At 59.5% G+C, this 230686-nt stretch carries 210 protein-coding genes, 4 tRNA genes, 3 rRNA genes, 4 pseudogenes and 1 CRISPR repeat array (2 of these 222 cut by a window edge); of the genes and pseudogenes, 148 read left to right on the top strand and 73 right to left on the bottom strand.

Annotated elements, in window-relative coordinates; translation table 11 throughout:
* The 14 genes from gloA to ACWHXT_RS14675 all read left to right on the top strand — a co-directional run.
* A protein-coding gene (gloA, locus tag ACWHXT_RS14740) for a lactoylglutathione lyase (RefSeq protein ID WP_447529938.1) crosses the window boundary here: on the top strand, positions 1-306 show its 3' portion. Its footprint begins 135 nt before the window's first position; only the last 306 of its 441 coding nucleotides appear in the window; its start codon lies beyond the left edge, outside the window; the stop codon is at positions 304-306.
* A gap of 15 nt (positions 307-321) precedes the next feature.
* The gene (locus ACWHXT_RS14735) at positions 322-777 is read left to right on the top strand and encodes an META domain-containing protein (RefSeq protein ID WP_447956387.1); all 456 of its coding nucleotides are present in this window, start codon (positions 322-324) and stop codon (positions 775-777) included.
* Positions 778-789: 12 nt separating this feature from the next.
* The gene (gene cysQ / locus ACWHXT_RS14730) at positions 790-1575 is read left to right on the top strand and encodes a 3'(2'),5'-bisphosphate nucleotidase CysQ (protein WP_447956386.1); all 786 of its coding nucleotides are present in this window, start codon (positions 790-792) and stop codon (positions 1573-1575) included.
* Between the two features lie 216 nt (positions 1576-1791).
* Complete coding sequence (rpsT, locus tag ACWHXT_RS14725; protein WP_447529935.1) at positions 1792-2058, top strand: 30S ribosomal protein S20; 267 nt, start codon at positions 1792-1794, stop codon at positions 2056-2058.
* Between the two features lie 79 nt (positions 2059-2137).
* Entirely contained in the window at positions 2138-3712 is a 1575-nt protein-coding gene (gene murJ / locus ACWHXT_RS14720) for a murein biosynthesis integral membrane protein MurJ (RefSeq protein WP_447894363.1), read from the top strand.
* A 115-nt stretch (positions 3713-3827) separates the two neighbouring features.
* Positions 3828-4967 (top strand): bifunctional riboflavin kinase/FAD synthetase, encoded by a 1140-nt coding sequence (gene ribF / locus ACWHXT_RS14715; protein WP_447956385.1) that lies wholly within the window; start codon positions 3828-3830, stop codon positions 4965-4967.
* Between the two features lie 8 nt (positions 4968-4975).
* The gene (gene ileS / locus ACWHXT_RS14710) at positions 4976-7807 is read left to right on the top strand and encodes an isoleucine--tRNA ligase (RefSeq protein ID WP_447956384.1); all 2832 of its coding nucleotides are present in this window, start codon (positions 4976-4978) and stop codon (positions 7805-7807) included.
* The gene (gene lspA / locus ACWHXT_RS14705; protein ID WP_447894360.1) at positions 7800-8348 is read left to right on the top strand and encodes a signal peptidase II; all 549 of its coding nucleotides are present in this window, start codon (positions 7800-7802) and stop codon (positions 8346-8348) included. The genes ileS and lspA overlap by 8 nt, the downstream gene beginning before the upstream one ends.
* A gap of 10 nt (positions 8349-8358) precedes the next feature.
* Positions 8359-8802 (top strand): FKBP-type peptidyl-prolyl cis-trans isomerase, encoded by a 444-nt coding sequence (gene fkpB / locus ACWHXT_RS14700; RefSeq protein WP_447529930.1) that lies wholly within the window; start codon positions 8359-8361, stop codon positions 8800-8802.
* A 184-nt stretch (positions 8803-8986) separates the two neighbouring features.
* On the top strand, positions 8987-9982 hold the full coding sequence (gene ispH, locus ACWHXT_RS14695) for a 4-hydroxy-3-methylbut-2-enyl diphosphate reductase (RefSeq protein WP_447927029.1): 996 nt from the start codon (positions 8987-8989) through the stop codon (positions 9980-9982).
* A gap of 62 nt (positions 9983-10044) precedes the next feature.
* Entirely contained in the window at positions 10045-10443 is a 399-nt protein-coding gene (locus ACWHXT_RS14690) for a type IV pilin protein (RefSeq protein ID WP_447956383.1), read from the top strand.
* Entirely contained in the window at positions 10443-10826 is a 384-nt protein-coding gene (gene pilV, locus ACWHXT_RS14685; RefSeq protein WP_447927027.1) for a type IV pilus modification protein PilV, read from the top strand. The genes ACWHXT_RS14690 and pilV overlap by 1 nt, the downstream gene beginning before the upstream one ends.
* Before the next feature lie 9 nt (positions 10827-10835).
* Positions 10836-11306: a PilW family protein gene (locus tag ACWHXT_RS14680; protein ID WP_447956382.1), complete on the top strand. Its 471-nt coding sequence runs from the start codon at positions 10836-10838 to the stop codon at positions 11304-11306.
* A complete protein-coding gene (locus ACWHXT_RS14675; RefSeq protein WP_447956381.1) occupies positions 11290-11775 on the top strand; it encodes a pilus assembly PilX family protein in 486 nt (161 codons plus the stop codon). Before ACWHXT_RS14680 ends, ACWHXT_RS14675 begins: the two co-directional genes overlap by 17 nt.
* Before the next feature lie 79 nt (positions 11776-11854).
* Here the strand turns inward: ACWHXT_RS14675 and ACWHXT_RS14670 are convergent, their stop codons facing one another.
* Positions 11855-12373 carry an Hcp family type VI secretion system effector gene (locus ACWHXT_RS14670; protein WP_447529924.1) on the bottom strand — a complete coding sequence of 173 codons (519 nt, stop codon included), beginning with the start codon at positions 12371-12373 and terminating at the stop codon, positions 11855-11857.
* Between the two features lie 646 nt (positions 12374-13019).
* On the opposite strand from ACWHXT_RS14670, the gene tssB reads away from it, so the two are divergent.
* From tssB to ACWHXT_RS14570, 20 genes and pseudogenes are all read left to right on the top strand, one after another.
* A complete protein-coding gene (gene tssB / locus ACWHXT_RS14665) occupies positions 13020-13526 on the top strand; it encodes a type VI secretion system contractile sheath small subunit (protein WP_447529923.1) in 507 nt (168 codons plus the stop codon).
* A 49-nt stretch (positions 13527-13575) separates the two neighbouring features.
* Entirely contained in the window at positions 13576-15060 is a 1485-nt protein-coding gene (tssC, locus tag ACWHXT_RS14660) for a type VI secretion system contractile sheath large subunit (RefSeq protein WP_447927024.1), read from the top strand.
* Positions 15061-15075: 15 nt separating this feature from the next.
* Positions 15076-15507 (top strand): type VI secretion system baseplate subunit TssE, encoded by a 432-nt coding sequence (gene tssE, locus ACWHXT_RS14655; protein ID WP_447529921.1) that lies wholly within the window; start codon positions 15076-15078, stop codon positions 15505-15507.
* An 18-nt stretch (positions 15508-15525) separates the two neighbouring features.
* Positions 15526-17289, top strand: a complete 1764-nt coding sequence (gene tssF, locus ACWHXT_RS14650) for a type VI secretion system baseplate subunit TssF (RefSeq protein WP_447956380.1) — start codon at positions 15526-15528, stop codon at positions 17287-17289.
* Positions 17253-18275: a type VI secretion system baseplate subunit TssG gene (tssG, locus tag ACWHXT_RS14645; protein ID WP_447529919.1), complete on the top strand. Its 1023-nt coding sequence runs from the start codon at positions 17253-17255 to the stop codon at positions 18273-18275. Before tssF ends, tssG begins: the two co-directional genes overlap by 37 nt.
* Before the next feature lie 3 nt (positions 18276-18278).
* On the top strand, positions 18279-19670 hold the full coding sequence (tagH, locus tag ACWHXT_RS14640; RefSeq protein ID WP_447529918.1) for a type VI secretion system-associated FHA domain protein TagH: 1392 nt from the start codon (positions 18279-18281) through the stop codon (positions 19668-19670).
* Positions 19667-20236, top strand: a complete 570-nt coding sequence (tssJ, locus tag ACWHXT_RS14635) for a type VI secretion system lipoprotein TssJ (protein ID WP_447956379.1) — start codon at positions 19667-19669, stop codon at positions 20234-20236. The genes tagH and tssJ overlap by 4 nt, the downstream gene beginning before the upstream one ends.
* Positions 20236-21570: a type VI secretion system baseplate subunit TssK gene (tssK, locus tag ACWHXT_RS14630; protein ID WP_447529916.1), complete on the top strand. Its 1335-nt coding sequence runs from the start codon at positions 20236-20238 to the stop codon at positions 21568-21570. The genes tssJ and tssK overlap by 1 nt, the downstream gene beginning before the upstream one ends.
* A 3-nt stretch (positions 21571-21573) precedes the next feature.
* Positions 21574-22416 (top strand): type IVB secretion system protein IcmH/DotU, encoded by an 843-nt coding sequence (gene icmH, locus ACWHXT_RS14625; protein WP_447956378.1) that lies wholly within the window; start codon positions 21574-21576, stop codon positions 22414-22416.
* Between the two features lie 9 nt (positions 22417-22425).
* On the top strand, positions 22426-25029 hold the full coding sequence (gene tssH, locus ACWHXT_RS14620; RefSeq protein WP_447956377.1) for a type VI secretion system ATPase TssH: 2604 nt from the start codon (positions 22426-22428) through the stop codon (positions 25027-25029).
* Positions 25030-25033: 4 nt separating this feature from the next.
* Positions 25034-26632: a sigma-54 interaction domain-containing protein gene (locus ACWHXT_RS14615; RefSeq protein ID WP_447894348.1), complete on the top strand. Its 1599-nt coding sequence runs from the start codon at positions 25034-25036 to the stop codon at positions 26630-26632.
* Complete coding sequence (gene vasI, locus ACWHXT_RS14610) at positions 26629-27282, top strand: type VI secretion system-associated protein VasI (protein ID WP_447529912.1); 654 nt, start codon at positions 26629-26631, stop codon at positions 27280-27282. Before ACWHXT_RS14615 ends, vasI begins: the two co-directional genes overlap by 4 nt.
* Before the next feature lie 10 nt (positions 27283-27292).
* A complete protein-coding gene (tssA, locus tag ACWHXT_RS14605; RefSeq protein WP_447956376.1) occupies positions 27293-28777 on the top strand; it encodes a type VI secretion system protein TssA in 1485 nt (494 codons plus the stop codon).
* 76 nt (positions 28778-28853) lie between these two features.
* Positions 28854-32489 carry a type VI secretion system membrane subunit TssM gene (tssM, locus tag ACWHXT_RS14600; RefSeq protein ID WP_447956375.1) on the top strand — a complete coding sequence of 1212 codons (3636 nt, stop codon included), beginning with the start codon at positions 28854-28856 and terminating at the stop codon, positions 32487-32489.
* Complete coding sequence (locus tag ACWHXT_RS14595; protein ID WP_447956374.1) at positions 32473-33057, top strand: GNAT family N-acetyltransferase; 585 nt, start codon at positions 32473-32475, stop codon at positions 33055-33057. Before tssM ends, ACWHXT_RS14595 begins: the two co-directional genes overlap by 17 nt.
* Before the next feature lie 102 nt (positions 33058-33159).
* Positions 33160-33447 (top strand): type VI secretion system PAAR protein, encoded by a 288-nt coding sequence (locus ACWHXT_RS14590; RefSeq protein WP_447956373.1) that lies wholly within the window; start codon positions 33160-33162, stop codon positions 33445-33447.
* A 1-nt stretch (position 33448) separates the two neighbouring features.
* Positions 33449-35419 (top strand): annotated as a pseudogene (locus ACWHXT_RS14585) (type VI secretion system Vgr family protein); the annotation flags it as partial.
* Between the two features lie 45 nt (positions 35420-35464).
* Positions 35465-39178 (top strand): RHS repeat-associated core domain-containing protein, encoded by a 3714-nt coding sequence (locus ACWHXT_RS14580; RefSeq protein WP_447958054.1) that lies wholly within the window; start codon positions 35465-35467, stop codon positions 39176-39178.
* Between the two features lies 1 nt (position 39179).
* Positions 39180-39416, top strand: a complete 237-nt coding sequence (locus tag ACWHXT_RS14575; RefSeq protein ID WP_447956372.1) for a hypothetical protein — start codon at positions 39180-39182, stop codon at positions 39414-39416.
* A 148-nt stretch (positions 39417-39564) separates the two neighbouring features.
* Positions 39565-40540, top strand: a pseudogene (locus ACWHXT_RS14570) (IS30 family transposase).
* Positions 40541-40856: 316 nt separating this feature from the next.
* Here ACWHXT_RS14570 and ACWHXT_RS14565 read toward each other — a convergent pair.
* The gene (locus ACWHXT_RS14565) at positions 40857-41048 is read right to left on the bottom strand and encodes a hypothetical protein (protein ID WP_447956371.1); all 192 of its coding nucleotides are present in this window, start codon (positions 41046-41048) and stop codon (positions 40857-40859) included.
* On the opposite strand from ACWHXT_RS14565, the gene ACWHXT_RS14560 reads away from it, so the two are divergent.
* The 3 genes and pseudogenes from ACWHXT_RS14560 to ACWHXT_RS14550 all read left to right on the top strand — a co-directional run bounded on the left by ACWHXT_RS14560 (position 41034) and on the right by ACWHXT_RS14550 (position 42201).
* Positions 41034-41489 carry an RHS domain-containing protein gene (locus ACWHXT_RS14560; RefSeq protein ID WP_447956370.1) on the top strand — a complete coding sequence of 152 codons (456 nt, stop codon included), beginning with the start codon at positions 41034-41036 and terminating at the stop codon, positions 41487-41489. The two genes, ACWHXT_RS14565 and ACWHXT_RS14560, sit on opposite strands and share 15 nt — an antisense overlap.
* 12 nt (positions 41490-41501) lie before the next feature.
* A pseudogene (locus tag ACWHXT_RS14555) lies at positions 41502-41609 on the top strand (RHS repeat-associated core domain-containing protein); the annotation flags it as partial.
* Between the two features lie 103 nt (positions 41610-41712).
* Positions 41713-42201, top strand: coding sequence for a hypothetical protein (locus tag ACWHXT_RS14550; protein ID WP_447956369.1), 489 nt, complete (start codon positions 41713-41715; stop codon positions 42199-42201).
* Positions 42202-42298: 97 nt separating this feature from the next.
* Here the strand turns inward: ACWHXT_RS14550 and ACWHXT_RS14545 are convergent, their stop codons facing one another.
* Positions 42299-42445, bottom strand: coding sequence for a hypothetical protein (locus tag ACWHXT_RS14545; RefSeq protein WP_447956368.1), 147 nt, complete (start codon positions 42443-42445; stop codon positions 42299-42301).
* Positions 42446-42466: 21 nt separating this feature from the next.
* On the opposite strand from ACWHXT_RS14545, the gene ACWHXT_RS14540 reads away from it, so the two are divergent.
* The 5 genes and pseudogenes from ACWHXT_RS14540 to ACWHXT_RS14520 all read left to right on the top strand — a co-directional run bounded on the left by ACWHXT_RS14540 (position 42467) and on the right by ACWHXT_RS14520 (position 45408).
* Positions 42467-42826, top strand: a complete 360-nt coding sequence (locus ACWHXT_RS14540; protein WP_447956367.1) for a hypothetical protein — start codon at positions 42467-42469, stop codon at positions 42824-42826.
* 20 nt (positions 42827-42846) lie between these two features.
* On the top strand, positions 42847-43230 hold the full coding sequence (locus tag ACWHXT_RS14535) for an RHS repeat-associated core domain-containing protein (protein WP_447956366.1): 384 nt from the start codon (positions 42847-42849) through the stop codon (positions 43228-43230).
* Positions 43231-43290: 60 nt separating this feature from the next.
* Positions 43291-43575, top strand: a pseudogene (locus ACWHXT_RS14530) (hypothetical protein); the annotation flags it as partial.
* 20 nt (positions 43576-43595) lie between these two features.
* Positions 43596-44108: a hypothetical protein gene (locus ACWHXT_RS14525; protein ID WP_447956365.1), complete on the top strand. Its 513-nt coding sequence runs from the start codon at positions 43596-43598 to the stop codon at positions 44106-44108.
* Between the two features lie 919 nt (positions 44109-45027).
* Complete coding sequence (locus tag ACWHXT_RS14520; protein ID WP_447956364.1) at positions 45028-45408, top strand: hypothetical protein; 381 nt, start codon at positions 45028-45030, stop codon at positions 45406-45408.
* 30 nt (positions 45409-45438) lie between these two features.
* Here ACWHXT_RS14520 and ACWHXT_RS14515 read toward each other — a convergent pair whose 3' ends face one another.
* Positions 45439-45852, bottom strand: coding sequence for a hypothetical protein (locus ACWHXT_RS14515; RefSeq protein WP_447956363.1), 414 nt, complete (start codon positions 45850-45852; stop codon positions 45439-45441).
* Positions 45853-46125: 273 nt separating this feature from the next.
* Here ACWHXT_RS14515 and ACWHXT_RS14510 point away from each other — a divergent pair, with 273 nt between their 5' ends.
* The 8 genes from ACWHXT_RS14510 (at position 46126) to ACWHXT_RS14475 (ending at position 52062) form a co-directional block, all read left to right on the top strand.
* Positions 46126-47250, top strand: a complete 1125-nt coding sequence (locus ACWHXT_RS14510; protein ID WP_447956362.1) for a WD40/YVTN/BNR-like repeat-containing protein — start codon at positions 46126-46128, stop codon at positions 47248-47250.
* Between the two features lie 220 nt (positions 47251-47470).
* On the top strand, positions 47471-47815 hold the full coding sequence (locus ACWHXT_RS14505; protein WP_447956361.1) for a hypothetical protein: 345 nt from the start codon (positions 47471-47473) through the stop codon (positions 47813-47815).
* 22 nt (positions 47816-47837) lie between these two features.
* The gene (locus tag ACWHXT_RS14500) at positions 47838-48818 is read left to right on the top strand and encodes an RHS repeat domain-containing protein (protein ID WP_447956360.1); all 981 of its coding nucleotides are present in this window, start codon (positions 47838-47840) and stop codon (positions 48816-48818) included.
* Entirely contained in the window at positions 48808-49062 is a 255-nt protein-coding gene (locus ACWHXT_RS14495; RefSeq protein WP_447956359.1) for a hypothetical protein, read from the top strand. Before ACWHXT_RS14500 ends, ACWHXT_RS14495 begins: the two co-directional genes overlap by 11 nt.
* 70 nt (positions 49063-49132) lie before the next feature.
* A complete protein-coding gene (locus ACWHXT_RS14490) occupies positions 49133-49279 on the top strand; it encodes an RHS domain-containing protein (protein ID WP_447956358.1) in 147 nt (48 codons plus the stop codon).
* 622 nt (positions 49280-49901) lie between these two features.
* Positions 49902-50468, top strand: coding sequence for a hypothetical protein (locus ACWHXT_RS14485; RefSeq protein WP_447956357.1), 567 nt, complete (start codon positions 49902-49904; stop codon positions 50466-50468).
* 840 nt (positions 50469-51308) lie between these two features.
* Complete coding sequence (locus ACWHXT_RS14480) at positions 51309-51632, top strand: Imm58 family immunity protein (RefSeq protein WP_447956356.1); 324 nt, start codon at positions 51309-51311, stop codon at positions 51630-51632.
* Between the two features lie 244 nt (positions 51633-51876).
* The gene (locus ACWHXT_RS14475; protein ID WP_447956355.1) at positions 51877-52062 is read left to right on the top strand and encodes a hypothetical protein; all 186 of its coding nucleotides are present in this window, start codon (positions 51877-51879) and stop codon (positions 52060-52062) included.
* 135 nt (positions 52063-52197) lie between these two features.
* On the opposite strand, the gene ACWHXT_RS14470 is transcribed toward ACWHXT_RS14475, so the two are convergent.
* Positions 52198-52338 carry a hypothetical protein gene (locus ACWHXT_RS14470; RefSeq protein WP_447956354.1) on the bottom strand — a complete coding sequence of 47 codons (141 nt, stop codon included), beginning with the start codon at positions 52336-52338 and terminating at the stop codon, positions 52198-52200.
* A 32-nt stretch (positions 52339-52370) separates the two neighbouring features.
* On the opposite strand from ACWHXT_RS14470, the gene ACWHXT_RS14465 reads away from it, so the two are divergent.
* The 13 genes from ACWHXT_RS14465 (at position 52371) to ACWHXT_RS14405 (ending at position 64593) form a co-directional block, all read left to right on the top strand.
* Positions 52371-53132, top strand: a complete 762-nt coding sequence (locus ACWHXT_RS14465) for a type VI immunity family protein (RefSeq protein WP_447956353.1) — start codon at positions 52371-52373, stop codon at positions 53130-53132.
* The gene (locus ACWHXT_RS14460) at positions 53129-53536 is read left to right on the top strand and encodes a hypothetical protein (protein ID WP_447956352.1); all 408 of its coding nucleotides are present in this window, start codon (positions 53129-53131) and stop codon (positions 53534-53536) included. Before ACWHXT_RS14465 ends, ACWHXT_RS14460 begins: the two co-directional genes overlap by 4 nt.
* 37 nt (positions 53537-53573) lie before the next feature.
* Positions 53574-54548, top strand: a complete 975-nt coding sequence (locus ACWHXT_RS14455; RefSeq protein ID WP_447956351.1) for a type VI immunity family protein — start codon at positions 53574-53576, stop codon at positions 54546-54548.
* Complete coding sequence (locus ACWHXT_RS14450) at positions 54548-54826, top strand: hypothetical protein (protein WP_447956350.1); 279 nt, start codon at positions 54548-54550, stop codon at positions 54824-54826. Before ACWHXT_RS14455 ends, ACWHXT_RS14450 begins: the two co-directional genes overlap by 1 nt.
* Positions 54827-55252: 426 nt before the next feature.
* Complete coding sequence (locus tag ACWHXT_RS14445; protein ID WP_447956349.1) at positions 55253-55978, top strand: hypothetical protein; 726 nt, start codon at positions 55253-55255, stop codon at positions 55976-55978.
* Positions 55979-56057: 79 nt separating this feature from the next.
* Entirely contained in the window at positions 56058-56315 is a 258-nt protein-coding gene (locus tag ACWHXT_RS14440) for a hypothetical protein (RefSeq protein WP_447956348.1), read from the top strand.
* 257 nt (positions 56316-56572) lie between these two features.
* Positions 56573-56971, top strand: a complete 399-nt coding sequence (locus ACWHXT_RS14435) for a hypothetical protein (RefSeq protein ID WP_447956347.1) — start codon at positions 56573-56575, stop codon at positions 56969-56971.
* Positions 56972-57024: 53 nt separating this feature from the next.
* Complete coding sequence (locus tag ACWHXT_RS14430) at positions 57025-57450, top strand: hypothetical protein (RefSeq protein ID WP_447956346.1); 426 nt, start codon at positions 57025-57027, stop codon at positions 57448-57450.
* Between the two features lie 157 nt (positions 57451-57607).
* Positions 57608-58627, top strand: coding sequence for a tryptophan--tRNA ligase (locus ACWHXT_RS14425; RefSeq protein ID WP_447956345.1), 1020 nt, complete (start codon positions 57608-57610; stop codon positions 58625-58627).
* 183 nt (positions 58628-58810) lie between these two features.
* Complete coding sequence (locus ACWHXT_RS14420) at positions 58811-60220, top strand: Na+/H+ antiporter NhaC family protein (RefSeq protein WP_447956344.1); 1410 nt, start codon at positions 58811-58813, stop codon at positions 60218-60220.
* Positions 60221-60346: 126 nt separating this feature from the next.
* Positions 60347-61399, top strand: coding sequence for an AI-2E family transporter (locus tag ACWHXT_RS14415; protein WP_447956343.1), 1053 nt, complete (start codon positions 60347-60349; stop codon positions 61397-61399).
* 123 nt (positions 61400-61522) lie between these two features.
* Entirely contained in the window at positions 61523-62749 is a 1227-nt protein-coding gene (locus ACWHXT_RS14410; protein WP_447956342.1) for a YeeE/YedE family protein, read from the top strand.
* 167 nt (positions 62750-62916) lie between these two features.
* The gene (locus tag ACWHXT_RS14405) at positions 62917-64593 is read left to right on the top strand and encodes an NAD-dependent malic enzyme (protein WP_447894293.1); all 1677 of its coding nucleotides are present in this window, start codon (positions 62917-62919) and stop codon (positions 64591-64593) included.
* Between the two features lie 121 nt (positions 64594-64714).
* On the opposite strand, the gene acnA is transcribed toward ACWHXT_RS14405, so the two are convergent.
* Positions 64715-67450, bottom strand: coding sequence for an aconitate hydratase AcnA (gene acnA, locus ACWHXT_RS14400; RefSeq protein ID WP_447956341.1), 2736 nt, complete (start codon positions 67448-67450; stop codon positions 64715-64717).
* Between the two features lie 274 nt (positions 67451-67724).
* Here acnA and trxB point away from each other — a divergent pair, with 274 nt between their 5' ends.
* Entirely contained in the window at positions 67725-68675 is a 951-nt protein-coding gene (trxB, locus tag ACWHXT_RS14395) for a thioredoxin-disulfide reductase (RefSeq protein ID WP_447529884.1), read from the top strand.
* A gap of 13 nt (positions 68676-68688) precedes the next feature.
* On the opposite strand, the gene ACWHXT_RS14390 is transcribed toward trxB, so the two are convergent.
* Positions 68689-69258: a GspH/FimT family pseudopilin gene (locus ACWHXT_RS14390; protein WP_447956340.1), complete on the bottom strand. Its 570-nt coding sequence runs from the start codon at positions 69256-69258 to the stop codon at positions 68689-68691.
* Positions 69259-69379: 121 nt separating this feature from the next.
* Between ACWHXT_RS14390 and thiO the strand changes: the two genes are divergently transcribed.
* Positions 69380-70477, top strand: coding sequence for a glycine oxidase ThiO (gene thiO, locus ACWHXT_RS14385; RefSeq protein ID WP_447956339.1), 1098 nt, complete (start codon positions 69380-69382; stop codon positions 70475-70477).
* On the opposite strand, the gene ACWHXT_RS14380 is transcribed toward thiO, so the two are convergent.
* Positions 70474-70737, bottom strand: a complete 264-nt coding sequence (locus tag ACWHXT_RS14380) for a PP0621 family protein (RefSeq protein WP_447529881.1) — start codon at positions 70735-70737, stop codon at positions 70474-70476. The genes thiO and ACWHXT_RS14380 overlap by 4 nt on opposite strands.
* Before the next feature lie 204 nt (positions 70738-70941).
* Here ACWHXT_RS14380 and ACWHXT_RS14375 point away from each other — a divergent pair, with 204 nt between their 5' ends.
* Positions 70942-72576 carry an NAD+ synthase gene (locus ACWHXT_RS14375; RefSeq protein ID WP_447956338.1) on the top strand — a complete coding sequence of 545 codons (1635 nt, stop codon included), beginning with the start codon at positions 70942-70944 and terminating at the stop codon, positions 72574-72576.
* 140 nt (positions 72577-72716) lie between these two features.
* Here the strand turns inward: ACWHXT_RS14375 and ACWHXT_RS14370 are convergent, their stop codons facing one another.
* Positions 72717-74417 carry a methyl-accepting chemotaxis protein gene (locus ACWHXT_RS14370; protein WP_447956337.1) on the bottom strand — a complete coding sequence of 567 codons (1701 nt, stop codon included), beginning with the start codon at positions 74415-74417 and terminating at the stop codon, positions 72717-72719.
* A gap of 338 nt (positions 74418-74755) precedes the next feature.
* Positions 74756-75577, bottom strand: coding sequence for an outer membrane protein assembly factor BamD (locus ACWHXT_RS14365; RefSeq protein WP_447956336.1), 822 nt, complete (start codon positions 75575-75577; stop codon positions 74756-74758).
* Between the two features lie 162 nt (positions 75578-75739).
* Between ACWHXT_RS14365 and rluD the strand changes: the two genes are divergently transcribed.
* The 5 genes from rluD (at position 75740) to ilvN (ending at position 82972) form a co-directional block, all read left to right on the top strand.
* Entirely contained in the window at positions 75740-76699 is a 960-nt protein-coding gene (gene rluD, locus ACWHXT_RS14360; protein WP_447956335.1) for a 23S rRNA pseudouridine(1911/1915/1917) synthase RluD, read from the top strand.
* Positions 76696-77463 (top strand): peptidoglycan editing factor PgeF, encoded by a 768-nt coding sequence (pgeF, locus tag ACWHXT_RS14355; RefSeq protein ID WP_447894285.1) that lies wholly within the window; start codon positions 76696-76698, stop codon positions 77461-77463. Before rluD ends, pgeF begins: the two co-directional genes overlap by 4 nt.
* A gap of 228 nt (positions 77464-77691) precedes the next feature.
* On the top strand, positions 77692-80280 hold the full coding sequence (clpB, locus tag ACWHXT_RS14350; protein WP_447956334.1) for an ATP-dependent chaperone ClpB: 2589 nt from the start codon (positions 77692-77694) through the stop codon (positions 80278-80280).
* Positions 80281-80756: 476 nt separating this feature from the next.
* The gene (locus tag ACWHXT_RS14345; protein WP_447956333.1) at positions 80757-82481 is read left to right on the top strand and encodes an acetolactate synthase 3 large subunit; all 1725 of its coding nucleotides are present in this window, start codon (positions 80757-80759) and stop codon (positions 82479-82481) included.
* The gene (ilvN, locus tag ACWHXT_RS14340) at positions 82481-82972 is read left to right on the top strand and encodes an acetolactate synthase small subunit (protein ID WP_447529874.1); all 492 of its coding nucleotides are present in this window, start codon (positions 82481-82483) and stop codon (positions 82970-82972) included. The genes ACWHXT_RS14345 and ilvN overlap by 1 nt, the downstream gene beginning before the upstream one ends.
* Before the next feature lie 163 nt (positions 82973-83135).
* On the opposite strand, the gene ACWHXT_RS14335 is transcribed toward ilvN, so the two are convergent.
* Together ACWHXT_RS14335 and ACWHXT_RS14330 are read right to left on the bottom strand one after the other, a co-directional pair.
* Positions 83136-83531 (bottom strand): hypothetical protein, encoded by a 396-nt coding sequence (locus ACWHXT_RS14335; RefSeq protein ID WP_447956332.1) that lies wholly within the window; start codon positions 83529-83531, stop codon positions 83136-83138.
* A 207-nt stretch (positions 83532-83738) separates the two neighbouring features.
* On the bottom strand, positions 83739-84107 hold the full coding sequence (locus ACWHXT_RS14330) for a hypothetical protein (RefSeq protein ID WP_447956331.1): 369 nt from the start codon (positions 84105-84107) through the stop codon (positions 83739-83741).
* Positions 84108-84312: 205 nt separating this feature from the next.
* Between ACWHXT_RS14330 and ACWHXT_RS14325 the strand changes: the two genes are divergently transcribed.
* Entirely contained in the window at positions 84313-85071 is a 759-nt protein-coding gene (locus tag ACWHXT_RS14325) for an ankyrin repeat domain-containing protein (protein ID WP_447956330.1), read from the top strand.
* A 277-nt stretch (positions 85072-85348) separates the two neighbouring features.
* A complete protein-coding gene (locus ACWHXT_RS14320) occupies positions 85349-85558 on the top strand; it encodes a hypothetical protein (protein ID WP_447956329.1) in 210 nt (69 codons plus the stop codon).
* Positions 85559-85708: 150 nt separating this feature from the next.
* On the opposite strand, the gene ACWHXT_RS14315 is transcribed toward ACWHXT_RS14320, so the two are convergent.
* A complete protein-coding gene (locus tag ACWHXT_RS14315; RefSeq protein WP_447956328.1) occupies positions 85709-86092 on the bottom strand; it encodes a hypothetical protein in 384 nt (127 codons plus the stop codon).
* A 200-nt stretch (positions 86093-86292) separates the two neighbouring features.
* On the opposite strand from ACWHXT_RS14315, the gene ACWHXT_RS14310 reads away from it, so the two are divergent.
* Positions 86293-87036 (top strand): ankyrin repeat domain-containing protein, encoded by a 744-nt coding sequence (locus ACWHXT_RS14310; RefSeq protein WP_447956327.1) that lies wholly within the window; start codon positions 86293-86295, stop codon positions 87034-87036.
* Between the two features lie 260 nt (positions 87037-87296).
* Here the strand turns inward: ACWHXT_RS14310 and ilvY are convergent, their stop codons facing one another.
* Positions 87297-88184, bottom strand: a complete 888-nt coding sequence (ilvY, locus tag ACWHXT_RS14305; RefSeq protein WP_447956326.1) for an HTH-type transcriptional activator IlvY — start codon at positions 88182-88184, stop codon at positions 87297-87299.
* Positions 88185-88381: 197 nt separating this feature from the next.
* Between ilvY and ilvC the strand changes: the two genes are divergently transcribed.
* The 5 genes from ilvC to rrf all read left to right on the top strand — a co-directional run bounded on the left by ilvC (position 88382) and on the right by rrf (position 95852).
* Positions 88382-89398: a ketol-acid reductoisomerase gene (gene ilvC, locus ACWHXT_RS14300; RefSeq protein ID WP_447529862.1), complete on the top strand. Its 1017-nt coding sequence runs from the start codon at positions 88382-88384 to the stop codon at positions 89396-89398.
* 160 nt (positions 89399-89558) lie between these two features.
* A complete protein-coding gene (gene pssA, locus ACWHXT_RS14295; RefSeq protein WP_447956325.1) occupies positions 89559-90437 on the top strand; it encodes a CDP-diacylglycerol--serine O-phosphatidyltransferase in 879 nt (292 codons plus the stop codon).
* A 477-nt stretch (positions 90438-90914) separates the two neighbouring features.
* Positions 90915-92447 (top strand): 16S ribosomal RNA (locus ACWHXT_RS14290).
* A gap of 289 nt (positions 92448-92736) precedes the next feature.
* A 23S ribosomal RNA gene (locus ACWHXT_RS14285) occupies positions 92737-95627 on the top strand.
* A gap of 109 nt (positions 95628-95736) precedes the next feature.
* A 5S ribosomal RNA gene (gene rrf, locus ACWHXT_RS14280) occupies positions 95737-95852 on the top strand.
* The 16S, 23S and 5S rRNA genes sit together here, the layout of an rRNA operon.
* Before the next feature lie 248 nt (positions 95853-96100).
* Here the strand turns inward: rrf and hisC are convergent.
* Entirely contained in the window at positions 96101-97162 is a 1062-nt protein-coding gene (gene hisC / locus ACWHXT_RS14275; RefSeq protein ID WP_447956324.1) for a histidinol-phosphate transaminase, read from the bottom strand.
* Positions 97163-97378: 216 nt separating this feature from the next.
* On the opposite strand from hisC, the gene ACWHXT_RS14270 reads away from it, so the two are divergent.
* The 4 genes from ACWHXT_RS14270 to mnmH all read left to right on the top strand — a co-directional run bounded on the left by ACWHXT_RS14270 (position 97379) and on the right by mnmH (position 101570).
* Positions 97379-97831: a copper resistance protein NlpE N-terminal domain-containing protein gene (locus ACWHXT_RS14270; protein ID WP_447926969.1), complete on the top strand. Its 453-nt coding sequence runs from the start codon at positions 97379-97381 to the stop codon at positions 97829-97831.
* Positions 97832-97944: 113 nt separating this feature from the next.
* A complete protein-coding gene (radA, locus tag ACWHXT_RS14265; RefSeq protein WP_447894276.1) occupies positions 97945-99318 on the top strand; it encodes a DNA repair protein RadA in 1374 nt (457 codons plus the stop codon).
* 131 nt (positions 99319-99449) lie between these two features.
* Complete coding sequence (gene selD / locus ACWHXT_RS14260; protein ID WP_447956323.1) at positions 99450-100487, top strand: selenide, water dikinase SelD; 1038 nt, start codon at positions 99450-99452, stop codon at positions 100485-100487.
* Positions 100488-101570 carry a tRNA 2-selenouridine(34) synthase MnmH gene (gene mnmH, locus ACWHXT_RS14255; RefSeq protein WP_447956322.1) on the top strand — a complete coding sequence of 361 codons (1083 nt, stop codon included), beginning with the start codon at positions 100488-100490 and terminating at the stop codon, positions 101568-101570.
* Here the strand turns inward: mnmH and ACWHXT_RS14250 are convergent.
* On the bottom strand, positions 101567-102256 hold the full coding sequence (locus ACWHXT_RS14250) for a type 1 glutamine amidotransferase (protein WP_447956321.1): 690 nt from the start codon (positions 102254-102256) through the stop codon (positions 101567-101569). The two genes, mnmH and ACWHXT_RS14250, sit on opposite strands and share 4 nt — an antisense overlap.
* Before the next feature lie 134 nt (positions 102257-102390).
* Between ACWHXT_RS14250 and ACWHXT_RS14245 the strand changes: the two genes are divergently transcribed.
* Positions 102391-102996 carry a YjaG family protein gene (locus ACWHXT_RS14245; RefSeq protein ID WP_447956320.1) on the top strand — a complete coding sequence of 202 codons (606 nt, stop codon included), beginning with the start codon at positions 102391-102393 and terminating at the stop codon, positions 102994-102996.
* 68 nt (positions 102997-103064) lie between these two features.
* Here the strand turns inward: ACWHXT_RS14245 and hisF are convergent, their stop codons facing one another.
* The 4 genes from hisF to hisB are packed head-to-tail and all read right to left on the bottom strand — an operon-like array spanning position 103065 to position 105880.
* Positions 103065-103838 (bottom strand): imidazole glycerol phosphate synthase subunit HisF, encoded by a 774-nt coding sequence (gene hisF, locus ACWHXT_RS14240; protein ID WP_447926964.1) that lies wholly within the window; start codon positions 103836-103838, stop codon positions 103065-103067.
* Complete coding sequence (gene hisA, locus ACWHXT_RS14235; RefSeq protein ID WP_447926963.1) at positions 103835-104581, bottom strand: 1-(5-phosphoribosyl)-5-[(5-phosphoribosylamino)methylideneamino]imidazole-4-carboxamide isomerase; 747 nt, start codon at positions 104579-104581, stop codon at positions 103835-103837. The genes hisF and hisA overlap by 4 nt, the downstream gene beginning before the upstream one ends.
* Before the next feature lie 11 nt (positions 104582-104592).
* Positions 104593-105234, bottom strand: coding sequence for an imidazole glycerol phosphate synthase subunit HisH (gene hisH, locus ACWHXT_RS14230; protein WP_447529851.1), 642 nt, complete (start codon positions 105232-105234; stop codon positions 104593-104595).
* 52 nt (positions 105235-105286) lie between these two features.
* The gene (gene hisB / locus ACWHXT_RS14225) at positions 105287-105880 is read right to left on the bottom strand and encodes an imidazoleglycerol-phosphate dehydratase HisB (RefSeq protein ID WP_447529850.1); all 594 of its coding nucleotides are present in this window, start codon (positions 105878-105880) and stop codon (positions 105287-105289) included.
* A gap of 193 nt (positions 105881-106073) precedes the next feature.
* Here hisB and ACWHXT_RS14220 point away from each other — a divergent pair, with 193 nt between their 5' ends.
* The 7 genes from ACWHXT_RS14220 (at position 106074) to ACWHXT_RS14190 (ending at position 110841) form a co-directional block, all read left to right on the top strand.
* Entirely contained in the window at positions 106074-106568 is a 495-nt protein-coding gene (locus ACWHXT_RS14220) for an acetyl-CoA sensor PanZ family protein (RefSeq protein WP_447929168.1), read from the top strand.
* Positions 106568-108889, top strand: a complete 2322-nt coding sequence (locus ACWHXT_RS14215) for an AsmA family protein (protein WP_447956319.1) — start codon at positions 106568-106570, stop codon at positions 108887-108889. The genes ACWHXT_RS14220 and ACWHXT_RS14215 overlap by 1 nt, the downstream gene beginning before the upstream one ends.
* Positions 108890-108984: 95 nt before the next feature.
* Positions 108985-110076, top strand: a complete 1092-nt coding sequence (mutY, locus tag ACWHXT_RS14210) for an A/G-specific adenine glycosylase (RefSeq protein ID WP_447956318.1) — start codon at positions 108985-108987, stop codon at positions 110074-110076.
* A 42-nt stretch (positions 110077-110118) separates the two neighbouring features.
* The gene (locus tag ACWHXT_RS14205) at positions 110119-110394 is read left to right on the top strand and encodes an oxidative damage protection protein (RefSeq protein WP_447529847.1); all 276 of its coding nucleotides are present in this window, start codon (positions 110119-110121) and stop codon (positions 110392-110394) included.
* Positions 110395-110537: 143 nt separating this feature from the next.
* Positions 110538-110613 (top strand) — tRNA-Phe (locus ACWHXT_RS14200).
* 5 nt (positions 110614-110618) lie between these two features.
* Positions 110619-110693 (top strand) — tRNA-Gln (locus tag ACWHXT_RS14195).
* Positions 110694-110765: 72 nt separating this feature from the next.
* Positions 110766-110841 (top strand) — tRNA-Thr (locus ACWHXT_RS14190).
* Between the two features lie 330 nt (positions 110842-111171).
* A CRISPR array of direct repeats spans positions 111172-113241; the repeat unit is 28 nt; unit sequence GTTCGCTGCCGCGCAGGCAGCTTAGAAA.
* Positions 113242-113323: 82 nt separating this feature from the next.
* On the opposite strand, the gene ACWHXT_RS14185 is transcribed toward ACWHXT_RS14190, so the two are convergent.
* The 4 genes from ACWHXT_RS14185 to ACWHXT_RS14170 form a co-directional block, all read right to left on the bottom strand.
* Entirely contained in the window at positions 113324-114136 is an 813-nt protein-coding gene (locus ACWHXT_RS14185; protein ID WP_447956317.1) for an N-acetylmuramidase domain-containing protein, read from the bottom strand.
* Between the two features lie 278 nt (positions 114137-114414).
* Positions 114415-114723 carry a hypothetical protein gene (locus ACWHXT_RS14180; RefSeq protein ID WP_447926913.1) on the bottom strand — a complete coding sequence of 103 codons (309 nt, stop codon included), beginning with the start codon at positions 114721-114723 and terminating at the stop codon, positions 114415-114417.
* Positions 114724-114800: 77 nt separating this feature from the next.
* Positions 114801-115514 carry a phosphatase PAP2 family protein gene (locus tag ACWHXT_RS14175; RefSeq protein ID WP_447956316.1) on the bottom strand — a complete coding sequence of 238 codons (714 nt, stop codon included), beginning with the start codon at positions 115512-115514 and terminating at the stop codon, positions 114801-114803.
* A 98-nt stretch (positions 115515-115612) separates the two neighbouring features.
* Complete coding sequence (locus tag ACWHXT_RS14170; protein WP_447894214.1) at positions 115613-116191, bottom strand: TetR/AcrR family transcriptional regulator; 579 nt, start codon at positions 116189-116191, stop codon at positions 115613-115615.
* 223 nt (positions 116192-116414) lie between these two features.
* Here ACWHXT_RS14170 and ACWHXT_RS14165 point away from each other — a divergent pair, with 223 nt between their 5' ends.
* Entirely contained in the window at positions 116415-117857 is a 1443-nt protein-coding gene (locus ACWHXT_RS14165) for an NAD(P)/FAD-dependent oxidoreductase (protein ID WP_447956315.1), read from the top strand.
* A 232-nt stretch (positions 117858-118089) separates the two neighbouring features.
* Here ACWHXT_RS14165 and ACWHXT_RS14160 read toward each other — a convergent pair whose 3' ends face one another.
* From ACWHXT_RS14160 to ACWHXT_RS14145, 4 genes are all read right to left on the bottom strand, one after another.
* Complete coding sequence (locus tag ACWHXT_RS14160; RefSeq protein WP_447956314.1) at positions 118090-120936, bottom strand: valine--tRNA ligase; 2847 nt, start codon at positions 120934-120936, stop codon at positions 118090-118092.
* 198 nt (positions 120937-121134) lie between these two features.
* A complete protein-coding gene (locus tag ACWHXT_RS14155; protein WP_447956313.1) occupies positions 121135-121566 on the bottom strand; it encodes a DNA polymerase III subunit chi in 432 nt (143 codons plus the stop codon).
* Between the two features lie 68 nt (positions 121567-121634).
* Positions 121635-122747: a branched-chain amino acid aminotransferase gene (locus tag ACWHXT_RS14150; RefSeq protein ID WP_447956312.1), complete on the bottom strand. Its 1113-nt coding sequence runs from the start codon at positions 122745-122747 to the stop codon at positions 121635-121637.
* Positions 122748-122883: 136 nt separating this feature from the next.
* The gene (locus ACWHXT_RS14145; RefSeq protein WP_447956311.1) at positions 122884-124404 is read right to left on the bottom strand and encodes a leucyl aminopeptidase; all 1521 of its coding nucleotides are present in this window, start codon (positions 124402-124404) and stop codon (positions 122884-122886) included.
* 121 nt (positions 124405-124525) lie between these two features.
* Here ACWHXT_RS14145 and lptF point away from each other — a divergent pair, with 121 nt between their 5' ends.
* From lptF to bfr, 4 genes are all read left to right on the top strand, one after another.
* Entirely contained in the window at positions 124526-125605 is a 1080-nt protein-coding gene (gene lptF / locus ACWHXT_RS14140; RefSeq protein WP_447529782.1) for an LPS export ABC transporter permease LptF, read from the top strand.
* Positions 125605-126684 (top strand): LPS export ABC transporter permease LptG, encoded by a 1080-nt coding sequence (gene lptG, locus ACWHXT_RS14135; protein WP_447926905.1) that lies wholly within the window; start codon positions 125605-125607, stop codon positions 126682-126684. The genes lptF and lptG overlap by 1 nt, the downstream gene beginning before the upstream one ends.
* A gap of 210 nt (positions 126685-126894) precedes the next feature.
* Entirely contained in the window at positions 126895-127101 is a 207-nt protein-coding gene (locus ACWHXT_RS14130; RefSeq protein ID WP_447529780.1) for a bacterioferritin-associated ferredoxin, read from the top strand.
* Between the two features lie 189 nt (positions 127102-127290).
* Complete coding sequence (bfr, locus tag ACWHXT_RS14125) at positions 127291-127776, top strand: bacterioferritin (RefSeq protein WP_447529779.1); 486 nt, start codon at positions 127291-127293, stop codon at positions 127774-127776.
* A gap of 60 nt (positions 127777-127836) precedes the next feature.
* Here the strand turns inward: bfr and ACWHXT_RS14120 are convergent, their stop codons facing one another.
* The 3 genes from ACWHXT_RS14120 to sodC form a co-directional block, all read right to left on the bottom strand.
* Positions 127837-128673, bottom strand: coding sequence for a manganese catalase family protein (locus tag ACWHXT_RS14120; RefSeq protein WP_447894208.1), 837 nt, complete (start codon positions 128671-128673; stop codon positions 127837-127839).
* Between the two features lie 563 nt (positions 128674-129236).
* Positions 129237-130703, bottom strand: coding sequence for a carbon starvation CstA family protein (locus ACWHXT_RS14115; RefSeq protein ID WP_447894207.1), 1467 nt, complete (start codon positions 130701-130703; stop codon positions 129237-129239).
* A 208-nt stretch (positions 130704-130911) separates the two neighbouring features.
* A complete protein-coding gene (sodC, locus tag ACWHXT_RS14110; protein WP_447956310.1) occupies positions 130912-131460 on the bottom strand; it encodes a superoxide dismutase [Cu-Zn] SodC in 549 nt (182 codons plus the stop codon).
* Positions 131461-131622: 162 nt separating this feature from the next.
* Between sodC and ACWHXT_RS14105 the strand changes: the two genes are divergently transcribed.
* The 11 genes from ACWHXT_RS14105 to ACWHXT_RS14055 all read left to right on the top strand — a co-directional run bounded on the left by ACWHXT_RS14105 (position 131623) and on the right by ACWHXT_RS14055 (position 144991).
* Positions 131623-132399 carry a pseudouridine synthase gene (locus ACWHXT_RS14105; protein WP_447956309.1) on the top strand — a complete coding sequence of 259 codons (777 nt, stop codon included), beginning with the start codon at positions 131623-131625 and terminating at the stop codon, positions 132397-132399.
* Positions 132400-132440: 41 nt separating this feature from the next.
* On the top strand, positions 132441-133265 hold the full coding sequence (gene tcdA, locus ACWHXT_RS14100; RefSeq protein WP_447956308.1) for a tRNA cyclic N6-threonylcarbamoyladenosine(37) synthase TcdA: 825 nt from the start codon (positions 132441-132443) through the stop codon (positions 133263-133265).
* Entirely contained in the window at positions 133262-133480 is a 219-nt protein-coding gene (locus ACWHXT_RS14095) for a DUF1653 domain-containing protein (RefSeq protein ID WP_447956307.1), read from the top strand. Before tcdA ends, ACWHXT_RS14095 begins: the two co-directional genes overlap by 4 nt.
* Positions 133481-133622: 142 nt before the next feature.
* Positions 133623-135710 (top strand): type VI secretion system tip protein TssI/VgrG, encoded by a 2088-nt coding sequence (gene tssI, locus ACWHXT_RS14090; protein WP_447956306.1) that lies wholly within the window; start codon positions 133623-133625, stop codon positions 135708-135710.
* Complete coding sequence (locus ACWHXT_RS14085) at positions 135703-136638, top strand: DUF4123 domain-containing protein (protein ID WP_447956305.1); 936 nt, start codon at positions 135703-135705, stop codon at positions 136636-136638. Before tssI ends, ACWHXT_RS14085 begins: the two co-directional genes overlap by 8 nt.
* Positions 136635-140159, top strand: coding sequence for a toxin VasX (locus ACWHXT_RS14080; RefSeq protein ID WP_447956304.1), 3525 nt, complete (start codon positions 136635-136637; stop codon positions 140157-140159). The genes ACWHXT_RS14085 and ACWHXT_RS14080 overlap by 4 nt, the downstream gene beginning before the upstream one ends.
* Positions 140159-141520: a hypothetical protein gene (locus tag ACWHXT_RS14075; protein WP_447956303.1), complete on the top strand. Its 1362-nt coding sequence runs from the start codon at positions 140159-140161 to the stop codon at positions 141518-141520. Before ACWHXT_RS14080 ends, ACWHXT_RS14075 begins: the two co-directional genes overlap by 1 nt.
* A 29-nt stretch (positions 141521-141549) precedes the next feature.
* Positions 141550-142662, top strand: a complete 1113-nt coding sequence (locus tag ACWHXT_RS14070) for a hypothetical protein (RefSeq protein ID WP_447956302.1) — start codon at positions 141550-141552, stop codon at positions 142660-142662.
* Between the two features lie 7 nt (positions 142663-142669).
* Positions 142670-144019 carry a hypothetical protein gene (locus tag ACWHXT_RS14065; RefSeq protein ID WP_447956301.1) on the top strand — a complete coding sequence of 450 codons (1350 nt, stop codon included), beginning with the start codon at positions 142670-142672 and terminating at the stop codon, positions 144017-144019.
* A gap of 10 nt (positions 144020-144029) precedes the next feature.
* Positions 144030-144437 carry a hypothetical protein gene (locus ACWHXT_RS14060; protein WP_447956300.1) on the top strand — a complete coding sequence of 136 codons (408 nt, stop codon included), beginning with the start codon at positions 144030-144032 and terminating at the stop codon, positions 144435-144437.
* Positions 144438-144508: 71 nt separating this feature from the next.
* Positions 144509-144991 carry a hypothetical protein gene (locus ACWHXT_RS14055; protein WP_447956299.1) on the top strand — a complete coding sequence of 161 codons (483 nt, stop codon included), beginning with the start codon at positions 144509-144511 and terminating at the stop codon, positions 144989-144991.
* Between the two features lie 362 nt (positions 144992-145353).
* On the opposite strand, the gene ACWHXT_RS14050 is transcribed toward ACWHXT_RS14055, so the two are convergent.
* From ACWHXT_RS14050 to ACWHXT_RS14020, 7 genes are all read right to left on the bottom strand, one after another.
* Positions 145354-146469, bottom strand: coding sequence for a metallophosphoesterase (locus tag ACWHXT_RS14050; RefSeq protein ID WP_447956298.1), 1116 nt, complete (start codon positions 146467-146469; stop codon positions 145354-145356).
* 355 nt (positions 146470-146824) lie between these two features.
* Positions 146825-148222 (bottom strand): FAD-dependent oxidoreductase, encoded by a 1398-nt coding sequence (locus tag ACWHXT_RS14045; RefSeq protein ID WP_447956297.1) that lies wholly within the window; start codon positions 148220-148222, stop codon positions 146825-146827.
* A complete protein-coding gene (locus ACWHXT_RS14040; protein ID WP_447956296.1) occupies positions 148222-149154 on the bottom strand; it encodes a polysaccharide deacetylase family protein in 933 nt (310 codons plus the stop codon). Before ACWHXT_RS14040 ends, ACWHXT_RS14045 begins: the two co-directional genes overlap by 1 nt.
* Before the next feature lie 4 nt (positions 149155-149158).
* Positions 149159-150127, bottom strand: a complete 969-nt coding sequence (locus ACWHXT_RS14035; protein ID WP_447956295.1) for a polysaccharide deacetylase family protein — start codon at positions 150125-150127, stop codon at positions 149159-149161.
* Positions 150128-150142: 15 nt separating this feature from the next.
* A complete protein-coding gene (locus ACWHXT_RS14030) occupies positions 150143-150808 on the bottom strand; it encodes an isochorismatase family protein (RefSeq protein ID WP_447956294.1) in 666 nt (221 codons plus the stop codon).
* A gap of 48 nt (positions 150809-150856) precedes the next feature.
* Positions 150857-151750 (bottom strand): isocitrate lyase/PEP mutase family protein, encoded by an 894-nt coding sequence (locus ACWHXT_RS14025; RefSeq protein WP_447956293.1) that lies wholly within the window; start codon positions 151748-151750, stop codon positions 150857-150859.
* Positions 151751-151802: 52 nt separating this feature from the next.
* Complete coding sequence (locus ACWHXT_RS14020; RefSeq protein ID WP_447956292.1) at positions 151803-152222, bottom strand: nuclear transport factor 2 family protein; 420 nt, start codon at positions 152220-152222, stop codon at positions 151803-151805.
* Positions 152223-152409: 187 nt separating this feature from the next.
* Between ACWHXT_RS14020 and ACWHXT_RS14015 the strand changes: the two genes are divergently transcribed.
* From ACWHXT_RS14015 to ACWHXT_RS13965, 11 genes are all read left to right on the top strand, one after another.
* On the top strand, positions 152410-153213 hold the full coding sequence (locus ACWHXT_RS14015) for a GntR family transcriptional regulator (protein WP_447956291.1): 804 nt from the start codon (positions 152410-152412) through the stop codon (positions 153211-153213).
* Positions 153214-153399: 186 nt separating this feature from the next.
* On the top strand, positions 153400-154833 hold the full coding sequence (gene leuC / locus ACWHXT_RS14010) for a 3-isopropylmalate dehydratase large subunit (RefSeq protein WP_447956290.1): 1434 nt from the start codon (positions 153400-153402) through the stop codon (positions 154831-154833).
* Positions 154830-155465 (top strand): 3-isopropylmalate dehydratase small subunit, encoded by a 636-nt coding sequence (gene leuD / locus ACWHXT_RS14005; protein WP_447956289.1) that lies wholly within the window; start codon positions 154830-154832, stop codon positions 155463-155465. Before leuC ends, leuD begins: the two co-directional genes overlap by 4 nt.
* Positions 155466-155605: 140 nt before the next feature.
* Positions 155606-156604, top strand: a complete 999-nt coding sequence (gene dctP / locus ACWHXT_RS14000; protein WP_447956288.1) for a TRAP transporter substrate-binding protein DctP — start codon at positions 155606-155608, stop codon at positions 156602-156604.
* Positions 156605-156670: 66 nt separating this feature from the next.
* Positions 156671-157177, top strand: a complete 507-nt coding sequence (locus ACWHXT_RS13995; protein ID WP_447956287.1) for a TRAP transporter small permease — start codon at positions 156671-156673, stop codon at positions 157175-157177.
* Positions 157177-158487: a TRAP transporter large permease gene (locus ACWHXT_RS13990; protein WP_447956286.1), complete on the top strand. Its 1311-nt coding sequence runs from the start codon at positions 157177-157179 to the stop codon at positions 158485-158487. Before ACWHXT_RS13995 ends, ACWHXT_RS13990 begins: the two co-directional genes overlap by 1 nt.
* 360 nt (positions 158488-158847) lie before the next feature.
* Complete coding sequence (locus ACWHXT_RS13985; protein ID WP_447956285.1) at positions 158848-161664, top strand: bifunctional diguanylate cyclase/phosphodiesterase; 2817 nt, start codon at positions 158848-158850, stop codon at positions 161662-161664.
* Positions 161665-161843: 179 nt separating this feature from the next.
* Positions 161844-163259, top strand: coding sequence for an ethanolamine ammonia-lyase subunit EutB (locus ACWHXT_RS13980; RefSeq protein WP_447956284.1), 1416 nt, complete (start codon positions 161844-161846; stop codon positions 163257-163259).
* On the top strand, positions 163249-164106 hold the full coding sequence (gene eutC / locus ACWHXT_RS13975) for an ethanolamine ammonia-lyase subunit EutC (RefSeq protein WP_447956283.1): 858 nt from the start codon (positions 163249-163251) through the stop codon (positions 164104-164106). Before ACWHXT_RS13980 ends, eutC begins: the two co-directional genes overlap by 11 nt.
* Positions 164107-164201: 95 nt before the next feature.
* Complete coding sequence (locus tag ACWHXT_RS13970; RefSeq protein WP_447926854.1) at positions 164202-164951, top strand: SIR2 family NAD-dependent protein deacylase; 750 nt, start codon at positions 164202-164204, stop codon at positions 164949-164951.
* Between the two features lie 125 nt (positions 164952-165076).
* Entirely contained in the window at positions 165077-165823 is a 747-nt protein-coding gene (locus ACWHXT_RS13965) for a tRNA-uridine aminocarboxypropyltransferase (protein WP_447926853.1), read from the top strand.
* Here ACWHXT_RS13965 and ACWHXT_RS13960 read toward each other — a convergent pair.
* From ACWHXT_RS13960 to def, 8 genes are all read right to left on the bottom strand, one after another.
* Positions 165820-166716, bottom strand: a complete 897-nt coding sequence (locus ACWHXT_RS13960; RefSeq protein ID WP_447926852.1) for a DMT family transporter — start codon at positions 166714-166716, stop codon at positions 165820-165822. The two genes, ACWHXT_RS13965 and ACWHXT_RS13960, sit on opposite strands and share 4 nt — an antisense overlap.
* Positions 166713-167963 (bottom strand): TraB/GumN family protein, encoded by a 1251-nt coding sequence (locus tag ACWHXT_RS13955; RefSeq protein ID WP_447956282.1) that lies wholly within the window; start codon positions 167961-167963, stop codon positions 166713-166715. Before ACWHXT_RS13955 ends, ACWHXT_RS13960 begins: the two co-directional genes overlap by 4 nt.
* A gap of 33 nt (positions 167964-167996) precedes the next feature.
* Complete coding sequence (locus tag ACWHXT_RS13950; protein WP_447956281.1) at positions 167997-169445, bottom strand: TrkH family potassium uptake protein; 1449 nt, start codon at positions 169443-169445, stop codon at positions 167997-167999.
* Between the two features lie 26 nt (positions 169446-169471).
* Positions 169472-170845, bottom strand: coding sequence for a Trk system potassium transporter TrkA (gene trkA, locus ACWHXT_RS13945; RefSeq protein WP_447956280.1), 1374 nt, complete (start codon positions 170843-170845; stop codon positions 169472-169474).
* 114 nt (positions 170846-170959) lie between these two features.
* Positions 170960-171166: a dodecin gene (locus tag ACWHXT_RS13940; protein WP_447529743.1), complete on the bottom strand. Its 207-nt coding sequence runs from the start codon at positions 171164-171166 to the stop codon at positions 170960-170962.
* Between the two features lie 44 nt (positions 171167-171210).
* On the bottom strand, positions 171211-172542 hold the full coding sequence (gene rsmB, locus ACWHXT_RS13935; RefSeq protein WP_447956279.1) for a 16S rRNA (cytosine(967)-C(5))-methyltransferase RsmB: 1332 nt from the start codon (positions 172540-172542) through the stop codon (positions 171211-171213).
* Complete coding sequence (gene fmt / locus ACWHXT_RS13930; protein ID WP_447956278.1) at positions 172539-173534, bottom strand: methionyl-tRNA formyltransferase; 996 nt, start codon at positions 173532-173534, stop codon at positions 172539-172541. The genes rsmB and fmt overlap by 4 nt, the downstream gene beginning before the upstream one ends.
* Positions 173535-173612: 78 nt before the next feature.
* Positions 173613-174122 (bottom strand): peptide deformylase, encoded by a 510-nt coding sequence (gene def / locus ACWHXT_RS13925; protein WP_447529740.1) that lies wholly within the window; start codon positions 174120-174122, stop codon positions 173613-173615.
* 242 nt (positions 174123-174364) lie between these two features.
* Between def and ACWHXT_RS13920 the strand changes: the two genes are divergently transcribed.
* From ACWHXT_RS13920 to aroE, 6 genes are all read left to right on the top strand, one after another.
* Positions 174365-175408 carry a LysM peptidoglycan-binding domain-containing protein gene (locus ACWHXT_RS13920; protein WP_447956277.1) on the top strand — a complete coding sequence of 348 codons (1044 nt, stop codon included), beginning with the start codon at positions 174365-174367 and terminating at the stop codon, positions 175406-175408.
* Between the two features lie 26 nt (positions 175409-175434).
* Positions 175435-176556: a DNA-processing protein DprA gene (gene dprA, locus ACWHXT_RS13915; RefSeq protein ID WP_447956276.1), complete on the top strand. Its 1122-nt coding sequence runs from the start codon at positions 175435-175437 to the stop codon at positions 176554-176556.
* A gap of 58 nt (positions 176557-176614) precedes the next feature.
* Positions 176615-177172 carry an L-threonylcarbamoyladenylate synthase gene (locus tag ACWHXT_RS13910; RefSeq protein ID WP_447956275.1) on the top strand — a complete coding sequence of 186 codons (558 nt, stop codon included), beginning with the start codon at positions 176615-176617 and terminating at the stop codon, positions 177170-177172.
* Position 177173: 1 nt separating this feature from the next.
* The gene (locus ACWHXT_RS13905) at positions 177174-178016 is read left to right on the top strand and encodes an oxygenase MpaB family protein (RefSeq protein ID WP_447956274.1); all 843 of its coding nucleotides are present in this window, start codon (positions 177174-177176) and stop codon (positions 178014-178016) included.
* Positions 178017-178098: 82 nt separating this feature from the next.
* On the top strand, positions 178099-179034 hold the full coding sequence (hemF, locus tag ACWHXT_RS13900; protein WP_447956273.1) for an oxygen-dependent coproporphyrinogen oxidase: 936 nt from the start codon (positions 178099-178101) through the stop codon (positions 179032-179034).
* Positions 179031-179849, top strand: a complete 819-nt coding sequence (aroE, locus tag ACWHXT_RS13895; RefSeq protein WP_447956272.1) for a shikimate dehydrogenase — start codon at positions 179031-179033, stop codon at positions 179847-179849. The genes hemF and aroE overlap by 4 nt, the downstream gene beginning before the upstream one ends.
* 33 nt (positions 179850-179882) lie before the next feature.
* On the opposite strand, the gene ACWHXT_RS13890 is transcribed toward aroE, so the two are convergent.
* The gene (locus ACWHXT_RS13890; protein WP_447956271.1) at positions 179883-180686 is read right to left on the bottom strand and encodes a M48 family metallopeptidase; all 804 of its coding nucleotides are present in this window, start codon (positions 180684-180686) and stop codon (positions 179883-179885) included.
* 76 nt (positions 180687-180762) lie between these two features.
* Here ACWHXT_RS13890 and ACWHXT_RS13885 point away from each other — a divergent pair, with 76 nt between their 5' ends.
* Positions 180763-181620: an ATP-binding protein gene (locus ACWHXT_RS13885; RefSeq protein ID WP_447956270.1), complete on the top strand. Its 858-nt coding sequence runs from the start codon at positions 180763-180765 to the stop codon at positions 181618-181620.
* On the opposite strand, the gene ACWHXT_RS13880 is transcribed toward ACWHXT_RS13885, so the two are convergent.
* From ACWHXT_RS13880 to trmJ, 15 genes are all read right to left on the bottom strand, one after another.
* On the bottom strand, positions 181617-182231 hold the full coding sequence (locus tag ACWHXT_RS13880) for a hypothetical protein (RefSeq protein WP_447894131.1): 615 nt from the start codon (positions 182229-182231) through the stop codon (positions 181617-181619). The genes ACWHXT_RS13885 and ACWHXT_RS13880 overlap by 4 nt on opposite strands.
* A gap of 1366 nt (positions 182232-183597) precedes the next feature.
* Positions 183598-185001: a ribosome biogenesis GTPase Der gene (der, locus tag ACWHXT_RS13875; RefSeq protein WP_447926838.1), complete on the bottom strand. Its 1404-nt coding sequence runs from the start codon at positions 184999-185001 to the stop codon at positions 183598-183600.
* A complete protein-coding gene (bamB, locus tag ACWHXT_RS13870) occupies positions 184998-186179 on the bottom strand; it encodes an outer membrane protein assembly factor BamB (protein ID WP_447956269.1) in 1182 nt (393 codons plus the stop codon). The genes der and bamB overlap by 4 nt, the downstream gene beginning before the upstream one ends.
* Complete coding sequence (locus tag ACWHXT_RS13865; protein ID WP_447956268.1) at positions 186179-186835, bottom strand: YfgM family protein; 657 nt, start codon at positions 186833-186835, stop codon at positions 186179-186181. Before ACWHXT_RS13865 ends, bamB begins: the two co-directional genes overlap by 1 nt.
* Before the next feature lie 78 nt (positions 186836-186913).
* Positions 186914-188209, bottom strand: a complete 1296-nt coding sequence (gene hisS, locus ACWHXT_RS13860) for a histidine--tRNA ligase (RefSeq protein WP_447956267.1) — start codon at positions 188207-188209, stop codon at positions 186914-186916.
* A gap of 57 nt (positions 188210-188266) precedes the next feature.
* Entirely contained in the window at positions 188267-189382 is a 1116-nt protein-coding gene (gene ispG / locus ACWHXT_RS13855; protein ID WP_447926834.1) for a flavodoxin-dependent (E)-4-hydroxy-3-methylbut-2-enyl-diphosphate synthase, read from the bottom strand.
* 8 nt (positions 189383-189390) lie between these two features.
* On the bottom strand, positions 189391-190329 hold the full coding sequence (locus ACWHXT_RS13850; protein ID WP_447956266.1) for a RodZ domain-containing protein: 939 nt from the start codon (positions 190327-190329) through the stop codon (positions 189391-189393).
* Positions 190330-190357: 28 nt separating this feature from the next.
* Positions 190358-191101: a type IV pilus biogenesis/stability protein PilW gene (gene pilW / locus ACWHXT_RS13845; protein WP_447926832.1), complete on the bottom strand. Its 744-nt coding sequence runs from the start codon at positions 191099-191101 to the stop codon at positions 190358-190360.
* Positions 191102-191289: 188 nt separating this feature from the next.
* Positions 191290-192474, bottom strand: coding sequence for a 23S rRNA (adenine(2503)-C(2))-methyltransferase RlmN (gene rlmN / locus ACWHXT_RS13840; RefSeq protein ID WP_447956265.1), 1185 nt, complete (start codon positions 192472-192474; stop codon positions 191290-191292).
* 76 nt (positions 192475-192550) lie between these two features.
* Positions 192551-192976: a nucleoside-diphosphate kinase gene (ndk, locus tag ACWHXT_RS13835; RefSeq protein ID WP_447956264.1), complete on the bottom strand. Its 426-nt coding sequence runs from the start codon at positions 192974-192976 to the stop codon at positions 192551-192553.
* A 139-nt stretch (positions 192977-193115) separates the two neighbouring features.
* Positions 193116-193442: a HesB/IscA family protein gene (locus ACWHXT_RS13830; protein WP_447529721.1), complete on the bottom strand. Its 327-nt coding sequence runs from the start codon at positions 193440-193442 to the stop codon at positions 193116-193118.
* 26 nt (positions 193443-193468) lie between these two features.
* Entirely contained in the window at positions 193469-194644 is a 1176-nt protein-coding gene (locus ACWHXT_RS13825) for an aminotransferase class V-fold PLP-dependent enzyme (RefSeq protein WP_447956263.1), read from the bottom strand.
* A gap of 21 nt (positions 194645-194665) precedes the next feature.
* Positions 194666-195133 (bottom strand): Fe-S cluster assembly transcriptional regulator IscR, encoded by a 468-nt coding sequence (gene iscR, locus ACWHXT_RS13820; RefSeq protein WP_447529719.1) that lies wholly within the window; start codon positions 195131-195133, stop codon positions 194666-194668.
* Between the two features lie 126 nt (positions 195134-195259).
* A complete protein-coding gene (cysE, locus tag ACWHXT_RS13815) occupies positions 195260-196147 on the bottom strand; it encodes a serine O-acetyltransferase (protein ID WP_447956262.1) in 888 nt (295 codons plus the stop codon).
* Positions 196148-196222: 75 nt separating this feature from the next.
* Positions 196223-196963 carry a tRNA (cytosine(32)/uridine(32)-2'-O)-methyltransferase TrmJ gene (gene trmJ / locus ACWHXT_RS13810; protein ID WP_447956261.1) on the bottom strand — a complete coding sequence of 247 codons (741 nt, stop codon included), beginning with the start codon at positions 196961-196963 and terminating at the stop codon, positions 196223-196225.
* Positions 196964-197107: 144 nt separating this feature from the next.
* Here trmJ and ACWHXT_RS13805 point away from each other — a divergent pair, with 144 nt between their 5' ends.
* Positions 197108-197902: an inositol monophosphatase family protein gene (locus tag ACWHXT_RS13805; RefSeq protein WP_447894124.1), complete on the top strand. Its 795-nt coding sequence runs from the start codon at positions 197108-197110 to the stop codon at positions 197900-197902.
* A 199-nt stretch (positions 197903-198101) separates the two neighbouring features.
* On the opposite strand, the gene secF is transcribed toward ACWHXT_RS13805, so the two are convergent.
* The 5 genes from secF to queA form a co-directional block, all read right to left on the bottom strand.
* The gene (secF, locus tag ACWHXT_RS13800) at positions 198102-199028 is read right to left on the bottom strand and encodes a protein translocase subunit SecF (RefSeq protein ID WP_447926827.1); all 927 of its coding nucleotides are present in this window, start codon (positions 199026-199028) and stop codon (positions 198102-198104) included.
* A gap of 49 nt (positions 199029-199077) precedes the next feature.
* Complete coding sequence (gene secD, locus ACWHXT_RS13795) at positions 199078-200931, bottom strand: protein translocase subunit SecD (protein ID WP_447894122.1); 1854 nt, start codon at positions 200929-200931, stop codon at positions 199078-199080.
* A gap of 128 nt (positions 200932-201059) precedes the next feature.
* Positions 201060-201389: a preprotein translocase subunit YajC gene (gene yajC / locus ACWHXT_RS13790; protein ID WP_447529712.1), complete on the bottom strand. Its 330-nt coding sequence runs from the start codon at positions 201387-201389 to the stop codon at positions 201060-201062.
* 67 nt (positions 201390-201456) lie between these two features.
* Positions 201457-202575, bottom strand: coding sequence for a tRNA guanosine(34) transglycosylase Tgt (gene tgt / locus ACWHXT_RS13785; protein WP_447958053.1), 1119 nt, complete (start codon positions 202573-202575; stop codon positions 201457-201459).
* Between the two features lie 69 nt (positions 202576-202644).
* Complete coding sequence (gene queA, locus ACWHXT_RS13780; RefSeq protein WP_447956260.1) at positions 202645-203676, bottom strand: tRNA preQ1(34) S-adenosylmethionine ribosyltransferase-isomerase QueA; 1032 nt, start codon at positions 203674-203676, stop codon at positions 202645-202647.
* Between the two features lie 112 nt (positions 203677-203788).
* Here queA and ACWHXT_RS13775 point away from each other — a divergent pair.
* The 3 genes from ACWHXT_RS13775 (at position 203789) to ACWHXT_RS13765 (ending at position 206077) form a co-directional block, all read left to right on the top strand.
* Positions 203789-203875 (top strand) — tRNA-Leu (locus tag ACWHXT_RS13775).
* Positions 203876-204102: 227 nt separating this feature from the next.
* Complete coding sequence (locus ACWHXT_RS13770; protein WP_447956259.1) at positions 204103-204459, top strand: RidA family protein; 357 nt, start codon at positions 204103-204105, stop codon at positions 204457-204459.
* Positions 204460-204694: 235 nt separating this feature from the next.
* Positions 204695-206077, top strand: a complete 1383-nt coding sequence (locus ACWHXT_RS13765; protein WP_447956258.1) for a M10 family metallopeptidase — start codon at positions 204695-204697, stop codon at positions 206075-206077.
* A gap of 100 nt (positions 206078-206177) precedes the next feature.
* Here ACWHXT_RS13765 and ACWHXT_RS13760 read toward each other — a convergent pair whose 3' ends face one another.
* Entirely contained in the window at positions 206178-207287 is a 1110-nt protein-coding gene (locus ACWHXT_RS13760; RefSeq protein ID WP_447956257.1) for a pyridoxal phosphate-dependent aminotransferase, read from the bottom strand.
* Positions 207288-207728: 441 nt separating this feature from the next.
* Between ACWHXT_RS13760 and ACWHXT_RS13755 the strand changes: the two genes are divergently transcribed.
* The 6 genes from ACWHXT_RS13755 (at position 207729) to ACWHXT_RS13730 (ending at position 213910) form a co-directional block, all read left to right on the top strand.
* Positions 207729-208676: a polysaccharide deacetylase family protein gene (locus tag ACWHXT_RS13755; RefSeq protein WP_447956256.1), complete on the top strand. Its 948-nt coding sequence runs from the start codon at positions 207729-207731 to the stop codon at positions 208674-208676.
* Positions 208677-208722: 46 nt separating this feature from the next.
* A complete protein-coding gene (locus tag ACWHXT_RS13750; protein ID WP_447956255.1) occupies positions 208723-209967 on the top strand; it encodes an ABC transporter substrate-binding protein in 1245 nt (414 codons plus the stop codon).
* 26 nt (positions 209968-209993) lie between these two features.
* Positions 209994-210896: a carbohydrate ABC transporter permease gene (locus ACWHXT_RS13745; protein WP_447956254.1), complete on the top strand. Its 903-nt coding sequence runs from the start codon at positions 209994-209996 to the stop codon at positions 210894-210896.
* The gene (locus ACWHXT_RS13740) at positions 210893-211723 is read left to right on the top strand and encodes a carbohydrate ABC transporter permease (RefSeq protein ID WP_447956253.1); all 831 of its coding nucleotides are present in this window, start codon (positions 210893-210895) and stop codon (positions 211721-211723) included. Before ACWHXT_RS13745 ends, ACWHXT_RS13740 begins: the two co-directional genes overlap by 4 nt.
* A gap of 2 nt (positions 211724-211725) precedes the next feature.
* On the top strand, positions 211726-212919 hold the full coding sequence (locus ACWHXT_RS13735) for an ABC transporter ATP-binding protein (protein ID WP_447956252.1): 1194 nt from the start codon (positions 211726-211728) through the stop codon (positions 212917-212919).
* A gap of 106 nt (positions 212920-213025) precedes the next feature.
* Positions 213026-213910, top strand: a complete 885-nt coding sequence (locus ACWHXT_RS13730) for a MurR/RpiR family transcriptional regulator (RefSeq protein ID WP_447956251.1) — start codon at positions 213026-213028, stop codon at positions 213908-213910.
* A gap of 75 nt (positions 213911-213985) precedes the next feature.
* Here the strand turns inward: ACWHXT_RS13730 and ACWHXT_RS13725 are convergent, their stop codons facing one another.
* On the bottom strand, positions 213986-214885 hold the full coding sequence (locus ACWHXT_RS13725) for an ABC transporter substrate-binding protein (RefSeq protein ID WP_447956250.1): 900 nt from the start codon (positions 214883-214885) through the stop codon (positions 213986-213988).
* A gap of 402 nt (positions 214886-215287) precedes the next feature.
* Here ACWHXT_RS13725 and ACWHXT_RS13720 point away from each other — a divergent pair, with 402 nt between their 5' ends.
* The 6 genes from ACWHXT_RS13720 to ACWHXT_RS13695 all read left to right on the top strand — a co-directional run bounded on the left by ACWHXT_RS13720 (position 215288) and on the right by ACWHXT_RS13695 (position 224745).
* On the top strand, positions 215288-218953 hold the full coding sequence (locus ACWHXT_RS13720) for an ATP-binding protein (RefSeq protein ID WP_447956249.1): 3666 nt from the start codon (positions 215288-215290) through the stop codon (positions 218951-218953).
* The gene (locus ACWHXT_RS13715) at positions 218950-219579 is read left to right on the top strand and encodes a hypothetical protein (RefSeq protein ID WP_447956248.1); all 630 of its coding nucleotides are present in this window, start codon (positions 218950-218952) and stop codon (positions 219577-219579) included. Before ACWHXT_RS13720 ends, ACWHXT_RS13715 begins: the two co-directional genes overlap by 4 nt.
* 8 nt (positions 219580-219587) lie before the next feature.
* Positions 219588-220841, top strand: a complete 1254-nt coding sequence (locus ACWHXT_RS13710; protein ID WP_447956247.1) for a hypothetical protein — start codon at positions 219588-219590, stop codon at positions 220839-220841.
* Positions 220838-221707, top strand: coding sequence for a DUF7281 domain-containing protein (locus ACWHXT_RS13705; protein ID WP_447956246.1), 870 nt, complete (start codon positions 220838-220840; stop codon positions 221705-221707). Before ACWHXT_RS13710 ends, ACWHXT_RS13705 begins: the two co-directional genes overlap by 4 nt.
* A gap of 180 nt (positions 221708-221887) precedes the next feature.
* Positions 221888-223786, top strand: a complete 1899-nt coding sequence (locus tag ACWHXT_RS13700; RefSeq protein ID WP_447956245.1) for an HsdM family class I SAM-dependent methyltransferase — start codon at positions 221888-221890, stop codon at positions 223784-223786.
* A 2-nt stretch (positions 223787-223788) separates the two neighbouring features.
* Positions 223789-224745, top strand: a complete 957-nt coding sequence (locus ACWHXT_RS13695) for a restriction endonuclease subunit S (RefSeq protein ID WP_447956244.1) — start codon at positions 223789-223791, stop codon at positions 224743-224745.
* A 53-nt stretch (positions 224746-224798) separates the two neighbouring features.
* Here ACWHXT_RS13695 and ACWHXT_RS13690 read toward each other — a convergent pair whose 3' ends face one another.
* Positions 224799-225818, bottom strand: a complete 1020-nt coding sequence (locus ACWHXT_RS13690; protein WP_447956243.1) for an IS30 family transposase — start codon at positions 225816-225818, stop codon at positions 224799-224801.
* 72 nt (positions 225819-225890) lie between these two features.
* Between ACWHXT_RS13690 and ACWHXT_RS13685 the strand changes: the two genes are divergently transcribed.
* The 3 genes from ACWHXT_RS13685 (at position 225891) to ACWHXT_RS13675 (ending at position 227145) form a co-directional block, all read left to right on the top strand.
* Entirely contained in the window at positions 225891-226073 is a 183-nt protein-coding gene (locus ACWHXT_RS13685; RefSeq protein WP_447958052.1) for a hypothetical protein, read from the top strand.
* 52 nt (positions 226074-226125) lie between these two features.
* Positions 226126-226557: a hypothetical protein gene (locus tag ACWHXT_RS13680; protein ID WP_447956242.1), complete on the top strand. Its 432-nt coding sequence runs from the start codon at positions 226126-226128 to the stop codon at positions 226555-226557.
* A 171-nt stretch (positions 226558-226728) separates the two neighbouring features.
* On the top strand, positions 226729-227145 hold the full coding sequence (locus ACWHXT_RS13675) for a lysozyme inhibitor LprI family protein (RefSeq protein WP_447956241.1): 417 nt from the start codon (positions 226729-226731) through the stop codon (positions 227143-227145).
* Between the two features lie 193 nt (positions 227146-227338).
* Here the strand turns inward: ACWHXT_RS13675 and vapC are convergent, their stop codons facing one another.
* Both vapC and vapB read right to left on the bottom strand, forming a co-directional pair.
* Positions 227339-227737 carry a type II toxin-antitoxin system tRNA(fMet)-specific endonuclease VapC gene (gene vapC, locus ACWHXT_RS13670; protein ID WP_447529684.1) on the bottom strand — a complete coding sequence of 133 codons (399 nt, stop codon included), beginning with the start codon at positions 227735-227737 and terminating at the stop codon, positions 227339-227341.
* Positions 227737-227967, bottom strand: coding sequence for a type II toxin-antitoxin system VapB family antitoxin (gene vapB / locus ACWHXT_RS13665; RefSeq protein WP_447956240.1), 231 nt, complete (start codon positions 227965-227967; stop codon positions 227737-227739). The genes vapC and vapB overlap by 1 nt, the downstream gene beginning before the upstream one ends.
* Positions 227968-228066: 99 nt before the next feature.
* Between vapB and ACWHXT_RS13660 the strand changes: the two genes are divergently transcribed.
* Together ACWHXT_RS13660 and ACWHXT_RS13655 are read left to right on the top strand one after the other, a co-directional pair.
* Entirely contained in the window at positions 228067-228726 is a 660-nt protein-coding gene (locus tag ACWHXT_RS13660) for a DsbA family oxidoreductase (protein ID WP_447956239.1), read from the top strand.
* Positions 228727-228741: 15 nt separating this feature from the next.
* The gene (locus ACWHXT_RS13655; RefSeq protein ID WP_447956238.1) at positions 228742-229035 is read left to right on the top strand and encodes a HigA family addiction module antitoxin; all 294 of its coding nucleotides are present in this window, start codon (positions 228742-228744) and stop codon (positions 229033-229035) included.
* A gap of 116 nt (positions 229036-229151) precedes the next feature.
* On the opposite strand, the gene ACWHXT_RS13650 is transcribed toward ACWHXT_RS13655, so the two are convergent.
* Complete coding sequence (locus ACWHXT_RS13650) at positions 229152-229292, bottom strand: hypothetical protein (protein WP_447956237.1); 141 nt, start codon at positions 229290-229292, stop codon at positions 229152-229154.
* A gap of 181 nt (positions 229293-229473) precedes the next feature.
* Here ACWHXT_RS13650 and ACWHXT_RS13645 point away from each other — a divergent pair, with 181 nt between their 5' ends.
* Both ACWHXT_RS13645 and ACWHXT_RS13640 read left to right on the top strand, forming a co-directional pair.
* Positions 229474-230109: a LysE family translocator gene (locus ACWHXT_RS13645; protein ID WP_447956236.1), complete on the top strand. Its 636-nt coding sequence runs from the start codon at positions 229474-229476 to the stop codon at positions 230107-230109.
* Between the two features lie 112 nt (positions 230110-230221).
* A protein-coding gene (locus ACWHXT_RS13640; RefSeq protein ID WP_447956235.1) for a GNAT family N-acetyltransferase crosses the window boundary here: on the top strand, positions 230222-230686 show its 5' portion. The gene runs 24 nt beyond the window's last position; only the first 465 of its 489 coding nucleotides appear in the window; it begins with the start codon at positions 230222-230224; the stop codon falls past the right edge of the window.

Here is a 230686-nt window from a genome sequence, read left to right as displayed (position 1 = left end):
GCGCCGGACGATACGCCCCGCGCCGAGCGCTTGAACGCTCCGGAACTCGAGCTGACCTACAATTGGGATCCGGAAGAGTATGAGGGCGGGCGCAACTTCGGCCACCTGGCCTACCGGGTCGACGACATCTACGCGCTGTGCGAAAAGCTCCAGAACGCCGGCGTGACCATCAACCGCCCACCGCGGGATGGCAATATGGCGTTCGTGAAATCACCGGATGGCATTTCCGTCGAGCTGCTCCAAAAAGGCGACGCCTTCGAGCCGGAAGAGCCTTGGGCTTCGATGGAAAACAGCGGCAGCTGGTAACGCAGGGAGCGATTGGTGAAAAAATACCTTATTGGCGCGCTGGCCCTGGGTACGGCGCTGCTACTGGGCGGCTGCGCCAGCAGCCCGCCACCGCAGACCCAAAAGCCCGTTTCGCAAGGCGGCGCCGAGCTCTCCGGGGCGATCGTCGGCCCGCGCTGGAATCTGCTGCTGATGGGCACCGACGAGCGCCTCTCACTGCCGCAAACGGCGTTTTTCCAGATTCACCCGGATGGGCGTATCTCGGGCAACGACGGCTGCAATAACTTCAAAGGCGGTGTAAGCCTTGGCGAAAGCCAGCGCATCGAAGTGGGCGATCTTTCCACGACGCGGATGGGCTGCGACGAGCTCGAGGACGCCCTGCGCGTGACCGACATGCTCGAAACCGCCTACCGCTACCTGATCGACCACGACCGAGTCGTGTTCTTTGGCCCGGACAGCCGCGTGCTGGGCGGCTGGCGCAAGGCCAACTAAAAGGGAGGCCGCGTGCCCAACGTGGACAAGCCGCTGTTGGAGGCGGTGTGGCAGATTGCGCTAAGCGCTTCCGAGATCATTCTGACGGTGTATCGCCAGGCGATCACGGTGGCGTTAAAAGCCGACCAAAGCCCGGTCACCGAGGCCGATACCCGCGCCAACGCTGCCATCGTCGAAGCACTCGAGCACCTTACCCCAGAGGTGCCGGTGCTTTCCGAGGAGAGCGTGGCGCATTTCGAAGGCCCGGCGCCGGAGTGCACTTACTGGTTGGTCGATCCGCTGGACGGCACTAAAGAGTTCATCAAGCGCAACGACGAGTTCACGGTGAATATCGCGCTGATCCACCGTGGTGCGCCGGTGCTCGGCGTGGTCGTGGCCCCGGCGCTAAACGTTAGCTACCTGGCGGCGCGCGGGCTTGGCGCCTTCAAGGCGCAGCAAACGGGCACATGGCAGCCCATTCACACCTGCGTCGGCGTGCCAGCGCAGGGCTATCGGGTACTCGGCAGCCGCTCGCATCAGGACCCGCGACTGAGTGCCTGGCTCGAGAGTCTGGGCGCGCACTGCATAACGGCGCTGGGGAGCTCGCTAAAAGCCTGCCTGATTGCCGAGGGGCGTGCGGACGTTTACCCGCGTTTCGGGCCGACCAGCCTTTGGGACACCGCCGCCGCTCAGGTCCTGGTCGAAGAGGCCGGTGGCTGCGTGGTCGACCAGGCGGGGGAGCCGCTTGGTTACCACACCCCCGAGCAGGTATTGAATCCGAGCTTTTTTGTCTGGGGCGCCCCGCTTGACAAGCGCTAGCAAGCCCCGCCCACGCGTGATAAACTACGCCATCCTCTCAGACAAGACCGTTGAACGGGCAGTTTTTGAGCTGCGCGTTACACGTTTTGGCAAAGCGTAAAGTTTAGCCAAATCAATTGGTTGTTAAGGAAATGTCGCGATTGGGCTTTTGCCCCGCGAAATTACATAGTTAATTCGTTGCCCTAAAGGCAACCTTTATTCTCCAAGGAGATACCAGTGGCGAACAGCAAGCAAGCTCGCAAGCGCGCCCGCCAGGCCGAGTCACGTCGCGTCCTGAAATCCAGCCAGCGCAGCATGGTCCGCACCTACGTCAAGCGTGTGATCAAAGCGATCAACACCGGCGACCATGGCAAGGCAATGGAAGAGTTCAAGGTGATGCAGCCGGTCGTTGACCGCATCGCCGACAAGGACGCGCTGTCCAAGAAAAAGGCCGCGCGCCTGAAAAGCCGCTTGAACAAGCGGATTAAAGCGCTGGCAGCGTAAGCCGGCAGCGTCTTGAAAAAACCGGCTGCGGCCGGTTTTTTTGTGCCTGGATAAATGCTCGAGCCCGACGGATGACGCGATGACACAGACCTCCCCCCAACACACAGCGGTGGCCAAACGCGGGCTAATGCGCTCGGGGCTGGTGGTCAGCGCCATGACCATGCTTTCACGCGTCATGGGGCTTGCGCGGGACGTCGTGGTCGCGACCTTCCTTGGCGCGGGCACCGGCGCGGATGCGTTTTTCGTCGCCTTCAAGATCCCCAATTTTCTACGCCGGCTGTTTGCCGAAGGCGCCTTTAACCAGGCCTTCGTGCCGGTGCTCTCGGAGTACTCCACCCAGCGCACCCGCGAGGAGATCCGCGAGCTCTTGAATGCGGTGGCGGGCAGTTTGACCGCCATTTTGGCGCTGATTACAGCACTCGCCATGCTGAGCGCGCCCTGGCTCGTCTGGCTCTTCGCACCGGGCTTTGGCCGCGATGACCCGGAAAAGCTCGCGCTCACCGCGGACATGCTGCGCCTGACCTTTCCGTACCTGCTGTTGATTTCGCTGACCGCGTTTTCCGGCAGCGTGCTCAATACCTGGAACCGGTTCGCCGTGCCCGCCTTCACGCCGGTGCTGTTGAATTTGTCGCTGATCGGCGCGGCGCTTTTTCTGATGCCGTTGATGGAAGAGCCCGCCATGGCGCTGGCCTGGGGGGTACTGATCGCAGGCGCCGCCCAGCTCGCGTTTCAGGTGCCGTTTCTCTACCGGCTCGGGCTTTTGCCCACGCCCTGGCCAAACTTCGCCCACGACGGCGTCAAACGTATTCTGAAACTAATGGGCCCGGCGCTTTTTGGCGTGTCGGTGTCGCAAATCAACCTGCTGCTGGATACGGTGCTGGCCTCGCTTTTGGCCGCGGGCAGCGTCTCCTGGCTCTACTATTCGGACCGTTTGGTGGAACTGCCGCTGGGGGTATTCGGCGTGGCGATCGGCACGGTGATTTTGCCCGCGCTCTCCAAGCGCCACGCCGAGCAGTCCAGCGAGCACTTCGCCAAAATGCTCGACTGGGCGATTCGCGTCGTGTTGCTTTTGGGTGTGCCGGCAGCCCTTGCGCTGGTGGTGCTCGCCGAGCCCTTTTTGATTACCCTGTTTCACTACGGCGCGATGACCGCAAGCGACATCCAGATGGCCTCGATGAGCCTGCGCGCCTACGCCGTAGGGCTGGTGGCCTTCATGCTGATCAAGGTGCTGGCGCCGGGCTTTTTTGCCCGTCAGGACACCAAAACGCCGGTCAAGGTGGGCATTTTCGCCATGGTCGCCAATATGGTCTTCAACCTAATACTGATTTGGCCGCTGGCGCACGCGGGGCTGGCGCTGGCCACGGCGCTCTCCGCGTTTTTGAACGCCGGGCTTTTGGGCTATTTGCTCTATCGTGAGAAAGTGCTGGTGTTCCAGCCCGGCTGGGGGCGCTACGCGGTGCAGCTCATTGGCGGAAGTGCTCTGATGGGGACGGCACTTTATCTGGTGACACCGCCCTGGCAAGAATGGCTGGACGTTGGGCTTTGGCAGCGGATCGGCTGGGTGTTCGGGCTGATCGCTCTGGGCGGTGGGCTCTACTTTGCCTGGTTGGGCGCCTGGGGGCTTAGGCTTCGCCACTTCAAACTGACGAGCTGATTTCGCCCTGGGCCCGCGCGCGTAATCTTGACTGCAGCTTCCCGGCGCGTTCGTTATAATCACAGGCTTTCTTGTATTGATCCAGCCTTTACCCACGCTTAACGCTAGAGGGGCCATGCACGTTATACGAGGTCTGCACAATTTAACCGCGGATGAGCGCGGCTGCGTTGCCACCATCGGTAACTTCGACGGCGTGCACCGCGGCCATCAGGCGATCATGCAGCAGTGCCGCGAGCACGCAGCGCGGCTGCAAGTGCCGTTGACGGTCGTGGTCTTCGAGCCTCAGCCCCGGGAGTATTTTGCCGGCGAGCAGGCCCCACCGCGCCTGACAAGGCTGCGTGAAAAGGTGCGCTTACTTGGGCAGCACGGCGCCGAGCGGGTGCTTTGCCTGGCGTTCAACGACACCCTTAGAAGTTTGACCGGGCGCGAGTTCATCGACCAGGTGTTGATCGAGGGCCTGGGCGTCAAACACCTGGTGGTGGGCGACGACTTTCGCTTTGGCTGCGACCGGCGCGGTGACTTCGAGCTTTTAAAAGCCGTGGGTGACGAAGAAGGCTTCGCCGTTGAGCACACGCGCACCTTCACGCTGGAAGACGAGCGCGTGTCGAGTTCGCGGGTGCGCACCATGCTTGCCAGCGGTAATTTCGCCGCCGCGCGGCGTTTGCTGGGCCGGCCCTACTCGGTGTCCGGGCGGGTAGTGCGCGACCAGCAGCTGGGGCGCACCATCGGCGCGCCGACGGCGAATTTGCCGCTTCTGCCCCAGCCGCTGACGCTTCGCGGCGTGTTCGCGGTGGTGGCCGAGCTCGAGGACGGCACCTGTTACCCGGGGGTGGCCAACGTCGGCTTTCGCCCGACGGTGGGCGCCAAGCGGCCGACCCTCGAGGTGCACCTTTATGACTTTAACGGCGACCTTTATGGCCAGCGGCTTTCGGTGTACCCCTGCGTGCGGCTACGCGGGGAGGTGAAGTTCGACGACTTCGCGGCACTCAAGGCGCAGATTCAGCGCGACCAGGCGCGGGGCCGGTACTATTTTGCCCCGCTCCAGGCAGGCCTTGCCAAGGCTGCCTCGACGACGGACACCTCGACGGAGTTTGCTTCAACGGATTCCGTCTTACCGGATTTCACATCACACGCATCCAGAGCGGCCTTTGAAAGCGACGCGCTGGATGTTTGGCTGGCTTCGGCCCCGCTTGGGCGAGAAGCCGCTTCTTCTGATTTCTCTTCGGCGGACGACGCCGATGCTAACGACGGCTGACCGGACCTATGGACTACAAGCAAACGCTCAATCTGCCTGAAACCGACTTCCCCATGCGCGGCATGCTGCCCAAGCAGGAGCCGGGTCGGGTTTCCAAATGGCAGGATATGGACCTTTACCAGCGCCTGCGCGATGCCCGCGCCGGTGCCCCGCTTTTCGTGCTGCACGATGGCCCTCCCTACGCCAACGGCAGCATCCATATCGGTCACGCCGTCAACAAGATCCTCAAGGACATCATCGTCAAGTCCAAGAACCTGGCCGGGTTCGACGCCCCTTATGTGCCGGGTTGGGACTGCCATGGCCTGCCGATCGAGCACAAGGTGGAAACCACCCACGGCAAGCACCTTTCGCCGGCGCATGCCCGGGCGCTTTGCCGCGAGTACGCCGGTGCCCAGATCGAAACCCAGCTCACCGATTTCGTGCGGCTGGGCGTGATCGGCGACTGGCATCATCCTTACCGCTCGATGGATTTCGTTAATGAGGCCGGTGAGATCCGGGCGCTGGCCGACATGGTCGACGCCGGTTACGTCTTCAAGGGGCTGAAGCCGGTCAACTGGTGCTTCGACTGCGCCTCCGCCCTGGCCGAGGCCGAAGTGGAGTACCAGGACAAGAAGTCTGACGCCATCGACGTTGCTTTCCCGGTCGAAGACGCCGACAAGCTGGCCGCGGCCTTCGGTTTGGATTCGCTTTCAAAGCCTGCCGCCGTGGTCATCTGGACCACCACGCCCTGGACCATCCCGGCCAACCAGGCGCTGAACGTCCACCCCGAGTTCACCTACGCGCTGGTCGACACCGGCGAGCGGTTGTTGCTGCTCGCCGAAGAGCTGGTCGAGAGCTGTCTGGCGCGTTTCGACCTGCAAGGCGAAGTCATCGCCACGGCGAAAGGCGAGTCGCTTGAGCTGATCAACTTCCGCCATCCGCTTTATGATCGCCTGTCGCCGGTGTATCTGGCGGACTACGTCGAGAGTGACGTCGGCAGCACCGGTATCGTCCACTCCGCGCCGTCTTACGGCGTGGATGACTTCAATACCTGCCGCGCCTACGGTATGAGTTTTGACGATATGCTCAACCCGGTGCAGAGCAACGGCGTCTATATCGACGACTTGGAGCGCTTCGGTGGGCAGATGATCTGGAAAGCGAACCCGAACATCGTCGCCGCACTCGATGAGGCCGGCGCTTTGATGGCGCACAAGCCCATCACCCACAGCTACATGCACTGCTGGCGCCACAAAACGCCGGTGATCTACCGCGCCACGGCTCAGTGGTTCGTGGGCATGGATATCGAAGGCCGTGACGGCAAGACCCTTCGCCAGAAAGCCCTCGAGGGGATCGAGGCCACCGCCTTCACTCCCAGTTGGGGCCAGGCGCGACTGCACAGCATGATCGCCAACCGCCCGGACTGGTGCATCTCGCGCCAGCGTAACTGGGGCGTGCCGATTCCGTTTTTCCTGCACAAGCAGACCGGCGAGCTGCACCCGCGCACCGTCGAGCTGATGGAAGAAGCCGCCAGGCGCGTGGAAGAGGGCGGCATCGACGCCTGGTTCAGCCTCGAGGCCGCCGAGCTTCTGGGTAGTGAGGCCGACGACTATGACAAGATCTCCGACACCCTGGATGTGTGGTTCGACTCCGGCACCACTCACCGCCACGTGCTCCGGGGCTCGCACCCCCACGGCCACGAGTCCGGCCCGCGGGCGGATCTGTATTTGGAAGGCTCGGATCAGCACCGCGGCTGGTTCCACTCGTCGCTCTTGACCGGCTCGGCGATCGATGGCCACCCGCCGTACCGTCAGCTTCTGACCCACGGCTTCACCGTGGATGCTCAGGGGCGCAAGATGTCCAAGTCGATCGGCAACGTGGTCGCCCCGCAAACGGTGATGGACAAGCTCGGCGCCGACATTCTGCGCCTGTGGACCGCCTCGACGGACTACTCCGGCGAAATGGCGGTATCCGACGAGATCTTGAAGCGCACCGCCGATGTCTACCGGCGTATCCGTAATACCGCACGCTTCTTGCTGGGCAACCTGACCGGCTTCGAGCCGAACCGCGACATGGTTGCCTTTGACGACATGATTGCGTTGGATCGTTGGATCGTGGATCGCACCGCGCAGCTTCAGGGGCGTATCCAGACGGCGTTTGATGAGTACCGTTTCCGCGACGTTTACCAGCAGGTGCACGACTTCTGCGCCCGGGACCTGGGCGGCTTCTACCTGGATATCATCAAGGACCGCCAGTACACCACCCAGGCGGATTCGCTGGCCCGGCGTAGCTGTCAGAGTGCGCTTTATCACGTCATCGAGGCGCTCGCCCGCTGGGTCGCGCCGATTCTCTCCTTCACCGCCGAAGAAATTTTCGAGCACATCCCCGGCGAGCGCGGCGACAGCGTGCTGCTCGAAACCTATTACGAAGGGCTGGCGGTGCTTGACGACGACGCGCCGATGGGCCGGGCGTTCTGGGAGCAGGTCATGGAGGTCAAGCACGCGGTCAACAAGCGTTTGGAAGAGGCGCGGGGTGAAGGCACCATCAAGGGGTCGCTGGATAGCGAAGCGACGCTTTATGTCAGCGACGAATTCCGTACGCTGCTGGAAAGCCTGGGCGACGAGCTGCGCTTCGTGCTGATCACCTCCGAGGCCACGCTCAAGCCGCTGGATGAGGCGGATGCCAGCGCCCACAGCGAGCTCGAGGGGCTGAAGGTAGCCGTAGTGCCAAGCCCTCATGAGAAGTGCGAGCGCAGCTGGGAGCGCCGCCCGGACGTGGGCAGCCATCCAGAGCACCCGACCCTTTGCGAGCGCTCGATTCTGAACCTGCCGGATGGCCCGGGCGAGGTCCGCCGCTATGCCTGAGGCCGCGCCGAAGGCGCCGCTTGCAAGCCCGCCGCCCATGCATCGCCCGCTACGCTGGCTATGGCTGGCCGTGGCGGTCATTGCGCTGGACCTGGCGAGCAAGTACGCGATGAGTCATCTGCTCGACTATAATCAGCCGTTACGCGTGCTGCCCTTTTTCGATTTGCGTTTGATGCATAACTTTGGGGCGGCCTTCAGTTTTCTGGCCAACCACCCAGGCTGGCAGCGCTGGTTCTTTGCCCTTATCGCCGTGGGCGCGAGCGTGGGCCTGACGGTCTGGCTTTCGCGCATCCGCCGGGACGAGAGGCTTTTGGCCGTAGCGCTTCCGTTGATCATCGGCGGGGCGCTGGGCAATTTGTATGATCGCCTGATTCACGGCTACGTGGTGGACTTTTTGTCCTTTCACGTGGCGGGCTGGTACTACCCGGCGTTTAACGTGGCGGATATGGGCATCGTGATCGGCGCCGCCCTGCTAATCTGGGAATCAATCATGGGCGATCGGCGACGCAAGAAAGCCGCGTTACACGAAAGCAGCCAATAGCGAGAAGCGTATGGACTATGTCATCGACGAGGGTATGGACATTACCCTGCATTTCACCCTGAAACTCGAAGACGGTACGGTGGTGGACTCGACCAAAGAGAAAGCGCCGGCGAGTTTCACCTTTGGCGACGGCAACCTGCCGCCGGGTTTCGAGTACCCCATCAAGGGATTGGCGCCGGGCCAGCAGGGTACGTTCGATATCACCCCGGAGCACGCCTTCGGCCAGCACAACGAGCAAAACATTCAAACGCTCAAGCGCGCGGACTTCGGCGACGAAGAGCCGGAAATCGGCATGGTGATGTCCTTTGCCGACAAGGCGGGCACCGAGCTTCCCGGCGTGGTCAAGACCATCGACGGCGACCGGATCGAGGTGGACTTCAATCACCCACTCGCCGGGCGTACACTGACCTTCGAGGTCGAGGTGCTCGACGTCAAGCCGATGACCACGCACTAAGTGCGCCTGCGCCGGGCTTGTTACACAACTGACACGGTTTCCCGCTTTAATCGAAAAGCGGGAAACGCCCGTCGATAGAACAAGCCGGGCGCGGCGCTGTCCGTAAGGGCATGCCCTTGGCGTCACCTTTCGAGCGACCGGGCTTTTATTCACTAGCGATGCGCTCACGCATCAAGGCGCTATTATGAACGCACCCCAAACCGAGCCTTCAGAAACGGCGCAGCCGATCACGATTCAACTGGCCAACCCCCGCGGCTTTTGTGCCGGGGTGGACCGCGCCATCGACATCGTCAACCGCGCTCTGGACGTTTTCGGCCCGCCGGTTTATGTCCGTCATGAAGTGGTCCATAACAAGTTCGTCGTGGATTCGCTTCGTGAGCGCGGCGCGGTGTTCGTCGAAGAGCTCGACGAGGTGCCGGACGACGTGATCGTGATCTTTTCCGCCCACGGCGTTTCCCAGGCCGTGCAGGAAGACGCCGACCAGCGCGGGCTCAAGGTGTTCGACGCAACCTGCCCGCTGGTCACCAAGGTGCACATGGAAGTATTGCGCTACGCCAAGCGTGGCCAGGAGTGCATCCTGATCGGCCACGAAGGCCACCCGGAAGTCGAGGGTACCATGGGCCGCTACGACACCTCCTTTGGCGGACGTATCTATCTGGTCGAGGATGAAGAAGACGTGGCCAATCTCGAAGTAAGCGACCCGGCCACGCTCTCCTTCGTGACACAAACCACGCTCTCGATGGACGATACGGCCAAGGTGATCGACGCCCTGCGGGATAAATTTCCCGAGATTCAGGGCCCGCGCAAAAACGACATCTGCTACGCCACCCAAAACCGCCAGGATGCGGTGCGGGACCTGGCCACCGAAAACGATCTGATCCTCGTGGTCGGCAGCCCCAATAGCTCCAACTCCAACCGCCTGCGCGAGCTCTCCGAGCGCATCGGCACGCCGGCGTATCTCATCGATAACGCCGAGCAGATCGAAAGCCACTGGCTCGATAACGTTTCGCGCATCGGCGTAACCGCCGGCGCCAGCGCCCCGGAAGTACTGGTCAAAGGCGTCATCGACCGGCTCAAATCCCTGGGCGCGACCGACCCAAGCGAACTTGCCGGGCGCGAAGAGAACATTACTTTTTCCATGCCTAAAGAGCTTCGCGACCAGGTCATCGCAAGCGGCTAATGCAATCGGTACGCCGTTTCGCCATACTCAGGGTATGGGCTAACTAAAACGAGGCGTACCGAGTGGCTAACTTCCTGGATCACCGCGCGGGTGCATCGACGCACCAGCGCGGCTTCACTCTCATCGAAATGCTCATCGTCGCGGCCATCATTGGCCTGCTGGCGGGCATCGCCTACCCGGGCTACCAGCGCTACGTCGAAAACGCGGTACGCACCGACGGTAAGGCCGGCTTACTCAACGCCGCCGCCGAGCTCGAGCGCTGCTACGCACGTAACTATAGTTATGAAAACGGCTGCTCCATTACCGAGACCTCGCCGGATGGCCACTATGCGCTGACGTTCGAACCCAACGAAGAGCAGGGCGGCTTTTTGATCTTGGCGAACACCTCACGCGATGACGGCTGCGATAACCCGCTTACCCTGAATGCGCTCGGCGAGCGTGGCCCCGAGGAGTGCTGGTAATGGTGGGCCAGCGCGGCTTCTCCCTGGTGGAGGCGCTGGTCGCGCTGCTGATTCTATCGATTGGGTTGATCGGCATGGGGGCGCTGCAGCTAAAGGCGCTGCAAAGCGCAAGCGAGGGCTACCAGCGCACGCTGGCAAGCGTTGCCGTATTGGACGCCCAGGAGCGGCTTTGGGCGGCGTATCAGGCAAGCCCGCGCTGCGCCGGTCGCAAACTCGAAGGCGTCGAGCGCGCCTGGCAGCGCCACTGGTTTACGGATAGCGAAGCGGTGCTCGAGCAGGCGTCCGGCGATATTCAGCGCCAGGGGTGTGGGTTCGTCATCACCGTTACGCACGCGTCTTTGGCTAACGCGGAGTACCGGTTTTTGCTACCGGGCGAGCTATAGGAGGGTACGATGGGCAGGCAGCGGGGCTTCACACTCAGCGAGCTTTTGGTCGCCCTGACCCTGGGCAGTCTTTTGGTGATCGGCGCCGGGCAACTGCTGCTCTCAAGCTTTCATACCTTCGAGCAGGTCGACCGGCTGGGCCGCCAACAGGAGACGCTGGTATATGCCGCAACGACGCTCGCCAGCCGGCTACGGCGCGAGGGCGGCGTTAACGACCAGGCAGAGGCGCTATTTCACCTGACCTGCCGCGCAACGTCCAGCGACTGCCGCTGCACGGTACAGGACACCACCGAGGCCCAGCCGCTGGTGTCGTTCGAAAAGCTCGGCGAAAGCGCCTGCCCGCGGGACGAGCCCCTGGGCGAACCGGTGGGCGGCGGCGCGCTTCGCATTGCGTTGCCGCTGGGGCCCAAGGGCCAAGACATCGCCTTTCACATTACCCCGCGCCAAGACGTGTTAGCCCGTGATGATCTGGCGCCCTGAGGTCTCCCCCGAACGGCCGGCCCGCCAGCAAGGGGCGGCGCTGGCCGTGGTCATGGTGGTGCTGGCAAGCGCTTTGATGCTCGGCATCGTCGGGGTGCAGTCGGCGCTCATCGACCAGCGCCAGGCGGCCAACTACCGCGCCGCGTTAAAGGCGCAAATGCGCGCGGAAACCGCCGCCGTCGAAGCACTCTCCGCGTTCGATCTGCTTGACTGGGAGAACGCCCCAACCCTTACCCCCGACCAGCGCCTACGCTTCCCCGTCTTCTCCCAAGAGCCTGGCGCCGTTCAACGCTGCCGCGCACGCAGCTGTGTTTATCTTCCCGTTATCCGCCACGACGAGCACTGGGTGATGGCGCTGGGCGTGGTCTACGCAAACGACGACCCGCGCGCGTCACTGATCGCGCACAGCGAGCCGATTTTTGTGCGTGTGGAAGGTGACGAAGGCGCGGGGCAGAGGCGTTGGGAGTAGTAGGGGGAGACAAATCGCGCGACCATAAAAAACCCCTTAAGGAAGGGGTTTTTTTATGCGGCAAGCATTGAGGCAATGCTTAGCCTTCGATCGGCGCGCGCCAGTCGTCGGAACCCGAGGTGCCGGCAACGGTGTGTTCCCAATCGATTTTACGGTACGCAAGCGAGACGTCCATCAGCTGGGTGAACTCGGACTTCTGGATGTCCTGGGCGTGGGGCATGCGCAGGTTGATGTCGACGATGGTGGCATCGGTCAGCGAGGTGGTGAAGAAGTGCTCTTGCTTACCTTCGACCGAGGTGCGGTACCACTTAAGCTCTACGGTGGGCAGCATTTCGCCGGAGGCCAGGGCGTTGTACATCAGCGGCACGGCCTTGTTCAGCGCGACGGTGAATACGAACGGCTTGTGGGCGCGCTGGCCGGAGGGCTGACCGGACTGCGGGTCGGTGGGCACCGTGACGACGTGCTTGAATTCCTGGACCAGCATTTCGTCTTCGTGACCTTCGACATAGATGTTGCCGACGGAATCCGGTGTGAAAGCGCCGGCCGTGATGTTGCCCTGAGTCTGGCCTTCGATGCTGATATAACATGGAGTTGGCATAAATAGCTCCTCGATCAAGCGTTGCGATAAGGGTACGAATACCCGGTGAACACTCTTTACTAAGGCAAGCCGTATGCCATCTAAAAAATATCTATTTTAATCAATGCTTTATTAAAATATTAAAATTTTATGAAAGTATGCCTGGGCCGAGACTTGCTCGAAAACAGGCAAGCACTTGCCTGCGGGGCAACAAGTTGCTTGAAATTCCTAGGGTCGAGGTGCTTATAACGTTTTATTAGCCAAAGCCAGAGAAAGAAGCGCTTCACAGGGGCGAAAAAGCTCATTGAAGTGAGACTTTTGGGGTGAAAAAGTGGCTAGCTTAACCATCGCTTGGCACTAAGGCCACCCGTTGGTGATTTCATGTTGAGAAAATCAGGATTTTATTTGTAAGACATTATCGTTTTGTTGTGTAAGAGATGTCTTACATTGGCTTTTCGGTAAATTAATTTTCATTAGATAGTCGGCTAAATTCTACAAAATTGTGCCAATTGTCGCGCAAATTCAAAGTGAAAAAGTTCCCTTCCCGACGCCTCTTTTTAAGTGTTTAAAAATGGCGCATTGGCATGACCTGACAGATTCGTTAACTTGGGTTAATTGAGAATTATTAACGTAAACGTTCGATTTTCTCGCTTTCAGGACGCATCCAATGGCTAAACAAGGCACCGTCGCGCCGAAAGAGCGCATCAATATCAAATACGTTCCGGCCACCGGCGACCAGCAGGCGGATACCGAGCTTCCGCTCAAACTGCTGGTAGTGGGCGACTTCAAGGGCGGCGAAGAAGAGACGCCCATCGAAGAGCGCCAATCCGTATCGGTGGACAAGAACAACTTTCAGTCGGTCATGCGCGAAGCCGATTTGTCCCTGCAAACCTCGGTGGCCAATCGCCTCGAAGAGGGCGAGGACGCCGGCGATATGGCCGTTAATCTTTCCTTCAAGTCCCTCGAAGACTTCTCGCCGGACTCGCTCGCCAAACAGGTGCCGGAGCTTCGCAAGCTGGTCGAGCTGCGCGAAGCGCTGGTAGCGCTGAAAGGCCCGCTGGGCAACGTACCCGCTTTCCGGGATCGTTTGCAAAAACTGCTGGAAAACGACGAAGCGCGCCAGCAGCTTCTCAATGAATTGGAGTTAATGGATACCGAGCGCCCTAACGAGTAATCCCGGCCCGTGTATCAATTTCCTAACCCCAATAGTGCGAGACGAAACGATGAGCAAGACGGTTAAAGATCAGTCCCAGGCGGTTCAGACAGAAACCGAAGAGGCGTCGCTGCTGGACCAGGTCATGGCGCAGACCCGTATGGCCCCGGCCGATGAAGGCTACGATGTGGCCAAGCAAGGGGTTGCCGCCTTTATTTCCCAGCTGTTGGCGGATGACAACGCAGCGCCCAAGGTGAACAAGTCGATCGTGGACAACATGATCGTCGAGCTCGATCGCAAGATCAGCCATCAAGTGGACGAAGTGCTGCATAACCAGGAGTTTCAGCAGCTCGAGTCCGCGTGGCGAGGTTTGAAGCTTCTGGTCGACCGCACCGACTTTCGCGAAAACATCAAGCTCGATGTGCTGCACGCCACCAAGCAGGAGCTTCTGGAAGATTTCGAATTCGCCCCGGAAGTCAGCCAGAGCGGTCTTTATCATCACGTCTATAACGCCGGGTATGGCCAGTTCGGCGGTGAGCCCGTTGCCGGGATCATCGGCCACTACGACTTCTCGCCTTCCACGCCGGACATGAAGCTTTTGCAGTACACCTCGGCGGTCGGCGCGATGGCGCACGCGCCCTTCATGTCGTCGGTGGCGCCTTCTTTCTTCGGCGTCGACAGCTTCGAAGAGCTGCCCAACATCAAAGATCTCAAAGCCATCTTCGAAGGGCCGAAATACGCCCGCTGGCGCAGCCTGCGCGAGTCCGAAGATGCGCGCTATCTGGGCCTGACCGCGCCGCGCTTTTTGCTGCGTACGCCCTATGATCCGATCGAAAACCCGGTCAAGACCTTCAACTACCGCGAAACGGTCAGCGAGAACCACGAGCACTACCTTTGGGGTAACACCGCTTACCTGCTCGCCGAGCGTTTGACCGACAGCTTCGCCAAGTACCGTTGGTGCCCGAACATCATCGGCCCGCAAAGCGGCGGCGCGGTGGAAAACCTGCCGGTGCATACCTACGAGGCCTTCGGCCAGCTTCAGGCAAAAATTCCAACCGAGGTGTTGATCACCGACCGGCGCGAGTTCGAGATGGCCGAAGAGGGCTTCATCTCGCTGACCATGCGCAAGGGCAGCGACAACGCCGCGTTCTTCTCGGCCAACTCGGTGCAAAAGCCCAAGGTGTTCCCGAACACTACCGAAGGCAAGGCCGCGGAGACCAACTTCAAACTGGGCACCCAGCTGCCTTACATGTTCATCATCAACCGCCTGGCGCACTACGTGAAGGTGCTTCAGCGCGAGCAGATCGGTTCCTGGAAAGAGCGCCAGGACCTGGAGCGCGAGCTCAACGCCTGGATTCGCCAGTACGTGGCCGACCAGGAAAATCCGCCTTCCGATGTACGTAGCCGTCGTCCGCTGCGCGCCGCCTCGATCCAGGTCTCGGATGTCGAAGGCGAGCCGGGCTGGTACCAGGTATCGATGTCGGTACGTCCGCACTTCAAGTACATGGGCGCGAACTTCGAACTCTCCCTGGTCGGGCGTCTCGACAAGGAATAAGGGAAGTAACGCGCTATGGCCACGCAAAGCAATGGGCGTTTAGGCAGCCGATTGTTCGAGCGCTTGGCGGCCCCTCACCAGCCGGATCAGCGCTCGGAAGAGACCCGGCTCGGTGAGGTGGTGGAGTCGATCAAACGCCACTTGGTAGAGCTTCTCAACAGCCACCCCGGCAACAGCGCCTGTGCACCGGAATTGGGGCTTTTGGATTTCAACGACGCCACCATCGGCGTGTTGGATTTGGAGCTCAATATCAAGCAGGCGATCCGCCAATGCATCGAACGCTTCGAGCCCCGGGTAAAGCGGGTGGAAGTGGAGTCGCTGCCTAACGGCGGCGACCCCTTGCAGCTGCGTTTTCAAGTGCACGCCACCGTCGCGCTTGGCCACGATAGCGCCCAGGCCACGATCGATCTGCTGCTCAACAACAAGCGCTATCAGTGTATGAACTGATCGCGCGGGAAGGCATTCATGCTCAACCGCTACTACCGCGACGAACTTAACTTCCTCAAGCGTCAGGGCCGTGAGTTTGCCGAGGCGAACCCGGGCCTTAGCCGGTTTCTGTCCGAGCGAAGCACCGACCCGGACGTCGAGCGGCTGCTGGAAGGGTTTGCCTTTCTGACCGGGCGAATGCGCGAAAAGGTGGAAGACGAATTCCCGGAGCTGACGCACTCGCTGATCAGCATGCTATGGCCGAACTACCTGCGTCCGGTGCCGAGCATGGCGGTGGTACAGTTCACCCCGGTCTGGCACGTGCTCAGTCAGCAGCAAAGCGTGGCCCGCGGTACCGAGCTTTCGAGCACACCGGTCGAAGGCACCGCCTGCCTGTTTCGTACCTGTCACGATGTTGCGCTCTACCCGCTGGCCCACGCGGGCGTCACCGCTCGCCATACTCGCGAGTCCTCGATTGTCGAGCTGGCCATGGACGTGCACAGCGACCAGCCCATGAACGAGCTCGGCGTAGAGGCGCTGCGTCTTTATCTGGGCGGCGACGGCTACACCGCGCGCACGCTCTATCTGTGGATGAGCCACTACCTGGGCCGGTTGGAGCTCGAGATCGACGGCCAGCGCCAGACGCTTTCGGCAAATGCCCTGCGCCCGGTGGGCTTCGAGCCCGACCAGGCGCTTTTGCCCTACCCGCGCAACGTGCACCAGGGCTATCGCATTTTGCAGGAGTACCTGTGCTTTCCCGAGGCATTTCACTTCTTCGATGTGCATGGCCTGGGCGGCGCGCTACCTGCGAAAACCGCCGAGAAGGTGACGCTACGCTTCGTGTTCTCGCGCCCGCTGCCCACCGATGCGCGGCTTCAGGATGAACACCTGGCGCTCTATTGTGCCCCGGCCATCAACCTGTTCGAGCACGATGCCGAACCGGTCGATTTGACCGGCGAGCGCAGCGAGTACCGTATTCGCCCAAGCAGCAAGGCGCCGTCGCACTTCGAGGTGTTCAGCGTGGACGACGTGGTCGGGCGGTTGGAAGGGGCGGGAAGCGGTGCCCAAAACGGCCAGCGCCGCTATGTCCCCTTCGAGAGCTTCCAGCACCAGATCGAGCGCGACCGTGGGCGCGACTCGCTCTATTTCCGGACGCGGGTGCGCACCAGCATGCGCGGCGACGGGTTCGATCACGATATCTCGCTGGTACGCGGCGACGAAGCGCTCTGCCTTGGGCGGCGCGAGACGATATCGCTTGGCCTGACCTGCAGCAACCGCGAGCTCCCCGAGCAGCTGACCGTGGGCGATATCTGCGTGGAAACCCAGAATAGCCCCACCTTCGCAAGCTTTCGCAACGTGACCCGGCCAACGCCGGTGTTGCGCCCGGCGATCGATGACGGGCTGCTGTGGACATTGATTTCCAACTTGTCGCTCAACTACCTGTCGCTACTCAGCCGCGACGCGCTCTGCTCGGTCCTCAAGGCCTACGATTTTCGCGCTTTGGTGGACCGCCAGGCCGAGCGCGTCGCGCAAAAACGCCTGGACGGCATTATCGAGATCGATACGCAGCCGGTGGACCGGCTGCGCCGGGGCATGCCCGTGCGCGGTTTGCGCTCGGTGATGACCCTGGACCAGGACGCGTTTGGCGATGAAGGCAGCCTGTACCTGTTCGGCAGTGTCCTCGCGCGCTTTTTATCGCTTTACGCCAGCATCAACTCCTTTCACGAGTTGCAGGTCATCAACCGGCATAACCAAGAGCGTTACGTATGGAGCTCACAAGCGGGGCAGCAGCCCCTGATGTAGCGCTGGCGCCGCTTTTGAACCGGGCGCGGCGCTTTGATTTTTTCCAATTGGTAGAGCTTCTGCACCACCGTCACGGCGACGACCTGGAGCAGCGGCCTGGCGGTAGCGTGCCCGTGTTTTCGCGGGTGCGCTACAAGAGCTCGGCTTCGCTCGGCTTCCCGGGCAGCGACGTACTCGCGCTGGGCCTTGATGAGCATGGCCAGTACGCCATGGAAGTGAGCTTTCTGGGCCTTCAGGGCTCGCAGTCGCCGCTGCCGAGCTACTACCTGGAGGCGCTGGCCCACGAGTCGGCCCACCAGGAGGGCAATGCCGGGGCATTTTTGGATTTCTTCAATCATCGTCTATTGACGTTGATGCACCGTAACTGGCGCAAGTACCGCCACTACGTGCGCTACCAGGATAACGCCGAAGATGGCTTCTCGGCCTCGGTGTTTGCGCTGGTGGGGTTGGCCGACGCTAACCTGCGCGGCGAAACGCCGATCAACTGGAGCAAGATGCTCGCCTACGCCGGGCTTTTGGCCGGGCGCTCGCGCTCGCCGGAGGTGGTGTGCGGCATCGTCAGTCACTGCTTCGATCTGGAGCAGGTCGAGATCGAACAGTGGGTCAAGCGCTGGGTCGAGATCCCGCTTGATCAGCGAAGCCGTACCGGAATGAGCGGCATGACACTGGGTGAGGATGTCGTGGCCGGCGAGCGCGTGGCTGACGTGCAGGGCAAGTTTGCGCTCTGCCTGCGCGGCTTGAGTCTCGAGCGGTTTCGCGACTTTTTGCCCGACGGCCAGGAGCACGACCCGCTGAAAACCCTGGTGAGCTTCGTGCTGCGCGAGCCGCTGGCCTACGACCTGGAGCTCGAACTGTTGGAGAGCGCGGTAAAGCCCATGCGTCTTGGTGATGCTGGCTCGTGCCAGCTGGGCTGGACCACGTTCGTCGACCCCGAGGGCGGCGAAGAAAGCACGCGCCGCCGCGTACGCATTCAAATGACGAGTTAAACCATGCAAGCCGACCCGTTTGACGCCATAACGCTGGTGGTTTTGAACAGTGAACAGCTCGAAGGCCGCTCCTCCAGCAGCCATGTCTTTCATAGCGATGGAGGGACGCTTGGCAGCGGCGGCCAGGACGACTGGCTGCTGCAGGACCAGGCGCGCGAGATCCAGCCCCGCCACGCCGAGATCACCAAAATCGACGGCAAGTTCTGCCTGGTGGATGCCAGCGGCCAGACCTTCATCAACCGCGCCACGCTGCCGGTAGGGCGTAATCGTAAGGTGGCCCTGCGCGACGGCGACGAGCTGACCGTGGGCGTCTACCGGCTCAAGATTCACATGGGGAATCGCCACGCCTGGCAGCCCGGCGTGCACTCGCTGACCACCCTGGTCGACGAAGAGCAGGAAGACGTCACCCGGGACGGCGGCACGGGGCCCCGGCGAAGCGAACAGCCCGCCCAGCCCGAGCGCTTTGATCAGCGCGAAGACCCGATCGAGGCGCTGGGCGGCGTGATTCCCGGCTCGCTCAAGCACGACCCCATGGCGGCGCTGGACGAAGGCGAGCCCAGCGCCCGGGACATCGAACCGCTGGAGGCGATGCCCTTCGCCCAGCGCCAGCACTATAGCCAGCACAACAGCAACGGGCAGCGCGAGCCCCGCGAAGAAGCGGTACGCCTGCCCGATATCAAACCCTTGACCGGCACGAACAAGCAGAGGAGCAGTGACATGGATGAGCGGCAACTGGACGACCTGGAGCGCTCTGTAGGCGAGCAGTTGGAGGATCGCTGGCAAAAGCCGACGCCCCAGTCGCTGAGCCACGTAGGCGCCGACCCGCTGCTTCGAGGGCTGGGCTTCGACCTGCCTTTTCGCGATAGCGGCGAGCAGCAGGCGTTTTTGGAAGAGGCCGGCCAAACCCTGCGCGCCACCATCGATGGCCTGCGCACCCTGCAGCAGTCACAAAACGACAGCAAGTACCCGCTGCGCGACCGCCGCCTGCAGCCGATCGAAGACAACCCGCTGCGCCTGGGGCTCTCGTTCGAGGAGACCGCCGAAACCATGTTCTCGGCCCAGCGCAGCTACGTGCATCTCTCCGCCCCCGAAGCGGTCGCCGAAAGCCTGCGCCATCAGGGCCAGCACCAGCACGCCGTGGAGGAGGCGATCGGCCAGGCCCTTGGCGCCATTCTCGATGCGTTCTCGCCCGAGGCGCTGTTGAAGCGCTTTCACGCCTACCGCGGCGCGGGTAACCGGATCGAAGACGAAGACGGCTGGGCCTGGGAGATGTACCAGCACTACTACCGCGAGCTCAATTCCGGGCGCCAGCAGGGCTTTCAAAAGCTCTTCTGGGAAGTATTCGAGCAGGCCTACGACCAGTCCGTCCGTCAGCAGCAGCGGGAGCAGCCATGAGCGCAGCCCCCCACTTTCCCGCCCCGGCGGCCACCGTGAACCTTGCGCGGCTGATCGGCGTGCTGGCGCTTTGCCTGCTGTTTGCCGGCTGCGCCTCTACGCGGGAGGCCGCCGGCAAGACCTGGGAGATCATGCGCGACCCGTCGACGCCCGTGGGTTACCCGGAAGACCGCCCGACGCTTATCGATCTGAGCATGATCGCCGAGTCCAACGTGAACCCCAACGTGGAAGGCGAAGGCACGCCGCTGCGCTTTCAGGTGCTGCAGTTGAAAGACGACTCGATGCTCATGGCCGCCGACATTATCCAGCTAAGCGAGGATATGGAGGAGGCGCTGGGTACCAATTATCTCACCCACGATGACTTCACCCTGCTCCCCGGGCAGTGGAAGTTCTATGAGCCGTTCGAGATCGACGAAGAGACGCGCTACATCGGCCTCATCGCCTTTTACGCCACGCCCAACGAGGCCGAGTGGAAAAAGGTCGTGAAGGTGAGAAGCCGCGCCGAACACTACCACCTGCTGGTTCACCTTCGGGAGAGCGAAGTAGAACTAAGGAAGGAGGACTAATGGCCAGCCGAAATCGTGTGGTATGGAGCGAAGGGCTGTTTATCAAGCCCCAGCATTTCCAGCAGCAGCAGCGAAGCCTGGAAGGGCTTTTGGATACGCGCCTGCAAGGCGTTAGCCACTATCTGTATGGCTTTCTCAGCCTGGAGCTGAACAACGAGTTCTTGAGCTTTGGCCGGGTCGCCATCAGCCGGGCCGCCGGCGTCATGCCCGACGGCGTGGCGTTTCATTTGCCAAGCGACGATACCGAACCTGCGCCCCTGGAGATCAGTGACTCGAGCATCACCAACCAGGTCGTCTATTTGGGGATTCCGCTGGCCACCGACGGCGTGGGCGAGGTGCGCTGGCCCGAAGACGACCTGCCGGCACGCTATCGCATGACCACGCGCAGCGTGCGCGACCTGCACTCCCAGGAGGGCGCCACGGCAGACCTGGACGTAGCCCGGGTGTCGCCACGGCTGCTGCTGGAGCGCGACGACCGCAGCGGCTACGCCTGTTTGGCGGTGGCGCGCATCGTCGAGCGCCGCCCGGACGGAAGCCTGGTGCTGGACGAGCATTTCCTGCCCACCTTGATGAACGTTCAGGCTGCGCCCAGCCTGCAGCGCTTCGTCGGTGAGATGGCGGGCTTGATGCGCGAGCGGGCGCGCAATATCGCCCAGCGCCTCTCTACGCCGCATCAGGCCGGGGTGGCGGACGTGTCGGACTTTATGCTGCTGCAGCTTTTGAACCGCGCCCAGCCGCGCTTTCAACACCTGGCCAGGCTTGGCCAGCTTCACCCGGAGCGCCTCTACGACACCATGCACGAAGTGTCCTGCGAGCTGGTGACGTTTACCGACGAGTCGCGCCTGCCCCCGGAGTGCCCGGCCTACGACCACGACCACCCGGATCGCGCCTTCCGCCCGCTGATGAAGATGCTGCGCCAGGCGCTCTCGACGGTGCTGGAGCCGCGCGCGGTGGCCATCCAGCTTCAGGCGCGTCGTTTTGGCCTGCTGGTGGCGCCGCTTTCCGATACCAGCCTGATCGAAACCGCCGAGTTCATTCTCGCGGTGCGCGCGGACATGCCCGGCGAGCGGCTGCGCAAGCTCTTCTTGCAGCAGACCAAGGTGGCCAGCGTCGAGCGCATTCGCGATCTCATCAGCCTGCAGCTGCCCGGCATTCCGCTGGAGCCGCTGCCGGTGGCCCCGCGGGAGCTTCCCTACCACGCCGGCTACACCTACTTCCAGTTGGACCGCCAAAGCGAGGCCTGGGGCATGCTCGAAGGTGCCAGCGGTTTTGCGTTCCACGTGGCCGGCGATTTCCCCGGCCTGGAAATGCAGTTCTGGGCGATCAGGAGTTAAGCCATGCAACAGCTTGTCACTGAAGAGCAGCACCCCGGGGGTCGACGGGAGGCGTCCAAAGGCCGCCACGAGGACCTGATCAACGAGCGTGGCCTGGAGCATCTCATCCATAGCCACGCCGGTCAGCTCGACGCCGACGAAGACTACTGGTTCAAGCTGCGCGGTCATAACCTCAACCCGCTGGTCGACGCCGCGGGCAGCCTTTTGGGCATGGTGGTCCGGGTGCGCCAGCTCGACAACGTGTCCGATGTCGAGCGCCTCTATCGCCAGGTCGTCGACGAGATCGCCGCCATCGAGATCGAGCTCACCGAGCAAGGCTACGACCGCGCCACGCTTTTAGCCTACCGCTACGTGCTCTGCTCGTTCATCGACGAGGCGGTGATGGGTATGCCCTGGGGGCGCCAAAGTAAGTGGGCGGAGCACTCGCTTTTGACCCGCTTTCACAACGAAACCTGGGGCGGCGAGAAGGTCTTCTCCATTTTGGCGCGGCTTCAACAGGAGCCCAAGCGCTACCGGGACATGCTCGCCTTCATCTATCTCTGCCTCTGTTTGGGGTTCGAGGGGCGCTACCGGGTCATGTCTCACGGGCGCGACGAGTACGAACAGATCGTGCGCGCGCTGGGCGACCAGCTGTCGGCGTTAGAGCCTGCCGTAGAGGACACCCTGACCCAGCCGCTGGACAACGTGGTGCCTGGCCATCAGCGCCACCGCGGCGCCAACTTTCCCATCTGGGGTATTTTCGCGCTGTTCGGCGCGGCCATGGTGGCGGTGTATCTGGGCTTTGCCTGGTCGCTTGACCAGCAGGCCGAGCAGATCACCACGCTTCTCAACCAACTGTACCGCTAGGAGAACACCATGCTCAGGGTAGAGCTACCCGCGCTCATCGACCGCCTCAATACCATCGCCCGCCAGGGACTCGAGCAGGCCGCGGTGCTGTGCGCCCAGCAGCAGGCCCCGGAAGTGAGCGTCGGCCATCTTCTCCAGGCGCTGCTCGACCAGCCACTTTGTGATGTGCGCGTGCTCTGTGAGCGCCTCGAGGTAGACAGCGACGCGCTGCGCGCGCTGCTTGCCGAAGAGACACGGCCGCCGCGCACCACCGAGGTCGCCACGCCCAGCTTCTCGCCGCTTTTGATCGAGCTTTTGCAGGACGCCTGGCTTCTGGCCGCCACCGAATACCAGCACCGCACGCTGCGAAGCGGCGCCATCTTCACCGCGCTTTTACATACCCCGGAGCGCTATCTGGGCCAGGGCTCGAGGCGGCTGCTGGCAGAGATCAACCGGGAGAGCCTGCGCCGGGGGCTCGATACGCTCACCGCGGATTCCGCCGAAGCCCCCAAGGACGCCTCTCAAGAGCCTTCGAAAGCGGCGCCCGCCGGCGACGATAGCGCGCTGGCGCGCTTTGCCACCTCGCTCACCGAGCAGGCGCGCAACGGCGAGCTCGACCCGGTGCTTGGCCGCGACCCGGAAATCGACCAGATGCTCGATATTCTGGGGCGGCGGCGTAAGAACAACCCCATCGTGATCGGCGACGCCGGGGTGGGCAAAAGCGCGGTGGTCGAAGGCCTGGCCGCACGCATCGTGGCCGGGCAGGTGCCTTCCGCGCTCAGTGGGGTCGAACTCTTGACCCTCGACCTGGGCGCGCTGCAGGCCGGCGCGGCGGTCAAGGGCGAGTTCGAAAAACGCCTCAAGGCGGTGATCGACGAAGTCAAAAATGCCGCGCGCCCCACGCTTTTGTTCATCGACGAAGCCCACACGCTGATCGGCGCCGGCAACCAGGAGGGCGGCGGCGATGCGGCCAACCTGCTCAAACCGGCGCTGGCCCGCGGGGAGCTGCGCACTATCGCCGCCACCACCTGGCGCGAGTACAAAAAGTACTTCGAGAAGGACCCGGCGCTGTCGCGGCGTTTCCAGCCCGTGGCGCTGAGCGAGCCCAGCGTCGAGCAGGCGCTGGTGATACTGCGTGGCCTGCGCGATGTCTACGAGCGCGCCCATAACGTGTTGATCGGCGACAGCGGCCTGCGCGCCGCCGCCGCGCTCTCGGCGCGCTACCTGGCCGGGCGCCAACTGCCGGACAAAGCGATCGACGTGCTGGATACCGCCTGCACGCGGCTGGCCCAGGCGCTGGACACACCGCCGCGCCAGCTAAGCCACCTGAAAAGCGCGCATACCGCGGCGCTTCGCGAGCGCGACCAGCTGACCCGGGAGACGCTTTTGGGCCGCACCCCGGACAGCGCCCAGAGCGAGGCGTTGGCCGAGCAGTTGGCCGGGCTCGAAGAGGAGCTTGCCACCCTGGAAGCGGCCTGGCAGGCCCAGCGCGAATGCGTGGACGCTATCGTGTCGCTCCACCGCCAGCTGCTCGACGCCGACGAAAACGGCGAAGCCTCGGCGCTACACGCCGAGCTTGCCGAGCGCGAGGCAACGCTCAGAGAGCTCCAGCAAACCTTTGCGCTGGTCAATCCCAGTGTCGAAGAGGCGCAGATCGCCCAGGTCATCGGCGACTGGACCGGCGTGCCCGTCGAGCGTATGACCAGCGACGAGCTCACCCGCCTGACCGAGCTCCCCGAGCATCTGGGCGAGCTGATCAAGGGCCAGGACAGCGCGATCGAGCGTATCCATCGTCATCTGCTGACCGCCCGGGCGGACCTTCGTCGCCCGGGACGCCCGCTGGGCGCGTTTTTGCTCGCCGGGCCCAGCGGCGTGGGCAAAACCGAAACCGTGGTGCAGATCGCCGAGCAGCTCTACGGCGGTCGCGAATTCCTCACCACCATCAACATGTCCGAGTACCAGGAAAAGCACACGGTCTCGCGGCTGATCGGCTCGCCGCCGGGCTACGTCGGCTTCGGCGAAGGCGGTCTGTTGACCGAGGCGATCCGCAAACGGCCTTACTCGGTGGTACTGCTCGACGAAGTCGAAAAAGCCCACCCGGACGTGCTGAATCTGTTCTACCAGGCGTTCGATAAGGGCGAGCTGGCCGACGGCGAAGGGCGGTTGATCGACTGCAAGAACGTGCTGTTCTTCCTCACGTCCAACCTGGGCTATGAAGCGATCAACGAGCACCGCCGCGACCCGGCCGCCCTCGACCAGGCGCTTTATCCGGTGCTGGCGGCGTTTTTCAAACCGGCACTGCTTGCACGCATGGAGGTGGTGCCCTACCTGCCATTGGAGGGCGAGACGCTGCGCGAGATCGTGCGTGCCAAGCTCGACACCCTGGCCGGGCGCATTCGGGCCCGCCACCGCCAGGCCGAGGTGGTGCTGGACGACGCGCTACTGGAGGCGATCTGCATTCGCGCCACGCGCAGCGAAAACGGCGCGCGCATGCTCGAGTCGGTGATCGACGGCGAACTGCTGCCGCCGCTCTCCCGGGCGCTTTTGGAGCGCATGGCGCGCCGCGAAGCGGTGTCGAGCGTGGTGCTGGGGGTCGATAGTGAACACGACCGCTTCACCGCCGAGGTCGCCTGACGCCATGACGCTTCCCGCCCGCTCGTTAACCGGCCTGCCCAGTGCAGCGCTTGCGGCCATGCCGCTGGCGTTGACGCTGGTGGAGAGCGCGTCGCTTTCCGCGCTGCGCAAGCAAGCGGCCAGGCTTTTGCGCGACTGCCCGGGCGTGGACGCGGCGGAGTGTCTGTATATCGACGGCAGCGGGCGCTGGCTGGGCCGCGACGGCCTCGACACGCAGTTCGACTGCGGCGATTTCAGCCACCCCTACGCCCACGTCGTGCGTAACGACAGCGCGCTCAGCCTGAGCGTCAGCGACGCCCGCCTGCGCCTGGACCACCCGGGCTTTCAGGGCCAGATCGCGTCACTTGCCACCCGCCGCCAGCTACGCCTTCGCCCGCTCCGGGCGTTGGATGGCCGGCGCGAATGGCTGGGCGTGCTGCTCCTGGCCGGGGAGCCCGAGGCGCTGGACGCGCTTTTTGATGAAGCCGGTATGGCCGCGTTCGAGGCGCTTTTATGTCGTTTGTGGGCACGTCTGGCGCGGGAGCACGGCGAGCGCCAACGCTCCCGAGTACTGCAGGATTCGCTGGCCAAGCTCAACGACGGCGCCCGCCGGCAAAGCCTTGCCAATCGCCTCGGCGAGCAGATTCTCGGTCAGTCCGCCGCCATGCAGGCCCTGAGAAGCCAGGTGGTGCGCGCCGCGGAAACCAACCTGGCGGTGCTGCTACAAGGTGAAACCGGCACCGGCAAGGACCGCGTAGCCCAGGCCATTCACGAGCTTTCCGGCCGGGCCCGCGAATCCTTCATGGCGATCAACTGCGCGGCGATCCCCGAAACGCTGCTGGAGTCCGAGCTCTTTGGCCACGTCAAGGGCGCGTTCTCCGGCGCCGACCAACCCCGCGAAGGGCTGATCGCCAAGGCCCACGGTGGCACGCTGTTTCTCGATGAGATCGGCGACATGCCGCTGGCGCTACAGGCCAAGCTTTTACGCGTACTGGAGAGCGGGCGCTACCGGCCGCTGGGTTCGACCGACGAGCGCTGCGCCGATTTGCGCCTGGTGGCGGCCACGCATCAGCCGCTGCGCGAGCAGATCAAGGAGCAGCGCTTTCGCGCGGACCTTTACTACCGGCTGGGGCAGTTTCCGATCACCCTGGTGCCGCTGGCCAGCCGCCGCGACGATATCGAAACCCTGGCCCGCTCGTTCATTCGCGACTTCTGCAGCCGCGAGGCGCGCGAAGAGATGGGCATCACCCCGGCGGCGCTGCGGCTTTTACACCGCCGCGCCTACCCGGGCAACGTGCGCGAGCTTAAAAACGTGATCGACTACGCCTGCGCCATGACCCCCCAGGGGGCGGATATCGACGCCGCCATGCTGCCCGGCGAGCAAGCGCCGGACGATACGCCTGCGCTGCCCACCCAAGAGGCCACCCAGGCCCCATCCGGCGACGCCGTGCTGGAAAGCGAAATCGACGATCTGCGCCAGGCGCTGCGTGAAATCGAGTCGACGATCATTCGCAAGCGGCTGCAACGCTTCGGCGGCAACCGGGCGCAGGCGGCGGAAAGTCTGGGGCTACCCAAGCGAACCCTGGCGCACAAATGTCAGCTACTGGAGCTGGATACCAAATGAACGTGATGCTGTTAAAACGCCGATGGCCGGGCAGCGCCTTACTGCTGCTGGGCTTATTGGCAAGCGCCGGCGCGAAGGCCCAGGCGCCCGAGGCGCTACTGGATAGCGCCCAGGCGTGCACTGAGGAGGCGTCGCGCCTCGAGCGGCTCAACTGCTACGACGCGCTGTTTTTGGAGGCGACGACCACCCAGGAGCAGGGCGAGCTGCCCGCGCTCTGGTACGCGGTCGAACGCCAGGAAGCGGGCCGCGGTGACGACGACATGGGGCTGATCGCCAACACCACCGCGGACACTATCTTGATCAGCGTGCCGGCGCTGGGCACCACGCCGCCGCGGCCGGTGATGGTACTGGCCTGTGAAAAGTGGATCACGCGTTTCCAGCTGCACCTGCCCGCACCGCTTAGCCAGGCGCGGGTGGATGTACGGCTGGTCGGCGACAACGGCTCCATCCCTCAGCAGTGGCGCGTGCGCGACGGCGGCCGCGTGGTCAGCGGCGGGCGCGGGCTGCCCGCCATCGAGACGCTTCGCCAGTTGCTGGGTACCGGCGCCGTCACGCTGCAAAGCGACCTGGCCGAACTCGATGGGCTGCGCTTTGATGTCTCGGGTCTGCGCGAGGTCATCGACCCGCTGCGCGACGCGTGCGGCTGGTAAGGGGAGGTTCATGCAAATTACCGCAGAATCGCAGCTCGAGCCTTTGCTGGCGCCGCTTCCCGAGAACGCCGAGGGCGCGCCGGTGGGTGTGCCGGTCGAGGACAGCAACAGCTACCTGACCCTGGACGAGGAGATGATGAAGATCGGCTCGCTCCAGCACGCCAGCATCGACTGGGAAAACGCCGAGACGTTGGCGATTCGCATGCTCAGCGAACAGGGCAAGGACTTGAAAGTACTGGGGCACTTGATGCACTGCATGCAGCACGGCGGCAGCGGCGTGCGCTTTGCGCTCTCGCTTCGCCTGCTGGCCCGCAGCATCGCCGCGCCCTGGTGGGAAAGCGCCTATCCGTTCGCCGGCAAGCGCGGCGACAAACTGCGCCCCCGGCTTTTTCAGCAGTTCATCCAGCGCAGTATAAAACTGCTGGCGACGCTGGATTTCCACAACGCTCAGGACGAGTTCGAGGCCTGTGAAACATCGCTTGCCGAACTTGCCCAGCAGGTGGCGCAGAAATCCCTGCCCCATCAGGCGCTGGACGAGCTGACGCGCCAACTGAACGCCCTGCGCCCGAGCCAGGAAACGAACACGGCGGCCAGCGATACGCCCGCCTCGCCAGGTGGCGAAGGGGGTTCGACATCCGCCGCTCGATCTCAGGGCCAGGCCCAGGCGCAGCCCGAGACCGCGGCTCCGGCGGCGAAGGCGCCGGAGCTTCGTCTGGAATCCGGCAACGAGCGCGGCAACCGCCAGGCCCTGCTCAACATGGCGGAGTTCATGGCCGAGCAGTCGCTGGGCGAGCCGCTGGTCTATCGCCTTCGCCGCTACGCGATCTGGAGCACGATCCAGGCGCTGCCGGGCGCCCGGGAGAACGGCAAGACCGAACTGGCGCCGGTCTCGGCGGACCGTACCGCCGAGTACCGCGAGGCGCTGGCCAAGGGCGGCGATTCAAGCCTTTGGCAGCGAATCGAAAAAAGCCTCGCGGTGAGCCCTTACTGGTTGGAAGGCCACCGGCTGAGTGCCGGGCTTGCCAAACAGCTGGGCCACCCGCGCTGCGCCGAGGCGATTCGCGATGAAACCCAGCGTTTCGTACAGCGCCTGCCGGGGATCGAGGCGCTCACCTTCAATAACGGCGCCGCGTTCGTCGACGAGGAAACCGCGCGCTGGCTGCAAAGCGCCCAACAGGGGGGCGCGGCGCCGGAAAGCGGGGGCGAGGCCTGGCACCAGGGGCTTGAAGAGGCACGCGAGGCGCTGGCGCAAAACGACACCGGCGCGGCGCTGAAAGTGTTGGACCAGGGCCTGGGCGCGGCGCGCTCGCCCAGAGAGAGCGCCTACTGGCGGCTGGCGAGCGCGGAGCTTTTGGAAGAGGCGGGGCTTTCGAGCCTGGCGCAGCAGCACTACGTCACGCTCCACCAAACGGTCAGCGAGCTGGCGCTGGAGCAGTGGGAGCCTTCGCTGATCGCACGTTTGAAAGCCGCGCTGCCGGAGACCCCCTCGGGGTGAACGCCAACCGTACCACCAGGGTAAACCGATGGTCATCATCAATAGGGACGAGGGATAAAGGCTAATGTGGTCAACCTTGAAATCAAAGCTGAGCCGCTACGTGCCGGGCTTCTCCCGGGCGCAAACGGCGAAAAACCGGGCCAACGCCCACGTCAATAAAGTCAAAGGACTCTCGCGGCTCTCCATGCTCTTGTGGGCCGTGCTGGTGGCGTTGCTGCTGGTGGCGATCTGGTGGTTCGGGCCGAGCTGGGAAGTGCGCGGGGTGACGCCGCTTGCCCCCTTCATCAACCGCCTGGCGGCCACGCTCATCATCGTCACGGTCGTAGCCGTGGTGTGGGGCGTTCGCCTGGCCCGGCGGCTGCGCGATATGGACACCGAGCGCGAGCAGGAACAGGCGCGCCAGCACGACCCGATCATGTCCCAGGTCGAGCGCCAGGAAGAGTCGCTCAACGGCGTGCTCGACGAGATCATCGAGAGCCTGGGTGGCGGCAACGGCCGCTACCGGCTGCCCTGGTATCTGGTCATGGGCGTGGAAAACGCGGGCAAGACCAGCCTGATCAACCGCTCCGGCCAGAACTTCGCTCTGACCCACGTGATGAAGGCCACCGGGCAGAGCAGCAAACAAGGCCAGCTCGGCTTTGACTGGTGGATCGGCGACAAGGCGGTGTTGATCGACCCGGACGGCGAACTCTTGACCCAGGGCGCCATGGAAGGCGGCGAACCCCAGGAGCTTCAGCGCAGGCTTTGGGATCACTTCGTGGAGTGGCTGGAGCGTAACCGCGCCCGGCGCCCGCTGGATGGCATCGTGCTGGTGCTCGACCTGGCGCGCCTGAGCCACGCCCAGGTGGCGGTGCGTAAAGCCTACGCCACGCTTTTGCGCAGCCGCCTGCGCGAGCTGATGGAGCGCCACGGCGCCCGGCTTCCCGTGTATGTCACCTTTAGCAAGATGGACCTGCTCCACGGCTTCGACGACTTCTTCCGCCATTACTCTCGCGCCGCGCGCAAGGCGCCGCTGGGCTTCACCTTCACCCCGGACTCCATCGATACCCCCGGGCAGTGGGAGGCGGAGTTCGAGGCCGATTTCGACGCCATGCTCACGCGGCTCAACCACATGATGCCCGCCATGCTCTCGGAGTGCCGCGACCGCGAGGAGCGCGAATCGGTGTTCCGCTTCGTGCGCCAACTGGCTGGGCTTCGCGACGTGCTGCTGGGCTTTTTGACCGAGGCGCTCTCCAGCGACCGCTTCTCGACCGCGGCGATGGTGCGCGGCACCTACTTTACCTCGGTCTACCAGCAGGGCGTGCCCGAGGACCCCTTCGTTGACGCCGCGGCGCGGCGCTACGGCATGGACGACAGCGTGCAACCCGCCCACCGGGCGGCACGCAGCGCGCTCTACTTCACCGAAGAGCTGTTCGAGAAGGTGATCTACCCCGAGGCGGGCCTTGCCTCCGACAACGCGCGCGTCGCCCAGCGGCGCCAGCGCATGCGCAACGCAAGCCTGGCCGCCTGCGCCATTCTGGGGCTGGGGCTGGTCGGCGGCTGGACCCACTTCTACCAGAAAAACAGCGTCTCACTTTCCGCGGTGGAAGAGCGCGCGGAAACCTTTTTGGCCACCCAGCCGGAGGCCTTCCAAAGCGACGACCCCAGCGGTCGCGAGCTTCTGGACCCGCTGGACCGGCTGCGCTACGCCATGGAAACCTTCGGCGAGTACCGCACCCATACGCCGTACCTGGCGGACATGGGGCTTTACCAGGGCCACGTAATCGGCGCCCAGGTCGAGCGGGCGTATCTGGCCATGCTGGAGCATCAATTCCTGCCCGCACTGATGATCGGCATCATGGACGACATGAACCGCGCCGAAGAGGGCAGTAACGAAAAGCTCGCCTTGCTTCGCGTACTGCGCATGATGTCGGATCAAAGCGGGCGCCAGACCGAGCGCGTGGAGCGCTATATGGCGAATCGCTGGCAGAGCTACTTCCCCCAGCAGGGCGAGGTGCAGCAGCGCCTGATGATGCATCTGGATTACGCCATGCAGCACAGCGACCTTCAGGGGCGTGTCGAGGCGGGCAGCCCGAACGCCGAGCAGGCCATGGCGCCGCTTCAAGGCAGCATCGCCTCCGCTCAGCAGGATCTCTCCCGTCAGCCGATCGACGAGCGGGTCTACGCCGCGCTCAAGGCCGCCGGCAGCCGCCAGGGCCAGGCGCTGGATCTGCGTCGCAGCGTGGGCACGCTCTTCAACACCGTGTTCATGGCGCGCAACGACGACCCGGAGCACGTGACGCTGCCTTACCTGGTCACCCGTGACGGCTTCGAAAGCTACTTCCTGCAGGAGCTCGACCGCGCCGTGGAGCTTGCCCTGATCGACATCTGGGTGCTCGGCCAGCGCGACGACATCAACTTTAGCGAGGCGGATAAAGAGCAGCTTCAAACCGCGCTACGCGAGTACTACGTCAGCGACTACCAGGTGAGCTGGCGCGACGCGCTGGCCAATACGCAGCTGGTACCGCTGCCGGATATCCGCCAAGCGATCGTGGTGGCGGATGCGCTGGTCGGCGCCCAGCGCCCGCTGGACCGGCTGCTGGACGCGGTGGAGCGCAATACCAGCCTCTACCCGGAGCTCCCCGAGGACGATGACCAGGCCCGCGAGGCGCTGCGCCAGTCTCAGCGCTACCAGTTGGCGCTGGCCATCGAGCAGCCCTTCACCGATCTTAACCGGCTAAGCCAGGCCGACAACGGCAACCCCTCGTCGCTGAACGAGATCAAGACCGCGGTGACGTCGCTGCGCGATTACCTGATGGAGATCGAAGAGTCGAGCGACAGCGGCCGCGCCGCCTTCTTGAGCGCCCGCGACCGGCTCTCGCTGCGCGGTAACGACCCGATCGAAAACCTCAAGCGTATCGCCGACAACACCCCGGAGCCGGTCGCCAGCATGCTCCACCGCTTGGCGGACCAAAGCTGGGAGCTTTTGATGGTCAGCGCCACGCGCCACCTGGAAAGCCTGTGGCTCGACGAAGTGGTCGCGCCGTACCAGGAGCGCCTGGCCGGACGCTATCCCATCGCGCCCAACGCCACCCAGGAGGTCGCGCTCAACGACTTCGAGGACTTCTTCGCCCCCGGCGGCATCCTGGATACGTTCTATCAGGACAGCCTGCAGCCCTTCATCGAAGGCGCGCCGGAGTACCTGACCGACGCCCAGGGCAACTCGCTGCTGCGCGAAAGCCTCTACACGGCGGTGGACCAGGCCGAGCAGATTCGCCGCGCCTACTTCAGCCGCGACGGCGCGCTCGATGTCGAGTTCGCCCTGGAGCCGGTCAGCTTGAGCGCCAACAAGCGCCGCAGCGTCATCAGTGTCGATGGTCAGCTGATCGAGTACGCCCACAGCGTTAGCCAGCGGGTATCGATGATCTGGCCCAACGCCCTGCGCGGCGGCACCGAAAGCCGCCTTACCATGGTGCCAAGCGAAGTGAACCGTTCGCCGCGAAGCGTCAGTCAGGATGGCGCCTGGGCCTGGTTCAGGCTGCTGGAGCAGGCCGAGGTCACCAGCGTGAGCGAGCGTGAGCTGGAGCTTCGTTTCAACGTGGATGGCGGCACCATGCGCTACCGGCTGTTTGCCGGCGGCGCGCCCAACCCGTTTACCCGGCCGCTGGCCGCAGGGTTCCAGCTTCCCTCCGCCCTTTACGCCGAGCGAGGTGGCCATGCTGACGCAACTTAAAAAGCTCTTTAGCGGGGCGGACAAGCCGGCCTCGCGCCATAAGCGCGCCAAGGGCCGGCGCGCCCGGCCCCTGGAGGCTGCCCGGGAAGAGGACATCGACAACTTCATCGAAGCGGTGTACCAGGCCGATGGCCGGGGCTATTCGCCCTGGCTACTGCGCGACAAAAGCGCCCTCGATACGCTGCGCCGCGCGCTGGAGTTCACCGTGCACCGCCAGGTATGGCTGCAGCGTGATGACGGGCAGGTGGCGCACTGGCAGGGGCAGCTTTTGGCGCTTCGCCACGGCGACGGGCCGCCGCTGGGCATGGTGTTGGCCTGTCGGCCCGACGACGAGTCGGCTTGGCAGCTCAAGTTCTTTTATATCAGCAAAGAGTGGAAGGGCAGCGGCCACGGTACGAGGCTACTGCGCGCGCTACGGCGAAGCTTGAGCGGCGTGCCGCTACAAACGCGCCTGCCGCTTAAATGCCACTCGGCGGTCAATAGCCTGGAAACCGCAGGTTTTAGCCGCCAGCACGTAGATGCCCAGGAAATCGCCAGTTTCGAGGCGCCTGCTAAGTGGGATGAATGAGCGGGACGAACGAGCGGGCTGAATAGCCAGGATACGCAAGCGCCACCCACGAGCAACATGAATAAGCGCACGCACACGCTGACGCGGAGAAGGAGTCGAGCAATGGGCCAAAAATTCGTACTGGTAGGGGATATCGGCACCGAGCACAACGGCTATGTGCCCTCGCCGGTCATCTCGGGTAGCCCCACGGTCATCATGGACGGCAAGCCGGTGGCCCGTAAAGGCGACCCCCTGGAGGCGCACCAAAAGCCCAGCCATTCGCCCCACCCGCGCAGTATCGCTCAGGGTTCCGGCACTATTTTCGTCGACGGCACGCCCGTTGCACTCACCAGCCACGACGTTGATTGCGGCGGCGTGGTGATCGGTTCAGGTTCAGGAGAGGGAAGTTAACATGCCAGCCACCGGCCTACAGTTCACTTTAATGCTGCCCGGCGTGGATGACGTCGCGGTCATCGACTTCACCCACCGCGAGGCGCTCTCCGAGCCCTTCGAGCTGACCCTGAACGTCGCCAGCCGCGAAGGCGACCTGGACGCGGCGGAGCTTCTTGACCGCGAAGCCACGCTGACCGTCTGGCAGGACGGCGAGCCGCTGCGCCGGGTCCACGGCATCATCAGCGAGTTCGGCCGAGGGGATCGCGGCCATCGGCGCACCTTCTACTCGCTGACACTGCGCCCGGCGCTCTGGCGCACCTCGCTGCGCCAGAACTCGCGCATCTTCCAGAAGGTCGATCCGCTCACCATCATCAACACCCTGCTGGACGAGCGCGGTATTACGGACGTGGCCTTCGCCGTCAGCCGCGAACCCCTCGAGCGGGAATACTGCGTGCAGTACCGCGAGACGGATCTCACCTTCATCGAGCGCCTCGCCGCCGAGGAGGGCCTGTTCTATTTCCACGAGTTCGAGGACAGCGAGGGCGGCGCCCACCGGCTGGTGTTCTCCGACGACCCCCAGGTACTCACCAACCTGGGCGAGCGCACCTATCACAGCCGCGCCGGCGGCACGCCGCCTACCCGCCACGTGCGCAAGCTGAGCCACACCGCCCGGGTCGCCGCCGCCAGCGCCCAGCTCAAGGACTACAGCTTCAAGAACCCGGCCTACGCCCAGCTTCACGATCACATGGGCGATGACGTCGCCGAGCACGGTCAACAGACCGACTACGAACACTTTGACTACCCCGGCCGCTACAAGGAAGACGCCTCCGGCAAGCCCTTCACCCGCATCCGCCTGGAGCACCTGCGCCGCAACGCCACCACGGCCAGCGCCCAAAGCGATCTGCCCGAGTTCGCCCCCGGCGCACGCTTCACGCTTGTTGATCACGACACCGAAAGCCTCAACCGGGACTGGCAGGTGGTCGCGGTGCACCACGCCGGCGAGCAGCCCCAGGCGCTGGAAGAGGACAGCATCAGCGCCAGCGACACCGGCGGCATGACCCGCTACGTCAACCAGGTCACGCTGATGCCCGGCGACGCCGCCTGGCGCGCCACGCCCAACCCCAAGCCCCGGGTCGACGGTCCCCAGGTGGCCTTCGTGGTCGGCCCGGAAGGCGAAGAGATTCACTGCGACGAACACGGCCGGGTCAAGGTCCAGTTCCCCTGGGACCGCTACGCCGAGCCGGATGACACCGCCAGCTGCTGGGTCCGCGTCTCCCAGGGCTGGGCCGGCGGCGGCTACGGCAGCATTGCACTGCCGCGCATCGGCCACGAGGTGATCGTTTCCTTCCTGGAAGGTGACCCGGACCAGCCGCTGGTCACCGGGCGTACGTACCACGCGGTCAACCAGCCGCCCTACGATTTACCGGCGAACAAGACCCGCACGGTGCTGCGCACGCAAAGCCACAAGGCCGAAGGCTTCAACGAACTGCGCTTCGAGGACGAGGCGGGCGAGGAGCAGATCTGGGTCCACGCTCAAAAAGACCTGGAGCTTTTAACGCTCAACGACCGCACCGAAGAAATTCGCAACGACAGTCACCTCAAGGTGCATCGCAACCGCCTCAGCGAAATCCATAATGACGATCACCTGACGGTCCACAACGACCGTTTTACCCAAATCAAGGGTGACGACCACCTGCAGGTGGACCAGACCCGCCACGAGCTGTACGGCGAGGCGCAGCTTCTGGAAGCGGGGCAGGAGGTTCACCACAAGGCGGGCACGCAGATCGTACTGGAGGCCGGTGCCGAGATTACCCTGAAGGCCGGCGGCAGCTTTATCAAACTCGACCCGAGCGGCGTTACCATTGTCGGCTCCCAGGTCAAGATCAACTCCGGCGGAAGCCCGGGGCGTGGCCAGGGCCAGGCCATCGTGTTGCCCCGCCTGCCCGGCGAGGCCGAGCCGGAGGAGAGCGAGGACACCACCCTCGAGCCTCATCAGACCCCAACGCTAACCAGCGACATTGCCGCCGCCACCCCCGTGGACTTTGCCGACATCGACATCAGCGACGGCCTGGCCAGCGACTGCAGTGCCTGTGAGCCTGCCGTGGGCAGCCCGGTCAACCCGCTGCTGGGCGCCAAGCTGTTGCCTGCCGAGACCGACTTCGCGCTGCCTGCACCCCGACCCTTCGTGTTCAGCCGCGGCTATCTTTCCAGCAATGCCAACGTGGGCATTCTCGGCCAAGGCTGGTCGGTACCCGGCGCAAGCCTGGCACTCGAGCTTCATGAAAACGCCTGTATCGTTCACGACGCCCAGGGGCGCGAGATTACCTTTGGCGAATTGGCACCGGGTCAGGCGCGCTTTTCCCCCACCGAACAGCTCTGGATTCGTCGCGGCGGCCCGGATTCACAGGAAGCAGAGGCGGACCCGCGCTGGCAGGTTCTGGACGAAACACTGCGCCAGGATCCCCAGCGCATCGTGCTAAGCGATGCGAGTCTCGTTTACTACGTGTTCGAACAGCCCGCCGACCCCAGCGCCCGCTGGCCACTGACCCAGGAGCATGACCGCAACGGCTACACCACCGAGTACCAGTGGGAGGCGGACCTGCTGACGCGCGTCACCGACAGCGCCGGGCGCCACTACCAGTTCGTTTACGAGGCGATGCTGCCCAGCCAGCCCAACGATGCGGGCCAGCGCCTTACCGGCGTGAAACTTGCCAAAGAGCACGACGGCAGCGCCCCCGGCGACTGGCTGGTGCGCTACTCCTATAGCTCGGCCGGGGATCTGCTCGCCGTGCGCCAGCGCCACGGCGAGGTGGTGCGTGAGTTCGAGTGGCAGGATCACATGCTGACCGCCCACCGCGTGCCCGGCGGTATGGAAGCCCACTACACCTGGGACCGCCACGCGCCGGACGGCCGCGTAGTAGGCCAGCAGGAAGCTGGCGGCCTGGCGCGGCGTTTTGAGTATCACGTCGATCACACCCAGGTCACCGACCACCTGGGCCGCGAAGAGCGTTACCACTTCGTGGGCAGCGGCCCCGGCAAGCGCTGGACGGCGCACACCCGCGCCGACGGCTCGCGTATCGAATTTCGCTATGACCGCGCCGGGCAAAAAATTGCCACGGCCGACCCGCTGGGCCGGGAAACAAGGATCGAGCGTAACGAAAGTGGCCAGGTCATCGGCCAGGTAACACCGGACGGCCAGCGCTGGAGCATCGAGCGCGATGCGTTGGGCGACACGGTGAGCATCGAAGGGCCGGAGAGCCAGCACTGGCAAATCACTCGTAACGAACGTGGTCAGCCGGTGGAAGTGACGGGGCCGACAGGCACCACGGCGTTTGCTTACGACGACGAGCGCCTGCCCGACCGTGCCACGACGGTGACCGACCCGGGTGGCGCCACCCACCAGCGCGAGTGGAACGCCCTCGGCCAGGTCACCGCCGAGATCGACTGCTCCGAGCAGCGCACCGAGTTTAAGTACGACCGCCGCGGATATCTGGCCAGTGCCACCAACGCCCTGGGCGAGACCACGCGCACCCAGCACGACGAGCTGGGCCGACGCACCGCCACCCAACTGCCCAACGGCCTTTACTGGCACCAGCATTTCGACCCTCAAGGGCGGCTGGTCGAAGTGGAAGGCCCCCAGGGTTTCCGCCAGCAGTTCTTCTTCGACGAACACGGCCGCCCGGCCCAGCGCACCGAGGCCGACGGCAGCCAGCAGTTCACCGCCTTCGACGATGTGGGCCGTCTGAGTGAGCTGACCCTGGGCAACGGCGCGGTCTACCGCTTCACCTACGACGACATGGACCGCCTGGCCAGCGAGACCGGCCCGGACGGCCGCGAACAGCAGTACCGCTACGATGAAGCGGGCCAACTGATCGAGCGCATCGAAGCCAGCCGCCCCGGACCGGACGGCCAGCCGCTGGCCACACGCTATGAGTACGACGCCGCCGGACGCCTTGCGGCGCGCCATTTACCCGCCACCGAGCACGCCCCGGCAAGCCAAGAGCAGTACCGCTGGGGCGCCAACGGCCAGCTCATGAGCGTTACCAACGAGCACGGCGAAGTCGCGTTTCAATATGATGACGCCAAGCGGCTGGTCGGTGAGCAGCAGCGCCACGCGGGTATCGAAGGCGGCAGTGGCTGGCAGTGGCAGCAGCAGCACACCCTCACCGCCAACGGCGCCCCGCAAGCGAGCCAGTTCGGCGAGCTACCCGCGCTCAACTGGCACACCTACGGCAGCGGCCACCTGCACGGGCTGAGCGCCCCGGGGCTGAACCTGGAAATCGACCTGGAGCCGGACGCCCTGCACCGGGAAACCCAGCGCCGCCTGACGCTGGCATCGGGCGACCAGGTGCCGCCCCTGATTCTGGAGCGCGGCTATACGAACCTCGGCCAGCTCGATCACCTGACGCTGCGTGGCGCGCAGAACGGTGGCGGGCAGCAGTACCAGTACGACGCCCTGGGCCGGATGAGTTTCAGAAGCGTGCAGAGTGACCAGGCCTCCCGCGTCATCGCCTACAGCTATGACGCCGCCGGCCGCCTGACCGGCAGCCAGCACGGCGACCAGGCCCACCGCTACGCCCTCGATGCCGCCGGTAACCGCCTGGACGGCCAACAGGCGCTGACCGACAACCGCCTCGACCACCTGGACGGCGCCCGCCACCGCTTCGACGGCGCGGGCAACATGATCGAAAAGCAGGCCGCCAACGGCGACCGCCTGACGCTCGGTTACGATGGTGCCAATCGCCTGGTCCAGCTCACCCGCGCAAGCGAGCGAGGCCGTACGGTCGAGGCCACCTACCGCTACGACGGCCTGGGCCGCCGCATCAGCAAAACCGTGCGCCACGAAAACGGCACCACCGCCACCACCCACTACGGCTGGGACGGCGACCGCCTCGTGCGCGAAGAAAGCGACAATCAGCACTCGACTATCGTCTACGAGCCGGGCAGCTTTGTGCCCATGTTGCGCATCGACGACACCCAGGAAGGCCCACAGCTCAGCGCCTTCGTCACCGATGCGATTGGCACGCCGATGCAGCTGGTCGCGCCCAATGGAGACACGAAATGGCAGGCTCAGCCTGATGATTGGGCGGCGGTCAAAAACGCGCGCGGCAGTGCCCGTCAGCCGATTCGGTTCCAGGGGCAATGGCAGGACGAGGAGAGCGGGCTCTATTACAACCGGCACCGGTATTACGACCCCCAGCAGGGGCGGTATGTGAGCCAAGATCCGATTGGGCTGCGGGGTGGAACGAATCTGTATGGGTATGTAAAAAATCCTATTAATTTTATCGATCCAAAAGGTTTAAAAACAGAAGTTATTATATTTGAAGGGGTGGGGTGGGGCGGATCATCGTTAGGCCATGTTGCTACCAATATTAATGGTACTAATTACTCATGGGGACCTAGTGGAATGTCTATTTTACCTCACCAAGAATATATGGAAAGAAACGATTTTAGAAATGCCAAAGGGTATACTATTGATCTTTCACCCAGTCAGGAGGCTCAGCTTGAACGTAGGCTTAAATGGCAACAAGGTAAAGGTAGTTATGGAGCGCTAGGTTTTAACTGCACTGATCCCTTAGAAAGAGGGTTAGAAGACTTAGGATATGATTTGGGAATAAATATAACCCCTAACTCGTTATCTGAATCACTTTCAGAAGTTGGACTGATAAAGCAAGAAGATCTTTATAGCAAAAACCCTAGCTATGCAGAACCAAATCGATTTGACAGTGCGCCTTGGGCAGGTTGGTAACATGAAGTGGTTTGTCATAGGATTGTGTTTATTATTTGGCATGTATGTTTCAGTAAATTTAGGACTGGGCCTTATGAAAGGATATCCGTGGAAAGACATGGACTGGAATGAAAATGGGAAGGTCGAGTTGACGGAGGTGATGAGTGCTAAAGATATAGGAGTGAGGGAGCTGGATGATGGTTGTAAAGAGTATTTCTCTTACAAAGATGGGTTAACAGTTAGAGTGGTTTGCTCTTAAAGATAAAGTAATTTTAAGCCTTAAATGCAATACGTTTAGGGTAAGAATGGGCGCTCTCAATGAGCAAGTGCAACACTTAACCTATCAGGTAAGGTATTGCCATGACTCATTGTTATCGCCTCTTTCTGCTGAAGACCAAGCCGCCATCATGCTGATGCAGGGTCACCACTCGATTCGTTCCATCGCGCGTCAGTTAGGGCGTGCGCCTGGCACTATTTCACGAGAACTGGTGCGTCATACTGTTAGCCCTGACAGAGCGTATGACTCCAGCCTCGCTGGACATCGCGCCCGACTGAGCCGCTGTCGGCCTCGACGTTGCCCGAAGCTGCACCTCGATGGTGAGCTGTTCGAGCTGGTGGTCTACCTGCTGCGCAAGTACTGCTCACCAGAGCAAATTGCCCGCACAATGAAACGTATGTTTCCTAATAACACTGACCGCCACGTCTCGCACGAAGCCATCTACAGTGCGCTCTACCTCATGCCGCGCGGCTCGCTCAAGAAGGAACTGATTGCCTGCTTGCGCCAGGGTAACGGCAAACGACGCCCCCGAAGCCGTTGCAAGGATAGACGCCAACAGATTCCCGACCTGGTCAGCATCCATCTGCGCCCTCCTAAGACCGAAGATCGCCTGATGCCGGGCCATTGAGAGGGTGACCTCATCATCGGTGCCCACAACCGCTCTGCTGTCGATACGTTGGTAGAGCGAGCCACGCGGCTGGTGATCCTGTCCTGGCGAAAGTGGACGGCACCACGGCCACAGCAGCGGCCGCTGGCTGTAGCGACACGCTCAATGAGGTACCGCGCTCCCTGCGCCTATCGATGACCTATGATCAGGGCAAAGAGATGGTAAAGCATGCTGAGATCACTCAGAAGAGGGGACAGCGATCCACTTTGCCGATCCGGATAGCCCATGGCAGCGGGGTTCCAATGAGAACATCAATGGACTGTTGCGGCAGTACCTGCCGAAGGGCACGGACCTGTCGGTCTACAGCCAGGAAGAGCTCGACGCGATCGCCGACTCACTGAATACACGACCACGCAAGACACTGGACTGGCGCACGCCGCTGGAAGTCTATGCTGAGGTGCTCAAGAAATCCGTCGCCGGTCCAGGCACTATTCAATAGCGTTGCACTTAGAACTTGAGACTGCCATGATTTAAAAAATCGAAAATCGGTATGTTGAAAAGTAATAAAGTTAAAAAAGTGAGACTTTTTATAGATTTTATGTGGCTTTATAGTAGTCGTCTGCCTTTTTTCTATTATAGGTATTGTTAAAATACTTTTTGAAGAAGGAATGGGTTTAAGAATACTTTTCTTTGCTTTGGCGATAGGTCTAATGCTTCATGTATCAGCTTCAGTAATACTGACCGGCTACCCACCAAGATACTTGAGTTGGAGTTCAGGCCATGAATAATATCCGTCAATGATTAAGTATATAAATTTATAAGATTGTTTTTATGACGCCGCCGGCCGCCTGACCGGCAGCCAGCACGGCGACCAGGCCCACCGCTACGCCCTCGATGCCGCCGGTAACCGCCTGGACGGCCAACAGGCGCTGACCGACAACCGCCTCGATCACCTGGACGGCGCCCGCCACCGCTTCGACGGCGCGGGCAACATGATCGAAAAGCAAACCGCCAACGGCGACCGCCTGACGCTCGGTTACGATGGCGCCAACCGCCTGGTCCGGCTCACCCGCGCAAGCGAGCGGGGCCGTACGGTCGATGCCACCTACCGTTACGACGCTCTGGGCCGCCGGATCAATAAGACCGTGCGCCAAGTAGACGGCACCACCGCCACCACCCACTACGGCTGGGACGGCGACAAGATCGTGCGGGAAGACAGCGAGAATCAGCGCTCGACCATCGTCTACGAACCGGGCAGCTTTGTGCCGATGTTGCGCATCGCCGATACCCAGAAAGGCCCGCAACTCAGCGCCTTCGTCACGGATGCGATCGGCACCCCGATGCAGCTCGTCGCCGCCAATGGCGAAACGCAGTGGCAGGGCCAGCCCGATGACTGGGCGGCGGTGAAAAATGTGCGTGGCAGTGCCCGTCAGCCGATTCGCTTCTAGGGGCAGTGGCAGGACGAGGAGAGTGGGCTCTACTACAACCGGCATCGGTATTATGATCCGCAGCAGGGGCGGTATGTGAGTCAGGATCCGATTGGGTTGCGGGGGGGTTACCGCTCTTGATGAAGCTGCTACTGTAATTAAGCGAAGAACAAATGCAGAATATGACCAATCATTGTTAAACCAAATAGACGCGGATTAACTTTCTTCGCAAGGACTTATTAGTATGGAAATTGAAAACTTACTCGGGTGTCTTGGAGATGCGGTATCGAGCCGACAACTGAATAGCATTCTACAAAAAGAGAGCATCGATTTATCTAACGATCTGATTTTGCCTGACAGCGAATATAGAGCATATATTGAACGACCCGCTAAAGGTTATTCTTTAGTATTTACAGGTGAAGCTGTATTTTTAGGGATAACCAATCAACCGATAGGAAAAAGTGCACTCTATTTAAGCGGGGTTTTTTTATATGGTGAAGGTAAGGATGGTTACACTCAGTTCAATGGAAAACTGCCGATAGGCTTGTCTTTTTCTGCTAATCAAGAAGATATTAAAACCATGTTGGGGAATCCATCTTGGAATCGAAAACGTAGCGATGGTTCTGTGGCTGCGGAACGATGGGATAACATTGCTGATTATAGAGTTCATATTACCTATACAAAACCAACGTCAAAGCCAGTACTTATATCCTTAAGTAAAGCCGACGGATGAGTGGACGGCATCAATTTCCAAGTGCAACACTATTGAACCCGGCTTATTCATGAGGGCTGCCAGCAGTACCAGTACGACGCCCTGGGCCGCATGAGTTTCAGAAGCGTGCAAGAGTGACCAGGCTTCCAGCGTTATTGCCTACAGCTATGACGCCGCGGGCCGCCTGACCGGCAGCCAGCACGGCGACCAGGCCCACCGCTACGCCCTCGATGTCGCCGGTAACCGCCTGGACGGCGCCCGCCACCGCTTCGACGGCGCGGGCAACATGATCGAAAAGCAGGCCGCCAACGGCGACCGCCTGACGCTTGGTTTTGATGGTGCCAACCGCCTGGTCCAGCTCACCCGCGCAAGCGAGCGGGGCCGTACGGTCGATGCCACCTACCGTTACGACGCTCTGGGCCGCCGGATCAATAAGACCGTGCGCCCAGTAGACGGCACCACCGCCACCACCCACTACGGCTGGGACGGCGACAAGATCGTGCGGGAAGACAGCGAGAATCAGCGCTCGACCATCGTCTACGAACCGGGCAGCTTTGTGCCCATGCTGCGCATCGACGGCACCCAGCAAGGCCAAATGATGAGCGCTTTTGTGACCGATGCGCTGGGTACGCCGATGCAACTGTAGGCGCCCAATGGCGAAACGAAATGGCAGGCACAGCCGATGAGTGGAAGGCAGTGAAGAACGTGCGTGGGAATACAACGCAGCCGATTCGCTTTCAGGGCCAATGGCAAGACGAAGACAACAACCGTCATCGGTATTACGATCCACTGCAGGGGCGGTATGCGAGTCAGGATCCGATTGGGTTGCGCGGTGGTACGAATTTGTATGGGTATGTCGCTAATCCGACGGGGATGGTGGATCCGTTAGGTTTAAACCCGGCCGCAGCACGTGCGATACCAGTTGTTACTCCCGCATGCGCTTCTGCAGCACAATGGATTACAGGTGTAGGAGTGGCAGCTGCTACGGCTGTAGTAGCAACCTTACCGGGTTCAACATCAGTGTCATCTAGAGCACAAGAGGTAGAGTGACTCACTGCTGCACACAGGACAGCAGCTGGTGACCGCTCATTACCTGGCTATGGGGGCAATTGTACTCCTGATGAACAGGATGAGTTAAAGAGGCAACAAGATGAGGCGTGTAACAGAACAAAAGGGCTTGGGATGTGTGATCATAATGAGATTGAATATGGTAGAGCTGAGATTTTCGACGCTTGTGCTCAGGCTAGGATTAATATAGTTGGAAGATACTTTGCTAAAGGCGATGCAGGTCATAATAACCAAATAAATCAAAATTTTAGAAATGCCGTGTCGTTTGCTAGAGATTATGAAGTAAAAAGTGATAACCTAATGTTTAAATATATTGACGTATTTTAGCGATTGAACAATGGTGGCAAATGTCCAGTCTAAGACTCTCCAACCACGAAATATATAGAAAAAAGCTTCTCAGGGAGTTTCCAACTAGCTTCCCAAGCGGGGAGCTATTCCTTCCCATTTTGGCTTCTTACGGGGACTTATCTGATGAAGAAAATTTCTTCAAGCAACGGGCCACTTTCCATGAAAAAAAATGGTATGAAGTTAACTTTAATAATGCAGAAGAATTTGACTTTGATTGGGGGCCTTTTTTATCATTAAGCAAGTTAGGTGAAATTTATTATCTTCCGGCATTTATCGATTATTTTTATGAAGTTGAAAATTTAAAAAAAGGAAATATTGGTGATTACTTTGACTCAATTTTTTTTAGCGTACTAGGAGATAAAGAAGCGACTGAAATTTTTACCATTGAGCAAAGTAAGCTAATCGCTTTATTTTTGGTCAATCTATCAAATCTTGTTGATGACACCTATGGAGCAGAAAAAAAGTATCAAGAAGAACTTACAAGTAACTGGGGGCATTTTTTACTTTTTTGATAAACAATAAACCTGAATTTAAGCAATAAGCGCAGCACAGGTATTGCCCCATTAAACTTTGGACAGGGATGACTGTATCGGGGGAAGGATTGTCCAAAAATATGGTGGTTATACAATTGGTAATTATGTGTTTAAGGGCCTGCTCCTCATCTCGGTAATCACCCAGGTACTTTGAGGTTGGTTGCAAGCATTACCGCTTTTAATTCGGCTCTTATAACAAGTGCTTATGAATCGGGTGCTGGGGGAGGCTCTATCGTAAGAACCTTGGCAAATCGATACTTTCGAGGATTAAGTGAAATTTTAGATTGATTAGTATTTAAAATTCGGAGATCGGCATGTTGAAGAGAAATAGAGTTAAAAAGGTGAGATTTTTTTAGATTTCTATGTGGCTTTATAGTAGTTGTCTGCCTTTGCTCTATTATAGGTATTGTTATAATGCTTTTTGAAGAAGGAATAGATTTAAGAGTACTTTTGTTTTCTTTGGCGATAGGTCTAATGCTTCATGTGTCAGCTTCAGTAATGCTGATCGGTTACCCTCCAGGATACTTGAGATGGACTTCAGGTCATGAATAATATCCATCAATGATTAGCTATATAAATTTATAAGATTGTTTTTATGATGCCGCCGGCCGCCTGAACGGCAGCCAGCACGGTGACCAGAAGATAATTCCTATCGTCAAAATCAAGAACTGCTATACCATATTGTAATTCCTTCTCCAATTGTCATTGATACGTAAATAATTACAAAGCCCATTAATTATGGAGGTCATGAGCTGTATTATGTCGGATTAATTCTAAGAGGTAACTCTTTAGTGTCTTTGGTCAATTACTGGAATGGAATACCTTTGTTCTCATATATTAGCCTTATTTGGACGTAAAGGAGTATTCCTTCCTTGTTAGCAAAAGAAAGAGGAAGCGAGTGATAGAAAAAAGAAAAATATGCCTAAGATGCTCATTTATTACTTACTTAGTGAGTGTTGCATGCGCTATGCTTGTCCCGATATTTTATATTTTTATTGAACATCCAATAGAAGGGCCTTTGCTCATTATGACATCTATGTTGTTGCCACTACTTGATTCATATCGTAGTAAAGAAATAGTAGAAGAAGCAGTGGCAGAGGTGAGTGGAGCAAAATATATAATATCCGTTTTGATTGTAACTGTTATTTTAATAACTTTCTATAAAGACAACCTTCAAGTCTTGGTTGGGAAAGAAGTAAGCTTCATAGCTTTAGGAGTGGCTTTGATATTAGCTACAAACCTTTTTTGCATTAGAATCATTCGTCAAAAAGGCCGTTGATTTTAGATGTTTGTTCCCGAAGTGTAGTGGTTAGGTGTTCTGTCCCACAAAGTAGTGGTTCGGTTCATGATGGAACCTGTCCGGGGCATCCTGGCTGGTGCGGATGTCACAGATAACGAGATGCACGTAGCCGATCGCATACGCCCTGAACGGCTGTCCTTTTGTTTGGGCTCCGGCTTCAAGTGGCAACCGGCTGATACCGTGACGCTGATAGAGGCGATGCAGGCTGGAGCGCGTCAGGTGCGGGATAAAGCGCTGCAGCGTAAACAGGCAGTCATCCAGTGGCAGGTGCGTCGTTCGCCGGCAGGTGACGGCAGTGGCTTCTTCCATCGGTGTCAGAGAAGACGAGCGACGTGTCTTTGCCCCCATTCTCTCTTTTTCAACCGACGTGCGCTGCCGCCATTTGCGGACGGTTTTGGGATTGAGGTTGTAGCGTCGACTCAATTCTGCGACCGAAGCCGTCGATCGCTGTATGTCCTTTCGGATGGCGTGCGTGGTCGTGGCTTGTCGAATAGACCATTACACTTCGAGACCATACATCTGGCTGAAACGCGCCCATCCACCTCCGGCGGCCACGGGTCGTCACCGCTGATCCACTATGGCGCTTTCACGTTTAATAGACCATCTCCAGTAGGAGATATCGTTATGCGAAAAACTCGTTGGTTTTTTGGCGTGGCTGCCATTTTGGTCACGAGTTGGGTCATAGGGAGTTGGAGTATGTGGGAGCGGGTTAGTAGCGATTTTATAAAAGAAGATGAACCTTACGGGCCTGGCGACTTTAGGATTCGAGGGGATAACACACTATCTCTCAAGCTTACAAAACCCGAAATAACTTTTAAACCTCGCGAGGAGCGTAGCACCCTGCAAAAAGCGGAACCTTCGGAACCTTGGATGGGGGATGTCAACGAAAGAGCTAATCGCCGTACGGTAAGGCTATTAAGTGGATCAATTAGTAACGGGGCTGATCGGCTATTTGAAGAGCCTGCCCAACAAGCTGACTGGTGGCTATCCAGGGATTGGAATACGCTTTACCTGGCCACAGGATGGATGGATTATCACTTAAGCCCACCTCCAGGCGAGCGCTATACGCCTCAAATCACGCAGTTATTCAAATCCAATGATCAGGGCGAGTCCTGGGAGAAAATGCGCTGGCCGGAGGAGCAGAATATTTCCGCCCTGCGTTTTATCGACGCCGAGCGCGGCTACCTGATTGGCTGGGGGCCCCATATCTGGCGCACTAACGATGGCGGCGACAATTGGCAGGAAATTCCGGTGCCAGAAACATCCCGCGACCCTGGCAACGAACGCCAACGCTTTGATTTAGTCGCGCTCGGGGAAGATAACGTCCTGCGCATGGCCTTTCATGATCAAGTCCGCGGCGAAAGCGTGATGTACACCCTGCCCTGGGGAGAAGACGAGCCCGGCTTTGAGCTGGCCCTGGGCCATTACCGCGTCATGGATATCGCGGCGACCGACCAAAGCGAAACGTATATTCTGGCCAGACGGGGCCGCCCTCATGGCTTTATGCCCAAAGACAAGCTTCCCGACCACCCGTCTTCCGTCTGGCACTGGAATGGCGACGAGTTAACCGAGCTGCACGAATTTGATAGCGACCTGGTGGGTTATGCCCTTTACATCACCCCCGATGAAGGCCTGCTATTTGACGGCGTGAATCAAGGCAGCCTGTTGGGCAGCGATGTGACAGCGGTTAGCTACGATGGCGGCGGCAGTTGGCGGATGGAAGATGAAGGCCGCAATGCCCAGGGCGGTTACTACGATACTCGCACAGGCGAGCGGTGGCGTGTGGTGGGTTACTCGCTCTATCGGCGGGAGATCCCTTAGGCCTATTGCATGCATATCCAGCAATACGCCCTCATTATTTATAATCATTAACCATCTGCAAAGGCTAATGCTAAAAACACTTGGATGACAAAGCTTTGGGCGAGGTTACTATTATGTCCGAATTTATAAATGTTTTAAAAACACTTTTTTTAGTTGTTTTTTTGGTAACCCGGTTACGTTAACGCCATCACCAGTTGACATGGGGGAAGGCAGCCATCTTGTGTTTAATTTAGAAAAACCAGTGAGGGTAATAGGCGGTGCGTATATTAGTATTGATGTGACTTCGATGCAGCCAAATGATGTTGATGATTGGGAAGCTATAAAAGCATGGAGTGATCAGGTCTTTGTTGAAGGGCGTATAGCAGCTACTTTGATTAACACCTCAAATGGCGATGAAGTTAAAGTCTATCATCGTGGAGGAGTTGCGGATACCAGTAATGGCCTACGCTTGTTCTTACGGAAAAACGGCAGTTTGGAGCGTGGGAAAACGTATGACAGAATCATCTTTGAAACAGACGTTGAGCTTAATAGTGTGACTATGCGCTGGAGCAGTTGGTCCTTGTAGAGAATAGTCCTGGGTTTTGGTCGTGGAGTGTAATGGTTATGAACGCAACAAAATATTGCGTCTCTTTCCAGCCAGCACTGAGCAGTACCGCTGGGACGCCAACGGCCATCTCATCAGCGTCATCAACGAGCATGGCGAAGTCGTGTTCAGTTACGACGATGCCCAAGAAGGCCCGCAACTCAGCGCCTTCGTCACGGATGCGATTGGCAGCCCGATGCAGCTCGTTGCCGCCAACGGCGAAACGCAGTGGCAGGGCCAGCCCGATGATTGGGCGGCAGTGAAAAACGCGTGCGGCAGTGCCCGTCAGCCGATTCGGTTTCAGGGGCAATGGCAGGACGAGGAGAGTGGGCTCTATTACAATCGGCACCGGTACTACGACCCACAGCAGGGCCGGTATGTGAGTCAGTACTCTATTGGACCACGCGGTGGTGTGAATTTGTATGGGTATGTGAAGAACCCGATAGCTGCAGCGGATCCGCTTGGGTCGGAAACAACGGTCACAATATGGAAACCAGTAGGGCGAGGAGCTTCACCTTTTGGTTATGTGTCGGCAAGCATTAACGATACAGCTTATAGCTATGGTCCATCGGGAATGTCTGTAATGCTGGCGAGTGAGGACCTTAAGAACAATAATTTTCGCCTCGGAAGAGGAATTCATCTAGATCTGACTGGAGAAGAGGAAGAACTGCTACAAAATTTCATGAGTAGTCAATATTCATCATACAGTATATTAACAAAAAATTGTGGTACACCTGTTCAAGACTGCTTACAGCAACTTGGTTATAATTTTGGATGGAATATACTTCCAGTATCTCTTGGTTTTTCACTACTGGAATCTGAATTGTTTTCGAGATCAGAGTTTTATCAACCGACTGAGCAAGCTGAAAAAGTAATGTTATGTGGCCATTTGAGGGAAGTACTGCACCATGGGCAAAATGATTCTATCTGTAATTTTTGCAGTTTTGGCTGCCTTATACACATTGAGCTTTTTTGTGAAGAGTAAATCGGAGTCAATTTTAATAGCTGAAACTTCTATCACGGTTTATGAAAATTTTCCTGCTAGTGGCCCTCCTGGTGAACAAGTACAAATCATTGACATAATGAGCAAAGGCGAGGTGGCACAGGTACTCTATCCTGAATATGCAAAAGACTCTATGTACTACAAGGTTCAACTTAAAAATGGCGTGAAAGGCTATGTCCATTGGTTGCCAGGGAATGTCAGCGTTCAGCCTGCCGGTAAGAATTGAACCATTCTTTTCTGAATTCACGAATCAATAAATCTACCCCATCGTCTACGAGCCGGGCAGCTTCGTGCCCATGCTGCGCATAGACGACACCGAACAGGGCCCGCAACTCAGCGCCTTCGTCACCGATGCGATTGGCACCCCGATGAAACTCGTTGCCGCCAATGGCGAAACACAGTGGCAGGGCCAGCCCGACGACTGGGCGGCAGTGAAAATGTAAGCGGCAGTGCCCGTCAGCCGATTCTCTTCCAGGGGCAGTGAAAGCGGACTCTATTACAATCGCCACTGGTATTACGATCCTCAGCAGGGGCGGTATGTGAGTCAGGATCCGAATTGGGTTACGCGGTGATACGAATTTGTGTGGGTATGTGGCTAATCCGATGGGGCGGGGGTTCCGCTGGGTCTGGATGGAGCGCATCCGTGACTATAGTATCTTAAAAAACTCCAGCGACGTGGTAGCACATTATTACAGCGGTAACGGTAGCCCCGCAGCACTTTGTCAGTCAGTTAAGGATAAAATAATCAACCATCTCGGCATTCAAACCCAAAGCGAAAGAAATATGCGTGGAAGAGGTAGAGAATCACACAGAACTGATATGGATCTCATATAGAGGGGGGGATACCTTTCATATAGGTAGAATGAAGACTGATTATACTGAGGTTTGCACTGAAGCAAGCTGCACAACAACCTTTACAGTTTCGATTATGAACCGGGAGGAAAACCCTGTTGGCTTTAAGGATCCTATAGGTATGGGCGTTGAGCTAGGGGGCACACCATATCTATATAATACCTTCGACTGGTCAATTACCTTTCCAAAACCATAATAGGTGGTCCTAAAAATATGCGTTCTTCATATGCTTTTTTTGTTGCCAGTTTATTTTTCTTAGCCTTGATTTTACTGTACATGAATTCTTCAACTGCCCTTTACTGTGGCATAAGAGAAAAAAAGCCAGAGCTAGCGCTAGGCCTTTCACCCTCTTGGTTTGATGATCGATTTCAGTTAATGATCGGTAACACGGAAGTTATATCTAGTACAAATAAAGAAAAACCAGTGTTTGATAAGTGGGTTAAAGGAGCAAGAAAATTTAAAATTATTGTTGGGTATAATACAGCATCGATAGGCCGTAAATTTTACTTTAAAGCAATTGATTGGGAAAAGAATGAAGAGCTTTTTTCACTTCAAAGGTATTCGCCGGGAGATGGCGAAGAATATGTTTATGAAGTTTTATCTGAAGAAGGTGTTGAACAAGAAGAGAGATGGGTCAGAGTGAGTCATTGGCAGTGTATTCGGGGAAAGTACTTGGGATTCACTATTATCTTTCTTTTTTTGTTGTTTTTTATAAATTTTGTTTTGATAATAAAAGGGGCTTTAAATTTTTTAATAAAACTTTTTTCGAGGAAAAACTGAATGGCGACGTCGCAAGATGTGAGTCAATATCTAAAGTTTTGGCCAAAATAGTGTCATGTAGCCCGGCTTAAAGGCTGATGTATTTACACAGGTGCTTGGGCAACTGAGAGCCATCTGTGACAGTAGGATATTGAAGTTTTGCATCGGGAGCATCCAGCGCCCTGAAATTTTCAGAATGCTGGAATAAAGTAGTTCCAGTCAGGTGAGTATCCAAAATCCTGTGCCAGCTCGAAAAGCCATGATGCTGCCTCCCGCCTAGCCGGGCAGCACGGCGACCAAGCCCACCGCTACATTGTGGATGGCAACCCCTTTCCGATCACCGATAACCGCGTTACGCAGCGTAAAGGCGTCCGGTATCGTCATGATGGGGTTAACCGGATGTCACGTGCATTTCCCCGATTGGCCTATTTAGTAGTGGCTTTGTATTTAGTCCGACCAGGCTGGGAGGGAATCCTGGTATATTAGGCTATAATAATAGAGGTGAGATACAGTACCATGAATATGGTAGGTATGGGGCTGAGCAGTTGGGTATTACAGGAGGAGCTATTCCAGGCAATTATGGGGTTTAAGAAAGATTGTTTTTCTTGATTTAGAAACAAGTAGCGACGGCACTCTATCGAAAATCTCATGAGGCGCTCTAAGGGAAGCCTTGTCAGAACGTGCAGGAATAGTAGCTAATTTAAAAATAACTTTTCATTCTAATTTGGATTGATAAAAAATGTATAGATATATCGAAAAATTTGAAAATGATCATGAAAAATCGGCATATAGTTGCAAGCCTCGGTTAAAAAATAATTGTTTTACATTCTTTCAAGAATGTACTGATACTGGTTGGAAATAATGAGAGCAGTTATTTTTATATTGCTTTTTTTGATGTCGTTATGTTTGGCTTTTGCTTTGCTTTTTTTAGTGGATATTAGTATCTCATATTCTTACTTAAAAAGTAGTTATGAGTCTCAGGTACAGCATAAGGATATTATACTAGAGCTGCTTGAAAATGAATGGATTGGTAAGGAAAAAGAAGTGATTGCTAAAAGCATAAATGATATAAATAATTATGGAGATAATACTATCCTCGTGAAGGAGTCAAAAGAGCTAGACTTGATGACGGTGAACGAATTAACTTTATTTTTTGAAAATAACAAGTTGATCAAGATAGAGTAAGTTTTTAGATTTTAATTTTTCTTTGTGTAGTTGGTTTTTTTATTAGTTATATTGGATGTCTATGTATTTTTTATCGAAGTAATAGTTTAGGCCAGTATTAAAACCTAGGGATCTGCACAATCTATACTGAGTGCCAGGAATTGTTTGTCGGCAGATTGCCAATCACTTGACCCTGCGCGGCGCGCAGAACGGCGGTGGCTAGCCGTACCAATACGACGCCCCTGGGCGCATGAATTTCAGAAGCGTGCAGAATGATCACGCCTCCAGCGTTATTGCCTACAGCTACGACGCCGCCGGCCGCCAGCACGGCGACCAAACCCACTGCTACGTCCTGGATGTCAACGGTGAACGCATCGTACGTGAAGAACGTGACAGCCAGCGCTCGACTCCTTTGCTCGAGCGAGCAGGGGAAACCGTGGAAGCAATTTAACGCTATGATAGCCTATCTCTACGCATCAATAAGATCGCGCGCCAAGCCGATGGCGCCATTCACTATGACGGTAACGCCAATCGCGTCCTTCTTAAGGAGAGAAAATGGATGAAATTGCAGAATTTGGATGAACTGCTAACCGTCGAAACCGATAACGGCGTGCTGTTTAAAATCTGCCTGGGCGTGGCGCTGTTTTTTACCGGTTCCCAGCAGAATGAAAAGCGCCAGGCTGTATTGGATATTCTCGCTGACTACCGCGACTTGGTTGGTGATCAACTGACCTGGACCACGAACCCTACTACTGGTCGTTGGAAGAAGCTTATAATGGGTTTGATAGCTATGTGGCCCCCTTTGACTGGTTGCCTAGCTACGGCCCCGGCGAGTGGGAGTTTGTCTACCATGGTGGTCATCGGCGTAGCGATGCTAATTCGTATGAAATAGTATCTCTAGGTGTTTTAAAGGATGAAGACTTAAGCTACATATATTGTCAATTTCCTTTTGATTTTTTCGTCGAGCGTGAGCAGACGTTACCTGAAATTGTGCAGCGCTGGTGCGATAAACTAAAACCAGAGCATGGGTATTCAGGATCCTTTCTAGGACGATCTAAGGGGTATGAAGATAGTGATGAGACGGTAATTCTCGAATATAAGTTTGGCCAACGCTTTCCCGGTCTTCAAATTAATAGTTTCACTACACACTCTTTAAATTTGTATCGAGGCTTAAAAGGTGTTGATTGGCTAACAATTCTATCTGATCATTTGATAGAAAGATTAGGTGGATTAGAGCAAGTCAAAGAACAAATGGGTGAGCTGCCGGTGCTGGAGTATAACGGCGGCGCCATTCTGCGCGCTGGCCCCATGCCGCAGCTGGGTGACAACGAAAATCCCGAGGTCAATGCCGCCTTAGCCGACTACCGCCGGGTGGCGGAAATTATCGAGCCCGTTCGTATCAAAGACCATCAAGGCATTCATCCCCAGCTATTTGGTGACGTGCGCCACGAAAAACGATTTGATGAGGCTGAGTACCAAGCCTGGCTAGCGCGCTTTAGCCCCCAAGGGAGTGAGCAATGAGCGAACCAACAGCGAGCGGCGAAACGTTCGAGCTGGAGTGGATTCCTACGCAGCTGTTTCCTGACATCGAGCTGGAGCGGGTGGACGTTAACGAACAGGCGATTCGTATCGTGTGCAGCGATGGCGACTGGTCGATACAGTCGGATATTACCCTCTTCTGGGGACCGGGCACCATGGTGTTTGAGGTAGAAGGCGATACGTTCGTACATATCCAAGAAGGAGAGCGCTGGCCTCTGGTCGACCCTGCGGTGGCGCAGGAAAAACTGATTCCTTATCTCCACACGCTGGAAGTAATCGAGCGCGGCGACCCTTGGCGATTACGCTTTCGGGCGGGCGACCGTAACGCCATTGTTGAACTGCAGGCGAAAGTGATAGGTATTATCTGGTATCCAGAGGGGAATTGAGTATTTTGCCCAATGTTTAGTACAAGGAGTTGACGCAATGGATACCCAGCAAGATGAACTGGATCGCCTGCTAACAGTCGAAACCGACAACGGCGTGCTATTTAAAATTAGCCTCGGTGTGGCGCTGTTTTTTACTGGCTCCCAGCAAGAAGAGAAGCGTCAGGCGGTGTTGGATATCCTCGCCGATTACCGGGACCTGGTCGGCGACCAACTGACCTGGACGACCAACCCTACCACTGGCCGCTGGAAAAAGCTCAAAGGATTCGATAGCTATATTACCCCTTTTGACTGGCTACCTACTTACGGCCCTGGCGAGTGGGAGTTCGTTTATCACGGTGGTCAGCGGCGTAGTGATGCGGATAGTCATGCTTTTGTAGTGTTGGGTAAACGACCAAGCGCTGACCAGAGAAGACAACTTAGTCGTTTGTATTTCCAGTTTCCCATTGATTTTTTTGTCGAGCGAGAGCAGAAGTTACCCGAGCTTGTACAACGTTGGTGCGATAAACTAAAACCGGAGCATGGATATTCCGGGTTTTGGTTAGGTCGATCTTATGGTTACGAAAAAAGCGATGAAGCCGTCATACTTGAGTATAAGTTTGGCCAGCGCTTTCCCGGTCTTCAAATTAATCAATTCAGCGAACATTCCTTTAATCTGGATCGTGGCTTAAAAAGAGTCGATTGGTTAACAATTCTTTCCGATCAGTGGTTGGCTGAGCTGGGAGGTGTGGAGCAGGTCAAAGAGAAAATGGGCGACCTATCGGTGATGGAGTACAACGGAGGCGCTATTTTGCGCGCTGGCTCCACGCCACAATTGGGGGATAACGAAAACCCCGAAATTAATGCAGTTCTTGCGGACTACCAGCGGGTGGCTGAGATTATCGAACCCGTTCGCATCCAGGATCATCAGGGAATTCACCCTCAGCTATTTGGCAATGCACGAAACGAAAAGCGCTTCGATGAGGCAGAATACCAAGCATGGCTGGCACGCTTCAGCCCACAAGGAGGGGAGTAATGAGCGAGCCCGCGAGCTATGAAACCTTCGAGTTAGAGTGCGGCCCTACACAGCTATTTTTCTACATTAAATTGGGTCGTGTAGACGTTGATGAAAAGGAGAACCACATCGTATACAGCGAACTGGACGCTAACCACGCTTTAGTTGGAGAAAGCCAGCGCCCGGCTATCGTATTCAAACCAGGCAGTTTCGCGCTTAAGCTGCGCATTGAAGACCTCCAGCAGGCTCAACCGCCGAGCACTTTGATTACCGGACCGCCTTTTGGCCGCCAGGTTTAATAGAAAGATAGAACGGCAAGAGAGTTCTCTAGGCCATCGTTAGCATTATATAGGACTGCCAGCATGCTTATAATCATCTTGAAAATAGTATGTTGGATTATGGTGTCGGGAGTTGCCTCTGTGATTTGGTGGAATCTATGGATGTATGAAGGGTGGCATGGTACTCCTCGAGTACTTCACGGTTTTTTATTTTCTGATGGTGAACGCTCTTATGACGTTACTTTGATAGAAGTGTTTGTTTTGGTAATGCTTTTGGTTCTTGCCTGTTATGGCTTGATATATGTCCTACATCGCCGGAGGAAGAATTTGGATGATTAAGTGTCGATTTTTTTGATTTCGAGCAGGTATATACTTTTCTCAATCAGCCAAAATGTTGCAAAAATCTTATACCATACGTTCCTAGGTTACCAAAGCCCTTGAGGCGCCTTGGCATCTCTTGGCATCAATAAAGCGATTCAATTAATGTTGAAAAATACCTTTGCCGAAACTTTTACCACACTGGCGAATTACAAAAGTGTGTCACTAATAGCGCTTATCGGTCCGTTGGGGCTGACGCTAATAGCAGCGCTACTTACCCAAGGAGTCGTCATCCTTCAACCCAGGCCAGTGGCGCTTTACCTGTCACTTGAGTTACTGGCAGAGGCCATCGATATAGCGGCCTACACGCTTTTGGTGGTCGTGGTATGCAATGCCATCTTGCGTCAGCAAACCAGCGGCTTTGGTAGGGGGCTTTTCTGGGGGCAACGTGAAACGCGACTTTTCTTATACCAGCTAGGTCTTTATGCGTTATTCATTCCAGTGTCGCTATTCGCTTTCGTTCCCGTCGCCGGTGTTTGGGTCTCGCTACTGCTGAGTGGTTATCTCTACAGCCGTTTGGCGCTGGTGTTGCCCGGTATTGCGGTCGGTCAGCCGCTTACCTTTCGATTGGCCTGGCAACTCTCTCGCCCCTACCAGTGGAGTGCTTTCGTTGTATTGGCGCTCTTTCCAACCGTGATAGGGATAGCGCTCGAAAGCCTGCCGAGTGCAGGTGCTTTGTCGCTCCTTCGGCCACTACTTTTCTTTGCGACCTCGCTCATTTCTGTAACGGCCATGGCCATTCTGTATCGAGAAATCGTGACCTCCGCCGCGCAAGACGCCGAACCCTTACCTTGACCAAGAGGCTGACGAAACCCTGGCCTATTTAGAGCTGAAATCACGTTCAAGGCGTTTTGAAAGTATAAAGGAGTAGATAGTGTATAAGCTTGTTTTAATGCCTGCATTGATCGCGCTGTTGTCAGGCGGTGCGCTGTCTTTTGCGAGCGAGTACTTCGAAAGAAGTGCTGTGCTGGAAAAGTACGGTCGATCTATTGAAGAGGAAGCTACAAAAAGAAGGGAAGCTATATGCGAAAAAATAGCCGATGTCTTTCCTGAGAATTCTGCTGCGTCCAGAAGCCTGGCACTTGAAGAGTTGAAAGAAATTGAAGAAAGAAAAAGGATTAGGGCCCATTAATATGAAGTTTCTAAGATTTACGATAGCGCTTATGGTTTTTTTAATAGTGCTTATAGCGACTTTGGCTATTTTGGGACGGTATATGAGTGACTTTATGTACGCCAAAAACCTTTCAACGCTCGCTTTATATCAGGATCAGTTGGAGGGGGAGGTGGGTGCTGATTTAGAGAGTTTTTTGAGCGCTCTTGATCACTCGAATGAGAGCGCCCGGAAGCAGTATTCTGATATGTGTGCCACTTATTAAGGCGAGAGTTGATATGGTTGAGAGCACGCTGTTTAGATCACTTGTTCTGGCATCGTTTTTGAGCAATATAGCGCTGTACTATTTTGGATGGCAGATGGCGTTTTATATGCCAGAGCAACATGTTGAGTTGTTAGGGTGGCAAGGATACTCTTCGATTTTCAATGAGGAAGGATTAAGGAATTTAGAAGTCATTATTATAGTGACCGAGCTCGCTGGGCTTGCAGGGCTTCTTTTTAAGCCACTGGTCTTCAGGAACGTGCTTCTTTTTAGCATGATGTTGTGGGTTTTCGAAGGGGTAGTGGGCGGTTACTACGTCTCCACACCGTTGATCAACATGCTGGATTCAATTCAGCGCATTCTGGTTTCGCTGGCTCTTGGCTACGCCTTTTTCTCAAAAGATATCGCTCAATAGCCGCTGGTTTTAGAGGCAGGCAATACAACAGCCGAGTAAGTGGGAGATTTCTTATGGTGGGCGGAAGGAACGGCCCTGCTTTCAAGCTCAATCCGCTGGCTTTTAACTATTTGCTTTGTATGAGCGCTTATCGCTTGGTTAAAGACGCTTATCAGGCAGGCGCCACCTTTCTATCGAATCACGTGATGTCGAATGAATTCGTGGTGGCGGTAGTAACGGTACACTTTGCCTATGTTTTGATTTTTTTATGTGGTTTGGCAATGGGTATGCTGACCGCCAAAAAGGTCATCCTCCATTCGGCAGCCGCTACCTCAGCGAGTGTTGCACTGGATAGCTACTTTATAACGATCGCGACGACCGGCAATCATGAATGGGTGATTTTTATGCTCTTTCTTGGCGCCCTGCTGGGCGGGATGGGGGGAGCCGCCGCGTTATGCGTCAAACGATTGCAAAACAGGCGCAGTCGCCGTTTGCCGTAACGGCTCCCGTTAACCAGTAACGGGCCCTTAATCACAACTCGTGGATGAGGCGGGGGTAGAACCGCAAAGGGCCGCGTTGTCTGGGCGACGATTTCCCTCCATTGAGTGTACAATCCCCTATCTTTTTCGATTTATCTGACGCTGGATCCATCACACCATGAGCAATGCCAAAACCCGTGTGCTGACCGGGATTACCACCTCCGGCACCCCCCATTTGGGTAACTATGTGGGGGCCATCAAGCCGGCCATCGAGGCAAGCCAGGACCCGAACGTGCAGTCGTTCTATTTCATGGCCGACTACCACGCACTGATCAAGTGCCAGGACCCGAAGCGGGTGCAGCAGTCGCGCCTGGAGATCGCGGCCACGTGGCTGGCGCTGGGGCTCGATACCGACAACGCGATTTTTTACCGTCAGTCGGATATTCCGGAAATCCCGGAGCTTACGTGGATGCTCTCCTGCGTGTGCGCCAAGGGCTTGATGAACCGGGCCCACGCCTATAAAGCGGCGGTGGCGGACAACGAAGAGGCGGGCAACCAGGACGCGGATAAAGGCGTGACCATGGGGCTCTTTGGCTATCCGGTGCTGATGGCGGCGGATATCCTGATGTTCAACGCCAACAAGGTGCCGGTGGGGCGCGACCAGATCCAGCACATCGAGATGGCCCGCGATATCGCCGGGCGCTTCAATCACCTGTACCGGGGGAACTACTTCGTGCAGCCCGAGGCGGTGGTGGATGAAAAGTCCGAGGTGTTGAAAGGCCTGGACGGGCGCAAGATGTCGAAAAGCTACGACAACACCATCCCCTTGTTCGCCCCGGAGAAAAAGCTTCAAAAGCTCGTTCGCAAGATCAAGACCAACTCCTTGGAGCCTGGCGAGCCGAAAGACCCGGACACCTGCACGCTGTTTCAGATCTACGCAGCGTTTGCATCCGTTGAGGAAACCGCGGCGCTTCGCGAGCAGTACGCGGCGGGCATTGGCTGGGGGGATGCGAAAAACCAGGTGTTCGATTACCTGAACGCACACCTGAGCGCGCCGCGCGAGCGCTACACGGCGCTGCTGGAAGACCCGGGCCATATCGAAGCGGTGCTGCAAAAAGGCGCCGAGCGCGCCCGGGAAGAGGCCACGCGCAGCATCGAGAAGCTACGTTCGGCCATGGGCCTGGGCCGCTTCGTTTAAGCGAACAAACGTCATGCCTGTTCGGTAAACAGGGCGGCTGTCTAACGGTCGCGCTGCGTTTTATTGCGTCAAACAAGGCCCTTCCACTTAGCTGGGGAAGGGCTTTTGTGTACAGTGCAGTCCGGGTCTTGAAAAAAGTATCCAACGACAACCACTACGACCACGCGTTAGCGAGGAGCCTGCATGTCTCGTCATACTTCAGCGTCAGAGCCTGGTGTCGCACTGGGCGGCCTTCATCATCTTGCTTTATTGGTGGTCGCCGTGGGCAGTTTGCTGGGTGCCATTATGTGGCTGGCCATCCCGACCGCGGTGGCGCTCATCGTGGCGGGGAGCCTTGCGATCTCGCTGTGTCTTTTATGGGGGATCTCCTGGGCGCGGCTGGAGGAGGACCTTTTAAAAGGCATTCAGGCTATGCTGATTCCCATTTTGATCCTCATCAGCGTGGGGATGATGGTGGGGGTATGGATGCTCTCGGGCACGATACCGGCCATGGTTACGCTGGGGCTCGAGCTGCTGTCACCGGGGCTTTTTTTGGTGGTGGCATGTTTGTCGTGCTCGTTGATGTCGGTCATGGCGGGCACGTCCTGGGGCACGCTCAGCACGATCGGAGTGGCGCTCATGGCGGTGGCCGTGGGGCTCGACGTGCCGCTCGCCTGGGCGGCGGGGGCGATCGTTACGGGGACGTTTTTCGGCGACAAGCTGTCGCCGCTTTCCGATACGACCGTCATGGCGTCCGCCGTGTGCGAGGTGAACATCGTGACTCACATTCGTCACATGCTCTACTCGACGCTGCCGGCGTATCTCATTGCGCTGGCGGTCTACGCGTGGCTTGGTAGTAGCATCAGCACGGGCCAAGCCAGCGCGCCGGAAACCGCCGCGCTGATCGAGACGCTCAATGCGGTGTTCAGTATCAATATCGTCACGCTGCTTCCGCCGGTGATGGTGTTCATCTGCATTCTTCTGAAAAAGCCGGTGCTGCCGTCGTTCGCCGTGGGTATCGTCAGCGGCGCGCTGATCGCCGCGCTGCTTCAAGGGGCGGGGGCGAGCGAGATCGGCAATGCCATGAACGGCGGCTATAGCGCCAGTACCGGGGAGGAGATGGTCGATAGCATGCTCTCCCGCGGCGGGCTGCAGAGCATGATGTCCACGGTGGCGGTGCTGATCGCCGCGGCCGTACTGGGCGCCCCGTTCAAAAGCGCGGGCACCCTTGATGCGGCGATTGCGCTGTTGAACGAACGTCAGGCCGGGCGGCGGCAGGTGCTGGGTAGTGCCATGGGGCTGCACAGCCTGGCGTTCTTGCTGACCGGCAGCTACTACGTCACCTTCGCGCTTTTGGGGCCGCTACTGCGCCCGCTGGTCGCCAATAGCGGCACGCCGCCCAAGAACCTGTCCAGGATTTTGGAAGACACCGGCACCACGCTCTCCCCGCTCATTCCCTGGGGCGTCACGGGCGCTTTCACGGCGGCTACACTGGGCGTTTCCACGGCGGATTTTTTCATCTACGCCATTCTCTGTTATGGCGCGATCGTGTTTTCGCTTTTCTACGTCGTGACCGGGCTCGGGCTTGGCCATGAGCAAACGCGTATTCGTTAGGTGCTGGGCGGATAAGCGAAATACACTGGGCGGCGCTTGAAAAGCGCGGTGAGGTGCAGCATGTAAGGGAGCGCTGCAACGGGTATTCCGGCTTTTATCGAACGGTATTTACAAAGGGACTATTGAATGCAATCGACGTACCGTCATCAAACGTTTACGGAAAAAGCGATGATCGTACTGGCGCTGGCGGTACTGGCGCTGGTGCTTTGGAAGCTGGTGGGGCTGTTGCTGCTGATTTTCGGCGCGGTGGTGGGTGCGTGTATTTTGCAAACCTGTATGGTGCCGCTGCTCAAATGGGGGGTGCCGCGCTGGCTGTCGCTTCTGATCGTGGTGGTGACATTGACGCTGGTGCTGGCGGGGATCAGCGTAGCCTTTGGCTCCCAGGTGGCGTCGGAACTCGAGTCGCTTTCGACTTTGCTGCCCGAAGCCTGGGAGCAGTTGCAGGAGCGCCTTCAGGGCACTCCACTTGAGCCGCTAATGGAGAACGCCGGCGAGCGGGCGGGCTCGGTTTTCGAAAACGGCCTGGCGCAGGTGGGCATGGTGGTCGTCTCCATGGGGGGCAGCCTGGTCAATTTCTTCGCGCTGATCGTGGGGATGGTGTATTTTGCCGCTCAGCCGGATGTCTACCGCCGCGGGTTGTTGTTGCTGGCGCCGGTCAAAAGCCGGGACAAGCTGGCCGAGGCGCTGGATAAAAGCGGCAAGGCGCTGCGGTTTTGGCTGGGTGGCCAACTGGTCGCGATGGTCGTGACGGGCCTGCTGGTCGGCGTGAGCATGTGGCTTTTGGGTGTGCCCGCGCCGCTGGGCCTTGGCCTGATTGCCGGCGTGCTGGATTTCGTGCCGCTGGTCGGCCCGCTGATCGCGGCCATCCCCGCGCTGCTACTGGCCTACACGGTCAGCCCGCAAACGGCGCTTTTTGTGCTGATCGCCTATACCATTATCCAGCAGATCGAAGGCAACGTGATGCAGCCGCTGGTTCAGCAGCGCGCGGTGAATTTGCCCCCCGCCATGCTGCTGTTTTCACTCTTTGCCGCCAGTACGCTGTTTGGCGTGGCCGGGGTGCTGTTGGCGGCGCCGCTCACCGTTATCGGCTTTGTGCTGATCAATGCGCTCTACGTGCAGCGTGACGAAGACGACGAGCCGGCAAGCGGTGAACAAGGCAAGAGTGAGAAAAGCGAGTAGCCAAAGCGCAGCGAGCTTTGGTGAGGTATCGCAAAAGCGTTTTAAATTGAGGTTCAAAGGGTGGTGAATACGTCCGTTTTCGCCGTATAGATGTTGAGTTTATGAAAAGATCGAAGGTGCGCTATGTCGACCACTCCCGCCTCCGCGGAGGCTGAAAATTTCTCCAGCAAGTACCGTGTTCCGCTGATCGCCATGGCGGCGATCGTTTTCGGGGCGCTATTGATCGGCGTGTTCTTTAGTGCCAACACCGGCATGCTGATGATCATTGGCGGCCTGTTTGGTGTGGCGCTCTACCACGCGGCGTTTGGCTTTACCGCGGCCTGGCGGGCGTTCATCACCGAACGCCGGGGCCGCGGGCTGCGCGCGCAGATGGTGATGCTCGCCATCGCAGTGGTGCTGTTTTTCCCCGCCCTGGGCGCGGGCACGTTATTCGATATGCCGGTCTCTGGCTTTGTCCGCCCCATCGGGATCTCTGTGGTGGTCGGCGCGTTCATCTTCGGTTTGGGCATGCAGCTTGGCGGCGGGTGCGCCTCGGGTACGCTGTTTACCGCCGGGGGCGGCAATGCGCGCATGCTGATTACGCTGCTGTTCTTCATCGTGGGCTCGGTGATCGGCACCGCGCACTTTACCTGGTGGCAGAGCCTGCCCGCGTTTGCGCCGGTCTCGCTGGTCGAAGTAGCGGGCCCGGGTGGCGGCATCGCGATCAGCCTGGTGCTGTTCGCCGCCATCGCCGCGTTGACGGTGGTAATGGAGCGCCGACGCCACGGCCAGCTAGAAAAACCGGCCCCGGTGACCAAACCGGGTAGCATGCGTTGGCTCGAAGGCCCCTGGCCGCTATTGGCCGGCGCCGTGGCGCTGGCGTTTTTGAACTTCGCTACCCTGGCGCTGGCCGGGCGCCCCTGGGGTATTACCTCGGCCTTTGCGCTCTGGGGCGCGAAGGTCTTTAACTTCGTGGGCGGTGATGTCACCCAGTGGGGGTATTGGCAGTCGGAATCCAACATGGTGGCGCTGGATGCCAGTATTTTCTCGGACATTACTACCGTGATGAATATCGGCATCATGCTGGGCGCGATGGCCGCCGCCCACCTGGCCGGGCGCTTTGCACCGAATTTCAACATCCCGATCCGCTCGGTGATCGCGGCGATTCTCGGTGGGCTGATGCTGGGTTACGGCGCGCGGCTGGCCTTTGGCTGCAATATTGGCGCTTACTTCAGCGGTATTGCCTCGGGCAGCCTGCACGGCTGGCTCTGGATGGCCGCTGCCTTTGCCGGCAATATGCTGGGGGTCAAATTGCGGCCGCTGTTTTTCGCCGGTGTAGAAGGGCGCAAACCCAAGGCCAAAACGGCCTGACGCTAACCGGTTGATGTTCAACGCCCCGCTAAAAAAGCGGGGCATTTTTTTGCTCAAAGCCCGGCTGCGTGCCACCTTTGTCGTAGTGGCGTGATACATTATGCCGTTATAACCGTAAACGCTTGATATTGCTGCGCTGCAGCAGTAATGGACGAAAAGAGAGCCCCATGACTCAGAGCAAACGCCCCTTATACATTCCTTACGCCGGTCCTTCCTTGCTTGAAATGCCGCTATTGAACAAAGGCAGCGCGTTTACTCAAGAGGAGCGGCTCGCGTTCAATTTGATCGGTCTGTTGCCGCAAAAGGTCGAGACCATCGAAGACCAGCTCGAGCGCAGCTATCGCCAGTACCAGCAGTGTCACAGCGACCTGGACCGCCATATCTATCTGCGCGCCATCCAGGACGATAACGAAACGCTCTATTTCCGCCTGGTGTCCGAGCACCTGGAAGAGATGCTGCCGATCATCTATACGCCGACCGTGGGCAAGGCGTGTCAGGAATTCTCCAATATCTATCGCAATCACCGGGGGCTTTTCATCGGCTACCCGGACCGCGAGCACATGGACGATATCCTGCGCAGTGCCACCAAGGACAACGTCAAGGTGATCGTGGTCACCGACGGCGAGCGCATTCTGGGTCTGGGCGACCAGGGCATCGGCGGTATGGGAATTCCCATTGGTAAGCTGGCGCTCTACACCGCCTGTGGCGGGATCAGCCCGGCCCATACCCTGCCCATCATGATCGACGTGGGCACCAACAATCAGGCGCTTTTGGATGACCCCATGTACATGGGCTGGCGCCACGAACGGGTCGGCCAGGAAGAGTACGACGCCTTCATGGCGCAGTTCATCGCCGCGCTCAAGCGCCGCTGGCCCAACGCCCTGCTGCAGTTCGAGGATTTCGCCCAGGCCAACGCCGTACCGCTACTGGAGCGCTACCGCAACGAGCTTTGCTGCTTCAACGATGACGTTCAGGGCACCGCCTCAGTGGTGGTGGGTACGCTGATGGCCGCCTGTCATGCCCGGGAAGAGAGCATCGCCAAGCAGCGCGTGGTGTTCGTCGGCGGCGGCTCTGCCGGCTGCGGTATCGCCGAGCAGGTCGTGGTCGCCATGCAGTCCGAGGGGCTTTCCGAGCGCGAGGCCCGCGAGCGTGTCTACGTGATCGACCGCGACGGGCTGATGACGACGGACCAACCCTGGCAGCGCGATTTCCAGCGCCGCCTGGCCCACGACCCGGCGCTGGTCGCCGACTGGAACGGCCAGGGCCTGGAAGAGACCATCGCGCAGATCAAGCCCACGGTGCTGATCGGCGTGTGCGGCCAGCGCGGTATCTTCACCGAGCAGGTGATCCGCACCATGCACGCCGGCTGCGAGAACCCGGTCATCATGCCGCTCTCCAACCCGACCTCCCAGGCCGAGGCGGTACCGGAAGACGTGATTCGCTGGACCGACGGTCAGGCGCTGGTCGCCACCGGCAGCCCCTTCGCGCCGGTGGTCTATAACGGGCGCACCTACGCGATTGCCCAGTGCAACAACGCCTATATCTTCCCCGGCATTGGCCTGGGCGTGGTAGCCGCCAAGGCGCACCGGGTGACCGACGAGATGCTGATGAGTGCATCAAGAGCGCTGGCCCGGGAAGCGCCGCTGGTCAAAGAGGGCAAGGGCGCGCTTTTGCCGCCGCTTTCCAAGATTCGCGAAATCAGCCAGTCGATCGCTTTCGAGGTGGCGGCCATGGCGCAGCATAACGGCGTCGCGCTGACCACCAGCGGCACACAGCTGCGTAAGGATATCGAAAACGCGAGCTGGGACCCGGACTACCGCGACTACCGCCGTCGCGCCGTTTAAGCGTTTTAACGTTCAAGGCTCTCGGCGCCGCTACTTGGGTAGCGGCGCTTTTTTAGGGCCAAAAAAAGCCCCCACCGGAGTGGGGGCGTGCAAGCATTGGGTCGTGCGTTGCCGGTAGGGCTTACGCTGCGCCAATCATCTTGCGCAGCACGTAGTGCAGGATACCACCGTGGCGGTAGTACGCCAGCTCGTTGATCGTATCGATCCGGCATTTCGCCTCGATCGTACGCTCGTCACTGCCCTTTTTGATGGTGACCTTGACATTGGAGCCCGGGCTTAGATCGCCCAATCCTTCGATGGATACTTCTTCATCGCCGGTCAGTCCCAGGCTTTCACGGCTTTCGCCTTCCGGGAACTGCAGCGGCACCACGCCCATACCGATCAGGTTGGAGCGGTGGATACGCTCGTAAGACTCCGCCAGTACCGCGCGCACGCCCAGCAGGCGCGTGCCCTTGGCCGCCCAGTCGCGACTCGACCCGGTGCCGTACTCTTTACCGGCAATGACCACCAGGGGCGTGCCTTCTTCCTGGTACTTCATCGCCGCGTCGTAGATAGACATCTGCTCGCCGCTGGGCACGTGGCGGGTTTCGCCGCCGACCACGCCGTCGAGCATTTCGTTTTGAATGCGCACGTTGGCGAAGGTACCGCGCATCATGACCTGGTGGTTACCCCGGCGCGAACCGTAGGAGTTGAAATCCACCGGCTTCACGCCGTTTTCCTGCAAGTAGCGCCCGGCGGGGCTGTCCGGCTTGATGGAGCCGGCCGGCGAGATGTGGTCGGTGGTGACCGAGTCGCCCAGCATCGCCAGGACCCGCGCGTTTTTAACGTCCTCGGTGGGTTCCGGCTCGCGGCCCATGCCTTCAAAGAAGGGTGGGTGTTGAATGTAGGTGGAGTCCGGCCACTCGTACACCTGGCTTTCCGGTACGTTGATCGCTTTCCACGTCTCGTCGCCTTCGAACACCTCGCCATACTCCTTGCGGAACATGTCGGTGTTCACTTTCTCGACCGCCTCGGCGATCTCGGCCTGGGAGGGCCAGATGTCTTTCAGATAGACCGGGTTGCCATCAGAGTCATCGCCCAGTGGGTCAGTGGTCAGGTTGCTCTGTACGTTACCGGCCAGCGCGTAGGCCACGACCAGGGGCGGCGAGGAGAGCCAGTTGGTTTTGACCAGCGGGTGAACCCGGCCTTCGAAGTTACGGTTGCCCGAAAGCACCGAGGCGACCGCCAGGTCACCGGTGTTGATCGCTTTTTCGATCTCCTCGGGCAGCGGGCCGGAGTTACCGATACAGGTCGTGCAGCCGTAGCCCACCAGGTTGAAGCCCAGCGCGTCCAGGTCGTTGTTCAGATCTGCGGCGGCCAGGTAGTCGGTGACCACCTTGGAGCCCGGCGCCAGCGAGGTCTTGACCCAGGGCTTGGTTTCCAGACCTTTTTCGCGTGCCTTGCGGGCCAGAAGGCCGGCGGCCATCATCACGCTGGGGTTGGAGGTGTTGGTGCACGACGTGATCGCGGCAATGACCACGGCCCCCGGGTTCAAACGGAAGCTCTGGCCGTTGTAGGACACATCCTGGCTGTCGTTGTGCTCGAAGCTACGCTCGACGCCCACGGCGGTCTGGCCGCCTTCCGAGGAGAACTTGCCGGTTTCGGTGTCCGGCTGGGTCTTGCCGTCGTTTTCCATTACCTTGGCGAAGGCGCTAGGCAGGTCCTTGAGCGATACCCGGTCCTGGGGGCGCTTGGGCCCGGCCAGGCTTGCCTCGACGGTGCTCATATCGAGCCCCAGCGAGTCGCTGAAAATCGGCTCGTCGCCGGGCTCGCGCCACAGGCCCTGTTCCTGGCTGTAGGCTTTCACGAGCGCGATCTGATCGTCTTCACGCCCGGTTAGGCGCATGTAGTTCAGGGTTTCTTCATCCACCGGGAAGAAGCCGCAGGTCGCACCGTACTCCGGCGCCATGTTGGCGATGGTGGCGCGGTCGGCCAGCGGCAGGTCTTTGAGGCCGTCGCCGTAGAACTCGACGAACTTACCCACCACGCCTTTCTTGCGCAGCATTTCGGTAACGGTGAGCACCAGGTCGGTCGCGGTGATGCCTTCCTGAAGCTTGCCGTCGAGCTTGAAGCCGATGACTTCGGGAATCAGCATGGAAACTGGCTGACCGAGCATCGCGGCCTCGGCTTCGATGCCGCCCACGCCCCAGCCAAGCACGCCCAGGCCGTTGATCATGGTGGTGTGCGAGTCGGTGCCGACCAGGGTGTCGGGGAAGGCGTAGGTTTTGCCGTCTTCTTCCTTGGTCCAGACCGATTTGCCCAGGTACTCGAGGTTGACCTGGTGGCAGATACCCGTGCCCGGCGGGACCACTTTAAAATTATCGAAGGCCTGCTGGCCCCAGCGCAGAAACTCGTAACGCTCGCGGTTACGCTGCATTTCGATCTCGACGTTCTCCTCGAACGCCGTGGCGTGGCCGAACTCGTCGACCATGACCGAGTGGTCGATGACCAGATCGACCGGCGAGAGCGGGTTGATACGGGCCGGGTCTTCACCGAGCTTTTCGACCGCATCGCGCATGGAGGCCAGATCCACCACGCCGGGTACGCCGGTGAAGTCCTGCATGAGAACCCGCGCCGGGCGATAGCCGATCTCGCGGCTGGATTTACCCTCTTTTTGCCAGTCTACCAGCGCTTGCAGGTCGTCGTTTTCGACGCTTTCGTCGTCGCCAAAGCGTAGCTGGTTTTCCAGCAGGATTTTCAGGGTCTTGGGTAGCCGGTCTATGTTGCCAAGCGCATCGGCCGCCTTGGGCAGGCTGTAATAGGTGTAGGAGTGACTCCCCACCTCCAGGGTGCTGAGCGTATCGGGGATCTTGCTCATTCCATGCTCCTCTCTCTTGAATGCGGGCTCTTGCTTGCTATGTATTGGATGATTGCAGTGCCACGGTGGTTCGTTTTCTAGAGCCTAGCTTATTAATAGCACATGGGTACTTTAAACCCGGCTTTCAAGGGATCCTGGCCTAATGGCCAAGCCTCCCCCTTGTAATTGCTTGTACTCGACGCCATTTCAGGCAGACTCTCTTGTTTGGTTTTCGGCCCGTACTACTCGCATCCTGCTGGCCGGGCCATCCGTTTTATTCGATATAGGTGGTGTCATGGAAACGCGTCATGAACGTTTGATTATTCTTGGCTCCGGGCCTGCCGGGTACACCGCGGCGGTGTACGCCGCGCGCGCCAACCTGCAGCCGTTGCTGATTACCGGGCTGCAGGCGGGCGGCCAGTTGACCACGACCACCGATGTGGATAACTGGCCGGGCGAGGCCGAGGGCATCCAGGGCCCGGCGCTGATGGAAAAGATGCAAGCTCACGCCGAGCGCTTCAATACCGAGGTACTGTTCGACCATATCCATGAAGTCAGCTTAGGCGAAAAACCCTATACATTGAAAGGCGATAGCGGCACCTACACCTGCGATGCGCTGATCATTGCCACCGGTGCCAGCGCCCGCTACCTGGGGCTGCCCACCGAGCAGCAGTTCATGGGCCAGGGCGTGTCCGCCTGCGCGACCTGCGACGGCTTTTTCTATCGTAATCAGGAGGTCGTGGTGGTGGGCGGCGGTAACACCGCCGTGGAAGAGGCGCTCTATCTTTCCAATATCGCCTCCAAGGTGACCCTGGTACACCGCCGCGACACGCTGCGCGCGGAGAAAATCCTGCAGGACAAACTTCAGGAGAAGGTCGAGGCCGGTACGATCGCGCTGGAGTGGTTCCAGCAGGTCGACGAAGTGCTGGGCGATAACAGCGGTGTGACCGGGGTGCGGCTGAAGTCGACCCTCGATGGCACCGTCAAGGAGCTCCACGCGCCTGGGCTTTTCGTTGCCATTGGCCATAGCCCCAATACCGGTATTTTCGAAGGCCAGCTCGCCATGAAGGGCGGCTACATTACCGTCAATTCCGGTCTCGAAGGCAACGCCACCGCCACCAGCGTGCCCGGTGTGTTTGCCTGCGGCGACGTGATGGACCATATCTACCGCCAAGCGATTACCTCCGCGGGCAGCGGCTGCATGGCAGCACTCGACGCCGAGCGCTACCTCGACGGTATTGGCTGATTCAAGCAGCGCTTCAAGGGTCGGCGCAGGTCACGGGCGCGCTGTCTACCCGTAGCCGGCCCAGCTGGCTTAGCACCAGCTCTTTACCCGTGTTGGCGCCGCTGCAGAGTTTGAAGCTACCGTTATAGCCGCTGGCGTGGCCCAGCGGTGTGTAGCGTACCTGGCGCCAGTGGCGGTTGTAGGTAATGCGGCTTTTCGGGTGCGCGGGGAAAATCCACAGGATGCGCTGGCGCTTAGCGCTTTGACGAGGCGCGCCGTCGATCACCGCCAGCGGCAGGCTCCAGTCGTCGCTGCAGCGAAAGGCGGCGGTAACCGGGCAAAGGGTGACGGTCTCGCGCCGAGTAATGGCCGTATTGCGAGCCAGCGAGAATGCCCGCTGAAAGCGATTGATCTCGCCTTTGAGCGCTGTGCGTTGGTTTAGCGCCTGAAGGTGGGGAAGGGCGCCGGTGGTCAATAAGCCAATAATGAAGAGTGCGACGACCAGCTCCAAAAACGTAATCCCGCTGGCGCGATGCACGCCGTGCGCTGCCTGGGCGCTGGCGTAACGCGAGCGTTGATGGTGGGGTAGGAGTGCTTTTTGCATGGGCTCACCCTGGCGGACCTCTTTTCAGGTTAGAGCGCTTTCCTCGGGTGGGGCGTAGGCATGAGCGGAGCCTGGTGTAGGTTCAGGCGTAGTTGGTTGTAGGTAAAAAGGGACAGGCCTTGTGAGTGATTTCTTGATAGTGGGTGGCGGTATCATCGGCATGATGACCGCCCTACAGCTTGCCGATGCCGGCCAGACGGTGTGTATCGTCGAGCGCGGCACCTGCGGGCAAGAGGCCTCCTGGGCGGGGGGCGGTATCGTGTCGCCGCTCTATCCCTGGCGCCACTCGGCGGCCATTTCCTGGCTTTCGCGCTGGTCGGAGGGCGCCTATCCGGCGCTTGCCTTGCGCTTATTGGAAGAGACCGGCATCGACCCGGAGTATCGCCAGAAAGGGCTTTTGTATTTGAGCGTCGAGGATGACGAGGCGGCGCTCGCCTGGGCGCATCAAATGGGTAAACCGCTCGAGCGCGTGGGCGCCGCCTTCGTGCACGAAAAGGAACCCCAGGCCGAGGCGGGTAGCGGCGCGCTCTGGATGCCAACGCTTGGCAGCGTGCGCAACCCGCGGCTGGGCCAGGCACTACGCGCCAGGCTCTCCGCCATGCCGGGCGTGACGCTTTGCGAGGGCCAGCCGGTCGAAGGGCTTATCGAACGAAACGGCGACATTGCGGGGGTGAATACGCCTCAGGGGCCGCTTTTGGCCGGCCGCACCGTGCTCTGCGCCGGCGCCTGGAGTGCTGCGCTGTTGGCACCGCTCGGTATCCGCTTGCCGGTACGTCCGGTCAAAGGGCAAATGATTGCCTACCGCGCCCCGCCCGGGCTTGTACAGCGGGTGGTGCTCAAGGATGGGCGCTATATCATTCCCCGCAGCGATGGGCTTTTGCTGGTGGGCTCGACCCTGGAAGAAGCCGGGTTCGATAAAACCACCGACGAGGCGGCGCTGGTTTCACTCAAGCAAAGCGCCGAGGCGATTGTTCCCGCGCTTGCCGGTTACCCGGTAGCGCACCACTGGTCCGGGCTGCGCCCGGGCTCGCCCGGCGGGCTTCCGTTCATCGGCGCGCTGCCCGGCTACGGGTCGCTCTATATCAACGCGGGCCACCATCGTAATGGTCTGGTGCTCGCGCCGGCATCTACCCATTTGCTGGTCGATACGCTGTTAAAGCGCCCGCCGCTGATCGACCCGACGCCGTATGTACCCACTCAAGAGCGGCTCGTTCTCTAGACGGGGCCGTCCTTCTTCTGCTCCTGAATATAGCGCTCCCGGTGGGCGGCGGAGCAGAACCACTTTTCCTCAAAGCGCAGCGCCTCGCTTTCCGGTACGTGCACCTCGCACCAGCGACAGCGCACCATGGCGCCGCCTTCGACGCGCTCGGGCGCCGCCGTTTTTTGCGAGAGCTTGTGTTGGCGGTACATGCCGTAAAGTTTCAGGCCAACGTAGAACACCACCGCAAAAATAAGTAGCCGAATGATCAACAGGTTCATCCTTTTATCGCTCCCGGGCGGGAAAGTGGGTGTGTAAAATACTGCGTGTTCGAATGCGTGCGTTTAACGCCAGAGCCTTTGCCAGTAACCGGCGCTTGCGGGACAATACCCGCTTGCCGGTACGGTTTGGAGGCTGGGCTTTGAGTGCCATCGCGTGGCGTCCAAACGGTATGTTTCAAGGATTCTCAAGAGATTTTACCCCCCATGCAAGACTTAACGCTGGTCATGGCCCAACTCGACCCTTTGGTCGGGGATATTCCCGGTAATGCCGCCCGCGCGATCGAAGCCGTGCGCGAGGCGCGTATCGAGCACCGGGCGGACGTGGTGGTATTCCCCGAGCTTTTCTTGACCGGCTACCCGCCGGAGGATCTTTTATTGAGGGCTTCGATGGAGTCGCGCCTGCAGGAGGCCCGCGACACCATGGCGCAAAAGGTCGTCAAGGACGTGCTGGTGATCATTGGCTACCCCGGCGTTCGCGATGGGAAGCGTTTCAACCTGGCCGGGGTGCTGTATAACGGCGAGTGGCAGGCGGAGTACGCCAAGCAAGCGCTGCCCAATTACCAGGTGTTCGACGAGCAGCGCTACTTCACGCCCGGCAATGCGCCGCTGGTATTCGAGCACAAGGGCGCCAAACTCGGCCTTCTGATCTGCGAAGACCTTTGGGAGAGCGCGCCCATCGAGGCCGCCTGCGGGCAGGGCGCCGATGCGCTCGTGGTGCTCAATGCCTCGCCCTATCATCAGGAAAAGCCCGGCGAGCGTCGGCGCCTGCTCACCCAACGCGCTCAGGCCGTGAATCGCCCCATCGTCTACGTCAACACCATTGGCGGCCAAGACGAATTGGTATTCGACGGCGGCTCGAGCGTGGTCGATGCCCAGGGCGAGCTCAAGATACTCGCGCCTTACTGGCAGGCAGGGCTTATGCCGGTGCGCCTCACTCAGACCCCGGAAAACGCCTGGGCCCCCGAGGCCGGCGAAATCGAACCCGACGTCTCGGCGGAGGAGAGCCTTTACTGCGCGTTGGTGACCGGCGTTCGCGACTACGTCAACAAAAGCGGCTTCAGTGGCGTAGTGCTAGGACTTTCCGGCGGGATCGACTCGGCGCTGTCGCTGGCGATCGCGGTGGACGCCCTGGGTGAGCAGCGTGTGCACGCGGTGATGATGCCTTACCGCTACACTGCGGATATCTCGAAGCAGGACGCCGCCGCCCAGGCCGAGATGCTGGGCGTCGATTTCGATGTCATGCCGATCGAGCCGATGGTCGAGGCCTTCACCCAGACGCTATCCGAGAGCTTTGCCGGCGCCGAGCAAGACACGACCGAGGAGAACCTGCAGTCGCGCTGTCGCGGGGTGCTGTTGATGGCGATCTCCAACAAGAAAGGCTTGATGGTGCTGACCACCGGCAACAAGAGCGAAATGGCGGTGGGCTACGCCACGCTCTACGGCGACATGGTGGGCGGCTACAACGCCTTGAAGGATGTATATAAAACCTGGGTGTACCGGCTGGCGCGCTGGCGCAACACCCAGTCGCCGGCGGTGCCCGAGCGGGTCATCGAACGCCCACCGAGTGCCGAGCTCGCCCCGGACCAAAACGACAGCGACTCCCTGCCCGACTACGCCGTGCTCGATGCGATCCTCTCGCGCTATATCGAGGGCGACATGAGTGCCGAGGCGATCATCGCCGAGGGCTTTTCCCAGGACGATGTCTACCAGGTCGTGAAACTGGTGGACCGCTGCGAATACAAGCGCCGCCAGGCACCGGTCGGCGTTCGCGTGACCGCCCGCGGGTTCGGCCGCGACCGCCGCTACCCCATCGTCAACGGCTGGCAGCCCGGCGATTGACCCCAAGCGTTGAACCTTAAAGCCCGCCCCATCAAAAAAGCCAAACGCTGTTTGGCTTTTTTGGGTTAAGGGGTGGCCTGCGAGTCGGGTTTGAACGTCATTTGAGCGCTCTTCTTAAAAGCGTTTCTCAAAAGTTCTCCTCAGAAACTCTCCCAGGCGGGCTCGGAGGAGGCCGGTGCTAGCGCCTTGCTGGTTTCGGCAGGCGCGCTTGGCTTGGGCGCTTCGCGGCGGGGCGTGTCGCGTAATGGCTGGCTGGTAGACGGGGGCAGTTTGAATATCTGCATGGTCTGCATCAGGGCCTGGGCGTTTTGGCGCAGCGTTTTGGCGGCGGTTGCGCTTTCATTGACCAGGGTGGCGTTATCCTGGGTCATCTGGTCCATCTCGGAGACGGCCTGATTGACCTCCCGAACACCGGCACTTTGTTCGACGCTGGCGCTACTGATTTCGCCGATGATCACATTGACCCGCTCGATGGCGCTGACGATCTCATTGGTGGACTGGTTGGCGTGGCTGGCACGCTCGTTGCCGTGTTTCATGCGTTCCAGGTTGCTGGAAATCAGCGCGTTGATCTCCTGGGCGGCGTTGGCGCTACGCTGGGCGAGGCTGCGCACTTCGCTGGCAACCACGGCAAACCCGCGGCCGTGCTCACCGGCCCGCGCCGCCTCGACCGAGGCGTTGAGCGCCAGAATGTTGGTCTGGAAAGCGATCGCGTCGATGGTCGAGATAATACCGGCAATTTCCTGAGAGCTTTGATCCAGCTCGTTCATCGTGGTGGCAAGCTCGTTGACCGCCTTGCCGCCTTCCTTTGCAGTCGCGGCGGCCTGGCTTGCTTCCCGGCTTGCTTGCTCGGCGTTGGCGGCATTCTGGGTCACGGTGCTGCTGAGCTCTTCCATGGCGGCAGCGGTTTGGGCCAGCGCACTTGATTGCTGCTCGGTACGCGAGGCGAGGTTGTTATTCCCCTCGGCGATCTGCTCGCTGTTGCTCGCCACTGCCTCGGCAGAGGTGCGCACGTCCAAAACGATACGTTGAAGCTGCTCGGCCATGGCCATTTGCGAGGCCATGATGCCGCGTTCCCGGGTATTCGGCTGTGCCTGACGGCGCTCGTCGGCCACCGCCAGGTTACCGTTGCCGATAGCGCTCGAGAACGCCTGCACCTGGTCGGGTTCGGCGCCCAGTTCGCCCAGCAGTTGCCGCGATAGGTAGAACGCGATGAGCCCGCCCAGCAGCAGCGCCGCGAGCGTCAAAACGATCATCAGCATCTCGAAACCTGCCGCGGTTTCCCGGGCGTGGTCGGTGGTCACATCATTGAGCTGCCCCTGAAGATCGATGAATTCGTTGATTTGCGAAAGCCACTGCGCGTAAGCGGGGCCTGCCTGTTCGATCAAAAGCGTTTGGGCGGCGGCGAAATCCCCCGCGAGCCGGGCTTCGATGACGGCCTCAGTCAAGCCCAGGGTCAGCGCCTGTTGGGCTTCGATGCGCTCGATGATGCTTGCCTCCTGAGCGGGCCCTGGTGCGCTTTGAACGATGCTGGCCATTGCCTGGGAGGCGCTACGGTAGTCATCTTGCAGACGCTGCATTTCACCATTTAACGCGCGGTACTGTTCAGCGGTGGTGGTGATGACGATATCGCGCAGTGCGATGGCGCGGTCGTGTACGCTCCCCCGCCAGTCGATCGCTTGGCGCTGTTTGTTGCCGTTGATGTCGTTGATTTCGGTCAGGTCGTTGCTGATTTGGTTGACCTGATAGATCCCTATCGCGGTGAGCAAGGCCAGCAGGACCAGGACAATGGAGAAACCGACGGTCAGGCGTGTGGTGATTTTCCAAGAGCGTAACGTGTTCAAGCGCGTTCCCTCGCTGTGGAGTGTTCTTTTTTCGTGGGCTGCTTGAGTGGTGCAGTCCCAAAGTGTTTTTAGTTATACGGCAGCAGGAGAGAGGTTAGTTATTTGTACGATATTTGTACAAATAATAATTGTAGTTAAATATTACCGATTGTTATAGCGAGTGGGCGGTGGGCCTGGTAATACCAAACGCCAGAATACGCATAAAAAAACGCCTTTTGGACCACGCGCGTCCATAAGGCGTTTGTACAATTAAAGGCTGAAACGACGGACCGGCTAAACGGTGTCTCTTCCGCGGGCAGCGGCCCGACGCCTGCCGTTAAGGCGTCGGGTGTCCGGCGTTAGCGGTTAGCGGAGACGTGTTTGGGAACGAAGCGGTCGCCGCGAAGCTGGTTGTGGTTGGGGGCGTTTTCGCGCAGTACGGTGAGGACTTCCTCGGCGCGGTCGTTCATGCCCAGGCCCTGGTAGCCTTCGACCATGGTGGCCAATGCGTCGCGGGTGGCGTTGGCTTCCGGGAAGTTCTCGATCACCCAGCGGCCGCGCTCGACGGCGGCAAGATAGGCGCCGCGACGCAGGTAGTAATCCGCCACGTGCAGCTCGTGCTGGGCTAAAAGCTCGCGCAGGTAGACGATGCGCTGCTGGGCGTCCGGGGCGTACTCGCTCTGCGGGAAGCGCTGAATCAGCTCGCGGAAATCGTTATAGGCATCCCGCGAGGCGCCAAGGTCGCGCTTGGAGATATCGATCAGGCGCAGGCGCTCGAGGCTGAAACGCCCGGCCTGCCAAGCCGACAGGCCGCGCAGGTAGTAGGCGTAATCCACCTGGGGGTGGTCGGGCTGCAAGCGAATGAAGCGGCTGGCCGCGGCGCGCGCCTCTTCCCAGTTGCCGTTTTCGTAGTAGGCGTAGATCAGCTCGAGCTGCGCCTGCTCGGCGTGAGCGCCGAAGGGGTAGCGGGTGTCCAGCGCTTCCAGCCGCTCGATGGCGATGGGGTAGCGGTTGTCTTCAAGCGCGGTGCGGGCAAGCTCGTAGAGCTCACGCTCCTGCACCCCGCCGAACTCGCCTTCGTCCTGCTCGGCGTCGTCGTTATTGTTGCTGGCGCAGCCGGCCAACAGGGCCAGGCTCAAGGCTACGGCGCCAAAGCGGTGGGCAGTGGAGAAAACGCGCATCATCATCCTCGTTGCAAACAAGCCTCAATCACCGAAAAGCGAAGATGGCCATAAGTAGAAATGGTAGAATAGGTCGCAATTGGCCCACTATAAAACACCTTGGCGCAAAACGCAGGCATCCTGGCGTTTCGTTCGGGGTTCTGTGTCTTAAAGAGGTTTTGCATGTCGCACATCATTGAAGCCACACGCCAGGTGCCCGCCGCCCTGGCTGGCGCTCGGTTGGACCAGGCCGCGGCCGAGTTGTTCAGCGAATACTCCCGCGAGCGCTTGAAAACGTGGATCAATGCCGGCGAGCTGACCGTGGACGGCGCGGCGGCCAAGCCCAAAGCCAAGCTTCACGGTTTGGAAACGCTGCATCTTCATACCACCCTGGAGGACGATACGCGCTTTGCCCCCCAGGAGATCGCCCTGGATATCGTGTATGAAGACGAGGCGATCATCGTGCTGAACAAGCCCGCCAATATGGTCGTTCACCCGGCGGCGGGCAACCCGGATGGCACGCTTTTGAACGCGCTGCTGTTTCATCACGGCGCGCTTGCCGAGATACCCCGGGCGGGGATCGTTCACCGGCTGGATAAAGACACCACCGGGTTGATGATGGTCGCCAAAACGCTGACCGCTCAGACCCGGCTGGTCGAGCAGCTGCAAGCGCGCAGCGTTTCGCGCCAGTACGATGCGGTGGTGCTGGGCAAGCCCGTCTCCGGGGCAACCGTCGATGCGCCCATTGGGCGCCATCCGAAGGATCGCAAGCGCCAGGCGGTCACCGCTTCGGGCAAGCCCGCCGTGACCCACTACCGGGTGGTCGAACGCTTTCGTGCCCACACCCACGTGCGCTGCCAACTGGAAACCGGGCGCACCCACCAGATTCGTGTACACATGGCCCACGCGCGCTACCCGCTGATTGGTGATCCGCTCTATAGCGGGCGTGCCAAGCTTCCGCCCGGGGCAAGCGAGCCGCTCAAGGAGATTCTTCGCGAGTTCCCTCGCCAGGCCCTTCACGCCCGTAAACTCAGCTTCATTCATCCGATCACCGAGGAGCCGATGACGTTCAGGGCGGCGCTTCCCGATGAGCTTTTAATGCTGCTGGACTACCTGCGCGAAGACAGCGAGACGCGGCGATGAGCGATGCCATCGATCTTCATCCGAGTCTCGTCGAGCCGGACTGGCCGGCCCCGGCCAACGTGCGCGGCTTCGTCACCACCCGCGAAACCGGCCCGAGTCAGGGAGATTTCGCCGCCTTCAACCCGGCCAATCACGTGGGCGACCACCCGGACCACGTAGCCCTTTGCCGGCGGCTTCTGCACAAGGAAATCGGCGACGACCGCCCGCTCTTGTGGCTCGACCAGATTCATGGCGCGCGGGTCCAGCAAACCTACCAGGCCACGCCGCCCAAGGCCGATGCCTCGATTGCCACGTCAACGCACTACGCCTGCGTGGTGCTGACCGCCGATTGTCTGCCGGTTTTTTTCTGTAACCGCCAGGGCAGCCAGGTGGCGGTCGCCCACGCGGGCTGGAAAGGCCTTGCCGGCGGCGTGCTGGAAGCGACCGTGGCCGCGATGAACTGCCCCGCCGACGATATTCTGGTGTGGCTGGGCCCGGCGATTTCCAACGCCCAGTTCGAGGTGGGCCCGGAGGTGTACGGCGCCTTCGTGGGCGCCCACCCGGAAACCATCGAGGCCTTCGAGCATAGCCCCTACCGGCTGAACCACTACATGGCGGATCTCTACCGGTTGGCGCGCTTTCGCCTGGCTGCGCTTGGCATCCACCACATCAGCGGCGGCCATTTCTGCACCGCCTGCGAGCCGCGCTTTTACTCTTACCGGCGCGATGCCGGCGCTACCGGGCGCATGGCAAGCGTGGTTTGGTTGCAGGATGTCTCGGCCTAAGCGATTTCTCGGCCTAAGCGATTAAAAAGCCCCAAAGGTGAAGCCCTTCGACAGGGCCACCTCTTGAAAGGGCGCTGAATCGGCACCATTTAATTTGTCAAGCCAACGCCTTTTTAGAGAGTTCCCATAACTTTTTAGAGGGTTCTCATAAAAAGCGCACCTGGCAGATTAAACCTTCGTTAGGGCCACGCCCGCGTCCAAACGCGCGGCTTTCCCCAGGAGAATGTCATGCGATTCGATAAATTCACCGCCAAACTACAAGCCGCCATTGCCGATGCACAGTCGCTGGCCGTCGGCCAGGGCCATAATCAGTTGGAACCGGTTCACCTATTGACCGCACTGCTGGATGCTAAAGACACCGGCATCAAGGCGCTGGTCGAAAAAGCCCAGGGTTCGAGTTCACGCCTGCGCGAGGGCCTCAAGCGTCAGCTCGATAACCTGCCAAAGGTTGGCCAGTTCGATGGCGACGTGCAGCCCTCCCGGGATCTGATCAAGCTCTTCAACCTCACCGACCGAGAAGCGCAAAAGCGTGGCGACCAGTTCATTGCAAGCGAACTGGTGCTGTTGGCGGCGCTGGATAACGGTGCGCTCGCCAAAACGCTGAAAGAGGCCGGGCTTAACCGCCAGGCGCTGGAAGCCGCGATCACGGGCCTTCGCGGCGGCGCCAACGTCGATGACGCCAACGCCGAAGACCAGCGCGAGGCGCTCAACAAGTACACCATGGATCTCACCCAGCGGGCGCTGGACGGCAAGCTCGACCCGGTGATCGGCCGCGACGACGAGATTCGCCGTACCATCCAGGTCCTCCAGCGGCGCACCAAGAACAACCCGGTATTGATCGGCGAGCCCGGCGTGGGTAAAACCGCCATCGTCGAGGGGCTTGCCAGCCGTATCGTGGATGGCGAGGTGCCGGAAGGGTTGAAAGACAAGCGCGTGCTCTCGCTCGACATGGGCTCTTTGCTTGCCGGTGCCAAGTTTCGCGGCGAGTTCGAGGAGCGCTTGAAAGCGGTGCTCAAGGAGCTCGCCCAGGAGGAGGGTCGCGTGATCCTCTTCATCGACGAGCTGCACACCATGGTCGGGGCGGGCAAAGCCGAAGGCGCGATGGACGCCGGCAACATGCTCAAACCGGCGCTTGCCCGGGGCGAGCTTCACTGCGTGGGCGCGACCACCCTGGACGAGTACCGCAAGTACATCGAAAAGGACGCAGCCCTGGAGCGCCGTTTCCAGAAAGTGCTGGTCGACGAGCCCTCGGAAGAGGACACCGTAGCGATTCTGCGCGGCCTTAAAGAGCGCTACGAAGTGCACCACGGCGTGGCCATCACCGATTCGGCGATCATCGCCGCGGCCAAGCTTTCTACGCGCTACATCACCGACCGGCAGCTTCCGGACAAAGCGATCGACCTGATCGACGAGGCCGCCTCGCGTATCCGCATGGAGCTCGACTCCAAGCCCGAAGCGATGGATCGCCTCGACCGCCGCTTGATCCAGCTCAAGATGGAGCGCGAGGCGCTCAAAAAAGAGACCGACGAGGCGACCAAAAAGCGTTTAGAGGCGCTAAGCGGTCATATCCTGGATCTCGAGCGCGAGTACGCCGACCTCGACGAGATCTGGAAGGCGGAAAAGGCCAGTATTCAGGGGGCGGCGCAGTTCAAGGCCGAGCTGGAGCAGGCCCGTACCGATCTGGAGCAGGCGCGCCGCCAGGGCGATCTGGGCCGGATGTCGGAAATTCAGTACGGCAGGATTCCCGAGCTCGAGAAGAAAATTGCCGAGAGTGGCGAGGGGGAAGCCGACACCGCCAGCCACCAGCTTCTTCGCTCCAACGTGACCGAAGAGGAGATCGCCGAGGTCGTTTCACGCTGGACCGGCATTCCGGTGTCCAAGATGCTCGAAGGCGAGCGCGACAAGCTTTTACGCATGGAAGAGGCGCTGCACGAACGCGTCATCGGCCAGGACGAGGCGGTGGAAGCGGTAGCCAACGCGGTGCGCCGCTCCCGGGCCGGGCTTTCGGACCCCAACCGGCCCAACGGCTCGTTTCTGTTTTTAGGCCCGACCGGGGTGGGCAAGACCGAGCTTTGCAAGTCGCTGGCCAACTTCCTCTTCGACACCGAAGAGGCAATGGTACGTATCGACATGTCCGAGTTCATGGAGAAGCACTCCGTGGCGCGGTTGATCGGCGCGCCTCCCGGCTACGTGGGGTATGAAGAGGGCGGTTATCTTACCGAGGCGGTGCGCCGCAAGCCCTACTCGGTGCTGCTGCTCGACGAGGTGGAGAAAGCCCACCCGGACGTGTTCAACATTTTGCTGCAGGTGCTCGAAGACGGCCGCCTGACCGATGGCCAGGGCCGTACGGTGGACTTTCGTAACACCGTGATCGTCATGACCTCGAACATGGGCTCGGACATCATCCAGCGTATGGGCGGCGATGCCGGCGATGAAGCGACCGGCTATGAGACGATGAAGAGCGCGGTGATGGAGGTGGTGGGCAACCACTTCCGTCCGGAACTCATCAACCGCATCGACGAAGTGGTGGTGTTCCACGCCCTGGGCCAAACCCAGATTCAGGCGATTGCGTCCATTCAGCTCGAGCGCCTCAAGGCGCGCCTCGCCGAACATGGCTTGCGTCTGGCGATTAGCGATGACGCCATGGCGCAGTTGGCCGTCGTGGGCTTTGACCCGGTCTATGGCGCAAGGCCGCTCAAGCGGGCGATTCAAAGCCGTATCGAAAACCCGCTGGCTCAGGACCTGCTGGCCGGCAAGTACGCCCCGGGCGCGACCATTCACATTAGCGCCGAGGAAGGGCGGCTGGTGTTTGCCTGATCCGCGTTTGATGAACTGGCCTTTATGAGCCCCCCTGGCCCCGCCCGGCTTGCCGCGGCGGGGCTTTTTGGTAAGTGACTGGTTTTTTTCGCCGGTTTTGGTGCGCCTGCCCTTGTTTGGGGCGATGAAAGGTTGACACGCCAGGCGCGCTATTGGAATCTTGTGGGTTCCTGATTTGCGGACGCGGACCCCTCGGGTAATCCCCTATCCCCGCGTGAAGGGTAGGCTTACGCCTTTACCCGCCGAAGGACTTCCAGGCCCCGCTAACCGCGTGGTCTGGCCAACGCCCCGACGCGGCGAACCGCCGCGAGAGGAAGTAGCCTCGAAGGCCCGCTTCCGATGAGAGTGCAGGCCCTAACCGGGCCGTATGCCAGGGTTTGGCATCAGGTGTCGGCACCGCCGGCAGCGGCATACCGCCGCACTCGACACCGCAGCTATCTGCGGATCGCACTCGAGACCTTTAGGGGAGAATTACTGTGGAACTGCTTTCCGGCGCAGACATGATCGCCCGCTTCTTGAAAGATGAGGGCGTCGAATATATTTATGGGTACCCCGGCGGGGCGGCGCTGCATATCTACGATGCGCTTTTCCGTCAGGACGATGTCAAACATATCCTCGTTCGCCACGAACAGGCAGCGACCCACGCCGCCGATGGCTACGCACGCGCCTCCGGCAAGCCCGGCGTGGTGCTGGTGACCTCTGGGCCCGGGGCGACCAACGCCGTGACCGGCATCGCCACCGCCTACATGGACTCCATTCCCATGGTCGTTTTGTGCGGCCAGGTGGCGAGCCACTTGATTGGCGAAGACGCCTTCCAGGAAACCGATATCGTGGGCGTGACGCGCCCGATCGTGAAGCACAGCTTCTCGATCCGTCACCCCTCCGAGATTCCGGACGTGCTGAAAAAGGCGTTTTATCTTGCCTCGACCGGCCGCCCGGGCCCGGTGGTGGTCGATATTCCCAAGGATATGACCGCCCCGACCGAGCGCTACGAGTACACCTACCCGAAAAAGGTCAAGCTGCGCTCGTATAACCCGGTCAGCCGCGGCCATACCGGCCAGATCAAAAAGGCCGTGGAGCTGATGCTCAAGGCCAAGCGCCCGGTTTTTTATACCGGCGGCGGCGTGGTGACGGGCAATGCCAGTGAAGGCTTGACCGATCTGGTCAAAAAGCTCGGCTTTCCGATCACCACTACCCTGATGGGCATTGGCGCCTACCCGCAAAGCGACAAGCAGTGTTTGGGGTGGTTGGGGATGCACGGCTCTTATGAGTCGAACATGGCCATGCACCACGCGGATCTGATCATCGCCATTGGTGCGCGCTTTGATGACCGGGTGACCAACAACACCTCCAAGTTCTGCCCCACGGCCAAGATCATTCATGTGGACGTGGACCCGAGCTCGATCTCCAAGACCGTGCGCGCGGACGTGCCGATCGTCGGCCCCGCGGCGGGCGTCATCAACGAGATGATCAGCCTGACCCAGGGCCGTACGGTAGAGCACGCCCAGGCGCTAGGCGAGTGGTGGGAGAAAATCGACGGCTGGCGCTTTGAGCGTGAAGGCAAGCTTTATGAGCCTTCCAAAGCCGGTGAGGCGCTCAAGCCCCAGGAAGTGGTCGAGGCGGTGTGCCGCGTCACGCGGGGTGAGGCGTTCGTCACCACCGACGTGGGCCAGCACCAGATGTTTGCCGCCCAGTACTACAAGTTCGACAAGCCCAACCGGCTGGTCACCTCTGGCGGGCTTGGCACCATGGGCTTTGGTTTTCCGGCGGCCATGGGCATCAAGAAGAGCTACCCGGATGACGACGTGGTGTGCATCACCGGCGAAGGCAGCTTCCAGATGATGATGCAGGAGCTCTCGACCTGTAAGCAGTACGGGGTCGGGGTCAAAATCGTCAATCTGAATAACCAGTCGCTGGGGATGGTGCGCCAATGGCAGGACTTGAACTACAAGTCGCGCCACGCCCACTCCTACATGGAGTCGCTACCGGATTTTCATCTGTTGATCGAGGCCTACGGCTTCACCGCGATCACCGTGACCACCATGGAGGAGCTCGAACCGGCGCTGGAGCGGGCCTTTGCCGACAAGCACGAGCTGGTGTTTTTGGATATCAAGGTCGACCCCTTCGAGCACGTCTATCCGATGCAGGTGCCCCTGGGCGCGATGCGCGACATGCTGCTGTCTAAAACGGAGCGTACCTGATGCGTCATATCATCTCGATTCTTCTGGAAAACGAACCGGGTGCGCTATCACGTGTGGTGGGCTTGTTTTCTCAGCGTAATTACAACATCGAAACCCTCAACGTGGCGCCCACCGAGGACCCGTCGCTTTCGCGTTTGACGGTCACGACGGTGGGCGACGACCGGGTGATCGAGCAGATCACCAAGCACCTCAACAAGCTGATCGATGTGGTCAAGCTGGTCGATTTGACCGAGGGCAACCACATCGAGCGCGAGCTGATGCTGGTGAAGGTAAAAGCGCTGGGCGCGGCCCGGGACGAAGTGAAGCGCACGGTGGATATCTTCCGCGCGCAGATCGTCGACGTCACCCCGAGTCTCTACACCGTGCAAATCACCGGCGACGCCGCCAAGCTGGACGCCTTCCTTCAGGCCATGGCGCCGGTCGGCATTCTCGAAGTAGGGCGCACCGGGGTCTCGGGTATTGCCCGGGGAGATAAGGTGCTGTCGCTTTAGTCTGAGTGAAAGTACCCGCTGTCATTAGCGAAAAAACCGGTCAACGACAGTTGACCGGTTTTTTTAATGAATGGGGTTAGCCAATCTCACCGACTACCCCATGGAAGGCCTCAGCGCGCCGCCGACGGTAGAACATACTGTGGTTGCGGTAGCCATATAAAAGCTACTCGTCTCCTTCAAAAGCCACACAGTCCTGATGATACTGGTCGGTAAAATCATCCACGGAAGAAAACATATTCAGATCATAAGTAGACGCCTTGGCAAGGGCGAGGTCATGAGAGGCCGAAGCAGACGTCTCCTCTTGTTTGGCTTTCTCTAATTCTTCTTCTTCAAAATCTCTGGATACAGTGCTGCCGGATAAGTGCTCTCGCATCAATATCCCTGCCACTGCAGCTGCCATTTCGCACGATTTGGGGCGAGTGTAGGCCCCTATAGGGCCATCAAAAGACTCAATAGTATCACTGGCACGTGCTCCAAAACTATCGAAGGTATCAGCTTGTACGACGCTACAGCTGAGCAGGAAAACGGCTGCTGTGGTAAGTAGTTGCTTATGGTGCATCCTGGTTGGCTCTTGGTTAGTCAAAGGTGTGGGGCTTGGCAACGCATAAAACATACCGAGGGGCGACGAGTGGTCAATGAGTTGAATGACCGACCAGAAAGCTCCTCGATTGGAAAGCATTGGCACAGGCGCTGGCTGATGATTCAGAAGCCCTGAATATCGCAGATGCTGCATTGAAAGCTTGAATTGAGTATCAGAGGTCTGGAGCTATTTTTCCTCTAGACAGTCTTGATAGAATTGTTCCTTGAATTCTTCGGGGGAAGAGAATTGATCCAGGTCATACGAATAAGCTTTCACAATAGATAGCTCTATAGCGTTCAGATGATGGTTAGCCTCTGCTTCTTCTAGAGACGCATCCAGTTCATCACCTTCTAGGGTTTCCATCGCAGGATGGCCTCCCTTATGGATAGTTAGTATTTGTTCTGTGATTTCTGATGCCATTGCGCAGGAGTCTGTTTTATCGAGAGAACCTAGAGATTCTACCCGTGCTCCGTAACTGTTGTAGTAATCCGCGTGGGCGGTGCTGCTGGCAATCAATAGGGCGGCTGCTGTCATGAAGAGCGGTTTTTTATGCATCGGTTTGCTATCCTGGTTTTATCAAATTAAGTTAAAGTAGGGTCCCCTGAACGAAATGGTTAGTCAATAGTTTTGCCGATTAATGAGTGCTCAGGTGGTACAGGGCTCGATAAGCAGTGGGGGAATGCTGCTGCGGTTAGTAACCATAGTGCCTGCGGCCTCGAATGATATCCGAACGATGGCCTGAATAATGAATGGAGATTTTATGCCGTTATTTAAAATGTGGACCGCAATTCTGTTGATGGCCATGGCACTGCCTGCATGTGCCAATTCGCCTTCCTATTCAACGGATGCGGGCTACTACTTTTCCGAACCTGCCCAGCGAGCATTGGCTGTCGCCGCCGGGCGGGGCGATATTGAGGCCATGCAACAAGCACTCAACCAAGGTGCCGACCCTAATATGCCAGGTAAGGATGGCATGACCCCGCTTTTCTGGTCGGTAACGGACACGCTGGGTGTCAATATCGAAGGATTTCGTTATTTGTTGGAGCACGGTGGTGACCCCAATCTCGTAGTCGTTGACGAGGACAAGCCTGGCATAAGCACTATTCACTTAATTTATCTGGCTTTTACGCAAACTAACCCAGCGTTTCTAGAGGCAGCATTAGAAGCAGGCGCCGATCCCAATACGATAGTCAATACAAGAAAGGGAAATACTCTACTATTTGAGAGAAAATTGGATTTTTATATTGACAATGTGAATTTGTTAATAGAGCACGGCGCTGATGTAAATCATAGGGGGCAATTCCAGGCACCCCCTTTGCATCGAGCACTGTACGGTAGCGAATATAAGACTGCCTTGGCCTTAATTAAAGCGGGCGCTGACCCTACACTAGAAAACGAAGTAAATGGTACAACTGCTCTGGGAATAATCGAGGAGTTCCATGATAGAGAAGGTGGACATGACTACAACCAGCTTATTAATGCCTTGAAGGAAAAAGGTTATCTCGACGAATCCTTTTGAGTTTGAGTCTTTAGATGAAAAGATTGTCGCAACAAGGTCAGGCACTAACAGAATTTATTGTGGTCACCACCTTCCTGCTGGCCCCACTGTTTCTGATCGTGCCGGTTTTGGCAATAGTGATTTCCCTAAAGCAGGATGAAAAGTCGAATGCTGGCTTTTTTAACAACCCCATAAACGAGCTAAAGCCAGACGGCCTTGGTCGACTGGTTCTTCGTTGTTCAACTGGACTAACTGACCTTGATCTCTTTCTGAGTAGTGAAAGGGGAAGGTCGGTAGCGTGGCCCGTGACGAAGTAAAGCGGGTGGTCGCTATCTTTCGCGCGTATATCGTCGGCTTCACGGCGGGCCTCTACACCGTACAAATCACCGGCGACGCCACCAAGCCGAGCGCCTTCCTTCAGGCAGTGGCCCCGGACGGCATCCTCAAAGTGGGGCTCATCGGTGGGCGGGTTTGCCCGGGGATAATGTGTGTCGCTTTAACGCGTTAGCTAATATGGCAATCGCTCGGCAAAAAGCCAATCAGCAGAAGCTGACCGGCTTTTTGGTTAAGGCGTATCAATAACAACCGATGACTAGCCAGTACGTGTCCGGTGTAACCAAGCGATAGGTGTAGCTGATGACACGAGAGTGAAGCCTACTTAATCCTCCAAGCAGTCCTGGTAAAACTGCTCACGAAAACTCTCGGCAGAAGAAAACTCGTCCAGGTCGTAGGTGTACACTTTAACCACAGCCAACCCGGTTGACATGATGCTGTAATCTTCCTCGGCTTGCTGTACCTCCTCCTCGAGTTCATTATCCTCGATAACGGGATGCTTGGGCGCGCCTGCCAAATGATTATCCATGATCGATCCCGCCATTTGCGAGACCATGTCACATGAATCTTCTTGGGTAAATAATCCGCTTGTATTTTGTTTAAGCACTTGGTCGCGTGCAGCGCCGTAGCTATTAAAATAGTCGGCATAAGCGACGGTACTGCCCATCATTAAAGCTGCCATTATGGCAAGCAAGTTATTTTTAAGCATCGACTTTCTCTCTTGATTGTTTCAGGTTAAGTTAACGTAGAGTGTCTTGATCATGGTGATTCGTCAATAGTCTTGTCGATTGCTTGGGTGTGGAAGGGGCGCAGTGCTTCTAAAAGCATCGCTATACTGCTTTCCATGAGCGCGCAGCTTATAACGCCAGCTAATGCCAAGTCGGTACATTGAAAACGAATGGAGATTTTATGCAAATACTAAGAGTTTGGGCCTTGATCTTACTGATGGCCATGGCGCTGCCTGCCTGCGCCAATTTCTCTACCTACTCACAGCAACCGGGTAGCTACTTTTCCGATCCGGTGCAACTGGCGCTTGCCGAAGCAGCCGGGCAAGGCGATCTTGAAGCTATACAGCAGGCACTGGATGCGGGCGCCGATCCCAACGCGTCCGGTGAAGACGGCATGACACCGCTTTTCTGGTCAGTCACGATGGAGGCCAATCTCGAGGCGTTTCGCTACATGTTGAGTCATGGTGGCGATCCCAATTTGGTAGTGGTCGACGAAGATAAGCCTGGAGTAAGTACTATATATCTTATATATCAGGCCTTTAAGAACCCCGATCCTGCATTTATCGAAGTGGCTCTGCAAGCAGGGGCTGATCCGGACACACAAGTCCGCGAGGAGAATACGTTATTGTTTCAGCCTATGGCAGATGAGTATATCGACCAAATAAATTTGGTGATAGCTCATGGCGCTGATGTTAATTATCGAGATAAGTTTGGTAATACGCCGCTATATGATGCTGTATTAGGCGATGAGTATCAAACCGCTTTAGCGCTTCTGGACGCCGGAGCTGATCCTGAATTAAAAAACGTCAATGATAGCTCTGCTATTGGCGCGATAGAAATGTTTCGTGATAGAAGAGGGGGAGAGAGTTATAGAGCTTTTGTCGAGGCTTTGAAAGAAAAAGGCTATCTCGACGAATCCTTTTGAGTTTGAGTCTTTAGATGAAAAGATCGTCGCAACAAGGCCAGGCACTAACGGAATTTATTGTGGTCAGCACCTTTCTGCTGGTCCCACTGTTTCTGATCGTGCCGGTTTTGACAAAAGTGATTTTCCAAACGTAGCACTCGATCCAGGCGCTTGCGATTTCGCCAGCTGTTTACAGTGCTGCTTTTTTGCGCATCCAGGGCTATTTTGCTAATTTTGATTAATTTCAAATACCGAAAGCCGTGCGATTCGCCAAAAACTCTTCAGTGCTCGTTCACCGTAGCCCAAAAAGCATCGATCATCGGTGTTTTCAAGCGCCGGTTGAGCACGCAAAGGCCTACGTCGTAGTGGGGTAGCTCGGGTTTGACCGGCAGAACCTGCACGCGTCCGGCCAGCGGGCTGTTATCCAGTACGATTTTGGGCACTACCCCGACCCCAAAGCCCAGCGCCACCATGCTGACGATCGCTTCGTGCCCGGCCACCTGAGCGTAGATGCGTGGCGCTACGCCCATCGCCTTGAACCAGGTGTTGGCGTACTCCCGTGATAATCCGGCTTCCGAGAGAATCATCGGCACCTCTCGCCATTGCTCGGCGGTGGAGCTTGCCGGCGCTTTGGGCAGCCACGCGTAAGCGTACATCGGTGCGATAAACAGCAGCGGCGAGCGGGTGAGGGATTTGAAGGTGAGGGCGCTTGGCGGGATGCGCGGGCGTGGGGTGATCGCCATGTCGTCCTGGCCTTCCAGCACGCGGGACATCGCCTCGGCCGGGTCGCCGGTGTGTAACTTGAGTTCGATACCGGGGTGGCGTTGGCGTACGTCGCTCAAAAGTTCGTACAGGAAGCTGTAGCTGGCGGTTACCGAGCAGTAAATGCTGATTTCACCGAAAAGCTCCGTTGCTCCGGCGGCCAGGGTGCGCTTTTGAAGCTCCCACTGTTCGAGTGCTTCCCGGGCGTAGCGCTGAAATGCTTCCCCCTGGGGGGTGAGCGTCACGTGGCGGTTGTCGCGCTCGAAAAGCCGCGCGCCCAATTCGCTTTCCAACTGTTGGATCGAACGGCTAAGTGTCGAGGGGCTTATGTGGCATAGCTCGCTAGCGCGGCCGAAGTGCAGCGTGTCCGAAAGCGCCAGGGCGTGTTTAAACAGGCGGAAGTCCATCGCAGTCTCTGTGTTTCACTATTTGAAATAGTATCTTGCAAATATAGCGTTTTACGCAACGATTGGCGCGGCGTAGAGTTAACTCATCGCCACATACCGACGCCGCACCACGGCTCGGTTGGCCAGCAACGCTGAAGCCGTTTCGCATAAACGGTTTAAAAAAGACACGATTCGATAACGACTTTTAGGAGACCACCATGCGCGTTTTTTACGATAAAGATTGCGACCTTTCCCTGATCCAGGCCAAGAAGGTCACCATCGTGGGTTACGGCTCCCAGGGGCACGCCCACGCCAACAACCTGAAAGAGTCCGGTGTCGATGTCACCGTGGCGCTGCGCCAGGGGTCTTCCTCTGCTTCCAAGGCCGAAGCGGCGGGTCTTAACGTGGCAAGCGTTGCCGATGCGTGCAAAACCGCCGACGTGGTGATGCTGCTCGCCCCGGACGAGAACCAGAAAGCGATCTACGAGCAGGAAGTCGAGCCGAACCTGAAAGAGGGCGCGACGTTGGCGTTCGCCCACGGTTTCAACATCCACTACAACCAGATCGAGCCGCGCCAGGACCTGGACGTGATCATGATCGCGCCGAAAGCGCCGGGCCACACCGTGCGTTCCGAGTTCGTCAAAGGCGGCGGTATCCCGGATCTAATTGCCATTCACCAGGATGCATCCGGCAACGCCAAGGAACTCGCGCTCTCTTACGCCGCGGGCGTGGGCGGTGGTCGCAGCGGTATCATCGAAACTACCTTTAAGGACGAAACCGAAACCGATTTGTTTGGCGAGCAGGCAGTCCTTTGCGGCGGCGCGGTCGAACTTGTAAAAGCGGGCTTCGAAACGTTGACCGAAGCGGGCTACGCGCCGGAAATGGCCTACTTCGAGTGCCTACACGAGCTCAAGCTGATCGTCGACTTGATGTATGAAGGCGGCATCGCCAACATGAACTACTCGATCTCCAACAATGCGGAGTACGGCGAGTACGTGACCGGCACCGAAGTGATCAACGAGCAGTCTCGTGAAGCGATGCGCAATGCGCTCAAGCGCATTCAGACTGGCGAGTACGCCAAGATGTTCATCAGCGAAGGTACTTCCAACTACCCGTCGATGACCGCGCGCCGTCGTCTGAACGCCGAGCACGAAATCGAGCAGGTCGGTGCCAAACTGCGCGGCATGATGCCGTGGATCGCGGCCAACCAGTTGGTCGACAAGAGCAAAAACTGATTCGATACCTGTATCGTAAAGTTGGTTGCTATTAAAGAAGGGCGCGTTTATCGCGCCCTTTTTGCGTTTGGTGCCGGGTGCCAATAGCGGTAGCCGTTGGCCGGGTAGCGTGTAGAATGAAAACCTGCCTATACATGACTTCACATTAGGGATGACGCTTATGACTCAGGATGCTCGCGACCAAGAGCCAGGACATACTCCGCCGCCTTATAATCCAGAGAAGGACAGCGAGTCGGTCAGCAACGAAGATCTCGCCACGGCATTTTTGCGCGAAACCGAGGTCGTCGAAGAAGCCGTCGAAGACGGTCAGAAGATCCGTCGCAAAGGCATTTACCTGCTGCCCAACCTGTTTACGACCTCGGCGCTGTTCTCCGGCTTTTTTGCGGTGGTCGCCGGTATCAACGGTGATTTTAGCGCGGCGGCGGTGGCTATCTTCATCGCCATGGTGCTCGACGGCCTCGATGGCCGCGTGGCGCGCATGACCAATACGCAAAGCGCCTTCGGCGCCGAGTATGACAGTCTGGCCGACATGATCTCCTTTGGCATGGCGCCGGCATTGGTGGCGTTTAGCTGGATTCTTCAGGATATCGGCAAGACCGGCTGGGTCGTCGCCTTCTTGTACGTTGCCTGTGCCGCGCTCAGATTGGCACGGTTCAACGTGCAGATCGGCAGTACCGACAAAAAGTGGTTCATCGGCTTGCCAAGCCCTTCCGCCGCCGCACTGGTTGCCGCCAGCGTATGGACCTTCCACAGCTTCGATGCCGATGCCTTTGGCTTCAAGCTTTTAATGCTGGTCGTGGTGGGTGCGGCAGGCGTGTTGATGGTGAGTAACATTCGCTACTACAGTTTCAAGGAGCTCGACTTCAAAAAGCCGGTACCTTTTGTCGTACTACTGGCCGTCGTGCTCGGTTTTGTCATGATCTCGGTCGAGCCATCGGTCATGCTACTACTACTGTTTGGCGCTTATGTGCTCTCGGGCCCGGTTTACGCGGTCGTGCGCAAGGCTAAAAGCAAGAGCAAGCAGGGCGGTACCCGCTAAAGGTTACGCTGGCGTGACGCTTATGTGTTCTTTTAATAAAGCTTTTTCAAAAAGCCCTTGCACTCTCGGCAGTGAATCCGTAAAGTACGCATCCGCTGCCGGGGACGCAAGGCGTTGCCAGCGGTGAATGAGAGTGAAAACTCTCGGTTTGTCAGGAGGTTAGCGTTTTTTTGTTCGCTCGCTTCACTCGCCAAAATCGGCGGTTGACAAACTTCAGGAAATGCGTAGAATACGCCTTCCTCGCTACGGCAACCGGCTCAGGTCATCGAGTCAGTGTTTAAGTCGAAGCGAAACCGCTCTTTAACAATTTGATCAGGTAATTCATGTGGGCGTTTGCCGATGAGGGTGACAAGTCACCAAACATCAAGGCAAGCGCACAAGAAGAGTTTTCGAATTCTTCAAATTCGTTTGAACCTTGAGCCAGGATTGATTCGCCTCTGTTGCTTTCGAGCGACAGGCAAGAATCACAATGATTTTAAACTGAAGAGTTTGATCATGGCTCAGATTGAACGCTGGCGGCAGGCTTAACACATGCAAGTCGAGCGGTAACAGGTCCAGCTTGCTGGACGCTGACGAGCGGCGGACGGGTGAGTAATGCATAGGAATCTACCCGGTAGTGGGGGATAACCTGGGGAAACCCAGGCTAATACCGCATACGTCCTACGGGAGAAAGGGGGCTCCGGCTCCCGCTATCGGATGAGCCTATGTCGGATTAGCTGGTTGGTGAGGTAACGGCTCACCAAGGCAACGATCCGTAGCTGGTCTGAGAGGATGATCAGCCACATCGGGACTGAGACACGGCCCGAACTCCTACGGGAGGCAGCAGTGGGGAATATTGGACAATGGGCGCAAGCCTGATCCAGCCATGCCGCGTGTGTGAAGAAGGCTTTCGGGTTGTAAAGCACTTTCAGCGAGGAAGAACGCCTGGCGGTTAATACCCGCCAGGAAAGACATCACTCGCAGAAGAAGCACCGGCTAACTCCGTGCCAGCAGCCGCGGTAATACGGAGGGTGCAAGCGTTAATCGGAATTACTGGGCGTAAAGCGCGCGTAGGTGGCATGACAAGCCGGTTGTGAAAGCCCCGGGCTCAACCTGGGAACGGCATCCGGAACTGTCACGCTAGAGTGCAGGAGAGGAAGGTGGAATTCCCGGTGTAGCGGTGAAATGCGTAGAGATCGGGAGGAATACCAGTGGCGAAGGCGGCCTTCTGGACTGACACTGACACTGAGGTGCGAAAGCGTGGGTAGCAAACAGGATTAGATACCCTGGTAGTCCACGCCGTAAACGATGTCGACCAGCCGTTGGGTGCCTTGTGCACTTTGTGGCGAAGTTAACGCGATAAGTCGACCGCCTGGGGAGTACGGCCGCAAGGTTAAAACTCAAATGAATTGACGGGGGCCCGCACAAGCGGTGGAGCATGTGGTTTAATTCGATGCAACGCGAAGAACCTTACCTACCCTTGACATCCTGCGAACCCGGAAGAGATTCCGGGGTGCCTTCGGGAACGCAGAGACAGGTGCTGCATGGCTGTCGTCAGCTCGTGTTGTGAAATGTTGGGTTAAGTCCCGTAACGAGCGCAACCCTTGTCCCTATTTGCCAGCACGTAATGGTGGGAACTCTAGGGAGACTGCCGGTGACAAACCGGAGGAAGGTGGGGACGACGTCAAGTCATCATGGCCCTTACGGGTAGGGCTACACACGTGCTACAATGGCCGGTACAAAGGGCTGCGAACTCGCGAGAGTAAGCGAATCCCGGAAAGCCGGTCTCAGTCCGGATCGGAGTCTGCAACTCGACTCCGTGAAGTCGGAATCGCTAGTAATCGTGGATCAGAATGCCACGGTGAATACGTTCCCGGGCCTTGTACACACCGCCCGTCACACCATGGGAGTGGACTGCACCAGAAGTGGTTAGCCTAACTTTGGAGGGCGATCACCACGGTGTGGTTCATGACTGGGGTGAAGTCGTAACAAGGTAGCCGTAGGGGAACCTGCGGCTGGATCACCTCCTTAAACGATGCGTCACTCTCCCGGCAAGCGCTCACAATGAATTACCTGATCAAGTAGCTGTTGAATGAGCAGTGATAAGTCAATCGCCTTCGGCGATGCCTTATCACTGCTTATGGCAGTCGCTCTTTAACAATGTATATCATGCTGACAGTATCGAATGACGATACGAAGACAAAAGCCCTCGGGCTTGCGTGTTCGTGGCGTGATCTCGATACGCAATTGTTTTGTGATACGTTTCAAGCGTATCCGGCAATCGTTGTCATTGCGGGATCCAGACTCCTTCGGGTTATAGGGTCAAGCAATGAAGCGCACACGGTGGATGCCTAGGCAGTCAGAGGCGATGAAAGACGTTGTAGCCTGCGATAAGGTTCGGTGAGGTGGCAAACAACCTGTGACCCGGACATCTCTGAATGGGGAAACCCACTGACCACAAGGTCAGTATCGTATCCTGAATACATAGGGATACGAGGCGAACCGGGGGAACTGAAACATCTAAGTACCCCGAGGAAAAGAAATCAACCGAGATTCCCCCAGTAGCGGCGAGCGAACGGGGACCAGCCCTTAAGCATGTGAATGGCTAGACGAACGGATTGGGAAGTCCGGCCGTAGCGGGTGATAGCCCCGTAGTCGAAAGTCTGATCATGTGAAATCGAGTAGGTCGGGGCACGAGAAACCCTGATTGAAGACGGGGGGACCATCCTCCAAGGCTAAATACTCCTGACTGACCGATAGTGAACCAGTACCGTGAGGGAAAGGCGAAAAGAACCCCGGCGAGGGGAGTGAAATAGATCCTGAAACCGTGTGCGTACAAGCAGTAGGAGCCCACTTGTTGGGTGACTGCGTACCTTTTGTATAATGGGTCAGCGACTTATATTCAGTGGCGAGCTTAACCGATAGGGGAGGCGTAGCGAAAGCGAGTCTTAACTGGGCGACCAGTCGCTGGATATAGACCCGAAACCGGGCGATCTATCCATGAGCAGGGTGAAGGTTGAGTAACATCAACTGGAGGCCCGAACCAGGATCTGTTGAAAAAGATTTGGATGACTTGTGGATCGGAGTGAAAGGCTAATCAAGCCCGGAGATAGCTGGTTCTCCTCGAAAGCTATTTAGGTAGCGCCTCACGTATCACCACCGGGGGTAGAGCACTGTTTCGGCTAGGGGGCCATCCCGGCTTACCAACCCGAGGCAAACTCCGAATACCGGTGAGTGCAGCGTGGGAGACACACGGCGGGTGCTAACGTCCGTCGTGAAAAGGGCAACAACCCGGACCGTCAGCTAAGGTCCCCAAATCCTGGTTAAGTGGGAAACGATGTGGGAAGGCTCAGACAGCTAGGAGGTTGGCTTAGAAGCAGCCATCCTTTAAAGAAAGCGTAATAGCTCACTAGTCGAGTCGGCCTGCGCGGAAGATGTAACGGGGCTCAAACCAGGTACCGAAGCTACGGGTTCATCCTCTGGATGAGCGGTAGAGGAGCGTCGTGTAAGCCGATGAAGGTGGATCGAGAGGTCTGCTGGAGGTATCACGAGTGCGAATGCTGACATGAGTAACGATAAGGGGAGTGAAAAACTCCCCCGCCGGAAGACCAAGGTTTTCTGTTCGATGCTAATCAGAGCAGAGTGAGTCGGCCCCTAAGGCGAGGCCGAAAGGCGTAGTCGATGGGAAACGGGCTAATATTCCCGTACCGGATGTCATTGCGATGGGGGGACGGAGAAGGCTAGGTGAGCCAGGCGTTGGTTGTCCTGGTGAAAGCGAGTAGGCCTGGGTCTCAGGTAAATCCGGGACCCTTTAAAGCCGAGACGCGAGACGAACGGATTACGATCCGGAAGTCACTGATGCCACGCTTCCAGGAAAAGCCTCTAAGCTTCAGATGACATGCGACCGTACCCCAAACCGACACAGGTGGTCAGGGTGAGAATCCCAAGGCGCTTGAGAGAACTCGGGTGAAGGAACTAGGCAAAATGGTGCCGTAACTTCGGGAGAAGGCACGCCGGATTAGGGTGAGAGGACTTGCTCCTTTAGCCCGAACCGGTCGAAGATACCAGGTGGCTGCAACTGTTTAGTAAAAACACAGCACTCTGCTAACGCGCAAGCGGACGTATAGGGTGTGACGCCTGCCCGGTGCCGGAAGGTTAAGTGATGGTGTTAGCCGCAAGGCGAAGCTCTTGATCGAAGCCCCGGTAAACGGCGGCCGTAACTATAACGGTCCTAAGGTAGCGAAATTCCTTGTCGGGTAAGTTCCGACCTGCACGAATGGCGTAATGATGGCCACGCTGTCTCCACCCGAGACTCAGTGAAATTGAAATCGCCGTGAAGATGCGGTGTACCCGCGGCTAGACGGAAAGACCCCGTGAACCTTTACTATAGCTTCACACTGGATACTGATGTTGCCTGTGTAGGATAGCTGGGAGGCTTTGAACTCCGGACGCCAGTTCGGAGGGAGCCAACCTTGAAATACCAGCCTGGCATCATTGGTGTTCTCACTCGGGTCCGTTATCCGGATCGAGGACAGTGTGTGGTGGGTAGTTTGACTGGGGCGGTCTCCTCCCAAAGAGTAACGGAGGAGCACGAAGGTACCCTCAGCACGGTCGGACATCGTGCAATGAGTGCAAGAGCATAAGGGTGCTTGACTGCGAGACAGACACGTCGAGCAGGTGCGAAAGCAGGTTCTAGTGATCCGGTGGTTCTGTATGGAAGGGCCATCGCTCAACGGATAAAAGGTACTCCGGGGATAACAGGCTGATACCGCCCAAGAGTTCACATCGACGGCGGTGTTTGGCACCTCGATGTCGGCTCATCACATCCTGGGGCTGAAGTCGGTCCCAAGGGTATGGCTGTTCGCCATTTAAAGTGGTACGCGAGCTGGGTTTAGAACGTCGTGAGACAGTTCGGTCCCTATCTGCCGTGGGCGTTGGATGTTTGAGAAGGGCTGCTCCTAGTACGAGAGGACCGGAGTGGACGCACCTCTGGTGTTCCGGTTGTCACGCCAGTTGCATTGCCGGGTAGCTATGTGCGGACGGGATAACCGCTGAAAGCATCTAAGCGGGAAGCCCCCTTCAAGATGAGACATCCCCGAGGCCTCGAGCCTCCTGAAGGGCCCAGCGAGACCAGCTGGTTGATAGGCACGGTGTGGACGCGCTGCAAGGCGTTGAGCTAACGTGTACTAATGGCCCGTGAGGCTTGACCCTATAACACCCAAGGGGTCTGGCCCGCAGTGACAACGACGCTCGACAGAGCACCGGATACGCAAAAAAGAAACGATCACAAAACGTCAGCCGATATACATTGAAAGTTACGCCTGACGACCATGGCTTGCGTGAACCACCCGATCCCTTGCCGAACTCGGAAGTGAAACCGCAACGCGCCGATGGTAGTGTGGGGTCTCCCCATGCGAGAGTAGGTTATCGTCAGGCACCTCTTCGAAAAAGCCCCGAACACTCTGTGTTCGGGGCTTTTTTTATGTGCGCAGGAAAAGGCCGGACGGTTTAAATAGTGCCCGCCACGGTGCCACCGCGGCCCTTGTAGGAGCCCGATTTCATCGGGCGATGGCGGCGTCAGCCGCCCGGAGTTGGATTCGCCACCATGCCGGCCGTCCACCCCGGCGGCGCGGTGCGCCGCATCGCGGGCTGAAGCCGGCTCCTACAAGGGTACAAAGTGGCCCTTAACGGCAGATGCTTTCCAGTGCTTCCATCAGGCTGTCCATTTCGTCGTCGGTGCCGATGGTGATGCGCAGGAAGTTGGCGAGCGTGTCGGTGTTGAAGTGGCGTACTAGAATGCCGCGTTCGCGCAGGGCGGCGAAAAGCTGGGCGCCTTCGAACGCCGGGTGCTGGGTGAGCACGAAATTCGCCTTCGAGGGCAGCACTTCAAAGCCGAGTGCCTCTAAACGGCCGCGCGTGCGCTCGCGGGTCGCGATCACATGGTTGCGGCAGGCGTCGAAATGCGCCTGGTCTTTTAACGCCTCGATACCGACCAGGCTTGCCAGGCTGTCCACCGGGAAGGAGTTGAACGAGTCCTTGACGCGCTGCAGGCCGTCGATCAGCTCGGCTGAGCCGATGGCGTAGCCCAAACGTAGCCCGGCCAGGCTGCGCGATTTGGAAAACGTGCCAGTCACCAGCAGGTTTGGATAGCGCTTGGTCAGCGCAACCGCGCTCTCGGCGCCGAAATCGACGTAGGCTTCGTCGATCAGCACTACCCTGTCCGGCACGCGCTGCAAAAGCGCTTCGATGGCATCGAGGGAGTGAGCGTGGCCGGTCGGCGCGTTGGGGTTGGCCAGAATCACGCCGCTGCGCTCGGTGTTTGCGCTCAGGGCGTCAAGGTCGACCTCCCACTTGGCATCGAGCGCGTGTTGGCGAAGTTCGATACCGTACAAGTTGGCGTAAACCGGGTAGAAGCTGTAGGTGATCGCCGGCGCATCGAGCGGGGCGCCGTGGCAGAAAAACGCCTTGAAGGCGAAGGCCAGCACTTCATCGGAGCCGTTGCCGACAAAGGTGTTGGTGATATCGACGGCCATGGTGTCGGCAAGCGTTTGGCGAAGCGCGCGGGAGGTAGGGTCCGGGTATAACCGCAGATGATCCGTTGCGTAGCTCCCCAGTGCCTGGCCCACGCCCGGCGCCGGGGGGTAAGGGTTTTCATTGGTGTTGAGCTTGATAAGGCGCTCAACGGGCTGCTCGCCGGGCACATACGGGGTGAGTGACCGAACGGCGGGGCTCCAGAATTGGCTCATTAGAGGTAACCTGATTATCCTTGCAAGGAGCATCATGGTGGCCCGGCGCTCGACCCAGCGCAAGTTCTACCGGCCGCGACGTTCTGCGCCTTTGCTGCGTTGCGGTGCCCTTGTGCGATTCCTAAGGTGTCGGGGCTGGGCGTTGCACCTTGTAGCGGTTATGCTGTCACAAGCGCACGAAAGAAATGTATGTCCAACACGATAAGGAGACACCCAATGCAATTCAGGAGTTTGCTAGCCGGTTCGGCTATGTTGGCACTGTTGGCAGGCTGCGCATCTGGCCAGACCGATCAGAGTGAACAGGCACCGGCGATGAGCGCGTCCCAGGCGAACTATCAGGGCACGCTGCCTTGCCGCAACTGTGACGGCATCGATCTGGATGTCACGTTGGAAGGTGAAGAGAGCAGTGACCCGCAGGAGCGTACGTTCGCGCTGCAGGCAAGCTATCGTAATCATCCCCAAACGCCGCCGGACGAAAACTACACCGGTAACTGGGAAGTGCTGACCGGTACGCCTTCTGATTCGAACGCGACCGTGTACGAACTCACGCCCAATGGCGATGGCCAGATCTACTACTTCCAGAAGATTAGCGAGCAAACCCTCGAGCTGATCGACCCGGAACGCCGCCGCTTTGAAAACGGCGAGATGCTGCAGCTTCAGCGCCAGTAAGCGCGCAGGAACTGCACATTGTTCGATAGACAAAGGCGGCCGCGAGCCGCCTTTTGTGTTTTTGCCAGGCGTTGGTTAGGCCATGGTAGACAGTGAGACAGGAGCGAAACGGCGTGGCAAAAGCAAAGAGCGCCTTTGTGTGTACCGAATGCGGTGCCGAGTACCGTAAGTGGCAAGGGCAGTGCTCGAGCTGCAACGAATGGAATACGCTAAGCGAGGTCCGCCTGGCGAGCGCCCGGCCCGGTAGCGGCGCCCCCGCTCAAGGGCGCGGCGGCTACGCGGGGGATCTTTCCCGGGACGTGGTCGACTTGAGCAATGTCGATTTAAGCGAAGTGCCGAGGCTCAGCTCGACCTTCGGCGAGTTCGACCGCGTGCTGGGCGGTGGGCTGGTTCCGGGCTCTGCGGTGCTGCTGGGCGGCAACCCCGGTGCGGGTAAGTCGACCCTTTTACTGCAAACCGCCTGCAAGCTCGCCCAGCAGCGGCGTATCATGTACGTGACCGGTGAGGAGTCGCTTTCCCAGGTCGCCATGCGCGCCCACCGCCTACAGTTGCCGACCAGCGGGCTCAAGATGCTGGCCGAAACCAGCGTCGAGACGATTTTAGCGGTCGCCGAGCGCGAAAAGCCCGAAATACTGGTGATCGACTCGATCCAGACCATGCACCTGGAAGACATCAGCTCCGCGCCTGGCGGGGTCGCCCAGGTGCGCGAATCGTCGGCGGCGCTGACCCGTTTCGCCAAGCAGAGCAATACGGTGTTATTGCTGGTCGGCCACGTCACCAAGGATGGCACCCTGGCCGGGCCCAAGGTGCTCGAGCACATGATCGACGCCTCATTGCTTTTGGAAGGCGGCGCCGACTCGCGCTTTAGAACCTTGCGCGGTCAGAAAAACCGCTTTGGCGCGGTGAACGAGCTGGGTGTCTTTGCCATGCTGGAACAGGGCATGAAAGAGGTCAAAAACCCCAGTGCCATTTTCCTCTCCCGCCCGGAAGAGCAGTCGCCGGGTAGCCTGGTCATGGTGGTGTGGGAAGGTACGCGGCCGATTCTGGTCGAGGTGCAGGCGTTGGTGGATGAATCGGCGCTGGGCAACCCACGGCGCGTCGCGGTAGGCGTGGATCAAAACCGCCTGGCGATGCTGCTGGCCGTACTCAACCGCCACGGTGGGCTTTTCACCGGCGACCAGGACGTCTTCTTGAACGTGGTGGGCGGTGTCAAAGTGCTGGAGACCAGCGCCGATTTAGCGGTGCTGCTGGCAGTGGTGTCGAGCCTGCAAAACCGGGCGCTGGCCAAGGAACTGGTGGTGTTTGGCGAGGTGGGGCTTTCCGGCGAGATCCGGCCGGTGCCCAGCGGCCAGGAGCGCATTGTCGAGGCGGCCAAGCACGGCTTTTTGCGCGCTATCGTGCCGCGGGCCAACGCCCCAAAGCAGCCACCCAAGGGGATGGAAGTCATCCCCGTCGATAAACTAAGCGATGCGCTGGAAGCACTTTAAGCTGTACTACGCTTTTAGATACGAAGCTTTTAGATACGCCGCTTTTAACAGCGGCCTGTCGTCATAGACACGAAACGACGGGCCAATACCAATAACGACGCACCAATGGATTTTTTTCAAGGAGCGATACGATGAGTTCGATTCGACTAACCCAATATAGCCACGGCGCCGGTTGCGGCTGCAAAATCGCCCCGGACGTGCTGGACAGCATTCTAGCCAAGGCGGGGCCGGCCGCGGGGCACAAACAGTTGATCGTCGGCAATCAGGGCCGGGAAGACGCCGCTGTGTATGACCTGGGCGACGGCCGCGGCATGGTCTCGACGACCGACTTTTTCATGCCGATCGTCGATGACCCCTTCGATTTCGGCCGTATTGCCGCGACCAACGCCATTAGCGACATTTACGCCATGGGCGCCACGCCGGTCATGGCGCTGAGCATTCTGGGCTGGCCGGTGGACAAGCTCGCCCCGGAGATCGCCGGCGACGTCATCGCCGGCGCCCAGGGCGTGTGCCGCGAGCTTGGCGTGGCGCTGGCCGGCGGGCACTCCATCGATGCGCCGGAGCCGATATTTGGCCTGGCGGTCAACGGCCTGGTCCAGCTCGACCAGCTCAAACTCAACAGCAGCGCCAAACCCGGCGACCTGCTCTATTTGACCAAGCCTTTGGGCGTGGGGCTTTTGACCACGGCGGAGAAGCGCGGCTTGTTGGAAGACGGCCACCACGGCCTTGCCCGTGAAACCATGCTGAAATCCAACCGCATCGGTATCGAACTTGCCAAGGTCAAAGGCCTCAACGCCATGACCGATGTGACCGGCTTCGGCCTGGCCGGCCACCTGAGCGAGATTTGCAGCGCCAGCAACGTGATGGCCCAGGTCGATTTTCGCCGCCTGCCGCGGCTTTCCGAGGCCGAAGCCTACCGGCGCCAGGGCGCGGTGCCCGGTGGCACGCTGCGCAACCGCGACGCCCTGGGCACCCAGCTGCCCGCCATGGACGAAGCCCACTGGCAGTGGCTTTGCGACCCGCAGACCTCCGGGGGCCTTTTGCTCAGCGTCGACCCCGCCTGGCAGGATGATGTCGAGCGCGTTGGCCGCGAGCACGGCCTGAACCTGCAGCCCTTCGGTACACTGAAGGCGCGCGCAGGCGACGCGTTGATCGAAGTGGTTGGGTAAATGACCACCGACCTACCCGCTACGACCGCGCTGATTGGCAAGGGCGCGCCGCTGGTCGATGTGCGCGCGCCGGTGGAGTTCGCCCAGGGCGGCCTGCCCGGCGCGGTCAACCTGCCGTTAATGGTGGACGAAGAGCGCCACCAGGTAGGCATCGCTTACAAGGAGCACGGCCAGCAAGCCGCGATCGCGCTGGGCGAGCGTCTGGTTAGCGGCGACGTTAAAAAGGCGCGCATCGAGGCCTGGCGTGGGTATCTCGAGTGCCACCCCGAGGCAGTGCTTTACTGCTTTCGTGGCGGCCTGCGCTCGCAGATCGCCCAGCAGTGGCTTGCGGAGGCGGGCGTCGATGTACCGCGTATTCAAGGCGGTTGGAAAGCCATGCGCCGCGCGCTCTGTGAGCGTATCGACCAGGCCGCCGAGCAGCCAATGCTGGTCGTATCGGGGCTGACTGGCTCGGCCAAAACGGTGCTGATCAACCAGCTGCAAAACGGCATCGATTTGGAAGCCTGCGCCAATCACAAGGGCTCGGCGTTTGGTCGCCAACCCGATGAGCCGGCCACTCAGATCGATTTCGAGCACGCCCTGGCCCGGCAGCTTTTGGGTCAAAACGCCAAGCTGGTCATGGAAGACGAGTCACGCCAGATCGGCAGTGCCAATATTCCGCTCACCTTTTGGCAGGCGCTCGAGAAGGCGCCGCGTATTCGCGTCGAGATGCCGCTGGACTGGCGTTTGGAGCAGCTTCGTTATGACTATATCGAAGCGCTGGAGGCAGCGTACGCGGCGCGTTTTGGCCCCGAGCAGGGCTGGGAGCGCATGAAGGAGCAGCTCTCCAACAGCCTCAAACGCTTAGCCAAACGGCTGGGCAACGCCCGCCTACAGCGCCTTCAACGGCTGCAGGCTATGGCGTTTAGCGCTCACGCCCAGGGCAACGTGCAGGCCCACGAAGCCTGGCTTGGGCCGCTTTTGACCGAATATTACGACCCGCTATACCGCTACCACCTGGAGCGGCGCCAGAACGCCCCGGCACCGCTCCACGTAGGCGATTGGGATAGCTGCCTGGAAGCCGCCCGAGCGTGGAGCGCCTAGGCGCGCGCTAACCACTGCAGCATCACCCGGTCCAAAAGCGGGGCCAGGCCGTGAAAGCGCCCGGGGTTCTCCACGATGGCCTGCTCGCTTTGCAGGTAACGGTCGAGTGCCTGAGTGCCGGGCGCGGCTGGTGGGTGTTCGAACAACCCGGCCACGCTCTGCGCCGTCGCCTCGAGGTGGCACATAAGGCCGACCACCCGCCCGCCGTCCCAGGCAAAGCCCTGAAGCGGGGCGGCTTCGCTTCCGCCTAACGGCAAAGCGTCCTCGGGCAGGCTAAACACGTAGCGGTGCCACATGAACGCCTCAAAGCGTTCCGGCAAATCGAACGGGCTATCTGGCGCAAGCGTCACCGTGTGCCAGCCGGTTTCCGGGTAGGTGCCCGGTGCGATCACTGCGTCCAGGGCCTCGGCGATCCAAAGCGCCCCCAGGCCGATACCCAGTACCGGGCGCTGGCCGTCAAGATAGCGGTTGAGAAGCTTTTTTTCTGCCTTGAACCAGGCGGGGGGATCCTTGGCTAGCGTCTCCGGGCCATCGAGTACGATGAGCGCGTCGCATTCGCCGTGGCGCGGGGTGAGCTCGCCTTCGAACAGGCGGAACACGGTGTAGCTGTGGCCCATGCTCTCGAGCCAGTCGGTAAGGCGCGCGGGGCCGTGGTCAGGGCCGTGCTGTAGCAAATGAATATGCATGGTAATCTCCTCGCCGGCCGTCGTTCACTGCGAAAATATCGCTTGGGTGTGCGACGATAGCGTATCGCCCTGTTTTCACCAATACCGTTTTCACCAATACCGTTTTTACCCATATAAAGGCTCAGGAAATCAACATGGTGGCCAAACCTCTTGGATTTTATCAAAAGCTGCAAACGCTTTCGCTGACGGCCCAGCAAGCCTTTATGGCGGCCCTTTGTGAGCGGCTGATCCCCAACTACGCGCTTTACGAGCAGACCACCGGTCACGGCGACAGCCATACACTTAAAACCGTGTTGAGCCTGGTATGGGAGCGGCTCACGGTGCCCAACGCCAGCATCGATTTTGCCCGCCAGGCAGAGAAGCTGGCCGAGTGTGAACCGCCCGCCGAGGACGACAGCTTCGGTGCCCGCCGGGCGCTGGATGCGGTGGTGTCCGTCACCTCGCTGCTGGATACACTGCAAGGGGAAGCCGGCGAGGCGGTGCTGGACGTGAGCCGCACCTCTCGGGCCGGCGTGCGCGCCTTTATCGAACTCACCGAAGGGGAGGAGGATGCCCAGAAGCTTGCGCTGATCATTCGCGATCACCCGCTAATGGAAGACGAAAACGACTTTCAGGACGCGGTGCTGGAAGCGGTGAGTGCGCCCCTCGATAAGGCCGCGTTAAAAGAAATACGCGTGCTTGGCCGCAACGGCGGCATTAGCAACCTGGGGCTAAGCCTTGATGAGGACGACGACGCTTAAAACACGCTTTTGAGCGCCTGGATGACCCGGCCGGCCTGGCCGTGCCGGGTGAATCCACGGGGCTTGATTTACAGGCGCATCTCGATGCCGCGCTCGGCCATGAAGCGCTTGGCTTCGGGAATCGTGTACTCGCTGAAGTGGAAGATGCTGGCCGCCAGCACCGCGTCGGCACCGCCTTTCAATACGCCGTCGACCAGGTGCTCCAGAGTGCCCACCCCGCCCGAGGCGATCACCGGCACGCTCACCGCCTCGGAAATGGCGTGGGTCACGCCCAGGTCGAAGCCGCTTTTGGTGCCGTCGCGGTCCATGCTGGTCAGCAGCAATTCGCCGGCACCCAGTTCGACCATCTTCTTCGCCCACTCGACGGCGTCCAACCCGGTCGGTTTGCGCCCACCGTGGGTGAAGATTTCCCAGCGCGGCGTTTCGCCCTCCTTGGAGACCATTTTGGCGTCGATCGCCACCACGATGCACTGGCTGCCGAAGCGTTCGGCGGCTTCGAAAACGAAATCCGGATTGGTCACCGCGGCGGTGTTGATCGACACCTTGTCGGCGCCGGCGTTGAGCATGGTGCGAATGTCATCGCAGGTGCGGATACCACCGCCCACCGTGAGCGGAATGAACACTTCGCCGGCGATACGCGACACCATGTCCACCGTGGTCGCGCGCTCGTCGGAGCTTGCGGTGATATCCAAAAAGGTGATCTCGTCGGCGCCCTGCTGGTTATAGCGCTTGGCGATCTCCACCGGGTCGCCGGCATCGCGAATGCCCACGAAATTGACGCCCTTGACCACACGGCCCGCGTCGACATCCAGGCAAGGGATGATCCGCTTGGCCAGGCTCATACCTTGCCCCCGGTCAGCTCGTCGCTCAGGCGCTGGGCCTCACGCACGTCCAGGCTTCCTTCATAAATGGCGCGGCCGGTAATGGCGCCCAGAATACCGCTATCCGCTACGCCACAAAGCGCCTGGATGTCGTCGAGGTTGGTCACCCCGCCGGAGGCGATGACCGGAAGGCCCCCTTCGCGAGCAAGCTCGGCGGTGGCCTCGATATTGACGCCTTGCATCATCCCGTCTCGGGCGATGTCGGTGTAGACGATGCTCGAAACGCCGTCATTGGCGAAGCGCTTGGCAAGTTCGGTCGCCTTGATGGTGGAGACCTCCGCCCAGCCATCGGTGGCCACGAAGCCATCTTTTGCATCCAGGCCAACGATGATCTTGCCGGGAAAGGCGCGGCACATTTCGCCGACGAATGCTGGCTCTTTCACCGCCTTGGTACCGATGATCACGTAGGAAACGCCGGCGCTTAAGTAATGCTCGATGGTTTCCGCGCTGCGAATGCCGCCGCCGATCTGAATGGGTAGGTCCGGGTAGGCGCGGGCGATCGCGGTGACCGCCTCGCCGTTGACCGGCTTGCCTTCGAAAGCGCCGTTCAAATCGACCAGGTGCAGGCGGCGCGCACCGGCGTCTACCCAGCGGGCGGCCATGGCGACCGGGTCATCGCCGTAGGAGGTGGCATCCTCCATACGGCCCTGCTTCAAGCGCACGCACTGGCCGTCTTTGAGATCAATCGCGGGAATAACTAGCATGGTAAATCCTCTCAGGGCGTCCAGGTAACGAAGTTTTCAAGCAGGCGAAGACCCGCGCGTGCGCTTTTTTCCGGGTGAAACTGCACGGCGAACGTGGCGTCGCGGCCAATGGCCACGTGGGCTTTCACCTTGCCGTACTGGGTCGTGCCCAATACGTGGGCATCCTGGCTGGCGTTGACGTAGTAGCCGTGCACGAAATAGAAGCGCTCGTCGTTTTCGATACCCGCCCACAGCGGGTGGTCGTGGTGCTGAGTGAGCCGGTTCCAACCCATGTGCGGCACCTTCAGGCGCTGGTCGTGCTCGTCGCGCATGTCCGGGGGGAAACGGTCGACGCTGCCCTGAAAAAAGCCCAGGCAGTCCACGCCGCCGTTCTCTTCGCTTTTCTCCATCAGCATTTGCTGGCCTACGCAAATGCCCAAAAGCGGCTTGGCCTGGCGGGTCAGAATATCGTCGACCAAACCGCGAAGCTCGGTACGTTCGAGTTCGCCAATGCAATCGCGAATTGCGCCCTGGCCTGGTAGCACCACGCGGGTGGCGCCCAGAATGCGGCGGGCATCCCGGGTAATGATGACGTTTTCGTGTGTGACGTGTTCAAGCGCCTTGGCCACGGAATGCAGGTTGCCCATTCCATAATCGATAACGGCAATGGTCATTACGCGCTCCTTTTAGTGGTTAGCGAAGTCGACCGGCAGGCAGCCTTCGACATTAAAGCGTTCCCTTGGTCGAGGGCATCTGTCCGGCCATTCGCGCGTCTTCGGCCAGCGCCATGCGTAGCGCCCGGCCAAAGGCCTTGAAAATGGTTTCTGCCTGGTGGTGGGCGTTATCTCCCTTGAGGTTGTCGATATGCAGCGTCACGCGGGCGTGGCTGACGAACCCCTGGAAAAACTCGCTGAAAAGCTGGGTGTCCATTCGCCCGATGGTAGCGCGAGTGAAGGCGGCGTTCATGAATAGCCCCGGCCGGCCGGAGAAATCCACCACCACGCGGGAAAGAGCTTCATCCAACGGCACGTAAGCGTGGCCGTAGCGGTAGATGCCGCGCTTGTCGCCCACGGCTTCATTGAACGCCTGACCCAGGGTGATGCCTAAATCCTCGACCGTATGGTGGTCGTCGATGTGCAGGTCGCCGGTCACGTCGAGCTCGATATCGATCATCCCGTGCCGCGCGACTTGGTCTAGCATGTGATCAAGAAACGCCACGCCGGACTCACCTTTTAGATGGCCCTGGCCGTCCAGATTGATCGTGACGGTGATCTGCGTTTCGTTGGTGTCACGGCTGACCGTGGCAATTCGCGCTGACATGTTGCATCTCCTGCGCTTACGCGCATAGTGGGCGGCGGGCATGGGCTTCGGTAACCCCCGGGGCCTGGACATAATAGCGAGCCAAAACAACCATTATAGAGAATCGATGACCCCATCCGCTACAATGCGCGATAAGGTTGCCACTTTACCGGCGCCCATCGAGCGGCTTAGCCGTAGCCAGGAGGATTTCAGCATGCCGGTGACGCTTTTCTACGTTGACCAGGCCCGGTGGGAGGCCGACGAACACATACGCCTCGATTTGAAGCGTATTTATGAGGACGCCCCCCAGGCGCGCATCAAAACCCTCGAGGTGGCGCCTTTTATCGAGGAGCACCTCGAGAACCGGCAATTCTTTGCCTGCGCCCATTTCAATGAACACCTGCTGGGGGCGGTGGCTATTTTTGAGGCCGAGGACCGCGCCTGGTGGTTGTCCGAGCTTTGCGTTCGCAAGAGCGCCCGGCGGCGTGGCGTAGGGTCACGCCTTATGGCACTGTTGGCCGAACAGGCAAAGCACCAGGGCCGCACGCTGCGCATTGCCACGGCGACATTGCCGCTGGCCGATCGCGTGCTGCTTTCCAAAATAGGCTACCGGCCGAGTTCCGTGGCCACTTCCAATGCCGGTAACGGCGCTTTTCACGAAAGCGACCCCAACGAGTATGTCGAGCTAGACCCACAAGGGAAAGGGTGATGAAACAGTTATTGCGTATTTTGCTGGCCGCGGTCGGTATTTTGGCCATGGTGGCCGTGGCCGCCGTGGTGTATGTCACCACCTTTTTGGATCCCGAGGATTTCAAACCGCGCCTGGTCGAGGTGGTCGAGGAACAAACCGGGCTGAGCCTGGCGCTGGAAGGGCCGATCACCTGGTCGTTCTACCCGCGCATTGGCGTTAGCGTCGAACAGGCCCGCGCCTGGCTGCCCGCACAATCGCGGGAAGAAACCTCCTTCGCCGCCGTCGACAGTGCCGAGGTGAGCGTGGCCTTCGCGCCATTGCTGCGCGGTGAAATCGCCGTCGATGGGCTGACCCTGGACGGCGTGCGCCTGAACCTCGAGCGCAACGCCGAAGGCGAGGGCAACTGGCAACTGCTCGTGGACCGGCTGGCCGAGCAGAACAGCGAAACCGCCGAAACCGTGCTGGCGCCGGCCAGCGCCGGCCCCCATGTCGATGCGGGCAATCTCTCGGTGGTGCTCAATATCGCCAGTGTCGAAGTGCGCAATGCCGATATCCGTTTTCGTGACGCGCCCAGCCAGTCGCTTTGGCGGCTGCAGTCGTTGGATATTTCCGGCAGCAACGTCAACCCGGCGCGCTCTTTCCCGCTAAAGGCGATGTTCACCCTTACTCGGCACAACCGATTGGACGCCGAAGCGCTGGAGCGCCCGCCGGTGTTCACCAGCGAGGTCAGCCTTGAAACCCGTATGCGGCTGGGGCTGGACGAAGAGCAGGTCGTTTTCGAAAACTTCCAACTCGGCACGCGCTCGACCACCTCGCAAGAGAGCGAGCCGCAGCAGCTAAGCCTGCGAGCCGCGGAAATGACCGCCCGGCTGGCCGAACAGCGCCTGAGCGTGAGCGAAGGCGTACTGGAAACCGGTTTTCGCCACGCCGAAAACTGGCAGGGCAGCCTGGCGATGACGCTGGCCTTTGCCCTCGATGCCGACTGGGCCGCGCAAACCGCCCAGTTACGCGATGCCCAGCTCACCGGCCCCGATGGGCTGCGCGTAAGCGGTCATCTCAATATCGAACAGTTCCAGGACGACCCGCAGTACCAGGGCCAGCTCAACGCCGCGCCCTTTACCCTGCGCCCCTGGCTTTCGCGCATGGGGGTCGAACTCAATACCGCTAGTGAAGCCGCACTGAGCGACGTCGCCATGACCAGCCCGGTGCAGGGGAGCCTCGAGCAGATTTCGCTGCCGCAGCTTTCGCTGGTAATCGACAGTAGCACCTTTACCGGCGAGCTGGCCGCGGCGCTGGATGGCAGCGCGCTCGACTTCGATTTGACCGGCGACCAGCTCAACCTGGACCACTACTTGCCGGGGCCGGTCACCGCCCAGCAGGCCAGCCGGAGCATCATTCGCCGCGCCGTGGCCCAGCAAGAAAACCCGCTGCTGCCCCAGGCGTGGCTTGCCACGCTCGATCTACAGGGTGATCTGGCGCTCGATCAGCTCGAGCTTGCCGGGCTCGTGTTCAACGACCCGGCGCTTTCGCTGCGGGGCGAGCAGGGCCTGCACCAGCTGACCGGGTTCGAGTCGCGCTTTTACGACGGGGCGCTCAACGCCACCGGTACCCTGGACGCCCGCGAGCCCATTTTGACCTGGCAGCTGGCCCCCCAGGTAGAGGGCGTGCAGGTCGCCCCGCTGATCGAAACCTTCAGCGACGAAGAGTCCCCGATTCGCGGGCGCTTGAACATAGCGGGCGATCTCTCGACCCAGGGCAACACCCGCGACGTGCTGACCAGCAACCTCAACGGCGAGCTCGACGCGCGCCTGAACGACGGCGCGATTTTGCACACCAACGTCTCTCAACAGGTGTGCGAACTGGTGGCCCGCATCGAAGGCGAAGGGACGCTCAGAGACTGGCAGCCCGATACCCGTTTCGAGCAGTTTGGCGCTACCTTTAACGTGCGCAACGGCGTGGTCACCAGCGACGACCTGCTGATCACCCTGCCGGGTATCGATATGCAGGGTGACGGGGAGCTCAACCTCAACAGCATGAACTTCCTGACCCGCGCCAACGCCCGGCTGGTCGATACCGCCGACGCGGCCTGCTCGGTCAACCCGCGCCTACAGGCGCTTGCGCTGCCCGTGCTGTGCGAAGGCCATATCGACGACGAAAAGTCCCAGTGGTGCCGTCTGGATCGCGAGGCCTTTCAGAGCTCGGTGGTAGCGCTGGTTAGAGACGAAGCCGGTAGTGAACTCGAAGAGCGCCTGGGCGAAACGCTCGACAATATCGACCAACGCCTGGGGGAAGGTGCCGCGCGGGAACTGCGCAACGGTATCCGCAATCTGTTCGATTGAGACTGGACCCCTTTGATGCGCCGGCCCAAGGGCCGGCGCTTTTGTTATCGCCCGCATTACCTCATTAACTGCTCTAAAGGGAGCTGGAACATTAAATGGCCGATACGCCCACGCCGTGCCTGACGGCCCCTGAATTTCAACACCGGCTGCTGACCTGGTTCGACCAGTACGGCCGTCACGATCTGCCCTGGCAGTCGCCGCGCAGCGCCTACCGCGTGTGGGTCTCGGAAATCATGCTGCAGCAAACCCAGGTAAATACCGTGATTCCCTACTTCGAGCGCTTCATGGAGCACTTCCCGACGCTTAAGGCGCTGGCCGGTGCCCCCCAGGACGAAGTGCTCCACCTATGGACCGGGCTTGGCTACTACGCCCGCGCCCGCAACCTGCATAAAGCCGCGCGCATCGCCTGCGAGGAGCACGGCGGCGAGCTGCCTTCTGAGAGCGTCGAGGCGCTCACGGCGCTGCCCGGTATTGGCCGCTCCACCGCTGGCGCCATCATTGCCCAAAGCACTGGCGCCCGCGCGCCCATTCTGGACGGCAACGTCAAACGCTCGCTCACCCGGCTGCACGCCGTACCCGGCTGGCCCGGCAGGCCCGCCGTTGAGCGCAAGCTTTGGGCGTTGGCGGAGTACTTTACTCCCGGCGAGCGCCTAGCCGACTACACCCAAGCGGTCATGGATTTCGGCGCCACGCTTTGCACCCGAGCGCGACCCGACTGCATCATCTGCCCGTTCAACGACGTATGCGCCGCCTACCAGGAAGGCGCCCCGCAGCGCTACCCGGAATCCAAACCCAAAAAAACGCTACCCACCCGCGAAACCATCATGCTGATGCTGCGCGACGACCAGGGGCGCGTATGGCTGGAGCAGCGCCCGCCTTCGGGGCTTTGGGGTGGGTTATGGGGGCTGCCCCAGTTCGACGACTACCAGGCCCTCGACGACTGGCTACAGACCCGGGTCAAAGCGCCCCATAAAGCGCACCCCTTACCGGATTTCACTCACACCTTTAGCCACTTCCGGCTTTCGATCACCCCGCAGCCGGTGAGCTGCAAGGAAATGAACGGCGTGCACGAGCAGGGCATATGGTACGACCCCAACGACCCGCCTGCCCTGGGCCTGGCTGCGCCGGTCAAGGCGCTGCTAAGTCAAGTGGTGCCGTTTTCGCTTGATCCGACCCCGGGGCCCTAGCCCATACTCGATATCGATTCCCCATTTCAAAAGGAGCACCCCATGAGCAACACGGTTTTCTGTCGTAAGTACCAGCAAGAGCTACCCGCGCTTGCGTTTCCGCCGCTGCCCGGCAAGCAGGGCCAGGAGATTCAGGCCACGGTGTCCCAAAAAGCCTGGGGGGAGTGGCAGGCGCTCCAGACCCGCCTGATCAATGAAAAGCACCTCAACATGCTCGAGCCGGAATCGCGCCAATACCTGATGGATCAGATGGAGCGCTTTTTAAATAACGAAACCACCGACCAGGCCGAAGGCTACGTGCCCCCCAGCCAGCCCTAGCCCACGAATGGCGGGCGTTTTGGCCCGGCGGGGCCAGCGCCCACAAACGTGGCGCTTTGCTATAACCACGTGATCGGAAAGAAAGTTTCACAAAGGTGTTGACGAAAAGCGGACTTTTTAGTTTAATACGCACCGTTGGCAGCGGCCAGATAGCTCAGTTGGTAGAGCAGGGGATTGAAAATCCCCGTGTCGGCGGTTCGATTCCGTCTCTGGCCACCAAGCGTTGGGGTATCGCCAAGTGGTAAGGCACCGCTTTTTGGTAGCGGCATTCCCAGGTTCGAATCCTGGTACCCCAGCCATTGCCAACAAAATTTCTTGTTGACTGGCTCGCTGTAAAGCAAGGTAGTCAAATGTTCAAGAAAACGTGAAGCGCCGACATAGCTCAGTTGGTAGAGCAACTGACTTGTAATCAGTAGGTCCCGGGTTCGACTCCTGGTGTCGGCACCATTTAAAATGGTTAAAAGCTAAAACGTTAACGAACACGATCAAGCCGCCTTTTTAGGCGGCTTTTTTGTATGTCTAAAAAACGCCCACCGATGGACACGTTTGCCTTCTAGAGACAGTGTTCGCTATATCGCCACTGCTCTTGCACTGTATTTGGCACTCCTCTTACAACTCAACTCTCTTAGCGCCACCAGTTGATTTCGACCCTTTTTTTAAATTCAAAAACGACTTACCGAAAATCAGTCACTTAGTGACCGGCTCAAGAAAAGGGTAATTCCGCGCTTGTAGACCAAAGTCCTTTAGCAATCAGATAATTACTCTTGATAGACTCTAGTTCGCTGCCGCGCAGGCAGCTTAGAAATCTTCGGTGGTCCAGTCGTCGTCCTTATCGATGTTCGCTGCCGCGCAGGCAGCTTAGAAAGCGAGAGCTGGCCAATTCCATCGAGCAAAAACCTTCGCTGCCGCGCAGGCAGCTTAGAAAAAACCACATCCATCAGCACAAACAGTGATTTTAGTTCGCTGCCGTGCAGGCAGCTTAGAAAATACAGCACACGCTGTCTTAAAAGAACCTGGAGTTCGCTGCCGCGCAGGCAGCTTAGAAAATTAATCAGTCCTTCCATTCAACAACAACATCGTTCGCTGCCGCGCAGGCAGCTTAGAAATATAAATGCTTGCTAATGCCTGCTAACCTGATGTTCGCTGCCGCGCAGGCAGCTTAGAAACAGCACATTAAAAACAGGTTCAGACAATGAACGTTCGCTGCCGCGCAGGCAGCTTAGAAATCTATAGTGCAAGGTTCACAGGGGTTAGCTTTGTTCGCTGCCGCGCAGGCAGCTTAGAAATCTATAGTGCAAGGTTCACAGGGGTTAGCTTTGTTCGCTGCCGCGCAGGCAGCTTAGAAATCTATAGTTTCCCAACCTTCTGGCGGCTGGGCGTTCGCTGCCGCGCAGGCAGCTTAGAAAGATTTAATTATCGCTCGCAGTCACAGCACGAAGTTCGCTGCCGCGCAGGCAGCTTAGAAAATCGACACCCCATACCAACGTGGGGGGAACTTGTTCGCTGCCGCGCAGGCAGCTTAGAAATCTCTACCCCCCACGTTATTACGATGTCCGGAGTTCGCTGCCGCGCAGGCAGCTTAGAAAACTACAAGCGCTGGAACGACGAAGATAAAGCGGTTCGCTGCCGCGCAGGCAGCTTAGAAACTAAACATCCGCAACCCACCCAACACAGGGACGGTTCGCTGCCGCGCAGGCAGCTTAGAAAGTAGAGGGCGAGGAAGGCAAGAAAATACAGTTGTTCGCTGCCGCGCAGGCAGCTTAGAAAATGGCCGCATTGAGCTGCGAGCGAATGAAATTGTTCGCTGCCGCGCAGGCAGCTTAGAAAATGCCCAACGTTTCGGCCTGGCGCTCAAGAGCGTTCGCTGCCGCGCAGGCAGCTTAGAAACAGCGGCAAGAGCTGGTCGAGGCGCAGCTGGGGTTCGCTGCCGCGCAGGCAGCTTAGAAAAGTAGAGCGACAGGTTGGCCAGCGAAGTGATCGTTCGCTGCCGCGCAGGCAGCTTAGAAATCAAACATAATGATGTGGTCTTGCACGCTCGAGTTCGCTGCCGCGCAGGCAGCTTAGAAATCGACGGTGCCGCCGAGCAAGAACAGCAATACGTTCGCTGCCGCGCAGGCAGCTTAGAAAGCAACGAAGGGCCGAAGAAGAAGCCAGCGCGTGTTCGCTGCCGCGCAGGCAGCTTAGAAACAAAAGAAAAGCCCCCGTTGGCGCGGGAGCTTGTTCGCTGCCGCGCAGGCAGCTTAGAAAATTTGCGACCAGTGATCCACATGCCACCCTGGGCTCGCTGCCGCGCAGGCAGCTTAGAAAATCGCGCGCGTAGAGTAGCGGAAGTTGACGTTGTTCGCTGCCGCGCAGGCAGCTTAGAAAACGACCAATTCCCCGTTGAGTCACCTCAACAGGTTCGCTGCCGCGTAGGCAGCTTAGAAATTTTAGCAAAGCTCGGTATTACCGAGCTTCTCGTTCGCTGCCGCGTAGGCAGCTTAGAAACTTGGCGGGCGAGGTCGTCGGTGGTCGAGGTAGTTCGCTGCCGCGCAGGCAGCTTAGAAAGCGCGGAAATATTCGAGATTCGAGTCCACAAGGTTCGCTGCCGCGCAGGCAGCTTAGAAAAGCCGGCTAAACCTGCAGTTCGACCAGACCGCGTTCGCTGCCGTGCAGGCAGCTTAGAAATGATCCAGGACTTGTCGATCATGGACAAGCAAGTTCGCTGCCGTGCAGGCAGCTTAGAAAAGCACCACCGCGATATGCTCGCTGATGGTCTGGTTCGCTGCCGTGCAGGCAGCTTAGAAAAGGGTGGCGTCAGGTGTAACGAAGGTGTCGTTGTTCGCTGCCGCGCAGGCAGTTCAGAGTATGGGTATAAAAGGAACGATTAGGTGTTTGGTTCAGAAAGTGCGCGGCCAGCGCGGCGGCGCTGGCCAAAGCGTGAACCGGCTTACGCGGCTAGCATCAAACCTTGTGCGTGGCGGCGGTAGGCGGCGGCAAGGCGAGTGTCGTAGTCGTTCGCGGCGTAGTTGGGGCCGTTGTAGCGGCGGGCGAAGTCGACCCAATCGTGACGGCGTAGCGCGGCGTGAATTGCGCTGTCCGCTTCAATGAAGCGCACGAACGCGTCAAGCTGGTGGGATTCGTAGATCCCCATGCTGGTGGCGAAGTGCTCGGCGGAGTCGTATCCAAGGAGTTCCCAGTGAAAGCCCATGATCTGGAATAGCCCCCAACTCGCGGATTCGATAGACGCGGCGCTGTGGATATTTCCGGCGCGATCACGGCGGTCGTGCTCCAGGTAGCCGCCGATATAACCGCCCGCGCTCGTATTCACGATATCGGGTTGGGCACGTTGGTGAGGCGCCGGGTCGATACCGTGGTGTTGCAGTCGGCGGTGCATGATGTGGCGTTCGAACAAAATGATCGGCTGGCCGTCACGAGGGCCGCCACTATGAAAGCCTTGTCCTCGGCTTTCCACTTCGTTGACGGCCAAAATGGCGGCGAGCTCGATCTCCAGCCGGTTAGCCGCCTCGACCAGGTCGCGCTGACCGAGCATACGGTTATTGTGCTGGCCATGCAGGGCGGCGCGGGTCTTGGGGCCGGCGATGCCGTCCGCCACCAGGCCTTTTGCGAGCTGATAGCGGCGAACGGCGCGTTCGGTTTCAGGGCCATAGTGCCCGTCAACGCTGATGGCGTAACCGGCAGTATTGAGCTCGCGCTGTAGCGCGGTGACACTAGGGCCAATGGATCCATTGCGTAGCAACATGATAGAGCCTCCATAGGGGGCGCAGAGGGTGAGCGGCCTTGTCGGCAGTGCTAAAGGCGCTCAAGTAATCTTAGCCCCTATAGCGGGATAACGAACGGTGTCGCGCCAAAAAAGACGCCGGTGGCCATGGGCGACACCTGAGTATTTTGTAGCCTGTCCCCTGAAAAAAAGGGACAGAAGAAGGGCGCTAAGGTGCGGCAGTGGCATCGTTTGGCGGTCGAAAAGATAGCTCGTGCCGTGGGATGGGGACGACGTTGCCAAGAGAAGAGGAGTTGGCGTTAACGCCTGTTTCGACGCACCAAAGTGACCATCAGCGCCAGAATAAAACAGGCCACCGCCGGCATCAGTACATCGAGTATGGAACCCAGGTGCCAGCCGGTGTACACGCCTTCGAACATGCCCACCGGCTGGGTTTGGCCCCACTCCCAGCCGCGCTGAATGGCCAGGCGATACTCGTGCTGGGCGATTTCGCGGCCCAGGAACACCGCCACGGCCAGCGAGCCGGACACCCAAAGGGTGACCCGGGGGAGCAGGGCGAGCAGGAGTTGAACGCCCAGGGCAATGACCACGTGTTCCAGCTGACTCATGTCCATAACGTATCCGTTGCGGCCGGTGGTAAGGGGCCAATCAAAACGGCCGCCCAAGGGCGGCCGCAAGGGGTGGCTTAGTGAAACCGGGGTAAGAGCTTGTGAGCGGCGGTATCGAAAAAGCGTGCCATCCGGTCGATCAAGCTCGAGATATACGAGTTGCACAGAATCCAGGGCAGTACCACCAGCACGATGGCAAGTGCCCCGAAGTAGACATCGCTCACCCAATGGCCACCCACCAAAATGCGCGGCAGGGTCACGAAGATAGCCAGCGCCACGGAAAGTGAGGCGATCAGGCGGTCGGCGAAGCGCAGCATGAAGCTGGCGAACACCATGGCAAGCACCCCGTGGTCGCTCGGGAAGCTGTTGGAGGCGGTCGCCTTGGCGTTCAGATAGGTGTAGTTGTTGAGAATGTTGACGTCGTCGTGCCACACCGTAGGGCTCGGGCGGGCAGCGAGTAGATCCATGTGCAGCATTTCACCCAGCAGCGCCCCCACCGCCGACATGATCAGGCCAATTGCCAGCCACTTGGGCCAGCTGCCGTTCTTGTCGCGCACCATGGCGAAGAACAGCATGATCACCAGCACGCCGAACATCACTTTATCGAAGGCACGGGTGTTGAGCAGCGCCATGGTCTCGACCCAGCGCGGGTAGACCGGGCTTACGAACTGGTTGAAGAAGAAAAAGACGTCATCGTCCAGCTTGGTCCAAAAAAGGACCGATGGCAGCCACCAGCTGGCGATCAGGGCAAACCCAAGGAAGTTGTAAAAAAAAATGCGGCGAGTGTGCATGGCAATACCCATATTGCGGCTTATGGTTCAGGGCATAGTTTAGTTGCTTAGCCTGTTAATGAACAGTGTTTCGTAATCTTTGCGTCATGCTCGCCTCCTCACTTTTCGGTCTTATCGGCGCTGCTGGCGGCGATGGCATTGGCCACGGTGGTGCGGGCGTGTTCGAGTACCGAGCTCCACTCCTCGGGCGTGGGGTCGGCAAAGCCCAGGCCACGCAGCAGAAAGAGCCCTTCGATTGCAAGCACGGCCTGGCGGATGTCTTTACTGGCGATATCGTCGCCGTCGAACAGCTCTAAAATGGTGCGGTAATACTCTCTTGCCGGGCGCGATTTCTCCGGCGAATGCAGCAGGGCCGTCATCAGAAAGGCGGAGCGGCGAATGAGCCGGTCGTCTTCGGTCAGCGCCTCATCGAGATAGGCGAGCAGGCGTTTGTGGCTATGTTGCCAATCGCTGCCTGCCCGGGTTTTGACGGCGCCATGCACGCGCTCGATCTCGCGCTGCAGGACCGCGGCCACCAGGTCGTCCTTGGTCGCGAAGCTGTAGACCAGGCCCCCTTTGCTGATACCGGCGCGCTCGGCCACGGCGTCGAGGGTGAACTGGCGCCCGGCGCTTTCCATGATGATGGCGTCGGCGGCGTCCAGAATGCGCTCGAGGGAAATCTCTTTCTTGCGTGCCATGGGCCTCCCGGTCTTCGTCGATCAGTGAACACTGGCAGTTTACCTTATCCCCGCTGGCTCGCGCTGAACGCCTTGCCATGTCGTCGGTATTTTTCGTTGCAACGAGTTGATCGATTGCGTCAAAAAAGCGCACTTTTATTTTCCGACTGGTCAGTCATAATCTCTCTTTTTTCGTGAGCGCTTCATGAGCGCCGCATTCATACACGTCAAAAGGTACAGAGCCATGGCGCTATCCAGACGCAGTTTTCTCTTGTCCGCCGGTACCGGTATCGCCGGCGGCGTGATGGGTGGTTTTTTAGGCGCGACCTACGGCGCCCGCCCAGGCTGGCGTCTGGAATCACAGATCCCCCGGGCGGAAGGCGTGGCCACCTCGGACACCTTGCCCGCCCAGGCCGATGTGGTGGTGATCGGTGGCGGCATCGCCGGGCTTTCCACGGCGCTGTTTCTCAACCAGAAAGGGCTCAGTACGGTGGTGCTCGAAAAGGGTGTGGTGGCGGGGGAGCAGTCCAGCCGTGCCTTCGGTTGGGTCTACTCCAATAGCTGGGATTTGGGCAAGCTGGAGCTTGCCAACCGCTCGAAGGCAATCTGGCAAGGCTTTGCCGAGCGCTTTGGTGAGGACATTGGTTTTCGCCAGACAGGCAATTACTCGCTGCTGGCCACCGACGACGAGGTGAGCGCAAGCCAGGACTGGCTTGACCAGGCGCGGGAGATTCAGCCGCAGACCGATGCGAAGCTGGTCACGGGTAGCGAACTCGACCGGCTGCTGCCCCAGGGCGCCGGGCAATACAAAGCGGTGCTTCATCAACCCAGCGACGGCACCGCCGAGCCGCGCTATTCGGTCTCGCGCATTGCGCGCGGGGCGATGAATGAGGGCGTGCAGATCGTTTCCCCTTGTGCGGCGCGCACCATCGACCGCCAGGGCGGTAGAGTCGTCGGCGTGCATACCGAGAAGGGCTACATCAAGGCCTCCCAGGTCGTGCTGGCCGGCGGTGCCTGGTCGTCGCTGTTTGCTGGTAACCTGGGCGTTCATCTACCGCAGCTCACCATTGCCTCGTCCATGCAGCGTTTGAGCCCCATCGACAACGCCTTGCCCGGTGCCGGCTATGGTCCGGATTTCGCTTGGCGTCAGATGGACACCGGCGAAACCGCGGTGGGTGTATCGGCCAACGTCGCGCCCATCACCACCGACAGCTTCCGCATGCTGCTGGACTTCTTGCCGGCGCTGAAGCACTCCGGCGATCTGCTCAAGGTACGCCTGTCGAGCGACTTCTTCGCCTCGCTCAACATGGCCTCAAAATGGTCCGCCGATGAGATCACGCCCTTCGAGCAGGTACGGATGCTCTCGGGCAGCGTGGATGAAGACGAAGTGAACACGGCTTTGGCCAACCTGCGCCGCGCCTACCCGCAGTACGAAAACGCCCAGGTGCGCGAGCGCTGGGCGGGCATGATCGACGCAACGCCGGACTCCACCCAGGTGATTTCAGACGTACCGGATAACGATGGGCTCTTCGTCATCACCGGTTTCTCCGGCAACGGCCTCACCACCGCGCCGGCTTCCGGGGAAATGCTCGCCGAGATGATTGCCGGCGAAGAAACCACCTGTGACCCGTCGATCTATCGCTTCAGCCGCTTTACCGATGGATCGGAGTACGTGTTCCGCCACTGATAGGTAATTGCGACCCTAAAACGCCAGCGCCACCCGAGAAGGTGGCGCTGGCGTTTAGCGAGGGTTCTAAAGGATTAAAACGCGCGTACGTTAGGCTCTGTCTGAAAAGTGCCTGCGCTCGACAATACGGCGTTAAAAATTGGCTCAAAATACTCATTTACACATGTAAACTCCGTTTTTTCGCCAATTTTTGCCTTGTCTTGTCTTCGCTCGTCGACTTTTCAAACAGACCCTAGAGCGCTTCGATCTTGGTTTTCTGCTCTTCGAGCAGCTTTTTGGCGGACTGGAACTCGGCAAGCTTCCCGCGCTCTTTGTCGATCACGGCGGCCGGCGCCTTGGCGGTGAAGCTTTCGTTGGAAAGCTTCTTCTCGACGCCGCCGATCAGCTTGTCCTGTTTCTCGATCTCCTTGTTCAAGCGCGCAAGCTCTGTGTCCTTATCGATGAGATCCGCCATGGGCACCAGCACTTCCATATCACCGACCAGCTGGGTGGCGCTAAGCGGGGCATCGTCCGGGTTGGCAAGCCAGGTCACGCTTTCGAGCTTGGCCAGCTTGGAGAGGAACAGGCGGTTGTTCTCCAGGCGCTCGGCGTCCGTCGGCTGGCCCTTGGTCAGCAGTACGTCCAGCGGTTTGCCCGGGGCAATGTTCATCTCGGCGCGGATGTTACGCACGGCGACGATCACGCCTTTGAGCCACTCGATATCGCGGCTCGCCTGCTCGTCGATTTGGGCATCAATCGCCTGGGGCCAGGGCTGGTTCATGATCGAGGCGTCCTGGCCCGGGTAGCGCCCGGCAAGCGGGGCGACGCGCTGCCAGATCTCTTCGGAGATGTAGGGCATCATCGGGTGGGCCAGGCGCAGGATGGTTTCCAGTACGCGTACCAGGGTGCGACGGGTGCCGCGTTTGGCTTCAGCCGTGGCGTTCTCGTCCCAAAGCACCGGCTTGGAGAGCTCCAGATACCAGTCGCAGTACTCGTTCCACACGAACTCGTAAAGCGCTTGGGAGGCGTGATCAAAACGGTACTCCTCCATCGCTTTGGTGACCTGGGCTTCGGTTTTTTGCAGCTGCGAGATGATCCAGCGATCCGCCAGCGAGAGTGTCACCGCCTCGTCACCGGTGCCGCAGTCTTCGCCTTCGGCATTCATCAGCACGTAGCGCGAGGCGTTCCAGAGCTTGTTGCAGAAGTTGCGGTAGCCGTCCAGGCGGTTCATGTCGAACTTGATATCGCGCCCGGTGGTCGCTTGCGAGAGGAACGTGAAGCGCAGCGCGTCGGTGCCGTGGGGCTCGATGCCGTCCTTGAACTCGTCCTTGGTCGCCTTGGCAATCGCTTTGGCTTTTTTCGGCTGCATCATGTTGCCGGTCCGCTTCTCGAGAAGCGCGTCCAAGCTGATGCCGTCGATCAAATCGATCGGGTCGAGTACGTTGCCCTTGGACTTGGACATCTTCTGGCCCTGGCCGTCCCGCACCAGGCCGTGCACGTAGACGGTCTTGAAGGGCACCTGGTCGGTGAACTTTAGCGTCATCATGATCATCCGGGCGACCCAGAAGAAGATGATGTCGAAGCCCGTCACCAGCACGCTGGTCGGGTGGAAGGTCTCGAGCTCCGGGGTTTTTTCCGGCCAGCCAAGGGTGCCGAAGGTCCAAAGACCCGAGCTGAACCAGGTGTCCAGCACGTCTTCGTCCTGGGTGAGCGTGATATCGCTGCTCAGGCCGTGCTTTTCCCGGGCCTCGGCTTCAGTGCGCGCCACAAAGACGTTGCCTTGCTCGTCGTACCAGGCGGGAATGCGGTGGCCCCACCAGAGCTGGCGCGAGATGCACCAGTCCTGCAGGTCGCGCATCCAGGCGAAGTACATGTTTTCGTAGTTCTTGGGCACGAACTGGATGTCGCCGTTCTCGACCGCCGCGATGGCGGGCTTGGCGAGCTGGTCGACGGCCACGAACCACTGATCGGTCAAAAGCGGCTCGATGACGTCACCGGAGCGGTCGCCATAGGGCAGGGTGTTGTTGACCGCCTCCACCTCGAGTAGCAGGCCGAGCGCGTCCATGTCGTCGACGATCTGCTGGCGCGCCTCGAACCGGTCGAGCCCGGCGTATTTCGCGGGCAGGGTGGCGTCTTCTTCCGGCTGGGGCTGGCCCTTGAGGTCGAAGATCTCGGCGCGCTCGAGAATCGTGGCGTCTTTCGAGAAGACGTTGATCAACAGATGGTTCTGGCGCTTGCCGACTTCGTAGTCGTTGAAGTCGTGGGCCGGGGTGATCTTCACACAGCCCGAGCCTTTCTCCATGTCCGCGTGCTCGTCAGCGACGATGGGAATGCGCCGGCCCACCAGCGGCAGCTCGATGAATTGGCCCACTAATGATGCGTAACGTTCGTCTTCCGGGTTCACCGCCACGCCGGTATCGCCCAAAAGGGTTTCCGGGCGGGTGGTGGCGACGACGACGTGATCCTTGCCGTCCGCGGTTTTAACGCCGTCGGCCAGCGGGTAGCGGAAATGCCAGAAGCTGCCTTGCTGCTCTTTGTTCTCCACTTCCAAATCGGAAATCGCGGTGTGCAGCGTCGGGTCCCAGTTGACCAGGCGCTTGCCGCGGTAAATCAGATTGTCTTCATGCAGGCGCACGAATACTTCCTGCACCGCCTTGTAGAAGCCGTCGTCCATGGTGAAGCGCTCGCGGGACCAGTCCACACTGGCGCCCATGCGGCGAAGCTGGCGGGTAATGTGGCCGCCAGACTCTTCCTTCCACTCCCAGATCTTATCCGTGAACGCCTCGCGCCCCAGCTCGTGGCGCGTCTTGCCTTCTTCCGCGGCCACCTTGCGCTCCACCAGCATTTGGGTCGCGATCCCCGCGTGGTCGGTGCCGACCTGCCAGAGCGTATTGTTACCCTGCATCCGCTTCCAGCGCGTCAGGGTATCCATGATGGTGTCCTGGAAGGCATGGCCCATGTGGAGGCTGCCGGTCACGTTGGGCGGCGGAATCATGATGGAGAAGGGCGCACCGGTGCCTGACGGCGCGAAGCGGTTGTCCGCCTCCCAGCGCGCGTACCAGCGGGTTTCGATCTGTTCGGGTTGGTAGGTCTTTTCCATGGAGTGACTCGCAAACGATGCTTTCCCGAGAGACGCCCGAGGCAAGCATGAAATTCATAAAGGGGGCGAAAAATGGCGGCTAGTATAGCGCGATATGATCCGATGCGTCAGGGGAGCTGACGAGGGCTCCTGGTTTGCTCAGCTGTCGGCAAAGCACGCTATAGGTTAGATTTGCTCTGGATATCCCTTGCAGGCCTTTTACCCAATCTTGTGCGGCACCACCTCGTGACCAAGCTCCTTATAGCGCTGCCAACAGGCGCGTTTGGTAACGAGCACCTGCTGATGCTGGTTGATGATTTCGGCAACTCTTGTGAAGCGCTCGATCCCGTCGGGAATTTCCGGGTGCAGGTTCAAAAGCGCGGTCTCTTCCGCCGGGGTAGGCAGCGCGCCAAAGCCCAGCGTGATGGGCACGCTTATCGCCATGTCGCTACCTTCGATCGCGTGGGGCAGGTAGGCATCGTCGCGAAAGGTCCAGAGCGCGTCGTCGGCTTGCTGCGCCAGCGCCTGGTCCTCGCAGTGAAGATGCAGCCGGTAGCCCTTGCGGTAGATGGTGTCCGCCAGCTTGCAGGCAAAGGCGAGCCGCGCCTCCAGGGTGGTGTCCTGAAGTATGTAGAAGTCGATTCGCGCCATGGAATTCCCGCATTGAAACGTCTGAAGGCCTGAAAGGTCGCCGCCGCACGAGGCGGCGGCGGGAGGGGTTACACCAGTTGGGTCAGCCAGCCGTGGGTGTCATCGCTGCGCCCGTACTGAATGTCCAGCAGGGTTTTGCGAATGCGCATGGCCACTTCATTGCCGCCTTCGCCGTTTAGGCGAATACGCTCGTGCTCGGTGACCAGCTCGCCCACCGGGGTAATTACCGCGGCGGTGCCGCAGGCGAAGACTTCAGTGATCTCACCGGACTCGGCACCTTCGCGCCATTCGTCGATGCTGATCGGGCGCTCTTCCGGGGTCAGACCCATGTCTTTGGCAAGCGTGAGTACCGAGTTGCGCGTCACGCCTTCGAGAATCGTATCGGTCAGGCGCGGGGTGACCAGGCGGCCATCCTTGAACACGAAGAACAGGTTCATGCCACCGAGCTCTTCGATCCACTTGTTCTCCGCCGCGTCCAAAAACGCGACCTGGCCGCAGCCGTGGCCTTCGGCCTCTTTCTGCGCGGCGAGTGAAGCCGCGTAGTTGCCGCCACACTTGGCAAAGCCGGTGCCGCCAGCGGCGGCGCGCTTGTAGGTGGACGAAAGCCAGATCGAGACCGGGTTCACGCCGCCCTTGAAGTAGGAGGCCGCGGGGGAGGCGATCACGTAGTAGTCCACTTCGTGGGCCGGGCGAACGCCGAGGAAGGCCTCTGAGGCGATCATGAACGGGCGCAGGTACAAGCTGCACTCGTCGGCATCGCTTTGCGGGGTGGGCACCCAGGTGTGGTCCTGGGCCAGCAAGGCTTTGATCGAGCCCAGGAAGTCCTCGTCGGAAAGCTCGGGGAGTGCCAGGCGACGGGCGCTACGGCGCAGGCGCTCGGCGTTTTTCTCCGGGCGGAAGGTCCAGACCGAGCCGTCCGCGTGGCGGTAGGCCTTGATGCCCTCGAAGATTTCCTGGCCGTAGTGCAGCACCGCGGCGGCCGGGTCCAGGGTCAGCGGCCCGTAGGGGCGCACCTGGTGGCCGTGCCAATCGGCGTCGACCGTCCAGCGCACGTGCGCCATGTGGTCGGTGAAGTGTTTGCCAAAGCCTGGGTTTGCCAGCACGCTTTCGCGAAGGTTGTCCGGCGCTGCCTGATTGGAGGGCAGAATTTCAAAACGAGTTGCTGAACTTGCAGTGGGCACGGCGTATCGTCTCCGCAAAGCACCCCCGCGGGGGTAAGCATCAAAAATGGGGAAGGCGCCCGGTCGGGTGGGCGCCTTGATGTTTCAGGTTTAACGGTTGTGGCGGTGAAAGGCAACCGTTACGCGCCATAAGCGCTTATTTTGTCTCGGTATCGACCTGGGCGTCGGTTTCGCGGTCCAGCAAATACTGGGTCAAAAGCCCCACCGGGCGGCCGGTAGCGCCTTTTTGCTTACCCGAGTGCCAGGCTGTGCCGGCGATATCCAGGTGCGCCCAGGGGAAATGATCGGCAAAACGTGACAGAAAGCACGCCGCGGTGATCGTACCCGCCGGGCGCCCGCCGATATTGGCAAGGTCCGCGAAGTTGGAGTCCAGCTGCTCCTGGTATTCGTCCCAAAGCGGCAGCTGCCAGGTGCGATCCCAGGCGGTTTCGCCGGCTTCCAGTACGTCGAGGGCCAGGTCGTCGTCGTTGGACAAAAGCCCGGTGGCGTGGTGGCCAAGGCCGACGATGACCGCCCCGGTGAGCGTGGCGATATCGATGACGCTGGCCGGGGTGAAGCGCTCGGCGTAGGTGAGCGCATCGCACAGTACCAGCCGGCCCTCGGCGTCGGTGTTGAGCACCTCGACGGTCAAACCCTTGAGGGTCTTGATGATGTCACCAGGCTTGGTCGCTGCGCCGTCGGGCATGTTTTCGGCAGCGGCCACGATGAATACCGCGTTGAGCCTGGGCTTTATCTCGAGTACCGCCTTGACCGTGCCGAACACGCCAGCGGCGCCGCCCATGTCGAACTTCATCTCGTCCATGCCGTCGCCGGGCTTGAGCGAGATGCCGCCGGTATCGAAGGTGATACCCTTGCCGATCAGCACGTGGGGGGCTTCGTCCGGGTCGTCGGCGCCCTGGTACTTCATGACGATCAGCCGTGAAGGCTCGACGCTGCCGCGGCCGACCGATAAAAGCGAGCCCGCGCCCAGTGCTTCGAGCGCCTCTTCGTCCAGAATTTCCACGTCGAGGGCGCCGCGCGACTCCTTACCCAGCTTTTGTGCCTGTTCGGCCAGGTAGCGCGGCGTGCAAACATTGCCGGGCAGGTTGGCCAGCGTGCGCGTAAAGTTGACGCCCTGGCCGATCGCACAGCCGATTTTGGCGCCGTACTGGGCGTTTTGCACCTCGCCGCTTTCACTGACGATCAGGTGCAGTTTGGCAAGCGTAGGCGTGGGCGCCGGAGCGGATTTGAACTGGTCGAAACGGTAGAGCGCGCGCTCGGCGGCCTCCAGGGTCTTGCGCGCCTTCCAGGCGGTGTCGCGCCCTTCCAGCGGGATATCGGTGAAGGCGGTGCTGGCTTCGTCGATGGGCAGTTTCACCAGCGCGGTCATGGCGGCCTCCATCGCCTTGATAACGGCCGCTTCCCGGCACTTTTCGCGCTCGCCAAGGCCGACCAGCAGAAGCCGCTGCGCGCCAAGCCCGGGGGCGAAGGGGATCAGCTGAACGTTGCCCAGGGCTGCGTCGAAATCGCCGCGCTCGAGTAATTGGCCGATCAGCCGCTCGCTCGCGTCGTCCAATTTCGCCACCGCAGGCAGCAGCTCGCTATCTTTATAGACGGGCAGAACAAGGCACGCCGTTTCGGATTTGGCGGGATTGGCCGTCTGAACGGAAAATTCCATGACGTCTCCAACAAGACAAGCATCAAGTGATTCGCGATAATACCGCGATCGTACGTTGTATTAGTGTACCCAAGCCATGAACGCATTGCATGGTCACCTGCAGGCTTAGCCGGAGAGCGCGTTGATTTTATTTCGGTACTTGACTCGTGAAGTGTTACTCACCATGTCGGCGGTGGCCGGCATTTTGTTGCTGGTCATCATGGGTAGCCGCTTCATTCGCTACTTCGCCGATGCCGCTGAGGGCGATTTTCCCGTCACCATTCTGGGCAGTTTGATGTTTTATCACCTGCCCGGGTTCATGGAGCTGATTCTGCCGCTGGCGTTTTTTCTCGGCATTCTGCTCGCCTACGGCCAGCTCTATATGAATAGCGAAATCACCGTGATGGTCGCCTGCGGCATGAGCCCCACGCGCCTTTTACGGGTCACGCTGCTGCCGGCTTCGGTCGTGGCCGTGCTGGTGGGGCTTTGCAGCCTGTGGCTCACCCCGGCCGGCGCGCTCTTGACCGACGCCACCATCGAGGAGCAGCGCAGCCGTTTGGATGTCTCGGTGCTCGCCCCCGGGCGCTTTCAGTCCTTTGGCGGCGGGCGCACGGCGTATATCAGCGATTTCAACAGCGACGGCACCGAAATGCAGGAGGTGCTGGTGCACGAGCAGGCCAACCCGGATAGCGACAGCCCGCACAGCTACATCACTCGGGCGCGCGCGGGCCATCAGGAGACCCGAATGGAGACCGGCAGCCGCTTTCTGGTGCTGGAAGAGGGCGAACGCTACGGCGTCACCCCCGGGCGCCAGGCCGCCGAGCGGCTGGTGTTCGATCGCTACACGCTGCGTTTGGGGCTCAGCCGCGAACGCCAGGAACTCGATTCGCTGGAATACGCCACCACGGCGGATCTATGGCGCGAGCCCGGGCCGCGCGCCCAGGCGCAGTTTCAGTGGCGGGCGGGGCTTCCGCTGATGGTGTTCGTGCTGGCGCTGCTGGCTCAGCCGCTCTCCCAGGTCAACCCGCGCCAGGGGCGGTTCGCCAAGCTCTTGCCGGCAGTCTTTTTGTACGTCGCCTATTTAAGCCTGCTGCTGGCCGCCGTGGATGCCATCGGCAGCGGTACTCTCGCCACCACGGTGGGGGTTTGGCCGGTGCATGGGCTCTTTTTGGGGCTCGGGTGTCTGCTGATCTGGCGCTCGCAACGTAAAGGAATGCGCTAATGCTCGGTTTTTTAACGCCGGCGGATCGTTTGGACCGCTACATCGCCCGCAACATACTGGGCGCTATCGTCATCGTACAGATCGTGCTGCTGGGCCTGGATATAACCCTGGCCTACATTGGCGACCTGGGCGACACCCAGGGGAATTACTCGGCGCTGGACGTGCTTTTGTATCTTGGCATGCGCCTGCCCTGGCGGTTTTATCAATACGCCCCGGTGGCGGTGCTGATCGGCGCACTGATCGGCCTGGGCACCATGGCCTCCAGCAACGAGCTGACCGTGATGCGCGCGGCCGGGCGCTCGCTTGCGCGTATCGTCTGGGGGGTGATGAAGCCGGTGCTGTTAGTGGTAGCGGTAGTGCTGCTGGTGGCGGAGTTCGTCAGCCCCCGAACCGAGCAGTTCGCCGAAGCCTGGCGGCTGGAACAGCGCCAGGGGGAAGGCACCATGCTCACAAGCCGCAGCGGCTGGCAGTTCGAGGGCGACAGCGTTTACCGTTTTGGCGCCATTCGCGCCGACAACGTGGTGCTCGATTTGACGCGCTACCGTTTCGAAGAGCGCCGCCTGGTCGAAGCGACCCGTGCTGAGCGCGCTTACTGGGAAGAGGGCGTGTGGCAGTTGGAGGACGTGAACACCACGCGCATTTATGACGACCACACCGAGTCCGAGTACGTGCCCCAGGCGATGTGGGAAACCGCGCTGACCCCCACCCAGCTGGAGCGGCTTTTACGCGATATCGAAAGCCAGGCGCCCAGCGAGCTGTGGGCCTACGCCAACTTTCTGCAAAGCCAGGGGCTTAGCGCCGAGCAGCCCTTGCTCTACTTCTGGCAGAAGGTGCTGATGCCGCTGACCATGGCCTCGCTGGTCCTCATTGCCGCCTCGTTCGTTTTCGGGCCCCTGCGCACCGTAGCCGCCGGCACCCGGGTTTTCTACGGGGTCGTCACCGGGCTCGTTTTCAAGTACGTGCAGGATCTGCTGGCGCCGGCTTCCAGTATCTTTGGTTTCTCGCCGGTATGGGCGGTGCTGGTGCCTACGTTGGCGTGTGCCGTCGTCGGGGGCTACTTCCTGCACCGAAACGGCTAACCGCTTAAAAGATGTGAAAAGCCGGGTACCCAAAAGTGGCCCGGCTTTTTTGTGCGATTTTTTCAATCCTTGGCCTGAGCGCTAACGTACTGTATTGGTTTTATAAAACGCGAGGTAACTAAAAACGCTTAACAAAAGCGACTGATTTTTACTTGATAAGATGTATGCGAATCATTTACATTCGGTTTATGCATTTTATGAGGTGATGTCATGTACGTGTGCATGTGCAAGGGTGTGACCGACCATCAAATCCGTCAGCAGGTGAGCGACGGCGCGCGTAGCTTTCGCGACGTGCGCGAAGCCACCGGCTGCGCGACCCAGTGTGGCAAGTGTGCCTGCCTTGCCAAATCCATTACCCGTGAAGCGATTTACGACGAGCGCCAGCAAGCCGATATGGGTCTCGCTTACGCCGTATGACGCGAATCACTATTGTTTAAGTTACTTTTAGCAAATAACTGATTTGTTTGAATTTTTAGCTTGCTCCTTTATACTCTCAGTCATCCGGGAGTATGCCTTGTGGGCCGCTGCTCCTTTAATGACGTAACTGCTTGATTGTCCGAAAAACCTTTTACGACAAAAAGAGCGCACGCACAAAGAAGGTGATATATGAAAGGCGATCCCAAGGTTATTCAACATCTCAATATCGCACTGGGTAACGAACTCGTTGCGATCAACCAGTACTTTTTGCACGCCAAAATGTACAAGGACTGGGGCCTAAAGGCGCTGGCCAAGTGGGAATACGACGAATCCATCGAAGAGATGCAGCACGCTGACAAGATCATCGAGCGCATCCTGTTTTTGGAAGGGCTGCCCAACCTGCAGGACCTGGGCAAGCTGCATATCGGTGAAAACGTCAAGGAAATGCTCGAGTGCGATCTCAAGATCGAACACGACGGCCGTAACGACTACATCGAAGCCATCACCTACTGCGAAAGCGTGAAAGACTACGTGACCCGCGACATGCTGCGCGATTTGCTGGCCGATGAAGAAGAGCACATCGACCACATCGAAACCGAGCTCAGCCTGATCGATAAAGTCGGTGTCCAGAATTACATGCTGCGCCAGATGCAAATGGCCGGCGAAAACGAATAAGCCTTCGTTTAGCCCAAAAAAACCCCGAACCAGGTTCGGGGTTTTTTTATGGACGACCCTTTATTTGGACGGGTCGACCTGCTCGGTTTGCGCCCCAGAGTTGGGTTTGGCGCCCCCCAGGCTTGGCTCTTGACCCAGCGGCTCCGGCGTATTCTTGATCGAGTACTGGCTGCGCCCGTCAAGCGAAGGTCCTTCGCCCCAGCGGCCTTTCGGTGCGTCTTTATCCAGCAAGGTGTTCAGGTAGTAGTAGGAGTGCTCGGTCGCCTCATGCTCTTCCGGCGTCGAGTTGGGAATCGGTAACTGCGCTTCCATTCCACCCAGCTCCTCGATGATGGCCAGCCACTGCTGCTGGTGATAGGTATCCCGGGCGATCAAAAACGACAGGAAGTCCTTCATGCCGTGATCGTCGGTCCAGTTATAAAGACGCGTGGCCAGAACGCGCCCGCCGGATTCCGCCGCCACGTTGGCCATCATGTCCGCGCCGATATTGCCGGTGGCGTACACGTGGCTCATATCAAAAGGCACGCCGTTGGCGTTGACCGGCATGGCAGAAAGGCCCGATGACAGCAGGTGGCGCGGGTTTGCACCGCCCAGGATGGCGTTCATCACCGGGTCCTTGGCGGTTTCTTCCTGATAGGAAACCGGCGCGCCTTCCAGATTGAGCGCAACGGCATGGCCCAGCATCTCGATGTGCGATAGTTCTTCGGTGGCGGTCGACATTAGTATGTCACGAATACGGTCATCGCCGCGGGCGCCCATCGCCTGGAAGAAATACTGCATGGCCACGCGAATTTCGCCCTCGATACCACCAATCGCCTGTTGCAGTAGCATGGCGAACTGGGGGTTGGGCTTGTCGACCTTGACCGGGTACTGAAGTTTGGATGAATGATGAAACATGATTACTCTCCTTAGTCGTTTGCCAAGGGGTTCCTTGGTCATTACTCCGGCAACGCTTTGTTCAGTAAAAAATTGTTCAATAAAAATGAACGTTTACTATTGAACAACGAGTGTGGAGTAATTGGCTTTTACGTTTCGTCAAAATGTAGTGCTTCCTGCCTTTCACAGCCTGGCACATAAGAAGAGATATTCGAGTATTAATCGCTATTATTGTTTGAGTAGTTGGTTTTTAATTTAAATCAAATATTTATAATTTTTATAGTTTGATTTATGTTATGCGTTTAGGTGTCTTTAAGTAATGTTAGTTGGTTTCAATATTGTCTATAACTATCAATGCGCTGCTCTTTTAGTCTAAATTAAGTTGGCTGTTTTTATGTTAATAAGTTAATACAGGTTAATTACTTTTGATGCTTTAGACGATGTCGTGAAGTCTGGCTTGGCGATGAGAGCACGACACTAAAAGTACTTTTAAAAAGTATTCTTTAAAAGTGCTTTAAAAAAAACCGCCCGGCGGTATTAACCGTCGAGCGGGCTGGAGCTGGATCTAACGCTGGGGGAAGAGGTTAGCGGTTCTGTGCTGCGAAGGCGTCAGATCCTTCGAACGCCGCGACCGGCTCGTCCACGGAGAAGGTCGCCCGGCTCAGGCGGCGTACGCGCTTCATGAACAGCGCGATGCACACCAGCGTGCCAAGTGCGGCCACCACGTAGCTCATCTGCAGCGGAAGGCCGAACCCGATCGGCGCGAAGGCCAGGTAGGTAAAGGTCGCCATGGTCATGAAGACCGCAGGAATCGCCGTGATCAGGTAGGGCTTGCGTGACAACACCAGATACATGGTGCCCACCCACAGGGCGATCACCGCGGTGGTCTGGTTGGCCCAGGAGAAGTAGCGCCATAGCAGCGTGAAGTCCATGTGGGTCAGCGCGTAGGAGATCACGAACAGCGGCAGGGCGATCATGATGCGTTTGGCGATCGGTTTCTGGGCGATTTTCAGGTAGTCGGCAATGATCATGCGCGCACTGCGAAACGCGGTGTCACCGGAGGTGATCGGCAGCACGATAACGCCCAGAATGGCCAGCGTACCGCCCACGGCGCCCAGCATCGTGGTCGAGACTTCGCTCACCACGGCGGCAGGGCCACCGGCGGCGAGTACGTCAGACAGCGTCTGGTCGCCGTAGAATAGGCTCATGGCGGCGGCGGCCCAGATCATCGCAATCACGCCTTCGGTAATCATCATGCCGTAGAAGATACGGCGCCCGTTGGATTCGTTTTCCGTGGTGCGCGAGATGATCGGCGTTTGCGTGGCGTGAAAGCCGGAAAGCGCGCCGCAGGAGATCGTTAAAAACAGCAGCGGGAAGATCGGCGCGCCTTCCGGGTGCATGTTGGCAAACGAAAGCTCCGGAATCGGCGCGCCGGTCACGATCAAGCCAATGCCAATACCCGCGGCGCTAAAGAGCAACAGCGCGCCAAAGTAGGGGTATACCCGGCCGATCACTTTATCGATCGGCAACAGCGTGGCGATCAGGTAGTAGGCAAAAATCGCCAGCGTAATGCCCACCAGCGAAAGCGAGGTCATATTCGCCAACAGCGTCGCGGGGGAGGTCACGAATACCGTGCCCACCAGTAACAGCAGCAACAGCGCGAAGCCGTTGACCACGTGTTTCATCGCCTTGCCCAAAAACTTGCCCGCCAGTTGCGGCAGGTGGGCGCCGTGGTTACGAATCGAGATCATGCCGGTCAGGTAGTCGTGCACCGCACCGGCAAAAATGCAGCCGATCACGATCCACACAAAAGCCACGGGGCCGTAAAGCGCGCCCAGAATCGGCCCGAAAATAGGCCCCACACCCGCGATGTTAAGAAGCTGAATGAGTGAGTTACGCGTGGTGTTCATCGGCACGTAGTCGATGTTGTCGCGCATGCTAAAAGCCGGTGTCGGACGCTTTCGGTCGGCGACGAACACGCGGTCAACGAACTTGCCGTAGGTAAAGTACCCTACTATTAGCAGCAGTATCGAGGCGATGAAGGTGATCATTGGGGGCACCCGGTGGTGGTCGGTGGCAAGGGGGAACGGGCGGGGGCAGCAGGCGTTAGGCACGGCTGGCCTGCCCAAGCCTGCGAATGTATCTGTTCGCGGCGGGATTCGCTCTACGACTTTAGTTTCCCTTGCCGGGCCACGGGGCTTTATAACGCAAAACGGGCAGCCATGGGCTGCCCGTTTTCGATTCACACGAGTGCGGGGATCAGGACGCGGGGGTAACGCCACATAGCATGCGGGCACCGCCGCCGCCCAGATGCGGCTCGTCTTCGTAGGTGTCGCCGCCTTCATGAATGATCAAGGCGCGGTCGGTCATGTCGTCCATGCTCAAGCGCGGCGCGAGTACCGGAAGGTTCGCTTCGCCGTCTTCGTTCACCGTGAGGACCGGAAGGTCACCCAGGTGGCCTTCGCCGTACGGGCCCTGGTGGGTGTCGGTTCCTTCCGGGTCGTAGTGACCACCGGCGGCCTGGGCGGCGGTCATCTCGCCGTCGTCATCCTCGGCGGGTTCGCAGCTCGGGTTCTGGTGCAGGTGGAAGCCGTAAATGCCGGGCTCCAGGTCGGTAATGGAGGGCGTCAGCAGCACGCCGCCGAACTCCGAGCTTTCTTCGATAGTCACGGTGCCCAGCGCTTCTTCTACGCCGTCGGCGGTGACTTCGTGCATGTTTACTTCCAGCGAGTCGCTGGTTTGGGCATGGGCAGCGCCTGCTAGTAGAAGGGCCGCTGCAATACCGGTAAGAGGGGTTGCTAAACGCATGTGGTTTCTCCTTTCCTGTTCCATGGAAGCCCCGAAGGGTGCCTTTACAAGGTAGCTGCTTGGCGCCGGTGGCGCCAACGTGGCCGGGGGTTATTATCCTGGCCGGGTGACAACCGCCGGCGAAGCCGCGACAATAGCGCCACTTTTTTTGCGGGGAAGGCCATGGCGGCGTTACGCATTCTTTATCAGGACGAGCACCTGGTGGCGCTGCACAAGCCCGCCGGGCTTTTGGTGCACCGCTCCAAACTCGCCCGGGGAGAAACCACCTTCCTGCTGCAAATGCTGCGCGACCAGTTGGGTCAGCGGGTCTATCCGGTTCACCGGCTGGACCGGCCGACCTCGGGGGTGATGGTCATGGCGCTCTCTTCCGAGGCCGCGAGCAAGCTAAGTCAGGCGTTCAACGAGCGCGTGGTGGAAAAACGCTACCTGGCGGTGGTGCGCGGCAAGGCCCCGGATGCCGAGACCCTCGACTACCCGCTGCGCGAAGAGGACGGCACCCGCCCCAAGGCAGAAATGCCCGCCCTGGCCGCGCGCACCGATATCACACGGCTGGACAGCGTGGAACTGCCGGTGCAGGTCGACCGCTACCCGGTGGCGCGCTACTCGCTGGTCGAGGCGCGCCCGCTGACCGGGCGGCGCCATCAAATACGCCGCCACCTTTCGCGGCGCGGCTACCCCATCATTGGCGATGCCAAACACGGTAAAAGCGTACACAATCGCTTTTTCGCCGAGCAGCTTGGCGCCCCGCGGCTATTGCTGGCGGCCAGCCACCTGGCGTTCGACCACCCGTTCCAGTCGGACCGCTTGAGCATCGGCTGCGCGTTGGACCCGGTGATGACCGCGCTTTTCGAGCAGTTGGGTTGGGCCGGGCACCTGCCGGTGGATGGCGCCCGTCTTGAGGCGCTAACACCGGATACCGACGCGACCCCGGCACGTTAACCCAACATTCGCGCTAACCGAACATTGATAGAGAGTTTGCCATGTCGACCGACTACGACTTCCGCTTTGGCGGCATTAACCGCCTTTACGGCCAGCGCGCAGCCAATGCCTTTCGACACGCCCACGTGGTGGTGGTCGGCGTGGGTGGGGTGGGCAGCTGGACGGTCGAGGCGCTGGCGCGCTCAGGAGTTGGCAAGCTCACGCTGATCGACCTGGACGACGTCTGCGTCTCCAACGTCAACCGCCAGCTTCACGCCCTCGATGGTACCATCGGCCAGCCCAAGGTCGCGGTGCTGGCCGAGCGCTGCCGCTTGATCAACCCTGACATCGACATCATCGCCGATACCGCGTTTGTGACCCCGACGAACCTGTTTGATCGCATTCCCGATGACGCCGACCACGTGGTCGACGCCATTGACAGCGTGATCGCCAAGGCCGCGCTGATCGCCTGGTGCAAGCGGCGCAAGATCCCCATCACCGTGACGGGAGCCGCCGGCGGGCAAACCGACCCCACGCGCATTCAGGTAGCGGATCTCACCCGCACCGAGCACGACCCGCTGCTTTCGAAAGTGCGCTCGCGCCTGCGTCGGGACTACAACTTCTCGCGCAACCCCAAGCGGCGCTTTTCGGTCGAGTGCGTCTACTCCGACGAACAGCTGGTTTACCCAGGCGCGGACGGCGAAGTGTGCCTACAAAAGCCCGGCAGCGGGGATGCCACCCGGCTGGACTGCGCCTCCGGCTTTGGCGCCGCCACCTTCGTCACCGGCACCTTTGGCTTCGTGGCGGCTTCCAAAGTGCTGGAGCGCTTGGCGAAAAAAGCCCACCTGAGCGATGTCACCCCCGTTACTGAAAAGGAAAGCGAATGACCGCCCCCGTTCCCGGCATTTACCGCCACTATAAAGGCGCACTTTACGAGGTGCTTGGCACCGCCCGGCATAGCGAAAGCGAAGAAGAGCTGGTCGTTTATCGCGCGCTGTACGGTGAGTACGGCCTCTGGGTGCGTCCGCTCGAGATGTTCAATGAGCACGTCTCGATCGAAGGACGCGATCAACCGCGCTTCGCTCTGGAGACGCCTTTTTAGTCAAGTTTACTTCGATTATGTAAGCAATTTCTTACATTTGTGTAAGTGATTCGCTCCTTGTAGCGGATACGTTTGCGCTTGTCGCCCAGGTCGTTATTCTCGTCATTCTCTAGTGACGGGTTAAGAGGCAAGGAGCAGCGCAATGGCAAAAGGAAAAGGGCTTCAATTCACTCTCACGCTTGCGGGCGTGGATGACGTCGCGGTCATCGACTTCACCCACCGCGAGGCGCTCTCCGAGCCCTTCGAGCTGACGCTGAACATCGCCAGTCGCGAAGGCGACCTGGAGGCTTCCGAGCTTCTCGACCGCGAAGCCACGTTGACCGTCTGGCAGGACGGCGAGCCGCTGCGCCGGGTCCACGGCATCATCAGCGAGTTCGGCCGGGGTGATCGTGGCCATCGGCGCACCTTCTACTCGCTAACGCTGCGCCCGGCGCTCTGGCGCACCTCGCTGCGCCAGAACTCGCGCATCTTCCAGAAGGTCGACCCGCTCACCATCATCAACACCCTGCTGGACGAGCGCGGCATCACGGACGTGGCCTTCGCCGTCAGCCGTGAACCCCTCGAGCGGGAATACTGCGTGCAGTACCGCGAAACGGATCTCACCTTCATCGAGCGCCTCGCCGCCGAGGAGGGCCTGTTCTATTTCCACGAGTTCGAGGACAGCGAGGGCGGTGCTCATCGGCTGGTGTTCTCCGACGACCCCCAGGTACTCACCAACCTGGGCGAGCGCACCTACCACAGCCGCGCCGGCGGCACGCCCCCCACCCGGCACGTGCGCAAGCTGAGCCACACCGCCCGGGTCGCCGCCGCCAGCGCCCAGCTCAAGGACTACAGTTTTAAAAACCCGGCCTACGCCCAGCTTCACGATCACATGGGCGATGACGTCGCCGAGCACGGCCAGCAGACCGACTACGAACACTTTGACTACCCCGGCCGCTACAAGGAAGACGCCTCCGGCAAGCCCTTCACCCGCATCCGCCTGGAGCACCTGCGCCGCAACGCCACCACGGCCAGCGCCCAAAGCGATTTGCCCGAGTTCGCCCCCGGCGCACGCTTCACGCTGACCGACCATGACACCGAAAGCCTCAACCGGGACTGGCAGGTGGTCGCGGTGCACCACGCCGGCGAGCAGCCCCAGGCGCTGGAAGAGGACAGCATCAGCGCCAGCGACACCGGCGGCATGACCCGCTACGTCAACCAGGTCACGCTGATGCCCGGCGACGCCGCCTGGCGCGCCACGCCCAACCCCAAGCCAAGAGTCGACGGCCCCCAGGTGGCTTTCGTGGTCGGCCCGGAAGGCGAAGAGATTCACTGCGACGAGCACGGCCGGGTCAAGGTCCAGTTCCCCTGGAACCGCTACGCCGAGCCGGATGACACCGCCAGCTGCTGGGTCCGCGTCTCCCAGGGCTGGGCCGGCGGCGGCTACGGCAGCATTGCACTACCACGCATCGGCCACGAAGTGATCGTCTCGTTTCTGGAAGGCGACCCGGACCAGCCGCTGGTGACCGGGCGTACCTACCACGCGGTCAACCAGCCGCCCTACGATTTACCGGCGAACAAGACCCGCACGGTGCTGCGCACGCAAAGCCACAAGGCCGAAGGCTTCAACGAACTGCGCTTCGAGGACGAGGCGGGGGAAGAGCAGATCTGGGTCCACGCCCAGAAGGACCTGGAGCTTTTAACGCTCAACGACCGGACCGAGGAAATCGAAAACGACAGCTTCCTGAACGTCAAAAACGACCGCATCAGCGAGGTCGATCACGATGATCATCACACGGTGCACGGCGACCGCTTCGAACATGGCGAAGGCGATCAGCACCTCACCGTGCAGGGCAGCCTTCACCTCAACACAGGCCAGGCCTGGCTCAGCGAAAGCGGCCGCGAACTCCACATCAAGGCCGGTCACAAGGTCGTGCTGGAAGCGGGCAGCGAGATCACCCTCAACGCGGGCGGCAGCTTCATCAAGCTGGATGGCAGTGGCATTACCATCGTCGGGCCGACCGTGAAGGTGAATGCGGGGGGCAGCCCGGGTAATGGGACCGGGCAGGCGGCGCAGCCGCCCAAATTACCGCCTGTATTGGAAGGAAAGGATCATGATCGAGTGGAGGCGATTGCACACTCCCCGACATTGGATACACCCCGTCAGCTAGCGGCTCTTGAGCAGGGAAGCGCGCTCACTAACCTGTGTGAACCGCCGGCGGATCGTGCCACAGGAGGGGAGGATGCATAATAACTCTCGACATGTTCCACAGGTATATTCACCGGCAGGACTACCCGCTTACAGCGAAGTAATAAAGCGCTCAGGCTACTATTTGCTACTGGATGCGTTGGCACATCCGGCCCTGGAAAGCTGGTTATATGAAGTTTTGGAACTACCCGATTACGATGTTCTTTATTTAAAAACACCGCTTAAAGAATGCCGGCAAGCTTCACCTTGCCTGGTGCCCATCGAACATGCATCGGCTATTTGGGATGCTTATGTCCAATACGGTGGGCAGCAGCAGTGGGGGTGGTTGCTTTATAGCAATGCACCACGTCAAGCGCTATTAGCTCAGCTGCGCTGGTTGCTTATCGTGGAACATCCGGTTCACGGAGCACAGGTGTTGCGTCTCGCTTCTCCCACTGTCCTGCACCACCTGTTCAGCATTGAAGAAAATGATACTTGCGCAGAGATTTTTGGAACAGCTATAGAACGTGCCTGGATTCCCGTTAACCAACATGGATCGATTACATGGTGGAAGGCCCATAACAACAAACGTTTGGAAAACAAACCACCTGATTTTTCAACGTCTTTCAAATTACAGGAATCGCACCTGTCTGCTTTGTCGAAGGTAAATTGGCAACGCTTTCAGGACAGGCTTGAAGAGCACCTGCGACATTATTTCTCATCATCTCCACTCATTGAAGATAACGCCTCTGAGAGTGCTGCAGCCCAAAAGGTAATCGAAATAACGGCTCGCTTGGGATTCGTAGGACAAAGAGCGCATTTTTACATGGCCAACATATTGGGGGCTTACGGTGAAGCCGCATTGGATATGCACAAGCACCCCGCGTTAGCTGGATTGCTATTGTATTCAAACGACCAAACACCGATGAAGCGTCTAAAAGATGCCGCCAGTCTTGCTCAGCAAGCGTTGGAAAAGGATGAAACGGTATGAGCAATGATATAACAGCCGCTAATCGCGTGGCCGATAATCAGCCCGATAATGACCCAGGTGACGAAAGCGGCCAGTGCACGCTGACGAAAGAGGATATCCAGCTGGTTCCCGTACGTTACGCCATGGTGGAAGAGCCAGAGGCCGAACGTGCCGAAGCGGTTCAGGGCTTTGCTCCGGTTTACGGAGGCAGCTTTCGGCGCTCGGGGATACGCCCCATACGTTCGGGCTGGCTGTACATTGTCCACAGCGTAGCCCCTGAACAACTGCAGAAGTTCAAGGTAGAGCCCGATGGTAGCGGCGACGAGATACTACTCGAGCGGCGTGGCAGTATCCAGGTGCTACATAGCACGCTCGAATTGACGGAGCCGCATGCTTCCATGTTGCTGGTGCCTGAGTTCAGACGCCAAGTGATGATCTCGGTTGGCATCAGTGGTTATTGTCATGGCACTGCACATCTACTGGACCCTGCTGACTTGCCTACGGCGTTGGCGGATGACTTGGGAGAGTATCAGCCCACTCCAGAGGCACCAGATTATGATGAAAGCCAACCGCAGGTAGAGCCTGAACCGGGCAGCTACCCGTGGTGTGATGAAGCAGAGCTGACTCCTTGGCAAGCCGCTTCAGCGGGAGAAATAATAGGCAGTATTAAAAGTAGCTACCAACAGGATAGCGCCATTCTCATTGTCGAGGATATACCTGCTCGTGTGAAAGATTGGGCTCAGCTCTGGAGAGCTTTATCCGAGCAGCAGGAAGCATGGCAGGGAAAGTACCAGGCCGAGAATTTCTCCGCAAAAGCGATTGAAAGTATGATGACGCTGGATTTCGACAATTACGTGGCTAATGCTGGTCAAGGTAATATTCCCGGCTGGTTAAAAAATGCTGAGCAGGATGAACAGACTGATCTTCTTGAGCTGGCGGGCCTTTGTGAGCGATATCGAGAAACGAAAAACGAGGCCATAAAAAAGGAAGGGAGTTTTGGCGGATCTAAAACCAGAGAGTCTGAAGATATCGATAGAGAGATAGATGAACTTAGTGAAGAATTAGCGGGAAAATTAAAAACAGACGCTGATTCAGTTAGAGAATTTGTTGAAAAAAGGGAAAGAGAACATTTTAGAGAAGTTATTGGTGGTAACGGTTTATTAGCACCGCACGGAATTGTTGACGTCATTCGTCAACAGGAGATGGGCCTCTATCTTGAGTATGCCAATTTCCTGACAGATTTCTGGCAAACGGCCTATTCCTTGATAGGACAAGACTTGGCTAATCTTGCCAGTACTTGGCATCACTATCGCTTATTGCTTGATAGAGAGGTTACCGAGCATATCGTTTTAAGTAGCGTCATTGAGAAATGTTTTTTTGACACATTGATATTTTGTGGCCAAGAGGAGTTTCTGACTGAGTATTATGCGGGAGATGAGCTTAATGCCTCGCATCTGGCACATTATGTGCCAGAAGAGTATTTTTTGCGAAATTTTCTTCCCTTAGTTAATGGTCCGCAAAAGGCTCTGAATCAAATTAACGCTTTAATGAGCGTTAAGGGCGCGCTTAGTAATTTTGAAGAGTGGAAAAATAAAATTAAAGAGCAAGTAGGGTTGCGCTTTCGAAGTATTAAGGGGCTAGATGAAGAGGCAGCCGCTGGTGTTGCCAGTGAAATGCATTATAAAGAAAAACTATTTGGTCGAGAAGTTGTCAAGGGTTTGGTGAAGAATACCACCGAATTGGATGTTCATGGTCGTCTTGATAATTTGTTGGGTTCACAAAACCTGCCGGGAGGGTTAAGGGGGTTATTGTCCGATATTTTGGGTAAGCTTGAGCTAGGTATTGAACTTCCGGACCAAGCTCATATTGATAAGTTGAGTTATTGGATAAATACTGTCGAAAATGCTAAGGAACATTACGCAGCATATAGAGGAAGAGTTCCTGATTTTGAACCGGTGCTCCCCATTTTAAAAGATATGCGTGATAGATCAATCCACTCAGCGAGTCCGGATAATTATCCATGGCAGGGTGTTGATCAGTATTATGCAGCATCACTACGGAGGGCTTCAGCGATTGTGCTCGAACAAGAGCGCATCATTAAAGAAGGTATTGAGAATATCAGGCTTCTAAGCTTTCCTGTTCAACCAAAGAAAACTGGATTCGTCAGAGCAACGGGGCTGACAGCGCGAGCGACACGAGCCGCCGCCGAAGAAATCAATGCTAATGCGAGACTTGCGTCAGCATCACAAGAAGGAGTGATGAGTGAAACTCGCCTTTTAATTAGAGATGAACAAGGCAATATATCACCGTCTAGTGCTTTTTCGCTTGCACTGAATAGTAGCCTAAGCGTTCTAGGCGGCGTTTTGTTCGTCGTTGCCGTTGTAGACATGTTGAAAGAAACCGGTGATGATCGATTCGTTGAGAATTTCTCAAATGTGTTATCGCTATCCTTGGGCACAATGTCATCAGCTTTGGCAATAAATGAAATGCTGGTGGATGCCAGGCACCGGAAGCTGTTTGAAGGACGTTCATTTCTGCAAGTCGCTGACAACCCATTGAAAGCGGCAGCGGGTAGCCCCGAACAGCTGGAACGGTGGGCAAGAGCGGCTAATAAGGCAATGGCTTGGACCAATCTAGCAGGTGGTACTGCTGCTCTTTTGGAAACGATTAGACAGTTTATGAAGTTGGGCCGTGTAAGTACTGAACCAGAGAGAATTGCCAACCAGGTGGCCCTGTTTGGCTCGTCGGGCACGTCGGTTGGCATGTTAACTCAAGGTATAAGAGCCTATGTGTTCTCAAGGTCCATGAGTGGATCCCAGGTTGCCAAGCGGCTCCTACTTCTGCGAACTGGAGTGTGGATCAACTGGATGGTGGCGGCGTGTACCGTCTTGTATATTGTGGGGGACGTCTTGGCCAGCCACTTTTCATTGAGCAAGTTGCAAAGCTGGTGTCAGCGTAGTTACTGGGGCAGCAAGGCAGAATATCAAAGCCTTGAAGAGCATCAGCTAGAGCTTGAAAAACTAAATGACAATAAGGCAAACGTTGAAGTTCAGGGGGTTGCGCGAAAGTACTCGCTAGGTTTAGAGGGGCCGCTCATGCACGACCTGGCTTTTAGATTAACCTTACCTGGGGGGCAGGCGCCCGATTCAAGCAATCTGTGGTTGGGGCTATGGGGGATGTACTCCGGGGACGGAACGCCCGAAGATTTGACACAAGACGTGCTGACCTACGCTTTACCACAAGCTGACGAGAATGGCATCCAAAAAATCATATATCATTTCCCCCCGGATCGTGTTGAGGGGCTATTTTTTGTGCGCTTAGTGGTGCGTACAGCGTTATACGCCGATGTATCCGGACCGGGCGAAGAGGTGGCGTCAACTCAGGTATACGAGCTCTATAAACGGGGAGATGAAGTCCCGCGTGATTGGGAAAAGATCAATCAGCTAGATGATGGATTCTTTAGTACTCGTAAACCCGGAACCTGGCCTGATATGCCGCTGACGCCCTGGACGTCACCCTTCAATCACGAGGAGGCCTGGTAATGGCGAATCATGAGTCAACCAGCCCCGCGTCGCTGCGCGCGGGCCAGTGGGCAAGACAAGGCGGCAGCGTGCAGTATTGCTTGAGCCCGCTACCCCTGCCCACCGATAGTGAGCTTGCCCACGACGTAACCAAAGTCGATGTGTACCACGACGATGCCGTGATGGATCTCCGCCCAGGGTCAAACCCGGAAGCAACCATGATGGCTGGGACCTGTGTGACAGGTGGGGGCGTTTTTGTGATTTTCGTGTCTCTGTTCGGGTTATGGGTTGCTGCGATGAGGGGGGGGGGCTATATAACGATATTTTTATTTATATTTTTACTCTCGTATATAATTTTATTGGTGATGGGTAATTTTGCCATCCCTTTCATGAACACCGCTCTTAGAAGGACGCCGCCGGTACGCTTGAATCGCCACCGCCGAGAAGTGGCGTTTGTCGTGGCGCCCAAGGGGCGTTTTTGGATGCCAGCACCGGAAAATGTGGTGTGGTGGTCAGTGGTTTCGTTTCTTTCCGCCTTCAGCGTGGGCGTAGCCCTTTTTGAGATTCATGACTGGTTTTACGGCAGAACCGAGCACTTTCCTATCGGGTTTGTGCTAATCCATATAACGACAGTCGCGTTAATGTTCGTTTACCCTTTCATTTACGACACGGTATCGCGCTTTTGCAAACGCGAGCGTCGTACGGTCATCGTTCCCTGGGAAGACGTGGTGGCGCTGGCAGGGGTCAGCCAACACCTATCGCCCTATGGCATCTCCGGCGTTGGCTGGGAGTTTGAGCTTTTGGCCCCTGACCCCGAGCGCCCGGGCTATGCGCTGCCCGGCGGCGGGCTCTCGTGCGGGGTAGGCGGCTATCCGGGGGCGTTGGCGCAGTGGGAATATATACGTTGCTTTATGGAAGAAGGTCCCAGCTCCATCTCTGCCCGAAGTGACAAATCCTGGACGGAAAAATACAACGACGAGATGACGCAGGCCAAGGCGTATTTCGAGCGTACCAACGAGCCGAAAAAGTGGCGACGTTTTCGGCGCGGCAAACGGTGGGAGCTCGCCCGCTTTGCGCACTGGTATGCCGACTATCGCGAGCAGCATATTCTGCCCCAGGCGGTACCCAGGGGCTGGCTTGCCGAATGGTCCAAACCCCTGCCGCCCGAAGAGCGGGCCACCCCCTCGGCGTCTCAGGTCCAGCTCAGCACCATCGTACGCGCCGCCTACCGGCGTGGCGAAACGTTCAGCACGATGGGCGATATCGAAAAACGCTTTGGCATAACGTCTGAAGTGCCTCAGCAAACGTCTTATCCCACGTTTCCTTTCGGGCGCGAGGCAGGCGGTATGAAGAGCATGGCTGGACCAGGACAGAACAAATAAAGGCATGGCGGAAAATCAGGATATAAACAATGAGTTTAAAGGCACCGGAGCTGCCACAGCCAGATACTCATCAGCCTCATCAGCCAGGAGAGACCCAATCCCTCCCTGGGGGGCGTATTACCTATCTTTCCCCTAAACCGTTGCCCACTGGTCATCAGGCACTGGATTTAAATGGTTCGATTAGTAGCCTTAATGAGACGTGCCTGGATGTAGGCGGTGGATACATGGATGTTTTTGGCTGGCAACTGCTGACCGGGGCGGCTTTTGGATTATTTTTATTATCTTCGTTAGTTTTCCCAACTGTTTTTTGGCTGCTGCTACCTGACGCTTCATTTGATTTTATTTTAGGTAACTATACATATGGATTTTGGGTAGGTTTAGCGGGAGGAGGCGCAGTTTTTTTAATAATGTACTCAGGCCACTGGACAGTGCTTAGGCGCTTACGCAATGCACCCCCCGTTCGCTTTCACCGCCAACGCCGCGAAGTTTGTTTTGTAGTAGAAGAAACAAAAGAAACAGTCATTGTGCCCTGGGAGTCCCTCATGGCCTGGGTAGTCGAGGCGCGTGGCGTTACTCAGTACGGTGTGCAGCAACAGTTTGGCGTAGGCATGGGCTACGCGCATCCTGAAACGGGGCATTGGCTAAAAATCGAGTTCATGACCTTCGCCAAACCGCTGGCGATCAGCCAATGGGAAGCTGTACGTGCCTACATGGAGTATGAGGTCAATACTCAGGCTGAAATACAGGACCCGCTAACCGCGCGCGAAGAAAACGATCCCCCCTGGGAAGGCGTACATACCCTGCGCCGGGCGCGCCAGCGAATGAATGAACGCCGTGCCAGCGGCGAGATCGGCTGGCTCTACTGGGGCGCCTGGTACGCGATGGACATTATTCAGCTTTGGAATCTGCCGGGCTATTTGACCGAGTGGGACAACCGCCGCTTGAGCAAGGCGCGCCCTAACCTGCTGCCGCCTGAGATGATTGAATGGTCGAAACCACTGCCCGAAGAACAGTGGGTCAAACCAAGCGATGAGTTGGTAAGATTGTCCAAAGAGGTCAAGCGTATTCGCGAGCAAGACCCGGCCTTGCCGATTGAAATGGTGTTCGCCGACGCTTATCGACGTCAGGGTATCACCGCATAAGGTCACTATGTTCAAGACGAATATTCGCTCTGCTCTGCCCCCCATGTGCGCAGGAGAACGGGAAAGCCGCGCCGGGGGCGAGCAATACTGCTTAAGCCCCTTGCCGCTACCGGTGAATAGCGAATACGCCGTGGATGTGGCGCATGTCAATGCGCGCCACGATGACGCCACCATGGATATCCGCCAAGGTGCCAGCCCGGATAGCATGATGACGGCGGGACATATGCTAAGTGGTTTAACGCTATTTATGAGTGGTTTTTGCTTGATACTTGTTTTGGCTACTCTTATGAAAAATACGATGCAAGAGTTAGCATTTGCAGTATGGGGTGGGGGGCTGTATACAGGTTTTCTATTTGTCTTTACCCTTGCGATTCTTTGGCTCAATACGCTATTTAAGCGTATGCCGCCCATCCGTTTGAATCGTCAGCGTCGAGAAGTGGCCTTTGTGGTCGATCCACCAGGTCGTTTCTGGCTGCCCGCCCCTCACAATCTTTGGTTAGCGTCGGCGGCTAGCTTTGCTGTGAATATTTCTGGCTTCATGGGCCTCATTGAAATAGGCGAGTGGCTGCGCGGTGCTCGTGAGAGTTTTCCCTTCGGCTTTATGCTGATGCATGTCGGCGGGTTTACCTTTTTCTTCGTTTATCCTCCCCTTTACGATCTCATCTGCCGACTCTGCAAACGCGAGCGCCGCACGGTGCTGGTGCCCTGGGAAGACGTGATTGCGGTGTGTGGTTTCAACCCGAGCCTGGGCCCGGGGGCCATCACCGGTTTTGGCTGGAACTTTGCACTGCTGCCCCCGGACCCGGAGCGCCCCGGTTATACGCTACCGGGGGCGGGCATCATCGTCAGCGTGGGCGGGCTACCGGGGGCGCTGTCCCAGTGGGAGTACATCCGCCGCTTTATGGAAGAAGGTGGCGAGGCCATCACACCTGCCGCCCGTGAGTGGGGCGTCGAGTGGTACGACGCTTACGTGGCCCGTGAAAAGGCCGAGTGCGAACGCACCAATGACAAGGCCCGCTGGCGGCGCTTCCGTCGCAAGCGGCTGTGGGAACACGCCCGCTTTGCCCACTGGTACACCGAATACCGCATGAAACACATTCTGCCGAAAGCCGTGCCTCATGACTGGCTGGCCGAGTGGTCGAAACCCTTGCCGAAATCCCGGTGGGCTACCCCGTCGAAAGAAGTCACCGAGCTAAGCGAGCTATTACGGGCAGCTTACTTGCGTGGCGAGAAATTCATCGAAATGGGTGATATCGCCCAACACTTTGGCGTCGCGGTGCCCGCGGCCCGCCAAAAGGCCTACCCTTCGTTTCCCTTCAGAAGCAACGCCCAGCCAGTTTCGGATTACCATCAGTAAGGATCGTGTCATGACAGAAATGAAGTGGCCAATGGGTACCCTTGCCGTTCTAACGTGCCAGGGGTGCCATCATAAATGGCCGGCCAACTGGAAACAGACCAAAGCACTACAGGAAGGCAAACCAGTGGTGTGTCCCAAGTGCCATGCGGAATTACCCCTCAATGAAGAACAGAAGGCGGCATTCGAGGAGCATGTCGAGCGCATTGAAAAAACCACAGGCAAGGGATCCATCTGGGTCACGCTTGCAGGTCTGGCCAGTTTCGCGGTCGCGATCGGCTATTTCTTTAACATGGTGCCCATGCCTGCGCTCGTGGCCGTGATCCTGCCTTGCGTTTTGATCATGTTCTCTTCTTCATCGAACGCCAGGGAGATACAGCCGCTCTTTCTGGCGTTGTTGCCTCGGCATACCGATAGGTAATAGCACCAACAGGCCGCCAGGTTGAGCGTAATGGGATCTATCTTGAAATTTACAAAAAGGGCACGGATAAAATGAAACGAATTACAACGCTTTGCTTTTTAATGGTCATCACTATGGCCTTCTTATCACCCCCCGTTTTCTCGGATACTGTCACCGACACAACGTTTGCCCCTGGCGATGCATCAAGCTCACACCCGGCTGAATATTACCAGTATGCCGCTGAACTCTTCTCCAGGGGCGATAAAGAAGAGGCCGCTTTCTGGTTCTATGCAGGTCAGCTCAGGTATCGAATTCACCTAACCGCTCGTCCCGACTTACCGCCCTCAGGTGACCCTGCGCTGTTTGCTTCTCTTCACTCAGTGGTTGGGGAACAGATCAATGAATACCTGGGCGGCGAACCGGCTATCTGGAAAGCCACCATTGAGCGTGTTCTGGAATGGGATGAAATGGCAGAAAATGCATTTACTCCGAAGAGTGAATACCCTGAAGCGCATGCTGAGCAGCGTCAGGGGCTCGAAGGGTTGTTTGAAGAACTCGAGCGACTTTACGGCTAAATGGTAGTGCCTTGAAAAATTTATGAGTCAAAGGCCCGGGCGCTGGCAAGCGATAAGGCAAAGATGACTCTCAAGACGTACGTCGAAGATATGAAAAAGGCAACGGGTCGATTTGGGCTATGCTAGCGGGTCTATCCCGGTTCTTGCGACCGGCAGTATTCCTTGTGTATTGATCAGGGTGTCTCCTTCACCGAGCGCCAAGTAGATAAAGACCCCGTCTCTAGCGCTGCTGCCTCGACGTCGGGCTGGACTTGAGGGAAGAAGCGCCGTTGATGGTGGCTCGTGATCGCTTGAAGCGCAATGGATGCGATCGACTGTGTTCGACGAAAAAGTATCCCCTTTGCGCGTACAAAAAGTCTGGCTTACTCCTGGCGCAGCGTAATCCGCGTAAGCTCGGAAGGTTTGCCCAAACGCAGGGCGAAACCCGGCCACAGCGCGGTGCCGTTATTCAGATAAAGCGTCATGCCATCGACCTCATAACGCCCGGATACGAAGCCGTTGTTGGCGCGGGCGACGATCCGATCGAGCCCCACAATCATGCCGCCGTGCGTGTGCCCTGAGAGCTGTAGGTCAACGCCTTGCGCGGCGGCCCTGGCGGCGTTGCGCGGCTGGTGGTCGAGTAAAATCACCGCCGCCTCCGGCGGGGCTCCTTCCAGCGCCTGGGCTAAATCCGGCCCCGGGCGCCCGCGCCCGGTGGCGGCGGCGTCCGTCACTCCCGCTATCACCAGTGCGGCCCCGTCGCGTTCGATAACGGTGTGCTGGTTGGCGAGTATCTGCATACCCAGCGTCTGATAGTGCGAAAGCCACTGCTCGACGCCGAAATAGTATTCGTGGTTCCCCGGGCTTACGATCACGCCGTCCGGCGCCGAAAGCCCGGCGAGCGGGGCGACATCCTCGCGGCGCGCCGCCAGCTGGCCATCGATCAAATCCCCGGTAATCAGAACGACATCGGCGCCCAGGGCGTTGGTCTGCGCCACTACCTCCTCGACCCAGGGCCGCTCGAACAGCCGGCTGATGTGTAGATCGGTCAGGTGAGCGATCTGGTAACCCTCGAAAGCGTCGGGCAGCCCGGGGATCGCGATCTCGACATCCTTGAGCGGTGGCACCCTTGCCGCCTGGCTAACGCCGAAGGCGGCAACGCCAAGGGCGAGGGCGGCCAGCGTATAGCGAAGCGCGGCGGGGATAGCGAGCAGGTGTCCTTTAGCCAGCGCCAGCAGCGCGGTAACGGCGTCGGTGACCAGCAGCATCAGCGCCAGAAAAATCATGGCGCCGAACAGCGTATTGACGGCCAGTACGACCGCGCGCGGCACTTCCGGTGAAAACATACTGCCGAAGGCTAGTTGGGTCAGCAGGTGATGCTGCGACACCGCCAGCAGCAACACGCTCAACGCCAGCTTGACCCACAGCGGCCAGCCCAGTGGCGCAATGAAGCGAATGATTACGATCAGGCAGGGTAGCGAAACGGCAAAATGAAACATCGAAGGCTCTCGTTGGGTAAAGAAACGCAAGGCACGGTCCAGGAGAAGGGCTGAGCTGGAAAAGCCGCCAGGCGCCGTGCCCCTTGGCCGGTTAGCGCCGTAGGCCAGCTCATTGGCCATCACCCGCCAGGATGGAAAGACGACAACGATATCACGCGCAATGTCGGCGTTGGTCACTTCCGCAAAACCCACGGCGCCAGGCGCCTTCGTCCGCCTGTCGAGCGACCATTGTTTTTATGTGTTGCTGTAAAAATAAAGAGAGGGGTTAAAATATTCCGGCGCTGAAAAGGGGCTTTCAGCGCCTGGTTGGCATTTAAAACGCTCTCTCAAGGGTGCAATCCAACGAGCAGCATTTTCATTTGAGCAATGCGGTCGCGCTTTTACCCGCCACAGCGCCCAGTACTACAGCACTCAAAAGGCCGTTACCGGAAAGATAGCCCCTGTCATTGGAGCCCGATACGCCGCGGGCAGCGCCGCCGGCCGCGAACAGGTTGGGCAGCGCCTGGCCCTGTAGGTCCAGCACCCGCGCCTGCGGGTCGATCTCGAGTCCGCCCTGGGTATGAAACAGCGCGCCGGTTACGCGAATGGCGTAGTAGGGGGGCGTCAGTAGGGTAGCCGGTTCGAAATGGCGGCCAAACGTATCCGCCGTTTGCTCGGCGGCGTGCTGCGTCATCTCGGCCAGCGTCGTCTCCAGCGCCGCTTGGGGGAGTTTCAATCCGGCGGCCATGTCGGCCAGATTTTCGAAACGGCGTACGGCGCCGGCTTCAAACGCATTACGATAATCCTCGAACGCCGTTACCGTATGGTGAATGCGCTCGTCGAACAGGTTCCAGGCAATCTTTTCCGGCTGGGCCAGCACCCTGGCGGCCTGCTCCGAGTAGCCGCCGTGTTCGTTGGAAAAACGCGCCCCTTCGACGTTGACCTGAACGCCCCCCTGCATCATCACCGCCCAGCTGATCAGCGTCTGGTGCGGCGTGGCAAGCGAGCCGTGGCCCTGGCAGGCGGCCAGGTCTTTGGTGCTGGCGCCCAGCGCTTGGCCCCAAAGGAGGGCGTCGCCCTGGTTGCCCTCGTGGCCGTAGTAGAGCGCGTCCTTCAGCGAGGGAATATAGCGATTCACCAGCTCCGGGTTACCGCCGTAGCCGTTGCAGGCCAGGATCAACGCATCGCAGCCAATGCTTTCCAGGCTGCCGTCCGGGCGCTCGAGGGTCACGCCGCGCACTCGCCGGGTGTCATCCACGTGTAGATCGACCACTCGCGCCTGGGTGAGAATATCGATCCCGGCGGCCTCGGCCGCGCCTAGCAGCGCCCCCATCAGCTCTTCCCCGGTTCGCCGGGGCGTGGCATGCATGCGCAGGTGGGTATGGCCGGGGTATAAAAAGCCTTCCACCAGCTCGAAGGGCAGGCGGTGTTGCTCGGCCAGCCACTCGATCACCGGCCCGGATTGGCTCGCCAGTAGCTCCACGATGGCCGGGTCCGCCTCAAAGCCGTTTTTACGCTGAATGTCGTCGGCCATGGCGGCGGGCGTGTCGCTGACGCCCCGCGCTTTTTGAAACCGGGTGTTGGCCGCGGGAATGAAGCCCGAGGACATCGCGGTGCTGCCGCGTGGTAGCGCGTCGCGCTCCAGCACGGCAAGCTCGATACCGGCCTCTTGCGCGGCGAGGGCCGCGACCAGTCCACACGCGCCGGCGCCAATGATCAACAGCGGCAGGTGAGCGTCAAACGCATCGGCCTGAGTACAGGGAATAATTGCCATTAGGCTGACTCCCTCGGGGCATTGAAAGCATCCAGAATCTCGCCCGCCGGGGCCTGCCATACCTCGTCGTGGCCGCTAATATGCGCAAGCACCTCTTCCAGGCAGGCAATGCGGTGGGGCTGGCCCACAAGCCAGGGGTGAAGGTTCAAGGCGAAAAGGCGCCCGCCCTGCTGGCGCGACTCTTCGAGCAGGAAGTCGAAGGCATCCTTGACTTGGGTCACCCAGGCATCTTCCGAGTGCAGGTTCTGGCTCATTACGAACTGATCCTCGATCTCGGTGGAAAGGGGCATCATGGTTAGGCTGCCCGTGTTGGTGTGGCAGGGGTAGGGCAGGTCGTCGTTGACCCAGTCGGCGCAGTAGGTGATACCGTTCTCGGCCAATAAATCCGGGGTGTTGAAGCTTTGGTGTTTGGCGGGGCTTAGCCAGCCACGAACGTTCTGGCCGGTGACGCGGCGCAGGGTCTCGACGCTGCGCTTGACCAGCTCGGCTTCCTCTTCGATGGGCTGGCCGCCGTAGTGAAGGTGGTCCATGTTCCAGCCGTGGGCGATGAACTCGCCACCGTGTTCTTGAAGGCGTTTAACCAGATACGGCGTCTGCTCGGCGAGCTGGGCGTTGATCGCAAAGGTGGGGGTGATACCGTATTGCTCGAGGGCCTTGAGCACGCGATAGATGCCCACCCGGTTGCCGTAGTCGCGCAGCGAAAAATGGCGCAGGTCCGGGTAGGGCATGGTCATGCCGTTGGGGACCTTGAAGGGCTCACCGCGCTGGTCAAGTGGATAAAACTGCAGCGAGATATTGATCCACACCGCGAGTGTCTTGCCGTTTGGCCAAGTGAGCTTGGGGCGCTCGCTGAGCATCGACCAGTCATAGCGGTCGTGGTCGTAGCCGTGGCGGCGCAAGGGGTAGTCGAGGTAGTCATCGTTGAGCGCCATGGGGTTACCCCTCCTTGCCGGCAGTGACAGCCTGAGCCGCGATGCTGTCGAGCGCGGCGTCATAATAGTGGGCCAGGTAGTAGTCCGCGATTTCGCGCCCGGTGGCCACCCATACGTCCGGATGGCCGGTGATGTACTCGAGCGCCTCTTCGAACGCCTTGATACGGTGCGGGCAGCTCACCTGGTAGTTGTGGGTGGGGATGCACATCACCGTGCCGGACTCGGCGCCCTCCAGGTAGAGGCGATCGAAGTGGCGCTTGAGCATGGTGGCGTACTGGCGCGGCTCCACCTTGTTCACCGCGTAGGCGATGGTGTCGTTCATCTCCATCGAGTAGGGCATGGAGATGAAGCGTTTATTCGAGCGCACGCGCACCGGCGTAGGCTGGTCATCGTGGAACAGATCGCAGGTGTAGAGCCCGCCGTGGCTTCCGAAAAGCTCCTCGCCGACCTCAGCGAACAGGTCCAGCGTGCGCTCGGAGTGCGAGAGCGCTGGCGCGAGATACCCGGCGCAGGCTTGGCCGGTATGGCGGTGGATGGTTTCCATGCTGTCGCGGATCATGGCGCGCTCCTGGGCTTCGCTCAGGCCATAGGTGTAGCGCGTGTTGTAAATGCCGTGGCTGAAGAACTCCCAGTCGCGCTCCTGGCACATACGGATGATTTCCGGGTGGTGTTCGCAAAGCGCCGTCGAAAGCGACACCGAGCCGCGTATCCCGTACTTGTCCAGCAGGGCCATTTGGCGCTGGTGGCCCACGCGGTTGCCGTAGTCGCGAATGCTGAAGCCGGGCACTGCCGGGTGCGGGTGTGGCCAGGGTTTGCGGCTGGGATTTTGCGGCGGGTCCAGCTCGTAGTACTCGATATTGGGCGCGACCCAGAAGGCGACCTTCGCGCCGCCGGGCCAGGTGATTTTAGGGCGTTGGTCATAGGCCCAGTAGTCGTAAACGCCTAGAGACTCTTTCTTGACGGGCTCTTTCATCGCTAGCTCCTTTCCTTAACTTTTACCCTCAAGCCACGCCAGCACGTCGGCCACGGGCATCACATCGGCGTACTTCAGATGAAGATCGGTCAGGTTGGCGTAGTGGTAGCTTTCGTGTTTATCCGCCACGCACTCCTCGGGCACGATGGTGCGGTAGCCGCGCGAGAGGCTCTCCACGGCGGTGGCGCGAATGCAGCCAGAAGTCGAGCCGCCGGTGATGATCACCGTGTCGACCTGATGCCACACCAAAAGCGACTGCAGCGGCGTCTCGAAAAACGCCGAGGGCATCCGCTTGGTGTAGATCACATCGCGCCCCTGGTCGATCTCGACGCGCTCGTCGAACTCGGCGCGCTCGGAGCCGTACTTGATGTTCTGCAGCGAGTCCGGTGTATCGGTGCGCGTCCCCCACACGCCGGCGTCCTCGGCGGAGTCCATGAACGCGACGTGGGTCCAGACCACCGGCCAGCCCTTTTCCCGAAAGCCGCGGGCCAGCTGGTTGGTATACTCGAGCTGTCTCGGGTCGGTCTCGTAGGCGGTTTTGAAAAGATCCGTACGGGTGTAAGCCTTTTGCGGGTCGACGTTGACCAAAACGGCCTTGTTGCCAAACCCGAACGGCACCCGCTGGGGGTTGGCCATCACCTCGTGAAAAATCTCTTTGGCCGTCTTATCGGTCGTCTGCATCGTCGTCTCCTGTGATTTTATGGTGAGCCAAGCGTCTTCTGCGAGACGCTAATGATTGTCGTACTGCTCGCCCAGCTCGAGCATCTGTTGGGTGCCCAGGTAGTCGTTGAGCTGTTTGAAATCGAGCATCTGGTCGCGAAAGCCATCCGTGGTGCCGTCTTCTTTCAGCGTGGCGAAAAAGCGGCTTGCCATATGGGTGATCGCCCGTACCAGCGCGCCGGGGAAAATCACCAGCGAAAAGCCAAGCGCCTGCAGTGCCTGGGCGTTTTGCAGCGGCGTGTCGCCGCCTTCCACCATGTTGGCCATGATGGGGATCTTGCCCTTGAACTGCGCCATGATTTTCTGGATATCCTCGTCGCTGCGAATCCCTTCGATGAACAGCATATCCACACCGGCCTCGAAATAAGCCTGGGCACGCTCGATGGCGCTGTCGGTGCCTTCTACGCCCAGCGCATCGGTACGCCCGATGATCAAGGTGTTGTCGCTTTCCCGGGCATCCAGTGCTGCATGCAATTTCCCGACCATTTCACCCTTGGGCACCAGGGTTTTACCCTTCAAGTGGCCACAGCGTTTGGGGTAGGTCTGGTCTTCGAGTTGAATGGCGTTGGCGCCGGCGCGCTCCAGAAGGCTTACGCTTCGCATCACGTTCATGGCGTTGCCAAAGCCGGTGTCGCAATCGACGACCACCGACAGGTTGGTCCGCTCACGAATATGCGACATCGCGGTGCAGATCTCGGTGATACTCAAAAGGCCGATATCCGGGCGGCCCAGCTGGGTATAGGCAAGGCTGGCGCCGGAAAGATACACCGTGTTGAAACCGGCCTGTTCGGCAAGCGAGGCACCGAGTGCGTCGAAAACGCCAGGGGCCACCACGATCTCGGGGTCGGTCAGCAGCGTTTTGAGGTGCGAAGGTGTGTGGTTAGCAGTGTCTCGGCGTGTCATAAGGCTCTCTTTATGTAGGATGAATAGCCGCGCGCTTGAATGGCATAACGCACTAACGAGAAGGGCCCGAAGGGGCGGGCTCTTTATGGGCAAGCGCCAGGTCATTCCAGACGTCCTGGCGGCAAATCAGCCCGTCCTTCAGCTCGAAGCGGTCGATAAAGCGCACTGCGTTCGAAACGGTGCCATCCAGCCACTCCACGCCAAGCTCCCCATGGCAGATCACGATGGAGTCGAACGACGTCACGCAGTGGTCAATGGCATGAAGCGTTTTCTGTGCGCGGCGATAGCGACTGCTCGCCCAGGCAACGACCTCTTCGAGGGAATGCATGGGCGGTGCGCCCGGGAACTGCAGGACGACGTCATCCGCCAGGTAGCGGCCCGCTCTTTCAAGCTCGCGCGCCTCCATGGCGTTCAAAAAAGCGCGCACCTGCGTTTTATCGCCGCCGCGGCGCTCGCTCGCTTGACTGTCCATGGTGTACCTCTTGACGTTTAATAGCGTGTTAGGGGGCCGTTGGTCGATCCAGCATAAGGTTAAGATGTCTTTGTGGGCCGTGGGGGTAGAGTATTAAAATGTATTATATTTGATACATTTTTATGTCTACTATGTAGGCCGCGTCAAGTAGGGCGAGCATTTTTTTAAGCCGTAGGGAGAAAAAGGGATGAGCGAGGCACATACCTCAGTAGTAGGGGGAACGAAATCACATCGGATCTATTTACTACTAAAAGACGCCATCTTGAGCGGGCGGCTACCGGCGGGCAGCAAGTTGCCCGGCGAGAACAGGCTAGCCGAGCAGCACGGCGTTTCGCGCGTGACCGTGCGCCGTGCCATCAAGGCGCTACATGCAAGCGATCTGGTCGTGCGTAAGGCGGGCGTGGGTACCGTGGTGCTCGAACAGCCGTTGGATGCCACCGTGATGACGGCCAGTGTGTCCAACCTGATGCCCAACATGAAGAAAATGAGCGAGGCTTCCCAGGTACGGCTATTGGAATTTGGCTACGCCCCGCCTCCCGAGCCGATCAGCGAGCGGTTGGGGATGGCGCCGGGCAGTAAGGCTCAGCGCTCGGTACGCGTGCGGATGGTCGATAACAACCCGTTTTCGTACCTGATTACCCACGTACCCGAAGCCATTGCGCTGCACTACAACGAAATGGACCTGGCCAATACGCCCTTGTTCGTGCTGCTGGAGCGCAGCGGCGTCAAGGTGGATCACGCCTCGCAATCCATTTCGGCTACGCTTGCCAGCCACGACATCGCCCAGGCCCTCGAGGTCTCGGTTGGCTCCCCGCTGATCGCCTTGACGCGGGTGGTGTTCGATGAAAAAGGCCAGGGCGTCGAGCATCTGGAGGCGTTCTACCGCCCGGACCGCTACCGCTTTCAAATCGATCTGGAGCGTAACGGCGACGACAGCTCGCGTTACTGGGAGCCGCGCGTTGGCGGTATGCCAACGGATGAAAAATCCTGAACCGTCGCTTTACGAAATATAGGTATTATTTTTAATACAGATTTTAAAAATAAAAAAATACATTTGACCTGTGTTGTAAGACTGCGCTAGTTGTATGGGGTAAAGGCAGCGGGGCAACGTCGATTGCAAGGCCCGCAAATCAATAACACGTGCTACTCGATGGCACAGGCCGGGAAAGCGACTGTGATGAGTACCCCAACAACGCTATTCGACAAGGTGTGGCGGGCCCACGAAGTGCACCGCAGTGAAAGCGGCCAAAGCCTTTTGTGGATCGACCGGCACTTCGTGCATGAAGGCTCCTTTCACGCTTTCAACAAGTTGGGCGAGCGTGAGCTCCCCGTGGCCCAGCCCGCGCTGACCTTCGGCATCGCCGACCACTACGTCCCTACTCAGTCGCGCCACCTGGCCCAAGTGGCCGACCCCAAGGTGCGCTCGATGATCGAGCAGCTGACCGACAACACCGCCAAACACGATGTGACGCTTTTCGGGCTCGATGACCCACGCCAAGGCATTGTCCACGTTATGGGTCCTGAGCAGGGGCTTACCCAGCCAGGTCTCATTATGGTGTGCGGCGATAGCCATACCGCCACCCACGGCGCGTTCGGCAGTATCGCCTTTGGTATCGGGGCCTCGGAAGTCGCCCACGTACTGGCCACTCAAACGCTTTGGCAAACCCGGCCGAAGGTCATGCGGATTACTCTCGAGGGCACCCTTTGCCCGGGTGTAACGGCCAAGGATATCGCCTTGACCTGGATTTCGCGCTTGGGCGCGGATGGCGCACGGGGCTACGCCATCGAGTACGCCGGTGAAGCGGTTCGCGCGCTCTCCATGGAGGCGCGCTTGACCCTTTGTAACCTTTCCATCGAGGGAGGCGGGCGCTGTGGCATGATCGCCCCGGACCAGACCACTTTCGACTACCTCAAGGGCCGCCCGTATAGCCCCAGGGGTGAGCTTTTCGATCAGGCCTGCGCGTATTGGTCGACTTTAAAAAGTGACCCGGAGGCCGTGTTCGACCAGGACATCACGATCGACGCCGGCGAGATAGCGCCTACCGTGACTTGGGGCGTCTCGCCGGAAGAAGCGCTGCCGATCGACCAGTATGTTCCGGACCCGGACCGCGCGGATGATGCGGCCAGAACGCGCCAGATGCGGGAAAGCCTTGAATATATGGGCCTCGAGCCTGGCCAGAAACTCACCGATATCGTCATCGACCGGGTGTTCATCGGCTCGTGTACCAATGCGCGTATCGAAGACTTGCGTGCGGCGGCGGCGGTACTCAAGGGCCGTCAAAGTCGTGTGCCCGGCATCGTATCGCCAGGTTCTACGCAGGTGAAAGTGCAGGCGGAATCCGAAGGTCTGGATCGTGTTTTTCTGGACGCCGGACTCGAATGGCGCCACTCGGGATGCTCCATGTGCGTGGGCATGAATGGCGATACCGTGCCAAGCGGCGAGCGCTGCGCCTCGACGACCAACCGTAACTTCAAGGGACGCCAGGGCCCTGGGGCGCGAACGCATCTGATGTCGCCGGCCATGGTCGCCGCTGCGGCTATCGAAGGGCATCTGGCGGATGTGCGCCGGTTGGCAACGCCTGAAAATGCGGCCCAGGGAGCACGCTCATGACACCAATCGACCTTTTGAAGGCGCCGGGGGCAGCGCTGCCCTACGCCAACGTGGATACCGACCAGCTGATTCCCGCGCGCTTCATGAAAGAGCCGCGAAGCGTGGGGTACGGGCAGTTTCTACTCTACGACGTCTGTCGAGACGCGCAAGGCGAGCTCGACCCCGACTTCATTTTGAACCAGCCACAAGCCAGCACCGCACAGATACTGGTGAGCCGGCGCAATTTCGGCGCGGGCTCGTCCCGGGAAGCGGCGGTCTACGCACTGGTGGATTACGGCTTTCGCTGCGTTATTGCGCCAAGCTTTGGCGATATTTTCGCCTCCAACGCGGTGAATAACGGCCTGTTGCCCGCCGTGGTGGAAGAAGACGACGCCGAACGCCTGTTAGCGGCGCTTAGTGACATCAAAGCGGTGCAGGTCGACCTGACCGAGCAGCGCATCCGTATCGATGAGGTCGAAATCGGTTTCAGCATCAACCCGGTATGGCGAACAAAGCTGCTCAACGGCTGGGACGATATCGACATGACCCGCCAGCACGAAAGCGCGATTAGTGACTTCTCCCGGCACTACGCCCGCCAGTTTCCCTGGGCGTACCCCGAGCCGGCCACGTCCACGTTGATCGGTAAAGGCTAAAACACGGGCGCGTAGGCGCCCGCGTACACACGATAAAAAGACAAGAGTGATGTCATTCACCACCACAACGCCACGCACGCTTGACCGGGCGCATCCCTATAAAAGCGCTACCCAAAACAACTTCGTGCAGGAGACAGCAAATGAAAAAAATACCCCTCACCCTTGGCGTGTTAACGGCGCTTGCTTCGACTCAGGCGTTGGCCGTTGATCAAATCAACGCCGTGCACGCCTTTCCTCCCTCGCTGATCTATACCCAAAGCTTTCTGGCGTTCGTGGACAAGGTCAACGAGCGCGGTGAAGGCGTGGTGCAGATCAACGTGCGCGGTGGCCCCGAGGTCATCGGCCTTTCCGAGCAGCCCGATGCGGTACGCAACGGCGTGGTGGATATGGCCTATACCGCGGCGAGTTTTTACGCCGGCACGGTGCCCGAGCGCGACGCTATGGTGGCCTCGAATACCAACGCCATTCATGCTCGGGAAAACGGCGGAATCGACCTGCTCAACGAGATCCATCAAACGAAGATGGGGACTTATTACCTGGGCTGGTTCGATAGCGGCGTGAGCTACAACCTTTACACCCTCGAAGAGCCACGCCTGGACGATGAAGGCAACCTGGATATTTCCGGGCTACGCCTTCGCAGTAATCCCGTTTATGACGCCTTTTTCCAGGATTACCTCGGCGCGCAGCCCATCAGCCTGCCCACCACCGATGTCTACTCGGCGCTCGAGCGTAGCGTCGTCAACGCGACCGGCTGGACCCAGATAGGGCTTCAGGAGCTCAACTGGGACAGCTTCTTGAACTACCGCATCGACCCTGCGTTCTTCTCGACGGACATGGGGGTGATCGTCAACCTCGATAAATGGAATCAGCTAAGCCCGGAGGCCCAGGAAATTCTTCAGGACGTCGCGATCGAGCACGAACGTGAAAGCGCCGAGCACCTGGCCGATTTAGCCGTCGAGCAGCAGACCGAGCTCGAAGACAACGGTATGGACGTCGTCACCCTGGAAGGCGACGCCGCCAAGCGCTACGCCGATGCCGCCCGCGAAGCCACTTGGGCGCGTATGCGCAGCCAGATGGAGCGTCACCCCATGGGGCTCGAGCATTTCGATGAGCTGATCGAAAAGTTCAACGACCTGTAATAGGTAAAAGGCGCAGGTTTTTTGGCCTGCGCCTTTTTGTATAGCGTCAACTGCCCAGAGGCTTCTATGCGCTTTGTACAACGCGGCTACTTATGGCTTTTGAATGGAATGGCACTGCTGGCCGCGATCATGCTGGTATGGCTGATGGTCGCGGTGGTGCTATCGGTGGTGATCCGTAACCTGGGCCTTCAACCGTCGGCGTGGTTTTTTCTCTCCACTGAATACGCCATGTTCTATCTCACGCTGCTGGGCGCTCCCTGGCTTGTGCGTCAGAAAGGCCACGTCCATATCGAGCTTCTCACCTCCATTTTGCCGCCGCCGCTTCTGAACATTCTAAGCAGGGCGGTGGCGTTGGTGTGTGTACTGGTGAGCCTGGTGCTTGCCTGGAAGGGGCTGGATCTTTTCCTGCTCAATATCGAGCGCAGCGACTACGACGTACGGGCGTTCTTCGTCCCCAAATGGATACTCACCAGTGTTTTTCCGGTCAGTTTTACCCTGATGGCGGTGGAGTTCGGCCGTTTCGTGGTCGGCCCGGACATTCTTCACAGCGGCGAAGCGGGGATTAAAGAATAATGGAATGGTATCTGGCTCTGGCGTTTCTGCTCTCGCTGATTCTTCTCTTCATGGCGGTGGGCACACCCATCGCATTGGCCTTTTTGGCCGCTAACGTGATCGGTGCCTGGCACTTCATGGGCGGCCAGACGGGCATCGTGCAAATGCTCAACAACGGCTTCGGGGCGCTTTCGAGCTTCAATCTGGTGCCGATTCCGCTTTTTTTGCTTATGGGGGAGCTTTTCTTTCGAACGGGGCTTGGTATGCGGATGTTCAACGCCGTGGACCAGCTCATGGGCAAGGTGCCCGGTCGGCTTTCCTACGTGACCGTCGTCGGGGGAACGGCATTTTCGACCCTGAGCGGCTCGTCCATGGGCTCCACGGCGCTGATGGGTTCGCTGTTGGTGCCGGAGATGGAGCGCCGCGGCTATAAAAAGAAAATGGCCATCGGCCCGATTCTGGGTACCGGCGGGCTTGCCATCATCATTCCACCCTCGGCGCTGGCGGTGCTGCTGGCCACGCTTGCCAAAATCGATATTGGCGCTTTGCTGATTGCCGGCATCCTGCCGGGGCTGACGCTTGCCGGCTTTTACATGGCGACCATTTTCATTCAGACCAGGCGTGACCCGCTGGCGGCACCCGCTTACGAGCTGGAACCGGTCCCCTTGAGCGCCAAGTTGAAGCTCATCGTGACCGATATCCTGCCCATGCTGAGCGTGATGGTGATTATCGTCGCCCTCATGCTGGTCGGCTTTGCCACCCCCTCCGAGGCGGCGGCCTTCGGTGCGCTGGGCGTGATCATTCTGGGCTTTATCTTTCGCTGCATGACCTGGACGGCGTTCAAGCAGTCGGTCACCGGGGCGCTCAAGGTCACGCTGATGGCGTACTTGATCGTATTCGGTTCGGCCACGTTCAGTCAGCTTCTGGGGTTTTCCGGCGCCTCCGGCGGGCTCATTCAGTGGGCCACGAGCTTCGATCTCTCGCCGATTCTGATGCTGATCGCGATGTTTGCGGTGCTGTTGGTGTTGGGCACCTTCATGGAGCAGATCTCGATCATGATGCTCACCGTGCCTATCTTCTTCCCGCTCGCCCAGGCGTTGGGGTTCGATCTGATCTGGTTTGGCGTGGTCGTACTGCTGGCGCTGGAGATCAGCTTCTCGACGCCGCCGCTGGGGCTTTTGCTCTTCGTCATGAAAGGCGTTGCCCCGCCGGGCACGACCATGCGCGAGATTTATTCTGCGGCGATCCCCTATATTCTCTGCTCGATGCTCTTGGTAGCGCTGCTGGTCGTTTTCCCAAGCCTTGCAACCTGGCTGCCCCGGCTGCTGTAAATTTCCCTGCGAAGAAAACCAAAAGAGAGGCCTTGGGCCTCTCTTTTTTATTCACCGACTTGCAAAGCGAAGGCCGGTCGCCTTTTGGCCCATAGCGCCTGAGTCAAAGGCGTTTGCACCGAGTTTGGCATTGGCCGCAGGGCATCACCGTCCAAACCTCAAAACCCGAGTAGCGGCGATCCGACGGTGGGCGGTATTTGAACGGCGGGGAATCCGATACATTAGGGGAGTTGTTACACTGTTACCCAAGACCCGCCGTTCAGGGGGCGCGACATTGACGAAATAGAGCAGGCGAACAATGTTGTTTTAAGGCATGGGCTTAAATGCCGTTAACTGATCAATTTGAAGGCGCTTCATATCATGTTTCCTGACTCTGCACCGGATGTTTTAAAGCAGTTATCAAGAAGTTTAATCAGCAGTGGCCGGGAAGAATTTTTTCAACACCTTACGTTTTCATTAGCGTCGCTGCTCGATGTCGATCACGTGTTCATCGCCCGTATCGATGCCCATGGGAGCTTCGTATCGCCGCTGGCGTTTTACTCGAACGGGCAGTGGATAAGTGAAGCACCGTACTCCATCAAAGGGGCCGTGTGCGCCCAAATCAATCCCGGTTGCGAATTCATGGTAAGCCAGGGTGTCTGTGAGCAGTTTCCTGATGATCCGCATCTTGCGGCGCTCTCGGCCGAAGGCTTTTTGGGGGTGCCCATGCTGGATGCCGACGCCAACTGGCTCGGCGTCGTAGCGCTCATTCACTCCTCCCCTTTAACCCTGCCGGATTTCGCTATCGATACGCTGCGGATTGCGGCTTCCCTGGCGGGGGTCGAGCTCTCGCGCCAATTGGCGGGGGCCAGCGCGAAAGTGCATATCGACCGCCAGCGCCGGGCGCTTCAGCTTTTAAGCGAAGGCGGCGAGGCGGTGTTCAATGCCCCAACCGAGGCCGCCTTGATGCAAGGCTGTTGCGATGTGGCCGTGGGCACCGGTGGCTATGCGGCGGCCTGGGTCAGCCGGCCCGACGCCACGCAGCGCGCGGATTCGCTGAGCGTCACGGCCATGGCGGACCGGGATGGCGAGGAAGTCGCCTGGTGCAGCCCGCGCCAACTCATGATCAAACGCTATAGCCACACCGTCACTCAAAAAGCGTTCGAGCAGGGCCGCGCCCTGGTGGTGAGTGAGCTTACGAACACCGGCGGGGTCAACGAGAATCTCAAGGAGGCGCTGCTGGCCCTCGGCGTCAAAGCGTTTATTGCGCTGCCTCTGATGTTTCGTGATGTTCCGCTGGGCGTGCTGAGTTGTTATCACGCCCAGGACGCGGCCATTTCCGAAAAAGAGCTCAAGATCCTCGGCGACCTGGCCAACGATATCGCGTTCGGGCTGGACAATTTTCTGCGCCGCCAAAACGAGCAGTGCATTCAGCACGCGGTGACCCACGTGGCCACCGCGGTGTCCGCCGGCCACGGCAAGGCCTTTTTGTCGCAACTGACCGTGCACATGGCGACCGCGCTCTCGGCAGAGGTCGGGTTTATCGCCACGCTGGACAAAGAGGACCCCGATATCGCCACGATGGTATCGATTCACGTCAACGGCGAGGAGCAGCCCGGGCTTCGCTATCGCCTGACGGGTGTGCCGTGTGAGGACGTCATTGCGAACCGCGAGTGTATCGTGCTGGAAGGCGCTTCGGTGCGCATGCCCCGCGAGGCCAACGGCGCGCTCGATTGGGTGAATGGCTATATCGGCCACCGCCTGGATGACGCCCAGGGCAAGCCGATCGGTATCGTCGGCGTCATGTACGAGCAGGCGCTGACGCACACCCACATTGCCCGAGAAGTACTGCAGATATTTGCCGCCCGGGTCGCCTCGGAGCTCTCCCGCCAGCAAGACGAGAGCCGTATCCGCGAGCTGGCCTACCGGGATGAAGGCACGCAGCTACCCAACCGCGCCGATTTCATTCGCCAGCTGTCCCAGTACGTTGTGGCCAGGCCGCCTCGGCCGCTGGCGCTGCTGCTATTGGGGCTCGATCATTTTAAGGAGGTGAACGACACGGCTGGCCACCACGGGGGCGATATGGTGCTCAGCGAAGTGGCCCAGCGTTTCGCGGCGGTGCTCGGCGATCGACACTACCTGGCGCGGCTGGGCAGCGACGAGTTCGTCGTCATCTGCCGTGACACCGGCCAGCAGGCGGCTCACGACGTTGCCGCGTCGCTTCAAAAGGCGCTCGAAGTCCCGATCGTCGTCGAACAGCACTCGGCGGAGCTCAGCGCAAGCGTGGGTATATCGCTGTTTCCGGAGCAGGCGACGAGCGCGCAGGGCCTTCTGAAGTACGCCGATACCGCCATGTATCAGGCCAAGCGGCAGCCGGTCAATACGCGCCTTTTCGAGCCCTGGATGGAGCAGGTCATGCGCGAAAAGCTGGACATGGCCAAACGGTTGAGCGCCGCGATCGCCGATAAAACCCTGAGTCTGCACTTTCAGCCTCAGGTGGACATGCAAACCGGCGAGCTGATCGGTGCCGAGGCGCTATGCCGCTGGCAGGATGACGTGCTTGGCAGCATCTCGCCGGGGGTTTTCATTCCGCTGGCCGAAGAGCGCGGCATGATGATAGCGCTGGGCCGCTGCGTGATCGAAAAAGCCTGCCAGCATCTTGCCCACTGGAAGGCGCAGGGGCTCACGTTTCGCGGGCAGTTGGCGATCAACATAGCGGCGGATCAGTTCGACGACAGCGACCTGGCCGATGCGCTGCTCGAAAACTGCAGCACCTACCAGATCGCCCCGTCCGCGCTGAGCCTGGAGCTGACCGAAAGCGGCATCATGATCAACCCCGAAGAGGCCGTTGCGATGACCCGCCACTTCAAGGAGCAGGGCATGGGCCTGGCCATCGACGACTTCGGCACCGGCTACTCGTCGCTTGCCTATTTGAAACGCTTCGCCGTGGACAAGATCAAGATCGACATCTCGTTCATCCGCGACATGCTCACCAGCGAAAACGACCGAATGATCGTTGCCACCATTATCGCCATGGCCCACACCCTGGGTCTGGAGACGATCGCCGAAGGGATCGAGAGCCCGCCGCAGATCAAGCCGCTGATCGACATGGGCTGTATCCAGGGCCAGGGCTACTACTTCGACCAGCCGTTGCCTCCGGAGGATTTCGCCCGCCGTTGGCTCGGGGGCCAGGCGTGAGTTGGGCCGTCGCCGGTTCGCCGCGTGGCGCAGGGAAGGGCGCCGGATTTGCCGAAACTTGATAGGCGAAGCGGGCGGTTAGCGCTAAGGTGGGGAAAAGCCAATAAACGGTTCCGATGCTGGCCGCTGGTCGTTGCGTGCCAGGTGTCGAGGACCCTCGAGTGCGAAGGAGACTCCCCATGGCCGGGACCTACCACACCCAAGTGGGTAGCCGCTGCTACCGCTTTAAAAGCCTTGCCGAGCTGATGGCGAAGGCCACTCCGGCGCGCGCCGGCGACCGGCTGGCCGGTGTGATGGCACAAAGCGCCGAGGAGCGCGTGGTTGCCCAGATGGTCCTGGCGGAGCTTCCGCTCACCACGTTTTTGAGTGAGGCGTTGATTGCTTATGAAGACGACGAAATCACCCGGCTGATCATTGACGACCACGACGTCAGCGCCTTTGCGCCCATCAAGCATTTGACCGTGGGCGATTTTCGCAACTGGCTGTTGTCGGACCAGGCCACCCCCGAGGTGCTGGAGCGCGTGCGCGCCGGTATCACGCCGGAAATGGCCGCCGCGGTGAGCAAGCTGATGCGCAACCAGGACCTGATTTTGGTGGCCAAGAAGTGCCATGTAACCACCGCGTTTCGTAATACCATCGGCTTGCCCGGACGGCTCTCCACGCGGCTTCAGCCCAACCACCCGACCGACGACGTGACCGGCATCGCGGCGAGTATTCTGGACGGGCTTTTATACGGCAGTGGCGACGCGGTGATCGGCATCAACCCGGCCACCGACAACGTCGCCCAAAGCGTGAAGCTGATGCGCCTGATGGACGAGGTGATTCAAAAATACGAGATCCCCACCCAGTCCTGCGTGCTGACCCACGTGACCAACACGCTGGAAGCGATCGAGCAAAACGCCCCGGTGGACCTGGTCTTTCAGTCCATCGGCGGCACCGAAGCCACCAATCGCAGTTTCGGCTTCGATCTGGCAACGCTTGCCGAGGCAGAAGCCGCGGCGCAGTCGCTCAATCGCGGCACGGTGGGGCGCAACGTCATGTACTTCGAGACCGGTCAAGGCAGCTCCCTCTCCGCCGACGCCCACCATGGGCTGGATCAGCAAACCTGCGAAGCGCGCGCCTACGGCGTGGCGCGCAAGTTCAGCCCGTTGCTGGTCAATACCGTGGTCGGCTTCATCGGCCCGGAGTATCTCTTCGATGGTAAAGAGATCACCCGCGCCGGGCTCGAGGATCATTTCTGCGGCAAGCTTTTGGGCGTGCCCATGGGGTGCGACGTCTGCTACACCAACCACGCCCAGGCCGACCAGAACGACATGGACAACCTGCTCACGCTTCTGGGCGTGGCCGGGTGCAATTTCGTGATGGGCATTCCAGGCTCTGATGACATCATGCTCAACTATCAGACCACCTCGTTTCACGATGCGCTCTACGCCCGCCGGGCGCTCGGGCTCAAGGCCGCGCCGGAGTTCGAACAGTGGCTTTCGCGCATGCAGATTTTCAGCGATATCGACGCCCACCGGCTGAGCGAGGCCTTGCCCGCCGCCTTTGCCAATAGCTTGCGCCATCTACCCGGGAAGGCCCGCCATGAACAATAAACCAACGCCTGGAACGCCCACCGAAAGCCCGCAGCGCCACGAGCCGGTCGTCGTCGAAAACCCCTGGGAGACGCTGCGCGCCTTTACCGACGCGCGCATCGGCCTTGGCCGGGCCGGGGTGAGCCTGCCCACCAGCAAGCTGTTGGAATTCCAGCTGGCCCACGCCCAGGCTCAGGACGCGGTGCACTGCCCGCTAGCGCTAGAGGCACTGAGCGAGACATTGACCGAGGCGCTCGCCCTCGAAACCGCCCCGATAGCGCTGCACAGTCACGCCGAGGACCGGGCCACGTATCTACAGCGCCCGGGCTACGGCCGCCGGCTCGACGACGATTCCCACGGGCGGCTCAAGGAGCACGCCACCACCGAGCGCGCCGACCTGGCCGTGGTGATCGTCGATGGTCTCTCGGCGCTGGCCGTGCAGCAAAACAGCGCGCCGTTTTTACAAGCGCTCTACCAGGCGTTCGAGGAAGACGCGCTCGATTGGACGCTCGCGCCGCTTAGCATCGTCGAGCAGGGGCGGGTCGCCATTGGCGACGAGGTCGGCGCGCTTTTGAACGCCGACGCCGTGCTGGTCATGATCGGCGAGCGCCCGGGGCTTAGCTCGCCGGATAGCCTGGGCCTCTACATGACCTGGGCGCCGGAAGTGGGCCTCAAGGACGACCGGCGCAACTGTATCTCCAACGTGCGCCCGGCAGGGCTCGATATGAAAAGCGCTGCCCGAAAGCTGTTGCTGCTGTTGAAGGAGGCGCGCGAGCGTAAGCTTTCCGGTGTGAAGCTCAAGGATCGCAGCGAAGACGACGTGGTCGAGGGCATCGGATCGACACGTAACTTTCTGGTGGCCGACTGACTGTTTTTTATCCGGCATATCGCCTAGGCTAACAAGCATTTCCGGCCGCCTTCACTTTAGTTCGAGCGGCCCTTTGAATGGCAAAGGAGGGCGTTATGTTGACAAGCGAGCCCGCAGACGGCAGCCACTTGCAGGCGGTGTCGTTGCCGCACCTGGTAGTGTTTACCGGCTCCGGCATCAGCGTGGAAAGCGGCATCAAGACGTTTCGCGCAAGCGACGGCCTGTGGGAGGAACACCCGGTCGAAAAGGTCGCCACCCCGGAAGGCTTTCGCGATGACCCCGAGCGCGTGCTGGCCTTCTACGACCAGCGCCGCGCGCAGATTCGTAAAGCCAAACCCAACGCGGCGCACAAGGCGCTGGCCGCTCTCGAGCAGGATGGTTTCAGCGTTTCGATCATTACCCAAAATATCGACGACCTGCACGAGCGCGCAGGCTCTTCTCAAGTGCTGCATCTTCATGGCGAGATTCTAAAGGCGCGCTCCAGCGTCGATGCGCGGCTGCGCTACCCGGTCACCGGTAATATCGCCCTGGGCGAGGTGTGCGACAAGGGCAGCCAGCTGCGCCCGGACGTGGTCTGGTTCGGCGAATCCGTGCCGCTTTTCGACCAGGCCTGTGAGCTTGCAAGCCAGGCGGACTTCTTTCTGGTGGTGGGCACTTCGCTTGCGGTCATGCCCGCCGCCTCGCTTTTGTCTTATATCGGCGCGGAAACCCCCTGTGCGCTGATCGACCCGGATGCGGATGCCCTGACCCCGCCCGGTGTCCTGGCGATCAACACCACCGCCGGTGAGGGTGTGCCGGCGCTGGTCAACCAGTGGCGTCGCCAGAGGAGTTTCGAACTCTCCTGATCCGGGGGCGGGCGTTGGATCTCGGGCGCGCCGCCCGCTTTCACTGGCCCCGGCAGGCGGGTCTGGCTCGTCACGCGCCGGGCGCTGCTTTATACTCGGCGCCCTTTGACTAACTGGGTGCACGGATGTCTGCCTCTGATACTACCTGTGAACAGGATGCGCCGGCCGAGCATCCTCAACCGCCGCGGCGCGAGTTCAAGGCGCGTGGCAGTTTCGTGATCCGCTGCGAAGGCTGTAACCTGCCCAAGCTCAACTGCCTGTGCCCCTACAAGGCCGTGGCGCAAAGCCACGCCCAGGTATGGCTGATCACCCATTCCCTCGAGCATTACAAGCCGACCAATACCGGGCGGTTGATTGGCGATGTGCTGGCGCAAACCCGGGTATTTACCTGGTATCGCACTGCGCCGGACCCGGAATTGATCGCCCTGCTCGAGGACCCGCGCTACGCGCCTTTCGTGATCTTTCCGGATGACCACCCGGACTACGCCGAACGCGTGGTGGGGATCGACGCCGTGCACAGTGCCAAGCGGGAGGCGCGCATACCGGTGTTTATCATTTTGGACGGTACCTGGCGCCAGGCGCGGCGCATGTTTCGCAAAAGCCCTTACCTGGACGCACTGCCGGTGCTGCCGCTACATACCGAGCGCGAAACCCGCTACCGGCTAAGAAAGCCCGCCTCCCGCGCGCACCTGTGCACCGCGGAAGTGGCCACCGAGCTTCTGCGCCAGGCCGGCGACGAGGACGCGGCGAGCGTGCTGGACGATTACTTCGACGTGTTCAACGATAGCTACGCGGAGAGCCGTTTCTATCGCAAGATCGACGAGCCGACCCCGGCCATGCGGCGGTTGCTGGCGCGAAAGGCGCAGGGCTAGTTAGGCAGCCAGCGCAGCAGCACCTTGCGCACCCAAAACCAGCGGTTGATCAGCAGCGCAGCGAAAATCAGGCTGCACCCCAAAAGCTGTAGCAAAGACATGGTTTCGCCAAACCACCAGCCGGCGAGTAGCGCGGTCCACACCGCCTCGAGCATGAGTATCACCGAGGCGTGGCTGGGCGTGGTCATGCCCTGGGCGGTGATCTGCAGGAAAAAGCGCAGGGCGCTGGCCAGCAACGCACTGGCCATGAACCAGCCCAGAATCGAGGTGCTGAGCACCACCGGCTGATGCTCCACCAGCAGCGACGTAACGCTCAACACCACCCCCACCGCGAGCAGTTGCAGCGTGGTGAGCGCCAGCGCCGGCACGTGGCGCACCACGCGGGTGTTGACGTTGATCAAAAACGCAAAGCACAGCGCAGCGCACACCATGTAGAGCTGGCTGGCTTCTAACCGGAAGCCTGCGTTGAGCGAGAGCAGCGCAAAGCCCGCCAGGGCGACCGGCAGCGCCACCCAGGTCGAGCGGGGCGGGCGGTCACCGAACAGCAGCCGTGCGACCACCGGCACCAGCAAAATCCCCAGGCTATTGATAAAGGCGCTTTCGCCCAGGTGGTCGGAGTGGCTAAGCCCGAGAATCCAAAAGCCAATGGCGGCACTAAACAGTACTCCCACGAACAGGCCGCGGCGTATACGCCGCGCGGGCAGCCTGGCAAGCGAAGGCCAGGCAAAGCCGAGCAGCACCAGCCCGGCAAGCAAAAAGCGGGTGCCGATGAATAGCAGCGGCGGCATACCCGCCAGCGCCTCCTTGGAAAATATCCAGCCCGCCGCTGCCACCATCGTGACCAATAGCAGCAGCGCATCCGCTTGCCAGGGCGCGCGCTCGATGTTGTTCACACGGCGCTGCCAAACAGCGCACCGGCGATTCTAAAGCCGGCCACCCAGGTGCCTACCGCCGAGCCCAGCGTGGCCAGAATGAACACCAGCAGCGTGCGCGACACGCGGTTTTTCCACCAGCCTTTCAACTGGGTCACGTCGTGGCGCAGCGAAGAGAAATCGCGCACCTTGGGCTTGCGCATGTAAAGCTCGACCCCGGCGGCCACGAACCCGGCGCCAATCGTTGGGTTGAGCGAGGTGAGCGGGGCGGCGAAGAAGGTAGTGATCACCGTGACCGGGTGGGCCAACGCAATAATGGTCGCCCCGCCGGAGAGAATACCGTTGATCAAGAACCACTCCAGCACCAACTGCCAGCCAAGCTCGGTATTGCGCGAAAAGCCGATCGCGAAGCCGGTAATCACCAGGGCGGTAATGAGCCAAGGCAGCGCCTTCCATATTTTGGAAGGCGGCGGCGTGGTCTCCAGCGCTTCGCGCTCGGTTTTGGGGGTCTCGGGCAGCGGCGCGCTCAGGTGCTCCGTGGTGCCTTTCAAGTGGCCGGCGCCTAGTACCACCAGCACGTTCTTGTAGCGCCCGGGCGGGGCTTGCTCGGCCAGGCGCAGCGCCATGTAACGGTCGCGCTCGCGAATCAAAGGGGTATAGAGATTTTCCGACTCGGCGGCGAATTCGCTGAAGGTGGCCTCCAGCATGTCGCCCTCCTTGAGCTTTTCGATCTCTTCCTTGGACACGTCCTGGCGAGACATGACGCTGCCGAGCAGCCCGGTAAACAGCGAAAAGCGTTGCCACCAGGGGACGTTGCTGTAGATACGCTTTAGCGTCACGCCCACGTCGCGGTCGATCATCAAAAGCGACAAGCCATGGTTCTGGCTCGCCTCGACCGCCGCGCGCATCTCGGCCCCTGGCTGAATACCGGACTGGTCGGCGATGCGCTGCTGAAACGCGCCCAGGGCGAGGCTGGCCGCCACCATGCCCGCCTTGCCCTGCTTGAACACCTGGAAAAGGTCTTGCTCGCCCATGGCGTCCGGGTGGGTCATGCTGTGGTGGCGGGCCTCGCAAAGCTCGATGGCCACGGCATCGAAGGCGCCGCTATCGAGCAGGCGCGTGACGTCCTCGGCGCTTTGGGCCGATACGTGGGCGGTGCCCAGCAGGGTGTAGCGGGTCGCGCCTATGTCAACGGTGTTCAAGGGCCCGCTGGTCGCCGGAAGCGCCTGGGGCGGCTCGGTGGAGGAGGGTGCGTCGTCATCAATCATGGTTGTCTCACTAAAAAAAGGGGGCCTCGCGGCTTAGCGGCGCCAGAACGCGGGGGTGAACAGAACCAGTACGGTAAAGATCTCGAGGCGGCCTAAAAGCATCGCCAGCACCAGAATCCACTTGGCCAGGTCCGGCATGTCGCCGTAGTGTTCGCTTGCCTCGCCAAGCGCCGGGCCCAGGTTGTTGAGCGCCGAGCCAACGGTGGACCAGGCGGTGATTTGATCCACACCGGTCGCCATGACGCCGACCAGCATCAAAAAGAACAGCATCACGTAGGCGGAGAAAAAGCCCCAAACGGCCTGGGCGATGCTGTCCGGCACGCTCACCTTGCCCACCTTGACCGCGATGACCGCGTTGGGGTGGATCAGGCGCATTACCTCACGCATGCCCTGTTTTAAAATCAAAATGATACGAATCACCTTCATGCCGCCAGCGGTCGAGCCGGAGCAGCCACCGATGAAGGCGGCCACGAACAGCATGAACGGCAGCGCCCCGGGCCAGCCGGAAAAATCCGCCACCGCAAAGCCGGCGGTCGTGGCCACCGAGACCACCTCAAAAAGCGCGTGGCGCAGGCCGTGAAGGGTGACGTAGGTGCCGGTAAACCAGAGCGTGAAGGTCGCGATGGTGACCAGCCCCGCTAGAAACAGCATCAGAAAGCGCGCTTCCGGGTCTTCGAAGTAGTGCAGCAGGCGCTTCTCCCGCCAGGCGATAAAATGCAGGCTGAAGCTGAACGCCGAAATCAGCATGAAGGCGACGCAAATCAACTCGATGGCGGCGTTGTTGAAGTAGCCGATACTGGCATCGTGGGTGGAGAACCCGCCGATGGCCACGGTCGAAAAGCTGTGGCCGAGCGCGTCGAACCAGTTCATGCCCGCCAGCATATAGGCCACCAGGCACGCCATGGTCAGCGTGGCGTAAATGTACCAGAGCGCCTTGGCGGTTTCGGTGATGCGGGGGGTGAGCTTGGAGTCCTTGAGCGGGCCCGGGATCTCGGTGCGGTAAAGCGCCATGCCGCCCACGCCCAGCGTCGGCAAAATGGCCACGGCCAGTACCACGATCCCCATGCCGCCCAGCCACTGAAGCTGCTGGCGGTAGTAGCGAATCGATTCGGGCAGAAAGTCGATGCCGGTAATCACCGTGGCCCCGGTGGTGGTGAGCCCCGAGAACGACTCGAACACCGCGTCGGTGAAATCGAGGGCGGCGTCGCCGAACAGCATCAACGGGATCGAGCCGAAAAACGCCAGCACCGTCCAGAACATCGCCGCGATGATGAAACCATCGCGAATGCGCAGCTCCTTGTGCGCGCGCCGGTTGGGCAGATAGAGCAGCAGGCCCGTGGCCACGGTAATCGCGATGCCGCTAATAAAGGCGTACCAGACGCCATCGCGAAACCATAGCGACATCAGCGTGGGCGGCAACATGGTAAGGCTGAAGAGCATCAACAGCAGCCCTAAAATGCGTAGAATGACCCGCAGGCTCATGGAATCGAACGGCTCCTGGACAGTGTTTAAAAGAACGTAAGGCCGACTTGAAAAAGCCGTTCGACGTCGCGAATCCGGCGCTTGTCGATCACGAACAAAATCACGTGATCGCCGCTTTCCACCACGGCGTCACCGTGGGCGATGATGACTTCCTTGCCGCGCACCATCGCCCCGATGGTCGTGCCCTCGGGCAGGCCGATATCGCGCACCGCCCGGCCGACCACCTTGGAAGACTGCTTGTCACCGTGGGCGATCGCCTCGATTGCCTCGGCCGCACCCCGGCGCAGGGAATGCACGTTGACGATGTCGCCCCGGCGCACGTGGGTCAAAAGGCTCCCGATCGTTGCCTGCTGGGGCGAGATCGCGATGTCGATCTCACCGCCCTGGACCAGATCCACGTAGGCGGCGTTGTTGATCAGCGTCAGCACCTTTTTTGCCCCCAGCCGTTTGGCCAAAAGCGACGACATGATGTTGACCTCGTCGTCGTTGGTCAACGCGCAGAAAATATCGCAATCCTCGATATTCTCCTCTTCCAAAAGCCGCTTGCTGGTGGCGCTGCCGTGCAGCACCACGGTACGGTCGAGGCGCTCGGAAAGGTTCGTACAGCGCGTAAGGCTGTGCTCGATGATCTTGACCTGGTGGCTGTGCTCCAGATGCTCGGCCAGGCGCTCGCCGATATTGCCGCCGCCGGCGATGACCACTCGGCGAAAACCGCGCTCGACCCGTCTAAGCTCGCTCATCACCGCGCGAATGTCGCGCCGGGCGGCGAGGAAGAACACTTCGTCGTCGGCCTCGATGATCGTATCGCCCCGCGGAATGATCGGCCGGTTGCGCCGGTAAATGGCCGCGACGCGGGTATCCACGTTGGGCATGTGGCGGCCCAAAAACGCCAGGTCCTGGCCCACCAGCGGGCCGCCGTAAAACGCCTTTACCGCCACCAGCTGAACGAGCCCGCCGGCGAACTCCAGCACCTGAAGGGCGCCGGGGTGTTCGATCAAGCGGCGCACGTGGTCGGTCACCACCTGTTCGGGGCTGATCAATACGTCGATGGGGATGGCTTCGTGGGCGAATAGCCCCTTGCGAGTAAGATAGGGCGTGGCGCGTACCCGGGCGATCTTGGTCGGCGTGCGAAAAAGCGTGTGCGCGACCTGGCAGGCGATCATGTTGACTTCGTCGGAGTTGGTCACCGCGATCAACATGTCGGCGTCTTCGCAGCCTGCCTGACGCAGGATGATCGGGTAGGAACCAGCGCCGGTCACGGTGCGGATATCGAGCCTGGTGTGAAGCTCTCTGAGCTTGGCCGTGTCCGTGTCGACCACGGTGATATCGTTCTCTTCGCGCGCGAGGTGTTCGGCCAGCGCCCCGCCGACCTGGCCGGCGCCAAGAATGATGATTTTCATGGCTGAATCGGTTCCATTGAAAGCGCCGGCGTTTTAATGAAAAGAGCGAAAGGGCGCCGCAAATAAAGACGGCGGCCAGTGTAAACCAGCCGCCGTCGAAAAGCAGTGAGGAAATTAATCCAGGGTGAAGCCGACCTTCACCGTCACCTGCCAATGAGCCACCCGGCCGTTTTCGATATGCCCGCGGGTATCGATGACGTCCAGCCAGCGCATATGATCGATCGACTCGGACGCCTTGGCGAGGGCGTTTTGCACGGCGTCTTCGATGCTGGTTTCAGAAGAGCCGGTGATCTCTACGTGCTTGTAGATATGATTACTCATACGATTTTCATCCTTGTGGTGAATAAACGGCTTCGAGCGCCTGGTTACGCCAAACGCTTTTCCAGCCTGGCATAAAAAAAGCCATCGTGACTGTTTTGTTGCGAAAAGAGCTGGCGGCCGTGGCCGCTCGTCTCGCCCCAGGCCACATCCGACGGGGTGGTGGCCCGCGCATCCGGGGTGCGGCTGATGAACGCCTCGATTTGTTGGGCGTTCTCCTGGGGCAGCACCGAGCAGGTCGCGTACAAAAGCGTGCCGCCCGGGCGCAAAAGGCCCCACAGGTTATCCAAAAGCGAGGCCTGGAGCTTGGCCAGTTGGCCAATATCGCTTTGACGGCGCAGCTTTTTGATATCCGGGTGGCGGCGAATCACGCCGGTGCCCGAACAGGGCGCATCGAGTAAAATAGCATCGAAGTGCGTGCCGCTCCACCAGTCGCGCTCGGCGGCGTCGGCGTGGCGCAAATCGGCGCTGAGCTTGAGCCGGCTGAGCGTATCGTCGACCCGGGCCAGGCGCTGGTTATCCATGTCGATGGCGGTCAGCGCGATATCGAACTGCTCGAGCAGGTGAGCGGTTTTGCCGCCGGGGGCGGCGCAGGCATCGAGCACCTGGGCGCCGGGGCGGGGCGCAAGCGCCGGGCCCAGAAGTGCCGCACTCAACTGAGCCGCCTCGTCCTGAACACTGACCCAGCCCTCCTTGAAGCCTGGCAGTATCGAGACGTCGCAGGGCGTTTCCAGCGTGATGCCGTCCGGGGCGTGGGCGCACAGGTGCGCGTCGAGCCCTTGATCGACCAGCTTGCCAAGGTACGCCTCGCGGTCGAGCTGGCGCTGATTGACGCGCAGGGTCATGGGGCCGGGGTGGTTATTGGCCTCTACCACTTCGCGCCACTGCTCGGGCCAGGCCTCGCGCAGCACTTTCAAAAGCCAGGGCGGGTGTTCCAGCGCCACGCTTTCGTCGCGGTCCACCTCGGCTTGCAGTGCCTCGCCTTCGCGCTGAAGCCGGCGCAGGCAGCCGTTCAATACCCGGGTGGCCCACTCTTTTTTCAAAAGCCGCGCCGCGCCGGCGGTTTCACCCACCGCCGCGTGGGCGGGAATCCGCATGTACAAAAGCTGGTAGATGCCGATCAATAACAGCGCGTGAATATCCTGATCGCGCTTTTTGAACGGCTGCTTGAGAAGCTTCGCGGCCAGCGCTTCAAGGCGCGGCAGGCGGCGGCAACTGCCAAAGCAGAGCTCTTTTAAAAGGCCCCGGTCCCGGGCGATCACGCTGTGCTCGTCAAGGCCGGCCAGCGACCCTTGTTCGTTGAGGACCGGCGTCAGCGCGCGCGCGGCGGCGGCGCGCACCTCCTGGCCACTGCCTTCCTGGGGGCGCTTGGCGCTCATGAGTTCTCTCCGTTATGCGTCTGTTCGATCGTTGGCGTGCCCAGCTGGCTGCCTGGGGCAAGCCGGGGCTGTGGGGCGTTGAGTAGTGCGCTGACTGGCAGCATTTTGGCGCCGGGGAGCTGCACGTGGCTAACGCACAGCACCTGGTGGCCGTGCTCGCCGCAGGCGATGCGCAGATGATCGTCCCCGTGGGCCAGCAGCGTGCCCGGGGCGGATGAATGCGGGGCCGGGCCTTCGGCGCGGGCCATGTAAAGGCGCAGGCGCTCATCGCCCAGCGCGCACCAGGCGACCGGCCAGGGGTTGAAGGCGCGGATTTTGCGCGCCAGCACATCGGCGCTTTGCGTGAAGTCGAGCTCGGCTTCCGCCTTGCTCAGCTTGGCCGCGTAGGTGACGCCCTCCAGCGGCTGGGGCGTGGCCGTGGCGCTCGTTTGGCGCAAAGCGTCGAGCGTTTCGATCAGCGCTTTGGCGCCGTCCTCGGCGAGCTGGTCATGGAGCGCGCCGCCGGTGGTGTGCTCGGTGATCGGCGTGCGTATTTCACTGAGCATCGCGCCGGTGTCCAGGCCTGCGTCCATCTGCATGATGGTCACACCGGAGGCCGCGTCGCCGGCTTCGATGGCGCGCTGAATGGGCGCGGCGCCGCGCCAGCGGGGCAGCAGTGAGGCGTGAACGTTGATACAGCCAAGGCGCGGGATGTCTAAGACGGCCTGGGGGAGCAAAAGCCCGTAGGCCACGACCACCATGATATCGGCCTCGAGGGCGGCGAGCTCGGCCTGGGCGGCAGGGTCTTTCAGGCTCATCGGCTGATAGACCGGCAGTTCGTGCTCGAGGGCCAGACGCTTGACCGGGCCCGGGGTAAGCTTGCGCCCACGCCCAGCGGGCCGGTCGGGCTGCGTATAAACGCCTACCACCTGGTGGCCGCTTTCGAGCAGGGCGGCAAGGTGTGATTCGGCAAAATCCGGGGTGCCGGCAAAGACGACGCGCAGTGGGGGCATGGGTCTACCTGTTCGGGCTTTTTTCAGAAAATAGCGAGAGGGGCGTAAAAGCCGCCCGGTGGGCGGCTTTTTGATCGCTTAGGCGTCCTGCAGCTTGTGGCGCTTTTGCATCTTTTTCATGATGCGGTCGCGCTTCAACGCCGAGAGGTAGTCGACGAAAAGTACCCCTTCAAGGTGGTCGTACTCGTGCTGGATACAGTGGGCGAGCAGGCCATCGGCTTCGAGCTCGTAGGCCTCGCCGTTGCGATCCTGGGCATTGAGTTTGACCTTGAGAAAACGCGGCACCTCGGCGTAGTGCTCGGGGATCGACAGACACCCTTCGGAGAGCGGCTCTTGCTCTTCGCCGATCGGCTCGTAGCGCGGGTTGATCAACACCAGCGGCGCGTCACCGTTTTCAGAGACGTCCATCACCACCACGCGCTGGTGAACGTCGACCTGGGTGGCGGCAAGCCCGATGCCGCGCGCGTCGTACATGGTTTCCAGCATATCGTCGACGAGCTGGCGGACGCTGTCATCAACGGTCTCAACCGGTTTCGCCTTGGTTCTCAGGCGCTCATCGGGAAATTCGAGAATGGGACGTGTAGCCATGGCGTTACTATCACCGTTATTCAATCTGTGGTTTCAAAACAGGGGCTAGAATAGAGGTTAAAAACCGCGACAGGTTCCGGCGGCGGGTCAATGACCGCGCTTGAAAGTCGCCCGCGCCCCTGCCTCAATTGGGTTAGCGCGTCTATGTGCTTTACTATAGGCCACTATATCATGCTGGCGGTACTTCTGGGCATGCGCGCAGGCGTGTCTTCTACCGCTCTCACCCCTTTCAGGGAATCGCCATGGCCGTTAAAAAATCCCTTCGTTATAGCGCCTTCGTCGCGCTTTTGCTGGGGGGCTCGCTTGCCGCCAGTGCCGCAATGGCTTGGGAGCGTATCCGCGACGACGCCCCCGAGCGCTACACCGTCGTACAGGGCGACACGCTTTGGGATATTTCGGCGCGCTTTCTACGTGCCCCCTGGCAGTGGCCCACGCTTTGGCAGGCCAACCCGCAGATTCGAAACCCTCATCGTATCTACCCAGGCGATACCCTTGTGCTTGGCGACTGCGCCGGCGTCCCCTGTTTTGATTTCGAGCCCGGGCGCCCGGTGGTGAAGCTTTCGCCCCAGGTGCGCCGGGTCGAGCCCCGCGAGGCCGTGACGGCGCTGCCCCGCGAGGTGGTCGATGTATTTTTACGCCAGCACCGCGTTCAACAGCCCAATGAGCCGCTTCACGAGCTTGGCTACGTGGTAGGCGGCGAGAACGAGCGCTTCATTAGCGGCGCTGGTGACACGCTTTACGTGCGCGGCGAGCTCCCGGCGGACACGCGCATGGGCTTTTATCGCCCCGGCGAGCCCTACCTGTCCGCCGAAGGCGAAACCCTGGGGCGCGAGCTCGTCTATATCGGCGAAGCGCAACGGGCCGGCCAGCAGGGCGAGATCGCAAGCGTCAAGGTGCTGAGCGCCCAGCAGGAGGTGCGCAACAACGATATCCTGCTCACGCTGGACGATACCTTCGAGGCGGATTTTCAGCCGCGCGCCCCGCTCAATGACGTGGCCGGGCACATTATCGCCGCCCCCGGCGGGGTGCGGTTTATCGGCAGGCTGCAAATCGTGGCGCTGGACCTGGGGACCGAGGACGGCCTGCAGCCGGGCCACGTACTGCGCGTGGACCAGCAAGGCGAGCTCATCAACGACCCGCGCACCGGGGAGCTTTTCCAGCTGCCCAATACGCAAAGCGGGCTGGTCATGATATTCAAGCCCTATAACCGCATGAGCTATGCGCTGGTCATGCAGGCGTCCAACGTATTGGCGATAGGCGACGAGGTGCGCTCACCCGAGCGCTAGGTGTACAGGTGTAAAAGGGGGCGGGAATGGATACGAACGCATGGCTGGCCGTGGAAGCGCTACCGGGAATGGGCGCTCATCGCATCAAGGCGCTGACCCAACGCCAGCCCAGCTGGCCCCAGGGGTGGCTTGCCGCATTGCCGGGTCCGGCGGCAAGTGCGCTAAGGCTCTGGCTCGATCATCCTTCTAAAAGCCCGCTGCAGGCGCGGGTGAACGCCACGCTCGACTGGCTCGCCGGTGGGCCGCAGCGCCACGTGCTTCATCCGGGCCACCCCCACTGGCCTGCTTTACTCGATGAGCTACCCGACCCGCCGCCGGTGCTTTGGGCGCTGGGCGATCTCGACGCGCTCAAAGGGCCGAGTATCGCCATGGTCGGTACCCGCAAGCCGACCGGCGAAGGCGCCCGAAACGCTCGGCACTTCGCCCGGGAACTGGCCCGGCGCGGCTGGTGCGTGGTGAGCGGCATGGCGCTGGGCGTAGACGGGCTGGCCCAGCAAGCCGCCCTCGACGAAGGGGGCGCCACCGTGGCGGTGCTGGGCGGTGGCGTGGATATCATCTATCCGGCGAGCCACCGCGCGCTTTATGAGCAGCTAAGCCAAACCCCCGGCGCTTTGGTGCTGGCCGAGCACCCGCCCGGCACCAAAGCGCGGCCCGCTTTTTTCCCGCGGCGCAATCGTATCGTCACCGGGCTTTCGCTGGGCACGCTGGTGGTCGAGGCTACCGAGAAAAGCGGTAGTTTGGTGAGTGCAAGGCTTGCCCTGGAGCAGGGCCGCGAGCTCTTCGCCGTGCCGGGCTCGATTCATAACGTCCAGGCCCAGGGCAGTTTGGCGCTTTTAAAAAGCGGCGCGACCCTGGCACGCCACGTCGACGATATGCTCGATGAGCTTGGCCACTGGGCGCCTGCGTACATGCCCGCAGCCCAGGCGCCGGCACAACCCCCAACCGAACCTTTGACGGCCATGAGTCACTCGGCTGAAAGCCCGCCGCCGGATGCGCTGCTTGCCGCGCTGTCCTCGGCCCCTACCCCCATCGACCTGCTGGTGCACCATACCGCGCAAAGCGTGGGCGAATGCCAGCAGCGCCTTTTGATGCTGGAGCTCGATGGCCTTGTGGCACAGCAGGCGGGCGGCTGGGTGCGCCTTGGCTAGGCCGTGGTAAGATAAACCCACGTTGGCTGGCAACGCCGAATACTCAAAGGAGGCCTTGATGACATCGACGGTGGAACTTCAACGCGCGACCCGGGCCCTTCGCGAAGGCGGCGTTGTCGCGTGCCCGACCGAGGCGGTGTGGGGGCTTGGCTGCGACCCGGACAACGAGCAAGCACTCACCCACTTGATGCGCATGAAAGAGCGCGACCCCGCCAAGGGCGTCATTTTGGTGGCGGCCAGCATCGAGCAGTTCGGCCCCTGGCTTGCCGGGCTTCCGCTTGCGCTGCACGCCCCGCTTGCAGCGAGCTGGCCCGGCCCCAACACCTGGCTTGTGCCGGACAACGGTCGCAGTCACGCGTTGGTGCGCGGTGCCCACCAAAGCGTGGCGCTGCGCGTTACCAATCACCCTGGCTTGAAAGCGCTGTGCGACGCCTTTGGCGGGCCGCTGGTGTCCACCTCGGCCAACCGTGCGGGCGAGCCACCGGCCATGACCGAACAAGAGGTGCAGACGCTGTTTGGCGCGGAACTTGGCGCCATCCTGCCCGGCGAGCTGGGCGCCGAGGCGCGCCCCAGCACCATTCGCGACCTGGCCTCCGGCAAGGTGCTGCGCTCCTGATATGAGCACCTTTCTGATGGACGCCATGGTAGCGCGGCTGGGCGCGGCGCGGGCCGGCCAGGCGCCGGGGCCTTTTCCCCAGGACGGCCTGGTGCGCAACATCCACGGCGACTTCACGCCGATGATGTGCGGCGGCATCAGCGCGCTTTTACTCCAGATGCTGCACCCGCTGGCGCTGGCCGGCGTGTGGGACCATTCCAACTTTCGCCACGACATGGTGGGCCGGCTGCGGCGTACCAGCGACTTTATCGCCACCACCAGTTTCGGTACGTTCGAGCAGGCCGAAGAGGCAATTGCTCGGGTGCGCCGGGTACATGCCCATGTGCGCGGCCAGGCCGCCGACGGCCGCCCGTACGCCGCCGATGACCCGGACCTGCTCACCTGGGTGCACGTCGCGGAAATGAGCCGCTTCATGGCCGGCCACCTGCTGTACCGCAACCCGAACCTGAGCGCGGCCGACCAGGACCGCTACTTTTTCGAAACCGCCTGCATCGCCGAGGCGCTGGGCGCGCGCGAGGTGCCCGACAGCCGGGAGGCGGTCGCGGCGTATCTCGAAACGAAGCGCGGCGAGCTTGTGTGCGATGAGCGCACCCGGGATGTGATCCAGGTGCTGCTGGCCGCGCCGCCACGGCATCTGATATTGCGCCCGGGCGGGGCGCTTTTTATGCGCGCGGGGATCGACCTTCTGCCCGAATGGGCCGCGCGCCAGCTCGAGCTCGATATGTCGAAGCTCCAGCGCCGGCTCGTTCGCGCCAGCATCAAAGGCGCGATGCCCCTGATCAGCCGCGCGGTAAGAAGCGGCGCCTACCGCCGGGCGCTGACGCGGTTTCAGGGCCGCGCCTGAGCCGTTCGATTGCCCCTTCACCCCTTGCGCCTTACCCCTTACCATAAGCGTCTACCCTTTCAGGCACGGCTTTGGAGATACTGTGGCCCACGAGCACCTTGACGACGTTAAAACGTACCTGATGAACCTGCAGGACCGGCTCTGCGAAGGTCTTGCCCAGGCCGATGGCCGCGGCACGTTCAGAGAAGAGAGCTGGGAGCGTGAAGCCGGCGGCGGCGGGCGCTCGCGAGTGATCGAAAACGGCGCGATTTTCGAAAAGGGCGGGGTCAACTACTCCCACGTGTTTGGTGAAACGCTGCCGCCCTCGGCGACCGCCTCGCGCCCAGAGTTGGCCGGGCGCAGCTTCCACGCGGTGGGGGTGTCCTGGGTGCTGCATCCGGAGAACCCGCACGTGCCCACCAGCCACGGCAACGTGCGCTTTTTCATCGCCGAAAAAGAGGGCGAGGCACCGGTTTGGTGGTTTGGCGGCGGCATCGATCTCACCCCGTACTACCCGGTGTTCGAAGACGTGGTGCACTGGCACCAGGTGGCCAAAAACGCCTGCGCGCCCTTTGGCGACGAGGTTTACCCCCGCTACAAGGCGTGGTGCGACGAGTATTTCTACCTCAAGCATCGCGATGAAACCCGCGGTGTAGGAGGGCTCTTCTTCGATGACCTGAACGCGCCGGATTTCGAGCACGCCTTCGCCTTTCAGCGCGCCGTGGGCGATAGCTTTTTAAAGGCTTACCTGCCGATTATCGAGCGCCGCCGTGACACGCCCTGGGGCGAGCGCGAGCGCGAATTCCAGCTCTATCGGCGCGGGCGCTACGTGGAGTTCAACCTGGTGTGGGACCGGGGGACGCTGTTTGGTTTGCAAAGCGGCGGGCGCACCGAGTCCATCTTGATGTCGATGCCGCCGCTGGCCCGCTGGGAGTATGGCTATACCCCAGGTTCCGGCAGCCCCGAAGCGCACCTGGACGACTACCTGACCCCGCGCGATTGGCTGACCGAGGCCGAAAACCTGGGAGTGAGCCCGTGAGCGATCACTACTGTGTGCTCGGTAACCCGGTCAAACACTCCAAATCGCCGATGATTCATCAGGCCTTCGCCGAGCAAACCGGTCAGGCCCTGCGCTACACCGCCGAGCTTGCCCCCCTCGACGGCTTCACCGCCGCCTGGCAGCAGTTTTGCCACCAGGGTGGGTATGGTGCCAACGTGACCGTGCCGTTCAAACAGGATGCCTTTGCGCTGTGCGATACGCTCAGCCTGCGCGCTCGGCGCGCCGGTGCGGTGAATACCCTGATCAACGGCCAAAACGGCCGCGTCTATGGCGACAACACCGACGGCGTTGGCCTGCTGCGGGATCTAAAAGTCCAAGGGGTGGCGCTGCGCGATGCACGCATTCTGCTGCTGGGCGCCGGTGGCGCGGTGCGCGGCGTGCTCGAGCCGCTGTTGAACGAAGGCCCGCAGGAAATCGTGATCGCCAACCGCACGGCTGACAAGGCCGAAGCGCTGGCTCGGGATTTCGCGGATTTAGGCAAGACAAGCGGGGGCGGGTATCACGCGCTTTTCGGCACGTTCGATCTGGTGATCAACGGTACCAGCGCAAGCCTGGCCGGCGATTTGCCGCCGTTACCGGACGTGCTGTTCAACCCGGGGGGTTACGCCTACGACATGATGTACGGGGCAGAGCCGACGGTATTCATGCAGTGGGCTGATACACGCGGTGCCACCACGGTAGACGGCCTGGGCATGCTGGTCGAGCAGGCCGCAGAGGCATTTTTCCTCTGGCGCAACGTGCGCCCGGATACCGCGTCGGTGCGCGAGATGCTTAGGCAATCGCTTGCCGGCTGAACGCGGCGTGCCTTGGGCACGCCGCGATAGGGGCTACGGGCGCGAGCAGTTCGGCGTGCGGCCCTGGCTTCTGGCCTGCTCATAAGTGGCCATGGCCTGGCCCATGCCGGACTGGAGCCCACTGATACGTTGATCCTGGCTTGGGTGGGTCGACATCCAGGCCGGCGGCGCGCCGCCGCTGGAGGCCGCCTGCATGTTTTCCCAAAGGGTGACGCTTTCCCGCGGGTCGAACCCGGCCTGGGCCATCAGGTCCTGGCCGATGATGTCCGCTTCGCTTTCATGACGGCGGGAGAAGGGCAGCGCGATGCCGTACTCGGCGCCCATGCCCAGCACGCCCATCAGCTGCTGGCCGCCCGCGGACTGCATGCCCGAGGTGCTCGAAATCACTGAAAGGCCTAGCGAGGTCGCGCTCTGGGTCGAGGCGCGCTCGTTGGCGTGGTTGGCCAGCACGTGGCCGATTTCGTGGCCTACCACCGAGGCGAGCTGGTCCTGGCTGGTGGCCAAATCGAGCATGCCGGTATTCACGCCCATGTAGCCGCCGGGCAGCGCGAAGGCGTTGGGCTGCTCCGATTCGAACACGCGCACCTGCCAGTCCAAATTGCGCTGTTCGCTGGGCAGCACATCGACGATGGCGTTAGTGATGCACTGTACGTAGCGAAGGCTTGCCTGATCCCCCATGGGCACATCCTGCTGGTACTGAGCGAAGGCCTGCTGGCCCATCTGATTGAGCTCGGCATCCGAGAGCAGCAGAAGCTGCGAGCGGCCGGTCGGCGAAGTGCTACAGGCCGCAAGTGAAGCGCACAAAGCCGTAACGGCGAAAGGGCGAAGCCAACGCATGAAAGATTCCTTGTGGGTAAATGGTATGAACGGTCCGATGACGGTAGTTTTATCATAACGTATTGGGAGGGCAAATATGGATGACGAATTAACCAGGCGCCTTACACGCCTTTTAGAGCGCGCCGAGCACTGGCTGCCTCCGGCGCCGGCACCGGTGGATTGGTCCACTCAAAGCGCTGCTCTGTGGCAGCGCCATCCGCTGGGTGGGCGGCTGGTGCCGGTACCGCCACGCGATACCACGACGCTGGATGATCTGCTCGGCATCGAGCGGCAAAAAAAGGCGCTCCTCGATAACACCCGGGCGTTTTTGAAGGGCTTGCCCGCCAATCACGCGCTTTTGTGGGGCTCCCGGGGGAGCGGCAAATCGTCGATCGTTCGCGCGCTGATCAATACGCTGGCGGCGGACGGCCTGCGCCTGATCCAGGTCGACCGCTATGACCTGGCAAGCCTGCCGCAGTTGGTCGAGGAGCTTCGTCATACACCGCATCGCTTCGTGGTCTACTGTGACGACCTTTCCTTCGAGGGCAACGACGACGCCTACAAGGCGCTCAAAAGCGTGCTGGATGGCGCGCTAACCGGCCCGCCGGAGAACGTGCTGATCTACGCGACTTCCAACCGCCGCCACCTGCTGCCGGAATCGATGGCGGATAACCAAAGCTCGCAGTTGGTGGGGGAAGAGCTTCACCACGGCGACGCCGTCGAAGAGAAAATCTCGCTTTCGGATCGCTTTGGCTTGTGGCTTGGGTTTCATCCTTTCAACCAGGCGACCTACCTGGACGTCTGCGCTCATTGGGTCGTAAAGCTGGGCGGCGGAGACGCCTGGAACGACGCCGCCCGCGAAGAGGCGGTTCGTTTCGCCACGCAGCGCGGCGGGCGCAGCGGGCGCGCCGCCTGGCAGTTTGCCGCCCACTGGGTCGGGCGCCAGGGGCTTTAACGTACCGGCGTGAGCTGGCCGTCCTGGCCCACGTTGAGGCGAATGGTCGGCGTGAACAGCCCCGATGGCAGGGTCATGCCAAGCCCGCGCAGGTTCCCCGGCGTAATCGCCAGCTCGCTGCCCGCAGGCAGCGAGCCGTGGGAGGCCAACTGCTGCGCCAGGTTGATCATCGGGCGAAGACGCTGCGGGTCGGTGGCCAGCACGTCGAAGGACACCGGCAGGCGCAAATTCGCCCCGTCCCCCGGCGTTAGCGAGACCTCCTCGGCGTAGCGCCCGGAGACGGGATCCGCACCGGGCATATCCAGCGTCCAGTTGAACCCCGACATATTGACCGCCGGCATCCCCGCCGGCAGGCCAAGCCCCAGCGCCATGGTCGCCTGGATCGGCAAGCTACCCGACCCTAGGCTGGACGCGATCAGGCTCGACAAGTTAGTAGTGTCGAACCCCGCGTTCAGATCATAAGGCCCCACCTTCACGTTCTCGACACCCAAGGACGTGACCGCCAAGCGAAAAGCAAAAAGGCTGGTCTGAGGAAGCGCCAGACAGCCGGTGAGTAGGCTTGCCAGGCTTAGAAGCGTTAGCCAGCGCCAACGGCGCGCAAGATGAGCCATGAGTCCCTCCTGTGAAGGGCGAAAGGTGGTAGGGCCAGCAATGAAAAGCCAGGCCATTTGAGGTAGAGCGGTGATGTTTGTCAACTGGTTTATCACATGGCCCATGAGCGGGCGAACGCAACCCGTCCAGTAAGGGCGGCTGACGCCGCCATCGCCGAATGAATTCAGCTCCTACCGTGGGCCTGGGGCAAAAGGGGTGGTAGGAGCAGGCTTCAGCCAGCGATGCAGCGCACAGCGCTGCCGGGGTGGGTGGCCGTGCCGTACCAGCGGGCGCCATCAAGTAAGGGCGGCCGGCGCCGCCATCGCCGAATGAATTCAGCTCCTACGGTGGGCCCGGGAAAAAGGGGTTGTAGGAGCAGGCTTCAGCCAGCGAAGCAGCGCACAGCGCTGCCGGGGTAGGCGGTAGCGCACCAGTAGGCCCCATCCAGTAAGGGCGGCTGGCGCCGCCATCGCCCAATGAATTGGGCTCCTACAATAAAGCCGTGCACCTATCCATTGTAGGAGCAGGCTTCAGCCAGCGATGCAGCGCACAGCGCTGCCGGGGTTAAGTGATGTGGCGCATAAGTGCGATCCATCGAGTAAGGGCGGCTGACGCCGCCATCGCCCAATGAATTGGGCTCCTACAATAAAGCCGTGCACTCATCCATTGTAGGAGCAGGCTTCAGCCAGCGATGCAGCGCTCAGCGCTGCCGGGGTAGGTGGCCGTGGCGTACCCGTGCGATCCATTGAGTAAGGGCGGCTGGCGCCGCCATCGCCCAATGAATTGGGCTCCTACAATAAAGCCGTGTACCCATCTATTGTAGGAGCAGGCTTCAGCCAGCGATGCAGCGCACAGCGCTGCCGGGGTAGGTGGCTATAACGCACCAGTAGGCTCCATCGAGTAAGGGCGGCTGGCGCCGCCATCGCCCAATGAATTGGGCTCCTACAATAAAGTCGTGCACCCATCTCTTGTAGGAGCAGGCTTCAGCCAGCGATGCAGCGCACAGCGCTGCCGGGGTAGGCGGTGGCGCGTCAGTGCGATCCATCGAGTAAGGGCGGCTATCGCCGCCATCGCCCAATGAATTGGGCTCCTACAATAAAGCCGTGCACTCATCCATTGTAGGAGCAGGCTTTAGCCAGCGATGCAGCGCGCAGCGCTGCCGGGGTAGGTGGCTCTGGCACACCAGCGGGCGCCATCGAGTAAGGGCGGCTGACGCCGCCATCGCCCAATGAATTGGGCTCCTACAATAAAGCCGTGCACTCATCCATTGTAGGAGCAGGCTTCAGCCAGCGATGCAGCGCAACGCGCTGCCGGGGTGGGCGGCCACCATAAAAAACGCCCGCTGAATAGCTCAGCAGACGTTTTTAGAGAAGCGTCAGGCTCGCGTTAGCGGCGTTTCTGGCGTGCTTCCTTGGTGCGGTCCAGCTCGCGCTTTTTGGCTTTTTCCTTGTCGCTGGCGCCGGCCATGTGATCATAGGGGTTGTCGCCGGAGCGGAACTCGAAACGCATGGGGGTGCCGCGGACTTTCAACACCTTGCGGAAGGTGTTGGTCAGATAGCGCCGGTAGGCTTCGGGCAAGGAGCTTGTCTGGTTGCCGTGGACCACGATGATCGGCGGGTTGCTGCCGCCCTGGTGGGCCATGCGCAGCTTGATACGCCGGCCGTTGATCATGGGCGGCGGATGCTGGCTGGTGGCATCTTGTAAGAGCGTGGTCAGGCGGTTGGTCGACCAGTGGGCGTTGGCCGCCTCGAACGCGCGCTCGATGGACGGGTAGAGATCGCCCACCGCGGTGCCGTGCAGCGCGGAGATAAAGTGCATCTCGGCGTAGTCGGCAAAGCCCAGGCGGCGCTTGATTTCGGAGCGCATCTTCTCCTTGGCGTCGCTCTCAAGACCGTCCCACTTGTTGACCGCGAGCACCAGCGCCCGGCCGGTGGTCAGCACGTAATCCAGCAGGTGCATGTCCTGCTCGACCAGGCCGCTGCGCGCATCCAGCACCATCACCGCTACGTGGCACTCCTTGATGGCATCCAGCGTTTTAATGATCGAGAACTTCTCGGCGATCTCGCTGACGTTCTTGCGCCGCCTGACCCCTGCGGTATCCACCAGCACGAATGGCTTGCCGCGGCGCTCGAAGGGGATCTCGATGGCATCGCGGGTGGTGCCGGCTTCGTCGAACACCACCACCCGGTCTTCGCCGAGCAGCCGGTTGACCAGGGTGGATTTCCCCACGTTGGGCCGGCCGATCACGCCGATACGAATACCCTTGCTGCCGGTATCCGCCGGAATGCTTTCGTCGCGGGCGGGGAAGGGCTCGAGCACGGTGTCCATCAAAAGCGACACGTTGCGCCCGTGGGCGGCGGCGATCGGCCAGGGATCGCCAAGGCCCAGACCCCAAAAATCCCCCATCGCCGAGTGCTCTTCGAGCCCGTCGGTTTTATTGACCACCAGCCAGGTTTTCTTCTGGTTGACGCGCAGGTGGTTGGCGATCGCCTCGTCGGCGACGTTCAGCCCCGAGCGGCCGTCGACCAGAAACAGCACGATATCGGCTTCGTCGATCGCGGCCAGCGACTGCTCGGCCATGGCCGCGTCGATGCCTTCCTCGTCCCCGCTAATGCCGCCGGTGTCGATGACCGTGTAGGTCTTGTTACCCAGCAGGCCGTTGCCGTATTTACGATCGCGGGTAAGGCCGGGAAAATCGGCCACGAGGGCATCCCGCGAGCGTGTCAGGCGGTTAAACAGCGTCGATTTGCCCACATTGGGCCGACCGACTAGAGCGATGACGGGTGTCATGGAGTGAGTTCCAACGTTTGCAGCCGGCCATTGTTGGCCTGTACATGAATGGTGCTGCCTTCGGTGACCGGGCGCAGGGTGATGCCCGACTTGTGCACCCGGGTACGGCCAACGATGTTGCCTTCGCGGGCATCGATGAGATGCACGTAGCCTTCGAAGTCACCGACGACCAGGCGACCATCGGCGAAGGCGGGGGCGGTCAGCCAGCGATCTTCCAGGTCGTCGTTGCGCCAGATTTCCTGGCCGCTGTTGGCGTCCAGCGCCACGACCTGACTGTCGTCGGTGACGACGAACAGCGTATTGCCGACGAGTACCGGCGTGTGGCGGCTAGAGAGGTTGGTCTCCCAAAGCGTGCCGCCCTGGGTCGCCTCGAGGGCTACGACGCGGCCGTTATAGCTGGTGACGAACAGGCGCCCGTCCTGGCTGAGAACCGGCTGGCCGGAAAGATCCACCAGCCGCTCGACTTCGCTGCGCCCGCGGGGTGTGGCGATCTGCATGTCCCAAAGCGGCTGGCCGCTACGGTTATCAAGCGTAGCCAGGCGGCCGTTGGCCAGGCCCACGAACGTGACCGGGTCGATCACCATCGGTGTGCCGGTACCCCGCAACGTAAGCGCGGGCTGGGAGCTGGTGTAGACCCAGCGCTCCTGGCCGGTTTGGCGATCGAGCGCGGTAATTTGGCCGTCGACGCTTTGCACGACCAGCAGCTGCTGATTGGCCTGGGGCGCGGCGAGTACTTCGCTGGAGACCCGCGAACGCCAGTTGATGCTGCCATCGTTTTGGTCGATCGCGATCACTTCGCCGTTACGCGTAGCAAGATATAGCTGGCCGGCAATGGCGTTCAGCGCACTGGATAACGGCGTGTCGAGCTCGATACGCCATTGGCGTTCGCCGTTATTGGCATTGAACGCCATGACCACGCCCTGGGCGTCGGCGGCGAACACGGTGTTGCCTTCGCGGGTTGGCTCGATGGGGTAGCGAGCGCGCCCCAGGCCGTCGCCGACGCTTTGCCGCCAGACGTTCTCCACGTTCGTGGTTTCGTTGAAGCTGGTGAGCTCCTTCGGCGTGAAAGCGGGTTCGCTCTTGCTGGCGCAGCCGGCAAGCATTACCAGCGCTGCCGCGCCTAGCGTGGCGCGCAGAAGCGCTTTATTGAATAACGGTTTTGAAAGGCTGATCGTCATCAGGAGGTCGCCTCCTCGGCGCCAAGGTCGTCTAGCTTAAACTGAATGCCGTAAAGCGACTGGTTCTGACCATCCAGGGCCAGGGCTTCTTGCCAGGCCGTGCGGGCGTTATCGGTATCGCCTAGGGCGGCATAGGCGTCGCCGCGGGCGTCAAAGCGCTGTGCGGCCAGCGAGTCGGCCATCGGCTCGTCCAGCAGCGACAGCGCCCGGTCCGGGTTACCCTGGGCGATTTCCACCCGGGCCAGACGCAGCTGGGCAAGGCTTTTCACGTAATCCCGCGAGGCGTTGTCCGCCGCGCGCTCGAGCGCTTCCCGGGCGCCGTCCAGGTCGTTCTGCTCGACGGCCAGGCGTGCTTCGATCAAAAGCGCAAGCTCGGCGTAGAGCGTGCCGCCGTGATCATCGTTGATCTCGTCGACCAGGCTACGCGCGGTTTCGAATTGCTCGGTGCTCTGCTCCGGCGCGTTGCTGATGGTCATCAACTGCTGGTAGCGCACCGAGGCCGCCGCTGCCTGGCCTTCCTGGTAGTTCTGCCAGGCGTGCCAACCGAATACCCCGGCCGCAGCGATCACAGCGCCGGCGAGCAGCGAGGTGCCGTTCTCTTTCCACCAGCGCTTGATGACATCAAGCTGTTCTTCTTCGCTTCTCAGCTCCGCCACGGGCGGCCTCCTTGTTCTGGCATAGTGGGTAGGCCGGTTTGGCCCACCGGGCCTTGCGGCCTTTGAATGGTCAAGCGCTTAGCGGGCGATGAGTGCGTCGAGCGTGTCGACCAGCGCGCTCTGCTCGAGGGTTTGCTGCTCGCGCTCTTCGCGCAGGAACTTGAGTGTGACCGTTTGATTGGCCACTTCGTCTTCGCCCAGCAACAGCACCACGCGGGCGGCGCTTTTATCGGCCTTTTTCATGCGGCTTTTGAAACTGCCGCCGCCGCAGTGAAGTTGCAGGCCAAGGCCCGGCAGCTCATTGCGTAGCCGTTCGGCAAGCGTCAGCGCGGCGGTGGTGGCGCTATCGTCCATTGCCAGCAAGTAGACATCGCACCCGCCCAGAGCTTCTGCGGGGACCAAATCGAGGGTTTCCAACAGCAAAATCAGCCGCTCGATACCCATGGCAAACCCCACCGCCGGGGTGGGCTTGCCGCCCAGCTGCTCGACCAGGCCATCGTAGCGCCCGCCGGCACACACGGTGCCCTGGCTTCCCAGCGCCGTGGTGGTCCACTCGAATACCGTGCGCGAGTAGTAGTCCAGCCCGCGCACCAGGCGCGGGTTGACCACGTACTTGATACCCGCGGCTTCCAATAGTGCCGTCAACTGCTCGAAGTGCTCGAGCGACGCTTCGTCCAGGTGATCCATCAACTGCGGCGCGCCGTCGAGCATGTCCGCCATTGCCGGGTTCTTGGAATCCAGAATACGCAGCGGGTTGCTTTCCAGGCGCCGTTTGGAGTCCTCGTCGAGAACGTCCTGGTGCTCGTTGAAGTAGGCGACGAGCTTGTCACGGTAGGCCGCCCGGGCGTCGAGCGAGCCCAGCGAGTTGAGCTCCAGCGTCACGTGCTCGCTTAGGCCCAGTTCCTGCCAAAGGCGCGCCGAGAGTAAAATCACCTCGGCGTCGATATCCGGGCCTTCGAAGCCGTAGGCTTCCACACCGACCTGGTGGAACTGGCGGTAGCGGCCCTTTTGCGGGCGCTCGTGGCGAAACATCGGGCCCTGGTACCAGAGCCGCTGGGTCTGGTTGTAGAGCAGGCCGTGCTCCATGGCGGCGCGCACGCAGCTGGCGGTGCCTTCCGGGCGCAGCGTCAGGCTGTCGCCGTTTCGGTCCTCGAAGGTGTACATCTCTTTTTCGACGATGTCGGTCACTTCACCGATCGAACGGGCGAACAGCGCGGTTTGCTCGACGATCGGCATGCGGATTTCGTCGAAGGCGTAGCGCTGCATCAGGTTGCGCACCTTCGCCTCAAAAAATTGCCAGCGAGGGCTCTCGCTGGGCAATAGATCGTTCATACCACGAATGGCTTGAATCTTTTTAGCACCGGACTTGCTCAATGAAGACTCCTTATAAGCACGGGCAGCCTCTTGCGGGGCTGCCCGTCTTTTACGGCGTTACACGCTACGCGTGATGACGTCGTCTTGTTGCTGCTGTTTGAGGCGAACTTTTTCGCGGATCATCGCTTCCAGGTCGTCGACCAGGTGGTCGTTGCGTAGTTTGCTGGCCGGTTTACCGTCGATATAGACCAGGTTGGCCGGTGAGCCGCCGGTTAGACCGATATCGGTCTCCTTGGCCTCGCCGGGGCCGTTGACCACGCAGCCGATCACCGAGACGTTGAGCGGCGTCATCACGTCTTCCAGGCGCTCTTCGAGCTGGTTCATGGTGTCGATGACGTCGAAGTTCTGGCGCGAGCAGCTGGGGCAGGCGATGAAGTTGATCCCCTTGGCGCGCAGCTTCAAGCTCTTGAGCATGTCGAAACCGACCTTGATTTCCTCGACCGGGTCGGCGGCCAGCGACACGCGAATGGTATCGCCGATGCCATCCATCAACAGCATGCCAAGGCCGATCGACGATTTCACCGTGCCCGAGCGCAGCCCGCCGGCTTCGGTGATGCCCAAGTGCAGGGGCTGTTCGATGCGCGAGGCCAGGTCCCGGTAGGCCGCGACCGCCATGAACACGTCCGAGGCCTTGACGCTGACCTTGAAATCGTGGAAATCGAGCCGGTCGAGGTAGTCGATGTGGCGCATGGCGGATTCCACCAGCGCTTCCGGGGTCGGCTCGCCGTACTTCTTCTGCAGGTCTTTCTCGAGCGAGCCCGCGTTGACGCCGATACGAATCGGAATACCGTTATCCCGGGCGGCGTTGACCACCGCCTTGACGCGATCTTCCCGGCCGATGTTGCCGGGGTTGATGCGCAGGCAGTCCACACCCAGCTCGGCGACGCGCAGGGCGATCTTGTAGTCGAAGTGGATGTCCGCCACCAGCGGCACGTCAACGCGTTGCTTGATGCGGCCAAAGGCTTCGGCGGCGTCCATGTCCGGCACCGAGACCCGCACGATATCGGCGCCGGCTTTTTCCAGCTGCTGGATCTGGCCGACGGTGGCGTCCACGTCCAGGGTGTCGGTATTGGTCATGCTCTGCACCGCAATCGGTGCATCGCCGCCTACCGGAACCTTGCCAACGTGGATCTGGCGGGACACTCGGCGTTTGATTGGAGAAGGGGCGTGCATAAGACGGATCACTCTCCTAGAGTAAATCGGGCAACGTTATTGGCACCGGCGCGCTGGCCAAGATCGACACTCTCGCCCAGGTAGATCAGTTCCACGCCGGTGGCGTTACCGATGGTGAGTCGAAAAGGCGGTTCGCCTTCAACTGTAGCCGTGGTGCCCGGTGTTTGCAGGCCCACGAAAACGCGCTGATTGTTGGCATCGAAAATTTCGGTCCAGGACTGCTCGTTAAAGGTCAGTGCCATCGTCCTGGCGTCTGTCTGGGCCTGCTCTTCGCCGCCTTCCGCTTGCGTGGCGGCAATCGTCTGGGCCGATTCGATCGCGGTCTCGGACGGCTGCACCGGCTCGGGCTCGCTGACCGGCGCTTGCTCGGCGCTTGCTTCGTCTTCGCCGTTCTGGGCATCGCTTGGCTCGGGGGAGGAGACCGGCGTGTCCGGCAGGTCCGCGGCTGCATCGTTTTCCGGCGTGGCGAACTGGCTCTCTTCTTCGGACGAGGGCGTGGCACCCATGCTGGGCGGTTCGCTGCCGCCACGGCTTTGCCACCACATCACCGTCACGCCGATCAGCCCGGCAATCACTAATAGCGTCACCAGCTTAAACAGCCAAGCGCCGGCCCGCGACGGGGGCCGCGAGGTCGTCACTGGCGTTACCTTGCGCTCGGCGTCGGCGGTGCCAAAGCGCGCCTGATACGCTTCCAGCACGACCCGCTCATCCATCCCCAGGTATTTGGCGTAGGAACGCAGGTAGCCGCGCCGGTAGGTGACCACGGGGATCTCATCGTAATGGTCGCGCTCGAGCCCTTCGACCACGGCGGGGCGCAGATTCAGCGCCAGGGCGGCGTCGGTGAGCGGTACGCCAAGCTGTTCACGCTGACTGCTGAGCAGCTCGCCGGGAGAGGCGGTCGAAGCGGTCGAGGTCGTTATATTCTCGTTTAAATGTGTGTCGCTCATGGCTGAGCATCCTTCAATAATTAGGTGATCAGGGCGCTGGGCCGTCCAGTGACCGACGCTGATAATCCGCGGCGGCTTGTTCATCGCCGCGGGCGCGGGCAATCGTGGCGGCCAGTGTTAGCGCCTGTGGGTCGGGGCCGGCCAACTGCAGGTAACTTTGCAGTGGTGCCCAGGCGCGGTCGTAATTGCCCTGAGAAGCTTCCAATTCGGCTAACATTAAATACCCGCGCGGACTTCGCGGGTCGATACTTTGGGCACGCGCGAACCGCTCACGGGCGCGATTGACATCGTTCAACGCCACGTAGCACTGCCCTAAATTGGTAAAAAGCTGGGCGCGGTTGGCGTACTGAGCGTCCTGGGACGCGAGCTCCAACTGCTCGCAGGCCTCGTTGAAACGGGCCTGCTGGTATAAAAACGCTGCGTAGTTATTACGCGCGCGGGTAAAAGAGGGCGCCGCCTCGACGGCCTTTAGGAAATAGCGCTGGGCCAACGCGTTCTCACCCTGTTGCTGATAGACCAGCGCCATGCCTTGAAGTGCCTCGGCATTTTGCGGGTCGGCTTCGAGGGCGCGGTCGAGGGCGTTAAGCGCGCGGGGAAGATTACCGCGCTCGAGGTAGGCAATGCCGAGTTCGCTGTAGGCGCTGGCAGCGTCCTGACCGGTGCGCTGCGAGGAAGGCGTGCTGGTCGTTGCGCACCCGGCGAGCATCAGGCTACCCAGCAGCACGGGCAGTATCGATACTCTAAAGGGGGTCGCGCGCCTACCGTCAATCATGTACGCCCTCGTGGGTGAATGTTAAACCGCTACCTGCCCGACGCCGGTCCGTCTCAGGTGACGGGCTTTATCAAACGTCGATGTTAACCAACCGCCGATGTTTATCAAACGCCGATGTTTATCAGACCATTATGCCAGGTCGAAACAGGGTCCATCAAAGCGCTGTGCCGGATGGAAGTCAAGGCGCGTTAGTCGGCGTCGAGCTGTACCGACTGAATATGGCGCGCACTACGCTTGGTGCGGTCCTTCACACGCCCCACGAGCTGCCCGCAGGCGGCGTCGATATCGTCGCCACGCGTCATGCGTACGGTGGCGTTGTAACCCAGGTCGTAAAGCCACTGCTGAAAGCGCATGACCTGATTGCGCGAGGGCTTCTCGTAACCGGAGTTGGGAAACGGGTTGAACGGAATCAAATTGATCTTGCAGGCAAGTTCCTTGAGCAGATCGGCGAGCTGCTCGGCGTGCTCCTGCTGGTCGTTAACATCCTTGATCAGGGTGTATTCGATCGTCACCTGCCGGTTTTCCGGGCACTTGGCCAGGTAGCGGTGGCAGGCATCCAAAAGCGCGCGGATGTTGTACTTGCGGTTGATCGGCACTAACTCGTTGCGCAGCTCGTCATTGGCGGCGTGCAGCGAGATCGCCAGGCTCACGTCGATCTCGTCGCCGAGCTTGTCGAGCATGGGGACTACGCCGGAGGTGGAGAGCGTCACCCGGCGCTTGGAGAGGCCGTAACCGCTGTCGTCGAGCATCAGCTTCATGGCTGGCACGACGTTGTCGAAATTCAGAAGCGGCTCACCCATACCCATCATGACCACGTTGGTCACCGGGCGGTTGGCCGTGTCGCGGCGCGGGCCGACGCTGCGTTGCGCGACCCACACCTGGCCGATGATCTCGGCGGCGGTCAGGTTACGCTGAAAGCCCTGCTTACCCGTGGAGCAGAAACTGCAGTCCAGCGAGCACCCCACTTGGGAGGAGACGCAGAGCGTACGGCGCTTGCCGTTTTCCGCCGGGATCAGCACCGTTTCCACGTAGCTGCCATCTTCCACCTCGAGCACCCACTTGCGAGTGCCATCCGTCGAGGTGCCTTCGTACACCACCGCCGGCCCACGAACTTCCGCCACCTGGGCGAGCTTTTCGCGCAGTGCTTTGGAAAGGTTGGTCATCGCGGCAAAATCGTCGACGCCCTCCTGGTGAATCCACTTCATCATCTGGGCGGCGCGGAATTTTTTCTCGCCAATCGAGAGAAAGAACGCTTCCATCTGCGCGCGGGAAAGCCCCAGCAGATTTTGCAGCGCCGGTGCAGCGGATGCATCAGAGGAGGACTTGGAGGCGACGGTCGCATCCGGCGTATGTTGGGCTACGGTGGTGGTCATGGCTCAGCGCTTGGAAAGGGCGGGGGCGAACCCCCGCAAAAATGGCCAGCAACGCGTGTGAAACGCCAGCGCGGGATTAGCGCGGGCAGATTTCGTCGTTGCCGAAGAAGTAAGAGATTTCGCGCTCGGCGCTTTCAGCGGAGTCGGAACCGTGAACGGCGTTGGCGTCGATGGTTTCAGCGAAGTCGGCGCGGATAGTGCCCGCTTCGGCTTCTTTCGGGTTGGTCGCACCCATCAGGTCGCGGTTTTTGGCAACGGCGCCTTCGCCTTCCAGTACCTGAACGACGACCGGGCCAGAAGTCATGAAGCCGACCAGATCTTTAAAGAAGGGGCGCTCTTTGTGCTCGGCGTAGAAACCGCCCGCTTTCTCTTCGGAAAGATGGACCATCTTGGCGGCAACGACGCGCAGACCGGCGCTTTCAAAACGCGCGATGATGTCGCCAATCGCGTTTTTTGCAACGGCATCGGGCTTGATGATGGAAAGAGTGCGTTCGGTCGCCATGGTGTAGCTCCTTAGAGGGTATATAACAGAAAGTGCCGCTTCATCATGAAGCGGCGCAAAAATCTCGTGGCAGACGCCAAGCGCCAGGCCAAGTGGGCGCGATTATAGCGCCTCCCAGCGGGGATGAATACCGGTTCGGCTAAACGGTGAAACTCTCGCCGCAGCCGCACTCATCCTTGACGTTGGGGTTGTTGAAGCGAAAGTAGCGGTTGAGGCCTTCGCTGACGTAATCGACTTCGCTGCCGTCGAGCATTTCCAGTGCCTGTGGGTCGACATAGACGCTGGCGCCATGCTCTTCAAAGCGTACTTCGTCGTCTTTCGCTTCGTCGGCGAAGTCCAGCACGTAGCTATAGCCCGAGCAGCCGCTTGGTTTGACGGCGACGCGAAGCCCCAGGCCCTGACCGCGCTCATCGAGCACGTGGCGGATCTGTTTAGCGGCGTCCTGGGTAATCGTTAGTGTTGCCATTGGCATGCTCCTTGAACGTTTCGGCCTTAGCGCGGCGGTGTGCGTAAACCGCTCACCGCATGGTGGATCAGGCCAAGCGCATGATCGATCTCGTGTTCGGTCGTAAAGCGCCCAAAACTAAAGCGCAGCGATGAGTGGGCGAGCTCTCGCGGGATACCGGTGCCCAGTAATACATAAGAGGGTTCGACGCTTGCAGAGTTACAGGCCGAGCCGGTGGATATCGCCAGATCGCGCAGCGCCATCAAAAGCGGCTCGCCCTCCACGCCTTCGAACGCCACGTTGACGATGTTAGGCACGGCGTGCTCGCTTGCCGCGTTGACGTGCACGCCGCCCAGCCCTTCAAGTCCTTTCAAAAACCGTGCGTTCAGGCGCGCGATGTTGACCTGGTCGGCCTCGCCGACCTCGCGCATCAATGCAAACGCCTCGCCCATACCGGCAATCTGATGGGTGGGCAGCGTGCCCGAGCGCATACCACGCTCGTGGCCACCACCGTGGATAAGCGCTTCGACACGAATATCCGGATGGCGTTTCACGTAAAGCGCGCCTATTCCTTTCGGCCCATACGTTTTATGCGCGGAAAGCGACATCAGGTCGACTTCCTGGGCGGCGGCGTCGAGCGTAATACGCCCCACCGCCTGGGCGGCATCGGTGTGAAACGCCGCGCCGAATTCGTGGGCCGTTTTGGCGAGTGCGGCGATGTCGTTGACCGCGCCCAGTTCGTTGTTCACCGCCATTAGCGAGACCAGGACAGTGTCGTCGCGAAGCGCCGCCTTGAGCTGTTCTGGCGTGGTGCGGCCATCGCTTCCCGGGGTGATCCAGGTGACCTCGAAGCCCTCGAGCTCCAGGGCCTTGGCGGTATCGATCACCGCCTTGTGCTCGATGGTCGAGGTCACCAGGTGCATGCCGCGCTCGCGGTTGGCGCGCATGAAACCGGTCAGCGCCAGGTTGTCGGCTTCCGTTGCGCCGCTGGTCCAGACGATTTCCCTGGGGTCTGCGCCAATCGTGTCCGCTACCTGGCGGCGCGCCTGCTCGACGGCCTGCTCGGCCTGCCAGCCCAGCATATGGCTGCGCGAGGCCGGGTTGGCGAAGAGCTGATCCACCGTCAAGTAGCGCTGCATGACAGCGGCCACGCGTTCATCCACCGGTGTGGTGGCGGCGTAGTCCAGATAAACGGGAAGCGGGGGGGCGGAAGTCGTCGTCATGGGTTCCAGCGGCGTTTTAAATCATTGGGAAGAGGCGAGGATGCTCGCATCGACGCGGTGGCGCTGACGGGTCGCCGTTTGCAAGACGTCCGGGCGCTTGGCGAGCTGACCCAGGGTGACGTCATCAAGAAACTGGCGAATCTGACCGGAGAGCTCGCACCATAAGTAGTGGGTCAGGCAGATATCGCCCTGCTGGCAATCCGACATGCCCTGACAGCGCGTGGCATCGACGCTTTCGTTCACCGCGTCGATCACCTGAGCGACGCTGATATCGTCGAGTTCGCGGACCAGCAGATAGCCGCCGCCGGGGCCGCGCACGCTTTTGACCAGCCCCGCCCGGCGCAGCCGTGCAAAAAGCTGCTCCAGGTACGAAAGCGAAATCTCCTGACGCTTTGAAATATCGTTCAGACACGTGGGGCCTTGCTCGGCGTGAAGCGCCAAATCGAGCATCGCCGTCACGGCGTAACGGCCTTTGGTGGTCAAACGCATAGGAAATCCCGGTGCCAACCTTGGGCGCACTGACAAAAATAGAGGACCATTATGGGAAATCCCGAGTACTTTGGTCAACTATTATGGTCAGCGACTTTCCGGTCGCCTATCGGGTGGGGGGCCAGGCTAGCGCCGGGTATCGTCCGTCTTTGATGCGGGCGTCGGCGTCGTGGGTTCGGGCTCGAGGCCTTCGCAGCCGGTTTCGTGTTCGTCCAGCACGCCGGCAAAGTCCTCGTCGTTGAGCTCGGGCAGGCGGCCTTCGCGGTAGCTGGCGTCGAGCTTGCCAAGGGTTGCGCACATGCGCTCCATGCGTCCGTCGACGGCGTGCATGTGATCGAGTATCGCCTGTATGGAGCGCGCCACCGGGTCGGGCATATCCTGGCTCACGCCGTAGGCGTCGAAGCCGAATTTCTGGCACATGGCCTCGCGCCGGGCCGGGTCGACCTCGGGCGCGGCTTCCACGTCCGGGTCCGGGCGCTGAACGACCTTGCCGGGAATCCCCACGACGGTCGCCCCGGCGGGTACTTCCTTGGTGACCACCGCATTGGAGCCCACCTTCGCCCCGGCGCCTACGGTGAACGGCCCCAAAATCTTTGCCCCGGCACCGACGATGACGCCGTCGCCTAGTGTCGGGTGGCGTTTGCCTTTATTCCAGCTGGTGCCGCCCAGGGTCACGCCCTGGTAGAGGGTCACGTTGTCGCCGACCAGCGCGGTTTCACCGATCACCACGCCCATGCCGTGGTCGATGAAAAAGCGCCGCCCGATGGTCGCCCCCGGGTGGATCTCGATGCCGGTCAGGGCGCGGGCGAAGGTCGAAATCGTGCGCGCCAGCCACTTGAGGTTTTTCTTCCAGAGCCAGTGAGCGCCGCGGTGAAGCAGCAGCGCGTGAAGGCCCGGGTAGTTGGTGAGTACCTCGAGGAAGTTGCGCGCCGCCGGGTCGCGGTCGAACACGCTATTAATATCTTCACGCAAACGTTCAAACATGGGGGGTCCTTCGTTCAGGCAACAGCGCATTTTCGTTAGGCCAGGGCGCCGGGCGCACGACAGAGTCGCGCCCCGGGCCGCGGCCTTTGAGTTCGTGGCGTCAGTTTAGCGCGGCTTTTCGCCCGCCGCTTTTTCCGTGGCGGTGAGCACGCCGCGCAGAATGTTCATCTCGAATTTTTCGACCCGCGCGCGCAGGTAAAGCCGCCTTAACCTGGCCATGAGCTGACGGGGCTTTTCCGGGTCGTGAAAGTCGATGGTGATCAGCGTGCGTTCCAGGTGCTCGAAGTAGCGCTCGAGCTCTTCATGGGTGGCAAGCGTATCGTCGCTTTCGACTGGCGAAGCCTCTTGGCCCGCAAGCCAGGCCACGCGGCATTCGTAGCTAATCACCTGCACGGCCGCGGCCAAATTCAGCGAGCTGAAGTCCGCGTTGGTGGGGATATGCACGTGGGCGTGGCAGCGCTGAAGCTCTGAGTTGGTCAGGCCGCTGTCCTCGCGGCCGAATACCAGCGCTACCTGGGCGTTATCCGCCCGGCACTCGGTGGAAAGCGTATCGCCCAGCTCGCGCGGCGAGAGCATCGGCCAGGGGAGGGTGCGCGAACGGGCGCTAGCGCCGACGGCCAACGTGCAGTCCGCGACCGCCTCTTCGAGGGTGCCCACCACCTGGGCGCTGTGCAGCAGATGGTCCGCCCCCGAGGCGCGGGAGATACTGTCCTGGGTGATGACCTCGCAGCGCGGTGCGACCAGGCGGAGGTCCGCGAGTCCCATATTGTGCATGGCGCGGGCAACGGCGCCGATATTGCCGGGGTGACTGGTGCCGATAAGAACGATGCGGATGCGCTCAAGCATGAAAAGGCTCGGTAGTGACGTTAAGCGCGCAGTTTATCATGAGTCGATAGCAAGCCCGAGGGGGCTCTGTTAGAATTGCGCGCCAAAGGCACGTTCACCCTTTCTGTGCCGCCGTTCTTTAACATCACTGTGCAAGGTTTGATCATGAATCCGATGGTCCAGTTTACGCTGCGCGCTGCGCGTAGCGCCGTTGAACAATTTTTACGCGTTCGCGAGCGTATCGAAAACGCTCATGAGGAGTCCAACCTCGAGCGGCTTTTAGAAGACACCGCGCGCAAGGCGGAAGCCACCGTGGTGCACCAGCTCCAGCGCGGCTACCCGCAGCACGGCGTAAGCGGCCGCTATACCCCGCACAAGGCGGGCGAAGGCGACGGCGCCGACATCGTCTGGAACATCGAACCGCTTCACGGCTACTCCAACTTGTCCGTGGCGGGTAAAGGCTTTGCACTTTCCGTGGTGTGTCTTAAAAAAGGCCGCCCGGAACACGCGGTGGTGATTTCCCCCTTCGGCGATGACGAGTACATCGCCAGCCGCGGCAGCGGCGCCCAGCACAACGACAAGCGTATGCGCGTCAGCAAATCGACCGCGCTTCCCGGTACCCGCATGGCGATGAGCCTGCCGCCTTCCTGGCTGCGCGATACCCACCTTCCCGCTTATTTGAGCGTGGCCCAGCACGTGGCCCCGCAAACCGACACGCTGATTGCCACCGGCAGCGGCCTGCTGGATATCTGCGAGCTTGCCTGCGGTCGTGTGGATAGTCTCTTCGTGCTCGGTCTCGAAGAGCAGGACCTGCACGTCGGCTCGTTGCTGCTAAAAGAAGCCGGTGCCTTGACCGGTACGCTGCAAGGCCAGCCCTCGATCAAGCCCGAAGGCCAGCTGATGGCCGCCGGCCCGCGCCTCTACAAGGCGTTGATCAAGCAGCTGGCGCCGCACGTTTGATGTTTGTGAGTTGTGAATCGTAAGTTGTGAATCGTGAATCGTGAATCGTGAATCGTGAGTGGTGAATCGTAAATAGTGAGTGGTGAATCGTAAATAGTGAGTGGTGAATCGTAAATAGTGAATCGTGAATCGTAAAAAGCCCCTGCCGGTTTCCCGGCAGGGGCTTTTTTTGGTCGAGCCCTGGGGTTGAAAAGCGCCGTTACGGTAGCTCTTCTTCCTCTTCGTCGATCACTTTCTTCGTCGGGATCAAATCTTCCCGCGAGAGTTTCAGCGGCAGCAGCAGCGCCCCGGAAATGTAGATCGAGGAGAACGTACCCACCACGATGCCGATGAGCAGCGCCACGGCGAAGTTCTGGATCATGTCGCCGCCCAGAATCAGCAGCGCCAGCAGTACCAGCACCGTAGTGCCGGAGGTGGCGAGCGTGCGTGACAGCGTGGCGTTGATCGCTTCGTTGAAGATCTGCGGCATATCGTCGATCTGCGAGGTGCGAATCGATTCACGGATGCGATCGTAAACCACGATGGTGTCGTTGAGCGAGTAGCCGATGACCGCCAGAATCGCCGCCAGCACGGTCAGGTTGAAGTCGAGCTGGAACAGCGCGAACACGCCGACCACGATGATGACGTCGTGCACCAGGGCCAGCAGCGCACCGATGGCGAACTTGTACTGAAAGCGCAGGGCGACGTAGAGCATGACCACGCCGAGCGCCACCATCAGGCCCATCCCGCTTTGATCGCGCAACTGATCGCCCACCTGGGCGCCGACGAACTCGGCGCGAATCAGGTTAACGCTGTCACCGCTTTCGCGTAAAAGGCCGACCACTTCGGTACCGACGTCCGGGTCGAACGCCTGCTGTAGGCGAATCAGCACCTCGGTGGAGGCACCGAAGGTTTGTACCGAGACGTCCTGGAAGCCGTTGCTTTCCAGTAGCTGGCGTACGGCATCCAACGACGGCGCTGCGCCGTAGCGCACTTCGATCAGCGTGCCGCCGGTGAAATCCAGCCCCAGGTTCAGGTTGAAAACGGCGATGGCGATGATCGACACGACCAGCATGATGGCGGAGGCGATAAACGCCAACTTCCGCCGACCCATGAAGTCGATTTGCAGGTGTGATAGGGGTTTCATGACCACCTCTTGAAGTCGGGGCGAAGCGCAAGGATCCGGAACATGGTGATTAGATCCATAGCTTTTTGACGGGTTTGCTGCCGTAGGTCAGGTTGACCATGGCGCGCGTCACCATCAGCGCGGTGAACATCGACGTCAAAATGCCGATTGAGAGCGTTACGGCAAAGCCTTTCACCGGACCGGTGCCGATCGAGAACAAAATCACCGCCACCAATAGCGTGGTGATGTTGGCATCGACGATCGAGGTAAAGGCGCGCTCGTAGCCGGCGTGAATCGCCTGGGGAATCGACAGCCCGTTTCTAAGCTCTTCGCGGATGCGCTCGAAGATCAGCACGTTGGCGTCCACCGCCATCCCCAGGGTCAGTACGATACCCGCAATACCGGGAAGCGTAAGCGTGGCGCCCAGCATGGACATCACCGCGACCAGCATGGTCAGGTTCAAACCCAGTGCCACGGTCGCGAACACGCCGAACACCTTGTAGCGGGCCAGCATGAACAGCACCACCAACAGCAGGCCGATCTGTACCGATAGCAGGCCGCGCTCGATGTTCTCGGCGCCCAGGCTTGGCCCGATGGTACGCTCTTGCGCAAAGTAGATGGGCGCGGCCAGCGAGCCGGAGCGCAGCAGCAGCGCAAGCTCGGCGGCTTCGGTGGGGGAGTCCAGCCCGGTGATGCGGAAACTATTACCCAGCGCGCTCTGGATGGTCGCCAGGCTGATCAGGCCGCGCTCCACGTAGGGCTCGCGCTCGATGGTCTCTTCGCCGGTGTCCGGGTCGGTGACCACGGTGTCTTCGCTTTTGTGCTCGATGAACAGCACCGCCATGTTGCGCCCGATATTGGTACGCGTAGCGCGGTTCATGAGCGTACCGCCGGTGCCGTCCAGGTTGATGTTGACCTGGGGGCGGCCGTTTTCATCGAAGCTGTTGCTCGCGCTCGAAACGCTGTCGCCGGTGATGATCACATCGCGCATCAGCTCTGCCGAGCGCCCCGGCTGGTTACGAAACACGTGGGTTTCGGTTTCCATGTCCGGGGTGTCGTTGCGCGCTTCCAGGCGGAATTCCAGGTTCGCCGTCGCGCCCACGATGCGCTTGGCGGCCACGGTATCCTGAATGCCGGGCAGTTCGACCACGATCTGACTCGGCCCCTGGCGCTGCACCATGGGCTCCGCCACACCCAGCTCGTCCACCCGGTTGCGCAGGGTGGTCAGGTTCTGATTGACCGCGTAGTCCTGGATCTCGCTGACGGTTTGATCGCTCATCGACATCACCAGTGTCGATGAGCGGCCGCTGCCTTCACTTGCGTAGTCGAAGTCGGGGAATTCGCGGCTGATCAAGCGTCTTGCGGCGTCCCGGTCATCCGAGCTTGCAAAGTCCAGCGAGAGCGACTGGCCGTCGATTTCGGTATTACGGTAGCGGATACGCTCATCGCGCAGAAGCTCGCGCATGGCGCTGGCGTTGACTTCCAGGCGCTGGGTAATGGCCGCGTCCATGTCCACTTCCAGCAAAAAGTGCACGCCGCCACGCAAATCCAGACCCAGGGTCATGGGCGAGGCGGAAAACGCCTGCAGCCAGCCGGGGGTCGCGTCGGCCAGGTTCAGCGCCACGGTCGCGTCGGGCCCGAGTACCTCAGACGCTACATCCCGGGCGTTGAGCTGGTCGTCGTCGCTTTGCAGGCGAATCAGCCACTGGCCGTTTTGCAGTTCGGTGCCGGTCACGTCGATGTCGTTATCGGCCAGCGCCTGCTGGACGCGCGAAATCTCGCGTTCGTCGAGGGTGTCGCCCTGGGCGCTGCTTACCTGAATGGCGGGGTCGGCGGGAAATAAATTGGGAAGCGAGTAGATAAGGCCAACGATCAAGACGACCAGTATCAGTAGATACTTCCACAGGGGGTAACGGTTGAGCATGTAAGCCCTGCCTTCAATGACATACGGAATTGCCGTACGCGGTCGAACCACGTACGGCAACGTTTACCATCATCGACCATGTCACCCGTGCCGGGGTGGCTGGCACGTTCGGCAGGGTGGGGCAATGATTAGATGGACTTGATAGTACCTTTGGGCAGCACCGCGGCCACGGCGTTTTTCTGCACGTTCACTTCGGTGCCTTCGGACACTTCCAGGGTGAGAAACTCATCCGACACTTTGGTCACACGGCCCACCAGGCCGCCGCCGATGACGACTTCATCGCCCTTGTCCAGGCTGGTCACCAGCTGCTTGTGCTGCTTGGCACGCTTGGCCTGCGGGCGCCACAGCAGGAAGTAGAAAATCAGTACGAAACCGACCAACATGACGATTTGGGCGATCCCGCCGCCGCCGCCGACGGCTCCTTCGGCATGCGCCGGGGAGATAAAGAAATCCAGCATCGAGCGAACTCCTGGGTTAGACGTTAATGGGTGAAGCGGTTAAACCACGCGCCAAGGCGCGTGGCGATCAATTCGCAAGCGGTGGCACGGGCAGGCCGCGCTGGGCGTAAAACCCTTCCACAAAGGCGGTCAATGTACCCGCTTCGATTGCCGCGCGCAAATCCGCCATGACGCGCTGATAGAACCGCAGGTTGTGGATCGTATTGAGCATCGAGCCCAGCATTTCGTTGCAACGATCCAGGTGGTGCAGGTAGGCGCGCGAGAAGTTTTTACACGTATAGCAGTCGCACTCGTCATCGAGGGCTCGCGTGTCGTGGCGGTGCGTGGCGTTGCGAATCTTGACCGTCCCCGTGGAGACGAAAAGATGGCCGTTACGCGCGTTGCGGGTCGGCATCACGCAGTCGAACATGTCCACACCGCGGCGCACGCCTTCCACCAAATCCTCGGGCTTGCCCACACCCATCAAGTAGCGGGGGGTGTCGTCCGGCATCCAGGTGGGCAGGTAGTCGAGCACCTTGATCATCTCTTCCTTGGGCTCGCCGACGGAAAGTCCGCCGATCGCCAGGCCATCGAAGCCGATCTCCAAAAGGCCCTTCAACGAGCGCTCGCGAAGATCGGGGTGCATACCGCCCTGGATGATACCAAAAAGCGCCGAAGGCGAATCGCCGTGGGCATCGCGGGAGCGCTGGGCCCAGCGAAGCGACAGCTCCATGGACTTCTCGGCTTCGTCAAAGGTGGCCGGGTAGGGCGTGCACTCGTCAAAAATCATCACCACGTCCGAGCCCAGCGAGCGCTGCACGGCCATCGACTCTTCCGGGCCCATGAAGACCTTGCTGCCATCTACCGGCGAGCGAAAGTGCACGCCCTGCTCGGTAATCTTGCGGGTCTCGCCCAGCGAAAAGACCTGGAAGCCGCCGGAGTCGGTGAGAATCGGCTTATCCCACTGGGCGAAATCGTGCAGGTCGCCGTGGCCTTCGATCACTTCCGTGCCCGGGCGCAGCCATAAATGGAAGGTGTTGCCCAGGATGATCTCCGCGCCGATCTCCTTGACCGCTTCCGGCGTCATGCCTTTCACGGTGCCGTAGGTGCCGACCGGCATGAACGCCGGGGTTTCGACCGTGCCGCGGGGAAAGTGCAGGCGCCCGCGCCGAGCGCGGCCGTCTTCCGCCAGGCGCTCGAAGCGCATAAAGCATTCATTTCGCATTGTCGTACTCGTCAATAATCGTCGGTGAAGCGCTAATAAAAGAAGGCGTGCTCAACGGGTCAGCAGCATGGCGTCGCCGTAGCTGAAAAAGGCGTAGCGCTCGTCCACCGCTGCCTGGTAGGCGTGCATGGTGTTGGCGTACCCCACAAACGCGGAGACCAGCATCAAAAGCGTCGATTCCGGCAGGTGGAAGTTGGTGATCAACGCATCCACGCAGCGCCACTCGTAACCCGGGTAGATGAAGATATCGGTTTCGCCGCTATAGGGGGCGATCTCGCCATCGGCGCTTTTCTGGCAGGCGCTTTCCAGACAGCGAACGCTGGTGGTGCCCACGGCGATGACCCGGTTGCCCGCCGCGCGGGTGTCGCGCACTTTCTGGCAGGTCGCCTCGGACACCTCGATCCACTCGCTGTGCATGTGGTGCTCGAGGATGTTGTCCACCCGCACCGGCTGGAAAGTGCCCGCGCCCACGTGCAGCGTGACGAAGGCGCTGTCCACGCCTTTTTCGGCCAGCGCGTCCAGCAGCGGCTGATCGAAATGCAGCCCCGCCGTCGGGGCGGCCACCGCGCCTTCGCGGCGGGCGTACACGGTCTGGTAGCGCTCGCGATCACTCAGCTCGTCTTCCCGCGTGATATAGGGCGGCAGCGGCATATGGCCGTGGCGCTCCAGAAGCGCGATCATCGGCGTCTCGCCCAAAAAGCGCAGCTCGAACAGCGCATCATGGCGGGCTTCCACCACGGCGTGAATGTCGCCCTCGAAGATTAGCTCGGTGCCAGGCTTGGGCGACTTGCTCGAGCGCAGGTGGGCAAGCCCCCGGTGGCTATCCAGCGGGCGCTCTAAAAGCATTTCCACCTTGCCGCCGCTGGCCTTGTGGCCATGCAGGCGGGCAGGGATCACGCGGGTGTCGTTGAAAACCAGTAGATCGCCCGGCGCCAGAAGCTCGGTCAGCTCTGTGAACTGGCGATGCGCGAGCGCGCCGTTTTCGGCATCGACGCACAACAAGCGGCAGTCGCTACGTTGCTCGGAAGGGTAGCGAGCAATCAGCTCATCGGGTAGCTCGAAGTGGAAGTCCGCGCGCTGCATGGGCAAGCTCTTTTCAGTGATCAAACAGGCGCCATAGGATAGCGCTTTCGCATCACAAAGTCAGTCGATGTGATTGACCTGGCGGCAATTCTCCGTATAATGCCCAGCCATTGCCGGTGTGGCGGAATTGGTAGACGCAGCGGATTCAAAATCCGCCGCTGTAAAAGGCGTGCCAGTTCGAGTCTGGCCACCGGTACCATCTTTTGAGGGCCTGACGTTTTTCGTCAGGCCCTTTTTTATGCCCTGCTGCTTTACGCACTCCTCCTTTTTTACGCCCTACTACTTTTACGTCCTGCTAAATAGCCTTTCAGGCGCCAGCCCTTTGCGCCGTGCCCGCGCCATTGCCCATGGCGCGTTTCTCGACACGCCCGCTACTGCTTCATGTACTATCCCAAAGCATCTTTAATCACGGTTGGGAGAAAAGACATGAGCGTAACCTATCACGACAGCAACGCCCGCATGAGCCAGGTGGCGATCCACAACGGCACCGTTTATTTGGCAGGCCAGGTACCGAGCGATGCCAGCGCCGACATGAAAGGCCAGACCGAGCAGGTACTGTCTCGCATCGACGAGCTGCTCGAGAAGGCCGGCTCCTCGAAAGCGCACCTGATCTCCGCCCAGGTGTGGGTCACCGACATGGCCGAGTTCGACCAGATGAACGCCGCCTGGGAAGCCTGGATCGGCGCCAACACGCCGCCGGTGCGCGCCGCCACCGAGGCCAAACTCGCCAGGCCGGAGTGGAAGGTCGAGATCATGGTGATCGCGGCGCTACCGGACGCTTGATAGTACCCCGGCGTTAGCCCGTATGAGGCAGCGTTTAAAAAGCCCCGGCTCAGGCCGGGGCTTTTGCATTCTCCCCGTGCCACGTCGTGCAGGCCAGGAAATGAAGGGCAAAGGAAAGGCAAAGGGTAACTGACGGCTATGAATAGTTAAGTTAAGCTAGCGTCTAAGCCTTTCGGCTTAGACCAATAATGACTCATCTAATTATTCAATATGCTTGGCAGGGGAGTAGTCAGGAATGAAGTATTTTCAAGACGCAGTACGAAGCTTCGCGGACGCATCAAAAAACCACACGGCGCAGGCGCAGGTGAGCGCCACGCAAGCGACGGCCATGGAGGGGGTGGAGTTCGTCAATGGCAGCGAGTACGTCTCCGACTACAACCTGACGCAGCAGTTTGGTGGCCGCGGCTACGATGATGCGTACGCCTATTCCGGCGATGACATGATCGATTCCCTGCTGGGCGGTTCGGCGTGGGGCGTTGGGCCAGGTAATGGCGTGACGCTGACCTACAGTTTTCCCAATGTGCGAACCAGTACCTGGCAGGCCAACTACGGCAGTGGCGAACCCAACCAGTTGGTGGGGCTCGATGCCGCTCAGCAACAGGCCGTACGCCTGGCGCTGCAGACCTGGGCGGATGTCGCCAATATCAATTTCGTCGAAGTGGCGGATAACGCTCAGACCCAGGGCGACCTGCGCTTTGGCTTCTCCGGCGCGGTGACCGATAACGCCGCCGCCTGGGCTTATTACCCCTCCATTGCTCAATACCGTAACGACTGGCAGGGCAACCTGGTAGATTATAGCGTCAGCGAGGTGGGCGGCGATGTGTGGATCAACACCGCGAGCCAAAACAGCGATTTTGCACAAGGCTCCTACGACTTCCATACGCTGGTGCATGAGATCGGCCACGCCCTGGGGCTGAAGCACTCCTTTGAGCAGTCGGGCTCGGGCGTGGTCGTTCCCGGCTCGGAAGACACCTATCAACTGAGCGTGATGTCCTATAGCCCCTACCGCGACATGGGCTATATCTTCGAAGAGAGTGGCAACGGTAGCTACACGTACAACTACGTGAATCCGGAAGGCCCGATGCTCTACGACGCGGCGGCCATCCAGTACCTCTATGGCGCCAATACCGACTACAACGCGGGCGACGATGTCTACGTCTTCTCCGCTGACGAGCCGGTGTTCGAGAATATCTGGGATGGTGGCGGCTTCGATACGTTCGACCTGAGTAACCAGCAGGTAGGCGCCAGGGTCGATCTGCGCGAAGGCCAGTTTAGCGATATCGGTATCAAATACGTGGGCCTCGATCGCGTCGAGCAAGCCGAAAAGAACGTCTCCATTGCGATGGGCACCGTCATCGAAGCCGTCGTGGGCACCGACTTCGACGACGAAATCATCGGCAACGACGCCGATAACTGGTTCTTCGGCGGCGCCGGTAACGACACCCTGATCGGCAACGGCGGCGTCAACACCGCCGCCTTTAGCCAGGCGGTCGATCAGTACCAGATTGTCCAGACGGGTAACGGCCAGTGGCAGGTAGCGGGGGCCGATGAAGGCACCAATATCCTGATCGGCATTCAGCAGGTACAGTTCGGTGAAGACCTTTATAGCCTGGCCTAAGCCGCTGGCTTAAGCGCCATTCGCCGCGCTGCCAAAAGGCCCATCGCTTAGTCGATGGGCCTTTTTTGTACGAGGCAAGCAAAGGCCCTGGCCGACACTATCAGGCACCGCTTTTGATTGCCTGCTCGAGCGGCGACAGCCGCCCGGGCACCAGCGCATCTGCCACCGCGGTAATGCGGATCACGTTATTGAGCTTTGGGTGGGCCAGGCGCGCGACCAGCACGCCTTCTTCCAGTAGCTGCTGGTGAACGGTGGCGGCCAACTCGGCGTTTGGTAGGCGAATGCCGACAAAGTTGGTGGCACTCGGGAGTACATCCGCCCCCAGGGCGCGAAAGTGCTCAGCCAGTTGCTCGCGGCGCGCTTTAACATCCGCTACGTGCGCGTGCACCTCATCGAGGTTGTCCAGCACGACCTCGGCGGCGGCCATCGCGACCGACGACACCGCGTAGTGAATACGCACCTTCATCATCATCGCAAGCACCTCGGGCTCGGCAATCGCGTAGCCGATACGAAGCCCGGCCATGCCGTGGGCCTTGGAGAGCGTACGCAGGCGAATCACCCCGGGTAGGGCGCGGGCGGCAAAGTCGCTGCCCGCGTCATCGCGAAAATCGCCATAGGCTTCGTCCAGCAACAGCCAGCAGGTAGCCGGCAGCGCTTCGCGAAGGGTGAGAATCGCCTCGTCGTCGTGCAGATGGCCGCCGGGGTTATCCGGGTTGGCCAGGTAGACCAGTTGCGCCTCTTCCTGGTGGGCGGCGGCGGCCAGCGCTTTTAGGTCGGGGGCCAATACGCCGGGGGCCTCGCGATAGCCCGGCTCGACCAGCCGACAGTCCTGGCCTCGGGCAAAATAGCCAAAGGTCGGGTAGGTGCCCGCCGTCGCAATCACCGTTTCCCCGGCCTCGCAGGTGGTGCGCAGGGCCAGCGCAATCAGGCTATCCGCCCCGGCGTCCACCAGCAGGTGCTCCAGCGGCGTACCCAGTTGCGCGCTCAAGCGGGTACGCACGCCCATGGCTTCGGCATCGCCGTAGCGGTAGGCGTGCTCGGTCAGGGCATCACCAAAGTGCGCGCGCAGTGCCCGATGCGGCATATCAAGCCCTTCGTTGGAGCCCAACTGATGAGGAATGGCCCGCCCAAGGCGGCGCTCCAGGGCCTTGATACCGGGGAAAGGATTGACCGGGCCTTCGCCGGTCAGGTGCTCGGGGTAGCGGGGCATGATGATTTCCTGCAGTTCAGATGGCACGCGCGCCGACACGACAAAGTGCTACGGCGCTGGCGAAGCGAGCGCCTAGTATCAAGAAGTTCCGCGGATACATAAAGCCCCGGCGATCAAGCCGCACTCGGTCGATGCTCTTCTGTCTGGTCACCCCTTTTCCCGCAGCGCACCATCTTCACCAGGCATCGCTTGAATACGCCTTGCCGTGGTGCAGCCCGTTGATACCTGCTCAAGCATCTGCTTCCCAACACACACCGTCGATAGGCCTTGGCGTAGCGCATTGGAATGATTGGCATGAAAAGTGCATTTCATGAAAACGAAGAAAAGATATTAATTTTTCACGCCGACGAACTCATCGAAAGGCTTTTCAGCGCTGCACGAGGCAGGTGCCATCCGCGGATACGGCTTGGGTCGGCCCATAACATGACGAGGTAAAAAACGATGCTGGACTGGACATCAAGGGCGGGTCGCCGGGAGCGGGACTTCAAAGGGTATGGCGAAACACCGCCCACATTTCAGTGGCAAAACCGAGCACGAGTAGCGGTCAATCTGGCCATCAACTACGAAGAAGGCACCGAGCGCAGCCCCCTGCTGGGTGATGTAGAGCGCGATTCCAGAACCTGGAATATCAGCTCGCTTCCCCCCTCCGAACGGGACCTGATTCAGGAGGGCGAATACGAGTATGGCACCCGGGCGGGGATTTGGCGCTTGCTACGGCTTTTCGAGGAGTTCGATGCGCCTTTTTCCATGTTCGTCTCTTCCGAGTCGCTACCGCTACTCCCTGAGCTTGTCGAAAAGCTCAAGCGCAGCGACTGTGATTTCGTGTCTCACGGGGCACGCTCGATCTCTCGCGTGGGCGTTTGCGAAGGCGAAGAAAGAGCAGAGCTGCGCCACTGTATCGATCAGGTCAAGCAGCTGACCGGCAAGCAAATCATGGGGGCGTTCCCGCGTCCGCCGATTACCGAAAATACACGCCAGATCATGGCGGAAGAGGGCCTTCTCTACGACTGTGCGACGAGCAATGACGACTTGCCTTACTACGCCGATGTAGCCGGTCGACCCATGCTGGTCGTGCCCTACGCGCTGGACACCAACGACGCGCGATTCTGGGGCGGCCAGACCGGGCCGGGTTATACCAGTTCGGCGGATTTTTATGACTATCTGCGCAGTACGTTCGACACCCTTTATCGCGAGTCGGGTTCCACGGGAAGAATGATGTCGATCGGGCTACATGCGCGAATCATGCGGCCCGGGCGAATCGAGGGGGTACGCAAGTTTCTCGAATACATCCGCCAGTACGACGACGTCTGGATCGCTAAACGAAACGATATTGCGACCGACTTTGCTCAGCGGTTTGCGCCCGAAGATGCGTGGAACTGGGCGGAGTAACGAAGCGGCTATTTCCCGGATATTTTCATTATAAAGAGGAAACACCATGCGTAATCTCCCCGTTGTCCCGAAACTTCTTAAGAGCAGCGTGCTTATGGTATCGCTTGCCTCCCTACCGGTCGCCTTCGCCCAGCAAGAAGCCACCACTCTGACGCTTGTCAACTCGCAGTGGCTGGATGCCTTGCGCGGTGAGGCGCTATGGAATGCGATGTTGGAGTACCCGGGCCAGGAGGTGGGCGTCGCCCTGGAGCGGCAGATGATTCCATCGGCGGAAATCAATACGAAGTTGATGACGGAGCTGTCGGGCGGCCAGGCAGCCGACCTGATGATCATGCAGGAAGGGCTTTTTCACACCGCCGCGGAAGCCGGTTTTCTGGCTGACGCCGAAACGGCGGTCGCCGGTGTGGATAACCTGAACGCGACGAACGACAGCGCCGTTGTCGATGGCGTGCGCTACGGCGTTGCCTGGCAGCGCGCCCCCTACGCGTTGATCTATAACCAGCCGCTGATCGAGCAGGCGGGGGTCTCGGCGCCGACATCCGTGGACGAGCTGATCGCATCGGCAAGCCAGATGCGCGATGACGCGGGCGTGATCGGCTTCACGGCCCGCCATAGTATGGCGGACTACGTGGGCTGGTACATGGATTTCCAGAACTGGGCGTACGGCTATGACGTTCACTGGGTAAACGATGAAGGCGAGCTGACCATCAATACGCCGGAAGCCGTGGAGGCCATTGGCGCGTTCAAAAAAGCATACGATGCGAGCATCATGCCCCAGGGGGATGACTTCCCCACCCAGCGCGTACGTTTCAAACGCAACCAGGTCGCTTTCAGTGTCGACAACAGCGGCGGCACGTTGAATATCGCCAACGGCGGCGCCCTGGACTCCCGTGACCTGGGGGCGGCCGCGCTACCGTTTGCTCACCCCGGCGCCCACCAGCAACTGTTCATTGGCGTCAATGCTCAAAGCGAACACAAGGAAGAGGCGTTAGCGTTTTTGGCGTGGCTGGTTTCCGAGCCGGGCCAGCAGGCGCTTCGTGAAGCCTCGGGCCCGGATACGCTGGCCACCGACGTTCCCGTCACCGATGCGTTCCTGGCCGATAACCCCTGGGCCGAGGCCTTTATCGAGCTGGGGCGTCACTCGCGCAGCACGTTGATTCCCGGTTATGAGCTGCAAACCCCCGCGATCATGCGCACCGTCATGGGGGCCGTCGAAAGAGTGATCGTGGGTGATGAGGACCCCGCCGACGCGCTGGAAGCGGCTCAGCGCCGTATCGACGTGAGATTCTGATACCCGGTGGTCACGAGGGAAATGTCATGATGCAACGACTGTCCAGGGAGACGAAAGCGTCCCTGCTTCCATATCTCTTTATCGCGGTTCCGCTGATTTATCTGAGCATCTTCATGTTCTGGCCGCTGGTATCGCAGATGTTCACCAGCCTGACTACCGCGCGGTTGACCAACCCCAGTGGCGGCCAGTTCATCGGATTGGGTAACTATCAGCTTCTATTGAACGACCCAGGCTTCTTTATGACGCTGCGCGTCACGGTCGTTTACTCGCTGGTGGCGGTATTGGCAAGCGTCACGCTTGGGGTCATTTCGGCGCTGGCAATCAACCGGCCTTTTCCGGGGCGCTCTGTGGTCAGGGCCATCCTGCTGTTTGGCTGGGCGGTGCCGAACGTGGCGGCTGCGCTGATCTGGCTTTGGATGTACAACGAGCAGTCCGGCGTGCTCAACCAACTGGTCGAAATGGCCGGGTTCTCGGCGCAGTCCTGGCTTTCTGATCCCGACCTGGCGCTGGGAGGTGTGCTGCTCGTTACGATTTGGCAGGCAACGCCCTTCGTCATGCTGGTAGTGCTGGCGGCACTTCAGTCGGTGCCAGAAGAAGTGCGCGAAGCCGCAAGAATCGACGGCGCGGATTCGCTCAATGTCTTTCGTTTCGTTACCTGGCCCCATATCCGGCCCGCCGTGCAGTTGGTGGCGCTGTTGATCGCTGTCTGGTCGATACGCCGTTACGACATCATCTATCTGTTGACCGGGGGTGGCCCGCTACAGAGCACCGGCACCTTGGTCGTCGAGCTTAGAAAAATCGCGTTCGAGGAGTATGACTTGGGGCTTGCCAGCGCCTACGGCGTCGTGGGGCTTGGGTTGGCGCTACTGGTCGCGGCCTTTCATCAAATAGTCGAACGTCGCCAGACGGCGGCCGAGAGGCGAGCATGAATCACATCAAACCGCTCAATATTCTACGTACGCTACTGATTTGCCTGTTGGTGCTCTTTGCGGGGTTCCCGCTTTACTGGATGCTCAATACGGCGCTCGCCGACAGCGAACAGCTTTACGGCAGCGGGCAGGCGCTGCTTCTCAACCTGATGAATCTGCCCGAGCTTTTCCTCTCTTTGAGCGATGTGCCCGCATTGGGCTGGCTATTCAACACCTTCTTTATCGCGGCGGGTACCACGGTGCTGAGCCTCGCCCTGGGGGCGCTGGTGGGGTACGCATTGAGCCGGATGCAGTTTCGCGGCCGCGGGTCGATCGGCTTTCTGCTGTTTACCACCCAGGTAGTGCCCGAGGCGCTGGTCGTGGTGCCGCTCTACACCATGTTTATCTCGTTGGGGCTGCTCAATAGCTTGTTCGGATTGGTGCTCGCCAACGTTGGCTTCTCCCTGCCGGTCGCCGCTTTCGTGATCAAGGGCGCGGTCGACAAGGTCCCCTATGAAATCGAAGAGTCCGCTGCCATCGACAACTGCCCGCGTTTCGGCACTTTCTCGCTGATCGTGCTGCCGCTGATCGCGCCCAGCCTTTCGGCGGCGGCGGTCATCTCGTTTTTCTCCGGATGGAACGAGTTTCTGTTCGCCTCGACGTTTCTTACCGACCGCGACCTGTGGCCCGCAAGCGTTGGCCTGGCCTCCTTCATCGGCCAGTACGAAACACCGTTACCTACCGTGATGGCGTCTGCGCTGATTTTCAGCGTGCCCGCGATCGTTTTCTTCCTGCTCATTCAACGGCGCATTGTCACCGGGCTTACCGCCGGTGCGGTCAAGGGGTAAGTATGCCTGAACTAGCCTTTCGCGATGTTTCGAAATCCTTCGGCACCCAGACGGTGGTCGACAGCTTTACCGCCGAGGTCAAAGACAGCGAGTTTCTCGTGCTGCTGGGGCCTTCGGGCTGCGGTAAATCGACCCTGCTGCGCATGATTGCCGGGCTTGGCGAGATCTCTTCCGGAGAGCTCTTGTTTGATGGTCAACGCGCCAATGAGTGGGGCCCGCGCGAGCGTGGTATCGCGTTCGTTTTCCAAAGCTATGCGCTTTATCCGCACATGAGCGTGCGCGCCAATATTGCGTTTCCACTGATCATGAATCGCTTTCGCACCTGGCAGCATCTGCCTCTCGTCAATGCCTTCTATCGCTGGAAGCTGATGCGCGATCCCGCCATCGTGCAAAAGACGAATGAAATGGCCGAGCAGTTGGAGCTGACACCGATGCTGGACCGGCGCCCGTCGGCGTTATCAGGCGGTCAGCGCCAGCGAGTCGCGCTGGCGCGGGCGCTGGTGCGTGACCCGTCGATCTATCTGCTCGACGAGCCGCTCTCCAACCTGGATGCCAAGCTGCGTACGCAGATGCGCTCCGAAATATCGGCGCTTCACCAGAAAGTGGGTAAAACCTTCATCTACGTTACCCACGACCAGGTCGAAGCGATGACCATGGCGACCCGCATCATCATCATGAATCAGGGCGTCATACAGCAGGTCGGCGCACCGGAGGAGATCTACGATAACCCGCGCAATACGTTCGTTGCCCGGTTTATTGGCTCGCCTGCCATGAACCTCGTTACGGTCGAGGCCGAAGGCAACCGGCTCACATCGTCCGGGCATCACGGTTGGGAGCATCCCGGCGTCGTGCCGCCTCAAAAACGAGTGACGCTCGGTATTCGGCCCGAAAAGCTCGAGATGGTCAGCCGCGACAGCGGCTTGCTTCATGGCCGTGTCGCCGTTATCGAAAAGCTCGGCGCAGAAACGATCGTTGGCGTCCATCTGGGCACCGAAGAAGAGACGGCGTTGATCGACCGGGATATGGTGTTCGCACGAATACAGGGCAATGTACGCTGCGCAGTGGGCGAGCCTTGTTCCCTGAGCTATCAGGCGGCTGATGCTTACTGGTTTGACGCTGAAAGCGGTGAGAGGATGCTGGACCAGCACGGGCAGGCCATTGATCGACCGGCGGGCGAGCCTGTTGCCCTGTCGTAAAGAATCCATCGGAGAAGTGCTTCTGTCCTTCTACTCCGTCACCATGGTGGCGGAGTGAATGGCCTTGAAAGCCGCCGATTAATTCGTTGCGCCACGGGGAGACGTCATGGCGAAGCAATCCAACCAAACGACACAAGATACGCCAGACGCTTCGTTTCTCGCCCGCGTCAAGCGAAGCCTTGCGGCGCTACACCCGGCGGAAAAAAAGCTGGCGGATTTTATTCTGGATTTTCCGGGTGAACTCGCCAGCTACTCGGCCACGGAGCTTGCGGGTCTTGCGCAGGTGTCCAACTCCACCGTCTCCCGGTTTATCAGGCGGCTGGGGTACGAAAGTTTCGAGGCGGCCCGGCGCCATGTAAGAGAAGAGCAGCAGTCCGGGTCGGCCCTGTTTCTGGCCGGCCGTGGGGCGGCCGCCCAGGATGTCGCTCTTGAAACCTACGCCACGCTTGGCCAGGACAACATAAAAGCGACCCTTGGCCGCCTTCATGAGCAGGAGGTGCTGGCCATCGTCAAGGCGCTGCTCAAGGCGCGCAGGATATGGGTGTCGGGTGCCAGGGCGAGCCAGTCGTTAGCCGCGTACTTTCAATGGCAGCTTTATCAATTGAAGGACGATGTTCGCTTCGTTTCCGGCATGGATGGAAGCCTTGGCGAGCACCTGAGCGCGATTGGCGCAAACGACGTGGTGGTGCTGTTCGGAATGCGGCGAAGGCCCACCCAGTGGCACGCGCTCCTGGAGCTTTGCAGTGGCACCGGGGCCAATATACTGGTGATCACCGACGACAACATGGCAACCGACCCGGATGCGAGCTGGCATTTGAAATGTATTTGCCAGAGCCCTGGGCCGCTCGACAACCACGCCTCGGCCATGGCGCTTTGTCATCTTTTGATCGATATGGCCTTCGTTCAAGCTGGTCAGGCTGAGCGCCAGCGCTTGGCCGAGAGCGACGCCTACCACTACCAACTGGGTGAACTCGGCACAAAAAGCCGCTAGTGGTCGCCCATTAGGGCGAAGCGGATTTCTCCGACACCGTTGAGCAGGTGCCGGAGAAGTAACGCTTTATCGCTGTCAAACACTTGCTCGATCAGCGATGCCCGTGTTGACCAGCGTTTCATGGGGGATCGGCGAAGCCGTCAGGTTGCCCGCCGCAATGCCACGCTGCCAGCGCTGATAAGAGGGCTCGTCGATGCGCGGCGTCGTCCACATGCCCCAGCGACGATAGGCATCGACCAGGGTGACCAGATCCTCGATATCATTGTGGGGGAAAAGCCGGGTTAGCAGCGGGCGCATTTCGTCGGCCGGGTGGTCGATCACGTACTGCATACCGCGCTTCAATCCGCGCATGAAACGTACCTGTTGCTCGGCGTCGTCGCCAGCGGTATTCGGGGTGCTGTAGTAGACACTCCACGGGATATCGCCGCCGGTTTGGCTGAGATGAGACACGATAAAGTTGTCGGTTTCTCGGGCCAGCTTCAAAGCAGAAATAGGGTCGATCATCAGATAATCGCCCAGCCCCCCGACGAATAGCTCCTTCATCATTTTGCCCGAAAGGCTGCGCGCCATATTGACGCTATCGAGCGCGACCCCGTTCTCCTCGAGCAACAATTCCAGAAACATGCCCGGGCTCGAGCCGTTGCCACCGGGTACCAGGATGGTACTGCCCGCCAACTCCTCGAATTTCAACGCTTTATCATGACGGCCAACGATGGCCATGGGGCAGCGCGCCGAGAGCTGGGCGAAAGGTTCCAGGGCTTTGCCGTGGCCGTGATACATCGTGGGTACCCAGATTCCTCCCAGCGCGAAATGCGAGGTGCTGTTCTCGATTTCATCGATCACCTGGTCCCAGGGTTCTGGCACGATGGCGCTGACATCGAGACCTTCCTCTTTGAAGTAACCATTCTCAACAGCGATATATTCCGGCAAATAGTTGAGGCTGTGGCCGGTAGCGGCAATCTGAAGTGTTTGCATATCGATCTCATTATGTTGAAGCGATCAATCGTCCGAGCAGCTTGCCTTTTGACCCTATCGAGGGGCGCGTTTCTCTGGAACAGACGATCAATATATGAAAATTGATTTTCTCATTAGGCTTTTATAGAAAAGCAATTTTCGTGCCACTGCCTGGGTGTCATGAAACGCCGCGCCTGGCGGTGTAGTGGGCCTTAAGAAAACGCACTATAAAAGATCAGCAGCGTGTATTGGCGCGCCATAAGTGGGCCTGGGATGACATGGCTGAACAAAGGCTGGGCCGGCGATGCGTCAATAAAGGGCGGGGCGGTTAAGTCTCACAACAGTAGGACAAGCTGCTCAAGTGTCTGGCAAGATAGACCTTTTAGACTCTTTATTTAGACTCTCTACCGCTCAAGGACACGCATGGCGCATCTGCTACGCATCGTGATGATTCACGGCCACCTGGAAGGCGTGGTCGAGCTGAGTGTGGATGGCCACACCAATATTTGCGGCACCAACGCCTCGGGCAAGACCACGCTTCAGCGGCTGGTCCCGGTGTTTTACGGCGAGCTGCCCAACAAGGTCGTGCCCAAGACGCGCATGAAGTTCGATGCGTTCTACCTGCCCCACCGCAACAGCTATCTGGTGTACGAGTACCGCCGCGAGGCGGGCAATATCTGCCAGGCGGTATTGACGCGCAAAAGCGATGGCGGGGTCGAGTACCGCTTCGTCGCCGCGCCCTATCGCCCGGAAGACTACCTGGTGCAAAGCGAGGCCGGCGTGGTGGCACTCGACTACACCCAGTGGGCCAGCAGCCTGCGCCACAGCGGTACGCCGGTATCCTCAAAGCTTGGCGCCACGTCTGAATTTCGCTCGGTGATGCAAAACGACTTCACTCAGCTGCATGGCAACAGCCGCGACGGCCTCAAGCTTCGCCAGATGGCCGCGCAGTTCAGCCTGGTCAAGCCCGAGCGGCGCATTCGCCATATCGAAAAGCTGGTCTCGGCGGTGCATGCCAAGGAGGGCAAGATGGACACCCTCAAGACCATGCTGGCGGCGATTTTCGAAGAGGATGGCGTCGAGCTTCCCGTGACGCGCATTCGCAATACCAAGGCGCGCGAGTGGATTGCCCAGATGCGCCAGTCCATGCGTCTGGAGCCACTGCAGGCATCGCTTGCCCGGCTTGCGGGAATCGACCGGGAGCTTGCTCACCTGGACGCCACCCTGTGGCAGCTCAAGCCCCAGCTCGATGACGACCGCCAGCAAGCCGAGCGGCGCATGGCCGATGTAGAGGCCGAACTTACCCGCCACCAGCGCGAGTTTCAGCAGCAGGAGAGCGATTACAGTGAGGCGCGCGACGCGCTGAACGACCGCCACAGCGAAGTAGCAAGCGACCTACAGCAGACCCAGCGCCGCCTGAACGACCTGCAAGCACAGTACGAGCGCTACGTTGATGCGGACATGCCGGCCCTGGAGCGTGACATCAACGCGCTGCCTCAGTGGCGCGAACAGCGCGACCAGCTGCGCGCCCACCTGAACGTGATGCAGGATGCGGTCAAGGAGAGCCAGGCACGCTTGGACGGGCGCCTACGCGAATTATCCGAGACGCTGGCCCGCCAGACCGGCGAAGCCCAGGCGCTGATCGACGCCCTGGTGGAGGAAAAAGCCCAGCGCCGGGAACAGCAGTGGGCCGCTGAGCAGCAGCTCAATGAGCACTACCAGCACGAGCGCCAGCGCCTGGACGGCGAGTATCAGGCTCAGCTCGAGCTCGGCGTCGAGCAGCTCGCCGAGCTTAAGGCGCAGCTCTCGCTTTCCACCCAGACCGCCGAAGAAGCTTCGGAGGCAGAGCTTGCCCAGGCGCGGCTGGATCAGGCCCAGCAGGAGCGCAATGCCTCGGCCGCAACGCTTGACGGCCTGCGCCGGGAGTTCGAAAGCTGCCGCCGCGCCCGGGATGACGCTGAGCAGCAGCTGGTGCAGCTTCGCCAGCAACTGGAGCGCGCCGAGCAGCGCTGCTACGCGCTCTATCAGCAGCGCGACCCGGAGCAGGGCAGCCTTCGCCACTTCCTGCGCTACCATCGCCCCGGCTGGGAGCAGCAGCTGGGCAAGGTGATTGCCCCGGAATTGCTGGAACGGCGTGATCTCGCCCCGCAGTTGGCCGAAGGCGGAAGCAACGACCTGTTCGGGCTGGCGCTGGATCTCTCCGCCATCGCCTTGCCGGATTACGCCCAGGACGAAGCCACGCTGCTGGCCGCCATCGAAGACGCGGACAGCGCCAAGCGCCGCGTACAGGCCGAGGGCCAGGCCAGCGAAAAAGCGCTCAAACAGCATAACGAGCGCGTCCAAAAAGCCGATGAAGCGCAGGATCAGGGCCGCATGGCCCACAAGCGCGCCGAGCAGGAAGTCGAGTTTGCGATAGAGGCGCGCCGCCAGCAACAGGAGCGCCACGCCAAGCGCCAGCAGGAGCGCCGCGCCGCCCATCAAGCCGCGTTGGCCCGCCAGGAGCAGGCGCAAACCGAACTGCGCGAAGAGAAACAGCTGGCGCTGGCCGCCCTGGAGGAAACCCATCAAAGCCAGCTGCTGGAACTCAAGGCTGATGGCCAGAGCCAGCAAGATAGCTTGGAAGCCCAGCTGCGCCAGTACAAGCAGCAGCTAAGCGACGCCAACACCGAACACCAGCGCCAGCGCGCGGAACTGGAAGAAGCCTTCAGCCAGGAGCTGGCCGAGCAGGGTGTCGACCCGGCCAAGCTAACAGATACCAAAGAGCGCCTGGCACGCCAGGAGGAGCGCATCCGCGTTACCGCCGCGCGCCAAGAGGAACTCACCGAGTACACCCGCTTCATGCGCGTGGAGTGGGGCCAGCACAAACCGCAGCTGGTGGCCCAGGAGGCAGAGCTTTCCCAGGCCGAACAAACGCTTCAGCGCGATAAAGAGCACCTGAAAAACACCTTCCAGGCGGCGCGCAAGGCGCACCAGAGCACAGTGAGCGGGCTTAAAACCCAGCGCGAAAGCGAGCACAGCGCACTGGAGGCCCTGAAGCCGCTGATCACCCAGCTGGAAGGGCTGGCGCTGATGGCCGATGGCCAGGCCCCGGCGGCACCGGTGGGCGATGTGGACGAGCGCATCGAGCGCGCACGCCAGGCGCTGGCCAGCCGCCATCAGCTGATCGAACAGCTGCGCCGGGGGTGTCTGGACGTAGAAAGCCAACTGATCAAGGACGCCAGCAGCGGCTTTGCCGAGGCGCTGGAGAGCGAACGCAGCAAGCTTAAAAGCGACAACCCACGCCTTCAATTGCCGCTGCTGCGCGATATGCTCAAACTGCTCGAGGATCAACAGCAGCAGTTGATTCAGGAAGGGCGCAACCTGAGCGACGACTTGGACAAGTTCTTCACCGTGTTCCGCGATTTGAACCGCCGCATCAGCGCCCAGAGCCGCCGGCTTTCCGAAGAAGTCGCCGACGACCTGCGCCTGGAAGGCATCAGCAAGGCCGAAGTGCGTATCCAGTCCACCATCGATGAACTGGGCTTCTGGGAGCCGCTGAAGCTGTTCGCCCAGCGCTATAAAGAGTGGCGGGAATCCGGCCAAACGCTGCCCAGCGACGACTACCTGAACACCCTGGCCGACGTAGTCGATCTGCTGCGCAGCGACCAGCAGTACAGCTTTGAAAGCCTGCTGCGTTTGGAACTTCACTTAAACGAAGGCGGCACGGACCTGGTGATCAAGAACGACCGTCAACTGCTGGAGTCCTCCAGCCACGGCATGGCGTATCTGATTCTGTGCAAATTCCTGCTGGCGTTTACCCGCCTGCTGCGCGGCGATGCGGATATCGCCATCCACTGGCCGATTGACGAGATCGGCACGCTGGCGTACCACAACGTCGAAAAGCTGTTCGACGCCTGCGACAGCAACCGCATTCACATCGTCGGCGCCTTCCCCAATCCGGAATCCGACGTACTGCTGCTGTTCGCCAACCGCTATTTGATCGACCGCGACGACGCCCACCCCAACAAGCGGGTGTTGAAACGTATCGAGCCACGGCTAAGCCGCCTGGCCGAGCGGCTCCAGGAACGCCAGCAGGAGGTAATAGCATGATCGAACACGGCCCACTGCTTGAGCGCCTGCTGGCGGGCGACTTCATCTGCCCGGTCAGCGACGCGAGCGGCTATCGGCACTTGCGCAACGAAGAGACCCGCGAGGCGATCGACACCTACCTGCGCCCGCTCAACCGCCGCTTGGCCAGCAACGAAGAGGGCAGCGTCTATTTTCTGGCCTGGCGCCAGCTTAATGACAGCGCCCGGGATCAGCTCTCGCGCCAGCTGGGTGACACGCTCAACAGCCTGCTGCCGCTGCTGGAGTGGCTGCAGCTGGTGCAGGAAGCGCTGGGCCGCGACACCCTGGCTGCCCCCGGCGATGTGCTCAAACCCGCCGAGTTCAGCGCCAAGTGTGAAGACAACCACAGCCTGCGCGAGCGTCTGGAACGGCTGGCCACCGACAGCTTTTTTGGCTCGCAAAGTGACCAGCTGGATGCCCAGGTAAAGCAGGTCTTCAAGCGCCTGAAAGAGCACGGCTACCTGCTTCAGCCGCATTCTGAGCGGCAAGTGTTCGTGGTGACCGGCAAGATCGACTACCTGGTGGACCTGGTGCGCTTTATTCGCGATGAAGAGAATCTGCCGATCGAGATTGAGGACGAAGAGAGCAAGCAGGAGGCCCTCTTGTGAGCAGAAGTGTGAGCAAGAGTACGAACAGTAGTGTGAGTGAGCTGGAGAGCCGCCTGCTGAAAACCGGCAGCGAACGGCTGGCGCTGTTGGGCAAGCATTCCGAGGCACTGATGCAGGCCTATACCCGCGATGAAGTGCCGCTGGAATCGCTCAGCGACAGCGCCCTGCGCAAGCTGCTGGCCGCGCGCATTCTCTGGCGGCCGGACGAGCACAGCGGCGTGAAGCTTTCGCCCAAGGTGCGCGAACTGATCGCCGAAATGCTCGCCGACGAGACCCGCCGCCACGTGAACGCTGACGTAGCGGAGACCCTGGAGCTGATTCGTGCCTTGGTGCACAGCTACCGGGAAGCGCGCAGCCGCGGCGAGCACTGGAAGCTGGAGCAGCAGCTAATGCGCCTGCGCCAGGAGGTCGACGACCTGAACGGGCGCTTCGCGGATGCCATTGATAGCCTATGGCAGCGGCTCAATAGCGATTTCGGTTTCGTCAGCCAGCTTAACGACAAGATCCGCGAGAACGACCGCGCCCAGAAACAGATCGCAAGGCTGTTGGATGGCCTGGCGCTGATCGACTTCGACGAGCTGATTGAGCTGGTGGGCAGCGACGGCAGCCTACGCAAGCTATTGATCAGTCAGCTTCAACAGCAGTTAAGCCACCACTACACCGGCCTGCGTGAAGTGCAGCGGCGCTTGATCGAGCTGATGGCGCGCTTTCGCAAGCAGCAGGCGCGCAGCCGCCTGATCAGCGGTATGACAGCCTTCATGCGCGAGCACCCAGGCTTTGTGCCCGGCAACTACGCAAGGCGCAGCGAGGTGCCAAATCTGGTCAACCAGGCTGCCCCGCTAAGCGCGGCTGCCGCCCCGGCGCTGGATCGCAACCTGGAGTGCCAAGTGCTTGCCGAGCTGCTCCACCAGCTACCCCAGCCGCGCCACACCACCCAAACGGTAGACGCCGCCGCCCCGGCCCAGGCCCCGGAAAGCAGCCTGGCCGCTGCCCGCCAGCAGGCGCTGAAGCAGGACGTGGAACACTTCTACCTGAGCGTGATCGACCAGCCCGGCGCCGCGCCGGTCAGCGCCCTTGATTACCTGCACGAAAGCCCGCTGGAGTGGCCGGATGAAATCTGGCTTTATCAGGTCATTGCCGAGTACCAGGGCCTGCCGCGCAGCGATCAAAAAGCGTTCCGGCTCAAGCAGCAGGAGAGCCAGGCCAGTGCCTTCAATCACCTGCGCCTGATCCACGACGTTGAACTGAAGCTTGCCGTATGAATCTGCCCAGCCGCGCCCGCAATGGGCTCAATGGTATAGCCCGCGAACTGCTCCGCCAGCCCACGGTGGAAAAGCCCCGCCGCCAGTGGGTAGACGACGTAGTGGCCTGGTGCCACCAGCACGACATTGACCTGGCCTCGCGCATCACCAGCAAAGCACTGCGTTTCGATACCGCCTTGCTGGCGCAGATTAACGCCGTGTTAGAAAGCGCCCGAATCGCTCCGCTAGGCCGCTCCCTCAGCGGCATGACCAGCGCAGCCCAAGCGAAGGAGGGCGTGGAAGAGGATAAAGCCACCCGCGAAAGCCCCCGCGCGCGACGAGTGCTTGTAAGCTTTCCGCCGCAGCCACTGGTCGGGCTTGCCAGCGAACCGCGCGCCATTCGCGATGTAGATATACAGACGCTAAAACTGAGCGCGTTCAGCGCCCTCATTCAGGTCGAGAATCTGGATAGCTTCTACGAGTTTTTGCCGGATATTTCAGCGCTAAGCGGCTACGCAAACCCGCTGGTCGTCTACCGCGGCGACAGCCACTACGGCGGCGGCTTTGCGTTACTGGCCGAGGCGTGGCGCAAAACCCATCGACCGCATATTTACGCCGGTGACTTCGATGTTAAAGGCGTGACGCTAGCGCTCGACAGCAGTGCTACTCACTTACTCCTACCCACCATCGAATGGCTCACCCAAAACGCCACGCCGCTGCACGTGCCTGCGGAACAGTTTCCTTACCAGCGCAGGCTGCGTAAGCACCTTGCTGCGCTGCCATCTGATCATCCATGGCGCGACTACCTGACGCTGATGCTGGAAAAACAGCGCGGGCTAAAGCAGCAGTGGTTGGGTGGGGATATGGTGTGTGTGGTATTGGCTTGAGCGGTGGAAATTGGGTTATGCTGCCGCAATTAGCTCTTTTGCAACGCAGTCAACGTGTATAGTCGAACCAGTTAGCTGCATAACATCAATGAATGTGTCGGTACGTTTATTGCGGTTGTGTAGTTTTATGTAAAATTAATGTTAGCGGATAATCGTAGTTCCAAAATTAAGGAAAAAAAGGTGTCTAACGAAAGAATTACTGAAAATCTTATTAGAGAACTACTGCGAAAGAATAAGTATTTTGACGTAGATAATGGAATTGTAATTGAAGAGCAAAAGTCACAAATAAAAAGAGTCTCCTCTCTCCTTAAAACGGCAAGTAAATCTAATACAGGTAAAATTGGATATCCAGAGTTTATTATCACTTGGGAAGCTGATGCCAATTTTATTATAGTTGTTGAGTGTAAAGCTGATGCAAAAAAACATCAAAGTCACAGCCTTGACAACCCTAAAGAATATGCTGTCGATGGTGTTTTACATTATGCAAAATATTTATCTAAGGAATACACGGTTTTGGCAATAGCTGCTAGCGGAACAACAGATGATTCATTGCTTATTTCGAATTATCTTATTCCATGTGGTTCAGATGCATATAAAGATTTTGTCAATGAGTCCGGGGTTAGCGTTAAGGAGATAGTATCTTTTGATGATTATTATAGACTCGCATCTTTTGACCCAGAAGTAGAAAGAAAAAGGCATCGTGACCTAATCAGTTTTGCGAAAGACCTACATGAATTTATCTGGACTACAGCTAAAATACCGGAAGAAGATAAGCCACTTCTTGTAAGTGGTACGTTGATTTCATTAATGAATAAACCATTCTTGAATTCTTTCAAGTTTTATAGTGCATCAGACATGCCAAGGAAGTGGCTTGAAGCAATTAAAGATGAACTAGATAAAGCTGAAATTCCGCAGGCAAAAAAAGATACAATGCTTCAGCCATATGCTAATGTTGCAGGCTTGCCTAATCTTGGCAAGCCTGACTCAAAGTTAGTTAAAAAATACCCTCAAGGTGTTTTATACGAAGTAATTAAAGAAATTGATGATAATGTATGGCCATTTATTAGCGTGTATCATAATTTCGATGTTGTAGGTCATTTTTATGGGGAGTTTTTAAAATATACAGGAGGAGACAAAAAAGCTCTTGGTATTGTTCTTACCCCGAGACACGTTACAGAGTTGTTTTGTGAAATAGCAAATATTTCAAAGAAAGATACTGTTCTAGATATATGTGCTGGAACAGGTGGTTTTCTAATTTCAGCAATGCAAGCTATGTTGAAATCAGCTGTTACTGAAGAAGAGCGCAAAGATATAAAGAAAAACAAGCTTATAGGTATAGAAAATAGCCCTAAGATGTTTGCATTGGCAGCAAGTAATATGATCCTTCGTGGGGATGGTAAAGCTAATCTTCATCAAGGAAGTTGTTTTGATGATGCTATAATGAAGTCTATTAGAGAAAGAGCAAAGGAAGAGAATAAGGTCGTAAGTGGGAAAAAGCTTGAACGTCCAAATGTAGGGCTATTAAACCCTCCATATGCACAGTCAAAGAGTGATGCAGAGTTGCATGAGCTTTACTTCGTTAAACATATGCTTGATCAGCTTAAGCCGGGCGGGATTGGTGTTGCAATTATACCTGTAAGTTGTGTTATCACGCCAAATGCTGCAAAACGCGAGATATTAGGTAAGCATTCTCTGAATGCAGTTATGTCGATGCCTAATGAACTTTTTTATCCAGTAGGAACTATTACCTGCATTGTTGTATTTGAAGCGCATAAACCCCACGAAACTTCTAAGAAGAAAACGTGGTTTGGATACTGGCGAAATGATGGTTTTGAAAAAACTAAGCATTTAGGAAGAATTGACCTTAAAAATTTATGGCCTAGCGTTAGGGATTCTTGGGTTGAAGCATACCGAAATAATGAAGTTCACGCTGGCACTTCAGTAACGGCATATGTGACTGCTGATGATGAATGGGTTGCTGAAGCATACTTAGAGACAGATTATTCTACAATATCTGAAAAAGATTTTGAGGAAACTGTTAGAAACTATGCGATATTTAAATTGCTTAACGAGGTGTAGCGTTGATTGAACTTCAAGAGCTATTTTATGTGCAATATGGGACAAAGCTTGACTTAAATAAAATGCAGCAAGTTGAGAAGGGTGTTCCCTTTGTTTCAAGAACTTCGCAGAATAATGGTATATCCGCTTACGTTAAGGAAATTGTTGGTGTCGATAAGATGCCAGCAGGTTCTATTTCTGTATCTTTAGGTGGAACCAAGCTGCTTTCATCATTTGTTCAAGATTATGGTTTTTATACGGCACAAAATGTTGCAGTTCTTATACCTAAAAAAGAGATGACGCTACAGCAAAAGTTATTTATATGCCTTTGTATTGAGCGAAATCGTTTTAGATACAGCGCATTTGGTAGAGAAGCAAATAGAACAATAAAGTATATCAGGGTGCCCAGTTTGGAAAATTTCCCTGATTGGGTCGTAGAAGAAAAACTAACCATGTTCAATGGTGCTAAAAAACCTTTGAGAAAAAAAAATATAGATCTCAAAGGTACACATTGGTCAACATTTAGGTTTGATGAGATATTTGATATTAAGAAAGGTAAACGTTTAACTAAGGCGAACATGAAGCCGGGTAAAAATCCGTTTATTGGTTCTACTGATCGTAAGAATGGCGTTACAAACTTTGTAGGTCAGTCGACTGATCATGTGGGAAATGTTATAACTGTGAACTACAATGGATCTGTTGGGGAAGCATTTTATCAACCTAATGCGTTTCTGGCTTCTGATGATGTTAATGTGCTATATCCACGAGATGATATGTTTCCGAAGTTTAATCAATACATTGCACTGTTTATAATATCCTTGATAAAGCTTAATAAATTTAGGTTTAGTTATGGCAGGAAATGGCACAAAGAGAGGATGGAGGAAACACCAATTTTGCTTCCAGTAGCTGAAAACGGGAAACTCAATTTAGATTTTATGGAAAACTATATTTTAGCTTTACCTTTCAGCTCCAAAATTTAGAAAACATCTAACAAATCAATAAACCCGGGCGGTCTCAAGTTGCAAGTGCAACACTATTGAATAGTGCCCGGATCGGCGACGGATTTCTTGAGCACCTCTGCATAGACTTCCAGCGGCGTGCGCCAGTTCAGTGTCTTGCGCGGCCGTGTATTCAGTGAGTCGGCGATCGCGTCGAGTTCTTCCTGGCTGTAGACCGACAGGTCCGTGCCCTTCGGCAGGTACTGCCGCAACAGTCCATTGGTGTTCTCATTGGAGCCCCGCTGCCATGGGCTGTGCGGGTCGGCAAAATAGATTGCAGTACCTGTCTTCTGGGTGATCTCGGCATGTTTCACCATTTCTCGGCCCTGATCGTAAGTCATGGACAGGCGCAGGGAGCGCGGCACCTCATTGAGCTTGTCGCTGAAGCCGGCGGCCGCTGCTGTAGCTGTGGTGCCATTCACTTTCGCCAGGATGACCAGCCGAGTGGTTCGTTCTACCAACGTACCGACAGCAGAGCGGTTGTCGGCACCGATGATGAGGTCACCCTCCCAATGGCCAGGCATTAGGCGATCTTCGATTTCAGGAGGCCGCAGATGGATGCTGACCAGGTCGGGAATCTGTTGTCGCCTATCCTTGCCACGGCTGCGAGGTCGTCGTCTACCGTTACCCTGGCGCAAACAGACAATCAGTTTTTTCTTGAGCGAGCCGCGTGGCATGAGGTATAGCGCGTTATAGATGGCTTCGTGCGAGACGTGGCGATCAGTGTTATAAGGAAACATGCGCTTCAGTGTGCGGGCTATTTGCTCTGGTGACCAGTACTTGCGCAGCAGGTAGGCCACCAATTCGAACAGCTCACCATCGAGGGCCAGCTTCGGGCAGCCGCGAGGCCGACAGCGGTTCAATCGGGCTCGGTATCCAGCGAGGCTGGCGTCATACGCGCTGCCAGGTCTAATTCGGTGGCGTGCAAGTTCTCGTGAAATGGTGCTGGGCGCACGTCCCAACTGACGGGCGATAGCGCGGATCGAGTGGTTAACCCGCATCAGCATGATGGCGGCTCGGTCTTCAGCAGAAAGATGGCGATAACAGGGAATCATGGCAATACCCTACCTGATAGATTAGGTGTTGCACTTGCTCATTGAGACCGCCGTGCCTCTCAAGCATACTTTCTGGTTTCTGCACATGCGACTGTCAATTTAGTTTGGTTTTCTGCCATGATTTTATTACTGTCTCAGTTGAAAGGCCTTGCAAGTAGCGTTGGGTTTACCAGGTGGTTAAAGTCAGTCACAGGGGTAGTGTTTATTGGTTTTGGTGCGAAATTGGCATTCTTAAAGCCCTGGAATAAAGCCTAACAAGGCATTGCAGCGGACGAGCCGCTAAGTGCGGCATTATAGCGAACCAAACATGAAAATACTCATACTAACGATAACGCTGTTGCTATCAGGCTGTGTTGTTTATCCCGTCAACAAAACGCTTCAGCCGGAGGCTGAAATCCTCGTCACCGATGTGGAAGAAAAGCCCATTCAAAATGCTTGGGTGGCTTTAATATCGAGTTCCTACCCATATGGCCTTGAACAGATGAGAACGAGTGATCAAACCAATCATAACGGCGAGGCAAGCTTTCCAGAAATGAAGGAGTGGCGCACTGAATCGCTGATGATTCACGGCGCAAGCGTGTTTTTTTGGAATTGGTGCGTGGTCAAAGCCGGTTTTGAAACACACACGACCCTGTGGAGTCGTGGTGATGACTTTCAGCCCCAATACGATGTCGCTCTTACGCCAGGGGAAAGTACGCCATGCCCGGAAGGGCCCAATAAAATTGGCCGCGGGCTATAATCAGCACAGGTTGCTGAGCTGATGGTTGCTGGGCTTTGGGCTGGCCGCCCGTGAAGGCCATATCTGCGCGGGCAGGGGCGTTCAACGTTTAGATGATCTCCTTGGCATCGAATGTGAGATCATGGCGGTTGTGCCCGCCTGGCCAGCACCTTATGTGCGTTTGGGGAAAAAATGAAAAAGTGGCTATTGATAGTACTCGCTTCGCTGTCGCTGCCCGCCGTGGCGGACGACGAGGCGCTTGATTGCAATAACATAATGAACACGCTCGAGACCAATCGGTGCGCGGCTATCGATTTAGAGGCCGCCGAGGATGTACTTACCCACTATCTGGAGACGAGCGTTGAATATAACGAAGCTGACCCTGAGCTAGTCGAAGCGATTCAGGTGGCTCAAAAGCAGTGGCAGGCGTATGCCGCTGCCCATTGCGGCGCTGTCTATACGCAGTGGCGCGAGGGGAGCATTCGCGGCGTCATGGGCATTACCTGCCTTACCCGTTTAACGAAACAGCGAACGCACGACATCTGGCAAGACTTCCTGACCTATATGGACAGTACGCCGCCGGTGTTACCGGAACCCGCGCTCGAGTAACACCTTTATCCTTTCCATAACCTCCTGATCAATGCCTTATTCGCTCAGGCCTGCCTTCGCCATGAAGGTGCGGGCGTCCACTGTCTTGTCCTTCTAACCGATGATCGCACCGAGTAGCGTCGCTTCGACGCCTGCCATGTTGTTGGCATTAGCGCAGATGGAAGTGCAGGGTTCGAGCCAAGTAGCTATCGCCTCAAAGCCAATCTTCTACTCGAAGTCCAGGCACGCGATTAAACTCACGCACGTTATTGGTGACCAGAATCAGTCCTCTTGAGCGAGCATGCCCGGCAATCATCTGATCATAGGGGCCGATGGGGGTGCCCGCTTTGGCCAGCTCGCTTCGTAGTTCTCCACTGTGGTAGGCGGCGCCAGGGTCGTAGTCGAGTACTTCCAGCCGGGCGGCGAATCCTTCTATCACACTTAAATTTTTCTCGGGAGAAGCGGATTTCTCCGCACCGTACACCAATTCCATTAGTGTCACGGTACTGATGCAAATCTGCTCGCTATGCTGATTAAAGGTCTCGCGAACATGAGCCGGTTTATGTTTGATGGTAAAAATGCAGATATTCGTATCGAGCATGTACTTAAGCATCAAAACGCCTCGCGTTCCTGTTCAACGGGCTGCTCGCGTTCACCCATAAAATCTGCGGTGACGCTTGGGCCGTCGAACCAGCTGTCCCACGCTTCACCTGTGGGCGTAATCAAGCGCGCGCGACCCACTGCAATCACATCAACACGTGTAACGCCCTCCGGTAGCGCGAGCGATTTAGGCATGCGCACCGCTTGGCTACGATTACTTTTAAACACCGCTGCTTTTTCCACGGCCGCCTCCTTTTCAGTACTGTCGTTACTTGCTATATGCACGTAGCATGATTCCTATAGTTTGATCGAATTATGGGATATGTCAAAGGGATATACATTATGCAAAAAGTGAGAATTGACCTGGTGTCCGACGTCGCCTGCCCGTGGTGCGCCATCGGCTACCGCCGTTTGGAACAAGCGCTGGAAACCTTGAAGGGCGAGATCGAAGTCGAACTTCACTGGCAGCCCTTTGAACTCAACCGCGACATGCCGCCCGAAGGCGAGCCCATTCTGGAGCACCTGTGCCGCAAGTACGGCAAGGATGCGGCCACCATGGAGCAGTCCCAGCGTGAGATCATGGCAGTGGCCGAAGAGCTCGGCTTGAATTTCCGTGGCGCCGTGGAGCGCCGGGCGAATAATACCTTCGATGCGCACCGTGTACTTGCCTGGGCGGCCACGCAGAACCTGGAAACGCCCCTGCAACTGGCCCTGTTCGATACCTACTTTGGTGAGGCGAAAAATCCGGCAGACCCGGAGGTGCTACGCGAGAAGGCGATCGAGGTGGGGCTTGATGGCGACGCCGCCGAAGCCATCGCCCGCTCTGATCAGTACGCGGACGAGGTGCGAGCGGCACAGCAGAAATTCATGGAGGCCGGAGTGAGCGCCGTCCCGGGCTTCATCCTCGACGGCCGCTACCTGATTTCAGGCGCCCAGCCCGCGGATGTGCTGGTCGATGCGCTGCGTCAGGTGGCCGAGGAAAACGCCAACTCCAATCCATAATGAGGATTATCACTAATGACGATGCATAATCCGCCGCATTCTGGTGAATTCATTCGCGAGGTATATCTGGAGCCTTTCGGTATCAGCTCTCGTCAGTTGGCTTCCAGCTTGGGCGTTTCACCTTCTACGCTGTCTCGGCTGCTAAAGGGCAATAGCGGTATCAGTCCGGAAATGTCGTTGCGTTTGTCCAAGGTGCTTGGGCGTACGCCTGAAAGCTGGCTAGCGATGCAGGATATGTATGATCTCTGGGTAGCTCGTGGCACGGTCAATCTGGATAACATCCGTCCTCTGGATTTCGAAGCGGCGTGATGCGTCGCGGTGTGGGCGTACGATGCGATGGCTTTAGCGCCTTCCCCAGCTTGATGTAGAAAAAAGATCATACTGAACATAAATGGCGAAGCGCCAAAGCGCTTCGCCATTTACTATTACTCGCTCAGCCCCACCTTCTCCATGAACGCCCGTGCGTGCACATCTACCGCCTTGATGGCGCTTACGACCTGCTGCGGCGTGAGCTCATAGGCCAGGTTGTGGCTCGATTCGCCTTCTTTTAGCACGGTTTCGGCCACGCGGTAGAGGTCGTCGTCAATGGTGTGGTCAAGAATCAGCTGGGCGATATTATCGGAAAAGACTTTTTACCGAGTGCCAGATCGTGAATTTCAATGTGTAAGGCGGTACATTAGTTATTAATTGCAAAGCCCACCGCATCGCCGCTGTGCTAACGATAAAAAGGCCATTGGGAGCCCCGTCATGTTCGAGTACACCGTCCTCCACTGGATGACCTTCTTATCGGCAGCGGTACTTTTGAATCTGTCGCCAGGGCCGGATATCGCGTTCATTCTGGGGCAGACGCTGCGCAACGGCCGGCGGCAGGGGCTGGCGGCCATGTTGGGTATCTGGACCGGGGCCGGGGTGCATGCGGTCATGGCAGCCGCCGGGCTTTCGGCCATACTAGCCACGTCCGCGCTGGCGTTTTCCATCGTCAAATGGCTGGGCGCTGCTTATCTGATATGGCTCGGTATCAAGATGCTGCTGTCGCGTGGTGATTCTTTTGTCTCCGGTGAACATTCCAACAAACCAGGTAGTCGCTCTGTCTATTGGCAAGGCGTGCTGGTTTCTGCACTGAATCCCAAGGTCGCCATTTTCTTTCTCGCCTTCTTGCCTCAGTTCGTGGTGCCCGGCGCTGGGTCTACTGGTGCGCAGTTGTTTCTCCACGGCACGCTTATCATCGTGGTTGCAGCATTCATTGAGACACCGTTGGTATTGGCCGGGGCGCGGCTGGGGTCTTTTTTAAAGCAAAACCGGCAGGTGGGGCTTTGGCTGGATCGAGGGCTCGGGGCTTTGTTCGTTGCATTGGGCGTAAGGCTTGCCGCTAGCACCCGGTAGCTTCAAATGTGCCGAACATCGGCTTTGAGATTGAAGGCGAGTCGGTCGCGTTTGCCTTTAGGGGCGGCGAGTATGTGAACGCCTACCATATGGCGCGTCTTGCGGATAAGGGATGACGGATAGTCAAAAGATAACCCACATGACATTACGAGCAGCAGAGCAAGCAGACCTCGCAAAGGTTTTAAAATGGCCCACCACGGAGCAAGCATTCCTTATGTGGGCAGGGCCAGCAGTGCGTTACCCGGCAACGCCCGCCAGCGCCTGGGCTGATATGGAGGCCTCCGAGCAAAACGCTTATGTTTATCTGGATGCTACAGGTCAACGGGTAGCGTTTGGCCAAATACTGCAACGTGAAGGCGGCGTTATCCACTTGGCGCGGCTGGTGGTCGATCCGGCTTTGAGGGGGCAGGGCGTGGGTAGAGCGCTTTGCGTGGCGCTGATGGAAGAGGCCGCATCAAAGCAACAGGTCAGTGCGTTTACGCTCAAGGTGTTTGAGTCGAACAAGCCTGCTCTCCATCTGTATCAGTCGTTGGGTTTCGAGTTCAACGGCAGAGCGGAGTCCGGCGCGGTGGCCATG

It is taken from the genome of Vreelandella halophytica, assembly GCF_968193635.1.
Note: the sequence above shows the minus strand (reverse complement) of the source record. Positions and strands in the feature narration are given on the sequence as shown.

Excerpts from the sequence above, each read along its gene's own strand:
- tssG (WP_447529919.1), top strand. The coding sequence starts at position 17,253 with ATGGAGCTCACAAGCGGGGCAGCAGCCCCTGATGTAGCGCTGGCGCCG.
- tssF (WP_447956380.1), top strand. The coding sequence starts at position 15,526 with ATGCTCAACCGCTACTACCGCGACGAACTTAACTTCCTCAAGCGTCAG.
- ACWHXT_RS14380 (WP_447529881.1), bottom strand. The coding sequence starts at position 70,737 with ATGAACCTGTTGATCATTCGGCTACTTATTTTTGCGGTGGTGTTCTAC.
- acnA (WP_447956341.1), bottom strand. The coding sequence starts at position 67,450 with ATGAGCAAGATCCCCGATACGCTCAGCACCCTGGAGGTGGGGAGTCAC.
- tcdA (WP_447956308.1), top strand. The coding sequence starts at position 132,441 with ATGTCGACCGACTACGACTTCCGCTTTGGCGGCATTAACCGCCTTTAC.
- ACWHXT_RS14220 (WP_447929168.1), top strand. The coding sequence starts at position 106,074 with ATGCCGGTGACGCTTTTCTACGTTGACCAGGCCCGGTGGGAGGCCGAC.
- ACWHXT_RS14390 (WP_447956340.1), bottom strand. The coding sequence starts at position 69,258 with ATGCAAAAAGCACTCCTACCCCACCATCAACGCTCGCGTTACGCCAGC.
- lptG (WP_447926905.1), top strand. The coding sequence starts at position 125,605 with ATGCTCGGTTTTTTAACGCCGGCGGATCGTTTGGACCGCTACATCGCC.
- ACWHXT_RS14420 (WP_447956344.1), top strand. The coding sequence starts at position 58,811 with ATGTCTCGTCATACTTCAGCGTCAGAGCCTGGTGTCGCACTGGGCGGC.
- ACWHXT_RS14085 (WP_447956305.1), top strand. The coding sequence starts at position 135,703 with ATGCATAATAACTCTCGACATGTTCCACAGGTATATTCACCGGCAGGA.
- ACWHXT_RS14670 (WP_447529924.1), bottom strand. The coding sequence starts at position 12,373 with ATGCCAACTCCATGTTATATCAGCATCGAAGGCCAGACTCAGGGCAAC.
- hisB (WP_447529850.1), bottom strand. The coding sequence starts at position 105,880 with ATGTCAGCGCGAATTGCCACGGTCAGCCGTGACACCAACGAAACGCAG.
- ACWHXT_RS14540 (WP_447956367.1), top strand. The coding sequence starts at position 42,467 with ATGATCGAAAAGCAGGCCGCCAACGGCGACCGCCTGACGCTTGGTTTT.
- ACWHXT_RS14680 (WP_447956382.1), top strand. The coding sequence starts at position 10,836 with ATGGGCAGGCAGCGGGGCTTCACACTCAGCGAGCTTTTGGTCGCCCTG.
- ACWHXT_RS14205 (WP_447529847.1), top strand. The coding sequence starts at position 110,119 with ATGAGCAACACGGTTTTCTGTCGTAAGTACCAGCAAGAGCTACCCGCG.
- ACWHXT_RS14050 (WP_447956298.1), bottom strand. The coding sequence starts at position 146,469 with ATGTTTCATTTTGCCGTTTCGCTACCCTGCCTGATCGTAATCATTCGC.
- leuC (WP_447956290.1), top strand. The coding sequence starts at position 153,400 with ATGAGTACCCCAACAACGCTATTCGACAAGGTGTGGCGGGCCCACGAA.
- dprA (WP_447956276.1), top strand. The coding sequence starts at position 175,435 with ATGGATACGAACGCATGGCTGGCCGTGGAAGCGCTACCGGGAATGGGC.
- fmt (WP_447956278.1), bottom strand. The coding sequence starts at position 173,534 with ATGCCCCCACTGCGCGTCGTCTTTGCCGGCACCCCGGATTTTGCCGAA.
- ACWHXT_RS14335 (WP_447956332.1), bottom strand. The coding sequence starts at position 83,531 with ATGCACCATAAGCAACTACTTACCACAGCAGCCGTTTTCCTGCTCAGC.
- ACWHXT_RS14185 (WP_447956317.1), bottom strand. The coding sequence starts at position 114,136 with ATGTTGCTACGCAATGGATCCATTGGCCCTAGTGTCACCGCGCTACAG.
- bamB (WP_447956269.1), bottom strand. The coding sequence starts at position 186,179 with ATGACGATCAGCCTTTCAAAACCGTTATTCAATAAAGCGCTTCTGCGC.
- cysE (WP_447956262.1), bottom strand. The coding sequence starts at position 196,147 with ATGCGCTGTTGCCTGAACGAAGGACCCCCCATGTTTGAACGTTTGCGT.
- ispG (WP_447926834.1), bottom strand. The coding sequence starts at position 189,382 with ATGCACGCCCCTTCTCCAATCAAACGCCGAGTGTCCCGCCAGATCCAC.
- ACWHXT_RS14365 (WP_447956336.1), bottom strand. The coding sequence starts at position 75,577 with ATGCGCGTTTTCTCCACTGCCCACCGCTTTGGCGCCGTAGCCTTGAGC.
- icmH (WP_447956378.1), top strand. The coding sequence starts at position 21,574 with ATGCAACAGCTTGTCACTGAAGAGCAGCACCCCGGGGGTCGACGGGAG.
- ACWHXT_RS14115 (WP_447894207.1), bottom strand. The coding sequence starts at position 130,703 with ATGATCACCTTCATCGCCTCGATACTGCTGCTAATAGTAGGGTACTTT.
- vasI (WP_447529912.1), top strand. The coding sequence starts at position 26,629 with ATGAACGTGATGCTGTTAAAACGCCGATGGCCGGGCAGCGCCTTACTG.
- ACWHXT_RS14675 (WP_447956381.1), top strand. The coding sequence starts at position 11,290 with ATGATCTGGCGCCCTGAGGTCTCCCCCGAACGGCCGGCCCGCCAGCAA.
- ACWHXT_RS14375 (WP_447956338.1), top strand. The coding sequence starts at position 70,942 with ATGCAAGACTTAACGCTGGTCATGGCCCAACTCGACCCTTTGGTCGGG.
- ilvY (WP_447956326.1), bottom strand. The coding sequence starts at position 88,184 with ATGGACTTCCGCCTGTTTAAACACGCCCTGGCGCTTTCGGACACGCTG.
- vapC (WP_447529684.1), bottom strand. The coding sequence starts at position 227,737 with ATGCTTAAGTACATGCTCGATACGAATATCTGCATTTTTACCATCAAA.
- pgeF (WP_447894285.1), top strand. The coding sequence starts at position 76,696 with ATGAGCGATGCCATCGATCTTCATCCGAGTCTCGTCGAGCCGGACTGG.
- hisF (WP_447926964.1), bottom strand. The coding sequence starts at position 103,838 with ATGAGCCTGGCCAAGCGGATCATCCCTTGCCTGGATGTCGACGCGGGC.
- hisH (WP_447529851.1), bottom strand. The coding sequence starts at position 105,234 with ATGACCATTGCCGTTATCGATTATGGAATGGGCAACCTGCATTCCGTG.
- ileS (WP_447956384.1), top strand. The coding sequence starts at position 4,976 with ATGGACTACAAGCAAACGCTCAATCTGCCTGAAACCGACTTCCCCATG.
- ACWHXT_RS14075 (WP_447956303.1), top strand. The coding sequence starts at position 140,159 with ATGGCGAATCATGAGTCAACCAGCCCCGCGTCGCTGCGCGCGGGCCAG.
- ACWHXT_RS13990 (WP_447956286.1), top strand. The coding sequence starts at position 157,177 with ATGGAATGGTATCTGGCTCTGGCGTTTCTGCTCTCGCTGATTCTTCTC.
- ACWHXT_RS14480 (WP_447956356.1), top strand. The coding sequence starts at position 51,309 with ATGAGAGCAGTTATTTTTATATTGCTTTTTTTGATGTCGTTATGTTTG.
- ACWHXT_RS13725 (WP_447956250.1), bottom strand. The coding sequence starts at position 214,885 with ATGCAAACACTTCAGATTGCCGCTACCGGCCACAGCCTCAACTATTTG.
- ACWHXT_RS14490 (WP_447956358.1), top strand. The coding sequence starts at position 49,133 with ATGCTGCGCATAGACGACACCGAACAGGGCCCGCAACTCAGCGCCTTC.
- ACWHXT_RS14105 (WP_447956309.1), top strand. The coding sequence starts at position 131,623 with ATGGCGGCGTTACGCATTCTTTATCAGGACGAGCACCTGGTGGCGCTG.
- pssA (WP_447956325.1), top strand. The coding sequence starts at position 89,559 with ATGACTCAGGATGCTCGCGACCAAGAGCCAGGACATACTCCGCCGCCT.
- bfr (WP_447529779.1), top strand. The coding sequence starts at position 127,291 with ATGAAAGGCGATCCCAAGGTTATTCAACATCTCAATATCGCACTGGGT.
- ACWHXT_RS13920 (WP_447956277.1), top strand. The coding sequence starts at position 174,365 with ATGGCCGTTAAAAAATCCCTTCGTTATAGCGCCTTCGTCGCGCTTTTG.
- ACWHXT_RS13645 (WP_447956236.1), top strand. The coding sequence starts at position 229,474 with ATGTTCGAGTACACCGTCCTCCACTGGATGACCTTCTTATCGGCAGCG.
- trxB (WP_447529884.1), top strand. The coding sequence starts at position 67,725 with ATGGAAACGCGTCATGAACGTTTGATTATTCTTGGCTCCGGGCCTGCC.
- ACWHXT_RS13715 (WP_447956248.1), top strand. The coding sequence starts at position 218,950 with ATGATCGAACACGGCCCACTGCTTGAGCGCCTGCTGGCGGGCGACTTC.
- sodC (WP_447956310.1), bottom strand. The coding sequence starts at position 131,460 with ATGCGTTTAGCAACCCCTCTTACCGGTATTGCAGCGGCCCTTCTACTA.
- ACWHXT_RS13940 (WP_447529743.1), bottom strand. The coding sequence starts at position 171,166 with ATGAGTAATCATATCTACAAGCACGTAGAGATCACCGGCTCTTCTGAA.
- ACWHXT_RS14525 (WP_447956365.1), top strand. The coding sequence starts at position 43,596 with ATGTCCAGTCTAAGACTCTCCAACCACGAAATATATAGAAAAAAGCTT.
- murJ (WP_447894363.1), top strand. The coding sequence starts at position 2,138 with ATGACACAGACCTCCCCCCAACACACAGCGGTGGCCAAACGCGGGCTA.
- rluD (WP_447956335.1), top strand. The coding sequence starts at position 75,740 with ATGTCGCACATCATTGAAGCCACACGCCAGGTGCCCGCCGCCCTGGCT.
- ACWHXT_RS14460 (WP_447956352.1), top strand. The coding sequence starts at position 53,129 with ATGAGCGAACCAACAGCGAGCGGCGAAACGTTCGAGCTGGAGTGGATT.
- ACWHXT_RS13660 (WP_447956239.1), top strand. The coding sequence starts at position 228,067 with ATGCAAAAAGTGAGAATTGACCTGGTGTCCGACGTCGCCTGCCCGTGG.
- pilV (WP_447927027.1), top strand. The coding sequence starts at position 10,443 with ATGGTGGGCCAGCGCGGCTTCTCCCTGGTGGAGGCGCTGGTCGCGCTG.
- ACWHXT_RS13705 (WP_447956246.1), top strand. The coding sequence starts at position 220,838 with ATGAATCTGCCCAGCCGCGCCCGCAATGGGCTCAATGGTATAGCCCGC.
- ACWHXT_RS14030 (WP_447956294.1), bottom strand. The coding sequence starts at position 150,808 with ATGCAGACGACCGATAAGACGGCCAAAGAGATTTTTCACGAGGTGATG.
- def (WP_447529740.1), bottom strand. The coding sequence starts at position 174,122 with ATGGCTACACGTCCCATTCTCGAATTTCCCGATGAGCGCCTGAGAACC.
- ACWHXT_RS14245 (WP_447956320.1), top strand. The coding sequence starts at position 102,391 with ATGGTGGCCAAACCTCTTGGATTTTATCAAAAGCTGCAAACGCTTTCG.
- ACWHXT_RS14310 (WP_447956327.1), top strand. The coding sequence starts at position 86,293 with ATGCAAATACTAAGAGTTTGGGCCTTGATCTTACTGATGGCCATGGCG.
- ACWHXT_RS14485 (WP_447956357.1), top strand. The coding sequence starts at position 49,902 with ATGCGTTCTTCATATGCTTTTTTTGTTGCCAGTTTATTTTTCTTAGCC.
- eutC (WP_447956283.1), top strand. The coding sequence starts at position 163,249 with ATGAACAATAAACCAACGCCTGGAACGCCCACCGAAAGCCCGCAGCGC.
- tgt (WP_447958053.1), bottom strand. The coding sequence starts at position 202,575 with ATGCGCTTCGAGCGCCTGGCGGAAGACGGCCGCGCTCGGCGCGGGCGC.
- ACWHXT_RS14130 (WP_447529780.1), top strand. The coding sequence starts at position 126,895 with ATGTACGTGTGCATGTGCAAGGGTGTGACCGACCATCAAATCCGTCAG.
- trmJ (WP_447956261.1), bottom strand. The coding sequence starts at position 196,963 with ATGCTTGAGCGCATCCGCATCGTTCTTATCGGCACCAGTCACCCCGGC.
- rlmN (WP_447956265.1), bottom strand. The coding sequence starts at position 192,474 with ATGACCACCACCGTAGCCCAACATACGCCGGATGCGACCGTCGCCTCC.
- trkA (WP_447956280.1), bottom strand. The coding sequence starts at position 170,845 with ATGAAAATCATCATTCTTGGCGCCGGCCAGGTCGGCGGGGCGCTGGCC.
- ACWHXT_RS14055 (WP_447956299.1), top strand. The coding sequence starts at position 144,509 with ATGAAACGAATTACAACGCTTTGCTTTTTAATGGTCATCACTATGGCC.
- ACWHXT_RS14080 (WP_447956304.1), top strand. The coding sequence starts at position 136,635 with ATGAGCAATGATATAACAGCCGCTAATCGCGTGGCCGATAATCAGCCC.
- leuD (WP_447956289.1), top strand. The coding sequence starts at position 154,830 with ATGACACCAATCGACCTTTTGAAGGCGCCGGGGGCAGCGCTGCCCTAC.
- ACWHXT_RS14020 (WP_447956292.1), bottom strand. The coding sequence starts at position 152,222 with ATGGACAGTCAAGCGAGCGAGCGCCGCGGCGGCGATAAAACGCAGGTG.
- ACWHXT_RS14160 (WP_447956314.1), bottom strand. The coding sequence starts at position 120,936 with ATGGAAAAGACCTACCAACCCGAACAGATCGAAACCCGCTGGTACGCG.
- iscR (WP_447529719.1), bottom strand. The coding sequence starts at position 195,133 with ATGCGTTTGACCACCAAAGGCCGTTACGCCGTGACGGCGATGCTCGAT.
- ACWHXT_RS14180 (WP_447926913.1), bottom strand. The coding sequence starts at position 114,723 with ATGAGTCAGCTGGAACACGTGGTCATTGCCCTGGGCGTTCAACTCCTG.
- tssK (WP_447529916.1), top strand. The coding sequence starts at position 20,236 with ATGGCCAGCCGAAATCGTGTGGTATGGAGCGAAGGGCTGTTTATCAAG.
- ACWHXT_RS14560 (WP_447956370.1), top strand. The coding sequence starts at position 41,034 with ATGATCGAAAAGCAAACCGCCAACGGCGACCGCCTGACGCTCGGTTAC.
- ACWHXT_RS13730 (WP_447956251.1), top strand. The coding sequence starts at position 213,026 with ATGGCGAAGCAATCCAACCAAACGACACAAGATACGCCAGACGCTTCG.
- ACWHXT_RS14170 (WP_447894214.1), bottom strand. The coding sequence starts at position 116,191 with ATGGCACGCAAGAAAGAGATTTCCCTCGAGCGCATTCTGGACGCCGCC.
- ACWHXT_RS14615 (WP_447894348.1), top strand. The coding sequence starts at position 25,034 with ATGACGCTTCCCGCCCGCTCGTTAACCGGCCTGCCCAGTGCAGCGCTT.
- ACWHXT_RS14025 (WP_447956293.1), bottom strand. The coding sequence starts at position 151,750 with ATGACACGCCGAGACACTGCTAACCACACACCTTCGCACCTCAAAACG.
- tagH (WP_447529918.1), top strand. The coding sequence starts at position 18,279 with ATGCAAGCCGACCCGTTTGACGCCATAACGCTGGTGGTTTTGAACAGT.
- ACWHXT_RS14070 (WP_447956302.1), top strand. The coding sequence starts at position 141,550 with ATGAGTTTAAAGGCACCGGAGCTGCCACAGCCAGATACTCATCAGCCT.
- ACWHXT_RS14035 (WP_447956295.1), bottom strand. The coding sequence starts at position 150,127 with ATGAAAGAGCCCGTCAAGAAAGAGTCTCTAGGCGTTTACGACTACTGG.
- ACWHXT_RS14425 (WP_447956345.1), top strand. The coding sequence starts at position 57,608 with ATGAGCAATGCCAAAACCCGTGTGCTGACCGGGATTACCACCTCCGGC.
- ACWHXT_RS13885 (WP_447956270.1), top strand. The coding sequence starts at position 180,763 with ATGGATGACGAATTAACCAGGCGCCTTACACGCCTTTTAGAGCGCGCC.
- ACWHXT_RS13910 (WP_447956275.1), top strand. The coding sequence starts at position 176,615 with ATGACATCGACGGTGGAACTTCAACGCGCGACCCGGGCCCTTCGCGAA.
- secD (WP_447894122.1), bottom strand. The coding sequence starts at position 200,931 with ATGCTCAACCGTTACCCCCTGTGGAAGTATCTACTGATACTGGTCGTC.
- tssJ (WP_447956379.1), top strand. The coding sequence starts at position 19,667 with ATGAGCGCAGCCCCCCACTTTCCCGCCCCGGCGGCCACCGTGAACCTT.
- ACWHXT_RS13655 (WP_447956238.1), top strand. The coding sequence starts at position 228,742 with ATGACGATGCATAATCCGCCGCATTCTGGTGAATTCATTCGCGAGGTA.
- ACWHXT_RS14045 (WP_447956297.1), bottom strand. The coding sequence starts at position 148,222 with ATGGCAATTATTCCCTGTACTCAGGCCGATGCGTTTGACGCTCACCTG.
- ACWHXT_RS13680 (WP_447956242.1), top strand. The coding sequence starts at position 226,126 with ATGAAAATACTCATACTAACGATAACGCTGTTGCTATCAGGCTGTGTT.
- queA (WP_447956260.1), bottom strand. The coding sequence starts at position 203,676 with ATGCAGCGCGCGGACTTCCACTTCGAGCTACCCGATGAGCTGATTGCT.
- ACWHXT_RS13965 (WP_447926853.1), top strand. The coding sequence starts at position 165,077 with ATGTCTGCCTCTGATACTACCTGTGAACAGGATGCGCCGGCCGAGCAT.
- ACWHXT_RS14435 (WP_447956347.1), top strand. The coding sequence starts at position 56,573 with ATGGTTGAGAGCACGCTGTTTAGATCACTTGTTCTGGCATCGTTTTTG.
- ACWHXT_RS13805 (WP_447894124.1), top strand. The coding sequence starts at position 197,108 with ATGAATCCGATGGTCCAGTTTACGCTGCGCGCTGCGCGTAGCGCCGTT.
- ACWHXT_RS13720 (WP_447956249.1), top strand. The coding sequence starts at position 215,288 with ATGGCGCATCTGCTACGCATCGTGATGATTCACGGCCACCTGGAAGGC.
- ACWHXT_RS13760 (WP_447956257.1), bottom strand. The coding sequence starts at position 207,287 with ATGCCCCGCTACCCCGAGCACCTGACCGGCGAAGGCCCGGTCAATCCT.
- ACWHXT_RS13675 (WP_447956241.1), top strand. The coding sequence starts at position 226,729 with ATGAAAAAGTGGCTATTGATAGTACTCGCTTCGCTGTCGCTGCCCGCC.
- rsmB (WP_447956279.1), bottom strand. The coding sequence starts at position 172,542 with ATGAGCGCCAAGCGCCCCCAGGAAGGCAGTGGCCAGGAGGTGCGCGCC.
- mutY (WP_447956318.1), top strand. The coding sequence starts at position 108,985 with ATGGCCGATACGCCCACGCCGTGCCTGACGGCCCCTGAATTTCAACAC.
- ACWHXT_RS13880 (WP_447894131.1), bottom strand. The coding sequence starts at position 182,231 with ATGGCTCATCTTGCGCGCCGTTGGCGCTGGCTAACGCTTCTAAGCCTG.
- ilvN (WP_447529874.1), top strand. The coding sequence starts at position 82,481 with ATGCGTCATATCATCTCGATTCTTCTGGAAAACGAACCGGGTGCGCTA.
- ACWHXT_RS14410 (WP_447956342.1), top strand. The coding sequence starts at position 61,523 with ATGTCGACCACTCCCGCCTCCGCGGAGGCTGAAAATTTCTCCAGCAAG.
- ACWHXT_RS14415 (WP_447956343.1), top strand. The coding sequence starts at position 60,347 with ATGCAATCGACGTACCGTCATCAAACGTTTACGGAAAAAGCGATGATC.
- ACWHXT_RS13750 (WP_447956255.1), top strand. The coding sequence starts at position 208,723 with ATGCGTAATCTCCCCGTTGTCCCGAAACTTCTTAAGAGCAGCGTGCTT.
- ACWHXT_RS14510 (WP_447956362.1), top strand. The coding sequence starts at position 46,126 with ATGTGGGAGCGGGTTAGTAGCGATTTTATAAAAGAAGATGAACCTTAC.
- ACWHXT_RS14060 (WP_447956300.1), top strand. The coding sequence starts at position 144,030 with ATGACAGAAATGAAGTGGCCAATGGGTACCCTTGCCGTTCTAACGTGC.
- ACWHXT_RS14155 (WP_447956313.1), bottom strand. The coding sequence starts at position 121,566 with ATGGCGCGAATCGACTTCTACATACTTCAGGACACCACCCTGGAGGCG.
- ACWHXT_RS13980 (WP_447956284.1), top strand. The coding sequence starts at position 161,844 with ATGGCCGGGACCTACCACACCCAAGTGGGTAGCCGCTGCTACCGCTTT.
- ACWHXT_RS14215 (WP_447956319.1), top strand. The coding sequence starts at position 106,568 with ATGAAACAGTTATTGCGTATTTTGCTGGCCGCGGTCGGTATTTTGGCC.
- ACWHXT_RS13740 (WP_447956253.1), top strand. The coding sequence starts at position 210,893 with ATGAATCACATCAAACCGCTCAATATTCTACGTACGCTACTGATTTGC.
- ACWHXT_RS14330 (WP_447956331.1), bottom strand. The coding sequence starts at position 84,107 with ATGCATAAAAAACCGCTCTTCATGACAGCAGCCGCCCTATTGATTGCC.
- ACWHXT_RS14595 (WP_447956374.1), top strand. The coding sequence starts at position 32,473 with ATGCTGACGCAACTTAAAAAGCTCTTTAGCGGGGCGGACAAGCCGGCC.
- dctP (WP_447956288.1), top strand. The coding sequence starts at position 155,606 with ATGAAAAAAATACCCCTCACCCTTGGCGTGTTAACGGCGCTTGCTTCG.
- ACWHXT_RS13735 (WP_447956252.1), top strand. The coding sequence starts at position 211,726 with ATGCCTGAACTAGCCTTTCGCGATGTTTCGAAATCCTTCGGCACCCAG.
- ACWHXT_RS14535 (WP_447956366.1), top strand. The coding sequence starts at position 42,847 with ATGGCAGGCACAGCCGATGAGTGGAAGGCAGTGAAGAACGTGCGTGGG.
- ribF (WP_447956385.1), top strand. The coding sequence starts at position 3,828 with ATGCACGTTATACGAGGTCTGCACAATTTAACCGCGGATGAGCGCGGC.
- ACWHXT_RS13905 (WP_447956274.1), top strand. The coding sequence starts at position 177,174 with ATGAGCACCTTTCTGATGGACGCCATGGTAGCGCGGCTGGGCGCGGCG.
- ACWHXT_RS14065 (WP_447956301.1), top strand. The coding sequence starts at position 142,670 with ATGTTCAAGACGAATATTCGCTCTGCTCTGCCCCCCATGTGCGCAGGA.
- ACWHXT_RS14250 (WP_447956321.1), bottom strand. The coding sequence starts at position 102,256 with ATGCATATTCATTTGCTACAGCACGGCCCTGACCACGGCCCCGCGCGC.
- clpB (WP_447956334.1), top strand. The coding sequence starts at position 77,692 with ATGCGATTCGATAAATTCACCGCCAAACTACAAGCCGCCATTGCCGAT.
- ACWHXT_RS14015 (WP_447956291.1), top strand. The coding sequence starts at position 152,410 with ATGAGCGAGGCACATACCTCAGTAGTAGGGGGAACGAAATCACATCGG.
- tssH (WP_447956377.1), top strand. The coding sequence starts at position 22,426 with ATGCTCAGGGTAGAGCTACCCGCGCTCATCGACCGCCTCAATACCATC.
- tssB (WP_447529923.1), top strand. The coding sequence starts at position 13,020 with ATGGCTAAACAAGGCACCGTCGCGCCGAAAGAGCGCATCAATATCAAA.
- fkpB (WP_447529930.1), top strand. The coding sequence starts at position 8,359 with ATGGACTATGTCATCGACGAGGGTATGGACATTACCCTGCATTTCACC.
- ACWHXT_RS14405 (WP_447894293.1), top strand. The coding sequence starts at position 62,917 with ATGACTCAGAGCAAACGCCCCTTATACATTCCTTACGCCGGTCCTTCC.
- ACWHXT_RS13745 (WP_447956254.1), top strand. The coding sequence starts at position 209,994 with ATGATGCAACGACTGTCCAGGGAGACGAAAGCGTCCCTGCTTCCATAT.
- tssI (WP_447956306.1), top strand. The coding sequence starts at position 133,623 with ATGGCAAAAGGAAAAGGGCTTCAATTCACTCTCACGCTTGCGGGCGTG.
- ACWHXT_RS13995 (WP_447956287.1), top strand. The coding sequence starts at position 156,671 with ATGCGCTTTGTACAACGCGGCTACTTATGGCTTTTGAATGGAATGGCA.
- ACWHXT_RS13955 (WP_447956282.1), bottom strand. The coding sequence starts at position 167,963 with ATGATTGATGACGACGCACCCTCCTCCACCGAGCCGCCCCAGGCGCTT.
- pilW (WP_447926832.1), bottom strand. The coding sequence starts at position 191,101 with ATGATTGACGGTAGGCGCGCGACCCCCTTTAGAGTATCGATACTGCCC.
- lspA (WP_447894360.1), top strand. The coding sequence starts at position 7,800 with ATGCCTGAGGCCGCGCCGAAGGCGCCGCTTGCAAGCCCGCCGCCCATG.
- ACWHXT_RS14315 (WP_447956328.1), bottom strand. The coding sequence starts at position 86,092 with ATGCTTAAAAATAACTTGCTTGCCATAATGGCAGCTTTAATGATGGGC.
- ndk (WP_447956264.1), bottom strand. The coding sequence starts at position 192,976 with ATGGCGACCGAACGCACTCTTTCCATCATCAAGCCCGATGCCGTTGCA.
- ACWHXT_RS13850 (WP_447956266.1), bottom strand. The coding sequence starts at position 190,329 with ATGAGCGACACACATTTAAACGAGAATATAACGACCTCGACCGCTTCG.
- ACWHXT_RS13830 (WP_447529721.1), bottom strand. The coding sequence starts at position 193,442 with ATGGCAACACTAACGATTACCCAGGACGCCGCTAAACAGATCCGCCAC.
- ACWHXT_RS14040 (WP_447956296.1), bottom strand. The coding sequence starts at position 149,154 with ATGGCGCTCAACGATGACTACCTCGACTACCCCTTGCGCCGCCACGGC.
- ACWHXT_RS13890 (WP_447956271.1), bottom strand. The coding sequence starts at position 180,686 with ATGCGTTGGCTTCGCCCTTTCGCCGTTACGGCTTTGTGCGCTTCACTT.
- ACWHXT_RS14455 (WP_447956351.1), top strand. The coding sequence starts at position 53,574 with ATGGATACCCAGCAAGATGAACTGGATCGCCTGCTAACAGTCGAAACC.
- hisA (WP_447926963.1), bottom strand. The coding sequence starts at position 104,581 with ATGCTAGTTATTCCCGCGATTGATCTCAAAGACGGCCAGTGCGTGCGC.
- ACWHXT_RS14430 (WP_447956346.1), top strand. The coding sequence starts at position 57,025 with ATGGTGGGCGGAAGGAACGGCCCTGCTTTCAAGCTCAATCCGCTGGCT.
- ACWHXT_RS14550 (WP_447956369.1), top strand. The coding sequence starts at position 41,713 with ATGGAAATTGAAAACTTACTCGGGTGTCTTGGAGATGCGGTATCGAGC.
- ACWHXT_RS13770 (WP_447956259.1), top strand. The coding sequence starts at position 204,103 with ATGAGCGTAACCTATCACGACAGCAACGCCCGCATGAGCCAGGTGGCG.
- ispH (WP_447927029.1), top strand. The coding sequence starts at position 8,987 with ATGAACGCACCCCAAACCGAGCCTTCAGAAACGGCGCAGCCGATCACG.
- ACWHXT_RS14175 (WP_447956316.1), bottom strand. The coding sequence starts at position 115,514 with ATGCACACTCGCCGCATTTTTTTTTACAACTTCCTTGGGTTTGCCCTG.
- ACWHXT_RS13690 (WP_447956243.1), bottom strand. The coding sequence starts at position 225,818 with ATGATTCCCTGTTATCGCCATCTTTCTGCTGAAGACCGAGCCGCCATC.
- ACWHXT_RS14575 (WP_447956372.1), top strand. The coding sequence starts at position 39,180 with ATGAAGTGGTTTGTCATAGGATTGTGTTTATTATTTGGCATGTATGTT.
- der (WP_447926838.1), bottom strand. The coding sequence starts at position 185,001 with ATGACACCCGTCATCGCTCTAGTCGGTCGGCCCAATGTGGGCAAATCG.
- tssC (WP_447927024.1), top strand. The coding sequence starts at position 13,576 with ATGAGCAAGACGGTTAAAGATCAGTCCCAGGCGGTTCAGACAGAAACC.
- ACWHXT_RS14165 (WP_447956315.1), top strand. The coding sequence starts at position 116,415 with ATGGCGCTATCCAGACGCAGTTTTCTCTTGTCCGCCGGTACCGGTATC.
- ACWHXT_RS13765 (WP_447956258.1), top strand. The coding sequence starts at position 204,695 with ATGAAGTATTTTCAAGACGCAGTACGAAGCTTCGCGGACGCATCAAAA.
- yajC (WP_447529712.1), bottom strand. The coding sequence starts at position 201,389 with ATGCTGGATTTCTTTATCTCCCCGGCGCATGCCGAAGGAGCCGTCGGC.
- ACWHXT_RS14120 (WP_447894208.1), bottom strand. The coding sequence starts at position 128,673 with ATGTTTCATCATTCATCCAAACTTCAGTACCCGGTCAAGGTCGACAAG.
- mnmH (WP_447956322.1), top strand. The coding sequence starts at position 100,488 with ATGACCACCGACCTACCCGCTACGACCGCGCTGATTGGCAAGGGCGCG.
- hisC (WP_447956324.1), bottom strand. The coding sequence starts at position 97,162 with ATGAGCCAATTCTGGAGCCCCGCCGTTCGGTCACTCACCCCGTATGTG.
- ACWHXT_RS13755 (WP_447956256.1), top strand. The coding sequence starts at position 207,729 with ATGCTGGACTGGACATCAAGGGCGGGTCGCCGGGAGCGGGACTTCAAA.
- ACWHXT_RS14145 (WP_447956311.1), bottom strand. The coding sequence starts at position 124,404 with ATGGAATTTTCCGTTCAGACGGCCAATCCCGCCAAATCCGAAACGGCG.
- secF (WP_447926827.1), bottom strand. The coding sequence starts at position 199,028 with ATGAAACCCCTATCACACCTGCAAATCGACTTCATGGGTCGGCGGAAG.
- ACWHXT_RS14095 (WP_447956307.1), top strand. The coding sequence starts at position 133,262 with ATGACCGCCCCCGTTCCCGGCATTTACCGCCACTATAAAGGCGCACTT.
- tssE (WP_447529921.1), top strand. The coding sequence starts at position 15,076 with ATGGCCACGCAAAGCAATGGGCGTTTAGGCAGCCGATTGTTCGAGCGC.
- ACWHXT_RS13970 (WP_447926854.1), top strand. The coding sequence starts at position 164,202 with ATGTTGACAAGCGAGCCCGCAGACGGCAGCCACTTGCAGGCGGTGTCG.
- ilvC (WP_447529862.1), top strand. The coding sequence starts at position 88,382 with ATGCGCGTTTTTTACGATAAAGATTGCGACCTTTCCCTGATCCAGGCC.
- tssA (WP_447956376.1), top strand. The coding sequence starts at position 27,293 with ATGCAAATTACCGCAGAATCGCAGCTCGAGCCTTTGCTGGCGCCGCTT.
- selD (WP_447956323.1), top strand. The coding sequence starts at position 99,450 with ATGAGTTCGATTCGACTAACCCAATATAGCCACGGCGCCGGTTGCGGC.
- ACWHXT_RS13825 (WP_447956263.1), bottom strand. The coding sequence starts at position 194,644 with ATGACGACGACTTCCGCCCCCCCGCTTCCCGTTTATCTGGACTACGCC.
- ACWHXT_RS14270 (WP_447926969.1), top strand. The coding sequence starts at position 97,379 with ATGCAATTCAGGAGTTTGCTAGCCGGTTCGGCTATGTTGGCACTGTTG.
- ACWHXT_RS13950 (WP_447956281.1), bottom strand. The coding sequence starts at position 169,445 with ATGAGCCTGCGGGTCATTCTACGCATTTTAGGGCTGCTGTTGATGCTC.
- ACWHXT_RS14590 (WP_447956373.1), top strand. The coding sequence starts at position 33,160 with ATGGGCCAAAAATTCGTACTGGTAGGGGATATCGGCACCGAGCACAAC.
- ACWHXT_RS13985 (WP_447956285.1), top strand. The coding sequence starts at position 158,848 with ATGTTTCCTGACTCTGCACCGGATGTTTTAAAGCAGTTATCAAGAAGT.
- ACWHXT_RS14450 (WP_447956350.1), top strand. The coding sequence starts at position 54,548 with ATGAGCGAGCCCGCGAGCTATGAAACCTTCGAGTTAGAGTGCGGCCCT.
- ACWHXT_RS14325 (WP_447956330.1), top strand. The coding sequence starts at position 84,313 with ATGCCGTTATTTAAAATGTGGACCGCAATTCTGTTGATGGCCATGGCA.